We start from the raw sequence: 225219 nt of genomic DNA, 5'->3' as shown, positions 1-225219 counted from the left end.
GCGCCGAACAAGTTCGCCGCCCTCGCCGGCCACGAGCCGCTGACCAGCCTGGCGGGCGCCCTGAAAACCCTGGCCGTGGCCTTGATGAAAATTGCCAACGACCTGCGCCTGCTGGGTTCCGGCCCGCGCGCCGGGCTGGCCGAGGTGCGCCTGCCGGCCAACGAGCCCGGCAGCTCGATCATGCCGGGCAAGGTCAACCCCACCCAGTGCGAGGCGCTGTCGATGTTGGCCTGCCAGGTACTGGGCAACGACGCGGCCATCGGCTTTGCCGCCAGCCAGGGGCATTTGCAGCTGAATGTGTTCAAGCCGGTGATCATTCATAACCTGCTGCAATCCATCGAGTTGCTGGCCGATGGTTGCCGCAACTTCCAGCAGCATTGCGTGGCGGGTATCGAGCCGGATGCCGAGCAGATGGCCGCGCACCTGGAGCGCGGGTTGATGCTGGTGACGGCGCTGAACCCGCATATTGGCTATGACAAGGCGGCGGAAATTGCCAAAAAGGCTTACAGCGAGGGCAAGACCCTGCGCGAGGCGGCCTTGGCGTTGAAGTACCTGACCAATGAGCAGTTCGACCAGTGGGTGCGGCCGGAGAACATGCTGGCGCCGGGCGGCAAGGGCTGACTGCTCTGTAGCCTGTACCGGCCCTTTCGCGGGTGAACCCGCTCCTACGACGAGCGGCGATCCATGGTAGGAGCGGGTTCACCCGCGAAAGGGCCGGTACAGGCAATCGACAGACCTAGTGTGGTGTTTTGCAAATACGGCCAATAACTCGCGAGCGATTTTTGCGCTCAAGCAAGGCGTCGCGACGAGTCGTAGCCCAGCCACGGCGAGGAGCGACAACGCCGCATGAGCGCAAAAAGCGCCGCGCGTTATGGTCGTTATTTGTGAAACACCACACTAGGCCAACCGCGCCCGGCGCGCCCGCCACCCGGCCACCAGCGACGGCCCCAGCGCCACCAGCGCCGAACCGAACACCACCGTGACCGCCCCCACATAGCCCAGGGCATTGATGTCCTCGGCATGCACATACTCAGGCCAAACCAACGCCGCCAGCGCCACCGCAACGAAGGTCACCAGCGGGGTCAGCGCCAGCGTGGCACTTACCCGTGAGGCCTCCCAGTGCGCCAGTGCTTCGGCAAACGCGCCGTATGCCACCAGGGTATTCAGGCAACAGGCCAGCAGCAGCCAGCCTTGCACCGGGGTCAGTTGCAAGGCCTCCAGCGGGTGCACCCAAGGTGTCAGCAACGCAGCGCAGCTGAGGTAGATCACCATCATCACCTGCTGCGAGTGCCACACGGTCAGCAACTGCTTCTGGCTCAGGGCGTAGAACACCCAGATGCTGGTCGCCAGCAAGATGGTCAACACGCCGGTGGTGTAGGTACCCAGCGAAGTCAGTAGCTCTTCCAGGCGCTGGTTGAAGAACAGGCCAAACCCTGCCAGCAGCACCAACAGGCCCACGCCCTGCCCCACACTGAAGCGCTCGCGGAACACGAACACGCTGGCCACCAGCAACAGCACCGGGCCGATCTGTACCACCAGTTGTGCGGTGCCTGGGCTAAGCAGTTTGAGACCGATCAGGTAGAGCACGTAGTTGCCCATCAGGCCGAGCACGGCCACCAGCACCAGGCCCTTGCCCTTGGGCGCCAGTTTACGCATGGACGGCAAACGCCGCTGAGCCGCCAGCCAGGCGAACAGCAGGCTGCCGGAGACCAGCAGGCGGTACCAGGTGACAGTGATCGGGTCGACCACTTGCAATACCTGCTTGAGCTTGATCGGCAAGATGCCCCAGAGCAGCGCCGTCAGAAGTGCCAGGAACAGCCCATAGCCCCAGCGGCCAGAAGTGGTGTGCATAAAATCCTCGATCAAGCCCGTGGTGGGGGTTGTTGAATTCTACGGGGTTGGAGGACGGAGACGGTGGAGAGTGCCGAGAAAAGAATTCATCAGGTCATTCTTTTGGGGCATGGCTGGGGGGAGGTGTTGCCTGTGCTGGCCCTTTCGCGGGTAAACCCGCTCCTACGGGAGGGTGAGCTGCGCCCCGGTGTTGGATTTTTTGTCCAACATCCGGGGCGCAGCTCAGCGCGCGATCCCTTGTAGGAGCGGGTTTACCCGCGAAAGGGCCAGAACAGGCAACATCACCGTCGGCTATTTTTTTTGCTTGGCAAACGCCGCTTCCAGCGCCTGGTTGATGGTGCGCACCACCTTCACCCGCGCCCAGCGCTTGTCATTGGCCTCCACCAGCGTCCAAGGGGCAATCTCGCTGCTGGTGCGGTCGACCATGTCGCCCACCGCCTGGGAGTATTCGTCCCACTTGTCGCGGTTGCGCCAGTCATCCTCGGTGATCTTGTAGCGTTTGAACGGAATTTGCTCACGCTCTTCGAAGCGCTCCAGTTGGGTCTGCTGGTCGATCGCCAGCCAGAACTTGACCACCACCACGCCGGCATCCACCAACTGCTCTTCAAAGTCGTTGATCTCGCTGTAGGCACGCATCCAGTCAGCGGGGCTGCAGAAGCCTTCCACCCGCTCCACCAGCACCCGGCCATACCAGGAACGGTCGAAGATGGTGAACTTGCTCCGTGCCGGGATGTGCCGCCAGAACCGCCACAGGTACGGCTGCGCACGCTCTTCTTCGGTCGGCGCGGCAATCGGCACGATACGGTACTGCCGCGGGTCCAGCGCCGCCGCCACGCGGCGGATGGCGCCCCCCTTGCCGGCGGCGTCGTTGCCTTCGAACACCGCCACCAGGGCATGCCGGCGCATGCGCTTGTCACGCAGCAGGCCGGCCAGACGGGCCTGTTCGGTGATCAACTGTTCCTGATAGTCGGCCTTGTCCAGGCGCAAGGTCATGTCCAGGGCGCCAAGCAGGCTGCGGTCGTCGATGCTGTGGCCCAGCGGGGCCACGTTGCCCTGGTGCTTGCCCTTGGGATTATTGGCCAGCGCGGCTTGCAGGCTTTCCAGCAGAATGCGCCCCACCGCCAGGCTGCGGTAATTCGGGTCTACCCCTTCGATGATGTGCCATGGCGCATAGTCGCGGCTGGTGCGGCGCAGCACGCGCTCACCAAAGCGCACGAAGCGGTCGTAGGTTTGCGACTGCTGCCAATCCAGCGGGCTGATCTTCCAGCTGTGCAGCGGGTCGTCCTTGAGCGATTTCAGCCGTGCCTTCATCTGCTTCTTGGACAGGTGGAACCAGAACTTGATGATCAGCGCACCTTCATCGCAAAGCATCTGCTCCAGGCGCTCGGCACCGGTAATGGCCTGATCGAGCACGGCATCCTTGAACACCCCGTGCACCCGCCCCTGCAGCATCTGGCTGTACCAGTTGCCAAAGAACACACCCATCCGCCCCTTGGGTGGCAAGGCCCGCCAATAGCGCCAGGCGGGTGGGCGGGCCAGCTCTTCGTCGGTCTGCTGGTCGAAGGTGAGCACATCGATCATGCGCGGGTCCATCCACTCGTTGAGCAGTTTTACCGTCTCACCCTTGCCGGCGCCTTCAATGCCGTTGATCAGCACGATCACCGGAAACCGCGCCTGCTGCTTGAGTTCGTACTGGGCTTCGAGCAGGGCCTCGCGTAAAGCGGGTACCTCGGCGTCGTAAGCCTCCTTGTCGATGCTGTGGCCGATTTCGGCAGATTCGAACATGCACTGGCTCCTTCAATGGATAAGCAAGACTAGCGGATTTCATTTCGGCCTGTATTGACCTCTTCACCAATGAACGCGCTCCCACAGCTCAGCCGGATGGCATAAAATCCCGCCATCCGCTGCAACCGAGCCCACCATGCCCACCCTCCTCCAGCACGCCCAGATCGACTGGGACGACCAGGGCCGCCCCCATTCGCGGCACTATGACGACGTCTATTTCGCAGTCAACGAAGGCATCGAAGAAACCAAGCACGTGTTCCTCGGACAGACCCGCCTGGCCGAACGTTTTGCCAACCTGGCGCCGCACGCCTGCACGGTGATCGGCGAAACCGGTTTTGGCACCGGCATGAATTTTTTCTGCGCCTGGCAGCTGTTCGACCAGCACGCACACAGCGACGCGCGCCTGCACTTCGTCAGCGTCGAAAAGTACCCCCTCGACCACGCCGACATGGCCCGCGCAGTGCGCCTGTGGCCTGAACTGGCCGCCTATACCGAGCCGCTGCTGGAGCAATACGTGGCGGTGCACCCGGGCTTTCAGCAGTTCACCTTCGCCGGTGGCAGGGTCACCCTGACCCTGTTGATAGGCGATGTGCTGGAACAGCTGCCGCAACTCGATGCGCAGATCGATGTGTGGTTCCTCGACGGCTTCGCCCCCGCCAAGAACCCCGACATGTGGACCCCGGAGCTGTTTGCGCAACTGGCGCGGCTATCGCATCCGGGCACGGTGCTGGGCACCTTCACCACCACCGGCTGGGTACGCCGCAGCCTGGTGGAAGCCGGCTTCGCCATGAAGAAGGTGCCAGGCATCGGCAAGAAGTGGGAGGTGATGAGCGGCGCCTACGTCGGCCTCCGGCCCGGCCCATGCGCGCCTTGGTACGCGCGCCCCGCGGTGACACAGGGGCCGCGCGAGGCGCTGGTGATCGGTGCCGGACTTGCCGGCAGCAGCAGCGCCGCCAGCCTGGCCCGGCGCGGCTGGCAGGTAACCGTGCTGGAGCGCCACGAAGCCCCGGCCCAGGAAGCTTCAGGCAACCCGCAAGGGGTGCTGTACCTCAAGCTGTCTGCCCATGGCACCGCGCTCTCGCAGATGATCCTGTCCGGGTTCGGCTACACCCGGCGTCAGCTGCAGCGCTTGCAGCGTGGCCGTGACTGGGATGCCTGCGGGGTGCTGCAACTGGCCTTCGACAGCAAGGAGGCCGAACGCCAGGGCAAGCTGGCTGCCGCCTTCGACCATGGCTTGCTGCACTGCCTGGCGCGCGCGGAGGCCGAAGCCATCGCCGGCGTGGCATTGCCTGGCGGCGGGTTGTTCTACCCCGAAGGTGGCTGGGTGCACCCTCCAGCGCTGTGCCAACAGCAGTTGCAGCACCCTGGTATTCGCGTGGTGACCCACCAGGACGTGCTCGAACTGCGCAAAGTGGATGAGCATTGGCAAGCCTGGGCTGGCGACCAGCTGTTAGCCCGCGCTCCAGTGGTGGTCCTGGCCGGTGCGGCGGATGTGCTGCGCTTCGAACCTTGCGCGCAGTTACCACTCAAGCGCATCCGTGGGCAGATCACCCGCTTGCCGGCCACCGCCAGCAGCCAGGCACTGCGCACCGTGGTGTGCGCGGAAGGCTATGTGGCACCGCCGCGCGAGGGTGAACATACACTGGGCGCCAGTTTTGACTTCCACAGCGAAGACCTTGCACCGACGGTGGCCGAGCATCAGGGCAACCTGGCGCTGCTGGACGAAATTTCCGTCGATCTGGCGCAACGGCTGGCTGTGGCTGAACTGGACCCCGAGCAATTGCAGGGACGTGCTGCGTTCCGTTGCACCAGCCCGGATTACCTGCCGATCGTCGGGCCCATTGCCGACGCGCAGGCGTTTACCGAAGCCTATGCAGTACTGGGCCGGGATGCGCGGCAAGTACCGGATGTGCCCTGCCCTTGGCTGGGCGGGTTGTATGTGAACAGCGGGCATGGCTCACGCGGGCTGATCACGGCGCCGTTGAGTGGCGAGCTGGTGGCGGCCTGGGTATGTGGGGAACCGCTGCCATTGCCGCGGGCGGTGGCGGAGGCTTGCCATCCGAACCGGTTTGGATTGCGCCGGTTGATCCGGGGGAAATGATTGCATCGGGTTGCCTGCCCGGCGTCATATAACCAAACATTCTAAAACTCTCGAAAAGCACATAGGTCAGTTCCTTAAGGTGCCCTAATCCGGGGCATCACCTCCCCAACGGAAAAACCGGTAAGGACTTATGTGCGGATTAGCAGGAGTATTGGAAAAGGGGGTTTTAAAGGCTTTCAGGGGCCATAACCCCCCCTGATTCCCCCATAAAAAACCTCATTTGGTACAAAAAGTGGTACGAGAATTACAGTCACGCGAAGCCGTGAATCCGCCTGATCATCGGCAGGAGGAGGCTGCAGCCTCCAGTTGCTTCTCGTAGCCGATCCGCTGCCGGCGCTCGGCCGGCAGAGTGGGATTCCTCCTGCCCACACCCTCTGGTTGCCTGCCTAGCCGCGGGAAAGTTAACCTTGACCAAAAATCCTTCCCACATTAATTACGAATACCAGTAAAATGAGTGCACGGAAACCGCGGCCTCCAGAGGGGGGCGCACCCCTCTGCGGCGTCCTGCCCTGCCGAGCCAGCACGAAGAAACAGTCGTGCCGTATTGAATGAGAGTGAAGGCCATCACCTCCAGGCTGGGATACGCTATCTTCGAATGTCGGTTAATAGCTAGGAGCTAAACGTGAATCAATATGATCTTGTTGCCCAGGAAGATGAGTGGGGATGCGGTGTCGCGTGCATGGCCTCTCTTTTAGGGGTTTCATATCAGAACGCAAAGAAGCTGGCAGAGGATGCGAAAGGACTGGCGATCAATGCAGAGCCAGGTGGTCTAGAGCTTCATGACATAGCAATCGCCCTTCAGAAAGCAGGTGTCAAAGTAATCGCCGATTGGGACCCTGCCGATATCCCTGACGGGGCAATTGTCTGCATCAGAGGCAAGGCACCCTATGCCGATGATCATTACATTCTGAAAACGCCGAGCGGCTGGATGGACCCTTGGTACAACATAGGGAACAACCTTAGGGAGGCCCGGTATCGCGAAGAGTATCCGAGTGGTACCTATTTTCTAGTAGCGCTGGTGCCGGTAAACGGCCAGTAGATCGCTCTGCATCCGCCTGGTTCAGCGAATGCCCCTACGACTTCTGCGGAGTCAGCCCGTCATACTCCCGCTCGCACTGCTGCCCGGCTATTCGGGCGCGGTCATAAGCTTGCGCCAACTCTCCCGCTCGTTCATCAGCCCGTGCGAGCAGGTCGGAGAGCACCATGGCGGCGCGGGTGGCTGTCTCGCCTCTGGCGACAGCGGCGGTATCCGTGCCGGGGCAACTGACGGAGGCAGCGAGCTGGGCGGCGTCACTGCGCAGCCGCTGGCCAGCAGCATCGGCGTCAGTAGCGCCAGCATCAGCAATCGTTCTTTCTTCATGTCCTTTTACCCTCGCCTCTTGTTGCGCCGCGGCGCGGCGCTGCTCTTCTGTTCTGGCCTGAGCCATCGCCAACCGATTACGTTCGGAAATCTCGACCCGGTAAGCCCGAAACTCGTCTCGAGCAGCTGTAGTGGCATCTCTCTGCTCCTGAATGCGGTGTTGTTGCACCGAAAAAACCATAACGAGGGCGATCATCCACCAGCACCAGACCGGTACCGCTCTGAGCCAGATCATGCCAGCACCCCACCAAGCTCAACCCAGCGCCCGAGCAGCTTGTCCAGGCGGTGCGGGTTCTGTCCGTAGTTGTTGCCTGGCAGCGATGCCCAGATGTTCGAGCACTTGGCGATCGCCTGCTCGATGCGGCCCGCCTTGATGTCGTCCAGGGCCTTGCGCTCGCGGATCTGCTGCAGCGCGATTCGGTCCTGGTTCTCCGGCGTGAAACCGCCCGCCAGGCGAAGGCTGACCCGGTATGCATCCCAGTAACGCTCGAGCAACTGGTATCGACCGGCAGCCGTGCTGGTCACAGGCTTGCCGTTGATGGGGAAGGTCAACTTGCGCCTCGGGTGGTCTGCATAGCCTTGGAACAGGCCGCCGCCGTACAGCACGTTGTAACCGTCGTCGCTCGCCCTGACGGTCGAGGTGCCTTCAGAGAAAGCGATCAGGTCCAGAAACCGGAGCACGTTCGCGCCTCCGGCCTGGGATTCGGTGATTTTTGGCATATGCGATTTTCCGATGATCAAGAACCTCCCAAAATGACTTGAGAAAGTCCGAGCGATGAATGAGAAAGGGGAAACGGCTAACCCCTTTCCTCAACAAGCGACCAGTTATGACCTGGAATACTCGTGTCGGCTGAAACTGGGTCTGGTGATTCCATGCCAAACTCCTGCCTTAACGAGTTTTTTCCGAACGCTTCAACCCAGTACAGATTACCGAATAGATCGCTCACAACAGCGCCAGCCCAAGCTGGAGATTCTTCCCAATAAATCGTGGCGGCGGCAAAAACTGAGTGCAACACCTGACCTTTCCGGTACGGTGCTGCCCCTATGTCTTATACCGAACTCAGCGTTGAAGAGCGCGCCACCATTCAAATCGGTCGTACCCAAGGCTTCAGCCTGCGCAGGATTGCCTGCTTGATCAACCGATCCCCTTCGACCATCAGCCGTGAGCTGCGCCGTAACCGAGGTGCTTGCGGTGGCTACTCGGCCCGTCTGGCTCAGCAGCAAATGCAGGCCCGCCGCCAGGTTTGTCGACCGATGCGAAAACTGTTGCCGGGTAGCGAGCGCTTCGAACTGGTGACCCATATGCTGCGTGAGCGTTTGTCTCCCGAGCAGATTGCCGGCAAGCTGCGCAGCATGAACATACCCAACCTGCGAGATGCCTACGTCTGTCGCGAGACGATCTACAACGCGATCTATGCCCTGCCAGTGGGTGAGCTGCGTAAGGAGCTGATCATCTGTCTGCGCCAAGGCAAGACGACGCGCCGGCCGCGCTCTGGTGGCGTGGATCGGCGCGGCCAGATCCCCGAGATGGTCAGTATTCATGTGCGCCCGCCGGAGATTGAAGACAGGCTGATGCCGGGGCATTGGGAAGGCGACCTCATCAAGGGTAAGGCCAACGCCTCGTCCGTCGGTACGCTGGTGGAACGCACCAGTGGCTACCTGATGTTGGTGAAGATGAACGACGCAACGGCGACTTCGGCGCTGGAAGGCTTCAGCGCCGCGCTCAATAGCATGCCGCTGGAGATGCGCAAGAGCATGACTTACGACCAGGGCCGGGAGATGGCGCGACACGCCGAGATCACCCAAAGAACCGGCGTGGCGATCTACTTCTGCGACCCGCACAGCCCCTGGCAGCGCGGCAGCAACGAAAACATCAACGGCCTGATTCGCCAGTACTTGCCCAAGGGCACAGACCTGTCGGTACATAGCCAGGAGGAGCTGGACGCCATTGCGCTGCAACTGAACATGCGACCGCGCAAGCGCTTCGACTTCAAATGCCCCATCGAGGTGATGGGAGAGGTCATGCAAAATGCCATGGCAATGCGGCATGATGCTCCGGTTTCAATTCAATAACCGTGTTGCACTCAGCTCCTGCAACCGCCCGTCATAAGGAATTCCTAGCATTATCTAATGTGGCAAATGAGCGTTGCAGCTCCACTCGATGGCAAAGAACTCCACCGGTAAGCAACGGTCACATCTGTTGCAGACACCGCAGATACCCCGAGATCTAAAAGCGCATTAGGAAGGGCTCCAGGGAATCGTTTGCCGAGCGTCACCTGAAGCTGTGCAGGCTGGTATAGGAAGTTGTGCGGTACAACCATAGTCCCTGAAACCGGCGATGTAGGGATTTCCTGCTCAATGTAGTCCTCTGTCGATTTTCCGTTAATCGACGAGCCGTCCAGCGCCATGATCGTCCATACGACCGCTCGGTTTACGGCCGCCATTGGGGTTCCGGTGAACTTTGTGTAACCGGCCGTGCCGGAGCCAAGCAGGCGGACGTTCTCGGATGCCGCCACACCAACAGCATTGAACAGCGTGCAGGTCGTGGCGAGAGTTTGTGCAGTGATATCGATAGAGTTGTTGAAACATGCACTTCCAGCTGTCGTATCGCGGGTCAGGACCGTACCTTGCGACACCTCAGTGCAGGTGCCTCGGATGTTATTGCTGTTGCCTGATAGATAAACGACGTTTCCGCGTTGGCGTTCACAGGTGAACGAAATGTTGTTGCTATCCCCAGTCACCGACAGAAACGGTGAGAGCAAAGGAAGACCGTCTCCTTGGTTCTGACCCTGGCGGGTAATTGAAAATATTCCGCTAGAGCAGCCGATCTGCACAGCATAGTTACTGTCATTTCCCGAAGGTGCATAGCGAGACGTTTTCAAATGACACTCAAGCACCCATGCTCCGCCCTCGCGAGTCACCATGTCAGGCTTTGGAGATACAGTAGCCCCTGTGTAATCAATGGGCTGCCTACCATTCCCTCGAGCTTCTGCTACGGCTATCAAGCCATGTGTTGCTGCACTAAAGTCGAAACCACCAAGACATGTATCAGTGGCCAAGTGCAATGCGTTTAGGCGACAAACCCCAAGCGTTTTGAAACCCACGCCAAAACTCACTGCATAGATGTGGGCACGAGTGATATCGCAGTGCCCTTCATATACGCCCTGGTTATCAATCACCATCCCATTCACTTGGTCGGACGGGTAAAGCAGGCTCGGAAGGCTACTGGTGGCCGCCCTCGCGGACTTCGGAAGGAGGCCGCAGAGACCGAACCCTACAAAATCAATCGAACTGTCGCCCGGGCCTCGCATCACGAAACCTTCTTGCCCACTGATCCGACCGTCAAGCCATATCCGGCATCCGGCAGTAGAGTTGTCGAACTGAGCGCCAATAGCCTCTTGATAGATCGCGTTCTGCGCGACGTTGAATACCTCCACCCTGAACTCGCATCGCGTCCCGAAGGATTTAATGCCGCAGCCAGAAGTATTGAGTACCGTGTCCGCATCGCGCCAAGAAATCTCGCTCCAGTTAGGACCAAGATCAAGGTGATTCCCCTGGATTGTCCCGCCGATGACGCCGTAGGAGTGGGGCGCGGCATTGATCGGCCCGACTCCGGTGAGCGTGTCGAAGCCGGCTGTTTTGAAGGTATCCACATTTGCGCCGGCACCAGTCACCCAGAAGGTCACGCCGAACCCGCTGCCCATATGAGTGACACCGGTATCCAGCAGAAACGCCTGGGCTTGCGCCTTGAATCGCCCTGGTCCGTACCGCAACTGGCCGCCACCAAGAGCCTTTAGGTAAAGAACTGCATTGCGGATGCCTGTCGAACTGTCCGTTGCGCCAGTTGCATCCACTCCATCCCAGTCCTCCGCATAAACAATGCGCGAAGACCATGTCGCTAGGTCATATGAAAATCCTGCTACTGGGATATTTCGTACCAGTCCAGCCCCACCTGGCCCGCTCAGCTCCTGCCTCAGAGCAGCATCGCCAACGGAGACGAACTTGCTGGACTCGTTTACCCAGTCGCCAGTGGTGGTATACGGAAGATCCGTCGAGGCTGCAGCCCGGTATAGCTCACCGTCTTTGCGAAATACCTGGTTGCGACCCGTGATTTCAATTCCGGCAGCGTAGTCGCCGAGACCCTGGTAGCCGGAGGACAGGAGGAACTGCTGAAAGCGATCTTCCTTGTCAGCCTGGGACGCGGAGAAATAAGCCTCCATGCCAGCCCAGGACTTGCGAGTCTGGCCAAGCCTATCGATCCACGTTTCTGCGGGGGAGTTGGCGGCGAGGTCAAGGTTCCCGGCGTTGTCGTGCAAATCGAACGGACTGCTCGAACCGTCCGGCTCAACTGGGTTTCCGGTGTTGTATCGCATAGTTTCTCCGGGCATGAAAAAGCCCGCACTTGGCGGGCATGCTCGATAGGGTCCGGTCAGGCCGGAAATGTGATTAGCTAATGTCAGCAGTCAACAGTTGGCCGAAATGCTTCAACTCTTCAAAGGCCATCGCTTATTCATGGCGACATCTATAACGTTTGCGTTATCGAGATACTCTGGGGCGACGGCGAACCATTCTTCGTCGTAAAGCGGTCGTTTCCGCAGCTCCAGCTGGGCTGTAAACCGCCAGCAATCCACGCCGACTAGCACTGGCCCGCTATAAATGTCGGCGAACCGGACTACCTGGTCCTCCAGCCCCATCGGCGAACTGAGCCTGCATGCAAACCAGAGCGACCCAGATTTCAGGCTGTACTCAAACCAGGCCTCGAAGTACCTGGCCTGGCGAGCAGTAAATATCCAGCTGACGGAGGCATAGGTAGGCACGCTCCGAAACCTGCGGCGCTGCATAACTCTGCCGCTCGCCATTGTGGTCCTGACAAGGGGACTGACTGGCTCAAACCCGTAGCCATCTCGAAGCGGAGGTGGAAGCTGTGGCGGGTATGGAATCATGGTGTTTCCTAGTTTCAGTCCGGCGCGAAGTTGTCATCGTCGGCGTACACGCGCACGTCGTAGTTCACGGCCTCAACATCGGTCGTGAAGTCCTTCGGAGCGATCGAGCCAATCAGGATTGGATAGCACCACCTCGTGGTTGTGCCGAACAGCAGGTACGGGGGTTCAATATCCCAGCTCAGGTCGGGCTCAAAGTCCAACCCCGGCACCGTCAGCCGCGTGTCATCGACTCGGGTAGCCGGCCATGGACCGCTGAGCGTGCCATCCGGCTTGCGCAGGCCAACAACGTGGTCGGCGCCTTCCTCCCAGGTGAGCGGTTCCGAGCTCTCCAGTAAGGTCAGGCTGTTACCTACCTGGAAGTCGATAAGGACAGAACTCTGGCCGTAACCCGGGATGTCGTCAGCAGCAGCGCAGTAGCTCTTGTAGCGGCTGTTCATCGCCGATAGCTCGGTGGTGAAGCTGTAGCCGTGCCGCTGGTACTTGTAGCGACGGCGTTGCCGGATGCCGATCCTCCAGGCCCGATCCCTGTTGATCACCCCTTGCAACGTGATCTTTTCCGTTTTTGCCCCTGCGTCGCCGGACAGCCGACACTTGACCGTCTCCTTCTGCCAAGTGCTTTCATCGACGTACTCGACATCGACACCGTCGTAGTCGTCTGGCCTCACCGTAGTGAACTTGCGCGTCAGGTTGCCGATGATGTTCTGCGGGGTGTACATGTGCTCGAACACCGATCGCGGCTCGTCACGCACTGGGCGGATCAGGCCACGATCAATGGTCAGCTCTGCAAACCCTGCCATCAGGGCGTTGTTCAGCGCCTCAAGCACGGTTTCCTGTCCGGTCACCGCAAGATCGAAATGATCCCCGCGAGCCTTCCAAATGGCATCAAGCCGGTCAAGCTCTGCCAGATCGAGGTCATCGTCCGTATAGCCAATTGTGCGCGCCACGTGAGCCACCCACGGAACAATGTCCCGCGTGGGCGTTTCCACTGCCCAGGCTCCGCCACTGCGCACCGGCAGCACCCGGGTAGGCCGGACAGAAACCATGGTCTCGGACTGAGCCGAAAGGCGGTTACTGCCCTTGACGTAGACCACCATGACCGTGACGCCTTCGTACCGGCGCGGTACGCGCTCGATGCGCCCGCGCAGACCGTACCACTGCACCCGGTCCTGCTTGTTCGATGTCGTCGACTCCTCGCCAATCCGGCGCACGCGCACCTCCGGCCGCATGGCTGCCGGGATGGATATCTTCCGGGTAAAACCCATCTGATCGGGCGACATGGCGGTGTAGGTCGAAGTGACCGAGGTCCAGGCGCCGGCGGTTGTAATATCGCGGTACTGGATCTCGACCTTGACGCTCACCTGCCGCTGGTTACCGTTCTTTTCGGTATAGCGGATCATCCCCTGCGGGAAGAAGAAGTCGATTTCCAGGCGGCGGGTCACTTCACCTTCCGGCACTACTGCGAATGGGCCGGACCAGTCGCCCTCGGTGGTGGAGCCATCCAGCACAATGTTGGCATCTCTGGTCTGCAGCGCGTCGAAGCCCTCCCAGCCCTCATCTTCGGCGCCCGTGTCCGTCAAGCGTGACAGCGTAATGGCCGATGGCCCGTGGCTTTCGTCTGCCTCGGTGTCGTCGTCATCCTCTTCCGCGTCATCGGACACGGCCGTGATCCTGTAGCGCAGACCGCGATAGCCGATCGAGGCCAGCAGATCCCCCGTTTGCAGACCGATTGAGGGCGCGCCACCATCGTAGGCCAAGGTCATCTTGGCGTACTGCCCATCGATAGCAGCCTCTGACTTCACTCCAGTCACGTACACCGGCGACACGCCGAACACATCCGCGGTCGAGCCGCTCAGGATTAGCCCCACACCGGTGAATGGCGCGGCTTGTTCGGCAATGCGCAGCCGGTCGCCGGAGGCGCTGGCAACCAAGCGGGTACCGGCCAGCGCCGTATTCACAGCAGAGATAAGGCCATCCAGATTAGTGGTCGATGTATTCAAGGTCACCGGGAAGTCACTGGCGCCCCGCGACACCGTAAAGCTCACGGGCGATACATCGAAATTGAAACGGTTCGGCGCAGCACTGCCCGTCACCATGGACGGCGAGCCAGGCACTTCAGGTGTAGGGGGCACCTCCGGGGCGTAGGTGGCCACCACGTACTCACCGGCGTTGGCACCGGCCAGTTCGACCTTCATCCCGACAAACGCCCCCAACATTGGAAGGTGCTTACCGCTGATGACCGTGGCACTTCCGTCCGCCGGCGCGGTGAAGGTGTACGGGTACAGCATCTCTACCCTGGCGATCATCCCGGCATCCCAGCCGAACGGGAACCAGCCGGCGCCCTCCGGAACGGTCAGGACGAAACCGGAAGCGACCACTGAGTTGCCGCTGAACTGCTGCTGCACCGCGATGGTGGTCGTCAGCGTCAGGCCGGCGCTGCCGGTATTGGTCGAGCCCACTTCGGTCGAGCTGTGCCACCACTGCGCTGCGGTTTCGGCAGACAGGTCCTCGCCTGGGCCAAAAATCTTGTAGCTGGCCGTTGAGCCCAGGGAGGCGATGGTGGTGTCACCCACCATGACGTTGCCCGGCAGGACCTGGTACTTGCCCTTGCCGATGCACAGCAAAAGCTCTGTCCACTGCTCGGTTGGCTCGCCGAAGTAGCGATGAGCGGGCACCAGGTAATCGGGATAGCGCTTCGGGGAGCCAGCCAGCTCAGGGATGGCATCGTTCAGCGCGGCCTGGTTGCCCTTCACCGTCGACAGGTTCAGCTCCCGTGAGGTCCGGTTCTGCATGTTCGGCGTGGCCGGCTTCACCGGGTCGAACGGGTTCCCTAGGCCGAACAGCTTGGCCAGCGGGCCAGGCTTGAAGATGGTCTTGAGGGAACTGCCCTTCGGCTCGATGTAGATCGACACCTGGTCATCTGGGCCGATCTCAGCCTCTCCCCATGTCGCAGGAGCGACCAGTTCACCGTTGCGCATGATGCTGATCGGCGGCACCGGACGAGGCTCGTAGCTGCGGACCTTGGCCTTCAGCCAGGCCTCAATGGTCGTGGCCTGCTCCAATGGATGGCGCTCAAGCGCCCCACCCTCAAGTTTGCTCGGAAAGATCTCGATCACGATGGTATTTCACTCTCGGATATGACCGCTCAAAGTCGATCAGGCGCATGTTGGTCACCCCTGCAATGGGGTTGGTCTCAAAGACCCGCAGCTCGCCGTCAATCAGGACAACCACGCCGACATGCATGCACAGGCCGCCATGGATTACGGCAGCAATTGCCCCAGGTACTGGCGGGCCTACCGGCATCAGTTCGGAGTACTTGGCATAAGCCTTGGCAGAGGTGCGCAGGTCCCTGCGGTCGATCGGGCCGAATGCCGGCAGCGGAGGCAGGCCGAGCACTTCCTCACGAATAGCCAGGACCAGGCCCCAGCAGTCGAGGAGGTATCGGCCGCCCACGACCTCGCCCCGCGCACCGTCTTCATACGTCGCGGTGAAATATTTGTCGTACATGGGAATCCAGACTGGGCAAATAGCCAGTAACGCACCATCTATAGGTCGTAGTAGCTTTGCCAAAAAAGGAGTTTTGCAATGACAAGAGAATTTGAAGCTGAGAAAACGGTCGCGGAGTTCATGGCAGAGAAGCGACCAGGGGAGAAAGTAACTATCAAGTTCCAGGGTTCAGCGTCACCCGTCACTGCCCGATTCGAATTCACCGGGGGATGGATCGTCGAGCAGAAGTTGCATCCTGGGATGCCCTTGGAGTTCATCAAGGGGGAAGATCACCACCTCAAGAACCTTACAATCACTATCGAGCCTTACGATGGATTGAAGTGAAGCGTGGGTAGGCATCGCGTTTATTACCCTAACAGTTGTTGCCATGGTTCACCCTCCAGTCAGAGATGTGTCAGCCCTGGGGCAAAGTCTGTGGTGTATCGATCCCTGTTCCACATCATGTTGATCAGGTCGTAGTAGCCCGCCTCGACTTGGACAGTGGGCCCATCCATGGTCCCGCCGAACGAGGTCATGCGGTATGGTCGATCAGCGGGCTCGCCGGGAATGCTGGCAAGGTACTCGCGGTAAACCAGGGTGACCCTGGCCTCGGCGGCAAGTGAGGCGTCCAGCAGCTGTTGGGCCTCACCGGTCACGTTGTCGATCACGAAGGTAAGCGTCTGCGCGCCGGAGTTGTCCTTGGCCGGCAACGCCACATCAATGGACGAGGCCAGGAACGTGACCGTTTTCCCTGCCTCGGTCGTCGCCCGGAAGTCTTCGTAGTCCTGCACCAGGTACAGCGTTTTGTCCCAGGCCGGGCACGAAATCTCCAGAGTTGGGACGATGATGTCCCCACCGGATGCGTAAACGACTTCGAGGGCCGTCATTTCGGGACCCTCCTAGTTCCGTAGGTCCCCTCAACCGCCTTCGAATACCGGCCATTCCGGCCGAGGCTAGAGTTAAAGTCCGCCGCCACAGCATCAAGAATCAGCGTCATAGTGGCGCCGTCCATCTGCATCCGTGCAGTTGCAGGCTGACCGTTGTTGATGATCTTCACATCACGCACACCGCCTCCCCCACCGCTGTTCTTCGCAACATCATCCAACGTTCGGTCGAGCTTGGCGCTGGTCTCGGCAGTGGTTACCCGCTCACCCTTCTTCAGGTTCCAGGTGCCGTCAGCCGGCACGTAATCGATGCCGTCGTGCGCCTGGCCGTCGAGGGAAGCGCCCACGGCAGTCATCAGCACGCCAGCGGCGCCGGCGGCTGCGATCGCCGCACCAGGCGCAATGGCTGGACCCACGAAGGGAACACCGATCATGGAGACGAAGGCGTTCAGCGCAGCCATGGCAACCTGCGCGGCGGCAAAGGACAGCAGCGCATGGCCCATGGATTGAATGAACGTTGAAGCGAAACCCTTGATATCGAGCTTGCCGGTCTCGGCCCACTCGGTAACAGCATCTGTCAGGTTGGCCAGGGTATCGGCGCCAACCTGCTGCATGCTGCCATAAAGGTCCATCGCGGCTTCAGCCTGGGTGGCAAAGCCGCTGAGGAAGCCGGCCGTGCCGTTGAGCTGAAGTTTGTCGATGTCCTCGTAGTACTTCTCCTGCATGGCCTTGCGGTCATTCAAGGCCTTGTTGAGGATGTCCGTTTCTCGCTTGAAGACGGAATCGGACACATCGCCGGCCTCATGCCGTTGCCGGAGGTCCTCCAACTGATCCTGGTAGTCCTGCTCGATCGCCAGCAGATCCAGGGCGCGCTGCTTCACCTCATCGCTGCTGTAGGCGTTTAATAGCGGCGCGGCCAACGCACGCTTGTCGATGTCGAGTTGCCGCTTCACGCTCGCATCGAATCCGGCGACCGCCTTGTCATCTTCCTTGGCCTGCTTCAGCTTTTTCAGTTGATCGAGCTCGGCAGCCAGGCCCTTCAGGCGCTCCTGCTGCTTGGCGCTCAGCCCCGTGAGATTTCCCGACTCCAGTTCGAACTGGAGCTTGGCGACCTCAGTGGCCTCCTTGCGCTTGTCGGTCTCGGTGTTGATGAGCGCGATCTGACGCTTGTAGCCCTCTTCGGCTGTGTCGAACTGGCCCTGCAGCTTTTTGGCGGCGGCTTCGGCTGCTTTCGCGGCCTCTTGCTGGTCCGGAGTGGTCGGAGTGAAAGTACCTGGCGGAGGCGGAGTGATAGTGCCTAGCTCAGCAGCTGCCTCTCTTGCCCTTTTTACATAGTCACGGATCACATCACCAGACCAAGGCTTATTATAAGCCTCAGCTACTTCCGACATTACGCTGCTTGCGGTTCTCGAGTGATCTATAGCGTACGCAGTCAGCCTGTCGGCGTTTTCCTTGAAGTCTTTTGACATATCGCCAAAAGTTATGCTCCCCATAATAGTATTAGCTGTCGCCCCAATACTCTGTAGGTAAGCCATGGTAGTGGAAAACCCGCTAACTATTACAGCCGCAGCAATTTTGAAGGAGCGAGCAGTGCCATCTGCCAGGCTTGCAGTTACGGCGGTAGCCTCGACTAAGTCATTGGCAAGCTCATGCACCACGCTCCTTAGTCCGCCAGCCTGTTTTGTCGTGTCAGCTAGATCTTTGGCGAGCTGAGCTAGAACCGGCATAAACTCCGCCGCCAAGGCGGTTTTCGCCGAGCTCGCGTACTGACTGATAACAGTAAGCTCAGAGCCAAACTGTTTGGCTGCCAGAATGGTTGTTTCATCCATTACAGCGCCAGCAGCTTCAGCTGCATCGCCATATTCCCTAAAGCCAGCAGCGTTGTTCCGAAGTAGCGGTAGAAGGGCTGTAGCATCACTGGCAATAGCTTCAAGGTAGAAAGTCATTTCCGACTGGCTAACCTTTGCCTTCTCGAGACTGGAGACATACAGGCCAAGGGCCTGGCTGCCACTCAGGTTGCGGAACTGGTCAGCGGTGACGCCAACCTTCGGCGCGATCTGCTCAAAGAAGTCCGCCATCCCGCCGCCGCCGGTGTTTAGAAAATCACCGACCTTGTCATTCACGTCCTTGAGAATGTCGGCAAGCTTGTCCTGCTCGATTCCTACGGTCTTGGCCCCTACGGCCATCTTTTGGAAGTCAGTGACGCTGACATTCGCTACTGCTGCAAGGTTGGATATCTCAGAAGCTGAATTTACAGCTGACACCATCATCGTCGTAAAGGCTGTGACGGCGGTGGCAACACCAGCACCAACAGCAGTCCCTACTGCCTTGGCACTCTTTTCAACCTCTTTGCGCCATTTGGCAGAACTCCGCTCAGCCTTGTCCATGCCGGCTACAAACCCACCAACTTGGGCTATGACATCAAGGGTTAGGGTTCCAAGGGATCTTGATGCCATTACTATCTCCAAAAAAAACCCGCCGAAGCGGGTTTCATTCAATTCGAGTACTGTTTCTTTAACGTCGCTAACCTCGCGGCGTCGTCATCGTCAAACTGCCCGGAGCCGAATAGAGGTTCCTTATCGGCACCGTCCAAACGAATAACCTCAACAGTAAACATTGCGTCTTTCGGCGGATCAACTTCCCCCCACTCGCTGAACTGATTAGGCGCCAGTGACCAGCTTTGGGTTTCGTCTGGCTCCACGCCGCCAGAAATCTCGTAGTTAAAGCTTTCTACCAGCCACGGGACAGATCGCCCAGGCGAGGATATCGTTCCTTTGAAGTACGCTCTTGAAACAGCCTTACCTGTTCCGTTTTTTACCGAAACTTCGATGATAGGCTTGGCGCGGTAGCTATACTCCTCTTCTCTCTTATAGAAGCGGGACTTCAAAACTTCGAATTTTTTCAGCTGCTCAGCAGCCAAATCGGATTCTGCTTTCTTTTTTTCCAGCTCCTGTATTTCCGACAGTGCTTGTTGACGCTCACGCTCAGCTCTCTCGGCTCTAACTCTATCAGCCTCAACAGAAACCTCCCTGGCACTTTTACCGCCAAGCGATGCAAGCATATCGGCAGAGATATTCTCAGGCTTTACGCGACCACTCATAACATCTTTGAAGTTAACGCCCTGCATCGCGAGATACATAACGTCAGTGGTGAATTTACTTCTCTCAGATTCCGAGAGGCTTTCAGAGATTTTGCTTATAGATTGGCGGCGGCAAAAACTGAGTGCAACACCTGACCTTTCCGGTACGGTGCTGCCCCTATGTCTTATACCGAACTCAGCGTTGAAGAGCGCGCCACCATTCAAATCGGTCGTACCCAAGGCTTCAGCCTGCGCAGGATTGCCTGCTTGATCAACCGATCCCCTTCGACCATCAGCCGTGAGCTGCGCCGTAACCGAGGTGCTTGCGGTGGCTACTCGGCCCGTCTGGCTCAGCAGCAAATGCAGGCCCGCCGCCAGGTTTGTCGACCGATGCGAAAACTGTTGCCGGGTAGCGAGCGCTTCGAACTGGTGACCCATATGCTGCGTGAGCGTTTGTCTCCCGAGCAGATTGCCGGCAAGCTGCGCAGCATGAACATACCCAACCTGCGAGATGCCTACGTCTGTCGCGAGACGATCTACAACGCGATCTATGCCCTGCCAGTGGGTGAGCTGCGTAAGGAGCTGATCATCTGTCTGCGCCAAGGCAAGACGACGCGCCGGCCGCGCTCTGGTGGCGTGGATCGGCGCGGCCAGATCCCCGAGATGGTCAGTATTCATGTGCGCCCGCCGGAGATTGAAGACAGGCTGATGCCGGGGCATTGGGAAGGCGACCTCATCAAGGGTAAGGCCAACGCCTCGTCCGTCGGTACGCTGGTGGAACGCACCAGTGGCTACCTGATGTTGGTGAAGATGAACGACGCAACGGCGACTTCGGCGCTGGAAGGCTTCAGCGCCGCGCTCAATAGCATGCCGCTGGAGATGCGCAAGAGCATGACTTACGACCAGGGCCGGGAGATGGCGCGACACGCCGAGATCACCCAAAGAACCGGCGTGGCGATCTACTTCTGCGACCCGCACAGCCCCTGGCAGCGCGGCAGCAACGAAAACATCAACGGCCTGATTCGCCAGTACTTGCCCAAGGGCACAGACCTGTCGGTACATAGCCAGGAGGAGCTGGACGCCATTGCGCTGCAACTGAACATGCGACCGCGCAAGCGCTTCGACTTCAAATGCCCCATCGAGGTGATGGGAGAGGTCATGCAAAATGCCATGGCAATGCGGCATGATGCTCCGGTTTCAATTCAATAACCGTGTTGCACTCAGCTCCTGCAACCGCCATTTCTTAAAAGCCTCGTCGGAGCTACCGTCGATCTTCGGTTCGCCACACCCCGAAAGCAGAGCTGCGGCAACGGCCACAGCAATTAGCTTGCGCATCTGTCATCCCTCACAGGTTAAAAAGCGGATGATAACAAATGCAGGCCTAAAGCCACCTACGCCCAAGAAGCCATCGCCTCTTCAAGGGAGATTGGCCCCTCTTCATCCTCATGCAGGGCGAAATCCTTCCAACTGTAGGGAGTCGGCGTCCTCTGCGGGTCACGGTGCAGGTTGGCCGTGAGAGCCGCAAGCATGGCCACCGATCGCTCCACTCGCATGCCTAGATGAAGCGTGCCGCGACGTTTCCGGTACTTCACCCAGGACCGAAATTCGCTCAGGCTGAGGTTTTCCTTGGCTTGCGCGATCGTCGACCCACCGATGCCGGAGAGGACGAGTTCGTGCCAGACTTCGTCCCGCTCGGTGAGCTCTTCGTCTTTCCCAGGTCGTTGACCTCCTGGATAGCGAACAGCAGAGCGACGGACAGGGCACCGTCAAGCGAACCCAAGCGCTTGGTGCTCTCCGGGTCCTTTTCCAGCTCAACCGGATCAAGCGGCCCGTGAGTGATGTCCATCGGGCTGCTGAACACCGGGTTGCCGTGCTCGTCGCAGATAGACGCGGCAATACGGCCCGCAATGCTGTCCTGCCTGCCAGTAGCCGAAAGCACGTCGCTCACCGCCGTCTGGTAGCCCATCGGCCGTACGTAGACGGTGGCGGTGTAATCCGTACCATCCTGGCGCCACTTGATTTCCTTTTCCACCGGCCGGCCAGTGAACGAGCCTACGCCCTTGAGCGCGTCGAGTGTCAACTTCATCGGTTACTCCTTGATGACCCAGTTGAGCTTGCCGGAGCGCTGAATGGTCGCTGCAGTGCTCACCGAGGTGTTGCTGGCAAAGTCGAACGGGAAATCTGCGACATAGCCGGCGAACAGGCACCAGGTGCGGGTGGTGGGTAGCTCGAAGTCATCGCCAGCGGCGTTGACCGTGGGTGGGATGTCCTTGCCGTCAGACCAGCCGAGCGCCCAAAGAATGTCCTCATCGTCGTCATCCTGGGACAACTGGAACATGCGAACGTGGCTGGCATTGCGCGGGTCAGCCAAGATGGTGGCCGTCGCCTGGCCAGGGGTGCGCAGCCCCTTCTTGTACTTCCGCTCGGTATCGGCCAAGCAGGTGTCGTCAATCTGGTCTGCCGGCGAACCGCCAGGGTTGAACGCGGTGAGGCATTCAACCTCCATCACGGTCCTTGGGCCTGTGCCACTCAAAGGCCGCACCAAAGCATAGAGCTGAGCGCCCTGGGCTTTCATCGACATGGGTTATCTCCAGTCAGAAATAAAAAAGCCCGCACTCGGCGGGCATGGGTCAAAGGGATACTTCAGCGGGAAACCATCCAGTCCACGTCGAAGCTGGCTCGGTAATTCTCGGTCTCTGGATCGCGGCCTTCGACGCCCCAGCGGGTGACGTAGGCGTCCAGTTCAACCGCATCACGGATCGCGTCACGGACCTTTCGGGCAGCATCGCCAGTCGCGGCGTACACATCGACCTGCAGGGTGACGCTATCGAGATCCGGGCGGCCAGCCAGGTAGTTCTCGGGGCTTCCGCTGACGATCTGCCAGACAGCGTATGGCTTGGCCACTCCCTGCTCGGCCTCCCCGAACGAGTAGAGGCGCATGCCGGTGCCAGCGCCGAGCAGCGCGGTCACGGCCGGGCTGTTCAAGCAGGCCTGTACGATCGGTGGGGTCATGAGGATGCTGCCTTCTTCGCTGCGCGCCGAATAGCACGGTCGATTGCCTTCTCGTACTCGGTGACGAAGGTGTTGGTCACCTCGCTGATGCTGTCGGCCAGAGCTGGGCGCATAAACGGCGCGGCCGGCATCTTCTCGGTACCGAACTCGATTAGGCGCCAGTGAGGCGTCGGGGCGTTGGTGCTGAGGTCGCCGCCATCCTTGAGCACGGCGCCGTGCAGCACGCCGATGCGAAAGCCCAAGTCGCCCGTGCGCTTGAACAGCCTCCCATTCCAGCGCAGCGCGATGTTGTCCGAGATCGACCGGCCAGTGGCCTTGTCGTCGATGCGTTCAGCTCCGAGCTTGGCCTTTTGCACCACCACCTGAGCAGCCTTGCGCAGAGCGGCCCGGCCACCTTTGCGGCGAACGTCAACGCTGACCTCATCCAGCTTGCCCAGCAGGCTATCAAGGCCGAGAATGCTGAACTCGACGCCATCAACCATCCTTCACCCCCTTCGAGACCAGAATGGTCAGGTACTCCAAGCCAGAGTCGGAATCCTCCAGTGGCGGTCCTTCTATGCTGTACAACTCGCCGCGGTAAACGATTCGCATGGTCGGCAGCACGCCTGGTCGGTACCGAATCTTCATGCGGGCTGTCGCTTCCGACTGGGCGGCCTGTGCTGCAAGCAGATCTCGGGCAGACAATGGAGTCACCTCGGCCCACGGCTTGGCGAAGGCCGCCCATGTGGGCTCGCCAAATTCCAGCGTCACAGGGTCGCGAGGAATGACCTTGTGCTGAATTTCGATTCGATGCCGCAGTTTCCCTGCTTGAATGCTCATGCCAGTGCCGGATCGCGAAGGTGGTAGATAAGCGCGGTAACAGGCTTGGGCAGCATGCCTTGCTCAAATTCACGGCCCTGGTCGTTGTCGCGCTGGCTATAGAGATATCCCAGCATCATCTTGGTGGCGGCCTTTACCGAATATGGGACTTTGCCCGGGATGACCTCTCCATCCGCGTCCAGGTAGGCGTCAGCAGCCGACTTGAGGTATCCCCTGACCAAGTCACTGGCCTCAAGAATCTTGTCGGTGATATCGGCATCGTCTGCGTCGTCGTCAACCCGCAACTGAGCCTTCGCCTGCTCCAGGGTAATGAACATCATGATGCCGATACCCCCTTGGCCAGATCCTTGCCGTCACGACCACGCTTCACTGCCAGCCGCCAACCCTTGCTGCCCAGCTCTCCTGGCTTTTCGCTGGTGGCAGAATCGCAGTGCCATAGGCTCCCACCCCAGGTGACAGTGTCGCCCGGAGCGTAATCACCAGGCGCGAACACGCCTCGGTAGATCATCACCGGCAGATCAAGGCGTTTTCTGACTTCGTTGCCACTGGACAGCACCAAAGACAGCTCGAACCCTCTTTCCCCTGCCTGCTCAACTGCTGCCGAGCTCAGTCCTTCAACAATGCACTCCCACCCCTTCATGCCGTGAGTTCGCTCAAAAGATCGCCACAATCCGCCCAGGTGCTTGGCATAGGTGCCGCGACTGTAGGATTTTTCGGCGGCAATCTCCGGCAGAATCTCAAGCTGGAGCGCATCCTTGCCTGGCTCCCCGTCCTTCGGAACGGTGACCGCTTCCAGGGCCTTGGCAACCTCCTCGGCAATGACTTGGCGAAGGTCTTCAGCGGTGACGCTGACACCCGGCGCAGCCGGGGGCAAGGCTTCGACAGCCAGCTGCACTGCATCAGAAATCATCGGCCTGACGTCTTCCAACGTCACCGATACGCCATCCTTGGGCGTCGGAAGCTTGGCCACTGCCTCAGCCACAGCCTGTCGGACCATTTCAGGATCGGCATCTTTACCGTTTTCCGGCACAGGAATTAGCCGGGACGCTTCAGCCGCTATCTCCTTTGGGTCGAGGACAGGGATTTTGCCGATCGACTCGCCAAACTCCTTGCGCAACCCGTCATCGCGCTGATCAATGTCTTTTACCAAGGCCTCGCGAAGAGAGGCTACGGCTTTGTCGACAAAGCCCCTCAATACCGGTGCGAGGGCCTTCGCCTGTGCTTCGAGTTCACGCAGATTCAAGATTCAACTCCTTCTCGATCAGTAGCGCGAACATCCGCGCCTGGTCATCCAGGCCTTCGTCTGAGGGCTCATCTGGCTCAGGTGGCGGCAACGCCGGGGCTGCCGGCTGGGCCTTACCGAACGGGTCGGCTTGCGCATCACGCCGAGCAATCGCAGCAAGGCTATAGTTCTGCTGCTGGATCATGGGCGAGTCGCCCCCCTCAACAGGCGCCAAACCAGCCCGCCGGCGAGCCTCGTTAGGCTTCATCCACCCTCCGCCGACTGCGTCATTGTTCGCCTTATACAGAGTGGGGGTATCCATGCGCAGCAATCCATCCAGATCGAACTCAGTGCCATAGGGCACCGGCAGTTCAAGCCCTTCGTCCAGGCACAACTCAGCAGCCTCGATCAGCGACTGAAGGCAGTCCGAGTAGTAAGCCTGGTTGGAAACTTCAGCATTGGCGTTGGTCGGTGCGGAGCCGACCCCTACCTTGTAGCCGGGGACATGGAAAGCAGAGCAAACGGTTTCAGCTGACCACCGCAATTGCTCGATCAGCTGCGAATCAGCGGCAGAAAGCGCCATGGACTCGTACTTCAAGCCATCGCCTAGGACCGCCACCTTGCCGGCGTTGTCACCGGAGAAGTTGGCGTCCCAGTGCTCCTTAAGCCGCTTAGCGGTGTCTTCGCCGATTGCGCCTGGGGCCGTCAGCACACCACCTGGTTTCGAGCCGTTCTGAAAGAAGCGCGCCGAGTTGTTCTGGATGGCATTACCCTGCATGGCAGCAAGGCCGCATGCAAAAATTGGAGATATCCCCACAAGCGGGTGGAACAGGCAATTCATCCGGTCATGGATGATCTCGCTTGCCGGCACGGTCAACCCTTCTTCCAGGGTCGACAGGTTGTCCGCCATCAGGCGGTAGAAGACACTCCCGTCATCCCCGACGAGAGGAACAACGCGGCGCGGATCAAGGACGAACATCTTGATCACCACGCCTCGGCCGTCCCTGATTTTCAGCACGTAGGTGTTGCCGCTGGTCAGCTTCGACAGTACCCAGGTCTCGTAGAACTGGATGCGGTTCTGATAGTGATTGGGACGCTTGATTACCGGCGAGAATGAAGGGCTCGTCGCCTCCTCCCAGACACCATCTTCGGTCAGCTTCACCAGTTTCAGGCGAAGCTTCGCAATATCGGAGGCGATCAGGGTGATGCACGCAAACACCGCAGAGAACGCCAGGACAGTGTCCTGCTCAACCTCGACGTTCTTTTGCCAGGCACCAGCAAACGCTTCGCGCACCACCCCGAGCCAGCCACCGCGATTATCAGCCGGGCGCAGGCCCTTCTCTTCGGACTTCTTGCCCCAGTTGAAAAGTCTCATCGCGGCTCCACCGGTTATTCAGCCTTCATGTCGCGCCGCTTGTAAGTGCGCTTTGATGGGCCGCCAGGCCCTTTCTGTCGGCCTTCACCGCCGGCATCAGGATCATCGACGCCTTCGGCCAGCTTGGCATTCTTGATTGCCCGCAACAGCCGTACGTCACGGTCACTGGCTTCGAAAGGGTCACCGGCAAGCAGCTGCTTGCCGGCGTATCGAAACTCCTTGAGTGCAACCATCTTCATGGCTATTTCCTCGCAGAAATGGCCGGGGAGACCCCGGCCCAGGCAAATCACGACTCGTAATTGGCCGAGTCGATGTAGCCAACGGCCTGCAGGCGACGGCGCTTCCAGTTGATGAAGCGCTCGGCGCGCAGCGCCACCATGTTGTTCTGCCAGAGGCTGACCAGCTCGGTGGCACCGGCAGTAGGAGCGCTGTCCATCTGCAGAGAGGCTTCGCGACTTACGTCAATGGTGACCCCGCCGTCATCCGCCAGCAGGATCTCGGAGGCCTTGGCCAAGATCAGCCGTTGGCCAGCACCGGTAACTGGGCTACCCGAACCGGGGTTGGCCGGCACACTCTCCGACACGATCACCGGCAAGCCCATGAAGGTACCGCCGTTCATGTCGATGGTCGGGAATTCGAGCTGGCCAAGGGCATTGGTCATCATGCCGATGGTCAGCGCCATGGTCGGAGTCATGATCCAAACCGCACCAGCCGGGGTCATGTTGGCAGCCAGGAAGGCAGCAAAGAGGCGCTTTACGTCAGCCTTGAGTGCATCAGCGGTAGTGCCGCTGGCCACGATCGGTGTAACACCATTGGTGATCGACGCAGGCGATACCTCAGCCACTTCCGCAATGGCCGGATCTACGAATGCCACGTCCAGGAACTGTGCCATCGACGCGGTCAGGTCGGTCTGCACCAGGGCCTCGGCGCTCGGGTTGCTGAAGCGTACCAGTTCGTCGGTCAACACCACGATACCGGCAGCCTTGGTAAAGCGCAGCGTGGTGGTATCGAACGCCAGGGCAGATACCGGCTTCGGTTTGCCCTCACCCACCCAGTTGACGCTGGAGCCAGAGGTTTGCCCCGGCATTTTGATGTTGAATGGAACCTGACGCAGACCCTGGATCTTGCCGATGATGGTCTGAGGACGCAGCAGTTCGATGAACTCACCAGCCATGGTCTGGTACTCGACCAGAGGGCCAGCCCAGGCAGGGTCGGTGGTGGTGCCGGCCGCCACAGCAGCCTTGAGCACGGTTACCACTTCCGGAGTCGACTCTTCCCAGCCCTTCGCCACCTCAACGGCCTGCATCAGGTTGCCTTTGGAGCGCGCCAACGCGATGGCATAGCGGGTGAATGCCGTACCTTTCGGCAAGGTGCGCTCGACGCGGATCACCGCATTGTCACGCACTTCATGGCCTTTAGACACGCTGTTGACGCGACCAGGTTCAACGGGCTTGGCTCCGGAAGCCATGGATTTTTCCAGGCCACGCAGACGGCCCAGGTGCCCATCGATAGACTTCAGTTCGCCCTCGATGGTGTCGTATTCCTCGGACTCGGAAGCGTCGAGGGTACGGCCCTCTTCGGCGGCCTTGCTCATGATTGCCTCAAGGCGAGCAGCTTTGGCGCCGCGAGTGCTCTCGAAGGACTTGATCTGTTCCTGAATGTTCATATCGCCCTCCTCGGGCTTCGCAGATTTGGTGATGGTTGCCGAAGCGCCGGCAGGGGTGATACGCACGACCGGAAGCGCGCTGGTGCCTGTCGCGGCGCGCAGCTCACGGTCGATGGATTTGATGGTCTGGATGCTGGCACCGGCATTAGCCGGCACCGTCACGGCAGAAAGTTCCAGCCACTCCCACTTGAGGAAGCGGCGCCCCCAGCTGCCGTCGATGTTGGCCGACTCGATCGGTGAAAATCCGATGGAAAGGCCGCGGACAAGCTTGGCTTTGATCGACTGCCAGGCTTCATCGAGCCGATCCTTCAAGGTGCCGGGCTCATCGACCTTGGCCAGCTCCACCGTGACTTCGATTCCCGCGTCCGTCACGGTGGCCTTGGTCACCTGCCCTACCGGCTGGTCGTGGTTGTGCTGCCACAGGAAAGGGATCGGCAACTTGAATTGCGCGCCCTTTGGCTCAACAACATCGTCCATACGGTCAGGCGAGGGCGTGGTGGCGATGCCAGTAATCACCCGCGCGTCATCGTCCACCGCCTTGATCTCAAGGAGGCTGTAGGCTCTGTTCATTGGGTACCCCAGAAATGCAAAAAGCCCGCACTGTGCGGGCCTGGCTTAGCCTGTCGGCTACGAGTTGAGGAAAAACATCTGGTACTTCTTGGCCGGCGGCGACGGGTTGGTCGCCATCAGGGAAACGGCATTGAGCAATGCCATTACCGGGTCGATCTTGGCGGTACCACTGGCCTGCTTGGTGATCAACACCGAGTTTGCACGCGACTCGATGCGGGCATTGCCAACACACCAGTCCATCAGCGGCTGGTCGGCATGAAAAAGCTTACGCTCTGCCAGCCTTCGCTCGGCGATGCTGATCGCCCCTACCAGCTTCCACCCCTGCGGAATACCGAAAATGATCTTCTCGTCGATCTTTCGCTTCAGCAGCTCCTCGAGCATGACCTTGTGGGTTTTCTCAGGGTCCATGCCGACGCCAGCCAGCAGGCCGGTTCCATCGATCATTTCAACCACATCAGCAACGGCGGCGACATCACCGGGCAGCTCTTCGATAATCACCAGGTCGCCATCCCTCTCGAAATCGCGGTACTTCGATTCCTCGGATTTTCGACGGTCCAGCGCAATTGGATGCGCCCAGGCAAGCGAACAAGAAAGCCAAACGTCGGAGCCTGATTTACGCCCCAGCACGGTAAGGCCAAGCAGGTCGTCAAGCCCGCCGCCGTCGATACCCACCGTCACAACTTCCGACTGTGCGAGCAGCGCTTGCAAGCTCAGCGAATCGTCTGCCTGAACCTTCCAGAAGTCCGCACCGGTCCATCGATCCGAGCGAAGATTCAGGCCGATCTCGATGTTTAAGTGCTTCGCCAGGAATTTCTGTAGCGACCCATCGCCGGCGTTCTGCTTCTTGCGCAGTTCATCCTGCAGCCACTCGGCGCTCACCGAACGCCCCAGGTTGGGGTTGGTGATATAGAAGTTTTCCGATTCCAGGTACGACTTGTCCTGAATCATGCTCTTCGGGAACTCATAGAGAATCCCGAGCGTTTTTCGGTCCTCGATGACTCCATCGCGAATGTCACGCCAGTACTGCAGGCGCTCCTTGAAGACGCCAGCCGGCGGCTCATCACTTTGCGTAGTCAGGTAAATGACCCAACCCTCGTCCCGCGAGACCTGACCGCCCAGCGCTTCCATGAACATGGCTTCGGCACCTGGCTTTTTGCCAAACACCCAAAGCTCGTCCACCAGTACTTTGCCTGATTTTTTGCCCGATACCGTGTCGGTATCCGCGGCGACTACCTTCAGGCTGTTCTTCGTCGTGCGATCCGTAATGGTGCGGATGTGATCCTGCACATGGAACATCGCTGAAAGCTCTTCATCTGCACGTACCATGGCGGCTGCCGGCTTGAAAGCGTTGTCGGCAACTTCCCTGGTCGGGGCCAGGATCAGATGTTCCTCTTCTTCCCTCCAGCACAAGATCAACGCCGTCAGCATGATCCCTGCGGCGATTGTCGACTTGGTGTTCTTCTTGCTGATCAGCAGGCCGAACTCGCGAATCAGCTGTTTGCCTGTCTCCGAGTCGTATCCGCCGAAGATTGCCCTGACAAAATCGAGCACCCACTCATCACAGCAATCAGCCATCCGAGGCTTGCCAGGCAGATCAGGAACCCTCAGTTCCTTGAAGATCTGTACGGCTCGCTCGGCCTCTTCGACAAAGATGGGAGGCGGAATGATCGACTGCCTACGAACCAACCGCCGTTCCCAATCCGGGCATGCGGTGGTCCAGTCCATCGCTACACCTTCTTACCGTTCGCTGCCGCCAGTCGAGGCGGCGCCTGGCGGGAAAATTTGCTCGCCGCTTTCTCCGCCGCCTTTTGTCGCTCGTCCTTCTTTCCGCCCTCCCCCTTGCGTGGATGGAGGAATGGCATCAGTGCTTTTGCGGCATCGACCCGAAGCTTGGGTTCAGACCCGGCGTCGTTCATCACAGCCAGCAGGAAGTCCTTGGGATCTCGATGCAGCAGCGCAGCGCCCAGGTCAAATCCAGCCTGCTCAGCGTCAGCATCGGGTTCGTCATGGGTCTCTTGAGGCGGTTCCCTGTTAACACCACCTTTAACAGGGTGAAGGGCATTCAACTTGTGCAGTTCATTAACCACGTCCGGGTCTTTCGCCAGCCTTGAACCAGCGGCGGAGGCCGACTTTTCGGGGCATCCAGCTGCAATGGCCGCGTCTCGATTGGACGCACCTCCCCTGACAGCGTCAATGAACCGACGCTTTTTGGGTGTTAAAGCCATTAACAAAAAACTCCAGGGAGGAAAAAATCTGCGAATGAGTTGGGCGCGGTGTCCGAGCGAAAAGGATTTTCAGATCAGACCCACCCCCCCACCCAAAACGCCCCAAAAGGGGCAGAAATCGGGGGTGTAGCGTGCTGCAAACGACCTATCGCCGACCTCTAGCCGCCTCGGCTGCAGTCTTCTCCTGATGGCACGGCACGCACAGGGCCTGAAGGTTGCTGTCATCATCCGAGCCGCCCTCGGCGACGTTGATGATGTGATCGACCTCAAGGTCTTTCGTGACCAGACCGCAGGCCCGGCAGGTGTACTGATCCCGCAGCAGGATGCGATCCCGAATGCGGCGCCAGGGTCGGCCACCACGACCAGAACCCCATTGAGTCTCATTGACCTGGGCGACCGGTGCAGCCGGAAGCATCGTCACGTTCTGCTTAAAGATGTTGAGCCTGGCCATCAGTAACCACGCTGAATGGGAGAGCCGCTGAGATAGGTGAGAAGCTGGGCTTCATTACAACCATCCTCATCTTCAGCCATCACTTCGATCAGCGACTGGCTCTGGGCTGCGATCTGCTGGAGCAGGCTCGTCTGCTTCTTCTGCTCTTCCAGCATCTGTTCCAGCAACGAGATCACGCGCTCGCTCATACGCCACCTTTGTCCACTTGTTGATCCACTCGCGCCGAGCGGCGCATCCACTACAGGCCATTGCTCACCTCCTGTACCAGGTCAGCTGGTAGCACCGCGCATCGGCGGGTATCTCGGCGATGGGCCAGCGCAAGCAGCCCATGTACTTTCGCTCTGGCCGGGTGCGGCTCACACGCAGCGTCTGCACCAAATAGGCAGATCCGGCAGCAGTGGTTATGAAATCACTGACTGCAATGCCGTCGGCACCGTCGACATACAGCCTGCATGGTGTATAGGGTTGCTTGGCCATGTTCGATAAGCTCTCTCGCGCAATGAAATCGGCGCATCCGCGGGGTCGTCGGAACGACATTCCGCCCGGATGGTCGTAGCGGAAAGATCTGGAGAAACCGTGATGAAAGAAATCGAAGAGCTTATAGACAGGTGCGTTTTGCTAACCGAGAAGCTTGAAGGCCTACTGGAGGAGCATCCCGTGGCGTCCGGATCAGTTGTTTATCAAACTGCCGTTCGTGTCCTCACCATGCAGGTTAATCAGCTTCAGCAAGATGTAATTACCAAAGCAGCGCGCGGAGTCATCCACGAAAGGGATCAGCTTCAACCGGTCCCCGGTCGAGTGCTTCACTAATCTGGCTGAACGCATGACCAGCGTGCTCGCGCCACAAAACGGCGCATGTCTATTTTGTGGCGCGGATTAATCGACCTTGCGGCTCGGCAGCTTGAAGTCGGTGACGCGATCAGCAATGGCGCGGACCTTCTCGACACCAAGGAAGCCAACCCAGCCACCCACAAACGTCGACATGCTCTGCGGCAGGCCGAAGAACTCCAGGCCGCTGATGATCGTCAGGGTCAGGCCGCCGCATATGGCGCCCTCCACCAGCATCTGCCGGCGAGTGCCGCCACCGTAAGTGATGCGCAGCACAGCCATGGCGCAGGAGAGCCCGGCCGCATACAACAGGGGCGAATGCTGGCTCAACCACGCAAGGGCAACCGCCCAGGTGTCTGGTTTGTCTGGCATGTTGGACATCCGGGTTCCTCCCTTGCGGGGAGCAGAAAAAGAAAAGGCCCGCCGTTGTGGCGAGCCCAGGAGTGGGTGCGGAAGGCTGGGGCGACCAACCACCCAGCGAGAACAGTAGAGGAGCCTTATGCCCAGCGAGGTGGCTGCGCCTGGGCCGAGGTCGGTCGGGCCATTGCTTGCTCCGTAAATGAAAATTCGTGCACCGACGTAAAACCGGCCGGATGCTTGCCCCCGGAATCCCTAGGGGTTAAAAGGAATGTTGGCCGATCTGGCTTCGCTAGAAGGAACTAGTAAATGCCCGTCAGTAACATCTATGTGGTCGCTTATCACCTCCATGGAGAAGCTCGCGAATTCATCGTCCGCGCCGAGAGGATGGATAACGATGAGGCCTGGCACTGGGCTGCCTGCGAAGCCGGCGTTGGAGTCATCCCTAAGTTCACTGCTTCGGATATCAGAAAAGTCTCTCGGCCTGCTGCTGAGCGCTTCGGCATAACTGACGTCCAATGGCGGAGGTCCGGCAACCTATGAAATACCGCATCGACTACAACCTCAAAGGCCATACCAGATTCTGGATATGCGATTGGTCTAGCACGCCGAACGAAGACAATGTGCTGACCGCTCTCCTCCGTCTGCATGCCCCCGCTGCCCCCTTGCCTGAGGCGCGCGCGCCGTGCCGCTTATCACATGATGATCTCCGCATTGCGGTCGCAGATTTGGGTATCTCGGATGTACGCTTTGAGGGGGATGATTAGCTATGCCGGGGCACCCAGGCCGAAGCTGGCAAGTACGCCGGTCACTGCGAGGGCGCCGGTACTTGGCTCGGCCATAGGTGGTGCTCCAGAAACAAAATGACCCGTCGAACTGGCGAGCCCTTGGATACGTGAAAAGATGGCCCCGTGCTATCGTCGAGTTTCCACACAAGACGTTTCACGGAGCGAAAAACGATGAAGGTAACCCTCAAGTGCGCCAAGTGCGGCAGTGACAAGTTCGAGGTTCCGGCTAGGCCGAACGACAACTCGAAGGTCACCTGCGGCAAATGCGGTGCTGTCGAGACTTACGGGAAGCTCATGAAGGCTGTGGGCGACAAGGTCACGAAGGACCTGCAGCGGCAGCTCGGGAAAATGTTCAAGTGACCTGAGCGTTTCAGCCAGAGGGCGCAGGAAGTCAGCGGCGCCCTCAACCTCAACGTCGAGCTGTAGCTTTTCCATGCATCCTCCAGATACGAAAAAGCCCCAGCTGGTGCGAGGCTTGGAATGGGTGCGGAGGGCCGTGCATCCCGGCTTGCTGGTCTGGATCGCTGGGTCACGTACCCCAGGCTCTCATCGCGTTGTCCATCAGTGACCGCACGGGTTTGACTGAACGCCACTACCGACTTAGCCCAGCTGCCTGGGCGCGTCATCCGCATAAACGAAAAAGCCCCGGCGAATGCCGAGGCTTAGAATGAGTTTAGGATGGAAAACACTCTGGAGTTAACTTTCGGGTTTGCTGGATTAAGGGCCCTGATCGCCTGTCTTTGGCTGGAATTAAAATCTAGTTATCGTGGCAACCGTTACCCATAACACTGTACTCCATGGTGTGTTGCTGCCCCTGATGGTCGATGTAGGTCATCTGGACAGGAACCACACCGCACACATCAGGAATCGGATCTTGGCGAACTACCTTGGCGATGTCTGGATGCGAGCTATAGGTGTAATGCTCAACAACAGGCTCATCTGCAAGCGCCACCTGGCTACCCATCATTACAAACGAAGCAGCAATCAATGCTTTGAACAGTTTCATTTTCCATGTTCCAACGATGCAAACGATTAACGTCTTCAGTCGGAGATAAATAGGCCGAAGGCTTTACGAGGCACGGTAGGGTGGTTTGCTTAGACCCTGTATTTCTAGTGCGTCGCAGCTTTTTAGGAAGCTGTGCCTAGTTTAGGCCTATGGGATTTTTGATAAATGCAAAAGACTAGAAATCTTCTTATTCAAACCTGTAACAATCGAGTCAACCCGACCCGGGCGGGCGCACCATAAAACAGGTGTTTATCCGGCATGGATGGATTTTTACGCTGCCTGTCAGACTCAAGGGGCTATAACGCAAAAGCCCCGGCTGTGATGGCCAGGGCTTCTTAGGGTTCGCATTCTCAAGACGCAAAACCGCAATGTGGTGAATTAGATTCTCATTTTCTCACCGCGTCAAGCTGCTTCTGCAATAAGGCCCGCCTCGTCAAGGATGACTGCCGCCGAAACGAACGCTTTGTCTAACTCCTGCTTGAGCCATCGCCGAATATCTGACCTCCACCGGTAAAGCGTTTTCTCCGGCGTGGGCGAGTCGAGATTGTCCCAGGTGTGCAGCAGCATGAATCCGTCGGGTAAGTTGGTGACAGCCCAGGCTGTGACGCACTTTTGCCGGAACAGCCAATGTGCCTTGCCCGGTGCAGCCCTGGCCACATACTGGATGGCGAGCGCCCTTTCCTGCTGCAACGACTTGCTGCTGTCGACCTTGTAAAAGGCCTCGAGCATGTTCCAATGCAGCGGCGAAAGTACCCTGTGCAGCAGCGAGCGGGTCATCGCGTCCTGGGTTAGTTGGTCAAATCGATCCAGCGGGCACGGGTTTTCTCCCTTTCCTGGCTGCGAGCCTGGAGGCTGATACTTGCCCTGCCAGGCCTGGCCCTTGTGCAGCGATATGGCGTCTAGGGTCATGGCCCTGACTACGCCGTGTTCAGCGTCACGATAAACCGTCATGCAGCCCTCCGGATGCGGCGAGGTGGTGGGTTGTCGTCCAGACCCAGCAGATTACGAAGCAGACGATCCGCCGGCTTGCTTTTGGCGTTACCTTCCGACACCCAGCGCTTGCAGTAATCCCCGAACTCAATATTGACCCGGGTGGCGTGCCAGCTGGCGACCATATCGAGCAAGCACGCCATTGCAGCGGCACCTCCAACCTTCTCCTCGGCCAGATGCTCGCCTGCGATCTTCAGGAACTTGCGCTCATGCTCTTGCAAGCTCTTGCGCGGCAATGCCGCAGTTACGTTGCTCATTGGGTCACCCCCGAGGCCATGCGAGCCTCTGCGATTCGAACAAAGCCCAGGAACTGGTCGGCGGGCATCGACTCCTTGATTACGTCGAGGATGACCCGATCCATGTGCTGCTGGGCGTGCGCCTTGGCCTCCTTGCGCAGTTGGCCGCACCGGTACAGCAGCCGGGTGCGGTCATGGTTCAAGTGCTTGAGCGCGGCCTTCGCCCGGTTGTACCAGGCTCGGTCGTATGGCGTGCCCTGGATGGCGCGCTCGACGGCCTGCGCCAGCGACAGCTCCAGGCGGATAGCGTCAGCCACCAGCTGCTCATGCAGGGCCTCACAGGCCTCAAGCGTCTCTGGCAGCTCGCGTGGGCCGACCAAACGCTGATGCACGCCTTCGGGTTTCGGGGTATTGCCAGTGGCAACAGGCTGCCCGGCACCAGCGCGCTTGGTCACGGTGACCGATACGACGGGCCGGGTCGGAGTGCGAGCGGGTGGTTTGTGGCCTGGCCACAGGTCAAAAAGTTTCATACTGAGCTCCTTTGGTGCGGTGGCGGCCGGCAAATGTCCTGCCCATTTCGACTTCTTCGTTGCTTGGCTGGTACCCGACTAGCTCGACGAACCGGTGATAAGCACCCTGGTGCTGCACCCGGCAGATGCCGGTTTCACCATGACGATTCTTGTCCACGATCAGTTCAGTGACGCCCGACTGCCCCTCCTCGGAATCGCTGTCTCGGTGGACCAGCACCACCACGTCGGCGTCGGCCTCGATCTGGCCAGAGTCACGCAGATCGCTCTTCGTGGGGCGCTTGTTCGCCCGGTTGTTTGGGCCGCGGTTCAACTGCGCCAGCACCATCACGGGCACTCCCAGTTCCTTGGCCAGCCGCTTGATCGACTTGCTGATGTCGGTGACCTGCTCATATCGACTGGCCGACTTACTCTCGCCGTTGACCAGGCCGATGTAGTCCAGCGTGACGGAGCCCAGGCCATGCTCGCGCTTGACCGTGCGGCAGATCTGACGGATATCGCGCATCGTCAGAGAGGCGTCATCACAGAAGATCAGCGGAGCGCCATCGAGCTTGCTCACAGCCGCCGTCAGGCCTGGCCAGTCGCTGTCGGCCATCGAATGTCCTTCGGTGATGTGCTTCAACTGCACGCTACCCACTGAGGCCAGCGACCGGTTTGTCAGCTCCACATCCGTCATCTCAAGGCTGAACACCAGCGACGTGGACTTGGCCACCAACGCCACCCGCTCTGCGATACCCAGGCCCAGGGTGGTCTTGCCGCTACCCGGGGCGCCAGCGATGACGACCATGTGCCCGGCGCAGATGCCGGGAATGAACTTGTCGAGCGATGGCAGCCCGGTATCGAAGCCCAGCACCACCTCGCGGTTGAACCGGCGGTCAATCCCGTCGATTGCCTCGGGCAGGATCTCGCCCACGAAGCGGTACCGCTTGCGGGAATCCAAACCTTCCGCCTCAAGGGCGATCCAGGCCTGCTGCCCCTGCGCCAGCACTTCGTCCAGCGAGTCGCCATCTTTCAGACGCTCCGACATGATGTGCGCAGCAGCGATCACCCGGCGGGCCACAGACCGCTGCTTCACGATCCGGGCGTACTCTGCGAAGTTTGCTGCGCTCGGCGTGTTGTGAGCGATGTGAGCAGCCACTGCCAGCGTGCCACGGCCGTCTGCCAAGGTCGGCCTGGCATCTGACAGGGTTACCACGTCGATCTGCCGCCCCTTCGCTTTGAGCGCCAGCAGCAACTCAAACAGCTCCGCGCAGTCGGCCTGGTAGAAATCCCCGACCTCAAGCTTCACGTCGTCAATGAGCGCTGGCTGGTGGATCATGGCGCCGATCAGGGCGTGCTCCGACTCAGGGCTGTGCAACCGTGACACATCCTTTGTGCAAGCCACATAATCTTGGTTGATCATGCAACCCCTCCAACACGCGCTGACGACCATGTGAAGGGAGCCAGTAGGCCGCCGTTCTCGCGCAGGCGGTCCATGGCCCGCGGCCCAATGAAGGCCGGCAGTTGCTCGCGGTCCTGGTTGCTGATCAGGATCGTCGGTCGAACAAGCTGATAACGTCGGTCGATCACCTCATGCAGCAGACTGGGCATGAAATCCTTGCCTGGACGCGGCGTGTGCATGCCGACCTCATCGATCACCAGCAGGTCGACTGCAGCAAGTTCAGCCAGCAGGTCGGACTTCGAAGGCCCGGCGTTGCTGCGGAAGCTGTCCGTCACGGCCTGCATGATCGCCTCGGCAGTGACAATCAGGCACTTGGCGCCATATTCCCGAACAACGTGCTGCAAGATGGCGCAGGCCAGGTGAGTTTTACCGTTCCCGACCTCGCCCAGCAGCATCAGTGCGCGCCCAGCCCGGTAGTGGCCTTCGAACTCCTCGGCGTAGCGCCGGCAAATAGACTGGGCACGGACCTTGGCCGATTCAGCGTTGGTGATGAAGCTGTCGAACGTGCAGCCCCGGAAGCGCGGTGTGATGCCGGTAGCGAACAGGTCGCGGTTGAGCTCCTCGGCTTCTCTCTCGGCGTACGCAGCGTCTCGCACGCTTGCTTCGCACTGGAGGTTCAGTGCCTCCCACCGGCAGCGCGGGCACTCAGTCGCCTTCCATCCGCCATCAAACTGCTCGACCTGCTTAGTTTCGTACTGGCCATGACCAGGCACTTCGCAGCTGGCAATGCCGGTGGCGCGCTCGGCAGGGGCTGGCCTGAATTTAGATGAAGTCATCAGGGTACATCTCCTGGTGGTGGGCCGGGACCTGCAGCACTGCGCTTACCTGGGGCTTTGCATTTGCGCCAGCGGCTGCAGGCAATTCGTCTTCCCACCGTTTTCCGTTCAGCCAGGTGGCTGCGTGCGGGATGTACTGGCCACCGTCCTTGGTCCAGTCGTGAGAATTGCTCCAGGCAGCCAGAGCGGTACCGATGCGGGCGAACAGGGAGGCGTCCACCTTGAGCTTCGCCCAGGCCTTCACGGCCTTGTCCTTCCCAACCTTGCGCGGGTACAGCTTCCAGAACCGTTCAAACTCAACAAGCGACTCCCCCGAGTTGCACGAGGGTTTTTCAGTCCTTGCTGGTTTTTTCAGTCCTTGCTTACCTTCAATACTTACTAGTGTCGGATTTGCCGGATACGGCTGAGCCGGATACGGTGTTGCCGGATACGGCGAATCCGGAAGCGGTGTTTCAGATACGATGTAGTTGATCTCGCCCAGCACGCCGGCCTCGTCGCGATCTTGCCGACGAGCCACGTACCCTGCGTTGATCAGCTCTTGGAGCAAGCCGTAGACACCGTCTCGACCAGTTGGCTTGGCTGAGTTCGAAGTCTCACCACGCAGATGTGCCACGGAGATCTCCCAGTGGTCAGGCTTGCCCAGGAGGAAGACCAGCAGCCCGCGGGCAGCCCAGCTAAGCCGGGCGTCCTCGCTGATTGCCTTATTCAGCATGTAGAAATTCGCCTCGGGGCGAGGCGCGCGAATGATGCTCACAGATCAAGCTCCTCTGTGACACGGCGCACGAAGGCGTCGTAGCTCTCGGCCATCTCGAAGCCGTTGTCTTCCATGGCCTGGCGCCCGGCCTTGGCCAGCTCGTAAAGGGTCCAGCGCTCTCGCTCTGGAAGTCCGCGGAATTGGGCATAGGTAGGCCAGGGACCGTTGATGATCGTCGCGCCAGCGCGCTGCTGGAGCGCCTGGGCATGGTTCGGGGTCATAGTCATTGGAGAGTCTCCGATGAGGGACCAGTGATCTTCGCTGCATGCTTGGCTAGGTCGGTCATGCTCCCGCCCGCAAGTCGCAGAACGAGCGAGCGCAGCGCCGTCACAGCATCAAGGGAGGAAACCCTGGCTTCGGCCATTTCAAGCGCATGCGGCGAATGGTTGGTGATCGTCTCGAACACCTTCTCGGCGTAGTTGAACGACGCACTGGCGAGTTGCAGGTTGCTCAGGCCATCGAATGCTGTCGGCGAAAGCGGTTGATTGGGTGGCGAAACAAGCGGGATGCTGAAGGTTGGTGGTTCACCCCCATCCAGCAGATGCCGGCGCTCCTGCTCAAGGTGCTCGCCCAGTACGACCGAGGCATCGTTGCCCGTCTGGCGCTCGAACAGCACGCTGAGTGCCAGGCTCGCACCGACCAAGCCGACATAGGTTTCGTCGTACTCGCGGATCTTGGCGCCATCGCTGATTACCTCGATGGCATCCATGACCGCCTCGAAGGACAGCAGCATCAGAGACGCATTGGAGAACTTCTCGAAATAGGCCTTGTTGATTACCTCGCTCATTGGGCACGCTCCAGGCGCTCGACGAGCGTCCGCAGCTTGCGCTTGAGGCGGGTGGTCAAGTCTCGCTGTACCTTCCAGCGCTCGTATGCCACGTCGGTGAAGGCGATGACCCCGGCAAACTCTTCATCGTATGGGTTGACCCGCTTGTTGGTGTCCGAGAAAGGCCTGCCGTAGGCGTCGAAGTACACCCGGTACATGGCGTTCAATTCGTTGCGCAAGGAGTTGCGCTTGGTCTCAGCACGCTGGTAGTCGACTGCGGCCTCAGCAATCTGCTCCATCAGTTGCTGGTAGGTTGGTTTGGCTTTCATTCGTGTTCTCCAGCAGTGCCGAACAGCTCGGCTAGGTCAATTTGGTAGACGGCTGCCCAGGCGGCAGCAGGCCAGGAGCGAACCCAGCCGAATCGAGGGTCTTGGACTTTCGGGGCGGCCACACCGTGGCTGTCGCACCAATTCTTGAGCGGGCGGAAACCCTGGCCACCGAAGCTCCGGTGGACCGCCTTTTCAACCGCCGTCACGGTGGCGTGCTGGCAACCACGACCCAGTTCGTTCTCCAGGTGCATTGCCTTGCGGACTGCAGCTGATGCAGTGGCCATGGCGGTGGCTTCCCGCCGGCTGCCGATCTCGGCCTTGGTGGCGATCGCATGGTCACGCTGCTCCAGCGCCAGCTGCTCCGAACGTTTTGTCGCCAGCAGATGCTCCAGGGCCTCGATGTAGTTCTCGGGCATGGATGACTTGGCCCGGCTGCGCTCCTGGACCAACTCCCAGAACTCGCGGACCAGCTTTTTCTTGAAGGCGCGGACGATCTCGGTGTTGCGCATGTAGGTGAGTAGCAGCGTGGCCTGCGGCTCTGTCAGCAGAGCGATCTCTCGCGTCTGCACACCACCAGCCGTTTCGAAGGGGTCTACCTCGAATCGAACCCTTCCAAACTCCCAAAGATCGTCGTGATACTTGCGCACAAGAGCGATAACGCTCGCATGCTCGTTCTCGGTCCCTGAAGCGATAGCAGTGGTCGGCGTGACGGCATCGCCGTCCTTGATGACTACCAGGCACATGCCGCACCTCCCGCGCCACGTTTTACAGCGGTAGGTTTTTGTGGCGCGACGGGCTGCTGGGCTTCAAGGTTGCGGAGGTTTTCATCCATCTTCCGCGCCCACTCCTCGGCGTTGGTCGCCCACTCCTCGGCTTGTATGGCCCCGATACCGGCCAAGCGACCTGCGGTGTCAGGCTCAGGCAGCAATTTGCTCACAGCCAGGAACATGGTCTTGAAGTCGTTGAGCTTTTCCCGCAGCACCATCAGGTCGTCGTAGGCTTCATCAGCAATGTTTTGAAGGGTCTTCATTGGGCTTCCCCTGCTGCATTCATCAGCTGAGACAACTGGTCCCGGGCTTGCTCGGCCAGCATGTACATCGCTTCGTGGATGGCCGACTCACCATGGAAATCAAGCTGAGGCGCGAACCCGTTCTGCTGGTCGTCCTTAAAGGCATGGTTGTCCATGAGGATGGAGGCGAAGCTCTCGATCACGCGCAGGCGGGACAGGACCTTTTCGCCCAGGTCGCTGATTGAGGGGGTCATTGGGATACCTCCGCGCCACGAACTGGCGAGGGTTGGTTTTGTGGCGCGAGGTCTTCGGCTTCGCGGATAGAGCCAGCGACAGCGTCAATCAATGCCTCGCATTGCTGGGTCAAAACCCGGATCGCATAGACTTCATTGGCATTGTCTGGAGCTGCGTCTACGAGACCAGCGAGCATCGCGTTTACGCCTGACAGGATGGTGCTTGCGGCCTCTATAGCCAGGTAGCAGCTTGTGCCTTGATTGACCTGGAGCGCGACGCCAGAGACCAGGAATGCCTGGATGCGAGTGACGAAGGCAGTCATTGGGCACCCCCTTGCTCAGCGGCATGAGGGAGCGCGTCTTGGTAGGCGTGTTCGTGATAGGCGTAGAGCGTTTCTGCACAGTGCTCTAAGGCGCTCAGCAAGGCCTCGCGGTCGCGTCCACTAAGCAACTCGCAAGACTCCGCCTGGTCTTCGAGCAGTATCCGGGAGATGCCGTGAACGCCATAGGCTGCACGGAAGCGGCTACGAAGATCGCTCAAGTGAGGCTTACGTGGTTGCGCAGTTGATTGCGCGGTGGTATTTTCGTGTTTCATTGTTTTGTCCTTTCTCAAGACAAAGTGATACCAAGACACCCGTTGGCGCGGGTGCCGACTAAGAAGCTCAGCTAAGGCTGGGCTTTTTTGTGGGCGGTCGAAAATTCAGCCGCTCAGCAAAAACTGGAATGGGGATGGCTTCATGGCGAGGCCTGCGAGGTACTGGATGGATTAACAGCCACTCCAGTGGAGCTGTGCTGATGGCAGGCTGCCGGTATCGTTGCAGGCATGGTCGGCGGAGCGGATTTACTGTAGCTCTTGGCTCGCTTCGGGGTGCTCCATTGAAGGTCAGGGCGTAACTCTTGACGAGAGACTGCTCCACCCGTGACTTCTTCGATCTGCAACGCCCTTTCCGCTGTAATGGAACGATCGCCTGACACAAGTCGAGATAGATATGACGGGGTGACGCCAAGCCGCAATGCGATGACCTTCTTGCCGCCCCTTGGTAAGGCGTCGAGGAATTCAGCCAGGTTCATTGAATTTACCCAATGGTGCATTTTTAACTAGCTTGCACAAGGAAATGTACCAATTCAAGGTAATTTTCCATTTGGGAAATAAAAGGTACAGTTAGGCATGGATATCAACGACCCCAATCATTTAAGAAACGTGCGTCGACTACGTCTGCGAGAACTGGTTAGATCGCATTTCGGCGGTCGCCAGTCAGCCTTTGCTAGCGCGATTGAGCGTTCGCCCTCCTATGTAGCACGCCTGTTCTCCGATAATCCTTCGCACTCGAGGAACATCGGCGAATCCTTGGCTCGCCAGATAGAAGAGCTATGTAACCTGCCGTCTGGCTGGCTGGATCAATCAGGTGATGAGCCAGCAGTTGTGACCGCCAGGTCGCCAGAGGACCGATCTGGATTGAGCGTCAAGGAATGGGTGTCAACCGACGATCACGAATACGAGTTCCGCCAAGTATCCATCCCGGTTCTTGAAATCCCGGAAAGCTGGGGCGGTCGGCAGCGTGAGATTTGGAGTGAAACTCCGGTGCGCGCTATCACTATTGACCTAGCATGGCTGCGTAGGTCGATGTCGATGACTGACATCTCTAACCTAAGGGTCTCGACAGGCCTAGGGGATAGCATGACGCCTACCATCAAGCACGGCGACACATTGATAGTGGACGTGGGCGTTCAGGAAGCCCTGTATGACGGGGTTTACGTCGTACAAATCGGCTCGGTGCTGACGATCAAGCGCATCCAGAGAGATATGAGCGGAATGCGTATTCTCTCGGATAATCAGCAATTTAAAGAAGTGATGATTCCTCTAGAAATGGAAGATCGCGTCAAGGTGGTTGCCCGTGTGGTGTACATCTGGAGCGGTAGTAGGGTCTAGCCTTTACCAAATTTACCAAGCCCGCCTTTTGCGGGTTTTTTTTGGTAATTTTTTCATGGTGTATTGACAAGAATTTACCAATTGGTACTCTTTGGACAACAGCCAAACGCAAGGAGAGCCACCATGACCACCGCAACCACCATCACCATCGGATCGTGGCAAGGCTTCCTCGGCCTCGGCCTGGCAGAGCGTGAACTGCAATGCGTGCTTGGGGTGGCCCAGGGGAAGACAAGCAAGGAGTTGGCGCGTGACTTGGGCGTGCAGGCTGACAGCGTGAAAAAGCGTCTGGCGTCGGCGATGTTCAAGCTACAGGTGAACCGCCGTGCGGCGCTTGTCGGCGAAGCCATGAGGCGCGGACTGATCTCACCAGCCGCGATCTTGGCTGCGATCTTGGCAGTACACGGCGCGGTCAGCGATGAGGTGCTGCTGAAGGTTCGTCGGGGCGGTGGTGGCGAACGCCGGGTCGAGCTTCGCGTTGCGGCGCGGCGGGTTGAGCAGTTCCAGGTGGCTGCGTAAGCGCCAACGCAAACAAACCTCAACGCAGGACAAACCCATGATCAGCGTGACTATCGGTATCAGTTCGCATTCGAGCCAAGCAGCAGTAGGACCAGCCATCACTCCTGCTCCGGCGAAACTGACCACCATGAAGGAGCTGGCTGAGCTCCTGAAGATGGACCGCAGCGCGGCTCGCCGCTACGTGATGCGCCTGGGCCATGTACCGAAGCGCGCCCGTACCGCCTCAAGCGGATTCCAAACCGCCCTGGTGTTCGACCACGACCAGGTGCGCCAGATCGTTGAGGCCCGACAGGCGGACGGTTACTGCTGACATGGCCCGGTCAGCGTCGAGGGCTTTCCAACGAGAGCTCTGTGCGGTGACCAAGCCCGGGCGAAGGGGGTAGCGAAACGCGACCCCCATCCTTTCGGAGATACCAGATGAACGTAACGCTTTTCAACTTCCGCAAGTCCCAGGTCCGTGTCGTCACTGAGGACGATGGAATCCCGTGGTTTGTCGGTAAAGACGTGTGTGACTTGCTGGGCTACACCAACGCCAGTAAGGCCATGAGCGACCATTGCAGGGGTATAACGAAACGTTACCCCCTTTTGACTGCAGGTGGCGTCCAGGATCTTCGCGTTCTGTCAGAACCGGATACCCTCCGTTTGATCGTCAACAGCACCATGCCCGCAGCTCAGGAGTTCGAAGCCTGGGTATTCGAGGATGTGCTGCCGACGCTTCGCCGTACCGGCACTTATAGCATGCCTCAAGTGCATCAGCAGCCAAGCGCCCACGACGCGACGATCCTGATTGAGTCGATGGCTCGAACTTTGAATCTTCCACCATCCGCAACTTTAGGAATGTACCAAAAATATGCTCTGAAGATCGGCCAGGCCGACCTGCTCCCGGTGTATGCGATTGACGCGCCGGACGGCGACAGCAGCAGCCACACAACAGCCGCCCTAGCCACTCTCATCAAGAAGACCGGCCTACCAGTAACTGCTCGCAAAGCGTACTTGTGCATGCAATCTGCCGGCCTGGTCGAACGGAAAGAACGCCCGAGCAAGACCAAGGGTATCAAGGAGTTTTGGGCGCTCACCGATGCTGGTTTGAAGTACGGCAAGAATGTCACGAACCCGAAGAATCAACTTGAAGTTCAAGTTCACATCTTTGAAAGCAAATTCGACGACTTGTGCGAACTTTTGGATGTGCATGGTTTGCGCTAACCAATAAGTAACACCTCAACTTCACTCGAAAGCCAACAAACGCGGCGGGGCCCTGCTCGCCCTGGAGAAAGTGATGAAGCTCCCTTCAATCAAAACGCTGGACCTGCTGATCAACCTGACCTGCGCCTTCTTGTACCTGGTCATTTCGCTGGCGGTGGTGCGCTTCATCGCGCCAGCCCTGATCAGCAGCGAGTCGGACGGCCTAGTGATCATCGGCTTGGCGCTGCTCGCCATCTGGCTGATCGCGTCGATCACGCTTGCCTACCACCTTTTCAACAAGCGCCGCACTCAAGCGGCAATCACCAAAGAGGAAGACCAATGAAGCGTTTACTCGCTGCTGTATCGCTGTGCGCTCTCGCCGTCCTGGGCGGGTGCTCGAAGGTTCCGGCAGGCAATGTCGGGGTCATCGTCAACCTGTACGGCTCGGAAAAAGGCGTTGAGCTCAAGGAAGTCGGTACCGGCAAGTACTGGGTCGGCATCAACGAAGAGCTGTATCTGTTCCCGACCTTCACCCAAACCGAGACCTGGACCGGCGACGAAACCATCACTTTCCAGACCGTCGAGGGCATGAAGGTTGGCGGCGACGTGGGCATCACCTATGCCGTGGCGCCGGACAAGGTCACCACCCTGTTCCAGAAGTACCGCGCCGGCATCGACGAGATCACCAACAAGTTCCTGCGCAACATGGTCCGTGACGCCTTCAACGACGTGGCTTCGAAGCTGCCGGTGGAAAGCGTGTACGGGCAAGGCAAGGCTGACCTGCTGCTGGCGGTCGAGCAGCGCGTCCGCACTCAGGTGGCGCCGATCGGCATCAACCTAGAGCGGATCTACTACGCCTCCGACCTAGCCCTGCCACCACAGGTCACCGCCAGCCTGAACGCCAAGATCCAGGCCACCCAGATGGCCGAGCAGCGCCGTAACGAAGTGGCCCAGGCCAAAGCCGAGGCTGATAAGGAGCGCGCGCGGGCACAGGGCGAGGCTGACGCCAAGTTGCTGATCGCGAAAGCTGACGCACAGGCCATCGAGGTCCGCGCCCAGGCTCTGCGCGCCAACCCCGACGTAGTGACCCTGAATGCGGTGGAGAAGTGGGACGGCAAGCTGCCTACCTACACCGGTGGCCAGGCCCCTCTGCCCTTCATCGGCATCAAGTGATCTCAAGGGGTGGTGATGGTCACCACCCCTCCCCTACAGGAGTTTGACCATGTTGATCTTGACCCGCCGCGTAGGCGAAACCATCCGCATCAATGATGACATCAGCGTCACCGTCCTTGGCGTCAACGGCATGCAGGTTCGCCTGGGTATTGAAGCGCCGTCGGACGTTGAAGTGCACCGCCAGGAAATCTACGAGCGCATTCAGGCGCAAAAGGGAGAGGAGGTGAGCCATGAGCTTTGAATACGGCTCCCGCGAAGCGGACAAATTCGTAGTGCGCTTGCCTGACGGTATGCGTGACCAGGTTGCAGCGGCAGCCAACGCAGATGACCGCAGCATGAACAGCTTGATCGTCACCGCGATCCGCAACGAGCTGGATGGGCGTGCGCGCGCCAACGCCCTCCTCGATGCGCTCGCCCAAGCAACAGAAGCCAAGGGGGTTCAACATGCAAGCGCCTGACCGTATCACCCTGGTGCTGCGCGCACCTGAGGGCGGAAGTCTGGAACAGGTCTTGCCGTTCGCCCTGCTCGGCGCGCACGTTTCGATCGGTCGCGGCCTGGCAGTGATCGCCGGCGCAAGCAAGGGCGACCTGCAGGCCGAGCTTGAGAAAGCTCTGATGGGTGCGAACTCGCAAGGATCTGCGTACGTGTATGCGCCTTGGAGCGACGTGCAGGTGCTGGATTTCTTGTCTGTCGCGCTGCGCCATGTCGTGGTCGAGGGTGACCTGCAGTACAGCCATATCAACGACGCAATGCGGTACATGGCCGAGAAGAGCGAGCCAGCTTTTTGCAAGGCGTTCAACATCGACGACCACGTCAAGCTGGTGGCCGATGCTCGCCGATACCGCTGGTTGCGTGACCGAGAGCGAATCGAAGATCCCGACGAAGACCTGCTGGTGGTGCGCGGCGATAACTGGCTATCCGGCGAAGAGCTGGATCAGGAGATTGACACCGCCCTGCGCGTGCAGGCCCTGCAGCAACAGGTGGTGCAGGAGCAGCTGCCATGACTCAGGCCTGCATGCTCCTGTTGCTGTGGGAAGCCCTGCAGCACCGTCAAACCACCTTTGGCCAAGTGCTCGACCTGTCCACCGCTTGCGGCCTGGACGGTCGCCGGGTGCTGGCCGACCATTTCCGGAGGCTGCCATGATCAAGCGCAGAGCAATCAACCCCGCCGCCCTCCCCGCCGTGGGTCAGCCCCTGAGCGGCGGCTTCTTCGCCGGCCGGATCTTCTTCGACGGCGCCGAGCACGCTGTCATCGACGCCGGCCGTGAGTTCGAGACCGCTGCCCAGTGGTGGGAGCAACCCGGCCCGCGCGTGAACGTCCGCGGCGCCCTGTCGTTCCATGACGGCCTGGAGAACACCCGCGCCATGGCCGAGGCCGGTAGTGCGATCGCCCGGAAGGTGCTTGGAATGACCATCCGTGGGCAGCGAGGGTGGCATCTGCCAAGTATTGAGCAATTGCAGGTCATGCGGGCGAACCTTCTCCAACTGCCGGACTGGGACCGTTACTACAGCGCTCTCCGTGCCGGCGGGCCGACCCAGGCCTTCACCCACATGGACTACTGGTCCAGCACGCAGAACTCCGCCGGAAGCTCTTGGTGCCTACACATGCTGCCCTGGTGTACACCGACTACCAACTGGGCCAGCAAGTGCAAGGGTATTCGCCCGGTGCGCACCCTGGTGATCAGCCAAGAGACCTTCGTACATGAGCCATCGACCGATGCAGCCGTGGCCAGCGCCGATCTGCGCGGCCTGGCCAACCAGCAAGCCGTGGCTACCGTGCTCGAACGGTTCGTGAACGAGGACGCCGGGAAGTTCTACGGGCGCGCAGAGGCGCTGGTGGCTGAGCTGGCGGCGCTGGCGGGAGGTCGGACATGATCCAGACCCTGATCTCCACCGCTATCAGCGCCGTCATCAGCCTGTCACTGCTGTTCGGAGGTGCCCCGCTCAGCCGCTTCGCCTTCTACGTCACTGTGGCCTTCAACGCCATGGCCTGGATCGGCTGGGCATCAGGGACCGTAACCGGTGAAGTGGCCGATCGGATTCTGCGCTACTGGTGGATCAGCTTGCCCAGCACAGGATTCCAGCTCTACGCGCTGATCTACAGCGGCCACCCCATGCTGGCTGCCTCTGCCTTCGTGGTGTCCTTCTTCATCGTCGCCTCCGCTGCACGGGCCACGGGGGTGCTGTCGTGAGCATCCTGAGGCACTTCCCCATCAACACCGCCGGCCGCGACCTCGCGGTGGGCGACATTCACGGGCACTTTACCCGCCTGCAGCGCGCCCTGGACGCGGTCAGCTTTGATCCTGCCACTGATCGGCTGTTCTCGGTAGGTGACCTGGTCGACCGCGGGCCCGAGTCTGACCAGGTGGACACCTGGCTGGCCAGGCCATGGTTCCACGCCGTGCGCGGAAACCACGAGCAGATGGCGATCGAGGCATACCGGCTTGATCCCTCGGGCCGCATAGGTGACGTGCACCTTTCCAACGGCGGTGCATGGCTCTATGCCAGATCATCCGTGGAACAGGCCTGCTACGTAGAACTGCTGGCCGACCTGCCGCTGATCATCGAGGTCATGACGCCCCAGGGCCTGGTCGGGATAGTGCACGCCGACTGCCCTTTCCCGACCTGGCAGATGCTCAAGTCCTGGGCCGAAGGCTGCATGCCGGGCATGCGCAATGTCGAGGAGGCGGTGCAGTGGTCGCGCAGCAGAATCACCCACGAGCAGCACCACGGTGTTGGCGGCATACGGGCGGTGGTGGTCGGTCACACCCCGGTTCGGCGCCCGGCGGTGCTGGGTAACGTCTACCACATCGACACCGGTGGCTGGATGGATGGCCGCTTCACGCTGCTGGACCTGAACACCCTGCAGGCTCACCCGCCGATTGATCCGAAGCTGAGCTGGGACTGGGAGGATCGACCATGAGCATCGACAAAGACAAGCTGAAAGCCCTGGCGCTGGCCGCTACTCCTGGCCAGTGGGTCACAGAGGGTGAGTACGTCAATGAGCACGGCCACCTCCTGTACGCCTACGTGGCGCATGAGAACAGCGGGATGATCGCGGAGGCCTTCGCCAACTGCCGGGTTAAAACGGATGAAGAGTGCCGCGCCAATGCGGCTTTCATCGCTGGCGCCAATCCGGCCAATGTCCTCGCCCTGCTGGCCGAGTTTGAAGCGCTGCATGACCGGGCTGCCTACTGGCGCCAGCGGGCCAAGAGCGCCGAGGGCCACCTATACACGTCTGACTTCCAGGCGGCATGCGATGCGCTGCATCTGGATAGCAACTATGCCGACACCTCAGCGGAGCAGCTCACCGAGGTTCAGAAGGCGCGGATCAGCTCAGCAGTTAACACGGTGTTGCGGGCGGTGAATGCGCGGCGAGATCTGCGCCGGCCGACTGACGTGACAGATCGGCGTGACAACCAAAACCTGACGCGTCAGGAGGAATAGCGATGGCAGCAGCAGAGAATCTGCCCGACGACCATGTGCATGACAAGGTCACCGAGAAACGGATGGGCGAGTTGGTGGGGTGTACAGCGAAGGCGCTCCAACGCAAGCGCGAGAAAGGCATCATCCCCAACTGGGTGTGGATGAAGATCAACGGCAGGATAATGTACAGCAAAAGGAGATATGACGAATGGATCGAAAGCCTGTGGACCTGCCGGCCGGAGTCGAGCTTGTCGGGCGCTCAATCCGAATTCGCTTCACCTGGAACAAGAAGCGGTGCTGCGAGACGCTCGCCCTCCCTCAGACCCCGAAAGGGATCGCAGCAGCAGCGAGTCTACGTGCTCAAGTAAAGGGGTTGGACAAGCTCGGCGCCCTGACGGCAGAGAAGTACGCCGAGCTGTTCCCAAATACCCGAAGCGTGGTGGTTCAGGAGCAAACTACGCCGATCTTCTTCGATTACGCGCAGGACTGGCTCAACAGCCTGCAGATCGTGGAGGGAACCCGGAAAAACTACCGCTCTGCCCTGCAGGTGTATTGGGTTCCGTACCTGGCCGAGAAGCCGATCGACACCATCACGTCAGTGCTCCTGCGCAAGATCATGAACGATATCAAGTGGACTTCCCCGGTACGCCGCAAGGGCGTGGTCGGCCTACTGGTGTCGATCTTCCAGCAGGCGGTGACGGACGAGTTGATTGTTCGAAACCCGGCCCTGTCTATCCCAGGCGCCAAAGTGCCGAAGCGTGAGGTCGACCCTTTCACCAAAGAGGAAGCGGATTCGATCATTGCTCATCTGTACGAAACGACGAGCGGCATGACGGCAATTTACGCGGCCTATTTCGAGTTCTGTTTCTACACCGGCATGCGGCCGGGCGAGGTGATGGCTTTGCGCTGGAGCGAAATCGACAGGCGCGGAAAGACTGCCAACGTTTGCCGCATTCAGATCCGTGGAGTGATCCAGGATCGCACCAAAACGAAGCGTTCCCGGAAAGTTTTATTGAACGATCGCGCCCTGCATGCGCTCGAAAAAGCTAGACCGCTCACCGAGGCCCGTTCAGATTATGTGTTCGCGCCCAGTGGGACGGGTGACCGCTCGGAGATGTTCATTCGCTCCGAGACGAGTCAAAAACGCTACTGGCTGGCAGCCCTACGGAAGCTTGGTATCAGGCGCCGCAGGATGTACGACACGCGCCACACGTACGCGACCATGTGCCTGATGGCCGGCATGAACCCGGCATTCATCGCCGCGCAACTTGGGCATAGCGTACAGGTGCTGCTTTCGACATACGCGAAGTGGATCAACTCGCCGAATGACTGGGCTGAGCTTGATAAGCTGAAATCGCTGGAAAGTGGTACAAAAATGGTACGAGCTAAAAGCCAGTAACGCCAAGAGTGCCGAAACTCAAAGGGTTTACGTTACATGTGCGGATTAGCAGGAGAGTTACGTTTCACCCCCATCGACCAAGCCCCTCGCCCAGCCGACCTGGCTGCGGTAGAGCGCATTACCCATCACCTGGCCCCGCGTGGCCCGGATGCCTGGGGCTTCCATAGCCAGGGGCCGATTGCCCTTGGCCACCGGCGGTTGAAGATCATGGACCTGTCCGACGGCTCGGCGCAGCCGATGGTCGACAACACCCTAGGCCTGTCGCTGGCCTTCAACGGCGCCATCTACAACTTCCCCGAGCTGCGCCAGGAACTGCAAGACCTGGGTTACCAGTTCTGGTCCGATGGCGACACCGAGGTGCTGCTCAAGGGCTACCACGCCTGGGGCGCGGCGCTGCTGCCCAAGCTCAACGGCATGTTTGCCCTGGCCATCTGGGAGCGCGACAACCAGCGCCTGTTCCTGGCCCGCGACCGCCTGGGCGTCAAACCCCTGTACCTGTCGCGCAACGGCGAGCGCCTGCGCTTTGCCTCGACCCTGCCGGCACTGCTCAAGGGCGGCGACATCGACCCGATGCTCGACCCCGTGGCCCTCAACCACTACCTGAACTTCCACGCCGTGGTACCGGCACCACGCACCCTGCTGGCCAATGTGCAGAAGCTGGAGCCCGGCACCTGGATGCGCATCGACTGCCATGGCGAAGTGGAACGCCAGACCTGGTGGCGGCTGAAGTACGGCCCCAACCCGGACGAGCGTGAACTTGATCTGGAAGGCTGGACCACCCGCGTACTCGACGCCACCCGCGACGCCGTAGCCATCCGCCAGCGGGCAGCCGTCGATGTGGGTGTGTTGCTGTCCGGCGGCGTCGATTCCAGCCTGCTGGTCGGCTTGCTGCGCGAAGTGGGCGTTGACGACCTGTCGACCTTCTCCATCGGCTTTGAAGATGCCGGCGGCGAGCGCGGCGACGAGTTCCAGTATTCGGACCTGATCGCCAAACACTATGGCACCCGTCACCACCAGTTGCGCATTGCCGAACACGAAATCATCGACCAACTGCCGGCCGCCTTCCGCGCCATGAGTGAGCCGATGGTCAGCCACGACTGCATCGCCTTCTACCTGCTGTCGCGGGAAGTGGCCAAACACTGCAAAGGCGTACAGAGCGGCCAGGGTGCCGATGAGCTGTTCGCCGGTTACCACTGGTACCCGCAGGTGGACGGCGCCGACGATGCCTATGCGGCCTACCGTGACGCCTTCTTCGACCGCAGCCACGCCGAATACCGCGACACCGTGCAGGCCCCCTGGCTGCTGGAAACCGACGCTGCCGGCGACTTCGTGCGCGAACACTTCGCGCGCCCCGGCGCACCGGCTGCCGTGGACAAGGCCCTGCGCCTGGACAGCACCGTGATGCTGGTCGACGACCCGGTCAAGCGGGTGGACAACATGACCATGGCCTGGGGCCTGGAGGCGCGGACGCCGTTCCTCGATTACCGCCTGGTGGAACTGTCGGCACGCATTCCCGCACGCTTCAAGCTGCCCGACGGCGGCAAGCAGGTGCTCAAGCAGGCAGCGCGACGGGTGATCCCGCATGAGGTGATCGACCGCAAGAAGGGTTACTTCCCGGTACCGGGCCTGAAGCATCTGGAAGGTGCCACCTTGGGCTGGGTACGCGAACTGTTGACCGACCCCAGCCAGGACCGAGGGTTGTTCAACCCGACCATGCTCGACCGCCTGCTGAGCAACCCGCACGGCCAGCTGACGCCATTGCGCGGTTCCAAGCTGTGGCAACTGGCGGCGCTGAACCTGTGGCTGAGCGAACAAGGAATCTGACCGATGAAAGCCCATGAAATCGCTTATGGTCAGCGCCTGCTGCGCGGCCAGGCGCCGTCCTACGAGCGCCTGCAGGCGCGCCTGGCCGGCGACGGCAGCCAGCCCCACGACCAACCGCGTGCCGTGCACTGCGGCTGGGGCCGGCTGTTGATAGGCCACACCTACCCCGACCCGGCTTCCCTGGCCGAGGATCTGCTCGACGAGCACCCGGGCGAACGCGACATCGCCCTGTACGTGGCCGCACCGCAGCAGGTGCTGGCCCAGGCCCCCCAGCAGCTGTTCCTCGACCCGTCCGACACCCTGCGCCTGTGGTTCACCGACTACCGCCCGGCGCAGCGGGTATTTCGCGGCTTCCGCGTGCGCCGGGCACAGAACCCCGCCGACTGGCAGGCGATCAACACGCTGTACCAGGCGCGCGGGATGCTCCCCGTCGACGCCGAGCTGCTTACCCCCCGGCACTTGGGTGGCCCGGTGTATTGGCTGGCAGAGGACGAAGACAGCGGCGCGATTATCGGCAGCGTCATGGGCCTGAACCACACCAAGGCGTTCGATGACCCCGAGCATGGCAGCAGCCTGTGGTGCCTGGCGGTGGACCCACACTGCACCCGCCCCGGCGTGGGTGAAGTGCTGGTGCGCCACCTGATCGAACACTTCATGAGCCGTGGCCTGGCTTACCTGGACCTGTCAGTGCTGCACGACAACCGCCAGGCCAAGCGCCTTTACCAGAAACTGGGTTTTCGCAACCTGCCCACCTTCGCAGTCAAGCGCAAGAACGGTATCAACGAGCAACTGTTCCTCGGGCCTGGCCCGCAAGCCGACCTCAACCCCTACGCTCGCATCATCGTCGACGAGGCGCTACGCCGGGGCATCGAAGTGCAGGTCGATGACGCCGCTGGCGGCCTTTTCACCCTGAGCCTGGGCGGGCGGCGCATTCGCTGCCGGGAATCGCTCAGCGACCTGACCAGTGCCGTGACCATGACCCTGTGCCAGGACAAACGCCTGACCCAGCACGCCCTGCACAACGCCGGGCTGCAGGTGCCCGCGCAACAGCTGGCGGGCAATGCCGATGACAACCTGGCGTTTCTCGAAGAGCATGGCGCGGTGGTGGTCAAGCCGGTCGATGGCGAGCAAGGCCAGGGCGTGGCGGTGAACCTGACCTGCATCGACGACATCACCCGCGCCGTGGCACACGCCCGCCAGTTCGACAGCCGCGTGCTGCTGGAAAGCTTCCATGCCGGGTTCGACCTGCGCATCGTGGTGATCGGCTACGAGGTGGTGGCCGCGGCCATCCGCCACCCAGCGCAGGTGCTGGGCGACGGTAAGCACAGTGTGCGCCAGTTGATCGAAGCCCAGAGCCGTCGCCGCCAGGCCGCCACAGGTGGCGAAAGCCGCATTCCGCTGGACGACGAAACCGAGCGCACCTTGCGCGCAGCGGGCGTTGGCTATGACGACGTGTTGCCGGCCGGCCAGCGCCTGGCCGTGCGGCGCACGGCCAACCTGCACACCGGCGGCACCCTGGAAGATGTCACCGAACGCCTGCACCCGGTGCTGGCCGATGCTGCCGTGCGGGCGGCACGGGCACTGGAAATTCCGGTGGTTGGGCTGGACTTCATGGTGCGCGATGCCGGGCAGCCGGAGTACGTGATCATCGAGGCCAACGAACGTGCTGGCCTGGCCAACCATGAACCGCAGCCCACGGCCGAGCGTTTTATCGACCTGCTGTTTCCCCATAGCCGGCCGTTGGCCTGACAACTGCTCGGCTTTTTGTGGGAGCGGCCTTGTGTCGCGAATGGGGTGCGAAGCGCCCCTAGGATCTCAGCTTCGCTGCCGATATTGCCGGGGCCGCTTTGCGGCCCTTTCGCGACACAAGGCCGCTCCCACAAGGACTGCGAAATTTTAACCCGACCGGAGGCCTGGACATGTCCGAACGACTCCCCGAACCCGATCTCGACTACCTCAAACGCGTGCTGCTGGAAATGCTCGCCATCCCCAGCCCCACCGGCTTCACCGACACCATCGTGCGCTACGTGGCCGAACGCCTGGATGAGTTGGGCATCCCCTTCGAGCTAACCCGCCGCGGCACCATCCGCGCCACGCTGAAGGGCCGGCAGACCTCGCCCGACCGCGCCGTCTCTGCCCACCTGGATACCATCGGCGCCAGCGTGCGCCAATTGCAGGACAATGGCCGCCTGGCCTTGGCGCCCGTCGGCTGCTGGTCCAGCCGCTTTGCCGAAGGTAGCCGGGTCAGCGTATTCACCGACACCGGCGTATTCCGTGGCAGCGTGCTGCCGCTGATGGCCAGCGGGCATGCCTTCAATACCGCCATCGATCAGATGCCGGTGAGCTGGGAGCATGTGGAAGTGCGTCTGGATGCCTACTGCGCCACCCGCGCCGACTGTGAGGCACTGGGTATCAGCATTGGTGACTTCGTGGCCTTCGACCCATTGCCCGAGTTCACCGAAAGCGGCCACATCAGCGCCCGTCACCTGGACGACAAGGCTGGCGTAGCCGCATTGCTGGCGGCATTGAAGGCCGTGGTGGAAAGCGGTCGCCAGCCACTGATCGACTGCCACCCGCTGTTCACCATCACCGAGGAAACCGGCTCGGGCGCAGCTGGCGCCCTGCCCTGGGACGTCAGCGAGTTCGTCGGCATCGACATCGCCCCGGTGGCGCCTGGGCAAGCCTCCAGCGAGCATGCGGTCAGTGTGGCGATGCAAGACTCGTCCGGGCCTTACGACTACCACCTGTCCCGGCACCTGCTGAAACTGGCCGGCGACCATGACTTGCCGGTGCGGCGCGACCTGTTCCGCTACTACTTCAGCGATGCCCATTCGGCGGTGACTGCCGGGCACGATATTCGTACCGCGCTGGTGGCGTTCGGTTGCGATGCCACCCACGGTTACGAACGCACGCATATCGACAGCCTGGCGGCGCTGAGCCGGTTGTTGTCGGCGTACCTGCTGAGCCCGCCTGTGTTTGCCAGTGATTCGCAGCCGGCCAATGCATCGTTGGAACGCTTCAGCCACCAGCTGGAGCACGATGCGCAGATGGAGAGCGACACGCGGGTGCCAGCAGTGGACAGCCTGGTGGGTAACAAGGGCTGAGGGCTTCGGGGCCGCCATGCGGCCCCAAATTCCCCAAGGTTTCGCGTAGCATGCCTGCACCAATACCAAGACGCCGCCCACCATGCTGATCCCCTACGACCAACTGCAAGCTGAAACCCTGACCCGCCTGATCGAAGACTTCGTTACCCGCGACGGCACCGACAATGGCGACGACACCCCGCTGGAAACCCGTGTGCTGCGGGTACGCCAGGCATTGGCCAAGGGGCAGGCGTTCATATTGTTCGACCTGGAGAGCCAGCAGTGCCAGTTGCTGGCCAAGCACGATGTGCCCCGCGAATTGCTCGACTAGCAGACTCGGCCCCCTTCGCGGGCAAGACTGCGTAGGGATGCTGATGGCAACATCAGGCCTCGCCTTGCTTGGCCTCCTTTATGCGCTTGTACACCTCGGCCCGGTGCACCGGCACCGAGCGCGGGGCGTCCACGCCAAAACGCACCACGCCCTCCCGGACATCCGCCACCATGATGCGGATGTTATCGCCAATCACGATGATTTCCCCCACTTCACGCCCGATTACCAACATGTGCCGATCCTCCTGCCAAATGGAAAACCGGAGACTGCCTGCCAGGCATTCGGCTACTCAATAGTTCCCCTGTAATTCAGAAGAGCCCTACATTTCAGAGTAACTTCTCCTACAGACCATTCCTCTTGAATGGGGCTGAGCGCGCATTTTCACGAGCATATCGGCCTTGTGCTGCGAAGAGGCCGGTACACGCGATACACCAATGGAATCTTTCGCAAGCGGCGCCGGTCCGATTTATCAAGAGGCCTGCAATTCGAGGCCCTTGCCCCTCAACCACGCAAGGACTCCACCATGACCACGATCCTTATCATCATCCTGATTCTGCTGCTGATCGGTGGCTTACCGGTCTTCCCCCACTCGCGTAGTTGGGGCTATGGCCCATCCGGCATTATTGGCGTGGTATTGGTGATTCTGCTGGTCTTGCTGTTGCTCGGGATGATATGACCCGATGCGGACAGCCACTTCAGGCAACTGCTGAAGGCGCATGGCAGGCGGGTAGCAACACCCGCTTGTCATCCTAAAGGTCCGCATCGAACACGATCGTCACCACGGCCTGATACTCGGTACCAGGCAACATATCCTGATCCGGGGCGTGGCCGCGAGGGTACACATGAAAATGCAACTGCCCTTGGCTACCGGTCACACCTTCAGGCGGGACTTCCAGGCTGATTGCGTTCCCAGCTCCGCCAAAGGCCATTGCCTGCCGGTAGAGCGAGCGACCGTTGTAGGTAACACCTGGCAAGGTCATTGCCATCGACAGCGGTATGCCATGGCCTTTGGCCGACCGTAGATTGCACGTGCTTCCCAACCCGGTGCTGCACAGGGCCCAAACTTTGAATGGCCCGCTGGCAGTCAGGCTGAACGCCACGTCCTTTTCCAGTCTGTCTGCATTGCCCTGCCCTCGGCGGCCTTGTCCACGGGCCTGAGGCGGTTCCAGCGCCACCTGCTCGGAACCCGGCTCGAAACGCACCTCAAGGTCATGCACCACCTCAAGTGTAACGTTGATCGCGACTGAATCTGCGCTGAGCCCGGAGACCGTTCGGCTCGAGCCAAGGCCTATATCCCTGTCAGGGCCTACCGAATAGACCACCCGCCCGCGGTATACGCCCGACTTCAAGCTCGCCGGCAAAGGCGTCTTCAGCCGATAACCCAGCGTAAGGTGGCTGACATGGTACGTGCCTGCATTCGCTGCGTTGAGGTCGGCCCAACACCCACTGCTGGCCACCGACCACAGAAACAATCGATGCGCCGCGCTCGCCAACGCAACCTGGCAACCACTCGAGTCCAGGCCCGAGCGCGCCGCAAGCGTGGGCGCCCCATCGTCCGAACTCACTGTGCCGCCCAGGTGGGTCATAGCAAAGTCCATGCTGACCTGCTCACCGGTCTGATCACGGACCATCAGCAGCGGCGTCGGCTGAACAGGTGCCGAGAGGTAGAAACCGTCGGCGCCTTCGCCATCGACTGTTTTGGAATATTCAACATTCACATCCAGCAAGCTCTGCAGTGGATCAGCACAAAGCTGCGGCAGCTGGGTGCAAACAGGGGACGACCGCGGTGCCAGGTTTTCGAACTGCCTGGTGTCGCCGCGATAACGCAGGTCAAGCGTGATCTCGGCAGCCTGCGCCCACGATGCGCCAAAGCCGCCGACCAGCAGCGCCAGCATTGCACATTTACCAGCCATGCCTGGACCTCTCACCCTGCTTTCAAATCGATGGCTTTGCGCGCATCGCCTTCCACCAGCTCGAAGCGGTATTCGACACCGGTTTTTTCGATGAACTCGCGCGTGCGCCCAGGGCGAATATGGTGCTTGGCCGGGTGATCACAGTCGTCGTCGCCCCGCACACAGGTCTGGACATTGTCGAGCAGCACCGTGGCATTGCCCTCGTTGCGCACGGTCCACTTTCCGCCCGCTCGCTCGATCGAGGTCTGATACTGCGTGGCAGTAGGCTTGGCGATCAGGATGGTGCCGTAGCCGGCCAGAAACTGCACACCGGCATTGAGTTCATTGCGGTAAGCCTCAAGCTCCGCATCGTCCAGTGCAAAGCTGTCATCCTGTTCCGGTAGTACTGGCACGAAACGCAGCCGGTAGTAACGCTCTTGAGCCCGCTCACCGCGATACAGCAACCGGACTGCCTGCATGCCACGAGCCGGGATGATCATCCGCGCAGGGCTGGCAACAACGCTGCGCTGGTCGAAGGGCAACTCATCGACGTCTACTTCACGCGGCTCGCCTTCGCCGTCGTACACCAGCTCCAGCACGCTGACCTTGACGAACGCGGTACTGTCCCCACGGTTGTAGATGCGTTTGGCATAGGTGCCCTTGCCCGGCTCGAGGTAGTCATACAAGGCCCCGACATCCAGCTGTGGCCCGGCCTTGGCAAACCCTGGCAGCAGCAGCACGGCGAACAACAAGCGTGATAAGTAAAATGTGAACCTTTGCATCTTCAACCTCTGTTTGCACAACATCCAATCCTGGCCCGGGATCAGGCCCTCTAAAGCGACAGGCTGAAAGCCGGTTCAGCCCATACGCGGTACACAGCGCTGATCACCTACGATCAGCAAGTCATCGTCGCGGTCAAAGTTGTCCGGCGGTAATGTCAGAAGGCAGCTGCCTGCCGTGCCATGGCGAATTTCCAGGGTGGGCCGTGCCTCACTCATTTCGACGCTGAAATAGCCATCCACCTCGACCACCGTGCGGCCGGCGTCATTGATCACATGTGCGCCTTGCAGCGGCTGGCCATGGCCGTCGAGCAGCCGGCCAAACACAGTGACCGTTCGCATGACTTTCACCGCGTGATAGCCCACCCCACCGCGGTTGAGGTGATAGTCGACAGCAAGGGGCTGGATCTGCGCTGGCGGCATGTCCTTCGCGTCGAAGTCGAAGCGCACATGACCAGACTTGAACGCCGTCACCGGCACGATATTGCGCCCGGGGTGGAGCATTGCACTCATGCCCTGGCCATCGTTGGCGCGTAGCTTCACACCTTGCAGGTCGCTTTCGACATCGATGATCAGGCCGGCATCGAGCGGTAGGTTTTGGCCCCCCATGGCCAGCTTCCCGGCGCCCAGCGCCAAGGTGCTTTCCAGGTTGAGGCCACCGCTGAGGTTATCGTTGAACGATGAAGTCTGGGCATAGGCATCGCCCTGCAATGCCTGGCTGTGAAAGCGCCCATTGGCGGCAAGGCTGGTGCCATAGCCGTCGAGCGTTGCGCTGCCCCCCAGGCTATGCACTGGGCCCAGGTCGACGTCCTGCCTGTACCACAGCGAAGCGTACGGGTCGTTCCCCCCCTCACGCGAGGCGCGGCTACCGACATCGACCCCAAGCTGCTTGCCGTCGCGCTCAAGCTTCATGCTGACAGCGACGTTAACGCCGCGGCTGCGAACACCGGCGCTGCTGCGCGTGCCGGGCCTGTCGAACAGTGACAGGCGAACACTGCTCTGATGCCCCCGCAGTTTTCCGTAGAACGCCCAGCTGAGGTCGGCTCCCAGCCCGCTGGCCGAGCCCGCACTGTGTTCCAGGCGCAGTGTCGCCGAACTGCGCGAGGTTACCCGCTGGTTGATCGAAAAGGCGGTGCGGCTGCGCACCTGCCGCTGTGAACGATCGTCGCGCTCCTGACCGCTGGGCTCGAGCCAGGTCTGGTTGTGGCTTAGCAACAATGAGCCCGAGGGATGGGTATAGGTCAACTGCAGATCACCCCCATTGCCCAGACCTTGGGTTTGATTAAGGCTGGCGTACAGCTTGAACCGCTCATGGACATCCCAGTCCAGCGAGGTACCCAATTGCAGATCAGCGCCGACCTGTTGCATCGACAATCCCAGCACCGCAGCCGGGTGCAGCAGATAATTGGTAAGGGCCCCGAGCGCCAGGCCCTGTTCACGATGGCTATCCCAGTTACTCAGCAACTCGAGCTGCTGGCCCAAGTACACGTTGTAGCGCCAGCGGCTATCGATGTTCTGCCATCGGCTGGGCTTGTAGATGGACGCTTCGCTACGCGAGGTCTCCAGGCCGTCTTCAAGCAAGCGCAGCTCGACATCGTAGATGCCGCCGGGCAACACCCGCGTGTCGAGTGCCTGTAAACCAGGCTGTACCGGCTGACTGTTGATCAGCGAACCATTGCGATAGATTTCGACGATACCCGGGCGGTTCGGCGTGACGTAGACAGGGATGGCGCTGGCTTGGCCATTGTCGACCAGCAGGCTGTCACTGCTGCCCAGCATCAAACCAAGCGTGCTGTCAGGGCGACGCCCCAGGAGCGTTGGCTGGCGCACCAGGCCTTCTGCGCCAGTAGAGAAGTAGCCCAGCCGAAAGAATTGCTCTTCGTGCATGCGCTCTGCGTAAAGCTGGTTCATGCGGTAACGCACATCGCCTTGCTCAGCTGGGCTACGATCCGCGCGCGCCTCGGCCAGCGTGGTCCAGTTATGCAGATTGCCCTGGCCGAGCAGGCCGATTCTGCCCGTGGTCTGATTACCATCATTCACCAGATTCAGTTGATTACGCAGCAGCAACCCAGTGCTGCCCTGCTCTGGGAGACGGTGATAGCGCGCGTCCTGCTCCAGTTTCTCGGCATCGGAGGTGAGCAGCGACAGCTGCGAATTGGCCAGGCTGTAATGGATAGCCTGCAACCCGTCCGGGCAGTTTTGCAGGCAGTCGCCCAGCATGCGCCCGCCCTCCAGCCGTTGAAGCCATAACTGGCGCAATGTGGCGGGCTCTGCGCTCTGCTCGGTGTCGGTAAATGCCAGCATTTGCACACGGTTATCACGGCTCAGCACGACCATGGCATCACCCAGGTAGCGCTGATCCAGCTCAACTCGCACCGCAAGTGGCACCTCGAAGAAGTGCGCCTCGAAGTCTTCAGGCAAACGCCCGAACGTGTTCAGGCCGTTAGCATCGGGCTCGCGTTCAGCCAACACTTCGACAGGGAAGAGGCAAGCAGCACCCAGCAACCAGGCAGCGAGTGCACGGCCGGGTGCAGCAAACTGGAACATGATTCAATCCACATCAACACCTGCCCCACCGCTGGACAACATCCGACAGGGTGGAGGCAGGCGGCACTGCATCAATCAAAGGCTTGTGGAGGACGTCTCAAACAACACTTTCACGACCCCGTTATAATCACCCTTCACAAAACCGCCCTCAGGCTTTACAGCTTCAAAGGCAATAGGAAGTTCATTACCGCCTTTGGCATCTTCGGCGCTCATGACCTCCTGAGGCGTGAGCGCCAACCGCTTATCCCCTACCGTGATGACCAGCGCAATCTTCTGGTCAACGTTACTCTGCTCTTGCAACTCTGCGGTTTGCAGCAACTTCGCCTGAATGGCGCCGACATCACTCTGGGCCATAAATTTTTCAGTCACTTTTGTGAATTGCTCGGCCTGCGGCTGATACTCAAGCGTCACGCCCTTCTGAAGCCAATCACCTTTAGGCTCAACTGAAAAGTCATTGCCAGGAATCACCGCCATTACAGAAATGTCATGGCTGATCGGCTCAGGAGCGGCGGCGAAAGCGGCACCGGCAAACATCGCAAAGAATGGAATAGCCAATACAGAGGATTTCATATCAAATTTCCTTCAACGGTTGCACATTATCAATAGCAGGGACGCGGGAGCGCCCGCCTGAAACAGGTATCAGGGCGCACCCGTTTCAAACATCAAAGTGGCGTGGGTGATGTAGGTGCCGGGCATGCGAACCGTGGATGCCTCTGGCATGGGATAGAACCTGAATTCAATGGTTTTCCCCTGAGCGGCGTCAGCAGCACTGACGATTTCGACCGGCGTCGTGCCCATGACAACGCGATTCAGCGAAATATAGTAACGGCGCTGAAAATCCGAACCGCCTACCCGTGTAAACCGGTAATAAGGACTGTCCGTTTTCGCATAGATCGGCCCATAGGTACTTTTTACAAACACATCTTTTTTAATTTGCTTGAAGACGAGCCGGCTCGGGTCATATTCCGCCCGAAGTTCGTCGTCCCACCAATTACCCACCGAAGTCACTTGAAATTCAGGTGTCGAAACGACAGCCTGAACACTGACGTCCTGAGGTATTTCCTTCGCCCCTACGGCCCCCGCCGTCAGCAGCAGGGCGCAGGCGGTATAACAACGTAACTTCATTGAGCAGTCCCCGAATATGCCGGCATTTATCGATGCACGTATGACAGGCGGGCACTTTACGAATGGGGCATCAATGCGTATGTAGGGGTTTTCTGAGTCACTGCGAAAAATGAAAACGCCCCGACAGTCGGGGCGTTCTTGGGTGCTGCGGTTTAATGCATCAGCTGCCTTGGGTCTTGTCGGGGGCAGGCTTCACCACCCTGCCCTCTACAGACCCTTCATCGCGAAGGGGCCTTTGCGCGCATTTTTACCGCCATATCGGCCATCTCGTCATACAGCCGCTCAGGGGCCTGGCGTTTCAGCTGCCAGGCCTGGCGCCCGGCCTCATGGGGCAAAATCAGGAACTCGCCCGCGGCGACCTGCTGGTGGATGTATCCGGCAATGTCGGCGGCGCTGATCGGCGAACCCTCCAGCAGCTTGCCCACCTGCGCCTTCATCGCCGGGTTCGGCCCACGGAAGGAGTCCAGCAGGTTGGTCTGAAAGAACGACGGGCACACCACGTGCACCGACACCTCCTGCTGGCGTAACTCCACCAGCAGGCTTTCCGAAAGCGCCAGCACGCCAGCCTTGGCGACGTTGTAGTTGCTCATGCCAGGGCCCTGCATCAGTGCGGCCATCGAAGCCACGTTGATGATCCGGCCCTTGCTGCGCTCCAGCAGCGGCAAAAAGGCCTTGCAGCCCTTGACCACGCCCATCAGGTTGACCGCGATCTGCCAGTCCCAGTCTTCCAGGGACAGTTCGGCGAAAAACCCGCCAGACGCGACGCCGGCGTTGTTGACGATCACGTCGATACCGCCGAACTGCTCGGTGCATGCCTGGGCCAGGGCGGTGAGCTGGCTGTAATCACGCACATCGCAGCGCTGGATGAAGCCATCGCCGCCGGCAGCCCGGGCCAGTTCCAGGGTTTCGCGCAGGCCGTTTTCGTTGACATCGGCCAGCGCCAGGCGCCAGCCCTCGCGCGCCCAGCGCAGGGCGATCTCGCGACCGAGGCCTGACCCGGCGCCGGTGATCATGATGCGGTTATGCATGGTGGCTGGCCTTGTTCTGGCAGGTAGTACAGCGAGTCTAATCAAGGGCAAGGGGGCTGGGAGGATTCATCAGGGTAGTGAATGGGCAGACATGACTGTGTGGTCAGTACCGCCCTGGCGGCGGGGAGCATGCTCCCCGAGGTAGCTGGCAAGCCAGCGGTCCAGGCGCAGCATGGTCTCCTCCAGCGCTCTGGCTGCCTGGCGCACCTGTGACGTATCCGCCGGCCGTTGCGTACACTGCGCTTCAAGCCGTTCACATGACGCCACCAACGCTTGTGCCCGCACAATGCGTGCGCCGCCTTTCACCCTGTGCGCCACTTCAACGAGCGCCGAGGGGTTGTCGCTCGAGTATCTGAGCTGTGCCAGATCCGCCAGGTTACTGCTGGCCAGATCGGCCAGCAGGGCCACCAACACAGCCTGGTCATCGCAAACCAGCTTACGCAAATGGGCCAGATCAACGGCAGGCAGTTGCTCGCCTGGCTCACGGCTGACGTACTGGAAAGCTTGCAACGTTTGCATGAGGGTATCCAGGTTCAGCGGCTTGAACAGGCAGTGGTCCATACCCGCAAGCCTCGCGCGACGGCGCTCCTCTTGCAGGGCACTGGCGGTCAGCCCCACCACCCGACAGCGAGGCCTGGCCCGGCGCCGTTCGTGTTCGCGGATTGCCCGGGCCAAAGCAAAACCGCCAAGCCTGGGCATGTTGCAATCGCTGATGACGACGTCGAACGTTTGCTGCAACCAGAGGCGCAAGGCCTGATCACCATCTTCGGCAACTTGCACCTGGTGACCGAGAAACGCCAACTGGTGCGCGAGCAGCAAGCGGTTGGCCGGGTAGTCATCGACCACCAGCACGCGCAGGGCAGCCAGCCTGGGAGGGTCGCCCTGCGGCGTTGCCGGCTTGGCCAGCACTGGCCGGGCTGCCAGCGCCAGGTCCAGGCGGATTTCAATCCGCGTACCTTGGCCCAGCACGCTGTGCAAGCGTAATTGCCCGCCAAGCATTTCACACAAGCTGCGGCTGATCCCCAGCCCCAGCCCGGCACTGCTGCGTGGCGACTGGCGCTGATTGCTGGCCTGGCGAAAAGGTTGCCCGAGGCTTTCCAGCTCGGCCTGGGCAATGCCTATGCCGGTGTCTGCGACTTCGAGCAATACACTTGCCCGCCCGGCTGCAGCCTGCATATTCAGGCTGACCAGGACCTTGCCCTGCGCGGTGAACTTGATTGCATTGCTGACCAGGTTGGCCAGCACCTGCTTGAAACGCACCGGGTCAAGCATCACCCAGTTTTCCACCGCCCCCTTGCACACCATGTCCAGGGCCAGCCCCTTGCCGCGTGCCTGTTGCTCGAACAGCTGAACCACCCGGGCGACTTGCTCGCGCAGGCTCACTGGCACCAGTGCCAGTTGCAAATGGCCGGTTTCGATGCGTGTGATGTCGAGTACATCGCCGATCAACTCCTGCAGCCCGATAGCGGCATCCGCCGCCACTTCGATGGCCAGATGGTCCAGTTCGCCCTGCCCTGCCTTGCGTCGGGCAAGCTCCAACATGCCCAGCACAGCATGCAGCGGCGTGCGGATTTCATGGCTCATGGCCGCGAGAAACTGCGTCTTGGCCTGGTTGGCCGCCTCGGCCTCGCGCTTTGCACGATGCAGTTGCACCTGCATCCGCCGCAGGTAACGAACCCACAGCAGGGACAGCAACAGCAGGCTGCATGCCAAGGCGATGCCCGCCAGCATGCGCCCGCCATAACGGCGCCATAACCCGTCGCCAACGATCATCGGGTTACGCCAGCGTCGCAGCATGGTCTCCATTTCTGCCGGGGGCAGCGCAAGCAAGGCTTTGTCGAGAATACCCAGCAGCTCTTCGTCGGCATGGCTACTGGCAAAGGCGAAGTGCATCGGTGGCAGCGCCAGGCTGGCAGCGATCCGCAGCCTGCCGGGAAAGTGACGTGCAACCAGCGAGCACGCCTGGTCCAGTGGCAGCACGGCGGCGCCTGCCTTGCCTTGCTCCAGCGCCTGCAGGGCAGCCAATGGATGAGGCACGAGCCGCTGACGGATCCCCGGGTAAGACTTGGCCAGCGTCTGCGCCTGGGCGCTGCCACGCACCAGCGCCAGCGGCCGCCTGCCGAGCTGCGCCAGGCTGCTGGGGGCCACGGTCTCGTTGCGCGTTACCAGGACCAGCGGCAAGCTCAGAAAACTGCGGCTGAAACGCAGTTGCCTGGCGTGTGCCGGGCTGTACACCAGCCCGGCAATCAGATCGGCCTGGCCCTGGCGCACTCGCTCGATCATGTGCTGTATGTCTGTGCCCCCCTGCACCTCGAAGTGCAAGCCGGTGAGGCGGCTGATGCGTTGCAGCACGTCCATGCTCAAGCCGCGCACCTGGCCATGCTCATCGCGGTAGCTCAACGGTAGCTGGTGCTCACCGAGCAACACCTTGACCACGGGGTTTTCCGCTATCCAGCGCTGCTGGGCTTCGCTGAGTTCAACCAAGCCGGGTTTGACGGGGCTGGCAGGCTGTGGGCTCCAGTGCCCGCGAAGGCGGGCATGTTGCTGTTCGGTCAGGCCTTGCAGCACGGCATCGACCAACCTGGATAATGGGCCGTGGTCCCCGAGCATGGCAAAGCCCAGGGGCTGGGCTGCAAAATCGGGCTGGTCGACCCATTCAAGGTCTGGCAGTTGCCCTCGGGCCAACAGATAGCGGCTGCTCAGGGCATTGCCTAGAAACAACTCAGCTTCACCGAGCTGCAACGCCGCCAAGGCGCTGTAGGGGGTGGGGTGCAGCTGGATCCGTGCGTTGGGATAGTTGTGCTGAAGCAGGGCCAACGGTCGATACCCCTCGACCGCCAGCAGCCGAGGGCTTGCGCTGTTGCCACTGACGAACCGCTCACTGGCCAGCAGCAATGGCTGGTCAACGATGTAGGGGCTGGACAGGCGCAGCTTGGCGTCCTGCGCCTGCTGTGCTGTTACCGAGCTGACCAGGTCGACAGTACCCTTGCGCAAGGACGCGAAAGCCGCGTCGTAGGTCTCGAACAGGCTCAGGCGTACTTCCAGGCCCAGCTTCTCGGCCAGCACACTGGCGTACTCGGCGCTGATGCCTTCGTAGGCCTGGCCGGTGCCGAGCATGTCGAAGGGCGGGTTGTCGCGGCCGACTACCCCCAGGTTCAAATGGCGCTTCTCCCACAGCCAGCGCAGGTCGGCGGGGGCCAGCGCCAGCGCAGGCCCCGTTTCCACGCCCCGGGTGTAGAGCTGCGGTGCGGCCAAAACGGGTAGCGGGTTCAGGCAATACAGCAGCCACAGCAGCAGGACGCGGATTGGCACGGGTAGCGACTAGATAAGCGCATTGCGACGGGCGAAGTCCGCCAGGTCGATCAACGAGTTGACCCGCAGTTTTTCCATGAGCCGGGTTTTGTAGGTGCTGATGGTCTTGTTGCTCAGCAGCATGGCTTCGCCGATCGCCTTGTTGCTCAGCCCGCGGGCGAGCTGCTGCAGGATCATCAGCTCACGGTCGGTCAGTGAGGCGATGCATTGCGCGTCTGTGAACTTCAGGTCCTGCTTGTGCACCGAACTCAGCGCCACTTCAGGGAAGTACGTATAACCCGACAATGTTGCGCGCACCGCCTTGCCAAGCTCGTCCAGCTCATCGGTCTTGGCCACGAAGCCCATTGCACCGGCCTGCATGCAGCGTAGCGAATAGGCCTCGGGCAATTGCGACGTCAGCACCAGAACCTTGGGCGGCTGCGTCATGGCCTTGATGCGGGCGATTACCTCAAGGCCATCGAGCCCGGGCATGGCGATATCGAGGATGACCAGGTCCGGGCCCAACTCACGCGCCAGCCGCACCGCGTCAATACCATTGTCTGCCTGGCCGACGACATCGAGCCGTTCCTTGCGCAGCAGCATGCACACGGTGGCTCGGATGAACGGATGGTCGTCAACCACCACGACTTTGTACATAGGTTAACCTCGCGCATCATGGCGGTGGGCTAAAGCTCAGCGTCGAAAACGACGGTGACCTGGCCGGCATAGGTGGCGCCAGGGTGTCGAAGCATGGCCTGCACGTCGTTGCGCTCCACCTGGAAACGCAACTGGCCAGGGCGATTGAGCGTGGGCATCGCCGATTCGAACGCCAACGCAGCCGCCTGCCCGCTAGGCAACGCCAGTTGCTGAACCGGCCGGCCCTGGTGCTCGATACCTCCGGGCAAGGTAATGGCCACGGTCACAGGCACCTCGTGGCTGGCGTCGTTACGGATACCGCACGTACCTGCGGTGTAGTGCTGGCACAACTTGTAGGCTTTGAATGGGCCGGTGGACCATAGCCGGAAAGGCAGGTCTCGGTAGATGAGCCCAGGGGCCTGGCCGCCGCCCAGCCAGGCCTGCCAACCATCCTTGGGCTCAAGCACGGCGCGCTCCGAGCCAGGCGGGAACTCAAAGATGAAAGCGTGCTGCACATCCAGTTCGAAGTTGATCACCAACGTATCGCCGCTCAGGCCGGTAACATTGTTGCCGAAATCAAAGTCGCCCCCAGGGCCTATGGTGTAAGTGAGGCTGCCACGGTACATACCGGCGCGCAGGCGATACGGCGGGGGGATGTCCAGCTCGAAGGAAATGCCCGTGTCCAATACCGTCGTGGTATCTACCTGATCATCCGGCACCCATGAGTAGCTGATCACGCAAGGGGTCGGGCTTTGCGGGTTGACCAACGAGGTGTGGTATCTGAAGCGGCTTTGGTTGCCGACAGAGTTCTTACCACGACAACCGCCGGAGAAGCTGCCGTTAAGCGGGTTGTAAGGGCTACCCAACACAGCTTCCTGGCTGATGGAGCGCACCTCGAAGGTCATCTGCCTGGGCTCACCCGTCTGTTGATGGCGTACCTCCACCTCACGACGCCCCGGCAGTTTCACGAAATATCGATCGCGCAGGTCGGGGGCAAGGTTGATGCTTGTCTTCTGGTAGCTAATTGGCAGGCTTACGGTGCCGGTACTGGCGCACAGGGCAGACCAAACCCTGCAAAATTCAGCAGGCGGCGTGGTGTTCTCGAAGCGCCCCGACCCACCGCCACGGTATTGCGCCGAAAGCGTCACCTCCAGTGCGCTGGCCAAGGGGGCGAATGCCAGCAAACCTGCGACCAGCCCGACGCGTAAGTGACGGATGCGGGCCAAGCGCCCTGTGCTACGACTCATCCTTCCACCACCATGCGCTTGCGCGCTTCGCCTTCATGCAACTCAAACTGATGAACCTTTGCCGCCTGCCCTTCGAATTGCCGTGTCCGCCCCGGCAACACATGATGTTTGGTGGCAGTCTCGCAGGCTACGCCAGCCGCCTGGCACTGCCGGAACTGATCCAGCACGACAGTGGCATTGCCCTGGTTGCTGACTGTAAGGCCACCGCCCTTGCGCTGCACAGACGTCTGAAACCGGGTTTCGCCAGGCCGAACGAACAGCAGCGTGCCGTAGCCGGCCAGCAAGTTGACCCCAACCTTCAGGCTATTGCGGTACCGCTCAGCCTCGCCCTCATCCACGGCAAACCCATCACCCAGCTCGGGCAGGACCGGGACGAAGCGCAAGCGGAAATAGCGTTCTGCATCGCGCTGCCCGCGGTACACCAGGCGCACCGCCTGCATGCCCTGCGCCGGCACGATCAGCCGCGCCGGGCTGGCCACCAGGCCGCGCTGCTCCAACGGCATGCCCTCGGTGTCGACCTCGCGGGCATTGCCATCGGTGTCGTACACCAGCTCAGCGACACTGACCTTGACGAACGCCGTGGTATCACCGCCGTTGCGCACCCGCTTGAGCAAGGTGCTTTTGCCGGAATCCAGGTAATCGTACAACGCGCCGACATTAAGCTCGGGCGCCCCAATGGCTGCCAGCGGGGTAACCAGACAGGCCAGGGCAAGCAGACGATGGATATTCACGTTTGAAGGTTCCTTGGATAAGTACAGCGATTGGCATACCGTAAAGCGGGAACAATCGCAGGATGTGTAGGAGCCGTCTGAAACGACGGTAGGGCCGCTCTGTTACCGACCCTGAGCTAGCTCTCAACACGCTCCCCCCCGCTATCAGCGGCCTTGGCCAGGCTTGCGGGCGTGCAACGCTGGTCGCCGGCCAACAGCACATCGTCTTCACGTACCAGCTGCGTAAGATTCAGCGTCAACAGGCATACGACCTGCCCTTGCTGACGCACCTCCAGGCTGGGTGTGGACTCGCTCATTTCCACGGCGAAGAACCCATCAGCCTCACTGACACTGCGACTGGCGTGGTTGATCACCTGCGCGCCCCGCAGCGGGCGACCCTGGCTGTCGAGCAGGCGGCCGATGACGGTCAGCGTGCGCAATACCCGAAGCTGGCGGTAGCCAATGCCGCCACGGTTCAGGTGGTAGTCCACACTGGAAGGCTGAATCACCGCTGCGGTGGCTTGCGCGCCTTCAAGGTCGAATTGCACATGGCCGGCCTTGTAGGCGGCCACCGGGACCAGGTTGCGCCCAGGCCGCAGATTGGCAGTACCGCCATGGCGGTCGTCAGCGCGTAGTTTCAAGCCTTGGATATCGGTTTCGACATCGACGATCAGCCCAGCCTGGTGCGGCAGGTACTGGCCGCTCACGGCCGCCTTGCCAGCCCCGACAGCCAGCATGCTTTCCAGGTTGAGGCCGCCGCTGAACTCACCGTTGTAGGAAGACCGCTGGAAATACGCATCACCGTGCAGCTGCTGGCTCTCGAACTGCGTGTCGCCACCCAGGCCGGCGCCATAGCGGTCGGCGCTGGCGGTCAGGCCAACGCTGCGCAGCGGGCCCAGGTCGACGTCCTGCTGATAGGCCACTGCGGCATTGAGGTCGCGCCCGCCATCGCGCGCTGTGCGACTGCCGACGCTGGCCGACAGGCGCCGGCCACTCGTGCCGCCCAAGCTCATGCTCAGGCTCAAGTTGACGCCGCGGCTGCGGGCCTCACCAGTACCCGCGTTGCCCGGTCGGTCGAACAGCGACAGGCGCCAGTTGGCCTGCGACCCCAGTAGCTGGCCGAAGTACGACCAGCCCAAATCCACCCCCGTACCGGCGCTGGCCCCACTGCTGTGCGACACACGCACGCTGGCGGTATTGCGCGGGTCGAGGCGATGGTTGTAAGACACCGACGTCTGGGTTTGCCGCGCCTGCCAGTGGCTCGGCTGACGGTCATCACGCAGTGATTCGGGGCGGGTCAGCCAGGTGCTGCTCTGGCTGGCCACCAATGAGCTGTTTTCACCGGCGTGGATCAATTGCAGGTCGTAGCCGTTGCCGTAGCCCTGGGCCCGGAACAGGTTGCCGTACAGTTTGAAGCGGTCGAGCACATCCCAGTCCAGCGACGTGCCGTATTGCAGGGTTTGGTCGATGCGCTGTGCCGAAACGCCGACGATAGCCCGCGGGTGCACCAGGTAATTGGCCAGCACGCCTGCCGCCAGGCTGTCATCTGCGTCGCGCTGCCAGTTGCTCAACAGGCTGCTCTGCCGCCCCAGGTACAGGTTGTAGCGCCAGGGGGCATCGGTGCTGCGCCAGTTGCTGGGTTTGTAAATGAATGCCTGGCTGCGCGAGGTCACCTGGCCGTCCTCGACCAGGCGGATTTCCACTTCATAGATGCCCCCGGGTAACACTTTGCTGTCCAGCGTCTGCAGGCCGGGCTGCACCGGTTGGCTATTGATCAGTACGCCGTTGCGGTAGATTTCCGCCACGGCGGGGCGGTTGGGCGTGACATAGATGGGCGTCGCGCTGGGCGCACCATTGTCGATGGCCAGGCTGTCGCTGCTGCCGAACATCAGGCCCAGGGTGGTATCGGGGCTAGCCCCCATCAGCCGTGGCTGGCGGGTCAGGCCTTGGGCACTGGGGGTGAAATAGCCCAGGCGATAAAAGTGGTCCTGCGCCAGTCGCTCACCGTACAACTGCTCAACCCGGTAGCGCGTGCCCTGTTGACTGTCGCTGCCACGGTCGAGCTGGCCATCGGCCAGGGTCGTCCAGTTACCCAGGCTGCCCTGCCCTTGCAATGCATAGCGGCCGCTGGTGACTCGGCCATCATTGACCAGGTTGAGTTGGTTACGCACCAGCAGGCCGTAGCTGCCCTGTTCGGGAAGCCGGTGATAACGCTCGCCGGCCGTTGACGCTTCGGCCTGGTCGGTAAGCAGTGACAACTGCGAATTGGCCAAGCTGTAGTGCACTGCGCGCAGGCCATCTGGGCAGTTTGCCTGGCAGTCACCCAGCGGGCGCCCCTCGACCAGGCGTTCGCGCCAGCGCCGCCTCAGGCTTTCTGGTTCACGGCTGTCGACGGTTTCGGTGAATTCCAGCAGTTGCACGCGCTGATCCCGGCTGAGCACGACCATGGCATCACCCAGATAGCGGCCATCCAAGTCTACCCTCACGGCCAACGGCACTTCATAAAAGTGCGCTTCAAACTCACTGGGCAGACCTTCGATGCCACCCAGCGCTGCGGTCGCAGCGTGGCCCGTCACTGGCACTGCGGCCAGGCAGGCTGCCAACGGCAAGCTCAGGTACAGCGCGGAAAGGGGAAATTGTAGGGTCATGGGCGTCGCTTGCGGGCAATACCTGCCCGCCCCGCGGCAAGCGCCGAGGGCAGGAACAGGCAACAACGAATGAACGATGGGGGGGGTGAATCAAGGCGTGCCAGTTTCGAAGATCATGCTCACCAGGCCTTGGTAGTTGCCTGGCTCATAACCCGCGGCTGGGGCAGGCTGGGCTGCAATTTCGAAGCCGACGATCGCCCCCGGTGCGGCTTGGGTGGCGCTGACCACTTCGACTGGGGTGGTCTGCAACACGGTGTCGCCAACCTTCACATCCAAGCCAATGTTGTGGGAACCGCTGGCAATGACTGCGGGCGAGACCAGGTAGGCGTTGATAGCGCCAACGGTGCTCTTGACCTGCAGCTCCTTGCGGACAGGGTCGAGCTTGGCCTGATTGGGGTTCCAACCCAGCTCTTGCGGGTCGTTCATCCAGTTGCCGCCCACCGGCTCGACGAAGAACGCATCGGTCGGCACCTGGGCAGTGACCTGCACTTGCTTTTCGATCGGGTCCAAGGCGTGGGCGGCACCGGCAAACAGCATGGCCAGAGGGAGGGCAAGCAGCATACGTTTCACGATCAAATCTCCTTGAGGGAATCACTGGCTGAGGGGCGACTGCCCGATCAGTAGTGGCGATTATTCGTGAACGCTGGCGATTGGAAGTTAGGACCGTTCCGAGCGGATTTAGGAAATTTCCCAAGGGATGCAGTTTGCCAGTATTGCCTGGAGCAACCCCTGAATGCACAACGCCCCGGCTAGCGGGGCGTTGTGCATTTCAGCGCGTTATGGCTACAGCTTCAGTGGGAAACCGCCCCGCTGGCACCCAGGCCAGTCTGCGAACGCACGAACTGCGGGAAGAACAGCGCGCGCTCATCCTCAGCCGCCTTGGACTTGTCGGTGACCGAGAAGAACCAGATGCTGACGAAGGCAATGGCCATCGAGAACAGCGCCGGGTACTCGTACGGGTAGATGGCCTTCTCGTGGCCGAGAATCTGTACCCAGATGGTCGGGCCAAGGATCATCAGCGTCACCGCACTCACCAGGCCCAGCCAGCCGCCGATCATGGCGCCGCGGGTGGTCAGCTTCTTCCAGTACATCGAAAGCAGCAGCACCGGGAAGTTGCAGCTGGCCGCAATGGAGAACGCCAGGCCGACCATGAAGGCGATGTTCTGCTTCTCGAACAGAATCCCCAGGCCGATCGCCAGCACACCCAGGGCGACAGTGGTGATCTTCGATACGCGGATCTCGTCCTTGTCGTTAGCTTTGCCCTTGCGCCAGACGCTGGCGTACAGGTCGTGGGACACCGCCGAGGCACCGGCCAGGGTCAGGCCAGCCACCACCGCCAGGATGGTGGCAAAGGCCACCGCCGAGATGAAGCCGAGGAACACACTGCCACCCACCGCATTGGCCAGGTGCACCGCAGCCATGTTGTTGCCACCCAGCAGAGCGCCTGCGGCGTCCTTGAATTCCGGGTTGGTGCTGACCAGCAGGATCGCGCCAAAGCCAATGATGAAGGTGAGGATGTAGAAGTAGCCGATGAAGCCGGTGGCATACAGCACGCTCTTGCGCGCTTCCTTGGCGTCACTGACGGTGAAGAAGCGCATCAGGATGTGCGGCAGGCCGGCAGTACCGAACATCAGTGCCAGGCCCAGGGAGAATGCCGAGATCGGGTCCTTGACCAGGCCGCCGGGGCTCATGATCGCCTCGCCCTTGGCGTGTACCTTGATGGCTTCGGAGAACAGCGTGTTGAAGTCAAAGCCCACGTGCTTCATGACCATCAGCGCCATGAAACTGGCACCGGACAGCAGCAGCACAGCCTTGATGATCTGTACCCAGGTGGTGGCCAGCATGCCGCCGAACAGCACGTACAGGCACATCAGGATACCCACCAAGATCACCGCCACATGGTAGTCCAGGCCGAACAGCAGCTCGATCAGCTTGCCGGCGCCGACCATTTGCGCGATCAGGTAGAACGCCACCACCACCAGCGAACCGGAGGCCGAAAGGGTGCGAATTTCCTTTTGCCCGAGGCGGTACGAGGCCACGTCGGCGAAGGTGTACTTGCCCAGGTTGCGCAGGCGTTCGGCAATCAGGAAAAGAATGATCGGCCAGCCAACCAAAAAGCCGATCGAGTAGATAAGGCCGTCATAACCCGAAGTGAACACCAGCGCGGAAATACCCAGGAACGAGGCGGCCGACATGTAGTCGCCAGCAATCGCCAGGCCGTTCTGGAAGCCGGTGATCTTGCCACCGGCAGCGTAGTAGTCCGATGCCGACTTGTTGCGTTTGGAGGCCCAGTAGGTGATGCCGAGGGTGAAGGCGACGAAGGCCACGAACATGGCGATGGCGGAAACGTTCAGCGGTTGTTTCTGCACCTCGCCGGTCAGGGCATCGGCGGCCCACACGGCGGGTGCGAAGGCTCCGCAGGCCAATACGGCCAGGGCTTTGACTTGGCGAATCATTGTTGCGCCTCCTTCAGGATTTCCTTGTTCAGCTCATCGAATTCGCCGTTGGCGCGGCGCACGTAGATGGCGGTCAGGACGAATGCCGAAACGATCAGACCGACGCCCAGGGGAATGCCCCAGGTAATCGATGACTCAGGGCTGAGCTTGGCGCCCAGCAAATGAGGACCGTAGGCGATCAGGAGGATGAAGGCGCAGTACAGGCCGAGCATGATCGCCGAGAGAATCCAGGCGAACCGTTCGCGTTTGGTGACCAGCTCCTTGAAACGGGGGCTGTTTTGTATCGAGAGGTAAATGCTGTCGTTCATTGTTTTTGTCCTAGCAGCACAGATACGGGATGGAACCCACACCCTTACTTTATGCTGCCGATGGACGCCAACCAGACGACCTTAGTCTTAGATGCAACGGTGTTTTACCGATTGCGTAACAAAGTGATGAGCCGTTCGCGGGTGTACCCGCTCCTGTAGGAGCGGGTACACCCGCGAAGAAACCCTATTGGCCCTGGAAGGTGATTACTTGCCAGTCCACTCCTTCACACGATCAGGGTGCTTGGCGACCCAGTCCTTGGCGGCCGCTTCAGGCTTGGCCCCTTCCTGAATCGCCAGCATCACCTCGCCAATCTCGTCCTTGGACTGCCAGTTGAACTTCTTCAGGAACTCCGCCACTTCCGGTGCCTTGGTGGCCAGTTCCTTGCTGCCGATGCTGTTCACGGTTTCTGCCGCGCCATATACGCCTTTCGGGTCTTCGAGGAACTTCAGCTTCCACTTGGCGAACATCCAGTGCGGAACCCAACCGGTCACCGCAATCGACTGCTGCTTGGCATAGGCACGGCCCAGTTCCGCCGTCATCGCCGCACCCGAGCTGGCCTGCAACTTGTAACTGGTCAGGCCATAGTCCTTGATCGCCTGGTCGGTCTTGAGCATCACACCGGAGCCTGCGTCAATGCCGACAATCCTGTCCTTGAAGCTGTTATCGGTCTTGAGGTCGGCGATGCTCACTGCCTTGACGTACTCGGGGACGATCAGGCCGATCTTGGCGTCCTTGAAGTTCGGGCCGTAGTCGACCACGTTGTCCTTGTTCTTGGCCCAGTACTCACCATGGGTCACCGGCAACCAGGCCGACAACATGGCATCGAGCTTGCCAGTTGCCACACCCTGCCACATGATCCCCGTGGCCACGGCCTGCAACTTCACGTCATAGCCGAGTTTTTGCTTGATTACTTCGGCGGCCACGTTGGTGGTCGCCACGCTGTCGGCCCAACCATCCACGTAACCAATGCTTACTTCTTTGGCCATAGCCTGTGCAGCGCTCATGGCCATTACCAGGGCGGTGCCCACGCCCAGGAAACGTCGCATTTTCTTCAAAGTTGCCATCAAAGCATCCCCTCGTCAGGTCTTGGAGATTGCATCATCTTCCTGCAACACAAGTCGACCTGATCCAGCTGCGACCTGCACCCGCCCCATATGCGACAGCACTATGCCATTAGCGCCATCGGCCTACCTCGGCCTGCGCGATCCTTGCATGCCAAAGGTTTGGCGCCGGGCTACTATCTAACCTTTTGTGCCAGACGATGGACCGCCACATGCCCAGTTGTAGCCGCTTGTCATTGCCGTTGTACCTGCTTGCCTGCCTGCTGGCCCTGCTCGGGCTGGGGGGGCTCTGGTACGGGCTGGGCAAGCCTGTGCACCTGCCCGATGCGGCCAGCCCTGCGCACAAGCTGCAATGCGCTTCGTACACGCCGTTCGACAAAGACCAATCGCCTTACGACCAGCCGTTTCGCCTGCGCCCAGCGCGGATGGACGCCGACCTGGCGTTACTGGCCGAGCGGTTCCAGTGCATCCGTACCTATTCCATGAGCGGTCTTGAGGCAATCCCCGCGCTGGCACGCAAGCATGGGCTGAAGGTAATGCTGGGCGCCTGGGTGAACGCCCACCCGGCCGATACCGAGAGGGAAATCAACCTGCTGATCGCTGCTGCCAACGCCAACCCTGACGTGGTCAGCGCGGTGATCGTCGGCAATGAGACACTGTTGCGCAAGGAGGTGACCGGTGCCCACCTGGCCAAATTGATCGCGCGGGTGAAGCGCCAGGTCAAGGTGCCGGTGACCTACGCCGATGTCTGGGAGTTCTGGCTGCAGCACCCGCAGGTGGCCCCGGCAGTGGACTTTCTCACCATCCATCTGCTGCCCTACTGGGAGGACGATCCGCGTGGCATCGACGATGCCTTGGCCCACGTTGCCGATGTGCGCCGGGTGTTCGGCACACGCTTTGCGCCCAAGGACATACTGATTGGCGAAACCGGCTGGCCCAGCGAAGGCCGCCAACGCGAAACGGCGGTGCCCAGCCGGGTCAATGAGGCGCGCTTCATCCGTGGCTTCGTGGCCATGGCCGAGCGCAATGGCTGGCACTACAACCTGATCGAAGCCTTCGATCAGCCCTGGAAACGCGCCAATGAGGGCGCAGTGGGTGGCTACTGGGGGCTGTACGACGCGGACCGGCAGGACAAGGGTGTGCTCGAAGGGCCCGTGAGCAACCTGCATGACTGGCCGCAGTGGTTGCTGGCCAGCACCGTGCTGATGGTGATCATGCTGGTGCTGGCCGGGCGCCCCGCTACACCGTTGGCCGCCTTCCTGCTGCCACTGCTGGCAGCGTTTGGCGCCGCTTGCCTGGGCCTGTGGGGTGAGTTGATGCGTACCCATGCGCGCTTTGCCGGGGAATGGTTGTGGGCACTGATGCTGGCCGGGCTGAACCTGCTGGTACTGGCCCACGCGCTATTGGCGCTGGCGCGGCGGGCCGGCTGGCGTGAGCGCTTGTTCGCCTGGCTACAGGTGCGAGCCGGCTGGCTGTTGCTGGCGGCGGGCTTCGCTGCGGCGGTGAGCATGCTGGCAATGGTGTTCGACCCGCGCTACCGCAGCTTCCCCAGCGCGGCGCTGGCGTTGCCGGCGCTGGTGTATGTGCTGTGGCCGGTGCGGGCGCGACGGGCGGAGGTGGCGTTGCTGGCGTTCATCGTCGGCGCCGGGGTGGCGCCGCAGTTGTTCGTCGAAGGGCTGGAGAACCAGCAGGCCTGGGGCTGGGCGGTGGTGAGTGTGCTGATGACAGCGGCGTTGTGGCGAAGCTTGCGGATGCGACAGGCTTGATACTGCATAGTCCTCGAGCCCGGCGCGTACCTTGTGTGAGTAAACTGTCTTGCTCAATTTCCAAAAGCTGGCGCGATCCCTGTGGGAGCGGCCTTGTGTCGCGATAGGACCGCGCAGCGGCCCCAGGATCTCGGCATCATGTATAGATTGCTGGGGCCGCTTTGCGGCCCTATCGCGACACAAGGCCGCTCCCACAGGCTGGTGCTCAGCCTCAGCCCAGCGCGGTATCGAGAAACATCATCACCGCAAAACCACCCATCAACCCCAGGGTCGCCATTGTTGCCCACAGGTATGAACTGCAGATGATCATGGTGGGGCAGCCGGACATGGCACGGGTAATGGAACTGGGGGCAGTGCTGGGCATCAAGGTCGAACCGGCGCTGGAAGCCCTGAAAGTCGCCTTCCACATCTAAAGCCTGGCGCAGTCCCTGTGGGAGCGCCAGCTTTTGGAAATTGAGCAGGACAGTTGCTCCCACAAGGTACGCGCAGCTGCTTACAATGGGGGTTGCCTGACCAGGCGCAACCCCGCCAGTACCAGCGCAAACACCGCAATGCTGGCGGTGTACAGCACCAGCGCCGGCACCGCGAACACCAGTGCCAACACTGCCAGCCACCAGCCGGCACGCGCGGAAACGAACTGGGCCAGAAGCGCCAGGCCCAATCCGCCCCAGGCCATGATTTGATGGTGAATGCCCAACCCCAGCAGCGAACGCACCTCGCACTGCCAGTACGCCGTCGGCACTGCGCACAGCCCTACCCACTGGCCATCCTCCATCAGGCCGTAACGCACACCATAGCTGGCCGCGAGCCAAAGCCCCAGAAACAGCACCAGCAGCACCGTCGGCAGCGAACGAGACATCCTGTTCTCCAATAGCGGTAATCGAAAGCATCCATGATCGCTTATGCCCGTTTCTAAGGCAAAATCACACCCCGGCGGCTATGTTGCAGATAGCAAGTACGCCAAAGGCCACCGCAGCGGGCAACTTTGCCCGCCTGGCTGTGGTCCTAGCCTGCACACTGCTCGACCTTGCGTTCTTTTGGGGGATTACATGCTTCGATCTTTGCGCCTCGCTGCCCTGCTCGGCAGCTTGCTCATGGCTGTGGCCGCTTCAGCGCGGGACATCGACGCTGCCAGCTATGGCTACCCTCTTACCAACCCGTTCGAGGCCACCATCGCCACCACGCCGCCGGACAAGCGCCCTGAGCTGCCCAGCGACGATGACATCAATCAGTCCGACTACAGCCTGAACTTGCGCCCGGAACGTGAGTTCACGTTGCCCGACAACTTCTGGGCAGTGAAGAAGCTCAAGTACCGCCTGGCCCGCCAGGATCGCGAAGCGCCGCTGATCTTCATCATCGCCGGCACCGGTGCGCCCTACAGCAGCAGCATCAATGAATACCTGAAAAAGCTGTTCTACCAGGCCGGCTTCCACGTGGTGCAACTGTCATCGCCCACCAGCTATGACTTCATGAGTGCAGCCTCGCGCTTTGCTACCCCCGGCATCAGCCAGGAAGACGCCGAAGACATGTACCGGGTCATGCAGGCCGTGCGCGCCCAGCATCCACGCCTGCCAGTCAGTGATTTCTACCTCACCGGTTACAGCCTGGGTGCGCTCGACGCCGCCTTCGTCAGCCACCTGGACGAAACCCGCCGCAGCTTCAACTTCAAACGTGTGCTGCTGCTCAACCCACCGGTCAACCTCTACACCTCGATCAACAACCTCGACAAGCTGGTGCAAACCCAGGTCAAGGGCATCGACCGCAGCACCACGTTCTACGAGCTGATGCTGGAAAAACTCACCCGCTACTTCCAGGACAAGGGCTACATCGACCTGAACGACGCCCTGCTGTACGACTTCCAGCAGTCGCGCCAGCACCTGTCCAACGAGCAGATGGCCATGCTGATCGGCACTTCGTTCCGCTTCTCGGCAGCCGACATCGCCTTCACTTCCGACCTGATCAACCGCCGTGGCCTGATCATTCCGCCGAAGTTCCCGATCACCGAAGGCAGCAGCCTGACACCGTTCTTCAAGCGCGCCCTGCAGTGCGACTTCGACTGCTACATGACCGAGCAGGTGATTCCGATGTGGCGCGCCCGCACCGACGGCAACAGCATCCTGCAGTTGGTCAACCAGGTCAGCCTGTATGCCCTGGAAGACTACCTGCGCAGCAGTGACAAGATCGCTGTGATGCACAACGCCGACGACGTCATTCTCGGCCCGGGCGACATTGGCTTCCTGCGCAAGGTGTTCGGTGAACGGCTGACCCTCTACCCCCATGGCGGCCATTGCGGCAACCTCAACTACCGCGTCAACAGTGACGCCATGCTGGAGTTCTTCCGTGGTTAACAAACTCCTCTTCGCCACTGCCCTGCTTGCCGCTGGCCACACCCTGGCCGCCGAAACCGCACCCAGAGCCAGCGTGGTCGAGGCCGACCCGCAGGTGATCGGCACCGCGCCACTGGCGCCCGAAGCCGATGGCTTCCTCGACCCGCTGCGTGAGCTGAAATTCAACCCGGGGCTGGACCAGCGCGAGTTCGAGCGCTCAACCCTGCAGGCGCTGAACGTGTACGACCCGCTGGAGTCGATCAACCGGCGCATCTACCACTTCAACTACCGATTGGACCAATGGGTGCTGCTGCCGCTGGTGAGTGGCTATCAGTATGTAACCCCAAAGTTCGTGCGCACAGGGGTGAGCAACTTCTTCAACAACCTTGGCGATGTGCCGAACCTGTTCAACAGCGTGTTGCAGCTCAAAGCCAAGCGCTCGGCAGAAATCACTGCGCGACTGATGTTCAACACGATTATCGGCGTGGGTGGGCTGTGGGACCCGGCGACCAGCATGGGCCTGCCGCGCCAGAGCGAGGACTTTGGCCAGACCCTGGGCTTCTATGGCGTGCCGGATGGGCCGTACCTGATGCTGCCGGTGCTAGGCCCATCGAACCTGCGCGATACTACCGGGCTGGTGGTGGACTATGCGGGAGAGCAGGCGGTCAACTACCTGAACGTGGCCGAAGCCAGCACCGATCACCCGGAAATCTTCGCCCTGCGTGTGGTGGACAAGCGCTACACCACCAACTTCCGTTACGGCCAGCTGAATTCGCCGTTCGAGTATGAAAAGGTGCGGTATGTGTATACCCAGGCGCGCAAGTTGCAGATAGCCGAGTAAGCCTGCTGCGGCCCTTTCGCGGGTGAACCCGCGCCTACACAGGTATTGGAGCAACCCCTTGTCGCGAAAGGGCCCGCACAGGCAACATCAAATCCCCAGGAATTCGCAAAGCTCGCGCTTCTTGGCAAGGGCATCGCGCCGCCCCAGTTCGATCAGTTCACTGCAATAGCTGGCCTCGAACAGCAAATAGCTCAACACCCCCGCCCCGCTGGTGCGCGTCGCCCCCGGCCCCCGTAAAAACAGGCGTAACGCCGCCGGCAACTCGCGGCGGTGCCGAGCGGCAATCTCATCCAGCGGCTGGCTGGGCGCCACCACCAACACGTCGATCGGTGCCAGCCCCAGGCGCCGGGCATCCAGGTGCGCCGGCAACAGCCCGCTCAAGTGGTTGAGGCGCTGCAGCAGTTCGATATCGTCTTCCAGGCTGTCAATGAACGTACTGTTGAGCAGGTGCCCGCCGATCTGCGCCAGGCTCGGCTGCTGCCCGCTGAACACACGCTGGGGCGGCACCGGTGGCGCTGGCCGCTGCGGGTTTCCGCTGACCCCGACCACCAGCACCCGGCTGGCGCCCAGGTGCAAGGCCGGGCTGATCGGCGCCGACTGGCGCACTGCACCGTCGCCGTAATACTCGCCGCCCAGTTGCACCGGGGCGAACAACAGCGGGATCGCCGCACTGGCCAGCAAGTGGTCGATGGTCAACGGTGCGGGTACGCCGATACGCCGGTGGCGCAGCCAGGCCTCGATGGTGCCGCGGCCCTGGTAGAAGGTCACCGCCTGGCCAGACTCGTAGCCAAAGGCGGTCACCGCCACGGCGCGCAGTTGCTCGGCGGCCAAGGCGTGGCCGATGCCATCCAGGTTCAGGTGCGTTTGCAGCAGGCTGCGCAATGGGCTGCTGTCGAGCAACGCCACGGGGGCCTGGCCGCCCAGCCCCAGCAGGCTGTGGCCGACGAAGCGGCTGGCCTGGCGCACGACCCCGGGCCAGTCGCTGCGGATGACCAGATGGCTGCGAAAATTCTGCCAGAAGGCAGTGAGCCGTTGCACGGCCTCGTTGAAGTGCACGGCACCACTGGCCAGGGTGACGGCGTTGATGGCCCCGGCGGAGGTGCCGACAATGACCGGGAACGGGTTGTGCGCGCCGGCGGGCAGCAACTCGGCGATGCCCGCCAGCACGCCGACCTGGTAGGCAGCGCGGGCGCCGCCGCCAGACAGGATGAGACCGGTTACCGGGGGTGGAGCCATGGCGTCCTTCCTGGGGTCAAGGTGCTTTCATGCCCGGCCTCTTCGCGGGTGAACCCGCTCCCACAGGGCCCCGCAATATGCAGAACCCGTGGTAATCCTGCAGGAGCGGGTTTACCCGCGAAGAGGCCAGGCCTGCTTACAAGGTTCAGCGCTTTTTCTTGTCATACAGCCGCGGCGCCCCTTCGGGCCGCGACTTGAACCGCCGGTGCGCCCACAGGTATTGCTCGGGGCACTCGCGCAACACACGTTCAACCCACTGGTTGATGCGCAGGCAGTCGGCTTCCTCGCTCTCGCCGGGGAAGTCCGTCAGCGGCGGGTGGATGACCAGACGATAGCCGCTGCCATCCTCCAGGCGCTTCTGGGTGAACGGAATCACCTGCGCCTTGCCCAGCCGGGCAAACTTGGTGGTAGCGGTGACCGTCGCTGCGGGGATGCCAAACAACGGTACGAAGATGCTCTGTTTGGCGCCGTAGTCCTGGTCCGGTGCGTACCAGATCGCCCGGCCCGAACGCAGCAGTTTGAGCATGCCACGCACGTCCTCGCGCTCCACCGCCAGCGAATCAAGGTTGTGACGCTCGCGGCCGCTGCGCTGGATGAAGTCGAACAGTGCATTGCCGTGTTCGCGGTACATGCCGTCGATCGTGTGCTGCTGGCCGAGCAGCGCGGCGCCAATTTCCAGGGTAGTGAAGTGCACCGCCATGAGGATCGCGCCCTGCCCCGCCTGCTGGGCGGCCTGCAGGTGCTCAAGGCCCTCGATATGAGCCAGGCGCGCCAGCCTGGCCTTGGGCCACCACCAGCTCATGGCCATTTCGAAGAAGGCGATGCCGGTAGAGGCGAAGTTGGCCTTGAGCAAACGCTGCCGTTCGTCGATCGACAGCTCCGGGAAGCACAGCTCCAGGTTGCGCGCGGCGATGCGCCGACGTTCACCGGCAAAGCAATACATGACGGCGCCCAGCGCGGCACCGATCTTCAGCAGCACCCGGTACGGCAACTGAACCACCAGCCACAGCAGGCCCAGGCCCAGCCACAGGCCCCAGAACTTGGGGTGAAGGTAATAGGGACGAAAACGCGGGCGTTCCATTGAAGCATCCGGAAAGACAAAGGCCGCGCATTCTACAACGGATCAGCGCATGTTGCGGGCAACCGGTGTTCTCGTTATAAGTCAGGGCACTTTTTTCGCAACAAGCCGTCTATGCAGACCATGAGCCCAAACCACACACCCGACACCGCCTCCGTGTTCCAGCTCAAGGGCAGCATGCTCGCCATTACGGTACTGGAACTGGCGCGCAATGACCTTGAAGCCCTCGACCGCCAATTGGCGGCCAAAGTCGCCCAGGCCCCGAACTTCTTCAGCAATACACCGCTGGTGCTGGCGCTGGACAAGCTGCCGGCCGACGAAGGGGCAATCGACCTGCCCGGCTTGATGCGGATCTGCCGACACCACGGCCTGCGTACCCTGGCCATCCGCGCCAACCGCATCGAGGACATCGCCGCCGCCATCGCCATCGACCTGCCGGTGCTGCCGCCCTCGGGGGCCCGCGAACGGCCGCTGGAGCCCGAGCCCGAGGTGGTCAAAAAGCCCGAGCAGGCCCCGGCGCCACCACCGCCCCCCGAACCCGAGGTGCGCCCGACCCGCATCATTACTTCGCCAGTACGCGGCGGCCAACAGATCTATGCTCAGGGCGGTGATCTGGTTGTGACGGGTTCGGTCAGCCCAGGTGCGGAACTTCTGGCCGATGGCAACATCCATGTGTACGGCGCCATGCGCGGCCGCGCCCTGGCCGGCATCAAAGGCAACACCAAGGCGCGTATCTTCTGCCAGCAGATGACCGCCGAAATGGTCTCGATCGCCGGCCAGTACAAAGTCTGCGAAGACCTGCGCCGGGATCCGCTGTGGGGGACCAGCGTGCAAGTCAGCCTGTCTGGTGACGTGTTGAACATCACCCGTCTTTAACGGATACTTGCCAGCATTTTTAGAGCAACTTTTTTACCGTTGCCTTTATTTAGCTATTTCAGTTTTTTGCAGGGACAAGTGTCCCGACTATTTTTAGGGGTGAAACACCTTGGCCAAGATTCTCGTGGTTACTTCCGGCAAGGGGGGTGTGGGCAAGACCACTACCAGCGCCGCCATTGGTACCGGCCTCGCACTGCGCGGCCACAAGACCGTCATTGTCGACTTCGACGTGGGCCTGCGTAACCTCGACCTGATCATGGGCTGCGAACGCCGCGTGGTGTACGACTTCGTCAACGTGGTCAACGGCGAAGCCAACCTGCAACAGGCCCTGATCAAGGACAAGCGCCTCGAGAACCTGTACGTGCTGGCCGCCAGCCAGACCCGTGACAAGGACGCGCTGACCCAGGAAGGCGTGGAAAAGGTACTGATGGACCTGAAGAAGGACTTCGAGTACGTCATCTGCGACTCGCCGGCCGGTATCGAAAAAGGTGCTCACCTGGCCATGTACTTCGCTGACGAAGCCATCGTGGTGACCAACCCGGAAGTTTCGTCGGTACGTGACTCCGACCGCATGCTGGGTATTCTGTCGAGCAAGTCGCGCCGCTCCGAAAACGGTGAAGAGCCGATCAAGGAGCATTTGCTGATCACCCGCTACCACCCGGAGCGCGTCGTCAAAGGCGAAATGCTGAGCGTGGCCGACGTGGAAGAAATCCTGTCGATCAAACTCAAGGGTGTGATCCCGGAATCGCAGGCCGTCCTCAAGGCGTCCAACCAAGGTATCCCGGTCATTCTCGATGACCAGAGCGATGCCGGCCAGGCCTACAGTGATGCGGTCGACCGCCTGCTGGGCAAAGAGAAGCCGATGCGCTTCATCGATGTACAGAAGAAGGGATTCTTCGAGCGCATTTTCGGGAGCAAATAAACCATGAACCTTTTTGACTTCTTTCGTGGCAGACAGAAACAGACCAGCGCGTCGGTAGCGAAAGAGCGTCTACAGATCATCGTGGCGCACGAGCGCGGCCAACGCAGCGAACCGGACTACCTGCCCGCGCTGCAGAAAGAACTGCTGGAAGTGATCCGCAAATATGTGAACATCGGCAACGATGATGTGCATATCGAGCTGGAAAACCAGGGCAGCTGCTCGATTCTGGAGCTGAACATCACCCTGCCGGATCGCTGATCCGCGTAGTCGACAATTTGGGGCTGCCTTGCAGCCCTTCGCGGGCAAGCCCGCTCCTACAGGGGAATGCATAGCCTTTGTAGGAGCGGGCTTGCCCGCGAAGGGCCGCAAAGCGGCCCCAGCGTTTACTGCTATTTTCGTGAGACCTGTAATGCCGCTGTCGAATGTCCAGATCCTCTTCGAAGACGCCGCCATCCTGGTGATCAACAAACCGACCCTGCTGCTGTCGGTACCTGGCCGTGCCGAGGACAACAAGGACTGCCTGATCACCCGCCTGCAGGAAAACGGCTACCCCGATGCGCTGATCGTGCACCGTCTGGACTGGGAAACCTCCGGCATCATCCTGCTGGCCCGCGATGCCGACAGCCACCGCGAGCTGTCGCGCCAGTTTCACGACCGTGAAACCGAAAAAGCCTACACCGCACTGTGCTGGGGCCAGCCGGCGCTGGACAGCGGCAGCATCGACCTGCCACTGCGCTACGACCCACCGACCAAACCACGGCATGTGGTGGACCACGAGCAGGGCAAACACGCCCTGACCTTCTGGCGTATCGTCGAACGCTGCGGCGATTACTGTCGGGTGGAGCTGACGCCGATTACCGGGCGTTCGCACCAGCTGCGGGTGCACATGCTGTCGATCGGGCACCCGCTGCTGGGTGATCGGCTGTACGCCAACCCGCAAGCCCTGGCGGCCCATGAGCGGCTGTGCCTGCATGCCTCGATGCTGAGCTTTACCCACCCGGTGTCCGGGCAGCGGTTGAAGTTCGAGTGCCCGGCACCGTTCTGATTTCGCAGGGCCTGTACCGGCCTCTTCGCGGCTAAAGCCGCCCCCACAGGGACCGCGCGGCGCTCAGAGGCTGTGCAATACCTGTGGGAGCGGCGTTAGCCGCGAAGATGCAGACACAAATTGTCGACATTCTGCGTTAAACTCGCGCCACTGCTGTCTGGAGTGAGCTATGCGCGACGCACTGAATACCGGCCTCATCGAATTTCTCAAGGCCTCCCCCACGCCCTTCCATGCCACCGCCAGCCTGGTCCAGCGCCTTGAGGCGGCCGGCTACAAGCGCCTGGACGAGCGCGACAGTTGGGACCCCGAGACTGGCGGCCGCTACTACGTCACCCGCAACGATTCTTCAATCATCGCCATCAAACTGGGCAAGCAGTCGCCGCTGCTCAATGGCATCCGTATGGTCGGCGCCCACACTGACAGCCCGTGCTTGCGGGTCAAGCCTCAGCCCGAGCTTCAGCGCCAGGGTTTCCTGCAACTGGGCGTGGAAGTGTATGGCGGCGCGTTGCTGGCCCCCTGGTTCGACCGCGATCTGTCGCTGGCCGGCCGCGTCACCTACCGCCGTGACGGCAAGGTCGAAAGCCAGCTGATCGACTTCAAGCTGCCAATCGCGATCATCCCCAACCTGGCGATCCACCTGAACCGCACCGCCAACGAAGGCTGGGCGATCAACCCGCAGAACGAACTGCCCCCCATCCTCGCCCAAGTGGCCGGTGACGAACGCATCGACTTCCGCGCCCTGCTCACCGAGCAACTGGCCCGCGAGCACGAGCTGATCGCCGACGTGGTGCTGGACTACGAGCTGAGCTTCTATGACACGCAGGACGCCGCGCTGATCGGTCTGAATGGCGACTTCATCGCTGGCGCCCGCCTGGACAACCTGCTGTCGTGCTACGCCGGTTTGCAGGCCCTGCTGGCCGCCGACAGCGACGAAACCTGTGTGCTGGTGTGCAACGACCACGAAGAAGTCGGCAGTTGCTCGGCCTGCGGTGCCGATGGCCCGATGCTGGAGCAGACCCTGCAGCGCCTGCTGCCCGATGGCGACACCTATGTGCGCACCGTCCAGCGCTCGCTGATGGTGTCGGCCGACAACGCCCACGGCGTGCACCCCAACTATGCCGACAAGCATGACGGCAACCACGGGCCGAAGCTCAACGCCGGGCCCGTGATCAAAGTGAACAACAACCAGCGTTACGCCACCAACAGCGAGACTGCCGGGTTCTTCCGCCACTTGTGCATGGCCGAGGAAGTACCGGTGCAGAGCTTTGTGGTGCGCAGCGACATGGGCTGTGGCTCGACCATCGGGCCGATCACCGCCAGCCACCTGGGTGTGCGCACGGTAGACATCGGTTTGCCGACCTTTGCCATGCACTCCATTCGCGAGCTGTGCGGCAGCCATGACCTGGCGCACCTGGTGAAGGTACTGACCGCGTTCTACCGTAGCCGCGAACTGCCTTGATGTAAGCAGGCCCGGCCTATTCGAGGCGTCGAACCGCCGCGAATAGGCCGAGCCTGCTTACACATGCTCAAGGTCAATCACGCCTCGCTTGCCAAGCGCTATGCTTGTTACATGGCCCCACTGCAAAAGGATTGCTGTCCATGTCCCCGTTCCTGTCACTGTTCGTCCCGGTGTTCCTGTTCCTGATGCTGCTGACCATCGGCTTCAGCATGCGCGAACGCAACATCGGTGTACTGATGATGTGGGTCGGCACCTTGGGTATTTTCGGCCTCACCTGCTGGAAGATCCTTGAGAAACTGCCGACATAAACCTCTACACTCGGTCAATCGTTTGACCTGAGGTAGATTTGCCAGTGCCTGCCCTCCTGCGTTACCTGTTCCTGTTGCTTTTGCTGTTCATCGCCCCGGTACAAGCGGCGGGCTTGCCTGGCCTGCTGGGCGGCAGCGCGCCCGCGCAGCCAGAAGCCACCGAGCCGCTGGGCAAGTCGCTGGACGAGGTGATCAAGAACCTCGAAAACGACCAGCAACGGGCCAAGCTGCTGGCCGACCTGAAAAAACTGCGCGACGCCACCCGGCAATCGCAACCCAGCGTTGAACAGGGCGTGCTCGGCCTGATCGGCGGTGCCCTGCATGACTTTGAAAAACAGTTCAGCGGCGATGCCAGTCCATTCCACCGCTGGGCCGCGGAAATCGAACAAGCCCAGGCCGAACTGACCGAGCTGGTGGTGCCCGTGCACCAGTGGCCGCCAATCCTGTTCGGTTTTGCTGCAGTGATTGTCGTGTGGAGTGTGCTGGCCTACGCCTTCAACTGGGTCGGCCATCGGGTACGCCTGCGCTTTGGCCTGAGCGAAGAACTGCCACAGCACCCGCGTACCTGGGACCTGGTGCGCTTTGCCTTGCGCAAGCTCGGCCCCTGGCTGGTAGCGCTGGTGTTCACGGTGTACCTGAGTTTCGTGCTGCCGCCATCGCTGGGCAAATCCCTGGCCATGGTGCTGGCCTACGCACTGGTGGTCGGCACCTGCTTTTCGGCCATTTGCGTCATCGCCTTTTCCTTGCTGGACGGCCCACACCGCCACCGCGCCCTGCACATCCTACGGCGCCAGGCGTTTCGCCCGTTGTGGCTGATCGGCAGCTTCGCCGCGTTTGGCGAGGCGATGAGCGATCCACGCATGCTGGTTGCCCTCGGTACCCACCTGGCCCACGCCCTGGCTACCCTGGCCAATGTGATTGCGGCACTGTGCACCGGGCTGTTCATCCTGCGCTTCCGCCGGCCGATCGCCCACCTGATCCGCAACCAGCCACTGTCGCGGCGCCTGACCCGACGCACCCTCAGCGATACCATCGAGATCCTCGGCAGCTTCTGGTTCATTCCGGCGCTGATCCTGGTGGCCATTTCGCTGTTCGCCACCTTCGTCTCCGCTGGCGACACCAGCACCGCACTGCGGCAGTCGCTGATGTGCACGGTGCTAGTAGTGGTGTGCATGGTGCTTAACGGCCTGGTGCGCCGCCATGCCGCCAACCCCAAGCGGGCCGGCAAGCGCCAGGCGGTGTACACCGAGCGCCTGCGCAACTTCGGCTACCTGCTGGTGCACCTGTTCATCTGGCTGGTGTTCATCGAGTTGGGCCTGCGCGTGTGGGGCGTGTCGATGATCAGCTTCGCCGAGGGCGACGGCCATGACATCAGCCTGCGCCTGCTGGGCCTGGCCGGCACACTGATCGTGGCCTGGCTGGTGTGGATCCTTGCCGACACCGCCGTACACCATGCCCTGGTGCGCTCGCGCCGGGGGCTGGCCAACGCACGTGCGCAAACCATGATGCCGTTGATCCGCAACGTGATGTTCGTGGTCATCTTCATCATCGCGGTCATCGTCGCCCTGGCCAACATGGGCATGAACGTCACCCCGCTGCTGGCCGGTGCCGGTGTGATCGGCCTGGCCATCGGTTTTGGCGCGCAGTCGCTGGTGGCCGACCTGATCACCGGCCTGTTCATCATCATCGAAGATTCGCTGGCCATCGACGACTACGTGGATGTCGGCGGCCACCTGGGCACGGTGGAAGGGTTGACCATTCGTACCGTGCGCCTGCGCGACATCGACGGCATTGTGCATACCATCCCGTTCAGCGAAATCAAGAGCATCAAGAACTACTCGCGGGAGTTCGGCTACGCGATCTTCCGCGTGGCAATCCCGCACAGCATGAACATCGACCAGGCGATCACGCTGGTTCGCGAAGTGGGGCAGAAGCTGCGCAATGACCCACTGATGCGCCGCAATATCTGGTCGCCGCTGGAGCTACAGGGGGTGGAGAGCTTCGAGTCAGGGTCGGCAATCTTGCGGGCGCGGTTCAAGACCGCGCCGATCAAGCAGTGGGAGGTGTCGCGGGCGTTCAACCTGGCCTTGAAGCGGCAGCTGGATGAAGCCGGGCTGGACCTGGCGACGCCGCGGTTGTCGGTGCAGGTGGTGACAGCCGGTGGGGGTGGGATGACAGAGGCCGGCTCGTAGGAGCGGGTTTACCCGCGAAGAAGGCAACACCTCATCCAGCCTGGGCCCGAATGCGGATCGCATCATGCCGCCAATACTCGAGGTCACAGTCGATCAAGTGCCCATGCTGGTCGCTGTTGACCCGGGTAATGTGTAACCCCGGGCTGCCCGCCGACACTTTCAAAGCGCTTGCCGCCTCCACCGGCAACGCTGTCGGCAGGATCTCGAAGCACACCTGCCCGTACTCGATGCCATACACCCGCCCATAAATCTCGGTCAGTGACTGCGCCAGGTCGTGTTCGAGAATGCCTGGAAAGTACCGGGGGTTGAGGTAATGCTCGGCATACAGCACCGCCCGCCCGTCAATCCGCCGTAACCGGCAGACGCGCACCACGCTGGACAACGCCGGCAGCTGCAAGCGTGCACAGATGGCCGCCGAAGCCGGCTGCAGCCTCGCCGACAGCAGTTCGGTACTGGCCACCCGCCCCTGATCGCGCACCATGGCATGGAAATGGCTGCGCTCGATGAGGTCGTAGGTCAAGCGCTGCGGCGCAACGAACCAGCCTCGGCGCTCTTCGCGGTAAATCAAGCCTTGGGCCTCCAGCTGCACCAACGCCTCACGCAGGGTAATGCGCGTGGTGTCGAACACCTCGCTGAGCCGCCGCTCGGCCGGCAGCTTGCCGCCCGGCGCCAGCAGGCCATGCTCGATCTGCTCCTGCAGGGCATGGCAGATGGCTGTTACCGCACGCGGGGGCGTCGACTGCATCGAAAGGTTACCTATCTGGACTAGTCCAGCCCCATCACAGGGCAGGTTGAGAATAGTGCAAGCCTATGCAGGGCTGATGAACATCCTGTGACAAAGCGTGGGCCAGGCACTGCCAGAAACGCGCCAAGCCAGCAGAACCGGGGCGATTACCTGGTCTACGCTGTAGCTTCAGGGCCCTTGCCGGCCCCCTCCCTACATCAAACTGTCACGCAAGCGGCCTACCTTGGCTCAAGGTTTGCTGACCTAGACCAAAGGTGCCAGTCAAAGGCTTGCAACGGCTTTACCCAGAACAACGATCGCAAAGGCACCCACCCAAAGGAGCTTCGGATGAAAAAGTTCTTCATGGCGTCACTGCTTGGTTCGGCCATCGCGTTGTGCACCACGGCCATGGCCGCCGGCACTGACCTCAAGGCCCTGGAAGACGCCGCCCGCAAGGAAGGCACTGTCAACAGCGTGGGCATGCCCGACGCCTGGGCCAACTGGAAAGGCACCTGGGAAGACCTGGCCAGCAAGTACGGCCTCAAGCACAGCGACACCGACATGAGCTCGGCCCAGGAACTGGCCAAGTTCGAAGCCGAGAAGGACAACGCCAGCGCCGACATCGGTGACGTGGGGGCGGCCTTCGGCCCGATCGCGGTGACCAAGGGCGTCAGCCAGCCTTACAAGCCAAGCACCTGGGACCAGGTGCCAGAATGGGCCAAGGACAAGGACGGCCACTGGGCGCTGGCCTATACCGGCACCATCGCTTTCATCATCAACAAGGACCTGGTCAAGGAAGGCGACCGCCCGAAAACCTGGCATGACCTGGAAAAAGGCAAGTACAAGGTCGCTATTGGCGACGTCGGCACAGCAGCCCAGGCCGCCAACGGTGTGCTGGCTGCGGCCATCGCCTACAAAGGTGACGAGACCAACGTGGCGCCAGGCCTGCAACTGTTTACCAAGCTGGCGCAGCAGAAGCGCCTGTCGCTGGCCAACCCGACCATCCAGACACTGGAGAAGGGCGAGGTGGAAGTTGGCGTGGTGTGGGATTTCAACGGCCTGAGCTACCGTGAACAGATAGACCCAAAACGTTTTGAAGTGCTGATTCCCTCGGACGGCTCGGTGATTTCCGGCTATACCACGGTCATCAACAAGTACGCCAAGCACCCCAACGCGGCCAAGCTGACCCGTGAATACATCTTCAGCGACGCCGGGCAGATCAACCTGGCCAAGGGTCATGCGCGGCCGATCCGGGCCGAGCACCTGAAGCTGCCGGCAGATGTGCAGGCCAAGCTACTGCCTAACGAGCAGTACGGTGCCGCCCAGCCGATCAAGAATGCCGAAGCCTGGGAAGCCACCTCGAAGAAACTGCCGCAGATGTGGCAGGAGCAGGTGATCATCGAGATGGAGTAAGGGGCTGGGCTTTGTAGCGCCTGATCCGGCCCTTTCGCGGGTAAACCCGCTCCTACACAGGGATACGCGATACATGTAGGAGCGGGTTTACCCGCGAAGGTGCCAACGCGGTTCATGACTGGAGAAAACATGCAACACAACGTCATCCTGGTCCTGCTTGACGGCCTCAACTACCAGGTCGCCCACCATGCGATGGGCCACCTGCACGCCTACGTCGAAGCAGATCGCGCCGCGCTGTACCGCGTGGAATGCGAGCTGCCATCGCTGTCGCGGCCGCTGTACGAATGCATCCTCACCGGCGTGCCACCGATCGACAGCGGCATCGTGCACAACAACATCAACCGCTTGTCCAACCAACGCAGCGTGTTTCACTATGCCCGCGAGGCCAACCTGGGCACCGCAGCGGCGGCTTATCACTGGATGAGCGAGCTGTACAACCGCTCGCCCTTCGACCCGCAGCGTGACCGCCACACCCACGCGCCGAAGCTGCCGATCCAGCACGGGCTGTTCTACTGGGACGACCGCTACCCCGATTCGCACCTTCTGGCCGATGGCGAGTACCTGCGCCGCCGTCACGCCCCCAACTTCCTGCTGGTGCACCCGATGAGCGTTGACGACGTGGGTCACCGCCACGGCCTGGACAGCAGCCAGTATCGCAACGCTGCGCGCAGCGTCGACATTCTGCTGGCCGACTACCTGCCTGGCTGGCTCGAAGAGGGCTATCAGGTATTGGTCACCGCCGACCACGGCATGAACAACGACCGCTCGCACAACGGCCTGCTGGCTGAAGAACGTGAAGTGCCGCTGTTCGTCTTCGGCGACGCCTTCAGCCTGGACCCGGCCGCCAAGCCGCTGCAAACCGAACTGTGCGGCACCATCTGCGAGCTGCTGGGCGCCGCGCACGACAAGACGGTTTGCCGGGAGTTGCTGAAGTGAATGGCGGCATGCGTGGCCGCTACCTGGCCCTGCTCTGCCTGCTGCCGTTCGCCGTGTTCTTCGTCATTTTCCAGGTCGCCCCGCTGGCCTGGGTGGCGATCAACAGCCTGCAATCGGAGGCCGGCTGGGGCATCGACAACTTCAGCAAGGTGTTCGCCTCCAAGTTCTACCTGCAGGCGTTGCAACGCAGCCTTGAAATCAGCTTCTGGTCGAGCGTGTTCGGCATCGTCATCGCTACCCTCGGCGCCTACTCGCTGCGCCAGGTGGACTCGAAGCTGCGCGACTTCGTCAGCGCCTTCGCCAACATGACCAGCAACTTTGCCGGCGTACCGCTGGCCTTTGCCTTCATCATCCTGCTTGGCTTCAACGGCGCGCTGACGCTGCTGCTGAAGCAGGTCGGCCTGCTGGAAGACTTCAGTATCTATTCCAAAAGCGGGTTGATCCTGGTGTACACCTACTTCCAGATCCCGCTGGGCGTATTGCTGCTGTACCCCGCCTTCGACGCCCTGCGCGAAGACTGGCGCGAGTCAGCCGCGCTGCTGGGCGCCAACCACTGGCAGTACTGGCGACACATCGGCCTGCCGGTGCTGGCCCCGGCACTGCTGGGCACCTTCGTCATCCTGCTGGCCAACGCCCTGGGCGCCTACGCCACCGTGTACGCACTGACCACCGGCAACTTCAACGTACTGCCGATCCGCATCGCCGGCCTGGTGGCGGGCGACATCAGCCTCGATCCGAACCTGGCCAGCGCCCTGGCGATGGTGCTGGTGGGGCTGATGACGCTGGTCACGGTGGTGCATCAATGGCTGCTGAAAAGGAGCTACCATGCGCGCTGACATCCGCTCCGGCGGCTGGTACCACCGCCTCGTGGTCTACCTGCTGTTCCTGATCCTGCTGCTACCCCTGGCCGGCACCCTGCTCTACTCGCTGGCCACCAGCTGGTCGGCAAGCCTGCTGCCCAGTGGCCTGACCCTGAAGTGGTATGCGGCGCTGTGGAGCGAGCCGCGTTTCCTTGCCGCGTTCGGCCAGTCGCTGCTGGTGTGCGTAGGCGCACTGCTGCTGTCGGTGGTGCTGATCTTGCCACTGCTGTTCGTGGTGCATTACCACTTCCCGCGGCTCGACGCGCTGATGAACATCCTCATCCTGCTGCCATTCGCGGTGCCGCCGGTGGTGTCGTCGGTGGGGCTGCTGCAGCTGTATGGCAGCGGGCCGATGGCCATGGTCGGCACACCGTGGATCCTGATCGGCTGCTACTTCACCATCGCCCTGCCGTTCATGTACCGGGCCATCACCAACAACCTGCAGGCCATCAACCTGCGCGACCTGATGGACGCTGCGCAGTTGCTCGGCGCCAGCACCTGGCAGGCCGCACTGCTGGTGGTGCTGCCGAACCTGCGCCAGGGCCTGATGGTGGCAGTGCTGCTGTCGTTCTCGTTCCTGTTCGGCGAATTCGTGTTTGCCAATCTGCTGGTCGGCACCCGCTACGAGACCCTGCAGGTGTACCTGAACAACATGCGCAACAGCAGCGGCCACTTCAACAGCGCGCTGGTCATCTCCTACTTCGCCTTCGTGCTGGTACTGACCTGGGTCGCCAACCGCCTGAACAAGGACAAGACCTGACATGAGCTTCGTCAGCGTACAGAAACTGCAGAAAAGCTACGCCGGCAGCCCGGTGTTCGAGCGCATCGACTGCCACATCGAACGCGGCGAATTCGTCACCCTGCTCGGCCCGTCCGGCTGCGGCAAGTCCACCCTGCTGCGCTGCATTGCCGGGCTGACCTCGGTGGACAGCGGGCAGATACTGCTCGACGGCCACGACATCGTGCCGCTAAGCCCGCAAAAGCGTGGCATCGGCATGGTGTTCCAGAGCTACGCGCTGTTCCCTAACATGACCGTGGAGCAGAATGTCGCCTTCGGCCTGCGCATGCAGAAGGTCAAGGCCGATGAAAGCCAGCTGCGGGTACGCGAGGTGCTGGAGTTGGTGGAGCTGGGCACGTTCGCCGGGCGCTACCCGCACCAGCTTTCCGGTGGCCAGTGCCAGCGCGTGGCCCTGGCACGCTCACTGGTCACCCGCCCGCGCCTGCTGCTGCTCGACGAACCGTTGTCGGCGCTGGATGCGCGTATCCGCAAGCACCTGCGCGAGCAGATTCGCGCCATCCAGCGCGAACTGGGGCTGACCACCATATTCGTCACTCACGATCAGGAGGAAGCGCTGACCATGTCCGACCGCATCTTCCTGATGAACCAGGGGCGCATCGTCCAGAGCGGCGATGCCGAAACCCTCTACACCGCCCCCGTGGACCTGTTTGCCGCCGGTTTCATCGGCAATTACAACCTGCTTGACGCCGACAGCGCCAGCCGCCTGCTGCAGCGCCCGGTGGCCAGCCGCCTGGCGATCCGCCCAGAGTCGATCACCCTAGGCGTGCACGGCGAGCTGGACGCCGAGGTGCGCAGCCACAGCCTGCTGGGCAACGTGATCCGCTACCGGGTGCGGGTGCGCGACGTGGAGCTGGTGGTCGATGTGCTCAACCGCTCGCCGGCCGACTTGCATGCGGACGGAAAACGGGTAAGCGTGTCGATCGACCCCACTGCGCTGCGGGAAGTGGCTTAAGGAGACTCAACACAATGGCACTGGCAATTTTCGATCTGGATGAAACCCTGATCCACGGCGACTGCGCATCACTGTGGAGCGAGCAGATGGCCCGGCTGGGCTGGGTCGACGGCAAGGATTTCCTGCGCCGCGACCATGAACTGATGGAAGCCTATGGCAGGGGCCACCTGCAGATGGAGGACTACATGGCCTTCAGCCTGGAGCCGATTGCCGGGCGTACCCTGGAAGAAGTCGAGCACCTGGTGGCACCGTGGGTCGAAGAAGTGATCGAGCCGATCATCTACGGTGACGCCTGCCGCTGCATTGCCGAGCACCGCAAGCGTGGGGATCGCATCCTGATCATTTCCGCTTCGGGGACGCACCTGGTCGGGCCGATTGCCGCGAGACTGGGCGTGGATGAATACCTGGCCATCGAGCTGGAGGCAGTGAACGGGGTGTACACCGGCAAGACCCACGGGGTGCTGACCTATCGTGAGGGCAAGATCACGCGGTTGCTGGAATGGCTGGATCAGGAGCAGGAGAACCTGGAGGGCGCGAGTTTCTATTCCGATTCGAGGAATGACTTGCCGTTGTTGTTGAGAGTGGATCACCCGCATGTGGTGAACCCGGATGCGGTGTTGCGCGAGCATGCCGAGATCAATGGGTGGCCGATTCTGAGCTGGAGCTGAAGGTTTTTATGGGCTGTGCCGGCCCCTTCGCGGGTAAACCCGCTCCTACATCGCATCGCACAGTGTTCACAGTTGTGGCGATCCCAAGGTAGGAGCGGGTTTACCCGCGAAGGGGCCAGGCCTGCTTACACCAGGCTAGGGTCGATCACCATCACCAGCTTGCCCGACACCTGGTTGGTCTCCAGCTCGGCATACGCCGCCTGGGCAAACTCCACCGGGTAGGTATCGACCAGCTGCGGCGACAACCGCCCCTCGGCGAACAGCGGCCATACTTGCTGCTGCAGTTCGCGCAGCAACTCGGCCTTGAAGCCGTCATCACGGTTGCGCAGGGTGGAACCGGTAATTTCCAGACGCTTGCCCAGCACCTGGGCCAGGTCCAGTTCAAACTTGCGCCCGCCCATCAGGCCGATGATCACCCAGCGCCCGTCACGGGCCAGCAGCTTGAGGTTCAGCTCACCGTAGCCAGCGCCGACCGGGTCGAGAATCACATCGAACGGGCCGAAACCTTCCAGCGCGTCCAGGTTCTCGTTACGTACCACACCACCCGCAGCGCCCAGCGCCAGGCAGTAGGCCAGGCGGTCCTGCGAACCGACGCTGACCCATACCGGGCTGCCGAACGCCTTGCACAGCTGGATGGCGGCCGAGCCAACGCCACTGGCGCCGGCGTGCACCAGCACCTTCTCGCCAGCCTTCACTGCACCGAGCTGGAAGATGTTCAGCCAGGCGGTGGCATACACCTCCGGCAACGCTGCCGCCTCATGCAGGCCAAGGCCTTCGGGTACCGGCAATACGTGACGGGCATCGACCACCACTTCCTCGGCCATGGCGCCGCTGGCCAGCAGGGCGCAAACGCGGTCACCCACGCGCCAGGCGGCGCCAGCCCCCACTTCTTCAACCACCCCGGAACACTCCAGCCCCATGTATGGGCTGGCACCTGGTGGTGGCGGGTACAACCCTTTCATCTGCAGCAGGTCGGCGCGGTTCAGCCCCGCAGCGGCCACGCGAATGCGCACTTGGCCCGCGTCACAGGTCGGGCGTTCGGCCTCGACCCACTCCACATGTCCGTCAACGCCTTGCAATGCCTTCACAGTGCCTCCATAGTTGAATCATGACTGGGCCTGAGGTCGCTTACCTCAGGCCTTTTGCAGTATTTGCCCGGCTCCATGGAACCGGCAACGGAAAAGACGGCCTACTATGCGTGATCAATTGCCTCCACGTCGAATCAGCATGAAGCATTTCCTTCCAAGCACCGCACTGGCTGTGATGATCGGCCTGGGCAGCCTCACGCTCGGCGGCAATGCGGCGGCCGCCAACAAGTGGGACAGCCTGCAGCCCGACCGCGACGAGATCGTCGCCAGCCTCAACGTGGTGGAATTGCTCAAGCGCCACCACTACAGCAAGCCCCCCCTGGACGATGCCCGTTCGGCCATTATCTACGACAGCTACATCAAGCTGCTGGACCCAGCGCGCAGCTACTTCACCGCTGCCGACATTGCCGAATTCGATAAATGGAAAACGCAATTCGACGATTTCCTCAAGAGCGGCAACCTGGACCCGGGCTTCACCATCTACAAACGCTACCTCGACCGCGTCAAGCAACGCCTGGACTTCGCCCTTGCCGAGCTGAACAAGGGCGTGGACAAGATTGACTTCACCACCAACGAAACCTTGCTGATCGATCGCAAGGATGCGCCGTGGATGAAGAACCAGGCCGAGCTCGATGACTTGTGGCGCAAACGCGTGAAAGACGAAGTGCTGCGCCAGAAGATCGCCGGCAAGGAACCCAAGCAGATCCAGGAAACCCTGATCAAGCGCTACAAGAACCAGCTCGCGCGCCTGGACCAGACCCGTGCCGAGGACATCTTCCAGGCCTACATCAACACCTTTGCCCAGTCCTACGACCCACACACCAACTACCTGTCGCCGGACAACGCCGAAAACTTCGACATCAACATGAGCCTGTCGCTCGAAGGCATTGGTGCAGTGCTGCAAAGCGACAACGACCAGGTCAAGATCGTGCGCCTGGTGCCAGCAGGCCCGGCAGCCAAGACCAAGCAGGTGGCCCCGGCTGACAAGATCATCGGCGTGGCCCAGGGCAACAAGGAAATGGTCGACGTGGTGGGCTGGCGCCTGGACGAAGTGGTCAAGCTGATCCGCGGCCCGAAAGGCTCGGTGGTGCGCCTGGAAATCATCCCGGCCAGCAATGCGCCTAGCGACCAGACCAGCAAGATTGTGTCGATCACCCGTGAAGCGGTGAAGCTTGAAGAACAGGCGGCGAAGAAGTCGGTGCTCAAGCTCAAGCAGGACGGGCGTGACTACAAGCTGGGCATCATCGAGATCCCGGCCTTCTACCTGGACTTCAAGGCCTACCGCGCTGGCGACCCGGAGTACAAGAGCACCACGCGTGACGTGAAGAAGCTGCTCACCGAGCTGCAGAAAGAGAAAGTCGACGGCGTGGTCATCGACCTGCGCAACAACGGCGGCGGCTCGCTGCAGGAAGCCACCGAGCTGACCAGCCTGTTCATCGAGAAAGGCCCGACCGTGCTGGTACGCAACAGCGATGGCCGCGTCGACGTGCTGGAAGACGAAAACCCGGGGGCCTTCTACAAGGGCCCGCTGGCACTGCTGGTCAACCGCCTGTCGGCCTCGGCATCGGAGATCTTCGCCGGTGCCATGCAGGACTACCACCGCGCGCTGATCATCGGTGGCCAGACCTTCGGCAAAGGCACCGTGCAGACCATCCAGCCGCTCAACCATGGCGAGCTGAAGCTGACCCTGGCCAAGTTCTACCGGGTTTCCGGGCAGAGTACCCAGCATCAGGGGGTGCTGCCGGACATCGACTACCCCTCGATCATCGACACCAAGGAAATCGGCGAGAGCGCCCTGCCAGAGGCCATGCCGTGGGACACCATCCGCCCGGTGGTCAAGCCTGCGGCCGATCCGTTCAGGCCGTTCCTGGCCCAGCTCAAGGCGCAGCATGAGGCGCGCAGCGACAAGGATGCCGAGTTCACCTACATCCGCGACCGCCTGGCCCTCACCCAGAAGCTGATGAACGAAAAAACCGTCAGCCTCAACGAGCAGGAACGCCGTGCACGCCACGACAGCATCGAGGCCAAGCAACTGGCGCTGGAAAACACCCGCCGCAAGGCCAAGGGTGAAGAGCCGCTGAAAGAGCTGAAGAAAGAGGACGAAGACGCCCTGCCGGTCGAGGATGAAAACACCAAGCCGGAAGACGACGCTTACCTCGCGGAAACCGGTCGCATCCTGATCGACTACCTCAGTGCCAGCACCAAGGTGGCCAAGAAGTAAGGCACCTCAGCAATGATGGCAGAATAATGCGACCTGTCATCAAACAGTCATCGCGCTGTCGTGAAATATGAGGGCCGGGCATGCAGATGCCCGGCCCTCATTTTTCAGGAATCCATCATGACCGTTGCCGAACAGCTCAGTGCCTTGAGTGCCATCCTGGCTCAACGCCGTATTCACAGTCTGTTCCAGCCAATCATGTGCCTGAGTGAGCATAGGGTGTTTGGCCATGAGGCGCTGAGCCGTGGCCCCTCCAATAGCCCGCTGCATGCGCCGCTCAACCTGTTCACCATCGCCCGCCAGGCCGGCCGCCTGACCGAGTTGGAAGCCGCTTGCCGAGAAAGCGCCTGCCGACGCTTCAGCGAGCAGCAACTGCAGGGCAAACTGTTTCTCAACATCTCACCCGAATCGCTGCTGGAGCCGCACTACCCCTCTGGCCTGACCCTGAAACTGCTCGAACAGGTTGGCCTGCCGCCCAACCGGGTGGTGATCGAGTTGACCGAGCACACGCCCACCGACGACTTCCAGCTGCTGTCCAATGCCCTGCACCACTATCGCGACATGGGCTTCTCGATTGCCCTCGACGACCTGGGCGCGGGCTATTCCAGCCTGCGCCTGTGGTCGGAGCTGCGCCCCGAATACGTGAAGATCGACCGGCACTTCATCGACGGCATCCACCGTGACCCGCTCAAGCGCGAGTTTGTAGGCTCTATCTTGCAGATTGCCCGGGCATCGAAGGCACAGGTGATTGCCGAGGGCATCGAGCTGGCGGAAGAGCTGGCGGTGCTGGTGGAGATGGGCGTGGACCTGGTGCAGGGTTATTTGCTAGGGCGGCCACAGGAGATGGGGGTACGCGACAGCGGGCTTTTACCAGCACTGACGCAGGTGCCACTGGCTGAACAACCGACAGTGCACTTGAATGCCACGATCGGGCAGCTGCTGGAGCTGTTTGGCCGATACCAGCACCTGGAGGCATTGGAAGTGGTGGATGCCGATGGCAGGGGGTGCGGGTTGATTCACAGGGATGCGCTGCCTGTGCCGGCCTCTTCGCGGGTGAACCCGCTCCTACAACAGCCTGATTCCAACCCCCGATGTGTGGCCACCACCGTGGTAGGAGCGGGTTTACCCGCGAATACGGTAGCGGCGGCAACGGAGAACGACGGGTGGAGATTGGCCAGCAGGCCCGGCCCTTTCGCGGGTGAACCCGCTCCTACGCGACGGCCTGTGTCCAATCACCAATGCGTGTCCATCCCCGATCAGGTGTAGGAGCGGGTTTACCCGCGAATACGGTAGCGGCGGCAACGTTGAACGACGGGTGGAAACTGGCCAGCAGGCCCTGCCCTTTCGCTCAGGGTCACCACCTGTAGCGAACAGGCTGGAATGGGTAACGCTTCAGGCCGTTTCGGGATAGCTGTACTCGAACACCCGAACCACCTCAGAAGCATGCCACGAGGCAGCCTCCATGCCATCGACCGGCCCGGTAAACCGCCCCAGGCGCTCGACACACTCAAAGAAGCCAGTTCGCGGCAAACGGCTGGCGCCTTGGCTGATCACCAGCGAACTGCGCAATGGCTGCTCGGCACGGGCATCCAGCACCGCCAGGTATTCCAGCGCGGCAGTCAGCGTCTGCATGGCCGGGCTGGGTAGCTGCAAGCGCTCGATCAGCGCTCGGTATGTCAGCAAGTGACGTTGACGACGGGCCAGGTCAAGCTCGCCCAGCAGGTTATCCCAGTGCTGACGGCTGATCCTGACCTGGCTCATGATGGCTCGCTCCAGCCAGCCACCCCCAGATGCCAGGCCAGGGCGCGGCGGATGGCAGCATCTGGCTGGCGTTCACCCGATTCGATCATGGCCAGATACGCCGGGCTCACCCCGACATTGCGCGCCAGTTGCTCCGGGGCAATGCCCTTGGCCTGGCGAATCTGCGCGACTTCGCTGAAGGCTGGCAGGGGCGCACTGGCAGCAACGCCCTGCGCCTCACTGGAAACCGCCTCGGCAGGTGCCTGCCCTGCCGCGCGGAGCAACGCCTGGTATTGCTCCCAGGGAACGACGGCGTACTCGGGCTGACCGTCCCGGCTGATGACCTGAATACCCATTACAAACCCCTTTAAAAAGGATTACAGCATGTAATCCGTAGGCATAACCCTTATGCCAATTATATTACCAACTCCGAGGTCTGTGCAGTTGAGGTGAGATTCAGGCCGGTTTCATTACTTGTTGCGCTCCAGCTGCAGCGCTTCCGGGGTAGCCGGCAGGCGCTCGACCACGCGCAGCCGTTCGGGTGCCTGGCTATCGCGCCAGGCCTTGAAGCGCGCCAACTCGTCGGCCACGGTTTTCAGCACCCAGCCCAGCACCGCGATGTCATCGAGGAAACCCACCCCCAGCAACCAGTCCGGGATGGCATCGATAGGGCTGACGAAATACAGCAGGCCAGCCACGACAGTGACCAGTGCCTTGGGGCTGATGGCACGGTACTCCCCCCTCCACCAGGCCAGGCACAGCGACTGCAGCAGCTTCACATCTTCACGCAGTTGGCCGAGGCGCGGGCCTTTGCGCGCCACCGCAAACAACAAGGCCGGCAAACGACCGCGGCTGAGCAGGCGCTCGGCCAATGGCAGGAAACGGGCAAAATTCCAGGGTGCGCTCATGGAGCCTCCGAGAGGAAAAGGTTATCCACATTTATTGTGGATAACCTTGTGAACAGGGCGACGTTTCCGACCCCAGGTGCCTGCCAGGCAAGGGGCCCGGTCAGATCGGGCGTTTTTTACACAGTCGTTTCACGCCATGACTACCTGCGCCGCAAACGATTTGCGTCAGAAACATCCTACTTCTTCACGCTGCATTTCCTCGGACAGTATCAGCTGTTGCAGGTTCGTCCAATCGGCACAAACGAAAACGCCCCAACAATGTGGGGCGTTTTCCGACAACCAGCCAATGTTACTGGGCAGGTGCTTCTTCAGGGGCTTCGGCCTGCGGCTCGGCACCTTGCAACTGGGCCGGATCCTTGATGGCGATCAGTTCCAGGTCGAACACCAGTACCGAGTTGGCCGGGATCAGCGGGCTTGGGCTTTGTGCGCCATAGGCCAGTTCAGCCGGGATGAACAACTTGTACTTCTCGCCGACGTGCATCAACTGCAAACCTTCGACCCAACCTGGGATCACACCGCTGACCGGCAGGTCGATCGGGCTGCCACGTTCGACGGAGCTGTCGAATACCTTGCCATCGATCAGCTTGCCTTCGTAGTGGACAGTGACCACGTCAGTCGGTTTGGGCTGCGGGCCGTCGGCCTTCTTGACCACTTCGTACTGCAGGCCCGAGGCCGTGGTGACCACGCCTGGCTTCTTGGCGTTTTCTTCCAGGAATTTCTTGCCGGCGGAGGCGGCTTCTTCGCTGGCCTTGGCCAGGCGCTCCTCGGCGCGTTTCTGCAATGCGGTGAAGGCCTCTACCAGCTCTTCGTCCTTGATGCGTTGTTCTTTCTTGCTAACGGCGTCTTCGATGCCGAGGGCGACTGCTTTCGAATCAAGGTCTTCCATGCCTTCCTGAGCCAGGCTCTTGCCCATGTTCAGGCCGATACCGTAGGAGGCTTTCTGCGCCGGAGTCTTCAGCTCGGGGCTGCTGGCTTGTTGATCGCAGCCAGCCAGTACCAGGCCTACCAGGGCAACCGCAGCCGCCAAACGATGCTGTTTCATGCTATTTCCTTGTTCATGCGCCATGAGGGCAATCAGGGTAAAGCCGCGAGCTTATCAGGCGGCCATGACCAATGGCTACCGGCATAGGAGCGGGTTTTCGTAAGGAAGTTCAGTCATTAAAAGCTTCTTCATCGAAGCTTTACAGCCATTGGCCAGTATTGACCCTTTGTGCCGGGTTTGCCGGGCTTTTGTGGCTTTTTATTTCTGCAGGTTCTGAGGTCGGAAACATCATGGTGATCGGCGCTTTTCACAGGGGCTAAAACAGGTCAGGGAGCCCCCGAAAACCTCAAGGATACCGACCCTCTCGATACTCCCCCGCCACCTCCCGCAGCACCTCTCCCACCCACTGGCCCGGCAAACTCAACGGCAAGGCGGCATTGCGGCAAATCCCCACCGACCCTCCCGGCTCGCGCACCCCCAGGTCAAGCTCGACCAGTTCGCCACGGCGCAGGTCGAGCAGCACGGCATCACGCGGCGCCACCCACAGGCCATCGCTGCCCAGCAGGTAGCGCCGGCTCAGGGCAAGCGACAGGGTTTCCAGGCGCTGCGCCGGCATCTGGATGCCGCATTGCACGAACAGGCTGTCGGCGTGCTGGCGGATGGTGGTGCCAGCGGGTGGCAGCACCAGCGGGTAACGCCCCACCTGCCCCCGCTCCACGGGCGTGCTGGCCAGCAGCGGGTGACCCGGGCGCACCACCAGGCTCATCGACTCGCTGTACAGGTGCTCGAACGACAACCCCTGGATTTGCGGACTGTCGGTCATGCGCCCCACCACCAGTTCCAGCTCCCCCAGGTGAAGCTGGCCAAGCAACTGCGCGCTGACCCCGGTGACCACGCTGATCACCAGCGCTTCATGGCGCTGATGCAGGCGGCACAGCACCTCAGGCATGAGCAGGCCTTCGACCGTGGACAGCACGCCGATGCGCACCTGCGACGGCGCCCGCGCTTCACCGCGAAGGCTGCTGACGCCATCGCGCAGCGCCTGCACGCTGGGCCCGGCGTAACGCATGAAGCGGGTGCCGGCCGGGGTCAGCTCGACACCCTGGCGGCTGCGCTCGAACAGGCGCGCCTCGAGCAGGTCCTCAAGCTCCTTGAGGGTCTTGGAAATCGCCGGCTGGCTGATCGACAGGATATCGGCCGCCCTGGCCAGGCTGCCCTGCCGGGCAATCTCCAGGAAGCACAGCAGGTGGCGGTATTTGATGCGGGTGTCGAGGTTCATGGCAGCAAGCTTACCGCATCGCTACCTGCGGCGTATCCAGGTCTGCCGCCCCGTGCTCCCCGTTGCAGCCCAAACTCCAGGACCGGATCGTTATCCATCGACCACCAACACCTATCATTTTTGCCAGTACCCGCAGCTATCCGGATCGCATTAAATGAGATCGCAAAAACCACTCCCCCAGTGACAGGTCATATCATGCATCCAAATATGGTTTTTTTTGCCCAGACTCAACACAACCCCCGTGATTACCAAGGCGAGCGTCAGGAACTCAAGGCGCCCATTGACGTAACCTATGCCGACAAAGGGCACCTTCACATCGGCGAGCCTATCGCGGATCCTAGAAACGCGGTTTCGCAAATCCTGGCAAGCAACTACTATCCCGAGCGATTTTACTTGAGAGGCGTCCACAACGGCACGAAACCTTTCATTGCGCGCACCTTGAAAGATGGCGAGCTGGATACGTCTTTCAACAAAACAGGTCTTGTCTATCTGACTGACCTGAGCACAGTTTTTGATTATCATAGTTTCTCTCATATGGCCGAGGATGCGGAGGGTCACATCCTGCTCACTATGATTGATCGAACCCAAGGCTTCACCCACCTGTGGAAGCTTAAGCCAAACGGAAAGCCAGATACTGATTTCGGCAGCAACAACGGCTACATCATCCTAAATAATTTTTTCAATTTTAAAGATATCACGCTCTACCAATTCACCACTTACAAGAACGACTATATCTTCTCAGGTTCCCTTGAAAACGCTCCCATCCTTTTCGTGCTCACCCATGAAGGTGTCCCACGCCAGAGCTTTGGTAAGCTAGGCATCCTCAAGATGCAAGATCTTATTCCGGACCTCCGTTATGTCATTGGGGCGCCTAAGATGCTGGAGGTTGGTGAGAAGGTGCGCATAATCATCTACACGCGCTATTTCAACGATTCGTCGAGCATAAACGGAATCGCAGCACTGACATTGTCCGGAGCGCTCGACCAGCGCTTCGCTGACAACGGGGTCTATTGGTCAAAGCCTGGCATTATCATTTATGATTTCACGCTAAATAACGCCAGTCAGCGCATCACCGTCCACGGCCAGGTGTGGTCCGAAGGGACCAGTACTCCCATGATCTATCGGCTAGACTACACAGGAAAACCTGCTAAAGAATTCAACGAGGGTCGTGTCGTATTATTCCCCATTGAGGGTGCCTGGGACTATATGACAGAGGCCGATGGAAAACTGGTAGGTTATGGTTCATTTCTCGATCGCGGCATGGCGGTGCGTTACCGTCTGGACGGCCAACTTGATACTACATTCGTGCCGCCGAATGGTTACGGTGTTTTTACGGCAATCGGGTCGCAACCAGGATTCTATGGTAACAGCCATTCCGCGACGGTAATGCCAGAAAGCCAACGCCTACTCGTAGCGGGGCGGGAAATACAGACGGGTTCCACCCCTTGTGTCATTGCCGTCTCATTGAAGCAATAAAAATGAGACTAACTGGCACTTCACCAGAGACTGCATAAACGTCTTGAGGCGAAGGTCAGACAAGGCGAAAACAGCCGAGGAAGCGGAGTTTACGGGCTGTAAACCAACACTCCGAGGCTGTTTTCAACGCAGCATCAACGAGTATCAAGACTTAAGTGCTCGAATGACAACCCCTCAATCCGCAGGCTGTCGGTCATGCGCCCCGCCGTTCCAACTCACCCAAGTGCAACTGGCCTAGCAACTGCGCGCTGACGTCGGTCACCACAGCCACGCCTCGAGCAGGTCTTCGAACGCCTTGGGGTCGATGGAAATCGCCGGCTGGCTGATCGACAGGATATCGGCCGCCCTGGCCAGGCTGCTCTGCCGGGCAATCTCCAGGAAGCACAGCAGGTGGCAGTATTTGATGCGGGTGTCGAGGTTCATGGCAGCAAGCTTACCGCATCGCTACCTGCGGCGTATCCGGGTCATGCCGCAACGAATCCTGATTTGGCAATACATGACTAACGACGCAGCTGCACCTCTCATTTCTGCCAGTTGTAGGCGCTCCCAGGGCAACATTAAATGGCCCTTCAGCAGCTTCCCTGCATGGAGTTAGAAGAGATGAACCGACCAGTCAAGAGAGCGCCCTTTACCCGACCACAGCGCCCTTTGAGCAAAGCCCCCAACAACTCCCCATAGCCCCCATCGACCTCGCCTATGGCCAAGAGGGCCATGCCCACTTCAGCGCTGGGGAAGCAACCAGCGTACTCAAAAGCAAATTTCAGCCAAGCCGTTTTTACGTAACGGGTTTCTACAGCGGTCGCAATCCCTACCATCCCTACCTTGCCTGTCTGGATGCGAGCGGCAAGCTGGATAACACGTTCAATAGCAGCGGCATTGTCGATTTCTCCGAACTGTCCGGGGAAGAATACGGGGCTGCCGAAGCGGTAGCAGAGGACATGACGGGGAACTTGCTGGTTGCCGTGCAGGCATATGCGCTACCCACCACCTATCTGTGGAAGCTGACTCCAAACGGAGAACCCGACACGAGTTTTGGTTATGGGAAGGATTATGTCGACACGCGTGCCTTGTTCGGCGAACAGCTTATGCTGGAAGATCTGGTCTGCTTCGCAGACATGGTGCTGGCCACCGGCTGGCGTTCCGAAGGCGGGCAGATAAAATCTGCAATCGTCGCCTTGACCCGTGAAGGTGGAAAGTTCGGGCCTTTCGGCAAAGATGGAATGCTGAGTTTGAGTACTCTGATTCCCGATAACTCGGCGTATATCCTTGATGGCATTGCCATTATCTCGCCCGCCGCCAAGCAACCGCGCATCATAATCTCCACCTATGTAAAACGCGACTCGATTGCGTACTCGGTAACCAGTGCCCTGACCTTGGAGGGGCGTCTAGACGAAGCATTTGGCACAGGGGGCTTCCACTGGTCAGACGCATCGGTAGTCAATAATGGCTTTACAGTAGAGGACCGAAGCGAACGTATCACGCTATATGGCATGCATACGCTCGACGAATGGGACGGCCAACCGACGCTCTACCGGCTGGACTATGCTGGTAAACCTGCCCTCGAATTCAACCAGGGCCAAGTGGTGCACTTCCACACTGATGGCAAATGGCACCATATTGTAGAAGTCAATGGCCACCTGGTCGGATACGGTACGCACCCCACTTCCTATATGGCGGTGCGCTACGACTTGAACGGCCAGCTCGATCAAACCTTCTTACCACCCCATGGCTATGGCCATTTTGGCGGGGCTTTGCCGCCGGAGCATTTCGAAAGCTTTACCCAATCGATGGCGATCGATGCCGGCAACCAGCGCATGCTGGTGAGCGGGTACGACATTACACCGGAACGCCTCTTGTACTCTTGCCTGGTCGCCATTCCCCTGAAACCGATGTAGCGCGTCATCGAGCGGGCCCTGGGGCACCTGATCGGCTTTGCCACCTGCCTCCCGCAGCCACCCAACGGCGCCTTCCCCGCGCAGGGAAGGCGCGCCGCTTCGGCGAACGGCTACTGTACATCGGCCCCGCCCAGCGCAGGATGATCAGGCCACCGCCAGTTCCACTGCCTCTCCATTCATCCGCACCGGCCATACCTGAAGCCGCTGTTCGGTATCCTCCAGGCACTCACCGTTCTGCAGGTTGAAATGCTGCTTGTATAGCGGTGCGGCCACCACCAGCTCACCTTGCAAGCTTCCGACAATGCCACGGCCAATGATGTTGGCCCCGGAGCGCGGATCACGGTTGTCCACCGCATACAGGCTCTGCTCCAGCCCCGGCAGGTAGAACAACGCCACCTGGGCACCGTCGAGCCACACCACGACACCAGAATCGGCCACCAGGTCTGCGGCGTGACACACCGCTTGCCAGTTCACCTCAGTCTTCACAACAGCATTGGACAGGTTCATCAGACAGCCTCCTCGACAGTGGGTATCAGGTGCAATGGCGCAGCAGGCCGGCGTTGCTCGCGTTCGCGCACGAAGTGCACGTCCGGGTCAGCACGGCGGTCGTTGACGAAGGTGCGGAAGCGCTTGAGCTTCTCCGGGTCGTTGAGGGCATTGGCCCACTCGCATTCATACTGGTCGACCACCTGCTGCATCTGCGCTTCCAGCTCATTGGCCAGGCCCAGGCTGTCGTCGATGATCACCTGCTTCAGGTAGTCCAGCCCGCCTTCCAGGTTTTCACGCCACACCGAGGTGCGCTGCAGCTTGTCGGCCGTGCGGATGTAGAACATCAGCACGCGGTCGATCAGGCGTACCAGGGTTTCGTCGTCCAGGTCGGTGGCGAACAGCTCGGCATGCCGCGGGCGCATGCCGCCGTTGCCGCACACGTACAGGTTCCAGCCCTTGTCGGTGGCGATAACGCCGATGTCCTTGCTCTGCGCCTCGGCGCATTCACGGGTGCAACCCGATACCGCGAACTTGAGCTTGTGCGGGCTGCGCAGGCCCTTGTAGCGGTCTTCCAGGCGCAGGGCCATGGCGACACTGTCCTGCACGCCGTAACGGCACCAGGTACTGCCCACGCACGACTTCACCGTGCGGGTCGACTTGCCGTAGGCGTGCCCGGTTTCGAAACCGGCCTCGATCAGTTCGCCCCAGATCAGCGGCAGCTCGTGCAACTGGGCGCCGAACAGGTCGATGCGCTGGCCACCGGTGATCTTGGTGTACAGGTCGTATTTCTTGGCCACCTGGCCGATGACGATGAGCTTGTCGGGGGTTATTTCACCACCGGGAATGCGCGGTACCACCGAATAGGTGCCGTTTTTCTGCATGTTGGCCATGAAGGTGTCGTTGGTGTCCTGCAGCGGTACCAGTGCCGGGTCCATGATCGGCTGGTTCCAGCACGAGGCGAGAATGTTACCCACCGCCGGCTTGCAGATGTCACACCCCAGATGGCCCTTGCCATGGCGCTCGAGCAGTTCGCTGAAGGTGCGGATACCCTCCACCCGCACCAACCCGTACAGCTCCTGCCGGGTGTAGGCAAAGTGCTCGCACAGGCTCTTGTCCACCGCCACGCCGCGGGCCGTCAGTTCGTGCTCGAAGACTTGCTTGAGCAGGGCCGCGCAACCGCCGCAGCCGGTCGCGGCCTTGGTGCAGCCCTTGACCGCAGCCAAGTCGCTACAGCCACTGTCGATCGCGGCGCACACCGCCCCCTTGCTGACGTTGTGGCAGGAGCAGATGGTCGCGCTGTCGGGCAGCGCATCGGCGCCCAAGGCCGGCGCACCACCGCCTTGCGGCAGGATCAGCGCTGCCGGGTCGGCCGGCAGGGCGATGCCGTTCTGGGCGTACTGCAACAGGGTGTCGTAATAGCTGTTGTCACCGACCAGCACCGCGCCGAGCACGTGCTTGCCGCTGGCATCCACCACCAAACGGCGGTAAGCGCTGTTGGCTTCATCGATGAAGCGATAGCTGCGCGCGCCCGGCGTGGCACCGTGGGCATCGCCGATCGAACCGACATCCACCCCCAGCAGCTTGAGCTTGGTCGACATGTCGGCGCCGGTGAACGCCACTGCCGCCTCGCCCATCAGCAGCCCAGCCAGGTTGCGCGCCATGCTGTAGCCTGGGGCGACCAGGCCGAACACACTGCCGTTCCACGAGGCGCACTCGCCGATGGCGAAGATGCGTGGGTCGCTGCTGCGGCAGTGGTTATCGATGACCACGCCACCGCGCGCGGCGATGTCCAGGCCGCAACCCCGGCCCAGTGCATCCTGTGGGCGGATACCGGCGGAGAACACGATCAGGTCGGTTTCCAGGTGCTCACCGCCGTCGAAGTTCATGCGGTAGCGGTAGGTTTCACCGGCACTGACCGACTGGGTGGCGCGCGCCAGGTGCACCCCCACACCCAGCGCTTCGATCTGCGCCTTCAACGCGGCACCGCCCTCGCCGTCCAGCTGCACCGGCATCAGCCGTGGGGCGAATTCCACCACGTGGGCTTCCAGCCCCAGCGACTTGAGGGCATTGGCCGCTTCCAGGCCAAGCAGGCCACCGCCGACCACCACCCCTCGGCGGGCACCGGCTGCGGCAGCACGAATGCCATCGAGGTCGTCCAGGGTGCGGTAGACCAGGCGGGCATTGCCGCTGGAGCCTTCGATCGGCGGTACGAAGGGATAGGAGCCGGTGGCCAGCACCAGTTGGTCGTAGCCATAGCGACCTTCGGCAGTGACGACTTCGCGGCGCTCACGGTCGATCTCCAGCACGGCCTCACCCAGGTGCAGGTGCACGCCATTGGCGTCGTAGAAATCGTGCTCACACAGGGCCAGGGTTTCAGCACAGCTGCCGCCGAAGTATTCGGACAGGTGCACGCGGTCATACGCGCGTTGGCGCTCTTCGCCGAATACCCGCACCTCGAAGCGCTGCAGGGCGCCGCGACTGACCAGTTGTTCGACGCAATGGTGGCCGACCATGCCGTTGCCGACGATGACCAGTCGCTCTCGTTGCCCGCTGCTCGCTGTTGCCTTCATAAGCCGATCCTCGATCAAAAAAAAAGCGCCTGGAGCCGAAGCTCCAGGCGCCTTTGCCTGTATTCATCACGGTAGGGGGCCCGGTTGATCGCCGTTGATCAGTGGGCTTTGTTGTATCCAAGGTTAAGCAGGGAGCGTGCCAATTGGGTTGCGTGGGTTGCCTGGGTTGCCTGTGTCGGCCTCTTCGCGGGTAAACCCGCTCCTACACTTGCGCTGGGCGCGCCCAGCCAATGCACATTCAAGGTGCACAACACCCCATCTTGGAGCACGTCAGTACACATCGCGCCGGTAACGCCTGGCCTTGCTCAAGCCTTCGACATAAGCCGCCGCCGCCGCATCCATCCGGCCATGCTCGGCGACGATTACCCGCAACGCCGCATCCACATCCCTGGCCATACGCTGCGCATCGCCACACACATAGAAATACGCCCCCGCCTCCAGCCACTGCCACAACAGCGCACCCTGCTCAAGCATGCGCTGCTGCACATAGATCTTCTCGGCCTGGTCCCGCGAGAACGCCGTGTTCAGCCGCAGGTGCCCCGCCGCCTCCCAGGCCTGCAACTGCTCCTGGTAATAGAAATCGGTCGCTGCGTACTGCTCGCCGAAGAACAGCCAGTTGTCGCCTTTTGCCCCCCGTGCCTCTCGCTCCTCGAGGAACGCACGGAACGGTGCAATGCCAGTACCAGGGCCCACCATGATCACCGGCACGCTGTCGTCCTCGGGCAAGCGGAAGTGCTTCGACACCTGCGGGAAGATCGCCACTTTCTGCACCTGCGCACGGTCGGCAAGGAAGCTTGAGCACACGCCTTTACGTTCGCCATAACGCACCGTCGACACCGTCAGATGCACCTGGCCTGGGTGCGCCAGCGGGCTGGAACTGATCGAATAGAGCCGCGGCTGCAATGGCTTGAGCAGTTCCAGCCAGCTGGCCAGCGACAACTGCTGGGGGAAAGCGCGCAGCACATCGACCAGCTGCCGGCCCCACAGCCAATCCTGCAGCTCGGCCCTGCATTCAGGCTGCAGCAAACGCTGCAGGTCAGGCGCATTGCTGGCAAATGCCTGCAGTTGTTGCGCAGTGACCTTGGCAATTTCCAGATGTGCTTGCAGGGCTTCGGCCAATGGCATGGCGCCATGACCTTTAAGCTCGACCATCGCCTGGCCGTCGAGCTGCATCAGCGTCAGCAGCTCTTCTACCAGGGCCGGGCAGTTGCGCGGCCATACGCCCAGGGCATCGCCAGCAGCGTAACTGAAGCCGCTGCCGCTCAGGTCGAAGACCAGCTGGCGGGTTTCCTTGCTGGCGCCGGGGCCATTGAGCAGGCGGTTTTCCAGTACGGTGGCCATCCAGGGTTGCTGCTTGCTGAAGGCCGATACGGGTGCAGGTTCACTCGCCGGAGGTGGCGCCGCGGCAGTGCCCAGTGCAGGTAATAACGCTTCGAGCCAACTGGCAAAGGCTTCGTCGAAGTCTGGCTCGCAGTCCACCCGTTGCAGCAGGCGCTGCCCTCCCAGCTCGGCCAGGCGCTGGTCGAGCTTGCGGCCAAAACCGCAGAACTGGTCGTAACTGGAGTCGCCCAAGGCCAGTACGGCATAGGGCAGCCCGGCGCAGTGGGCGCCCTCCTCGCCCTGCAAGGCCTGCCAGAATGCCGCGCCGCTGTCGGGCGCGTCGCCATCGCCAAAGGTGCTGGCGATCAACACCACACTGACAACACCCTGCAGCTGGCTTGGACTGACCGCCTCCAGACAGCTGAGTTGCACGCTCAGACCAGCATCGCGCAGGCGCGCGGCACAGCGTTCGGCCAGTTGCTCACCATTGCCGGTCTGCGAGGCCCACAGCACCTGATGCCATGGCGCGGCCTGTGCCGCGATGGGCGCAGTTGCAGGCTGGGCGAACAGCCCGGCCAGCAAACCGTCGACAAACAAACGACGGCTGGCAGCCAGCGGCGCACTGGCCGGCAGGCGGGGTACGCCCTCGGCGCGGGCCTGGTCCAGGCCCAGCAGGAAACCTTGCAGGTAATGACGCTCTTCTTCGGCCAGCACCGGAACCGGCTGGGTGTGCAGGCCAAGCAGACGGGACAGGGTGGCGGTCGGCATGCGGACAGGCTCTACAGTGGCAGTGTTCAGATCAAGGGCGTCGATGCGCTCGCCTGCGACCCGCTCCAGGGCTACGGCGCAGTGTTTGAAGGCAGGCTGCAGCGACAGCGGGTCGACCGCATCGCAGGTCGCGGCATTGATCGCCAATTGCTCGCCGATCAGGTCATTCCAGTGAAACGGCGCAAAGCAGTTGCCCGGCATGACCCGGTCACTGATGCGCGCCGGCAACACGGCGTGCCCCCGGCGTGAGCGAACGGCCACCTGGTCCTTTTCAGCGACACCCAGCCGGGCGGCATCCTCGGGGTGAATCTCAAGGTAGGGGCCGGGCTCCAGCTTGTTCAGTGCCGGCACCTTGCCGGTCTTGGTCAACGTGTGCCATTGGTGCTGCACACGGCCAGTGTTAAGCACCATGGGGTAGTCATCGTCCGGCACTTCCGCTGCCGGCAACCAGGGCCGCGCAAAGAAGCGCGCCTTGCCGCTGGCGGTGGGAAAGGCCAGTGCCGGCCGCCTGCCCCGGGCATCGAGCAGGAGCGCCTGGCTGCTGCCGTCGTTGAGGTAGCGCAGCGGGCTACGATGCTGCTCGCTGCCCGGTGCACAAGGCCACTGGCGCGGCTGTGTCCGCAATTCGGCATAGCCGATACCGCGCAGGTCATAACCGGTTGAGGGGTTGTGGAAGCGGCGTATTTCCTCATACACCGCTTCGGCATTGGGGTAGTCGAAGGCGTCGGCATAGCCCATGGCACACGCCACGCGGGCAATGATCCGCCAGTCCGGCAAGCTTTGCCCGGGGGGCTCGACAGCGCGTGGCATCAGGGTCAGGTTGCGCTCGCTGTTGATCATCACACCCTCACCTTCGGCCCACAGCGCGGCCGGCAGGAGGATGTCGGCGTAGCGGTTGGTTTCGGTGTCGAGGAAGGCGTCCTGGGTAATGACCAGTTCGGCCTTGCGCAGGCCGTCGATCACTTGCTGGCGGTTGGCGACACTGGCTACCGGGTTGCTGCAGATGACCCAGCAGGCTTTCACTTCACCGGTTTTCATCTGCCCGAACAGCGCCACCGTACCCTCGCCACCCTCGCTGCGCAGGCTGCCGGGTGGCAGTTGCCACTGTCGTTCGACGAACGCGCGGTCGTCGTCCACCAACGCTGAGCGCTGGCCTGGCAAGCCGGGGCCCATGTAGCCCATGTCGCGGCCGCCCATGGCATTGGGCTGGCCGGTCAGCGAGAACGGGCCGCTACCGGGGCGGCAGATGGCACCCGTGGCCAAATGCAGGTTACAGATGGCGTTGCTGTGCCAGGTACCGTGAATGCTCTGGTTCAAGCCCATGGTCCAGCAGCTCATCCAGTTGTTGGCGCTGCCGATCCATTCGGCGGCCTTGATGATATCGGCCTCGGCCAGCCCGGTGATGGCGGCGACGCGCTCGGGGGGGTAGTCGTCGAGGAAGGCCGGCAGTTCGTCCCAGCCTTCGGTGTGGCGGGCGATGAAGTCGGGGTGGGTGCGGCCATTGCGATGCAGCAGGTGCAAAAGACCGTTGAGCAAGGCCATGTCGCTGCCGGGGCGCACCTGCAGAAACAGGTCGGCCTTGTCGGCGGTGGCGCTGCGACGTGGGTCGACGACGATCAGCTTCGCACCGGCCTTGACCCGATCAAGCAGGCGCAGGAACAGGATCGGGTGGCAGTCGGCCATGTTGGCGCCGATCACCAGAAATACGTCGGCGTGCTCGAAGTCCTGGTAACTGCCAGGTGGGCCATCGGCGCCAAGCGACAGCTTGTAGCCACTGCTGGCGCTGGCCATGCACAGGCGCGAGTTGGACTCGATGTGGCGCGTACGGATAAAGCCCTTGGCCAACTTGTTGGCCAGGTACTGGGCCTCCAGCGACATTTGCCCGGACACGTACAGCGCCACGGCATCCGGGCCGTGCTGGTCGATGATGCTGCGCAGACGCTCGGCGGTGGCAGCGATGGCCTGGTCCATGCTGGTGCGCACTGGCGGCTGGCTGCGTTGCTGGCGCACATAGGCGTCGGCCATGCGCCCGCTGGCACTCAGTGGCAGGTGTGCGGTAAGGCCTTTGGTGCATAGGCGGCCAAAGTTGCTCGGGTGCAGCTTGTCGCCGCTGATCTTGCCGACCTTGCCATCGGCAACGCTCATGACGATGCCGCAGCCCACACCGCAGTAGGGGCAGACGCTGCGTACTTCGCTGTTGGCCATGGGCGGGCTCCTGTGGAAAACGCAAAAAGGCGCCGGCTGCCCCGGCATGCAGATGCAAGCGGGGCAACACGGCGCCTTTGTCGTGAGGTTTTGCGGGCTGTCGACGTTGATAGCCCTGGTGAGGAGGCTTCAGCAAATAGTGGGCCAGGTGCACGGAACGGCTTTTTGTGGGGGCGGCCTTGTGTCGCGAAAGGGCCGCAAGGCGGCCCCCGAATTTCAGCTTTTATCCCTGTATCGCCGGGGCTGCTTTGCAGCCCTTTCGCGACACAAGGCCGCTCCCACAGGGTGGACTGCCCCCAAGAAGTTGGACACTAATCCAACCCTTGGGGGATCTATGGGTAAGTACACCGAGCAATTCAAGCTCACAGCGATCACAGCCTACCTGGATGGCAGCAACGGTTTCCGAAAGGTGGCTCAACACTTAGGTATCGATTTCAGCCTGCTTCGACGCTGGGTGGCCAGTTATCAGGCCAATAATGGCATTGGTCCAGGCTCGCATGGGCGGCGCTATACCAGTGATTTCAAACAGCAGGTGCTTAGCTATATGCACGAGCATCGGCTTTCGCTGCGCCAGACCGCTGCACACTTTGGTCTTGGGCAGTCCTCTCAGATAGGCATTTGGCAGCGGCAGTACTACAGTGGCAGTCCTGCACCCTCTACTGCCATCAAGCCAAGAAAGCCAATCGACGTGTCGAAGAAGATCAAGCCTGCCAAACCCACCGATACCAATGATGATCAGAAGTCTCGAGATCAGCTGATGGCTGAACTTGAGTACCTGCGCATGGAGAATGCTGTCCTAAAGGAGCTCAAGGCTCTGCGCGAGGAAAAGGAACGAACACGCGGGAAAAAGTCCTGATCGTTTCCAAACTCAAGCGCAGATTTCCTTTGCCTGACCTCCTTCAACTGGTCGAGCTGGCGCGCAGCACCTTCTACTACCAGCTCAAAGCTCAGCAGAAGCCAGATCGGCATGCTGAGCTCAAGGCATTGGTGCATCGCGTCTACCACGAGCAGAAAGGGCTTTATGGTTATCGCCGTATCGCACTCGTAATCAGGAAGGAAAAGCGGGTGAACAAGAAGGTCATTGAACGGCTGATGGCTGAGCAGGGATTGAAATCAGTAGTGCGCCCCAAGAAATATCGCTCCTATCGAGGTACCGTCGGTAAAGTGGCAGCGAATGTACTGGAGCGAAATTTTATCGCTCAACGCCCAAACCAAAAGTGGGTGACTGACGTAACCGAGTTCAAAGTAGCTCAACAGAAGCTCTATCTGTCGCCCGTGATGGATTTGTACAACGGCGAAATCGTGGCCTACGAAATGGCCAGCCGCCCGTGCTATAGCCTGGTTGGGAACATGCTTGGCAAAGCGCTCGATTGCCTGGGAGAGAAACCGAAGCTCGTGCTGCATTCGGATCAGGGATGGCATTACCAGCAGGCGCAATACCGCCGTAAGCTAAGCGAATGCGGGGTAAAGCAGAGCATGTCTCGAAAAGGCAATTGCCTGGACAACGCGGCCATGGAAAGCTTCTTCGGCACGCTCAAGTCTGAGTTTTTCTACCTGAAGCGTTTCGAGAGCATTGATGAGCTGAGAGCGGGTCTGGATGAGTACATTCACTACTACAACCATGATCGCATCAAGCTGAGGCTCAATGGCCTGAGCCCTGTGGAGTACAGGGCTCAGGCTGCAGCTTAAAACTGTCCAACTTTTGGGGGGCAGTCCAGGGATCGCGCCCGCTTTTAGAAATTGAGCAAGACAGTTGCTCCCACAAAGACAGTGCTGCGGCGTGCCTTGCGCACCATGCGGTGGCAACCTCACGCTCCCAGGCGCTATGCTGGGGCAATTTCCAGCATGAGCAACTGCCCTCCTCCCATGTCCCAGGTGATCCTCAAGACCCCCGCCCAACTCGACCTGATGCGCCGCGCCGGCCAGCTACTGGCCCAGGTGTTCACCGAACTCGACAGCTTCATCCGCCCCGGCGTGACCACGATGCAGATCAACGACCGCGCCGAGGCGTTCATCGTCGATACGCTCAAGGCACGGCCAGCAAGCAAAGGCCAGTACGGTTTCCCTTACTCGCTCAATACGTCGGTGGACCACGTGGTATGCCACGGCATCCCCAAGGTCGATGAGGTGCTCAAGGAAGGCTCGATCATCAACGTCGACATCACGCTGGAACAGGGCGGCTACATTGCCGATTCGTCGAAGATGTATTGCATCGGCAAGATCAGCGAAGAAGCCCGGCGCCTGGTCGACACCACCTATGACGCGTTGTGGAAAGGCATCGAGCAGGTGCGCCCTGGGGCAACGCTGGGCGATATCGGCCATGCCGTGCAGGCCCATGCCGAGGCGGCGGGTTACAGCGTGGTGCGCGAGTATTGCGGCCACGGTATTGGCCAGCAGATGCATGAAGGGCCAGAGGTGCTGCACATTGGCCAGCGCGGCATGGGCATTAAGCTGAAACCGGGGATGGTGTTTACCATCGAGCCGATGATCAACCAGGGTGGCCGCGGCACGCGCGAGTTGAAGGATGGCTGGACGGTGATCACCCGGGACCACAGCTTGTCGGCGCAGTGGGAGCATACCGTGGCGGTGACTGAGGGTGGGTATGAGGTGCTGACATTGCGGGAGGAGGAACGGCGTGGCTGAAGCTGCGGCAAACGCGTGCAGGTAGGGGTACAAAATTCAGGCACAAAAAAAGCGACCCTAGGGTCGCTTTCTTTGTTACTTCCGGGTGTTCAGTGGGCCCTGGAAGTGGAATATGGCGCAGCGGACGGGACTCGAACCCGCGACCCCCGGCGTGACAGGCCGGTATTCTAACCGACTGAACTACCGCTGCGCTATACATCGAGTGGTGGGTGATGACGGGATCGAACCGCCGACCCTCTGCTTGTAAGGCAGATGCTCTCCCGGCTGAGCTAATCACCCATGTCTCTCGGTGTGGCGCGCATTCTACGGGCGACTTGGCGCTCTGGCAAGCACTTATCGAAGTTTTTTCACACTTCGGTCAAACACCAAAAATCAGGCACAAAAAAAGCGACCCTAAGGTCGCTTTCTTTGTTACTTCCGGGTGTTCAGTGGGCCCTGGAAGTGGCATATGGCGCAGCGGACGGGACTCGAACCCGCGACCCCCGGCGTGACAGGCCGGTATTCTAACCGACTGAACTACCGCTGCGCTATACATCGAGTGGTGGGTGATGACGGGATCGAACCGCCGACCCTCTGCTTGTAAGGCAGATGCTCTCCCGGCTGAGCTAATCACCCTTCGTCTCGGTGTGGCGCGCATTCTACGGAGCGCCCCGCACCCTGGCAAGCACTTTTTAAACTTTTTTCAAAAAAAACCTCAGGCCTTTCAAAGACCTAGCGTTGTCGGACGATTCTTTCGTGCATAAGCCACTGCTGGCCCTCTGACAGGGCTGGCCTCAATTCACCGCTCGGAGAATAATGCCCGCCTTATGCATTAAGGAGAGATTGCCCCTCATGTGGTTCAAGAACCTGCTGACCTACCGCCTGACCCAGGAAGTTCCGTTCGAGCCTGAAGCGCTGGAAGCCGCCCTGGCCAGCAAGCCGGCCCGCCCCTGCGCCAGCCAGGAGCTGACCACTTATGGTTTCGTCGCGCCGTTCGGCAAAGGCGAAGACGCTCCCCTGGTGCATGTCAGCGGCGAGTACCTGCTGATTGCCGCGCGCAAGGAAGAACGCATCCTGCCGAGCAGCGTGGTCAACGACGCGGTCAAGGAAAAGGTCGAAGAGATCGAGACCGAGCAAATGCGCAAGGTCTATAAAAAGGAACGCGACCAGATCAAGGACGAAATCATCCAGGCGTTCCTGCCGCGTGCGTTCATCCGCCGCTCGATGATCTTCGCTGCCATTGCCCCGCGCCTGGGCGTGATCCTGGTCAACTCGGCCAGCGCCAAGCGCGCCGAAGACCTGCTGTCGACCCTGCGTGAAGTGATGGGTTCGCTGCCCGTGCGCCCGGCCACGGTGAAGATTGCGCCAGTGGCCACCATGACCGACTGGGTCAAGTCGCAGCAAGCCGCCGAAGGCTTCTATGTACTGGACGAGTGTGAGCTGCGCGACACTGCCGAAGATGGCGGTATCGTGCGCTGCAAGCGCCAGGACCTGACTGGCGAAGAGATCCAGCTGCACCTGAGCACTGGCAAAGTGGTGACCCAGCTGGCCCTGGCCTGGCAAGACAAGCTGTCGTTCATTCTCGACGACAAGATGGTCATCAAGCGCCTGAAGTTCGAAGAGCTGCTGCAGGAGCAGGCCGAGCAGGACGGTGGCGATGAGGCTGCGCAACAGTTCGACGCCAGCTTCCAGCTGATGATGATGACCTTTGCCGAATTCCTGCCGGTGCTGTTCGAGGCGCTGGGTGGTGAAGAGATTCCGCAAGGGGTCTGACGGGTATGAGATGCGGTGCTGGCCTGAATCGTTTTCTGCCAGCACCGGCCTCTTCGCGGGTAAACCCGCTCCTACACGACGGCCTGCGCCCAATCACCAACGTGTGTCCATCACCAATTGTGTAGGAGCGGGTTTACCCGCGAATACGGTAGCGGCCGCAACGTTGAACGACGGGTGGAAATTGGCCAGCAGGCGCGGCCTTGCCCGGAAGGCCGCAGACAGGCACCATGGCACCCACTGTGAGGACGACCTCACGACGCACCGCGTGACCATTCCGGGGACGGCCCCATCATTCAAACGATGGAGACACACTCATGTCCTGGATCATCCTGTTTTTCGCCGGCCTGTTCGAGGTTGGCTGGGCCGTCGGCCTCAAATACACCGACGGTTTCACTCGACCACTACCCACTGTCCTTACCGTCGGCGCCATGGTCATCAGCCTGGGCCTGCTGGGCCTGGCCATGAAGGAGTTGCCGCTGGGCACCGCCTATGCCACCTGGACCGGCGTAGGCGCAGTCGGTACGGTCATCGCCGGGATCATGCTGTTCGGCGAGTCCATGGCCCTGGTGCGGCTGGTCAGTGTGGCGCTGATCGTCTGCGGCCTCGTCGGCCTGAAAGTCAGCGCCAGCTAACCCCCTATCGCAGATGGCCGCGCAGGCGGCTGACCTGTTCGCGCAACACTTCAGGCTGCGCCGCCTCCACCGGGACGGCGGCGCCTGCCACGATGGTCACCCGCGACCACAGGCGCTTGAAGAAGCCCTTGGCCGGGTCGCGGCTGAAGAAGCTACCCCACAACCCCTGCAAGGCCAGCGGAATCACCGGTACCGGCGTTTCTTCGAGGATGCGGCTGACCCCACCCTTGAAAACATCGATTTCGCCATCGCCCGTCAGCTTGCCTTCCGGGAAGATGCACACCAGTTCACCATCCGCCAGGTACTCGGCAATCCGCGCGAAGGCCCGCTCGTACGTCGCCTGGTCTTCGTTACGCCCGGCAATCGGGATGGCACCGGCAGTGCGAAACACGAAGTTGAGCACCGGCAGGTTGTAGATCTTGTAGTACATGACAAAGCGGATCGGCCGGCGTATAGCCCCGCCCAGCAGCAACGCATCGACGAACGACACGTGGTTGCACACCAGCAACGCTGCACCTTCGTCGGGGATGCGCTCGAGGTCTCGGTGCTGCACGCGGTACATCGAATGGCTGAGCAGCCAGATCAGGAAGCGCATGGTGAACTCGGGCACGATCCTGAAGATATAGGTGTTGACTGCGATATTGAGCAGCGACACCACCAGGAAAAGCTGCGGGATGCTCAGCTTGGCCACGCCTAGCAGGATGATGGTGAGCACCGCCGACACCACCATGAACAAGGCATTGAGGATGTTGTTGGCCGCGATCACCCTGGCGCGCTCGTCCTCGGCCGTGCGGGCCTGGATCAACGCATATAACGGCACGATGTAGAAGCCGCCGAACACACCCAGGCCGACGATCGACAGCAAGATCCACCACGCCTGGCTCATGCCCAGCAGTGCCAGCCAGTCGTGCGGCGCTGCTGCAGCCGGTACATCACCGGAGTGCCACCACCACAGCAGGCCGAACAGGGTCAGGCCGAACGAGCCGAACGGCACCAGGCCGATTTCCACCTTGCGTCCACTGAGCCGCTCACACAGCAGCGAGCCCAGGGCAATGCCCACCGAGAACAGGGTCAGCACCAGGGTCACCACGGTGCCGTCACCGTGCAGCCAATCCTTGGCATAGGCCGGGATCTGCGTGAGGTAGATAGCGCCGACAAACCAGAACCACGAGTTGCCGACGATCGAGCGCGACACCGCCGGCGGCTGGCCCAGGCCCATGCGCAAGATCACCCACGACTGCTTGAAGATGTTCCAGTCCAGCGGCATTTGCGGCGAGGCGGCAGCCGCCCGCGGGATCCAGCGGCTGGCGAGGTAGCCGAGTACCGCCGTGCCGACCACGCCACCGGCCACCACTGTTGCGTAGCTGTCGGCCGACATCATCACCCCCGCGCCGATGGTGCCGGCGAGGATGGCGAGGAAGGTGCCGGTTTCCACCAGCCCGTTACCGCCCACCAACTCTTCCTCGCGCAGGGCCTGCGGCAGGATCGAATACTTCACCGGGCCGAACAGCGCCGAGTGGGTCCCCATACCGAACAGCGCCACCAGCATCAGCCACAGATGGTTGGTGACAAAGCCCAGCGCACCAATCGCCATGATCACGATTTCGGCCAGTTTGATTGCACGGATCAGCGCATCCTTGGCGAACTTCTCGCCAAACTGCCCGCCCAGCGCCGAAAACAGGAAAAACGGCAGGATGAACAGCAAGGCACACAAGTTGACCCAGATCGATCGGTCACCATCGCCCAGGCTGAGCTTGAACAAAATCGCCAGGATCAGCGACTGCTTGAACAGGTTGTCGTTGAAGGCACCCAGCGACTGAGTGATGAAAAACGGCAGGAAACGCCGCTTACCGAGCAAGGTGAATTGCGAAGAGTGACTCATCGTCCTTGGTCCTGAGGGCTTTTCAATTGGAGGCTCGCCAAGCGCGCCGGGCCACAAATCTGCATGGGAAATGCGCTGGCTGGCAAGCACCGGCTCAGGCATGGCCAAGCGAGATTGCGTTCAAGGACCTGCCAGCAGTTGCAGCACTGGCGCTACGTCACTCGAAGCCAAACAACGCCCGCGCGGTATCCACCAACAGTGCCTGGCGCAACTGCGCTGAACACCCTAAGGCCTCGAACTGTTCGACAGCGGTACCGAAACTGACCTCCGACTCATGCTGGGTATGCGGCCAGTCACTGCCCCACATCAACCGCTCTGCGCCGTAATGGGCTTCCAGCGCGCACAGCGCCTGACGGGCGAATGCCAGGTTCTCCTCCGGCGAGCCCTGCAGCCTGTAGATGCCGGACACCTTCACCCACACCTTGCCCCGACCGCTCAGGGTCAGCAGTTCGGCAAACCCCGGCTGGCCCAGGCCAAGGCGGGCATCCGGCCGGCCGAAATGGTCAATCACGATGTCCAGCCCGTAAGGCTGCAATGCCCGCACCAGCACTGGAATGTCCGCCACCTGACGGTGCAGTTCCACGTGCCAACCCTGCTCGCCGATGCGCTCCAGCAACGGCCGCCACTGCGCGCCGGTCAGGTCAGGCATGTCTTGCCCCATGAGGTTGAGGCGTACCCCCCTGACTCCCAACCGGGCCATTTCCGCCAAGGTCGCCCGCTCGACCTCCCGCTCCAGCATCACCACCCCGCGCAGTTGCCCTGGCGCGGTCTGCAAGGCGCTGAGCAGGTAGCGGTTGTCAGTACCCAGGAAGCTGGGCTGGACCAGTACGCCATGGCTGCAACCATGGGCCCGCAGTTGGCCCAGGTAGTCGCCCAGCGGCGCATCGTAACTGGGCGCATAACGCCGCTGGCGGGCCAGGTTCAGCCCACGGCTGAACACGTGGGCGTGGCTGTCGATGGCAGTCAGGTGCAAAGCGGGTGCGTCGGGCATGGTTCTCATACAAACAGGTTCAGGTTACTTGGCGACGGCACCGGCCGTTTCCGGCGCAGGTGCAGATTCAAGGTTGCGGCCACGGGTTTCGGGCAGGCACAGGGCTGCGATCACCGCAACGCCATAGGCGATGCCGGCATCGATGCCGATGGCACTGCCCAGCGACATCGACTCGCTCATGTGCCCGACCAGGAACGGGAAAACGGCCGACAGCACGCGACCGAAGTTGTAGCAAAAGCCCACCCCGGCGCCGCGCACATCAGCCGGGTACAGCTCATTGAAAAACGCACCCAGGCTGGCCGGGATGCCGGCGGCAAAAAAACCCAGCGGGAAGCCGAGGAACAGCATCTGGGTATTGGTCAGCGGGAAAAACACGTAGGCCTGCACGGTCAGTACACAGCACAGGGCGAACAGCAGGATGTTCTTGCGCCTGCCAATACGGTCGATCAGCAGGCCGCTGACCACGCAGCCGCACCAGAAGGCCAGGATGATCACCGCCAGGTAACCGCCCGAGTTCAGCACCGAAAGGTTGCGCTCTGTCTTGAGGAAGGTCGGCAACCAGGTCATCACCGCGTGGTAGCCACCGTGGGCACCCAGGCCGAGCAAGCCGCCCAGCAGGGTCACACGCAGCAGTTCCGGGCGGAAGATGCCAGCCATCGAGTGCAAGAAGCTGGAAGGGATGGCCTTTTCCTTTTGCAGGCGCTGGAAGCTGTCCGGCTCAGGCACGTTGCGGCGTACCCAAATGATCAGCAGCGATGGCAGCAGACCGACGAAGAACATCACCCGCCAGGCAAACTCCTGCGGCACCAGTGAGTAAATCAGCGTAAACAGTGCCACCGCCAGCCCCCACCCCACAGCCCAGGCACTCTGCACCGTGCCCATGACCTTGCCGCGATACCTGGGGTTGATGGTTTCGGCCATCAGCACAGCGCCGGCTGCCCATTCGCCACCGATGCCAAAGCCTTGCATGGCCTTGACGAACAGCAACGGGTAGAAACCGGTGACGAACGCCGAAAGGAAGGTGAAGAACGAGAACCAGAGAATCATCCATTGCAGGGTACGCACGCGACCATAGCGGTCGGACAGTGTGCCACCCAGCCAGCCGCCGATTGCCGAGGTCACCAGGGTCAGGCCACTGATCAGGCCGGCATCGCCCTTGGTCAGGGAGAACGCGGCGATCAGCGCGGGGATGGCCAGGCCGAACATCTGCACTTCCAGCGCATCGAGCGACCAGCCGCCGAAACAGGCCCAGAATGTCTTGCGTTCCCGTGAGGTGATCTCGCGATACCAGCTGAACATGATTGTTATCCTTCTAGTCGTGGTGTGACGGGCAGGCGAAGCCACTGCGCCGTGGCAGCACGGCGCAGACAGGTAAAAGGGTGAAGCGACCGGTTTAGCGAATGTCGATGCGGTAGCGGAAGTGCTGCGCATGGCCGCGCGAGCGGCGCCATTCCAGAGGTTTGCCGGCATAGTCGCGGGCCAGGCGCTCGATCACGACCACCGGGCTGTCGGCCGGCAGTTGCAGCAAGCGGCCATGCACCGCGTCGACCGCTTCGGCGGTCAGGGTTTCTTCGGCGTAGGCGACCACCTGACCGCACAGCGCTTCGTAGATCGGGTACAGCAGTGGGCCCTTGCTGTTTAAATCCACGTCCAGCAGCGGCTGGAAGGTTTGGCGCGGCAGCCAGATGTCTTCGGCCAGCACCGGCTGGGCGCCAAGCAGACGTGTGCGAACGATGCGGATCACTTCTGCCTCCCCTGCCAGGCCCAATGCCTCGGCCACTGCCGAAGGCGCCGGAAGCGACTCGATGGAAAGAATGCGGCTTTCCGGCACTATGCGCTCGCCATTGGCGGCCTCGAAACGGAAGAAGCGGAACAGCGACGACTGGAACTGTGGGCGGCGAATGAAGGTGCCACGGCCCTGCTGGCGCTCCAGCACGCCTTCGGCCACCAGGACATCGACGGCCTTGCGCACGGTACCGATCGACATATCGAACTCGGTGGCCAAGGCTGCTTCGGTCGGGATCGCTTCCCCCGGGCGCCAGCGGTTGTTGGCAATTTGCGCGACCATGTGGTCGCGCAGTTGTTGGTAGCGGGGCAGTCGAGCATCACCGGTCAATGGGTGCATGGGTCTCGCTCTCGTCTTGTTATATAAACATATATATGAATTTTTCGAGAGTATTCCCCGAGCCTGACAGACTGTCAATCCTCCGCCTGTCGCCCTTTGTCCGTGAAGCGGCCTTGTGTCGCGACGGGCTGTGAGCCAGCCGGAGCATTGCCATCTTCTCTTGAACGTTGCCGGTGCTGCTGCAAGGACCGCATGTGGCTTATGCTTGTGCTCGGCAAACCCGCACAACAAGGACGTGGCAATGCTCGCCGCCATAAAACGCTACCCGCACACCGTTCGCCTGCTGCTCACCACCACCTTCGCGCTTACCGTCGCCCGCGCCCTCACCCTGCCCTACCTGGTGGTTTACCTGGCCGACAATTTCCAGCTGCCGATCAGCCAGATCGGCCTGCTGATCGGTGGCGCGCTGATCGTCGCCTCGCTATTGAGTCTGTACGGTGGCCATCTGGTCGACACCTTGAGCAACCACACGCTGGTCAGCGCCAGTACCCTGCTGTTCGCCCTGGCCTTCGTCGGCGCGGTCGCCAGCCGTTCGGCACTGCCGTTCTTCTTTTGTCTGGTGTTGATCAACCTGGCCCTGGCAGTGGTCGACATTGCTGCCAAGGCGGGCTTCTGCGCGTTACTGCCGGTGGATGAGCGGGCCGAGGTATTCGCCATCAAGTACACCCTCAGCAACGTCGGCTACGCCACCGGCCCGTTGCTGGGCGTGGCCATGCTTGAACTGAACGACCATGTGCCGTTCCTCGCCTCTGCCCTGCTTGGCCTGGCCATGTGCCTGGCTTACTGGCGCCTGGGTGATCGCAGCCTGCAGGCCAGCGCGCCGGACAAGCCTGCGGCCGGCTTCGGCCAGGTGGCGCTGGGGCTGGCGCGGGATCGCCGGCTGGTGTGCTTTACCGTGGGTGGGGTGCTGAGCGCGGTGGTGTTCGGGCAGTTCACCGCCTACCTGTCCCAGTACCTGGTGGTCACCAGCAACCCGGCCGAAGCGGCACTGCTGATCGGCTATCTGGTCACCACCAACGCCGTGACGGTCATTGCCTTGCAGTACCTGATTGGCCGGCGCATCAGCCGCCAGCGTCTGATGCCGTGGCTGTTGGCCGGCATGGGCCTGTTCATCGCCGGCTTGCTGGGTTTTGCACTGGCGGGCTCGGTACTGGCCTGGTGCCTGGCGATGCTGGTGTTCACGCTGGGCGAAATCATCGTGATCCCGGCCGAGTACATGTTTATCGACCTGATCGCACCGGAGCACTTGCGCGGGGTGTATTACGGCGCGCAGAACCTGTCCAACCTGGGGGCGGCGCTGGGGCCGGTGATGGTGGGGTTTGCACTGGTACACCTGTGGCCGGGGGCAGTCTTCTACCTGCTGGTGTTGTCGGTGATACTGGCAGGGGTGTTCTATGGGTTGGGTACCCGCAGGGGTTGATGTTGCCTGTTCTGGCCTATTCGCGGGTGAACCCGCTCCTACAACCATCGTCTGCGCTGACGAAGCGGCACTTGCGTGCCAGACTGATTGATCGGGACCGCGTTACCTTTTTGCTTCGGAGTCTTCATGTCGTTGTCCAGCGGGCTGATCGCCGTGGTCGCCCTGGCCTATATGGCCATCATGTTCGCCATCGCCTTCTATGGCGACCGCCGCAGCACGCCATTGCCGCCAAAGCTGCGTGCCTGGGTGTACAGCCTGTCGCTGGCCGTGTACTGCACCAGCTGGACCTTTTTCGGCGCGGTCGGCCAGGCCGCCGAACAGCTTTGGGCATTCCTGCCAATCTACCTGGGCCCGGTACTGCTGCTGATCTTCGCGCCGTGGGTGCTGCAGAAGATGGTGTTGATCAGCAAGCAGCAGAACATCACCTCGATCGCCGACTTCATTGCCGCACGCTACGGCAAGTCGCAGACCCTGGCAGTGGTGGTGGCGCTGATCTGCCTGGTCGGCGTGCTGCCGTATATCGCCCTGCAGCTCAAGGGCATCGTACTGGGCGTGAACCTGTTGATCGGGGCCAACGCCGACGCCACCGGCACCCGCGTGCAGGACACCGCGCTGGTGATATCGCTGGTACTGGCGCTGTTCGCGATCGTCTTCGGTACCCGCAGCCTGGATGTGACCGAGCACCACCGCGGCATGGTCCTGGCGATCGCCTTCGAATCGCTGATCAAGCTGCTGGCGTTCCTTGCAGTGGGCATCTTCATCGTTTTCAACCTGTATGACGGCTTCGACGACCTGTTCAGCCAGGCCCGCCAGTCGATCCACTTGCAGGACTATTGGAAAGAAACCATCAATTGGCCGTCCATGGTGGTGCAAACCGCCGTGGCGATGATGGCAATCATCTGCCTGCCCCGGCAGTTCCACGTTACCGTGGTCGAGAACATCGAACCGCAGGACTTGCGCCTGGCGCGCTGGGTATTCCCCATGTACCTGGCACTGGCCGCGCTGTTCGTGGTGCCGATTGCCCTGGCTGGGCAGATGATGCTGCCCGGCACGGTGATCTCCGACTCGTTCGTCATCAGCCTGCCGCTGGCCGAGGCGCACCCGAGCCTTGCCCTGCTGGCGTTCATCGGCGGCGCCTCGGCAGCTACCGGCATGGTGATCGTCGAGGCCGTGGCGCTGTCGACCATGGTGTCCAACGACATGCTGCTGCCCTGGCTGCTGCGCCGCAACAACGCCGAGCGGCCTTTCGAAGCGTTCCGCCACTGGATGCTTTCGGTACGCCGGGTAACCATCGTGGTGATCCTGCTGCTGGCCTATGTCAGCTACCGCCTGCTGGGTTCCACCGCCAGCCTGGCGACCATCGGCCAGATCGCCTTTGCCGCTGTGACCCAGCTCACCCCGGCCATGCTTGGCGCGCTGTACTGGAAGCAGGCCAACCGTCGCGGCGTGTTCGCCGGCCTGGCCGCTGGCATTTTCCTGTGGTTCTACACCTTGGTGCTGCCGATTGCCGCGCACAGCCTGGGCTGGTCGTTGCAGTTGTTCCCTGGCCTGGCGTGGCTGCACGGCAACCCGCTGAACCTGCCGATCAGTCCACTGACCCAAGGTGTGGTGCTGTCACTGGCGGGCAACTTCACCCTGTTCGCCTGGGTTTCGGTGCTGTCGCGCACACGGGTTTCCGAGCACTGGCAGGCCGGCCGGTTCATTGGCCAGCAGACCAGCGCGCGGCCCAGCAGCAAGCCGCTGCTGGCGGTGCAGATCGACGACCTGTTGACCCTGGCCTCGCGCTTTGTCGGGGAAGAGCGCGCACGGCAGAGCTTCATCCGCTTTGCCTACCGCCAGGGCAAGGGCTTCAACCCGAACCAGAACGCCGATGGCGACTGGATCGAGCACACCGAACGCCTGCTGGCCGGGGTACTCGGTACCTCCTCGACCCGCGCCGTGGTCAAAGCGGCCATCGAAGGCCGCGACATGCAGCTGGAAGACGTGGTGCGCATCGCTGACGAAGCCAGTGAGGTGCTGCAGTTCAACCGCGCCCTGCTGCAAGGCGCCATCGAGAACATCAACCAGGGCATCAGCGTGGTCGACCAGAATTTGCACCTGGTGGCCTGGAACCGCCGCTACCTGGAGCTGTTCAACTACCCGGACGGGCTGATCAGCGTAGGGCGACCGATTGCCGACATCATCCGCTACAACGCCGAGCGCGGCCTGTGCGGCCCCGGCGAGGCGCAAGTGCATGTGGCGCGGCGGCTGCACTGGATGCGTCAGGGCCGCGCGCACTCCTCCGAGCGGCTGTTCCCCAATGGCCGAGTGATCGAGCTGATCGGCAACCCGATGCCGGGCGGCGGCTTTGTCATGAGCTTCACCGACATCACCCCGTTCCGCGAGGCCGAGCAGGCCCTGCGCGATGCCAACGAACGCCTTGAACAACGCGTGGCGGAGCGCACCCACGAACTGTCGCAGTTGAACCAGGCGCTGTCCGAAGCCAAGAGCCAGGCCGAAGCGGTGAGCAAGTCCAAGACCCGCTTCCTGGCCGCCGTCAGCCATGACCTGATGCAACCGTTGAACGCCGCACGGCTTTTCTCTGCCGCCTTGTCGCAACAGGCCGAGGGCATGAACGAAGAGGCCCAGCAGTTGGTACAGCACATGGACAGCTCGCTGCGCTCGGCTGAAGAGCTGATCAGCGACCTGCTGGACATCTCGCGCCTGGAAAACGGCAAGATCACCCCGGATGCCAAACCCTTCGCCCTCAACGAGCTGTTCGACACCCTGGGCGCCGAGTTCAAGCTGCTGGCGGCCGAGAAAGGCCTGGAGTTCCGCCTGCGCGGCAGCCGCCTGCGGGTGGACAGCGACATGAAACTGCTACGCCGGGTGCTGCAGAACTTCCTCACCAATGCCCTGCGCTACGGCAAGAGCCCGATCCTGCTAGGCGCGCGCCGACAGGGCGAGCGCCTGTGGCTGGAGGTCTGGGACCGTGGCCCGGGCATTGCTGACGACAAGCTGCAAGTGATCTTTCAGGAGTTCAAGCGCCTGGACAGCCACCAGACCCGTGCCGAGAAGGGGCTAGGGTTGGGCCTGGCCATCGCAGACGGCCTGTGTCGGGTGCTGGGGCATCCGCTGGAAGTGCGCTCATGGCCAGGCAAGGGCACGGTGTTCCGCGTCAGCGTACCGATTGCACGCCAGGCCGCCGCGGCGCCAAGCGCGCCCGTGGAACAACAGGGCGGCCAGCCACTGGCCGGGCTGCAAGTGCTTTGCGTGGACAACGAAGACAGCATCCTGATCGGCATGAACAGCCTGCTGAGCCGCTGGGGTTGCCAGGTATGGACCGCGCGCAACCAGGCCGAATGCGAAGCCCTGCTGGCCAAAGGCATGCGCCCGCACCTGGCATTGGTGGACTACCACCTGGACGACGGCGAGACCGGCACCGGACTGATGGGCTGGCTTCGAGCACGGCTGGGTGAGCCGGTACCCGGTGTAGTGATCAGCGCCGACGGCAGCAAGGAAACCATCGCCCTGGTACATGCATCAGGGCTGGACTACCTGGCCAAACCGGTCAAGCCAGCGGCCTTGCGCGCCCTGCTCAATCGCCATCTGAGCCTGGCTCAGTAACCGCTACGTCGGGCAGCGCCTCGTCGGACAGCGCCCGCTCCAGCAGGTCTGCCGGCAAGCTCTTGCTGGCACGGGCGCCCAGTAGCTTAAGCTGCTCGCTGCGGCTGACCAGGTTGCCACGCCCTTCGCACAGCTTGTTGCGCGCGGCAGCATAAGCCTTGTCTACCTGCTGCAAGCGGCTGCCCAGCTCGTCCAGGTCCTGGATGAACAGCACGAACTTGTCGTAGAGCCAGCCGGCACGCTCGGCAATTTCGCGGGCGTTCTGCCCTTGACGCTCCTGCTTCCACAGGCTGTCGATCACCCGCAAGGTCGCCAGCAACGTGGTAGGGCTGACAATCACGATCTGCCGGTCGAAGGCCTCCTGGAACAGGTTCGGCTCGGCCTGCAGGGCCGCCGAAAAGGCCGCCTCGATGGGCACGAACAACAACACGAAATCCAGGCTGTGCAGGCCTTCAAGGCGGCTGTAGTCCTTGCTCGACAGGCCTTTGACGTGGCTGCGCAGCGACTGCACATGCTGCTTGAGCGCAGCTTCGTCGTTGCCGGCAACGAACTGCTGGTACGCAGTGAGGCTGACCTTGGCGTCCACCACCACCTGCTTGTCGCCGGGCAGCATGATCAGCACATCCGGCTGGAAACGCTCGCCATCGGCGCTTTTCAGGCTGACCTGGGTTTGGTATTCGCGGCCCTTTTCCAGGCCGGCATGCTCCAGCACGCGTTCGAGGATAAGCTCCCCCCAGTTACCTTGGGTTTTCTGGCCCTTCAAGGCCTGGGTAAGGTTGGTGGCTTCGTCGGACAGGCGCAGGTTGAGCTGTTGCAGGCGCTCCAGCTCCTTGCCCAGCGAGAAGCGCTCGCGGGCCTCTTGTTGATAGCTTTCCTCCACACGTTTTTCGAAGGCCTGGATGCGCTCCTTGAGCGGGTCGAGCAACTGGCCAAGGTGCTGCTGGCTGGTCTGGGCGAAGCGCTGCTCGCGCTCGTCGAAGATCTTGGTGGCCATGTCGGCGAACTGGGCGCGCAAGGTGTCACGGGCCTCCTGCAGGTCTTCCAGGCGTTGCTGGTGGCTTTCCTGCTGTTCACGCAGTTCTGCGTCCAGGCGCGCGGTTTGCGCTTCCAGGCGGCGCAGTTCGGCTTCGCGGTTGGCGCGCTCAAGGCTCCAGGCGTGGGCCGCATCACGGGCATTGTCGCGGTCGATCTGCAGCAGCTCCAGCTCACGGCCTTGGGCGGCCAGCTGGGCCTGTTTGACAGCGTTGGCCTCACTGAGGTCGCTGACCTCGTCGCGGCTGGCGTCCAGTTGCGCCTGCAGGCCAGCCTGGGCAAGTTGGGCAGCGTTGAGGCGCTCTTCGAGCAAGGCCTGCTCACCTTGCCGTGCGCCCTGGCGGCGTTGCACCTGCATGACCCACACCAGGCAGGGTATTACGCCTGCCACCAAGCCCAGCAGAATGCTGGCCAGATCCACTGTCATGCTTACCCCGAACGCTCTGATGCAAATTGAGTGCAGCTTATCAGCCTGACTGGCGTGTTGCCTGCATCGGCCTCATCGCGGGCCTGCCCGCTGCGCAAGCCTGAAGTCAAAGGTAATGCCTGCACGGTCGCCCGTAGGAGCGGGTTCACCCGCGAAGAGGCCGGCCCTGCTGGCCAATCTCCAACCCGCCGTTCACCGTTGCCGCAGCCACCGTATTCGCGGGTAAACCCGCTCCTACACACGCATCGGGGGTTGAACACAGGCCGCCGTAGGGGCGGGTTTACCCGCGAAAGGGCCGGGCCTGCTGGCCAATTTCCACCCGCCGTTCACCATTGCCGCCGCTACCGTATTCGCGGGTAAACCCGCTCCTACACACGCATCGGGGGTTGAACACAGGCCGCCGTAGGGACGGGTTTACCCGCGAAAGGGCCGGGCCTGCTGGCCAATTTCCACCCGCCGTTCACCGTTGACGCCGCCACCGTATTCGCGGGTAAACCCGCCCCTACATACGCATTGGGGGTTGAACACAGGCCGCCGTAGGAGCGGGTTTACCCGCGAAAGGGCCGGGCCTGCTGGCCAATTTCCACCCGCCATTCACCGTTGCCGCCGCCACCGTATTCGCGGGTAAACCCGCTCCTACACACGCATCGGGGGTTGAACACAGGCCGCCGTAGGGGCGGGTTTACCCGCGAAAGGGCCGGGCCTGCTGGCCAATCTCCACCCGCCATTCACCGTTGCCGCCGCCACCGTATTCGCGGGTAAACCCGCTCCTACCACGGCGGTGGACACACATCGGTGATTGCTCGCGAAAGGGCCCGCGCAGGCAAAAAAGCTCAGACAGAAAACCACTGTCGCAACAAGCGCCGCGCTTCCTGCGACCCCTGCCCTGCCGCAAGCTCAAGCCAATAGCGCGCCTGCTCCGGCTCGTTGTGCTGACACAGCCGAGCGTACTCCAGCTGCGCCCGCCGATCCCCTGCGCGGGCAGCCTGACGCAGCAGCTCATGGCCTATACGCCGGTCACGGGCGTTGCCACAATCGCGGCACAGCATCTGCCCCAGGCGGCTCTGCGCCACAACCACACCTTGGCGCGCAGGCTGCTTCAGCAAGCGCCCGGCCAGGTGCTTGACCTGAGGGTTGTCGCCCAGGCGCGGGCTGTCGAGCAACCACAAGGCCACTTTCAGGGAAAAGCGTTTGGCAGGAGGTGCAGGTGTCGATGCAGCGGGGCTGGAAAGGTGTCTACCGCGAAACTTCATGAGCAACAGGTTTGGTAACTCGAAAGGCGCGCCACTCTACTCTTTTTTTCTCGCCCTGGCCTGTCGATTTCTGGAGGATTGAAAAAAATTTCAATGATCTTTTCTTGACGTTTCCAGGTGGATGACCAACCGGTCTGTTGGAGCATGGCGATTGTCGGACAGTTCATCCCATTGCTGGCACGCCCGTGCTAGAGCAAGCGCTCGGGACAATCCACAGTTCCTGTGGATAACTCGGTGGACAACCCCCTCTCACACCCCTCAAACCCCCGTGAATTGGGGGCTTTGGTCAAACTGACGATTTTTTCACCAGCTAAAAATAGTGTTTTTTTTCATTGACTTAACCACGCAGTCAAGGCATTGGCGAGGCTGCTGGGTGGTGTTGCCAAGCCGTTACAAGCGCTGCCCCGAATGTGAACAAGTGCACCATAAACCTCCATTTGGGTGCACGAAAAGGGCACATCGGACGGCATTCGGGCCATTTACCCCCTCTTCCCAGCAGCGAAAATTCGCGCCATACTGCGCGGCTCACCTGAACAAACGTAGTGCTTGCCAAACATCTTCGCTTCCGGTAAGGTGCCCCTCGTTAGTACCAAGCTGAAAGTCAATTCTGGCCGCAAGCGTCCTTGCAGACTCGCTCCCCCCAAGAGCGTCCCTGCTGAAACAAGGACCGGCCCATTCAATGATTCCCTCGCCAGCCTTACGCTGCGCAAGCACGAATCACATGACAGATTGATCAGGATCCCACCTCGACGGCCTAGAACCTTGGCCCCGGCGTGCTGCCTGCCTTCCGAAGTACCTACCAGTCAGCCCAAGCGCCCACATTTGATTGCGCCCCCTCTGGCTGCCCTGTTCCAGTCAGGTTCGTTCGTCCCTTAATAAAGGCGTCACTGGAACGTTTCTATCATGCACGGATCATATCCCCCGTGTTTAAAGCAGGAACCTCCAACAATATGCAAACTCATCATCAGATTCAGGCTGCCATTGGCACCCTCTCCCAGGCCTTCTCGCCGTTGAAGTGCCTTATCGTTGCCCCACGCAAGGGCAGCTTCAGCTTTACCTTGGTAGACGAACACGGCGTTGCCTGCCACACCGAACGCCTGTACCACGAGCAGTACAGCCGCCATGAACCGCTGCAGGCGGTGATCGCCCGGACGCGTCAGTCGCTCACCGCGTGACCGGCGAATACCGGGGTATTCAAGCGCTGAATCATCCAATCGCAAGACTGCCTGAACGCTTTTGGCGTAATTGCCTTAGGGCATATAGCCCTGAGCATCAGGCAGTAATCGATTTAAAAACAGCTCTTTACACCACGATTATCACACTACACTTCAACTCGAGCGGTGCTTTCCGCTCCCGGCGGGCCTGATCATTCACCAGCTGCCAAGCTCCAGCGCCCGTCCGGCCCTTACCTGCTCGAGGGCATCATGGGTATTGCGGCGAATGAATTGTGTCAGTATGTGATCCGACCCACCCTGGTCTACCTGAACCGTCACTGCGCCAGCGCCGAAGCCTTGCTACTGGGTATCGCCGCCAGCCAGTCAGCACTCGGCTCAGCCCTGCACGACCGACGCGGGCACGGCCTTTACCGCATCGGCGAACATCGTCACCAGGCGCTCTGGGACGAATACCTGGCCCGTGACCCCGACCTGGCCAGCCTGGTCCGCGGCCTGGCCAGCCAGCACGCCTTTCTGGGTGGCCCGCACCTGGAGCTCACCGTCAACCTGCGCTATTCCACTGCCATTGCCTGGATGCTCATCGAAGAGCAGGCCACCCCATTGCCTGCGGCGGACGATCTACTGGCACTGGCGCGAATCTGGCGGCAGATTTTCAACCCCCAGGGTCGTCTGCGCGACTTCACCCACGCCTGGCATGCCTGCATAGATCAGAAATTGCCACAGGCATCTTGAGACGCGTCCTACAAGTAAACCGGAAAAAAGGGAATTTTGGTCGGATTGTCCTACAAAACCGCACTAACTCCTGCGATTGAGCCTATAGCGCGGCGCGTGATTTGTTGGTAGCTTTTCGCCCCGGAGACCCAAGGAGTTTTCTAATAATGAAAAAAGTAATGCTCAAAACCTCCCTCGGCGTAGCTGTTGCGCTTGCTTCCAGCCAACTGCTCGCCGCCGGGTTCGCGCTGAACGAACAAAGTATCAGCGGCATGGGAACCGGTTTTGCGGGGCGCTCGTCCTCTGCCGAAGATGCCAGCACTGTGTATGGCAACCCGGCCGGCATGTCCCGCCTCAAGCGCGAACAATTCACCGTGGGCGGCGCTGCCGTCATCGCCAAGACCGACATATCGGGCCCAGGCAGCAACTTCGGGGGGGGAAACCGATGGTGACATGGTGCCTCTCGTTGGCGTACCCATGGGCTATTACGTCAAGCCGATTGATGATCACTGGAGCGTTGGCTTCGGCGTTTACGTGCCATATGGCCTGATCACCGACTACGGCAGCGATGACGCTGCACGCTACTGGGGCAAGAAGAGCAAGGTCGAGGTTGTCACCTTCCAGCCAACCGTCAGCTACGCCTTCAACGACAAAGTGTCGATCGGTTTTGGCCCGACTATCAACCGTATCAAGGGTGAACTGGGTTCGAACCTGAGCAGCAAGGCCCTCCTGGGGCCCAATGGCCCTGATGGCGAGACCAAGATCAAGGGCGACGACACTGCGATCGGTTACAACATCGGCGTTATGGTACAAGCTACGGACCGTACCCGTCTGGGCCTGACCTATCACTCGATGGTCGACTACAAGCTTGAAGGCAATACCCGCGTTTCCTACCCGATTCCACAGCTTGGCCTGAACGGCAAGTTCGACGCCAGCCTGAAAATCAAGACACCAGAGTCAGTGGACTTCTCGGTCACTCATGAACTGGATGACCATTGGACACTGTATGCGGGTAGCACCTGGACGCGCTGGAGCCGCCTGGAAAGCATCGTCGTCGAGAACGAAGCGCCGGCAGGCTACCCGTTGAAGACCATCACCGAAGAGCAGAACTGGCACGACACCTGGGCCCACGCCATTGGTGCGTCCTACAAGGTGAACAAGGAGTGGACCCTGCGCGCAGGCTTCTCCGTCGACCAGTCGCCCACCAACAACCATGATCGCTCGCCACGCATTCCGACTGGCGATCGTAAAGCGGTCAGCTTTGGTGCCGGCTGGAGCCCGAACGATGACATGACCATCGACGTTGCCTATTCGTATCTGTGGGAAGAGGATACCAAGGTCAACAACCTGCCAAGCTCGCAGCAACAAGGGCTGTTGAAAGGCAGCTACCAGGCCAAGTACGAGAACAGCGCTCACGGTATCGGTGCATCCCTCACCTACCGCTTCTGATTCCTGTGCGTGACATGAAAACCGCCCTCGTGGCGGTTTTTTTCATGCCTGCACTTGCCAGCTGTCGCCCAGGCATTCGCGCAGATAGTCCATGAATGCGCGCACCTTGGTGGTCATGGCAAAGCGATCGGCCAGGCACAGGTAGATGTCCATGGGCTCGGTCTGGGCGTAAGCCTGGCTGCTGTCGCAGTATTCGAACAGCGGCACCAAGGCCCCCGAGGCCAGGTGCGGCCGCACGATGAACTCGGCCAGACGGGTGATGCCACCATCGTGCAAGGCCATCTGGGTCAGGGCATCGATATCGTCGCTGATCAATACAGTGCCGAATTCCGCTTCGAAGCGCAGGCCGTCCCGCATGAAGCCCCAGCGCAAGAAGCGGCCATCCACCGGATAGCGAAACACCAGGCAACGGTGCCCGCGCAAGGCCTCGGGCGTGGCAGGTACGCCAGCACTTTGCAGGTAACCGGGTGAGGCACAACAAATGAACGGGATGCGGGCGATGCGCCGGGCCAACAGCTGGTCTTCGAGCTGCGGGGCAATGCGCAGGCTCACGTCAACGTCTTCACGGGCATGGTTGACCCGACGATCAGTCGTTACCAACTCTATCGAAAGTAAAGGGTAGCGGGCACTGAAAGCAGGAATCAATGGCGCCAGCACATGACGGCCGAAGGCAGAGGTCGAGGCAATGCACAGCCGCCCCTGAGGCTCGCTGTCGGGTGTTGTAACCGCCTGTTCGGCCAGGGCCAAATCACGCTCGATATGCTTTACACGCTCGTAATACTGGGCGCCAGAGGGCGTCACGGCCATGCTGCGGGTGGTTCGACTGAGCAGGCGAACTTGCAGGTGGCTTTCCAGCCGCGCCAGGTTCTGGCTGACGGCTGCCGGACTAAGGCCGAGGATACGAGCACCAGCGGCGATGCTACCGGCTTCGACCACTTTGATGAAGCAGCGAATGGCGTTGAGCAGGTCCATGGGGAGCGCCTGGATTCGTAAGAATTTCTTTATAAAGAACTCAATGCCGCGGGTCTACAGCTGCAGGCGTGCAGGTTGCTAATCTGCGCTTCCACTCAGTTTTCAGGAGTTCGCATGAGCAACCTGCCCCGATCGCGCAGTCGACGTAAATTGCACCCGGTCGCTACCCCCTACGTTTTCGCGTTCTACATGTCGTCGATCATGGCGCTGTTGATGTGCTTCGTGATCACGGCGGCCAATGCCGGGTTTACCCCGGAGTATCTGGGCAATGTGCTCAAGGCCTATCAGCTGGCGATGCCGGTGGCATTTGTGTGTGTGCTGGTGGTCCGGCCGGTGGTGGTGCGGTTGGTGGCGATTACCGTGCATGCACGGTGAAGTCACCCGCAGCCAGCCACTTCCTGTTTTTGATCTTGATCTTCGCGACTTCAGGAGGCCTGCGCTCGGCCTCCTGAAGTCGCAATCTGCGTCGCCTGAACTACCGCGCGCTTAGACGCAAAAGCCGCAGCAAGCACAGCCTGGTTACTGCTGTGAGGCGATGGCCTTTTCGATAGCGGCGTGGAACGCAGGATCATCCGGTTTGGTCAGGCTGGAGAAGTTACCGATCACCTTGCCCTTGCGATCGACAACATACTTGTAGAAATTCCACTTCGGCGCACTGCTCTGGCTGGCCAGCTCCGCAAACAGCGGTATCGCATCCTTGCCCCGCACCGCCTGCGTCTTGGTCATGGTGAAGGTGACACCGTAGTTGGCATAGCAAACCTTGGCAGTCTTCTCACTGTCGGCGTCTTCCTGCTTGAAGTCATTGGACGGCACGCCGAGCATTTCCAGGCCTTGCTCGTGATATTCCTTGTACGTCGCCTCAAGCCCCTCGAACTGCGGGGCAAAACCGCAATAACTGGCAGTATTCACCACCACGAGCGGCTTGCCGGCAAAGCGCTCGCAGAGGTCGACCTGCCCCTTACCGCGCAATTCCGGCAGGCTGCCCTGCAACAACGCCGGGCAATCTGCAGCCCAGCTTGATGTACTGGCAAGCAGGGCCAGCACCGGCACCGTCAACCAATGTGCACGCATGACTCGTCTCTCCTGCATCGCTACCTTTGAACTTGCAGGGTAGCGCCTAACAAACACCCATGCCCAGTTGCATCAACGCCATCCCTCCCTGATGCCAGCCCCACCACACCAGTGCCAGCACCAGCAGCACGGCAATAGCCAACAGCCCGCGGACCAGGTAACGGTTCATGCAGCCTGTGCCTGCAGGCGTGAAACCGGGCGTTCGCGCACCGGCCAGTTAAGGGCAGCGGCCAACAAGCTGAGCAGGATGGAAATCTGCCAGACCACGTCGTAGCTACCGGTGCGGTCATACACCACCCCACCCAGCCAGCCCCCCAGGAACGCACCCAACTGATGGAACAGGAACACGATACCGCCCAGCATGGACAGGTTGCGCACCCCAAACACCGTGGCCACAGTGCCATTGGTCAACGGAACCGTGGACAACCACAGCAGCCCCATGGCAATGCCGAACAGGTAAGCACTGAACTCGCTCACCGGCGCCCACAGGAACAGCACGATCACCACCGCACGCAGCAGGTACAACCCGGTCAGCAGGCGCGGCTTGGACATGCGCCCGCCCAACCAGCCAGCAGTGAAGGTACCGACGATGTTGAACAGGCCGACCAGCGCCAGCACTGTCGTACCGGTGGCCGCAGCCAGGTGCTGGTCAACCAGGTAGGCCGGCAGGTGAACGCCAATGAATACGACCTGGAAGCCACAGACAAAAAAGCCCAGCGCCAGCAACCAGAAGCCAGAGTGCGTGCACGCCTCGCGCAGCGCCTGGCCCAGGGTCTGCTCGGCACCGTGACTGGGTAACGGGCGATCGCGCAGCAGGCCGACGAAAGGCACGATGAACGCCACCAAAAGGCCCAGTACCAGCAACGCTGCCGACCAGCCCAGCCACTGAATCAGGCCTTGGGTGCCCGGCAACATGGCGAACTGGCCGAATGACCCGGCGGCGCTGGCGATCCCCATGGCCATGCTGCGCTTTTCGGCCGGCACGGCACGCCCGACCACACCGAGAATGACCGAGAACGACGTGCCAGACAGGCCGATGCCGATCAGCAAGCCCGCACTCAGCGACAACGACCAGGGCGAATCAGCCAAGCCCATCAAGATCAAACCGACGGCATAGAGAATACCGCCGATGATGACCACCCGCGCCGCGCCAAGCCGGTCGGCCAAGGCGCCGGCGAACGGCTGCGCCAGGCCCCAGATCAGGTTCTGCAGGGCAATGGCGAAGGCAAAAACCCCACGCCCCCAGCCGAAATCAGCACTCATCGGCCCCAGAAACAGGCCAAAGCCGTGCCGTACGCCCAGAGACAGCGCCAGTATCAAGGCCGCCCCCACCAACACCCATCCGCTGGTTCGCCACACCGAAGTCATTGTCGTTATCTCCAGCACATCGCAAGGTTTTGCGGGTATATACCCGCTTATAGTCGTTTCACTTCAGGCCAGTTGTTCCAGCAGTCGCACCAGTTCATCCCGCTGCCCCACCCCAAGCCGTTCAACCAGTTCTTTCTGGGCCTGCTCCCAGGCTGGGTGGGCAACGTGCAGCAGTTGCTTGCCCGCCTCGGTCAACAGCACCACGCGGTTACGCTGGTCGTCGCCCTCGCCCAGTGCTACCAGCCCATCCGCCTCCAGCACACGCAGGTTGCGGCCCAGGGTACTGCGCTCGAGCCCCATGGCTTCGGCCAGGGCTGTGATGCTGGGTCGGTCGAGCCGCTGCAGGTGCCGCAGCAGGGAAAACTGGGCGACATTGACCCCGAAGCCGGCAAGGGCTTCGTCGTAATGCCGGCTCACCCCGCGGGCGGCGCGACGCAGGTGGGTACAGATGCATTCACTGGTCAGCATGGATACGTGTATATACCCGCGTACTGAGTGTTGCAAGAAGTTTCACGAAAGATTGAGAAGCGTCAGTCCGGGTTCAAGCGCCTGCGGATCGGTTCGAACTCAACCGTGGCCTTGCGCGCCAAGGGGTCTGGCGCGCCCTGCTCGACCGCCTGCCAGTAGCGCCACGGCACCTTCGCCGTGCCCAGCTCGTAGTCCATGCCATCCCAGTTGTCTTCACGAAAGCTATAGAACGCCCAGTGCAACCGGTTGCGATCCAGCACGACGAGTACATCTTCAAGGTACTGCCGGCAACCCGGCAGCCTGCGCATGCAGCCAAACTCACCCACCACCAGGCGAGAAAGCGGCAGCCCCATGGCCTCGGCCCATGCCAGCGGCTGGCGCAAGTAGCCTTCAACTCGCCGCCCATCCCACAGCTGTGTCTGCCCGGCAAAAGATACGGGGCCTGGATAGGCGATGGGCTGTTTGCGCGCCATATTCGGCGCACTGGTTGCGGCATAGGGCTCGTACATGTGCACGCTGTACAGCACTCGCGGGTCTTCCAGCGGCGCCGACCAGTAGCCGAACGCGTCTGCGCCTGCATACCAGCCGGCATCGACCATGATCGGCGTGTCAGTGTCTTCTTCGCGTATGGCCGCTATCAGTTGCCGGTACAGCAAGGGCAGATCGCGCGCACCGCCCTGCACTTGCGCATACCACTGCTGCATCTGCCCGAGTTCGGCATGTTCAGCCAGGCCGCCCTGTTTCTCCGGTGCTGGCTCATTGATCAAGTTGTAGGCCGCGATGGCCGGATGACTTTTCAGTTCGCGCGCCATATCTCGCCAGAACGCCGCAGCCTGGGACCAGTAACGTTTGTCTTGCCACAGGCGATCATCGAACTGGCCCTGGTTGTTTTGCGACCAGCGCATACCCGGTAGCGAGAGTGGCGTGATGACCACCTTGAGCCCCGCCTGATGCGCCCGGTCGAGGGTGGCACGCAGCACAGCCAGGTCGGCGTCGGGCAGGCCTTCATAGGTATCGGCGCTGCCGAGAAGGAAATCACGTTTCACGGGTTGCCATTTGTCGTACGACAGCCGCACCCATGTGGCGCCGTACCCCCTCAGGGCATCGAAGTAGGCTTGATCGGGTGGCAGCCGGTTGAAGCTGTTGCCGCCGTGCCGTGGGGTGCCCCAGAACGCCATGAGGTCTGCGGCAGAGGCTGGGAGGGTGGACAGGACCAATAGACTGGCAAAGATCCAGTGACGCACGGGAAGCCTACCTGGTTGCTTGGGGGAGGCTGAAGATACGCCGACAAGGAAGAGGCAGGCGCTTCCGGACCGTTTCGGGAAGTTACTGCCCCTCCACACCTATGGCGTGCTGCGAAAGCACCGCAAAGCAGCCGCTAAAGGGCCGTCCAGATCAAGCGCTCAAAGCCCCAGCGCCAACCCGAGCACGACGGCCAGCTCCAGCAGCTCCAGCAACGCTCCGGCGGTATCACCGGTGGTCCCGCCCAGGCGCCGGCACATCAGATGCCGCAGCCAGGCAAACACCGCCAGCGCCAGCAGCACGCTCCATCCGCCCAGGAAGAGGCAGAACAGCACACAAACCAGCAAAACCCACCCCGCCGCGCGCCGGGGCATATGTTCGGCCAACGCCTGGCCCAACCCGCCAGGTCGCACATAAGGTGTACAAAGGAACAGGCCCAACATCGCCGCCCGCCCGATCAGCGGCGCCAGCAGTAATTGCGCCCCGATGCCCTGCCCGACCAGCACCCACAGTGCGCAAAACTTCAGCAACAACACCAAGACCAGGGTGACCACGGCAATCGGCCCACTGCGCGGGTCTTTCATGATCCGCAAGGTGCGCTCACGGTCGCCGAAACCACCTAGCCAGGCGTCGGCACTGTCCGCCAGGCCATCCAGGTGCAAGGCACCACTGAGCAGTACCCACAGTGTCAGCAGCAAAGCCGCGTGCAGCGGCGACGGCGTGCCCTGAAGCAGATGACTGGCCAACCACAGCAGCAAGCCGAACAGCAACCCGACCAGCGGGTAGTACAGCAGCGAACGCCCTACGTCACGCGGTGCCGGCATGCCCGGCAGGCTCACCGGCAGGCTGCTGAGAAATTGCAGGGCGATCCAGAACGGCAACATCTCAGGGTGCCTCGACCAGTTGCCCATCGCCACCTGGCACCAGCCGCATCAACGCGCCATGGCCCACCTCGACCTGCAGCAACTGCTCCCTGGGCAAGCCACGGGCACGGGCCAGTAACAGCCGCATGACGCCGCCATGGGTGACCAGCAGCACGCGCTTGCCGGCATGTTGAAGGCGCAAACGCTCGACAGCCGCCAGCACCCGTTCGGCAAACGCCTCGACCGGCTCGCCATTGGGCGGTGTGAAGGCGTAAGGGTCGGCCCAGAAACGGCCCAGTGCATCAGCCTGGTGCTCCATGATCTGCGCGGCACTTTGGCCCTCCCAATCACCGAAGTGCAGTTCCTGCAGGGCGGGCTCACGCTGCACAGGCAGGTTCAACTGCGCACCCAGCTCATCGGCAAAACGCCCACAACGTTGCAGCGGCGAGCTGACCAGCACCTGCCATGGGCCGCCGTCGGCCACCGCGCGGCGCATCTGTGCCCAGCCCTTGTCGGTCAAGGCATCATCAAGGCTGCCACGCAGGCCGCCTTGTTCCGTTTCACCATGGCGCAGCAAGTCGAGGATCATGCCGGGCGGTCCGCCACCGCGGCCTCGGCAAAGGTCGCCATCTGCCCATGCAGCGCACAGGCCAGGCGCAACAGCGGCACCGCCAAGGCAGCGCCACTGCCCTCACCCAGGCGCAAGCCCAAGGCCAGCAGGGGCTCGGCCTGCAGTGCAGCAAGCAAGGCCTTGTGCCCGGGCTCAGCGCCCTGATGAGCGAACAACAGCCAGGCCCGACACTGCGGGTTGAGGCGCACTGCCACGAGCGCAGCGACACTGCAGATAAAGCCATCCACCAGCACCGCGACACCCGCCTGCGCACAACCTATGTAGGCACCGACCAACGCCGCGATCTCGAAACCGCCAACACAGCCCAGTACCTGCAACGGGTCTTCAGCACGCAGGCCATGCAGGCGCAGCGCCCTCTCGATGACTTCAGCCTTGTGCTGTACCCCGGCGTTGTCCAGGCCAGTGCCAGGGCCGCTCAGCTCCGACGCCGGACACCCCAGCAGAACACTGGCCAAGGCTGCGGCGGCTGTGGTGTTACCAATGCCCATCTCGCCACCGATGAACAGCTGTGCGCCCTGTTCGGCGCCGCGCTGGGCACTGTCGCGACCGGCCTGCAAGGCCGCTTGCAGCTGGTTTTCGGTCATCGCGGGTTGACGGGCAAAGTTGGCAGTACCAGTGCCCAGGCGCAGATGGCGCACGCCGGGCAGTTCCAGCTGCGCGTCAATGGTGCCCAGGTCGACCACGTCCAGGCTGGCCTGCAGTTGCCGCGCCAGCACACTGATCGCCGCGCCCCCGCCGACGAAGTTACATAGCATCTGCCCGGTTACCGCCTGCGGATAGGCCGAGATGCCCTCTTCGACCACGCCGTGGTCGCCGGCAAAAATGGTGATGGCGACCTGATCGAGCGTGGGTCGTTCAAGCCCCTGAAGGCCAGCCAGCTGAATCGCCAGCGCTTCAAGTTGGCCGAGCGAGCCTGCAGGTTTGGTCAGTTGCTGCTGACGGGCGCGGGCCTGGTCCATGGCGGCGTTGTCGAGGGGTTGGCAGGCGTCACGCCACCAGGCTTGGGTCATAGTGCAGGTCCTTTGAGGATTAAGGGCAGGCCGGCCACGGTCAGCACGACACGCTGACAGCGTTCGGCCACTGCCTGGTGCAGCCAGCCGGCCAGGTCGACATAGCGCCGGGTCAGGTCGCCCATGGGCACGACGCCCAGGCCGGTTTCGTTACTGACCAGGATAAGGGTGCCAGGTAACTGTTCCAGGCACGCCAGCAGGGCATCACGCTCCTCGGCCAGGCGCTGGTCATCTTCCAGCATCAACAAATTGGTCAGCCACAGGGTCAGGCAATCCACCAGCAGGCAGCGCCCTTCGGCCGCTTCGGCGCGCAGTACCGCGGCCAGGGCCAAGGGCTCTTCGATCAACCCCCAGTCATCCGGCCGGCGCTGACGATGCAGCAACACGCGTTCGTTCATTTCGCCATCCAGCGGCTGGCTGGTGGCGATGTAGGTCACCGGCAAGCCGCTGGCACTGGCCAGTTGTTCGGCCAGGCGGCTTTTGCCAGACCGGGCGCCACCGAGAATCAGGTTACGCATGTCAGGCTACCCCACACAGTTGGCGCAACTGCGCGGTGTCCAGGTGCTTCTCCACCAGATCAGCCAGGCGCTCGATGTCGTGTTCGCGCAACGCTTCGTAGTCGATAGCCTGCACATCCTCCAGCCCGGCCCAGCGCAATAGCGCGGCACACGACTGGCTGCCTTCGAACAGGCCATGCAGGTAGGTGGCGAGGATCTGGCCATCGGCACTGACAGCACCATCATGGCGGCCATCAGCCAGTTGGACCGCGGGTTGCGCCAGCGCAGGCCCCGTCGTAACGCCAGCATGAATTTCATAACCGGTTACCGTTGCCGCTTCAAGGCTCAGCGTGCCGGCCACATTGCGCAGTTGCTTCTCGGCTTCGAGCACCGTGGCATAGTCGAGCAGGCCGAGCCCCTGGCTAGAGCCTGCGGCCCCCTCCAGCCCCAGCGGGTCATGCACTTCCCGCCCCAGCATCTGCAGGCCACCGCAGATACCGATCAGCTTGCCGCCATAGCGCAGGTGCCGCTCGATGGCCTTGTCCCAACCGCGCTCGCGCAGTTGTGCCAAGTCGCCCCGCACGCTCTTGGAGCCCGGCAAGATGATGAGGTCGGCAGCCGGAATCGGCTGGCCAGGGCCGATGAACTGCAAGTCCACCTGCGGGTGCAGGCGCAGCGGGTCGAAATCGGTGTGGTTACTGATACGCGGCAGCACTGGCACGATCACCTTGAGCACACGCGCGTGCTTGACGCCTTGACGCACATCGATACCGTCTTCGGCTTCCAGGTGCAGGTCGGTAACGTAAGGCAGTACGCCCAGTACCGGTTTGCCGGTGCGTTGTTCCAGCCAGTCCAGCCCTGGCTGCAGCAGGGCGATATCGCCACGGAAGCGGTTGATGACAAAACCTTTGACCCGCGCCTGTTCAGTGGTCGACAGCAGTTCCAGCGTGCCCACCAGATGGGCGAACACACCACCGCGGTTGATGTCGGCCACCAGGATCACCGGGCAGTCCACCGCTTCGGCAAAGCCCATGTTGGCGATATCGCCGGCACGCAGGTTGATCTCTGCCGGCGACCCCGCACCCTCGACCATGACCACCGGGTACGCGGCACTCAGGCGTTGATGAGACGCCAGCACCGCTTGCATGGCCGTGGTTTTATAGTCGTGGTAGGCCACTGCATTCATGCTGGTGACCGCCCGACCGTGGATGATGACCTGGGCGCCGGTATCGCTGTTGGGCTTGAGCAGCACCGGGTTCATGTCGGTGTGCGGTTGTAGCCGGCAGGCCTGGGCCTGCACCGCCTGGGCACGGCCGATTTCACCGCCATCAGCCGTCACCGCGCTGTTCAGCGCCATGTTCTGTGGCTTGAAGGGCACCACAGCGACGCCCTGGCGCAACAGCCAGCGGCACAATGCGGTCACCAGTGTGCTCTTGCCTGCGTCGGAGGTGGTGCCTTGCACCATGAGGGTCGTCATGCCGTTTCCTTCTGATAAGCCGCCAGGGCCTGGGCCAGGCGCTGTTCGTCCGCCGTGCAGGCAGGCAACCCCAGGCGCACGGCTGCTGGCTGTTCGAACAGCCGTACCAGGATGCCGCGCCGGGCGAGAAATTCATGCAAGCGTGCAGCGTGCTCGCTACGCACGTACTGGAACAAGTCGCAGCCACCACTAGGCGCCAGGCCGGCACTGCGCAACACGTGCGCAAGCCGCTGGCCGGCAGCAGCACAGCGTTCGGCCTGCGCGCGCTGGGCAGTTTGATCGGTCAGGCTGGCCTGGGCCAGCACCCGGGTCGGGCCGTTGACGGTCCAGGGGCCGAGCAGCTCGGCCAGGCGCAGCAGCAAGCTGTGTTCGGCGGCAACGAAGCCCAGGCGCACGCCGGCCAAGCCGAAGAACTTGCCAAACGAGCGCAGCACGATCAGCCCCGGGCGTTCGGCGCAGTCCACCACGCTGTCCGCCGGGGTGTTGTCCATGAATGCTTCGTCGACCAGCAGCCAGCCACCGCGGGCCGCCAGGCGAGCATGCCAAGCCAGCAGACGTTCGCGCGACACCCGTTGGCCGGTCGGGTTGTTGGGGTTCACCAGCACCAGCACATCGAGGCCGTCGAGCGCAGCCTCAACTTGCGCCTCATCCAGCGCCAGCAGTTGGTGCCCCGCCCGTTGCCAGGCATAAGGGTGTTCGGCATAGCACGGCGTCAGCACGCCAACCCGGGCCGTTGTACGCAGCAGCGGCAAGGCCTGGATAGCGGCCTGGGAGCCGGCTACCGGCAGCAACTGGCGGGCGCCGTAATACGCGCGCGCGGCGTCCTCCAGGCCGTCCTCGGTTTCTGGCAGGCGGGCCCAGGCGTCGACGGGAATCGGCGGGACAGGAAATGGCCAGGGCGCAATGCCGCTGGACAGGTCGAGCCACTGCTCACGGGCAATACCGTATTGCTGCACCGCGCGTAACAGGCGGCCACCATGTTCAAGCATTGATATAGGCCCCCAGGCAAATCATCAGCAGCCACAGCCACACACCGCGCTGCACCAGCTGCCAGCCGCGCTCGATGGCATCGGCATCGGCCACTGGACCCTCGCCCAGACGCGGCCGCTCATGCAGTTCGCCGTGGTACACCGCCGGGCCACCAAGCTCGACGCCCAGCGCGCCGGCGCCGGCAGCCATCACCGGCCCGGCGTTGGGGCTGTCCCACAGCGGGCCCTGTTTGCGCCAGCAGGCCAGGGCCAGACGGGTCTTGCCCAACAGCGCATAAGTCAGGGCCACCAGCCTTGCAGGTATATAGTTGAGCACATCGTCGATGCGCGCCGCGCACCAGCCAAAGCGCTCGAAACGTTCGTTACGGTAGCCCCACATGGCATCCAGCGTGTTGCTCAGGCGGTACAGCACCACGCCTGGCGCGCCGGCCACCACAAACCAGAACAACGCGGCGAACACTGCGTCGCTGCCGTTCTCCAGCACCGACTCGGTCGCCGCTCGGGCCACTGCTGGCTCGTCCAGTTCGCGCGTTTCGCGGCTGACCAGGTAGCCAACGCGGCGCCGCGCCTCCGCCAGGTCGCCCTGGCGCAGGGCGTTGGCCACCGGCAGCACATGCTCGCCCAGGCTGCGCATCCCCACCGCGCAGTAAAGCGCCAGCACATCAACCAGCCAGCCAATATATGGCAGCCACGAAAGGACCAGCGCCACCAGGGTCAGCGGCACCACCGCCAGAAACCACGCGCTCACGCCGTGGCTGCGCCAGCCGCGCCCGCCCGCATTCAGGCGGCGCTCCAGGGTGCCGGCCATGTTGCCGAACGCCACCAAGGGGTGGCGCCGCTGTGGTTCGCCCAGCAAAGCGTCCAGGGCCACCCCGGCCACGGTCAGCAAGGCCACGCTCATTGACGCTCTCCCCATTGGTTTTCGTAAAGCATTTCACTCAGGGGCCGCTCTTCGGCCCAGCTTTCCTGCACCAACATCGGCACCGGATAGAACGCGGCGACCGGCCCAAGGCACAGTACCGCCACCGGCTTGGCCCCGGCGGGCATGCCCAGCAGCGCGGCCAACGCCTGCGGGTCGAACAGCGACACCCAGCCCATGCCCAGCCCTTCGCCACGCGCGGCCAGCCACAGGTTCTGGATGGCACAGGCCAGCGAGGCCAGGTCCATCTCCGGCAGGGTGCGGCGGCCGAAGATGTGAGGCTCGCGGTTGTCCATCAAGGCCGCCACCAGCAGCTCGGCACAATCGTTTATGCCCTCCACCTTCAATTTCATGAAGGCATCGGATCGCTCGCCCAACGCCTCGGCCGTGCGTACCCGCTCCGCCTCCACCAAGGCCTGGATGCGCCCGCGCAGGTCACGCTGGGTGATGCGGATAAAGCGCCACGGCTGCATAAGCCCGACACTGGGCGCCTGATGCGCGGCCGCCAGCAAGCGGCCAAGCAGCTCGGGCGCCACCTGGCCACCCGCAAAATGGCGCATGTCGCGGCGCTCGCCGATGGCCCGGTAAATGGCGGCGCGCTCGGCGTCGCTATAGGCGTGATCATTCATGGTCGCAACAGTGCCGCCGCCGCATCCGGGCAGGAAGGGAAATAGAAGTGCACGTAAGAGGCCGTCAGCCGGCCCAGACGATAAACCGCCTCGTTGCCACGCCCGCCGTTGGGGCTCAGACCTCGGGCAATCGGTTCCAGCGCAGTGCTGGTCAGCGAATGGTGATAGGTGTGACCGCGCAAGGTCCCCTCCGGCAGCTCCACCGCCTGCAGCGCCAGGGCGGCCAGGCGCTTCTGCATGGTCGCCTCACCCGGCAGCAGGCCGAGCAGTTCGGCACGTTCACCGGCCACGTCAGTCAGGGCATCGAGCAGGTAAAGCATGCCGCCGCACTCGGCCAGCAATGGCTTGCCCTGCGCGTGGTGGGCGCGGATCGCCTCGCACATCGGTGCGTTGGCGGCCAGCGCATGGTGATGCAGCTCAGGATAACCACCCGGCAGATACAGGCTGTCTACCGCCGGCAGTTCGTGGTCGTGCAGCGGCGAGAAGAACACCAGCTGGGCACCCTGGTTGCGCAACAGGTCGAGGTTAGCGCCATACGTGAAGGCGAACGCCTCGTCCCGCGCCACGCCAATGCGCACACCGGCCAGCGAGGCCACGCAGGCTTGCGGTTCAGGCTCGGCAAAGCTGACTGGCGGCGGCAACGCCGCATCGCAACTGGCGCCCAACGCTTCGGCGGCAGCGTCCAGGCGGGTGTCCAGGTCATTCAGCTCGCTGGCCTGCACCAGGCCCAGGTGGCGGCTGGGCAGTTCGATGCCGCGTTCGCGGGACAAGCCACCATACCAGCGCAAGCCCTCGGTCAGGCTGCCTTCGAGCAGTTGCGCATGACGCAGGCTGCCTACCCGATTGGCCAGCACGCCGGCGAACGGCAGATCGGCCTGGTACCGCGCCAGGCCCAGGGCCAGGGCACCGAAGGTCTGGGCCATGGCTGTGCCGTCGATCACCGCCAGCACCGGCACGCCAAAATGGCGCGCCAGGTCAGCGCTTGACGGGGTGCCGTCGAACAGCCCCATCACCCCTTCGATGAGGATCAGGTCAGCCTCGCCAGCAGCTTCCCACAGCAGCCGACGGCTTTCCTCGGCACCGATCATCCACAGATCCAGCTGATACACCGGCGCGCCACTGGCCCGTTCGAGAATCATCGGGTCAAGAAAGTCGGGCCCGCATTTGAACACCCGCACCTTGCGCCCGAGGTTGCGGTGCAGGCGGGCCAACGCAGCAGTGACGGTAGTCTTGCCCTGGCCTGAGGCGGGTGCCGCGATCAACACGGCGGGGCAGTGGCGCGATCGACTCACAGTTCGACGCCCTTCTGTGCGCGGATACCGGCCTGGAAGGCGTGCTTGAGCATGCCCATTTCGGTCACGGTGTCGGCCAGTTCGATCATCTCAGGCTTCGCAGCGCGGCCAGTGACAATCACATGCTGCATGGGCGGGCGGGCCTGAATGTCGGACAGTACCTGGTCCAGGTCGAGGTAGCCATGTTTGAGGGCGATGTTGAGCTCGTCCAGCACCACGAACTGTACACCAGGGTCCTGCAGCAACTGGCGCGACACCGCCCAGGCGGCTTGCGCAGCGGCGATGTCACGCTGGCGGTCCTGGGTTTCCCAGGTAAAGCCCTCGCCCATCACGTGGTAGCGCACCTGTTCAGGGAAGCGACGGAAGAACAGCTCCTCGCCGGTGCTGTTGCGGCCCTTGATGAACTGCACCACACCGCATTGCATGCCGTGGCCCAAGGCGCGCGCGAGCATGCCGAAGGCCGAACTGCTCTTGCCCTTGCCATTGCCGGTCAGCACCAGCAGCAGGCCGCATTCGTTAGGGGAATTGGCGATGCGTTCGTCGATGACCGCCTTCTTGCGCTGCATGCGCGCCAGGTGGCGTTCGTCGCGTTCGGTGGAATCGCTCATCAGGGTTCTCCGCTGGCTGGCACCACGGCAATGCGCGGCGACAGGTAATAGGCAGGCAAACGGAGAACGCGCAGAGGCCATGGCTGGGCGCCACGGTGCACCGCGCATCACCCTCCGTGATGCCGTTGGCAGTATCAGGCCGGTCTCCGGGCTTGTGAGTGGGCCTTGGCCCTGGCCTGCGCGCCTTCCCGGATGCTGGCATCCAGTGGCCCTGCGCGGCCTTTTACTCATCCACCGTTGCGGGGGCAGCGCCGGAATCGCGCCATGCTGGCGCCCACCGGCTTCCCAGTTTCACCCTGCCCAGTCGGGGCTGGCAGGGCACCTGAAACACGCCGCGAAGGTTAGAGGGTTGCACCGGGAGCGTCAATCGAAGCGGGTGATGCCGCCAAAGTATGCGCGACTTCAATGAGGCCGGCGCGAGGCCAGCTGAAGCAGGCCAAGGCGGGATACCGGTGGCCGACGATGGCGGCAATGTGATTTTGGCGGGTGGTCGTAGCCCCCTGAATCTCGGCAGCCTGTAGCGGCCCCAAGCTCAACGGGACCGCTTACAGGCATGGATATCAAGGGTTCTGTGCCAGATGCCCTTGCGGAATCACCCGCTTGGCCTGCAGGTAGGCCTTGGCCCAGTAGCTGTTCGACAGGTAGTCCAGGCGCACGGTGCCACCGGTGGAAGGTGCATGCACGAAGCGCCCGTCCCCGACATAGATGCCGGCATGGCTGACCTGCGAGCCGCCACTGGTGGCGAAGAACACCAGGTCACCAGACTGCAGCGAACTGACATCCACCGTCGGTGCGCGCATGACAATCATCTCTCGCGTCGAGCGCGGCAGGCTGATGCCAGCAGCATCACGGTACACATACTTGATCAGGCCGCTGCAGTCGAAGCCGGAGTCCGGCGTATTGCCCCCCCAACGATAGGGCGTGCCAACCAGACCAATGGCGCGGATCAGTACGTCATCGGCAATCGGTGAAGGACTGGGCTGGCTATAGGTCACCTGCGGCTGTACCACAGGGGCCGGCGCAGGCGCACGGCTGGAGCATGCAGCCAGCAAGGCTGCCAAGGAGAAAAATGCGAAGCGCGCCATCTTTACCATGGCCAGAACATCCTGTCTGAGACCGCTGCGCTGCAGCCGAAAAGAGTTGAGAATTTAGATTAGACGCTTTCTGTAAATGCGCACGGCGGCGAGCTTTTTTTAAAGCATCACCGCCGCGGCAGGGTACATCATTTTGATATCAGTTGCGCGCGATGTTGGTCGGCGCCATGGCCAAGGCTCGCTTGGCTTCAATGAAGGTCTTGCTCCAGTAACGATCACCGAGGCTGTCGATGCGCACACCACCACTGCGGCGGCTGCTGGAGTGGATGAACTGGTTGTCACCCAGGTAGATCCCGGCATGGCTTACCCGGCCACGGCCATTGGTGCTGAAGAACAGCAGGTCACCTGGCTTGAGCTTGTTGCGGGCCACTTTCGGGGCATCGACGTTGATCATTTCACGCGTGGAGCGCGGCAGCGTCATGCCCGCCTCTTCGCGGAACAGGTAACCGATGAAGCCACTGCAGTCGAAGCCGGACTTTTCCGAGGTACCACCGAAGCGGTAGCGGGTGCCGATCAACGACATGCCGCGCTCGAGAATGCTGTCAGCCAGAACCGGCAATTGGTAAGGCTTGCTGCCGGAGAAAGACGCCAGGTCATCTTCGGTGGCCAGCTCTTCCGGCTCGCCGAACACCGACGAGGAAGAGGCTTTGGCGTTGATTGCCGATTGTGCAGTGATCGGCGTGTGATCCTGGGGCTGAGATACCGGGCCTTGGGCCGCGCAGCCAAAAAGCAGGGTCACGAGTGCGAGTGGCACGAGGGGTGCGAAGCGCTTCAGCATGGGCACGACCGTGTCTGTAATCCTTTAGAAGGGTGAAACTATGCCCTCTATCATGGCCATTTGCAAATTTTATCGAAAAAGATGTGACTTTTTTGTTTTACCGCTCTGGCCCACGGTTTTCAGGGGGTTACCAGCCGAGGGTTTCCTTGAGAAAAGGAATGGTGAGCTTGCGTTGTGCCTGCAGCGACGCCTGATCGAGGCGCTCGAGCAAGTCGAACAACGCGCTCATGCTCCGCGCGCCGCGGGTGAGGATGAAATGGCCGACTTCGTCGGTCAGGTGCAGGCCACGGCGCGAAGCTCGCAGCTGCAAGGCGCGCAGCTTGTCTTCGTCGGACAGGCCGCGCATCTGGAACACCAGGGCCAGGGTCAACCGCGACTTCAGGTCCGGCAGCTTGATCGGCAGCTCACGCGGTGATGCCGAGGCAGCCAGCAGCAAGCGTCGGCCGCTGTCGCGCAAACGGTTGAACAGGTGGAACATGGCCTCTTCCCAATCAGCCTTGCCGGCGATCACGTGCAGATCGTCGATGCACACCAGTTCGTACTGGGCCAGGTAGTCGAGCAGTTCGACGCCACGATCGAGCAATTGCGCCAGCGGCAGGTACACAGCAGGCTCGCCACGTTGCTGGAAGCGATGGGTGGCGGCCTGCAGCAGGTGGGAACGGCCAACACCCTGCTTGCCCCACAGGTAGATAAGGCTCTCGGTCCAGCCGGCGTCGGCTTCGCATAGCCGCTCGACGTAACCCAATGCCGCAGCATTGGCGCCCGGATAGTAGTTGATGAAGGTGGCGTCATCGCGCAGGCGCACACCCAGGGGCAACTGGATCGGTGGTTTCATGCTCGCGGGCGGTCGACGGGACCGCTGGGGGCCTTTGGTGAACAATCTGCAAAGTCTATACCCGCAACGCGGGGCGCACAATCTCGACTGCAGATAGGGCAAGCAAAATCAACAAGTTGCGCTGCACAAGCGAACGACGGATGCAGGACAAACCGTGCTCAGCGCCCGCGAGATCGGGCGCCGCGAGGCGGCGCTCAATTTCGCGGGCGCGAAACAGCTCAAGACGAAACACAGGGTGTTCAAAGCTCCGGGTCGATGTTCCCGGCGTACATATCCGATTCCTTGTACAGGGCATGCACATGCCGCAGCAGCACCATGATCACCGCCGCCACCGGCAGCGCCAGCAGCACACCGGTGAAGCCGAACAGTTCACCCCCGGCGAGGATGGCAAAGATTACTGCAACCGGGTGCAGGCCGATGCGATCGCCCACCAGCAGAGGGGTCAGCACCATACCCTCCAGCGCCTGCCCGACCATGAACACCGCAACGATGCCCAGCATCGGATACAGGTCGCCACCGAACTGGAACAGGCCAGCCACCAGCGCGGCACCAATGCCAATGATGAAGCCCATGTACGGCACGATGGCCGCAAGGCCTGCAAGCATGCCGATCAGCAGACCGAGTTCGAGCCCCACCAGCATCAGGCCGGCTGAATAGATGACGCCCAGGGCCAGCATCACCATCAGTTGCCCGCGCACGAATGCCCCCAGCACTTCATGGCATTCACCTGCCAGGCCCATCACTTGTGGCTCGCGCTGGCGCGGCAGCAGGCCGCGCAGCTTGCCCATCATCAAGTCCCAATCGCGCAGCAGATAGAAGCCCACTACCGGAATCAGCACCATGTTGGCCAACCAGCCCACCAACGCCAGGCTTGAGGCGGTGGCCTGGGACAGCAGCATGCCGACGATATCGGTGGTCTGCCCCATGTGCGCGCCGATGGCGGCCTTGATCTTGTCGAACTTCCAGAAACCATCGGCCAGGCCAAGGCGGCCCTGTACCCACGGCAGCGCGACATGCTCAAGCCAGTCGAGCATCTGCGGCGCCAACTCGTACAGGCGCACCAACTGCTTGGCCAGCATCGGCACAAGCACCAGCAACAACGCCAACAGCAACAGGGTGAACAGGCCGAACACCACCACCACACCCCAGGTACGCGAAAGCCCCAGGCGCTCGAGACGATCGACCAGCGGGTCGGCCAGGTAGGCCAGCATGATGCCGACCAGGAACGGCGTAAGAATATTGTGCAGGCTATAAAGCAGCACAGCGATCAGCAGTGCAGCGCCCAGCCAGATCCAGCGACGCATGTCAGTCACGGTAAGCGCCCCTTACCAGCGGAAACGCAAGCCGTCGAACGGCTTGGGTGCTGGCTGCGCAGGCGCGGGCTGCCCGGCTGCGGCGTCCACTGCCGGTGCTGGCATGGCCGGCACCGCCGGTGCCTGCTCGACCGGCACTTCCTGCAGCTTGGCCAGGCCAAGCTGGGCACGTAGCTGTTCACGATTGCCCGTAACCCCGTAGGTCAGGGTAGTGCCTTCAGCCGCCTGCAAGCGTGGGCCATAGGGCTCCAGCACGCGGGCCAGCTCAGCATAGCGCTGCAGGTTCATGCCCTGCACTTGCACCTGCAACTGGCTGCTGGCACCCGGCCGGGTAACGTAGCGCGGCGCCAGGCGGCTGCTTACCGCCATCATCACCGCGTCAGCCAAGGCGGCCTGGTCGGCGCCCTCGGCAGTGCCCTGCTCACGCTGGTCGCCCAGCCACAGCTGCCACTTGCCCTGCCACTTGCCGTCGGCTTCCTGGGCATGTACCGCCAGCAAAGCATCGGCGCCGTAGCGCTCGGAAGCTTCGCGCAGCGGCGCCGGATCGTTGCCTTCGATCTGCTTGGCATTGGCGACCAGCTGCTCCTGCAAGTCGGCCAGCGGCAAGCGCAACGGCAGACCACGGTGCTGGGCGGCGCGACGCAGGGGTTGGGCACTGGCCTGGCCATCACCGACCAGGTTGCTGCCCTCAACGGTGTCGTTCAACCACCACCCCAGTATCGAGGGCCGGTTACTGCCCCACAAAGCCAGGCCAGCCTTGCGCAAAGCCCGCTCGGTGCTACCGGGGTCGAACTCGACCACGACCGACTCAGGCGGGCCGGCTTCGCTGCCCACCTGGTTGATGATCTGCTGTGGGTCCTTGCGCAGCTCGGCCAATGCAGGGCTCTGCACGGCCTTTGGGTCACCGGTCAGACGCTGCACCAACGTGTCCAGGGCTTTGACTGTGGCCGCGGTACGGGCTTCGGCGCCCGGCCCGGTGACCGGCTCGCGCACCTGATAAAGGCCGGAGACATTTTCAGCCAGGGCCGTGGCCGAGATCAGGGCCAGGCAACCGGCTGCCATAATATTGAACAAACGCATGGAGGATTCCTGTCCAGTCGAGCTTCAAGCCGTAAGCTTCAAGCTGCAAGAAAAAGCAGGCCGAGCGCCAGGCTGCATTGTCGTGCAGCCGCAAGCTCGTTGCTTGCAGCTTATACACATGCAACCGCATCAACCACCCTCCCGCTTTTTTCAACAATTACCGCCCTGCCCGTCGGCCTGAGGATGGCCGCTGCCCGGCAACCCTGATAAAATCGCGCGCCTTCACAGACCACTGACGTTTCAGACCGCCGCCGCTTATCAGCCGGCCTTGGCCGTCATGGTCGTTTTTAAGAATCCCTCCCTCCTAAAGGCCTGGATCAATGAGCAAGCAACCCTCCCTGAGCTACAAGGACGCCGGTGTAGACATCGACGCCGGCGAAGCACTGGTCGAACGCATCAAGGGCGTGGCAAAACGCACCGCACGCCCTGAAGTCATGGGTGGCCTGGGCGGCTTCGGCGCCCTCTGCGAGATCCCGGCCGGCTACAAACAGCCGGTGCTGGTCTCCGGCACCGACGGCGTCGGCACCAAGCTGCGCCTGGCGCTGAACCTGAACAAGCACGACAGCATCGGCCAGGACCTGGTCGCCATGTGCGTCAACGACCTGGTCGTCTGCGGCGCCGAGCCGCTGTTCTTCCTCGACTACTACGCCACTGGCAAGCTGAACGTTGACGTAGCCGCCACCGTGGTCACCGGCATCGGCGCCGGTTGCGAACTGGCCGGCTGCTCGCTGGTCGGTGGTGAAACCGCCGAAATGCCTGGCATGTACGAAGGCGAAGACTACGACCTGGCCGGTTTCTGCGTAGGCGTGGTGGAAAAGGCCGAAATCATCGACGGCTCCAAGGTTGCCACCGGTGATGCGCTGATCGCCCTGCCGTCCTCGGGCCCGCACTCCAACGGCTACTCGCTGATCCGCAAGATCCTCGAAGTGTCGGCTACCGACATCGAGAACACCCAGCTGGACGGCAAGCCGCTGACCGACCTGCTGATGGCGCCGACCCGCATCTACGTCAAACCGCTGCTGCAGCTGATCAAAAACACCGGCGCCGTCAAGGCCATGGCCCACATCACCGGCGGCGGCCTGCTGGACAACATCCCGCGCGTACTGCCGAAAAACGCCCAGGCCGTGGTTGACGTGGCCAGCTGGCAGCGCCCGGCGGTGTTCGACTTCCTGCAGGAAAAAGGCAACGTCGACGAGCACGAAATGCACCGCGTACTGAACTGCGGCGTGGGCATGGTCATCTGCGTGGCCCAGGACCAGGTCGAAGCCGCCCTGAACGAACTGCGCGCCGCCGGTGAGCAACCGTGGGTAATCGGCCACATCGCCGAAGCCGCCGAAGGCGCTGCCCAGGTCGAGCTGCAGAACCTCAAGGCACACTGATGCCGAGCAAGACCTGCAATGTAGTGGTACTGCTGTCGGGCTCCGGCAGCAACCTGCAAGCCCTGATCGACAGCTGCCAAGGGCAGGACAGCCCGGTGCGTATCCGCGCGGTGGTTTCCAACCGCGCCGATGCCTACGGCCTGCAACGCGCCGCAGCGGCCGGCATCGACAGCGTCGTGCTCGACCACACCCAGTTCGACGGCCGTGAAGCCTTCGATGCCGCGCTGATGGCGCGCATCGACGGCTTTGCCCCGGACCTGGTCGTGCTGGCCGGTTTCATGCGCATCCTCAGTGGCGACTTCGTGCGCCACTATCAGGGCCGCCTGCTCAACATCCACCCGTCGCTGCTGCCCAAGTACAAGGGCCTGCATACGCATCGCCGGGCATTGGAAGCTGGCGACGCCGAGCATGGCTGCAGCGTACACTTCGTGACTGAGGAACTCGATGGCGGCCCACTGGTCGTACAGGCTGTGGTACCGGTGGCGTCTGATGACACCGTCGAAAGCCTGGCACAGCGGGTACACCATCAGGAACACCTGATCTACCCACTGGCGGTGCGCTGGTTCGCTGAAGGGCGCTTGCGTCTCGGCGAACACGGTGCATTACTGGACGGCCAGCCACTGGCAGCCAGCGGTCACTTGATTCGATCCTAGGAGAATTTATGCGTCGCGCCCTGCTCTTGGCTCTCGCCGTGCTCGCCCTGCCCCTCCAGGCAGCTGATCTGAAGCCCTTCTCGGCCAGCTACACCGCCGACTGGAAGCAGCTGCCCATGAGCGGCACCGCCGAGCGCAGCCTGGTCAAAAATGCCAACGGTACCTGGGACCTTAACTTCAAGGCTTCCATGATGATCGCCAGCTTGACCGAGCAAAGCACCCTGCGCCTGGACAACGACACCCTGCTGCCGCAGAAGTACCACTTCGAGCGTGGCGGCCTGGGCAAGGCCAAGAAGGTCGACCTGAACTTCGACTGGAGCAGCAAGAAGATCACCGGCAGCGACCGTGGCGATGCCGTCAGCCTGCCACTGAACCGCGGCGTTCTGGACAAGTCGTCCTACCAGTTGGCCCTGCAGCACGACGTAGCCGCGGGCAAGAAGAGCATGACCTACCAGGTGGTGGACGGCGACGAGATCGACACCTACGACTTCCGCGTGCTGGGCACCGAAAAGGTCACCACCAAGACCGGCCAGGTCGATGCCGTGAAGGTCGAGCGCGTGCGCGATCCCAGCCAGAGCAAGCGCATCACCGAGCTGTGGTTCGCCAAGAACTGGGACTACCTGCTGGTGCAACTGCGCCAGGTAGAGACCGATGGCAAGGAGTACGTGATCGTGCTGCAGGATGGCACGGTCGATGGCAAGCCGGTGAAGGGCAACTGATCGCGCCACTGCCTGCAATACCTGAAGCCCCGCCCAGTGCGGGGCTTTTCTTTGCTGCGAAGAAGCCCCCCAGGCAGCATCCCTTCGAGCTTCATGAAACTTGTTTCATGCCTGTTTTACTTACTTAGTCTGCTAACAAACTCTATAAAGAAGACGTGCGACACACTGTCGCAGCCATCTTGAAGAAGTGGAGTTTACCGATGACTGTCCAAGTAACCGAACGCGACGAATCGAGAATGTCCCACGAAGGCCTGGCCGCTGGCGTGCGGATCTGGGATGTGTACCAGCAAGGCCAACTGGTGGGCATGTTCCATAACGAACACGAAGCACACCAATACCGCGTTGAGCTTGAAGACCTGGAAAACCAGCGCGCCACACAATGACCCTGCGCACTGCGACAACCCCCTGACTCACCTGGGCTCAGAGAGCAACCCCACAATACTGCGACATTGCCGGCGTATTGTGGGGTTGCCATGACAGGGCCTACACCGCCCCGAAACGCACCTCTACCGACAGGCTGCCCAGGTTATCGCTCAGGCCAGCCCCGTAACGCCCGTCCAGGTCGTCATTGATGCACAGCTGCAGCTCACCTTGCTGGCCACGCGGCAATTGCACCTGGTTGCCGACCAGGAACGGCGCACCGCTGTTGCCGATACGCCCGATCAACGCCCCTTCCGGTTGACCAGGCAAGGCATAGCCGGGCTTGGCGATCAACCTTGGGTTGCCCGCCGCGCCAACCATGCCGGTGGCCGGGTTCGCCGTCCACTGCCCGCCCGTGCATACCGCCAACTGCCAGCTCTGCCCATTGACCTGCATGCCCGTGCCCTGCCATGCCTGGTTGGCCTGCACCTGCACGGTGCGCTTGAGCAGGTCGCTGGCCACCACGTCGGCGGCCTGGAACGTCAACGCGGTGATGGTCAAGGTCGGGTTGGCGGTGCCGGTAGTGGGGAACACGCCGTCGCCGACCAGGAACAGGTTGGGGTGGTCCCAGCTGCGCTGGTCCTTGTCCACCACCGACGTGGTGCGGTCCGAGCCCATGCGGTAGGTGCCCATCAGGTGGCCAGCGCCGTAGAACGGGTAGTTCTGGCCGTCGTACTCAAACACCGTTTGCGAGCCGGGCTCAAGCTTAGGGTTCAGGTCGGTCAGCTCGGTAGCGCCCATCAGTTCGGTGATGATGTGCGTGGCGGCCAGGCGCGCCTGCTTGAAACCCTCCTTGGTGTAGTCGGACAGTTCGTAGGTGATCTGCGGCCGAGGCAGGCCCAAGCCGTCGGCGAACTCCGTACTCCTCTCCACCCGGCACAGCGCATTATCGGGGTCTTTCTCCACCTGCTCGATCAAGAAGCCCAGACGGAACTGGCGGGTCAGCACGCTGTTGAGCTGCTGCACCAGCGCCTGGCCGGACAACGCCAGCTTGCTGGGGTTAGCGCCGCCGTGGTTGGTGCCGTCGATGAAATCGCAGACCGAGGTGTAGGGGTCATTCACCGACCAGTTCCAGCCCTCGTTGCCGATTTCGATACGCCAGGCGGCACGCTGGCTGCGGAACGGGCCATCGCGCATGTCCTCAATCCCCGAGGTGGACAACGGCCCACGGAACGGGAACAGCGGCTTGCCTTCGGGCATCAGCCCCCAGGCCAGGTACACCGGGTGGTCAGCCAACGCCTGGCCGACCTGGCCGCTGCTGTTGGCGACCCCTTTAGGGCTGTTCGGGCCGATGGAGTTGAGCAGCAACTTCGGCGTTTCGATCGCGTGGGTGGCGATTACGTAGCGTTTGCCCTGGGCCGTGCCGTTCTGGCGCGTACCATTGTTCTGGTACTGGATGAAATCGATGCCCGTGACCCCATTGGCATCGACCTGCACCTGGCTCGCCACGGTCTGGTAAAGGATGCGCACGTTGCCGGTATCCAGTGCCTTGGCCATGGTCACGGTGGCGTCGTACTTGGCCTGGATCGGGCAGATCGGCGTGCAGCTGGTATTGCCAGCGCACACCCGACGGCCGTTATCATTCTGCGAGTTGCGCCCGGCCGGCGTCTGCCGGACGTTGAGGGTGACACCTGGGTACGGCTTGCCGTCAGGCCCCTTCTCCGGGCTTTGGTACACGGTGCCCGTGACGTGCTTGCCCAGGCCCTGGTCAACCAGCGACGGCGGGATGCCATGCATGCTGTATTTGTAGCCCTGCGGGAAGGTCACGCCCAGGTAAGTCTGCGAGGCGACATCCGCGGACACGCCCATCTCTTCCTCGGCGCGGCAGTAGGCAGTCTGCAGGTCGTCGTAACTGAGCGGCCAGTCGACCCCGACGTTGTACGCAGTGCGCATGCGAAAGTCGTTGGGCAACAGGCGCAGGGCCGTGCCCATCCAGTGCCACATGGTGCCGCCGCCTACCCGCTCGTAGGTGCTGGCGAACAGGTGCGGCCCCTTCTGCACCAGGTAGCTTTTCTGCGCCTTGTTCGGGTCTTGGCTACCCGCGGTGATCAGGTCCTGGATGGTCGCCCGTGGCGCGAACTGCGTGGCCGGGGTCTGCTCGCTCTGCTCAGGTGGGTACGGCGACTCGGGCGCTTTGAGCACCGCGGTGTAGAAGCGCTCCAGGTACTCGCTGCGATTGGGCGGAATGGCCGGGCCCGATTCGAGCACCAGCACTTTCAACCCGGCCAGGCCCAACTGGTAGGCCATGACACTGCCGGCCATGCCGGCGCCCACCACGATCACATCGGCAGTTTCGATGTTCTGGGTTTGTACATTGCTCATGGCTGCTGCCCTTCCTTGGCGTCGACACCGGTGAATTGCTTGAGGGTCGGTGGCTGTTCACCCCAGTACCCGAAGTGGAACTGGCTGTAGCCCATAGGGTGAGATTGGGCGATCTTCCACGCCCAGCTCTCCTTGTAGGCCTGGTCGGAGACCACACGCGTGTCACCCGTGCGGGCGTTGCCCAGGTCGTAGGGTTGGTACCAACTGCCGAGCAGCCACAGCTTCATGATCGAGCGGGCGCCCTGGGCGATTTGCGGGTTCGCGTTAGCGAGCACGGCACTGGCGATTTGCGCGGGCGGCTGGCTCTGAATGCTGGCGTACAGCTCCAGCAGGCTGCTGAACGCCTCAAGGCCCATGCCTTGCTGGGCGGTGGCGAAGAACACCGGCGGCAGGTTGATCGGGTCGACGGAAGGCGCCAGCAGCTTGGCCGACAGGCCAGTGAGCACGGCGGACAAGCCGATGAAGTTTTGCAGGTTCTGGTCGCTCATGGCATCACTCCTTGGCGCCGGTGGATTGGGCACGTTCAAGCAGGAAAGTGAAATCGGCGAAGCTGGTGCGTGGCGACTGGGTCACGCGGGTGGTCGCGTTGTTGTGGCACTCCATGCAGCTGGACGAGGCCTGCGGGGTGGTGCCCTGGTTGTAGGTCTCCAGGGTGGCGTTGGCCAGGAAGTTCGGCGCAGGCGTACCTAGCGGGTTGGTCGGCGACGGCACCTGGCAGTCATCGGCCGGGGCGGTGGGCCACTGGGTGCTGATCAGGTGGTAGTTGGCCCACACCGTGCCCTTGAGCGCGCCTTGCCACTGCGCGTTGAGCTGTTGGGTGGCGGCGGTGACGGGAATTTCACGCACGATCTGCGAGGGGATGGCCTTCTTCGACGGGTCCCATGGTTGCGCGGGCGGCTCGTTCACCGGGCGGTTGCTGGCCTGGGCGTCGTAGAACAGGTAGGGCCCCTTGCGCTCGTTCATTGGCGTGGTCTTTTCCGGCACGTTGCGCACGTGTTCGAACGTCGACCATACCCACTGTGGTGCGCCTTCGGTCTTGTGCACGATGTGCAGGCCTACCAGCCCGACCTTCTGCGCATTGCACGATTCGGGGATCACCGCCCCCTTGTTCGGGTCGGCGTTGCCGGGGGTGTAGACCAGCGCGTCGACGGCGTGGAACTCCTGCGGGTTGTCGCTGCCATCGAGCACTTTCCAGGCCGACTTGACCATGATCGCGCCGACCTGCTGGGCCTTTTGCGAACCGCAGGCGAAAGCGATGCGGTTGTCGGCCTTGCTCAGGAACGCTTGCTGGCCTTCCTTGCTGTACAGGCCATTGTTGACGATGTCATCGAACATTGGCTGGTTGACCATGATCGCGTTGCGCGTGTAGGTGCCGCTTTGGTCGACCAGCGGGCCGGTCTTGAACGGCTGGATGAACTCATCGAGCACCCCGGCGACCTTGCCCATCTGTTGCAGCACCGGCAAGTCACCCTTGCCTTCACAGGCCGCGGGCACGGGCGCCTGCTGGTCCCAGGCGACGGGCTTCTGCCCCTTGGGCAGGAAAATCTCGTAGCTTTCTTTCCACGACTCCCACACGGTCTTGCCGGGCGCGCCGATCTTCGCCGAGGTGTTGGCACTGCCGTCGGCGTTGGCGGGCCAGTTCAGGGCGACGAAGGTTTGCCACGACAGCACGTCGAAATCGTGTTGCAGGTTGTCCAGGGTGAAGGGGGGATTGGCGGTGACATCGAAGGGAATCGCAGGTGACAGCACCGGCGGGCTGGCCGCATCGGCCATGGCGAACGCACTGGTGAAGCTCGCACCCAGGCACGCCAACCGTTTCAGGGTTATTTTCATTGTCGTCTCCTCAGCAGATAAAGCGTCGGGACGACGAGGCGTACTGGCCCTTCCTGGACCGAATGTTCAGCGCTATCCCTGACGCTAAGCTGGAGGCTAGCCGTTGTGCCGGAACCCTAAGAAATGTCCGACGAACGGAGGGAACCAAGACGATAGTACAAGTGACTAACCGCGCCGGTTCGGTGAGCGGCGAACCCTTTCGCGACGCAAGGCCAGCGTCTTCTTGAGAACGCGCGTGTCGCGAAAGGGCCGCAGAGCGGCCCTGCGATCTTGAATGAACCGCATTAACGCCAAGGCGAGGTTTTCGTGTTTACCACATCAGATCATCAGGGATCTTGTAAGCCGCGTACGGGTCGTCTTCGTCCGTTTCCTCGACATGGCTGTTGAGCAGCAGAATACGGCCAGGGTCGCGCTCCTGGATCTTCAAGGCGGCCTCACGGGGGATAACCTCGTAACCACCGGCATGGGCTACCACGGCCAGCGCGCCGTTGCTCAGCTTGGTGCGCATCAGGGCGTTGACGGCAATGCGCTTGACCTTCTTGTCGTCGACGAAGTTGTAGTAATCCTCGGTGCTCAGTTTGGGCAGGCGAGTGGCCTCGATCAGTTGCTTGACCTGCGCGGCACGGGCCTTCTGCTCGGCCTTTTCCTGCTGCTGGCGGTTCAGTTCCTGGTCACGCCGGGCTTTTTCAGCCATGGCTTCCTTGGCCATGCGCTGCTGGCTGTCGTCGACTTCGACCTGGCCTTTGTGCTCCATGCGCTTCTGTTTCTTTTCAGCTTTGTTGGTCTGCGAGACCTGTTTCTGGTTGACCAGACCGGCTTTGAGCAATTGGTCGCGAAGGGAAAGGCTCATGAATATTCACTCACTTATGCAACAGCTCAGCCGCAGCTGGGCAGGTTCTTTTCCTGACGTTTGGCTTCCCCCCAAAGGGCATCCAGCTCGTCAAGGTCACAATCTTCAATGGGGCGGCCACTGTCGCGCAATGCCTGTTCGATAAAACGGAAACGTCGTTCGAACTTGCGATTGGCGCGGCGTAGCGCATGCTCTGGGTCTTGCTTGAGGTGGCGGGCCAGGTTGACCGCAGCAAACAGCAAGTCGCCGACTTCATCTTCCAGCGCATCGGCGTCGCCGTCGGCCATGGCCTGCAGCACTTCATCCAGCTCTTCGCGGACCTTGTCCAGCACCGGCAACGCCGCCGGCCAGTCGAAACCGACCGTGGCCGCACGTTTTTGCAGTTTGGCTGCCCGCGACAGCGCCGGCAAGGTTGCCGGCACGTCATCAAGCAGCGACAGCTGTTCGGGCTGGCTCTTCTCCGCGCGCTCTTCGGCCTTGATTTCTTCCCAGCGCGACTTGACCTGGGCTTCGCTCAGGCTGGGCGTGTCCACCGGCGCGTACAGCTCGCCAGTCGGAAAAACGTGCGGGTGGCGGCGGATGAGCTTGCGGGTGATGCTGTCGACCACACCATCGAACTCGAAACGCCCTTCTTCGCGGGCCAGCTGGCTGTAGTAGACCACCTGGAACAGCAAATCGCCCAGCTCGCCTTGCAAGTGCTCGAAATCGCCGCGCTCAATGGTGTCAGCGACCTCGTAGGCCTCTTCGATAGTGTGTGGGACGATGCTGGCGTAGTTCTGCTTCAGGTCCCACGGGCAGCCGTACTGCGGGTCGCGTAGGCGGGCCATGAGATGCAGCAGGTCGTCAAGGGTGTAGGTCATTCAATCAGGTCCTTTCAGTGGCGCCTTCTTCGCGGGTAAACCCGCTCCCACAGGATGGGTGCAGCTTTCGAAATCTGCACCTTACCTGTAGGGAGCGGGTTTACCCGCGAAGCAGACGCCCCGGTCTCAAGGGGTACGATTACGCCGCGTCTCGATGATGTTCGGCAACTGCGAGATCCGCCCCAGCAGGCGCCCCAGCGCGTCCAGGCCTGGAATCTCGATGGTCAGCGACATCAGCGCGGTGTTGTCTTCCTTGTTCGAACGGGTATTCACCGCCAGCACGTTGATCTTCTCGTTCAGCAGCACCTGCGACACATCGCGCAGCAGGCCCGGGCGATCGTAGGCACGGATGACGATGTCGACCGGGTAGGTCTGCACCGGGATCGGCCCCCAGCTCACCTGGATCATGCGCTCTGGCTCCTTGCCCGCCAGCTGCAGTACCGAGGCGCAGTCCTGGCGATGAATGCTCACGCCACGGCCCTGGGTGATGTAACCGACAATGGCATCGCCCGGTAGCGGCTGGCAGCAGCCGGCCATCTGTGTCAGCAGGTTGCCGACACCCTGGATCTGAATGTCGCCACGCTTGCCGGTACGCGGCCCGGTAGGCTTGCGCGGCACCAGCTCGATCTGCTCGATACGCTCAGGCTCCAGCAACTGCTGGGCAGCGTTGACCAGATGAGCCAGGCGCAGGTCGCCAGCACCGAGCGAGGCAAACATGTCCTCGGCGGTCTTGACGTTGGTCTTCTCGGCCAGGCGCTCGAAATCAACCTGCGGCAGGCCCAGACGACTGAGTTCGCGCTCAAGCAAGGTCTTGCCGGCAGCAACGTTCTGGTCGCGGGCCTGCAATTTGAACCAGTGGACGATCTTGGCCCGCGCCCGTGAGGTGGTCACGTAGCCCAGGTTGGAGTTCAACCAGTCACGGCTAGGGTTGCCGTGCTTGCTGGTGATGATCTCCACCTGCTCGCCAGTCTGCAGGCTGTAGTTCAGCGGCACGATACGGCCGTTGATCTTCGCGCCGCGGCAGTTGTGGCCGATCTCGGTGTGCACGCGGTAGGCAAAGTCCAATGGCGTGGCGCCTTTGGGCAGGTCGATGGCGTGGCCGTCGGGGGTGAACACATAAACCCGGTCAGGCTCGATGTCGACCCGCAACTGCTCGGCCAGGCCACCGATGTCGCCCAGCTCTTCGTGCCATTCCAGCACCTGGCGCAACCAGGAAATCTTTTCTTCGTAGTGGTTGGAGCTGGGCTTGACGTCGGTGCCCTTGTAGCGCCAGTGGGCGCATACCCCAAGTTCGGCCTCTTCGTGCATGCCGTGGGTGCGGATCTGCACCTCCAGCACCTTGCCCTCGGGGCCGATTACCGCAGTGTGCAACGAGCGGTAGCCGTTCTCCTTGGGGTTGGCGATGTAGTCGTCGAACTCCTTGGGAATATGCCGCCACAAGGTGTGCACGATGCCCAGCGCGGTGTAGCAGTCGCGGATTTCCGGCACCAGCACGCGCACCGCACGCACGTCGTAGATCTGGCTGAACTCCAGGCCTTTGCGCTGCATCTTGCGCCAGATCGAATAGATATGTTTCGCCCGACCGCTGATGTCGGCATTTACGCCAGTGGCGAGCAACTCGTTCTGCAACTGGTTCATCACGTCGCTGATGAAGCGCTCGCGGTCCAGTCGCCGCTCATGCAACAGCTTGGCGATCTGCTTGTACTGGTCGGGCTCCAGGTAGCGGAAGGACAGGTCTTCCAGCTCCCACTTGATGTGACCGATACCCAGGCGGTGCGCGAGCGGCGCGTAGATGTCGAACACTTCACGCGCGACACGCAGGCGTTTCTCGTCATCGGCGGACTTGACCGCCCGTATTGCGCACGTGCGTTCGGCCAGCTTGATCAGCGCCACGCGCACGTCGTCAACCATGGCCACCAGCATCTTGCGCAGGTTCTCGACCTGCGCCTGCGAGCCCAGCACCAGCGACTGTCGTGGGCTGAGGCTGGCACTGATGGCGGCCATGCGCAGCACGCCGTCGATCAGCTTGGACACCACCGGGCCAAAACGCTGGCTGACCTCGGCAAGGGTGACCTTGCCCTCGCGCACCGAGCGGTAGATGACCGCAGCCACCAGAGAGTCCTGGTCGAGCTTGAGGTCAGCAAGAATTTCGGCGATTTCCAGGCCTGCCTGGAAGCTGGACGTACCATCCGCCCAGGAATGCTTGGCCGGGTTGCCCTTTTTCTCTACCTCAAGAGCAAACTCGCAGGCTTCTTTCAGCGCTGCGCGATCCAGTGCCGAATCGACGCTTACCACATGGTCCAACCATGCTTCGAGATTGATACTGCCGTCGGTGTTGACCGGCTGGTGCACTCTCACCTGTACCATCTTTGTTTTACCTTTCCATGCAGCACACCATACGGGTGTGCTGGCGATCACCGTGCGGCCGCCATTCCGTGGCAACCGCACCAAGGGGCCAGTCAGCTAGCCCGCTTCGAATAACGCCATGGCCTCGACATGCGCCGTCTGAGGAAACATGTCGAGAATCCCGGCCCTTTTTAACCGGTACCCCTGGCCGACCAGCACTTGGGCGTCTCTCGCCAGCGTGGCCGGGTTGCACGATACGTAGACCAGCCTTCTGGCCTTGAGGCGGGCGATGCCTTGCACCACCTCGAAAGCACCGTCGCGCGGTGGATCCAAGAGTACCGCAGAAAAGCCCTCGGCGGCCCATCCGGTGCCTGCCAAAGGCTGCGATAAATCGGCCTGAAAAAACCGTGCGTTATGCACATTGTTGTTCCGGGCATTGGCCGCGGCACGATCGACCATGGCCTGTACACCTTCCACTGCCACCACCTCACGCGCCTGGCGGGCCAGCGGCAGGGCAAAGTTGCCCAGACCGCAGAACAAGTCCAGCACACGCTCGTCGGCTTGTGGCGCGAGCCAGGCCAGGGCCTGCTCGATCATCGCCGTATTGACCTGGGCATTCACCTGCACGAAATCGCCCGGGCGCCAGGCCAGCTCCAGCTGCCAAGGTGCCAGGGCAAACCCCAACCGTGCCGCTGGGTCCACGGGCGCCGGCTCACCTTCGCCTTGCAGCCATAGCTGAGCGTTGGCCTGCTCGCAGAACGCTTGCAGCCTGGCCTGGTCCTCGGCCGGCAACGGCGCGACGTGGCGCACCAGAACCGCCTCGGCGGTGCCACTGAACAGCTCTACATGGCCCAGCGCCTGCGGCTTGCTCAACGAACGCAGCACCGTCGGCAAGTGGCGCAAAATGGACTGCAAGGGTTGTACCAGCACTGCACAATCGTCGATGGCAATGATGTCCTGGCTGGCTTCGGCGCGGAAACCCACCTCCAGCTGACGCGCCTTGACGTCCCAACGCACGGCCACACGGGCGCGGCGCCGGTAGCCGAATTCCGGCCCGCTCAGGGGGGCAGCCCACGCCTCGGGTTGCACGCCGGCCACCCGCTGCAACTGCTCGGCGAGGGTGCGCTGCTTCAGCGCCAGTTGCGCGTCGTGCGGCAGGTGCTGCAGGTTGCAGCCACCGCAGCGGTCGTAGTAGCGACATGGCGCCTCACGGCGCTCGGGCGCGGCCTGCAGCAACCGCTCCAGGCGTGCCTCGACCACTTTGCCACGGGCGTTGAGCACCCGCGCCTCCACGGCCTCACCGGCCAAGGCGCCGCTGACGAACCAGGTACGCCCGTCGAGGAAGGCAATGCCACGGCCGTCACCGGCCAGGCGCTCGATGTCCAGGCGCTGCTTCTTGCCCACTGGGACCTGGAGGGTGCGATTGCCGCCGGCCGGCTGGAAGCGCAGGCCGCTGTTGCTTTTTTTCTTGGACATTTAGCGTGGATCAAACAGGCCAGTGGACAGATAACGGTCGCCGCGGTCGCAAATGATCGCAACCATGACCGCATTTTCCACTTCGCGGGACAGGCGCAACATGGCCGCGACCGCACCACCAGAAGACACGCCGCAGAAAATGCCCTCTTCACGCGCAAGGCGACGGGTGGTGTCTTCGGCTTCCTGCTGCGACATGTCGACCACGCGGTCGACGCGAGTAGCATCGAAGATTTTCGGCAGGTATTCCTCGGGCCAGCGGCGAATGCCCGGAATAGCCGAGCCCTCCATCGGTTGCAGGCCGATGATCTGCACCGCGGGGTTCTGTTCCTTGAGGTACTGCGAGCAGCCCATGATGGTACCGGTGGTCCCCATGGAGCTGACGAAATGGGTAATGGTGCCCTGGGTCTGCTGCCAGATCTCCGGGCCGGTGCTGTTGTAGTGGGCGATCGGGTTGTCGCCGTTGGCGAACTGGTCGAGCACCAGGCCACGGCCTTCGGCCTGCAGCTTCTCGGCCAGGTCACGGGCGCCTTCCATCCCCTCCTCCTTGGTCACCAGGATCAGCTCGGCGCCATAGGCCGTCATGGCGGCCTTGCGCTCGGCGGTGGAGTTGTCGGGCATGATCAGGATCATCTTGTAGCCCTTGATCGCCGCCGCCATCGCCAGGGCGATGCCGGTGTTGCCGGAGGTGGCTTCGATCAGGGTATCGCCTGGCTTGATCTGGCCGCGCAGTTCGGCGCGAGCGATCATCGACAGTGCCGGGCGGTCTTTCACCGAGCCGGCAGGATTGTTACCTTCGAGCTTGAGCAGGAGGGTATTGCTGGTTTCGCCAGCGATGCGCTGCAGGCGAACCAGTGGCGTATTGCCGACGCAATCGGCGATGGTTGGGTACTGCACGGTCATGGCGTATTTCGCAATCCGGACGGCGGGGGTGCCTATCATACCGGCAAACCCTTCGCGGCCATATCACGCAATCTGTAGTGCATATAGCTACAAGCTATAACGGTGTGACATGTGCTGGCCTCTTCGCGGGTAAACCCGCTCCTACGGGGATTCGCTAGCCTGCAGGAGCGGGTTTACCCGCGAAGCGGCCGGCACATGCAACGGCAACCTCATCCACAAGCGCAACCCGCGTTTGCCATTCTGCGCCCACAAGGTGCCGCCCTGGCGCTGGATGGCACTGCGGGCGATGCTCAGCCCCAGGCCGAAGCCACCATCCCCGGGCCGCGAACCGTCCAACCGCGAGAACGGCGCGAAGATCCGTTCCAGGTCTTCTTCAGCGACCCCGCCACCCTCATCCTCAAGCCACAACCACCAATAGCTGCCCTCACGCTGCCCACCCAACCGCACCACACCCTCGGCCGGCGAGTGGCGAATGGCATTGCGCAAGATGTTCTCCAGCGCCTGAGCCAGGTGGTTGAGGTTGCCCTGCACCCAGCAGTCGGCCGGTACTTCGCAGCGCAGTTGCGCAGGCGACCAGCCGCTCTCGTAGCTGGCATTTTCGGCCAGCAACTCCCACAAGGCGTGGACCTCGATCGGCTCAAGGTTCATCGGCGCACGCTCGGCGTCCTGCCAGGCCAGTTGCAGGGTGTCTTCGACCAGTTGCTGCATGCAGTCCACTTCACGGATCAGGCGATCACGCAGACGCTGCAGGTCGGTTTCACCATCGCAGGCCACCCGCAGCCGGCTCAGCGGCGTGCGCATTTCGTGGGACAGGTCGCGCAGCAACTGCTGCTGCATAGCCACCGTGCCTTGCAGTCGCTCGGCCATCTGGTCAAAGGCACGCGCCAGTTCGCCCAATTCGTCATGCCGGGCGATGGTGCGCGAGTCCAGGCGGGCTGACAGCTGATCGGCCCGCCAGGCATTGGCCTGCTCGCGAAGTTGGTTCAGCGGCACGATCAGCATGCGGTACAGGCCTACACACAACAGCAAGGTGAACAGCCCCGGGATGATGCCGTTGGTGACAATGCGCCACAGCAAGCGGTGCTGGCCCGGATTGAAGCGCTGCGGCAGTTCGATCACCAGCATGCCCTGCTCCGGCGCCCCCGGGAACGGTATGCGCACCCACGGCTGGTCGACACTGCGCCGACTCATCGGCCAATCGACACCGCGCAGGCGTGTCAGACGCTGCATGATCTGTGGGTTGAGTGTGGCGCTGTCGAGCGGGCGCAGATTGATGTCGAGCACGCCGACCCAGCCCCGTTCGCGCTGATGCATGGCCGCCACCCACTGGTCCAGCCCTTCCCGCCCGCCGCTGCGCCAGGCCAGCTCAGCTTCGGCGGCATAACCCCGCAGGGTCTGCCGTGCCGACTCCGAGAGGAAGGCATTCTGGGTTTCCATGTGTCGGCCCCAGGTATAACTGAGGCCGATCATCAGCAGGCAGAAGCCCACCAGCAAGATGGTCAGCTTCCAGAACAGCGAATGGCGGTCGAGCATGGTTCACTCCGCCTCGCTGGCACTGAGCACGTAACCCTTGCCCCACACGGTGCGGATCTGCCGTTCGTGATAACCGATGCCCTTGAGCTTGCGACGGATCTGGCTGACGTGCATGTCCAGGCTGCGGTCATGCCGTGAATAGCCGCGCCGCAACACGTGCTGGTACAGGAACGGCTTGCTGAGGACTTCGTCGAGGTTGCGGTTGAGGATGTCCAGCAGGCGGTATTCGCTGGGGGTCAGACCTGCCAGACGGCTATTCAGGCGCACGTCACACAGCCCCTCATCGAACTGCAGCTCGCCGCAGCCGGCTTGCTCCAGCGGGCCCTGATGCCGCCGCTCCAGGGCCACGCGGCGCAGAATCGCCTCGATGCGCACCTGCAACTCGGCCATGCTGAATGGCTTGGGCAGGTAATCGTCGGCGCCGCGCTGAAAGCCGCTGATACGATCCGCCTCGGCCCCCAGCGCCGACATCATGATTACCGGTGTAGCGCTGTGCCTGCGCAACTGCGCCAAGGCGTCCAGCCCATCAAGCCCGGGCAGCAGGATGTCCATGAGCACAACATCGAAAGCCTGGCGGCCAGCCGTTTCCAGACCCTCCAGGCCATTGCGGCACCAGGTGACCTGGCAGCCGCCACGCTGCAGCTCTTCCTGCAGATAGGCGCCAAGCACCGGGTCGTCCTCGATGGCAAGGATGTGGGTGTTGTAAATAGATACAGGATTCATTGGCAACTGCCATGCATTCTCAATTGCGTGATTATTGAGCATTCGCCACCTGCCAGGCAACCGCACTGCGACCAATGCCCCGGCAACGGCGCATAACACGTACTAAAGAGATGCAATGGTGCGGCAGGCGGAGTAACTTCGCGGCTTGGCCGTTACCACTTGACGGCATCCAGGCACATCAGAGGAGGCGAGTGTGCTCGATCGCTTGGGAATCCGCAGCCGGGTACTGCTGCTGGCACTGCTACCGGCCGGCTTGATGGCCCTGGTGCTGGGTAGCTATTTCACCTGGCTGCAACAGAACGACCTGCGCACCCAGCTGCTGCAGCGCGGCAAGATGATCGCCGAACAACTGGCGCCCCTGGCCGCACCGGCCATGGCCCGGCTCGCGCCTGCGCAACTGGAGCGAATTGCCGCACAAACCCTGGAGCAGGCCGATGTGCGCGCAGTGGCGTTTCTGGCCCCGGACCGCACGCGCCTGGCCCACGCCGGCCCGAGCATGCTCAACCTGCCGCCCAGCGGCGGTACCGGCACCCAACTCCTGCAGCGCAGTGGCAACGACGCCACCCGCTACCTGATGCCCGTGTTCGGCCACCACCGCGACCTGGCCACCGACGCCGTGCCGGCCGAAGCCGAGCGCCTGCTGGGCTGGGTAGAGATCGAGCTGTCGCACGACGGCACGCTGCTGCGCGGCTACCGCAACCTGTTTACCAGCCTGTTGCTGATCCTCGCCTGCCTGGCACTCAGCGGCCTGTTGGCGCTGCGCATGAGCCGCACCATCAACGACCCCATCGAACGCATCAAGCACGCGGTCAATCAGCTCAAGGACGGCCACCTCGAAGAACGCCTGCCGACCATGGGCAGCCATGAGCTGGACGAACTGGCCCACGGCATCAACCGCATGGCCGAAACCCTGCAAAACGCTCACGAAGAACTGCAACACAGCATCGACCAGGCCACCGAAGACGTGCGCCAGAACCTGGAAACCATCGAAATCCAGAACATCGAGCTGGACATGGCGCGCAAAGAGGCACTTGAGGCCAGCCGCATCAAGTCGGAGTTCCTGGCCAACATGAGCCACGAAATCCGCACCCCGCTCAATGGCATCCTCGGCTTTACCCACCTGCTGCAAAAAAGCGAGATGACACCGCGCCAGCTCGACTACCTGAACACCATCGAGAAGTCTGCTGACAACCTGCTGGGAATCATCAACGAGATCCTCGATTTCTCCAAGATCGAAGCCGGCAAGCTGGTGCTCGACAGCATACCGTTCAACCTGCGGGACCTGATCCAGGACACCCTGACCATCCTCGCTCCGGCCGCCCACGCCAAGCAGCTGGAATTGCTGAGCCTGATCTACCGCGACACGCCTGCTTCGCTGGTGGGCGACCCGTTGCGGCTCAAGCAGATCCTCACCAACCTGGTCAGCAACGCCATCAAGTTCACCCGCGAAGGCACCATCGTCGTGCGCGCCATGCTGGAAGACGAGCACGAAGACTGCGCGCAGTTGCGCATCAGCGTACAGGACACCGGCATCGGCCTGTCACCACAGGATGTGCGCACACTGTTCCAGGCCTTCAGCCAGGCTGACAACTCACTGGCTCGCCAGCCCGGTGGCACCGGTCTGGGGCTGGTGATTTCCAAGCGCCTGATCGAACAGATGGGCGGCGAGATCGGTGTCGACAGTACCCCGGGCGAAGGTTCGCAGTTCTGGATCAGCCTCAACCTGCCCAAGGCTCATGACGATGCCGAAGCGCTGCCACCGCAGCCATTGCTGGGCCGCCGTGCCGCCATTGTCGATGGCCACGAACTGGCGCGCCAGGCACTGGAGCACCAGCTGGAAGACTGCGGCCTCAGCGTGAGCCTGTTCGCCTCCTACGACCAGTTGCTGCAGGGGGTGCAGGCCGCCAGCCAGGCCGGCCTGCCCTTCGAGTTCGCGGTGCTCGGGGCCAACCTGGGTAACCTGTCGCCCGAGCAACTGGGCCATTATCATCAGCAGCTCGAGCGTTACCACTGCCAATGCGTGGTGCTGTGCCCGACCACCGAGCAGGCGCTGTACCACCCGTACCTGCCCAACGGCCATGGCCAGTTGCTGTCCAAGCCGACCTGCACCCGCAAGCTGCGTCGCCTCTTGCTGGAGCTGGTACAACCTCGCCGTCCGCTGGCCGAAGGGAGCAACGCCAACGGCCAGCGACGCCCGAAAATACTCTGCGTCGACGACAATGCCGCCAACCTGCTGCTGGTAAAAACCCTGCTCGAAGACTTGGGTGCCGAGGTACTGGCCGTCAACAATGGTTATGCGGCGGTACAGGCCGTGCAGGAGGAGTTGTTCGACCTGGTGCTGATGGATGTGCAGATGCCCGGCATGGACGGCCGCGCCTGTACTGAACAGATCCGCCTGTGGGAAAACACCCAGAGCGGCAACCCGCTGCCAATCGTCGCCCTCACTGCCCATGCCATGGCCAATGAAAAGCGGGCGTTATTGCACAGCGGCATGGACGACTACCTGACCAAACCCATCAGCGAACGGCAACTGGCCCAGGTGGTGATGAAGTGGACCGGCCTGAGCCTGGGCACACCGCAGCAGGCGCAGGCCGAGCTACTGACCAATGGCGACGAACTGAAGGTACTCGACCCCGAAGAGGGCCTGCGCCTGGCCGCTGGCAAGGCAGATCTGGCCGCTGACATGCTGAGCATGCTGCTGGCCTCCCTGGATACGGACCGCGAAGCCATACGCGCCGCCCGCGAAGCCGACGACCGCAATGGCCTGATCGAGCAAGTACACCGTCTGAACGGGGCCTCACGCTATTGTGGCGTACCGCAGTTACGGGCAGCGTGCCAACGCAGCGAGACCTTGCTGAAGCAGGACAATCCGCAGGCGCAGCAGGCCCTGGATGAACTGGACAGCGCGATCAGCCGGCTGTCGGCACAGGCCAGATTGAGCGCTTGAGTGGCTCTGGGCCACGCTGGGTATGCCTTGACAGGCAGCGACCCAACCAAGACATGCATTGCAAAGGAGTTCCACCATGCGCGCCCTGTTGTTCAGCAGCCAGCACTACGATCAGGAAAGCTTCACCAAGGCTGTCAGCGGCACCACCCTGGAGCTGCATTTCCAGCCGGCCCGCCTGACCCTCGACACCGCCGCCCTGGCAGAGGGCTTTGAGGTGGTCTGCGCCTTCATCAATGACGAACTCGACGCGCCGGTGCTGCAGCGCCTGGCCGCTGCGGGCACGCGGTTGATCGCCCTGCGCTCGGCCGGCTACAACCACGTCGACCTGGCCGCCGCCCAGCGCTTGGGCCTGGCCGTGGTGCGGGTGCCGGCCTACTCGCCACACGCCGTTGCCGAGCACGCCGTGGCGCTCATCCTGGCACTCAACCGGCGCCTGCATCGGGCCTACAACCGCACCCGCGAAGGTGACTTCACCCTGCACGGGCTGACCGGCTTCGACCTGCACGGCAAAACCGTCGGGGTGGTCGGTACCGGCCAGATCGGGGCCGCCTTCGCTCGCATCATGGCCGGTTTCGGCTGCCAGCTGCTGGCGTACGACCCCTACCCCAACCCAGAGCTGCTGGCCCTTGGCGCCCGCTACATGCCCCTGCCCGAGCTGTTGCGCGAAGCCCGCATCATCAGCCTGCACTGCCCGCTGACCGAGCACACTCGCCACCTGGTCAACGCGCAAAGCCTGGCCCAGTTGCAGCCCGGCGCCATGCTGATCAACACCGGTCGCGGTGCGCTGGTCGACACCCCGGCGCTGATCGACGCACTGAAAAGCGGCCAGCTTGGCTACCTGGGCCTGGACGTCTACGAGGAAGAAGCCCAACTGTTCTTCGAAGACCGCTCCGACCTGCCCTTGCAAGACGATGTGCTGGCTCGGCTGCTGACCTTCCCCAACGTGATCATCACCGCTCACCAGGCTTTCCTCACCCGCGAGGCGCTGGATGCCATTGCCGCGACCACACTGGACAACATCAACCGCTGGGCGGCAGGCAATCCACAGAACCTGGTGATGGGTTAATGCTAGGATACGCGGCATTTCTGGAGGACCCATGGTCGAACACGATTTTCGCTACACCCTTTTCAACCCGCAACACACCCTGATCGAGTGCCGCGCTTTGGTGCCGGGCCGCTACCAGGTCACGGGCAACGGCGGTTCGATGCAAAAAGGCGACAGCCTGCTGGTCACGCTCAAGGGCAGCAAGGATTTGTCCATGCGCCTGACTGTGGAAAGCGTGCGCCACCTGATCAACCCACGCGGCCAGTGGGTTGCCGTGGCGAGTGGCCCGGTATTCAACGAGCTGGAAATCCTCACCTGGCAGGTCGAGTGCGATCGCTGCGATGCGGTGCTGAGCTTCGAGTTCGCAGTAGACGCCAAGCTCGGCAAGGCAGCTCGTCAACCGGCTGCCAGCGCCCGTATCGCAGCGCTGGGCTGGGCCAGCCGTGGCGAAAAACACCTGTGCCCGCGTTGCCAGGAGAGCGCCGAGTGAAGAATCTGCTGACCGGCGTGCTGATTGCAACCGGCCTGCTCGGCTGCGCCACGGAACCTTCCCGGCTGCAGCAGGAACGCAGCTACGTGCTGGAGTGGATTGGCGAACGACCACTGATCGACTACAGCCACCTGACCTTGACCCTGGCCAGCGACGGCCGTGCCTATGGCAACGGCGGCTGCAACCACTGGTTTGCGCCTTACACGCTCGATGGCGAGCACCTGAGCTTCGGCAAAGTCGGCAAGACCCGCAAGCTGTGTGCACCCGCGCTGATGGAACAGGAAAAACGCTTCCTGCAGGCGCTGGAAACGGTAGAGCGTTGGGATGTGTCACCGGTGGAGCAGATGCGCTTCTGGCCGGCCGAAGGCAAGCCGCTGCGCTTCTGGCCTGAAGAAGGCTGAGGATTGCCTGGGCCGCTTTGCGGCCCTTCGCGGGCGCGCCCGCTCCCACAGTTTGTCGCGTCCCCCCTGTGGGAGCGGGCCTGCCCGCGAAGGGCCGCGAAAGCGGCCCCGAATGCATCAGGCGCCTTTCAGGGCCTTGATCTTGGCCTGCAACCCTTCAAGGGTCTGCTCGCCCATCAACTGCTCACGCACCTTGCCCTTGTCGTCGATGATGTAGGTCACCGGCAAGGCCTCGCTACGCGGCAGGTCATAGCGCTCGGCCGGGTCCTGGGCGAGCACGGTGAAACCGATACCCAGGGTTTCGGCAGCCTGCTTCAGGTCCTGCCCCTGCAAACCGTCGAAGTTCACCCCCACCACCTTGATGCCCTCAGCCGCCCATTGCTTGGCCGCCGCATTCAGTTCCGGGATTTCGGTACGGCACGGTCCGCACCATTCAGCCCAGTAGTTGAGCACCAGCCAGTGCCCTTCGATCTGTTCGGCCTTAACCGTATTACCGTGTTGGTCCACGCCGTAATCGGCACCGCAACCACCGAGCAACAGGCTCGCGGTGATGGCCAGTACTGCTGCCAGACGCCTTGCCATGGGTCAATCCTTCTCGAGTTTTAAAGCAAATTGGTCAGTCGCTGCGGTTAGAATAGCCGCCACACCCAGCTGGATGCGACCCGACATGACTGATCTCACGCTCTATCATAACCCGCGCTGCTCGAAATCCCGCGGCGCCCTGGAACTGCTCGAAGCCCGCGGCTTGGCCCCGACCATCGTGCGCTACCTGGAAACCCCGCCCGACGCGGTCACCCTCAAGGCCCTGCTCGGCAAGCTGGGCATCGCCCCGCGTCAATTGCTGCGCAGCGGCGAGGACGAATACAAAACGCTGAACCTGGCCGACCCGGCACTGACCGACGCGCAACTGATCGAGGCCATGGCCCAGCACCCCAAACTGATCGAGCGGCCGATCCTGGTTGCCGGTGACAAGGCCGTGGTCGGTCGCCCGCCGGAAAAGGTGCTGGAGATCCTGCCGTGAGCGCGCCCTACATCCTGGTGCTGTATTACAGCCGCCATGGCGCGACCAGCGAAATGGCCCGGCACATCGCCCGCGGTATCGAGCTGGCCGGCATGGAGGCACGCCTGCGTACGGTGCCAGCGATTTCCACCGAATGCGAAGCGGTGGCCCCGGATATTCCGGCCAGTGGCGCGCTGTACGCCACCCTTGACGACCTGCGCCACTGCGCTGGCCTGGTACTGGGCAGCCCGACCCGGTTCGGCAACATGGCAGCGCCACTCAAGTACTTCCTCGATGGCACCAGCAGCCTTTGGCTAGGCGGTGAGCTGGTCGGCAAACCGGCTGGCGTGTTCACCTCCACCGCCAGCCTGCACGGCGGCCAGGAAACCACCCTGCTGTCGATGATGCTGCCGCTGATGCACCACGGCATGCTGGTGATGGGCCTGCCCTACAGCGAGTCGGCACTGCTCGAGACCCGTGGCGGCGGCACGCCTTATGGCGCCAGCCACCACGCAGGCGCCGATGGCAAGCGCGAACTCGACCCGCACGAAATCGCCCTGTGCCGTGCCCTGGGCCAACGCCTGGCGACCACGGCCAAGGCCCTGGAGGCGGCGCGTGGCTAGAAAGCCCAAGGCATTGCCGCCGGTCCAATGGCTGGTACCCCGCCTGCGCCTGACGCGGGCATTGAGCCTGGCATGCTTCTTCGGCCTGATCGCCCTGCTGGTGGTGAACAACCTGTGGTTCGCCAACCTGCATGGGGCCCGGGTCGAGGTGATCCTGGCGATCGAACTGGTGCCGTTGCTGTTGCTGTTGCCCAGCATGCTGAAAGGCAGCGCCCGGGCGCATGCCTGGACCTGCTTCGTGGTGAATATCTATTTCATCAAGGGCGTGCTGGCAGCGTTCGACCCGTCGCGGGCGGTATTCGGCTGGCTTGAAGTGCTGGTGAGCCTGGGGCTGTTTATTGCCGGGCTACTGTACGTGCGCTGGAAGTTCCAGCATGAACGGCGCATGGCAGGCGAAGGCAGTTAGATTTTTCGCGGGCACGCCCACTCCCACAGGTACTGCACAGGCCTTAAGTGCGGTGCGATTCCTGTGGGAGCGGGCGTGCCCGCGAATGGGAGCAACACAAGACTCAATGGTTGACGGTATGCGCCAGCATCACCGACAACTGGCACAGCGGCCGCCCGCTCTCTGCATGCCACTGGTTGAACGCCTGCTGCACCAGAGCCAGGTCGCGCTGGCTGGTCGGCTGCTTGTCGATCACCTTCTGCGCAATCAACGCCGCTGCCATGTCATCGGTCGGGATGAACGTGTCCTTGCCGACCATGCGCAAGAACCGTGGTGCCGACAACCCGCCCAACTGGTTGCCGTGCTTGGCCAGGTACTTCCACAAGCCGACAATGTCGGTCACTGGCCAGTCGGCGATGAACGCACCAAAACTGCCATGCGCCTTGGCGATGTCCAGCACCATTTGCGCATTGCGCGGCACGCTCTTGAGCTTGCCCAGGTGGCGGATAATGCGCTCATCCTGCATCAACCGCTCCAGATGCTCGGCGCCCATCAGCACCACTTTCTCCGGGTCGAAGCCGAAGAACACCTGCTCGAACGCCGGCCACTTGGCATCCACCAGGCTGTGCTTGAGCCCCGCGCGGAACACGCGCAGGGCCAGTGTCGACAGGTAGCGGTCGTCACTGATGTTGCGCAGTTGCTCCGGCGTGCGCGGCTGCGGCAGGAAAGCCTCCAGCGCCTGGGCCGAACCAAAGCGGTTCAGGCAATACTCATGCAACCACGGGTAATCACGCATGGGCTCAGATGTTCAGCACGTCGAGGAAGCGCGGGGTAGCGCTTTCGTCAATCTTCAGGCTGGTAAAGTCAAACAGGTTCCGGTCGGCCAGCTGCGACGGTGCCACGTTCTGCAGGGCACGGAAGATGCTCTCGGTACGGCCCGGGTGCTTGCGTTCCCACTCCACCAGCATGTCCTTGACCACCTGGCGCTGCAGGTTTTCCTGCGAGCCGCACAGGTTGCACGGGATGATCGGGAATGCCTTCATGTCCGAGTAGGCCTGGATGTCCTTCTCGCTGCAGTAGGCCAGCGGGCGGATCACCACGTTGCGGCCATCGTCGGCGCGCAGCTTCGGCGGCATGCCCTTGAGCGCGCCGTTGAAGAACATGTTGAGGAAGAAGGTTTCGACGATGTCGTCGCGGTGGTGCCCCAGCGCCATCTTGGTAGCGCCGATTTCGTCGGCGAAGGTGTACAGGGTACCGCGGCGCAGGCGCGAACACAGCGAGCAAGTCGTCTTGCCTTCGGGTACCAGTTCCTTTACCACCGAGTAGGTATCCTTCTCGACGATGTGGTACTCGACCCCCAGTTCCTTGAGGTAAGCCGGCAATACGTGCTCAGGGAAGCCCGGCTGTTTCTGGTCCATGTTCACCGCAACGATCTCGAACGTGATCGGTGCCACCTTCTGCAGGTGCAACAGAACGTCGAGCATGGTGTAGCTGTCCTTGCCGCCGGACAGGCAGACCATGACCTTGTCGCCATCCTCGATCATGTTGTAGTCGGTGATGGCTTCGCCAGCGAGACGACGCAGGCGTTTTTGCAGTTTGTTCTGGTTGACCGAGAGGGTGCCCATAGCGCTTGGATCCGCGAGGTGTGACAAAAGCCGGCTATTTTACGCACAAACGCGACGCCGCTGTAGGCATTCCGATAAAGACTTCAATGTAATCAACAGCACGGCTTACAGCGCAATTTGCTCTAAAAAGCGCGGTTTATGTGGGTAACGGCTTCCTATACTGCGACATAAGGCCACATTACCGCTTGCATCGGTGTTAGGGCCTCGGGCCGCTTGCGCTCCATATTGGGGGGCGTTTGGCAACATTGAGAGGAGTGATCGGCATGATTCATCACGTTGTGGGGCTGTTTACCCATCCCGATCAGGAATGGCGGGAGATTCGTGGCGAAGAAGAAACCATCAGCCACATGTACCTGACACACACCCTGATCCTCGCGGCGATTCCTGCCGTTTCGGCGTTTATTGGCACTACCCAGGTGGGCTGGGTGATCGGTGACCGGCCAGCAGTGATGCTGACCATGGAAAGCGCAATCTGGATGAGCATCATGTCCTACCTGGCCATGCTCGCCGGGGTGGCGGTAATGGGCGCATTCATCCACTGGATGGCCCGGACCTACGATGCCAACCCGTCCATGGCGCAATGCATCGCTTTTGCCACCTACACCGCCACCCCCTTGTTCATCGGCGGCCTGGCGGCGCTTTACCCGCACCTGTGGCTGGGCATGCTGATCGGCACTGCCGCCATCTGCTACACGGTGTACCTGCTGTATGTCGGCTTGCCGACGTTCATGAACATACCGTCGGATGAAGGCTTCCTGTTCTCCAGCTCGGTGCTGGCAGTGGGCTTGGTGGTACTGGTGGCAATCATGGCCGCTACCGTGATTATCTGGGGACTGGGCGTGGGGCCCGTCTACACCAACTAGAACAGACCGAACCAACACTGGGGCATCAACCAGGGGCCGCCGCAAGGCGGCCTCTGGCTGTGCACTGACCGGTGACTCGGCAAGCCATCTGCGCTTGCGGCATAATGCCTGGTCAGGAGAACCGCCCCGCCATGCCCGAGCAGCTCAAACAACGCGTCGAAACCTGTTACCAGCAAGCCGAAGCCTTTTTCAAACGCCGCTTCCCGCGCCCCGAAGTCAGCTTCAAACTGCGCGGGCAAAAAGCCGGCGTCGCCCACCTGCACGAGAATCTGCTGCGCTTCAACCTGCAGCTCTACCGCGAAAACCAGGAAGACTTCCTGCGCCAGACCGTGGCCCATGAAGTGGCACACCTGGTTGCCCACCAACTGTTTGGCGACCGCATCCAGGCCCATGGTGAAGAGTGGCAGTTGATCATGCGCGGGGTGTATGAACTGCCGCCCAATCGTTGCCACAACTATGACGTGCAACGGCGCGCAGTGACCCGCTACATCTACCGCTGCCCGTGCCCGCAAAGCGACTTCCCGTTTACCGCGCAGCGGCACAAGCTGGTGCACCAAGGGCGGCGATACCTGTGCAAGCGGTGCCGGGAAATCTTGGTGTACAGCGGCGAGACGCGGGTCGAATAGATCGGGGGGCGCTTGCACCGGCCCTTTCGCGGGCAAGCCCGCTCCTACGGGTTTCGTGCAATTCCCAGGACGTGCGCTGCACCCGTAGGAGCGGGTTTACCCGCGAAAGGGCCGGAACAGGCAATGCACACATCCCAGGCATAAGAAAGGCGACCCGAGAGTCGCCTCCTGTACCCGCCTGCGCCTTACTTCTCGACGAAGGCACGCTCGATCAGGTAGTCACCCGGCTCGCGCATGCGCGGGGAGATCTTCAGGCCGAAGCTGTCCAGCACTTCGCTGGTCTCGTCGAGCATGCTCGGGCTGCCACAGATCATCGCGCGGTCGTCTTGCGGGTTGATCGGCGGCAGGCCGATGTCACTGAACAGCTTGCCGCTGCGCATCAGGTCGGTCAGACGGCCCTGGTTTTCGAACGGCTCGCGGGTCACGGTCGGGTAGTAGATCAGCTTGTCGCGAACCGACTCACCGAAGAACTCGTTCTGCGGCAGGTGCTCGGTGATGAACTCGCGGTAGGCCACTTCGTTCACGTAGCGCACGCCGTGCACCAGGATCACTTTTTCAAAGCGCTCGTAGGTTTCCGGGTCCTGGATGACGCTCATGAACGGCGCCAGGCCAGTACCGGTGCTCAGCAGGTACAGGTGCTTGCCAGGATTCAGGTCGTCGAGCACCAGGGTGCCGGTAGGCTTCTTGCTGATGATGATCTCATCGCCTTCCTTCAGGTGCTGCAGCTGCGAGGTCAGCGGGCCATCCGGCACCTTGATGCTGAAGAATTCGAGGTGCTCTTCCCAGTTTGGCGAAGCGATGGAGTAGGCACGCATGAGCGGACGGCCGTTGTCCTGCTGCAGGCCGATCATCACGAACTGACCGTTCTCGAAGCGCAGGCCCGGGTCGCGGGTGCACTTGAAGCTGAACAGGGTGTCGTTCCAGTGGTGCACACTGAGGACACGTTCGTGGTTCATGTTGCTCATCGATGGGGCTCCTGAAGAAAAACGCGCGCGCAAAGCGCACAGTTGCGCAATAGTTTAGGGGCAGCGACAATATCTGTTAACTGGATTATCAAGATATGTGTTATCGGTTATATCGATATGCGATTCACACTCCGTCAAATGCAAGTCTTCGTCGCCGTCGCCCAGCACCAAAGCGTCTCTCGGGCCGCCAGCCTGTTGGCGCTGTCGCAGTCGGCCGCCAGTACCTCTATCACGGAACTGGAGCGGCAATCGAGCTGCCAGCTGTTCGACCGTGCCGGCAAACGCCTGGCCCTCAATGGCCTGGGCCATCAATTGCTGCCACAAGCAGTAGCCCTGCTTGACCAGGCCAAGGAAATCGAAGACCTGCTCAACGGCAAATCCGGTTTCGGCTCACTGGCGGTCGGCGCCACCCTCACCATCGGCAACTACCTGGCCACCCTGCTGATCGGCAACTACATGCAGACACACCCGGAAAGCCAGGTAAAACTGCATGTTCAAAATACTGCGCATATCGTGCAACAGGTCGCGCACTACGAAATTGATCTGGGTCTAATCGAAGGTGACTGCAATCACCCCGACCTGGAAGTTCAGCCGTGGGTCGAGGACGAACTGGTGGTGTTCTGTGCGCCACAGCACCCACTGGCGAAACTGGGCCGCGCCGATATCGAAAGCCTTTCGCAGGAGGCGTGGATCCTGCGCGAACAAGGCTCAGGCACGCGCCTGACCTTCGACCAGGCCATGCGCCATCACCGCGCCAACCTTAATATTCGCCTGGAGCTGGAGCACACCGAAGCGATCAAGCGCGCGGTGGAGTCGGGCCTGGGCATCGGTTGCATTTCACGTCTGGCCCTGCGCGACGCCTTCCGCCGTGGCAGCCTGGTACCTGTGGAAACACCAGAGCTGGACCTGCTGCGCCAGTTCTACTTCATCTGGCACAAACAGAAGTACCAGACCTCGGCCATGCGTGAGTTTCTGGAGCTATGCCGCAGCTTCACTGCGGGCTTTACCCGCAGTGACGAGATCGTGCTGCCGCCGATCGCTTAAAGCAGGATCACTCCCCACACCAGCGCCACCATGGTCATTGCCACCAACTGTGCGGCGCTGCCCATGTCCTTGGCATTTTTCGACAGCGGGTGGCGCTCCAGCGAAATGCGATCAATGGCCGCCTCCACCGCCGAGTTGAACAGCTCGACGATCAGCCCCAACAGGCAAACGGCGATCATGATTGCCCGCTCGGCGCGGCTGACCGGCAGCCAGAAGGCGATCGGGATCAGCACCACGTTGAGCAGCACCAGCTGGCGGAATGCGGCTTCGCCCTTGAAGGCGGCACGCAGACCGTCCAGCGAGTAACCAGCGGCGTTGAAGATGCGTTTGAGGCCGGTCTGGCCCTTGAATGGCGATGTCATGTGAGTCACTTCACAGCAGAAAGGCCAGCAGACTAGACCGGCTCGGGTCAAAAAAGCGTGAAGCCATGCGCAGTCAGTTGCTGGCAACCGATTCAAGTTGTTGCAGCAGCAATGCAGCCTGTGTCCGGGTACGCACGCCCAGCTTGCGGAAGATCGCGGTCACGTGGGCCTTGATGGTCGCTTCCGACACGCTCAGCTCATAGGCGATCTGCTTGTTCAGCAAGCCTTCGCAGACCATGGTCAGTACGCGGAACTGCTGTGGCGTGAGGCTGGCCAAGCCTTCGCTGGCGGCCTTGGCCTCGGCCGAAACATCGACCTTTTCGAACGCCTGCGGCGGCCACCAGACCTCGCCATCAAGCACCTTGCGTACCGCATCCTGGATCACTTCCAGGGTGCTGGACTTGGGAATGAAACCACTGGCGCCAAACTCGCGGGACTTGACCACCACGGCGGCCTCTTCCTGTGCCGAAACCATCACCACGGGGATCTGCGGGTACTGCCCGCGGAGCAGCACCAGACCGGAAAAACCGTAGGCACCCGGCATGTTCAAGTCCAGCAGCACCAGGTCCCAGTCGGCTTTTTCGCTCAGGCGGGTTTCCAGTTCGGCAATGCTCGCGACTTCGACCAGACGCACATCGGGGCCAAGCCCGAGGGTAACGGCCTGGCGCAGGGCGCCACGGAACAGTGGGTGGTCATCGGCAATCAGGATTTCGTATGTGGCCATCGATCTAAGGATCCTGTTCTGTGCCAGGCACTCGAGTGGAAGGGAAGCGCCCGGCGGGGAATCGGCGCCAAGGATGCCGAGCACGGTCAAGGGAGATCAAGCCAATCGCCCTGCCGCCTCGCCCACCCTGGCTGCCAGCTCCGTCATTATGAACCAAAGCAGGGGTTGTGCCCCTTGGACTATAGGAAGGTATGCAAACGCTGGTGGGTGTCGTCCTGCTCGTCAAGCGGTAGCCGCCGTTTGCCGCTCAGGTAATGCAGGCTGAACACATCAAGGTAAGCATCCAGCGCCTGCGAAGCCTGGCTATCGCCAGCAAGGTCCAGGCACATGGCCGCAACTTCTGCCGTACAGAAATGATCATCGCGCTTGGAGCGCCGCAGGCGGTAGCGCGACATCTGCTCGGCTTGCAGGCTCAACACCGGGAAGCGGTCCAGGTACGGGCTTTTGCGGAACATCTTGCGCGCTTCGGTCCAGGTGGCATCCAGCAGGATGAACAGTGGACGCTTGCCCGGCTCGCGCACCACCTCGCTGACCACCCGCTCCTGGGCAACGAACTCGCCCGGGAAAACGATATAGGGCTGCCAGCGCGGGTCATCGAGCAAGGCCAGCAGGCGCTCGTCAACCGCAGTGCGCAACCAGCCGAAGGCCCAGGTGTCTTCAATCAGGTCGGCAATCAACCAGCCGGTGTTGGTGGGTTTCAGCGGCTCGGTGTCGTGCATCAGCAGGCACACACCTGCGTCGGCCTGCACCCTAGGCTTCCAGGCACACAGGCAATGGGTGGCGATGACCCGGCAATCCGGGCAACGCTCGGCACGCGAGCCACGGGCGATGAAAGGCTTGTTGCTGCGGGCCAGGCGTTCGGCGCGCAGACGCGCTACCGCATGGCTCATGCCGGCAGGCCTCTGGACAGATTGGAAATGGGCACAAGGATGACTCGGAGAAAACAAGGCGGCCAGTCTACCAGAACAGGTGGCAATTGCTGTGCAGCCGGCAATGCGCTCCTTATAATCGGGTTTCTACCGTGCCGGTCCTCGCCACGCGCAATTTTACGGAACGCCGTTGACCCGCGCATGTCAAAGCGCCAGTCATCGAACCAGGAGAGATTCATGCTGCGCCTTATCGCCCCCGCCCTGAGCCTGCTGCTGGCCCTGCCTCTGGCAGCCCAGGCGGCATCCAAGCAGGATTACGACCTGAACACCCTGCTGCAGAAGGTCGCCAAAGAGAGCAGCGTCGGCACCCCACGCGCAATCAACGAGGACATCCTCGATCAGGGTTACACCGTTGAAGGCAAGGCGCTGGTCAACCACCTGAGCGTACGCCAGAGCCACGCAGCGCGCATGCAGGCCAACCCTGAGCAGGTGCGTAGCCAGCTCGGCGACAGCGTGTGCCGCAACAACGGCTTCCGCAACCTGATGTCCAAGGGCGCCGTCATGGTCTACCGCTTTACGGTCTACAAGACCAACCAGCCAGTCATGGACCAAGCCTTCGACAACGCCAGCTGCGTGGCCGGCAACAAGAAGAAGTAAGCACAGCGTTAACGCTACACCTTCTCGTCCTCATGAGCGCGCCAGCGCCCTTCAACGGCATCGGCGCGCATCTCCGCCAACAGCGCCTGCAAGTATCGCGACCGACACTCCAGCCCCGACAGCCTGCGGCGGCACTCGGCTTCAAGGCTCAGGTGATGCACCTGGGCCGCGTTCTCCAGCTGCTGGTAGAGCTGCCAGTCCACTTCGATGACCAAGCGATGCATACCGCCACCTCCTGCATCGACACGTTTCACTCTACCAGTTAACCAAACCCGTGCTGCCGATGGCCGCAGGCCGACAGGCGGCTGCGCCGAACACCTCGGCACGATCGGGCGCAAGGGTCTAGATTGAGGTCAGAGGTATTGGTGCAGAAGGAGACGTCGCATGCCTTACCATTCGAATGAACTGCTGTTCAGCCATTTCCGCGACAATAATATCGACCTGAGCAATATCGAAGCACAACTGCAACTGGTTGCCCCCAACAGCCCTAACCTGCCGCTCTACCGCGACATGATGCTGACCATCCTGCGCATGGCCCATGACGACAGCGACCGCTGGAGCGCCAAGATCACCCTGCAGGCCCTGCGCGAACTGGACCAGTCGTTCCGCACCCTGCAGCGCTACAAGGGCCGACGCAAAGTGACCGTGTTCGGCTCGGCACGCACCCCGCTCGAGCATCCGATGTACGCGCTGGCCCGCGAGCTAGGTGCCACTCTGGCGCGCTCCGACCTGATGGTTATCACCGGCGCCGGCGGCGGCATCATGGCGGCCGCCCACGAAGGCGCCGGCAGCGAGCACAGCCTGGGTTTCAACATCACCTTACCCTTCGAACAACATGCCAACCCGACGGTGAACGGTACCGACAAACTACTGCCGTTCCACTTTTTCTTCATCCGCAAGCTGTTCTTCGTCAAGGAGGCCGATGGCCTGGTGCTGTGCCCTGGCGGCTTCGGCACCCTGGATGAAGCGCTGGAAGTGCTGACCCTGATCCAGACCGGCAAAAGCCCACTGGTGCCGGTGGTGCTGCTGGACTCACCGGGTGGCAGCTTCTGGCGTGACTGCCTGGACTTCATCAGCCGCCAGTTGGAAGAAAACCGCTACATCCTGCCCAGCGACCTGAAGCTGGTGCGCCTGGTACACAGCGCTGACGAAGCGGTTGAGGAAATCAACCAGTTCTACAGCAACTACCACTCCAGCCGCTGGCTGAAGAGCCAGTTCGTGATCCGCATGCACCATGCGCTCAGCGAAGCGGCGTTGTATGACATTCAGGAAGGGTTTGCCGATTTGCGCCTGAGTGGCAAATATCACCAGCAAGCGGATAGCAGTGCCGAGCACGAAGTTGGCAATTACAGCCATCTGACCCGCCTTTCATTCGCCTTCAACGGCCGAGATCAGGGCCGCTTGCGTGAGCTGGTGGATTTCATCAACCTGTCGGAGAACTGGGCCAAGCCGCAACCCATGCATACCACGCAGAGGGCCAGGCAGGCGCTGAAAGTGAGTTGAGGCTTCGCTGTAACAGCTCGCGTGATACCTGCAGGAGCAACCTCAGGCTGCTCCTGCACCGGATTGGTTGTTGGACGCAGACCGTCGTAGGAGCGGGTTTACCCGCGAAAGGGCCGGACCTGCTGCCCAATCTCCCCGGCCATTCGCCGCCGCAGCCGCCACCGTATTCGCGGGTGAACCCGCGCCTACAATGGAATGGAGACAGCCTGGGGCATTTGGCAAAACAGATTATCCGCGACGTGCACGTGCCACTGTGGTTTCGAGCGTCAATAATCGTCGAGATCACGCCCGCTGAGCAGACGACCGATCATGTCCATGGGGAACCCACGGTAAGCCAGGAACCGGGTCTGCTGGGCGCGGCTACGCGGATCTTGCGGGCGCTGCCCGGCAAACTTGCGCTGCCACACATCTCGCATACGCTCGCCCCAATTCACCTCGCTTTCACGCAGGGCCTGGTCGATATCTGCACGCGCCAAACCACGCTGACACAGCTCTTCGCGAATACGCGCAGGGCCATAGCCAGAGCCGGAACGATAACGAATGAAACTCTCGAGGTAGCGGGCTTCACTAAGCAGCCCTTCTTCGGCGAGCCGATCGAGTTCAGGCTCGATCAACTCGTCCGAAGCGCCGCGCTGACGCAACTTGCGCGTCAGCTCGACTCGACCGTGCTCACGTCGTGCAAGCAGGTCCATGGCTGTCCGCCGGATGGCGACGGGGGTGTCGAGTACGGCAGACATATTTGGCTATCTACTGCGCAATCAATAACCGGCGTCAGCGTCGGCCATGTCATCGGCATCAGCTTCGGCAGCCGCAGCTTTGCCGGCTTCAGCAGCAGCACCCGCTTTCAGCAACTTCTCACGAATCTGCTTCTCGATCTCGGCACCAATAGCCGGGTTCTCAGCCAGGTACTTGGCAGCGTTGGCTTTGCCTTGACCGATCTTGTTGCCTTGGTAGGCGTACCAGGCACCGGACTTCTCGACCAAGCCCTGAGATACCCCCAGATCAATGATCTCGCCGTTACGGTAGATACCTTTCCCGTAAAGAATCTGGAACTCAGCCTGACGGAACGGAGGCGAGACCTTGTTCTTGACGATCTTGACGCGGGTTTCGCTGCCGACCACTTCGTCGCCTTCCTTGACCGCGCCGGTACGGCGGATGTCCAGACGGACCGAAGCATAGAACTTCAGGGCGTTACCACCGGTAGTGGTTTCCGGGCTGCCGAACATCACACCGATCTTCATACGGATCTGGTTGATGAAGATGACCAGGCAGTTCGCGTTCTTGATGTTACCGGTGATCTTGCGCAGCGCCTGGGACATCAGCCGGGCCTGCAGGCCCACATGCATGTCACCCATCTCGCCTTCGATCTCGGCCTTCGGTACCAGCGCGGCAACGGAGTCGACAATGATCACGTCGACCGCGTTGGAACGCACCAGCATGTCGGTGATTTCAAGGGCCTGCTCACCGGTGTCCGGCTGCGAAACCAGCAGGTCATCGACGTTGACGCCCAGCTTGCCGGCGTACTCAGGGTCAAGGGCATGTTCGGCGTCGACGAAGGCGCAGGTAGCACCGTTCTTCTGCGCTTCAGCGATGACAGACAGGGTCAGCGTGGTCTTACCCGACGATTCCGGGCCGTAGATCTCGACGATACGGCCTTTTGGCAGACCGCCGATGCCCAGGGCGATATCCAGGCCCAGCGAGCCGGTGGAGATGGCCGGAATGCCTTGACGCTCATGGTCACCCATGCGCATGACCGCGCCTTTACCGAATTGGCGTTCGATCTGACCCAGGGCCGCAGCCAAGGCGCGCTTCTTGTTGTCGTCCATTGAAATCCTCACGTGTTCGACTTGGCCCTGACGGCCGGAATACCTGTATAAGTAGCCAGTATTATTCCACAGGCAGACGCCCGCGCAAACCCCTGTCGTCGATTTACTCGGCACCAAGCTGTAACAAGCCGTCTAACGCGGCGATCACCGTCTGTCGGCGCACCGCCTCGCGGTCACCGTCGAACTGCCGACGCTCGCTGAACACCCGGCTACCGTCACCCCAGGCCAGCCACACAGTGCCCACTGGTTTGGCTGGCGAGCCGCCGTCCGGCCCGGCCACACCACTCACCGCCACGGCAAACCGTGCGCCACTGGCAGCCTGAGCCCCACGGACCATGGCTTCGACCACTTCCTGGCTGACTGCCCCCACCTGACCGAACAACGCTTCAGGCACCCCCAACTGGCGGGTTTTCTGGGCATTGGAATAGGTGACGTAACCGGCTTCGAACCAGGCCGAGCTGCCAGGTATGCGGGTGATGGCTTCGGCAATGCCACCACCGGTGCATGATTCGGCGGTAGTTACCTGCGCATTGAATCGGCGCAGGTGCTCACCCAGGCGGGTGGCGAGCGTGGTGATCGGGTCCATGCAGGGTGCTCCTTGAGGGCGGCTCTCTACCCTACCACCCTGCTTCGGGCTCTGGCTCAGGAAACTTTCAGGCTGGCCCGGGCGATTTCGCTGAACGCCAGTTCGTCACGCTGCCCCAGCCGCGGCAGCCCGTCAGGCCACTCCCGGCTCCAGTCAAAGCCGCCCAGCGTGCGCATGTCCTCGATTGCCGAACGCCACCAGACCACCTTGCACGCGCGCTGGTAGTCATCACCACTCATCACACTGCCGTAGAGCAACTTGCGGCCGATGCCACGCAGTTCCCGGGGTACATGCTTGAGGCTCCATTTCACCGAGAGCCGAGCCAACCACGAGGGCACCGGGCGATGTGCCGGCACCTTCAGGGCCAGAGCTGGCATCTTCGAATGAAAATGCTCGCCATGCCGGGCAAAGAAGATTTCTAGAATGGCATGCACGTACTGCTTCATCGCAAAGTAATGGCTGATCACGCCGCGCGCCTCGTTGATCGGCGCGCCATGCAATTCGAAGGAAAAGGCGATCTGCTCGATCGTATGCAAGTCACGGGCATACGGCGTCCAGTCGTCAATCCGGACGATGGCGCGCTCGGCGATGCCAACGTTGTCGCGGGTAAAGCCCATGACACCGCTGTTACACAGCCGCAAGTCATCGACCGGTGCTTCGCCCGACTCCGCAAGCCCCTCGACGAAGCTGCGGTAATAGCTGCTGCGCGAGGCCTCGGCCCAGCTCATTTCCACCTCGTCGACCAAGAATTGCCCGGTATCGACCTGGCTGAACAGCTTTTGCGGCGACTGCAGAAATACCGTATCGGTATCGATGAACACGGTCTTGTCCGCCCACTGCCCGGCCTGGGCAATGGCGCAGGCCTTGCGCCGATGGGTGTAGCCGCCGTCGCCGGCCCAGGCCTGCAAGGTCTGCTCGTCCAGTGTGATCACTTCCACCGGCCAGCCGGCAAAGGCCTGTGGCTGGTCGGTAAGCACGCGGATCACCGGCAACTCAGCCGGCTTGCAACGAGCCAGGGCGGTAAGGATGCTGAGTTTTGCCTCCAGCTGATAGATCCGGCACTTGCCATAAAGGAGGTAGATCAGCTGTTGCGTTACATAAGGGACAGGGCTGGACACATTCATCTTGCAGATCAGGGCTAGGGGCATTCGTCGAGGGGCGCGCATTCTAGAGGGTTACGCGGTGCAGCTCCACCATTGCCCGCCAGACTGCGCGCATGCCCCAAAGCACGTGCCTGCATCGCAACGAAAAAGCCTGTACCATTACGGGTTTACCATCGCCAACCAGATCCCCCCTGTAAGGCCCTGAATGTCAGATCTTTCCGCACACACACCGATGATGCAGCAGTACTGGAAGCTGAAAAACCAGCACCCGGACCAGCTGATGTTCTACCGCATGGGCGACTTCTACGAGATCTTCTACGAAGATGCGAAAAAGGCCGCGAAACTGCTGGATATCACCCTGACCGCCCGCGGTCAGTCGGCCGGCCAGTCCATCCCCATGTGCGGGATTCCGTTCCATTCGCTGGAGGGCTACCTGGCCAAGCTGGTCAAGCTCGGCGAGTCGGTGGTGATCTGTGAGCAGATCGGCGACCCCGCCACCAGCAAGGGCCCGGTGGAGCGCCAGGTGGTGCGCATCATCACCCCCGGCACGGTCAGCGACGAGGCACTGCTCGACGAGCGCCGCGACAACCTGATTGCCGCACTGCTCGGTGACGAGCGCCTGTTCGGCCTGGCGGTACTGGACATCACCAGCGGCAATTTCAGCGTGCAAGAAATCAAGGGCTGGGAAAACCTGCTGGCCGAACTCGAGCGCCTGAACCCGGTCGAGCTGTTGATCCCCGACGACTGGCCACGGGACCTGCCTGCGGAAAAACGCCCAGGCGCCCGCCGCCGCGCCCCCTGGGACTTCGACCGCGACTCGGCACGCAAGGCCCTGTGCCAACAGTTCGCGACCAAGGACCTCAAGGGCTTCGGCTGCGACAAGCTGACCCTGGCCATCGGTGCCGCCGGCTGCCTGCTGACCTACGCCAAGGAAACCCAGCGCACCGCGCTGCCGCACCTGCGCAGCCTGCGCCACGAGCGCCTGGACGATACGGTCATCCTCGATGGGGCCAGCCGCCGCAATCTGGAGCTGGACATCAACCTGGCCGGCGGGCGCGACAACACCCTGCAATCGGTGATCGACCGCTGCCAGACCGCCATGGCCAGCCGCCTGCTGAGCCGCTGGCTGAACCGCCCACTGCGCGACCTCAAGGTGCTGCAAGCACGCCAGGACTCGATCCGCTGCCTGCTCGACAGCTACCGCTTCGAGAAGCTGCAGCCGCAGCTGAAGGAGATTGGCGATATCGAGCGGATCCTCGCCCGTATTGGCCTGCGCAATGCCCGCCCGCGCGACCTGGCACGCCTGCGCGATGCACTGGGTGCGTTGCCAGAGCTGCAGAACGCCATGACCGAGCTCGAAGCGCCGCACCTGGCGCGTCTGGCGGCCATTACCGGTACCTATCCGGAACTGGCCAGCCTGTTGGAGCGGGCGATCATCGATAACCCGCCGGCGGTGATCCGCGACGGCGGTGTACTGAAAGCCGGCTATGACAACGAACTGGACGAGCTGCTGGCAATCAGCGAGAACGCCGGTCAGTTCCTGATCGACCTGGAAACCCGGGAAAAGGCCCGCACCGGCCTTGCCAACCTCAAGGTCGGCTACAACCGCGTGCACGGCTACTTCATCGAACTGCCGACCAAGCAGGCCGAGCAGGCCCCGGGCGACTACATCCGCCGCCAGACCCTCAAAGGCGCCGAGCGCTTCATCACCCCGGAGCTCAAGGCGTTCGAGGACAAGGCATTGTCGGCCAAGAGCCGCGCCCTGGCCCGCGAGAAGATGCTCTACGACGCGCTGCTGGAAACCCTGATCAGCCACCTGGCACCGCTGCAGGACAGCGCCGCCGCCCTGGCCGAACTGGATGTGCTCAGCAACTTGGCCGAGCGCGCACTGAACCTCGACCTGAGCTGCCCACGCTTTGTCGACGAGCCTTGCCTGCGCATCGAGCAGGGCCGCCACCCGGTGGTGGAACAGGTACTGACCACGCCGTTCGTGGCCAACGACCTGGGCCTGGACAACAGTACGCGCATGCTGATCATCACCGGCCCTAACATGGGCGGTAAATCGACCTACATGCGCCAGACTGCGCTTATCGTGCTCCTGGCCCACATCGGTAGCTTCGTGCCGGCAGCCAGCTGCGAGCTGTCGCTGGTCGACCGCATCTTCACCCGCATCGGCTCCAGTGACGACCTGGCCGGCGGGCGCTCGACCTTCATGGTGGAGATGAGCGAGACCGCCAACATCCTGCACAACGCCACCGACCGCAGCCTGGTGCTGATGGACGAAGTGGGCCGCGGTACCAGCACCTTCGATGGCCTGTCGCTGGCCTGGGCCGCCGCCGAGCGCCTGGCCCAGCTGCGTGCCTACACACTGTTCGCCACCCACTACTTCGAACTGACCGTGCTGCCGGAGAGCGAGCCGCTGGTGGCCAACGTGCACCTGAACGCCACCGAGCACAATGAACGCATCGTGTTCCTGCACCACGTGCTACCCGGCCCTGCCAGCCAAAGCTACGGCCTGGCCGTTGCACAGCTGGCCGGCGTACCGACGGCAGTGATCCAGCGTGCTCGCGAACACCTTGGCCGGCTGGAAACCACCAGCCTGCCCCATGAGCAGCCTGCGGCCCACAAGGCCAAGGACGCGCCACAAGTGCCACACCAGAGCGACTTGTTTGCCAGCCTCCCTCATCCAGCCATCGAGAAGCTGGGCAAGCTGCAGCTGGACGACATGACCCCGCGTCAAGCTATCGAAATGCTATATCAACTAAAGAACCTGTTATAACGGCGCCCATTACAAGCTGGTAGAATCCGCCGCGGTTTGCTGGTGCTGCAGGTTATTAGCCTGGCCTGCAGCCACATACCCGTAAACCGCGCGGCCCTGAGAGGAAGGGCCGCCGCCGTCGCCTGAGGAGAGAATTAGAAATGACCTTCGTCGTCACCGACAACTGCATCAAATGCAAATACACCGACTGCGTGGAAGTCTGTCCGGTGGACTGCTTCTACGAAGGCCCGAACTTCCTGGTCATCCACCCGGACGAGTGCATCGACTGTGCCTTGTGCGAGCCGGAGTGCCCAGCGCAAGCCATCTTCTCGGAAGACGAAGTGCCTTCTGGCATGGAAAACTTCATCGAGCTGAACGCCGAGCTGGCGGAAATCTGGCCGAATATCACCGAGCGTAAGGACGCCCTGCCGGACGCTGAAGAATGGGATGGCAAGCCTGGCAAGATTGCCGACCTGGAGCGCTGATAGCGCCCAGACGCGAAAAAGGCCCTTCGGGGCCTTTTTTGTTTTCCTACGGGCAAAAAAAAGGGGCGGTTTGACCCGCCCACATTTTTTTCCGTAGTCCCTGCTTGTCCCAAACATCATCCTGATGAAATCGCTTCTTGCGATGTCCCTGGCCTTCATCCTGAAAGCCTGTGCATGTCCCTGTGCACAGTTCGAATACTAGCGGGTTCAGCCAGGCGAGCAAGCGATGGAGCTTGCAAGGTATTTCCGCGGACACATTTACTCACCGGTGAATAAACCATGCTTTTCAATGGGTTGTAAAAATTCAGCCTTTGGAAACGACTTTGATTTACTGAAGGTTGCATGGAAAGCTTACACAACGAGTAAGTAAAGGCTTACACGCGATGTTACTGGGGTAGCGCGGTACACATTTGATAGGTGTCTTGCCAGGTAGCGTCTGGGCGCCATGCGCCCCGGCAATCTGAAAGGGAAACTCGCTTTTCGCCACAAACAAAAACGCCCCGAGATCATCGGGGCGTTTTTGTTACAGGGCTAGCTACTGGAACAATGACTCGCTGGACAGACCATTCTTTTCAAGGATCTCACGCAAACGCTTCAGCCCTTCTACCTGAATCTGCCGCACCCGTTCCCGGGTCAGGCCAATCTCCAGGCCAACATCTTCGAGGGTACTGCTTTCATGCCCTCGCAGGCCGAAGCGACGCACCACCACCTCGCGCTGCTTGTCGGTCAACTCACCCAGCCACTGGTCTATGCTCTGCGACAGGTCGTCATCCTGCAGCAGTTCGCACGGGTCCGTCGGGCGGTCGTCGGTCAGGGTATCGAGCAGCGTCTTGTCCGAATCCGGGCCAAGCGACACGTCTACCGAAGACACCCGTTCGTTCAGGCCGAGCATACGCTTGACCTCGGCGACCGGCTTTTCCAGCAAGGTGGCGATTTCTTCCGGCGAGGGCTCGTGGTCGAGTTTCTGCGTCAGCTCGCGCGCGGCGCGCAGGTAGACGTTCAGTTCCTTGACCACATGGATCGGCAGGCGAATGGTGCGAGTCTGGTTCATGATCGCCCGTTCGATGGTCTGGCGAATCCACCAGGTCGCGTAGGTCGAAAAACGGAAACCACGCTCCGGGTCGAACTTTTCGACCGCACGGATCAGCCCCAGGTTGCCCTCTTCGATCAGGTCGAGCAGCGACAGGCCACGGTTCACGTAACGACGGGCAATTTTGACAACCAGGCGCAGGTTGCTTTCGATCATGCGCTTGCGGCCGGCAGGGTCACCCTTTTGCGACAAGCGCGCAAAATGCACTTCTTCTTCCGGCGAAAGCAGCGGCGAGAAACCAATCTCGTTGAGATACAGCTGGGTGGCATCGAGCGCCCTGCTGTAATCGATGTACTTGTGTTGCTTGAGCGAAGAGCCCGATTTGGCCCTCGTCCGAACCGAAGATACAGCAGGTTCGTCTGACACCACATCCGTTTCCAAAACGATACCCGTCTCCATCAGGAGGACGTCATCGTCGATGTCAAACTCCGGCACTTCTTTACTGAGAGCCATTGTTATAATCCTTTGCTGAGTTCGAACTCAGACTCGAGCGGCACCTTTCTCCCTGGCAGCGCTTGAGCCTGTCCCCTCTACATCACAGGAACAGGCCGGGTACAACGGTCAACGACGTGGCAGGAACTGGAGTGGATCGACGGGTTTGCCCTGGCGGCGAATCTCGAAATGCAGCTTCACCCGATCTGTGCCCGTAGACCCCATTTCAGCAATCGACTGCCCTGCCTTGACCTGCTGCCCCTCCCGAACCAACAGCCTGCGGTTATGACCGTAGGCACTGACGTAGGTGTCGCTGTGCTTGATGATGATCAGCTCGCCGTAGCCCCTCAAACCACTCCCGGCATAAACCACCGCACCATCAGACGCAGCAAAAACAGGCTGTCCCAAATCACCGGCGATATCAATGCCTTTATTCAAACTACCGTTTGAAGCAAATTTTCCAATCAGCACGCCATTGGCAGGCCAGGTCCAACCACCTACCGCGCGCTCTGCGGCTGGTACGGTAGCGACCACAGGGGCAGGGGCGGAAGGCGCCGACGTGGCCGGTTTGCTGGTGCTGGCAGGCGCCGTGGCAGTGCTGCCCACAGGCCGCCGCGTGACCGTGGTGCGGCTTGACGAGGACGGGCTGGACACCACCGTGGTGCGGCTGCTGGAACCGCTGCTGAAACGAATCGCTTGGCCCGGGCGGATGGTATAAGGCGCCTGAATGCCGTTGCGTGCAGCCAGCTCCTTGTAGTCCCAGCCATAACGGAAGGCGATGGAGAACAGGGTGTCGCCTGGCTTGACGATGTATTGCCCAGAAGTCACCGCCGGGCGCTTGGGCACGGTGTTGTTGCGGTCGACCACCCGCGCGCTGTTGCTGCTGGTGCTTGAGCAACCCACCAGAAGCGTGCCCATGGCCAATGCAATCACCAGAAGCTTGAAACCCGACCCGTCCTTGCGCTGCCGAATGACTGTGTGACCCACCCGCGCTCCCCTCATGGTGCCGAAAATCGATATGAAGACAAGAAATGCAATATTGTTGCAATTATAACCAAGCCAGCCAGTAATGGCAGACGGGTTCAAAAGACGGGCACAAAACCCCGGTGCACGCTGTGCGTTAGCGCTTCGCACCGCCTGATAGACAGGGCGAAGCGACAAGAATTCGCCACCGGCACAAAAATACACCGCGCCTCATGCCTGCACAGCTCAGATCAACAGGCCTCAGGCCAGAGGCCCATTGAGCAGCGGCACGAAGCGCACAGCCCCCAGTACGCGACGGGAGAATCCATGCTCCTCGCGCACGATCAGCATCAGTTGCTGCGCTTCGCCGGCCGGCCCTACCGGAATGACCATGCGTCCACCGGGTGCCAGTTGGTCGAGCAGTGCCTGTGGCACTTCCGGCGCCACGGCGGTGACGATGATGCCGTTGTACGGCGCAAGCGCCGGCCACCCCTCACAACCGTCACCCCAGCGGAATACCACGTTGCGCAGGTTAAGCTCCACCAGGCGCTCTTTGGCCCGGTCCTGCAGCACCTTGATGCGCTCTACCGAAAACACCCGTTCGACCAGCTGAGCCAGGATCGCCGTCTGGTAGCCCGAACCGGTGCCAATCTCCAGCACCTTGTCCAGCGGCCCGGCCTCGAGCAACAGCTCGCTCATGTGAGCAACCATGAACGGCTGGGAGATGGTCTGGTTGTGGCCGATCGGCAGCGCGGTGTCTTCGTATGCTCGATGCGCCAGCGCCTCGTCGACGAACAGGTGGCGCGGCGTACGAAGGATCACGTCGAGCACCTTGGTGTTCGAAACCCCCTCTTCGCACAAGCGCTGTATCAGCCGCTCCCGGGTACGCTGAGAGGTCATGCCGATGCCACGCCGCAGCATATCGTCCTCGCGCATCAGAGCAGGCCCTCCAGCCATCCATCGAGCTGCTCGAAGGCATCATTGAAGGTGCGGTCGAGCTGCAACGGGGTAATCGATACGTAGCCTTGCATCACCGCGTGGAAGTCGGTGCCCGGGCCGCCGTCCTCGGCATCACCGGCCACGGCAATCCAGTAGCCTTCCTTGCCACGCGGGTTGACCACCTTGGTGGGCGCCGCCGCCCGCGCGCGGTGACCGAGACGGGTGAGCTGGATGCCACGGATGTGCTCCAGTGGCAAGTTGGGAATATTGACGTTGAGTACAGTGCGTGGCGGCAACACCAGGCGCGACTGTGCCTCGACCAGACGACGGGCGATATAGGCCGCAGTCGGCAGGTTGTCCGGCTGGCGCGACAACAGCGAGAACGCCAGCGAGGTACCGCCGAGGAAGCGGCCTTCCAGCGCCGCAGCGACCGTTCCCGAATACAGCACGTCATCGCCCAGGTTGGCACCGAGGTTGATCCCCGACACGACCATGTCCGGCGTCTGCGGCAACAGCCCATTGAGCCCCAAGTGCACGCAGTCGGTCGGCGTGCCGTTGAGGCTGATGAAGCCATTGGCCAGGGTCTGCGGATGCAGTGGCCGGTCCAGCGTCAGCGAACTGCTGGCGCCGCTCTTGTCTTGATCCGGGGCGATCACCGCGCACTCGGCATAATCCACCAGCGCAGCGTGCAGCGCGGCGATGCCAGGTGCGGTAACACCGTCGTCATTCGAAATCAGAATACGCATGGGCTGTCCGTCTGCCCTGCCGACACCAGATCCACGACTTCACGCACCACCACGGTGGCGAAGCATCCGGCCGGCAGGACGAATTCCAGTTGCAGGATATCAGGCTCGGGATAATGCCACGTCAGGCCGCCAATAGGGAGCCGCAGAATTCGCCGTTCGTGATCCATGCCCGCCTGGGCCAGCCACTGGCAAAGTGCCGGCTGACGTGCGCCGATAGCGTTTTCCAGCTGGGCAGGCGCACCGCCAGCAGGTGAAGCGCCCTCCCCCCACATCGGGCCGGTTGGATGCAAGTCGAGAATCGCCAGGCGCGGGTCGGCACATTCCGCCTCACCCGCCGGGAAGAAACTGCGGCTGTCGGTGAACGCCAGCAGGTCCCCGACCTGGGCTCGGGCCCAGCTACCGTCAGCGACACGCGCAGCCAGCAACTGATTGAACAGGTAGCTGCGCCCGGCCGAAAGCAGCCGCGAACGCACGTTGCGCTGTTCAGGCAAAGCCTTGCGTGCGGCCCAATCGAGGGCGTCATGGACGTTGCCACCCCCGTGCCCGAAGCGCTGGGTGCCGAAATAGTTGGGCACACCTTGCTGCCTGAGCTGCTCCAGGCGCGCATCCACCGCCTGGTGATCGGCAGCCAGGGCGGTCAGGCGCAAGGTGAACCCGTTGGCCGAATGCGCGCCGCGCTGCAGTTTGCGCTGGTGACGCACCTGTTTGAGCACACGCAGGCTGGCATCCTCGGCACGCGACAGATCCGGGTCGGCCTTGCCCGGCAGGTGCAGGCTGAACCACTGGCGGGTCAGCGCCTGGCGGTCCTTCAGGCCGGCGTAGCTGATGCTGCGCACCGGCACGCCAGCGGCGCGGGCAAGGCGCCGGGCGGCTTCTTCAGTGTTCAGGTCACGCTTCTCGACCCACAGCCACAGGTGCTCGCCTTGGCCGGATAGCGGTATATCCAGAACTTCGTCAACCTGAAAGTCTTCGGCAACCGCTTTGAGGACGGCGGTGCCCAGGGGTTCGCCCGATGCGCGCGGGCCCAGCAATTCCAGTTCGGTCATGCTGGCAGCAGCAGGGCGACCGAATGCACGGCAATGCCCTCCTCGCGGCCGGTAAAGCCAAGCTTCTCTGTGGTGGTGGCCTTGACATTGACCTGGTCGAGCTCGACCTGCAGGTCTTCGGCGATCAGCTGGCGCATGGTTTCGATGTGTGGGGCCATTTTCGGTGCCTGGGCGACGATGGTGGCGTCAACGTTGCCGACCTTCCAGCCCTTGGCCTTGACGATGCCGACCACATGGCGCAGCAGCGCGCGGCTGTCAGCACCCTTGAACTGCGGGTCAGTGTCAGGGAAGTGCTTGCCGATGTCGCCCAGCGCCGCAGCGCCAAGCAAGGCATCGCTCAGGGCGTGCAACAGCACATCACCGTCAGAATGGGCCAACAGGCCGTATTTGTGGGGGATACGCACCCCGCCCAGGGTAATGAAATCACCGTCGCAGAAACGGTGCACATCGTAGCCGTGGCCAATACGCATAAAAAAACGCCCTGAATGAGTCAGGGCGTGATTCTACCTGCTTTGCTGCGGGTTTGGCGGCTTTTGGACCAGGGTGTTACACCCGCCCCAGTGCCACCGCATGATGGCGCAGGTGCTCCTCGATGAAGCTGGCAATGAAGTAGTAGCTATGGTCATAACCCGGCTGCATACGCAGGGTCATTGCATGGCCACCTTTGCGTGCCGCCTGTTCCAGCGCTTCAGGCTTGAGTTGCTTCTCGAGGAAGTCGTCACGGTCGCCCTGATCCACCAGCAACGGCGGGCATTGGCCTGCCGGGGTTTCGGCCAGCAGCACGCTGGCATCCCACTCACGCCAGCGCCCACGGTCTTCACCCAGGTAGCGGCTGAAGGCTTTCTCGCCCCACGGACAATCCATCGGATTGCTGATTGGCGAGAATGCCGACACCGAGCGGTAGCGCCCCGGATTGCGCAAGGCGCACACCAGCGCGCCATGCCCACCCATGGAGTGGCCGCTGATGCTGCGCTCGCCCGACGCCGGGAAGTGGGCCTCGATCAGGGCTGGCAACTCCTCCACCACATAGTCGTGCATGCGGTAGTGCTGGGCCCAGGGTTGCTGGGTGGCGTTGAGGTAGAAGCCAGCACCCAGGCCGAAGTCCCAGGCGCCGTCCGGATCGCCCGGCACCTGCTCGCCACGCGGGCTGGTATCGGGGGCAACGATGATCAGGCCCAGCTCGGCGGCCAGACGCTGGGCGCCGGCCTTCTGCATGAAGTTCTCGTCGGTGCAGGTGAGGCCGCTGAGCCAGTAAAGCACCGGCAGCTTTTCGCCCTGCTCGGCCTGCGGTGGCAGGTACACGGCGAACACCATATCGCAACCCAGCACCTTGGAATGATGCCGGTAACGCTTGTGCCAGCCGCCGAAGCTCTTCTGGCAGGAGATGTTATCCAGGCTCATGGCAGACCTCAGAAGTGGATCACGCTACGGATGCTCTTGCCTTCATGCATCAGGTCGAAGGCCTTGTTGATGTCTTCCAGCCCCATCGTGTGGGTGATGAAGGTGTCCAGCGGGATCTCGCCTTTCTCGGACATTTCCACGTAGCTCGGCAGTTCGCTGCGGCCACGCACCCCGCCGAACGCCGAACCACGCCAGACCCGACCGGTAACCAGCTGGAACGGACGCGTGGAAATTTCCTGGCCGGCACCGGCCACACCGATGATCACCGACTCACCCCAGCCCTTGTGGCAGCATTCCAGGGCGGCGCGCATCAGCTGAACGTTGCCGATGCACTCGAAGGAGAAGTCCACGCCACCATCGGTGAGGTCGACGATCACTTCCTGGATCGGGCGATCGTAGTCTTTCGGGTTGATGCAATCAGTGGCACCCAGTTGGCGGGCGATTTCGAACTTGGCCGGGTTGATGTCGATGGCGATGATACGCGAGGCCTTGGCCTTGACCGCACCGATCACGGCCGACAGGCCGATGCCACCGAGGCCGAAGATGGCCACGGTATCACCTGGCTTGACCTTGGCAGTGTTGAGTACCGCGCCGATACCGGTGGTGACGCCGCAGCCCAGCAGGCAGACCTTTTCCAGTGGTGCTTCTTTCTGGATCTTGGCCACGGAAATTTCCGGCAGCACGGTGTATTCGGAGAACGTCGAGGTGCCCATGTAGTGGAACAGTTGCTGGCCCTTGTACGAGAAGCGCGTGGTGCCGTCCGGCATCAGGCCCTTGCCCTGGGTGGCGCGGATGGCCTGGCACAGGTTGGTCTTGCCCGAGAGGCAGAACTTGCACTTGCCGCATTCTGGGGTGTACAGCGGGATGACGTGGTCACCCACGGCGACCGAGGTCACCCCCTCGCCCACCGCTTCGACGATGGCACCGCCTTCGTGGCCGAGGATCGATGGGAAGATCCCTTCCGGGTCAGCACCGGACAGGGTATAGGCATCGGTGTGGCAGACACCGCTGGCGACCACGCGCAGCAGCACTTCACCGGCTTTTGGCATGGCCACGTCGACTTCGACGATTTCCAGGGGTTTCTTGGCTTCGAAGGCAACGGCAGCACGGGACTTGATCATCAAAGGTCTCCAGACAGTGGATCGATTCAGTCTTGCAGTGTAATTCAGCGCCATTTGATTAATAATCAGGCCAAAGACAAAACATTATTGCCATACAGGGATAATCGATGAGCAGCCGATGGGAAGGCATCGACGAATTTGTCGCCGTGGCCGAATCGGGCCAGTTCACTGCCGCTGCCGAACGCCTGGGGGTTTCCTCATCGCACATCAGCCGGCAGATCGCCCGGCTGGAGGACCGCCTGCAAACGCGCCTGCTGTATCGCAGTACCCGCCGGGTAACCCTCAGCGAAGCCGGGCAGACCTTCCTGCAGCATTGCCAACGCTTGCAGGATGGCCGCGAGGAAGCGCTGCGCGCCATGGGCGACCTGGCCAGCGAACCCAAGGGCTTGTTGCGCATGACGTGCGCCGTGGCCTACGGCGAGCGCTTCATCGTGCCGTTGGTGACGCGATTCATGGCGCTGTACCCGCAGCTGCGCGTGGATGTGGAGCTGAGCAACCACACCCTCGACCTGCTGCATGAAGGCATGGACCTGGCCATCCGCCTGGGCCGCCTGGCCGACTCTCGCTTGGTGGCTACCCGCCTGGCGCCAAGGCGCATGTACCTGTGCGCCTCGCCGGCCTATCTTGAGCGCTATGGCCGGCCACACAGCCTGTCGGAGCTGGCGCGGCACAATTGCCTGGTGGGGAGTTCGGACTTGTGGGCGCTACAGCAGGATGGCCGTGAGATCAGCCAGCGGGTACAGGGTAACTGGCGCTGCAACAGTGGCCAGGCAGTGCTGGATGCGGCGCTGCAAGGGATCGGGTTGTGCCAGTTGCCGGATTACTACGTGCTGGAACACCTGAACAGTGGTGCGCTGGTGTCGCTGCTGGAGGCGCACCAACCGCCGAATACGGCGGTGTGGGCGCTGTATCCGCAGCAGAGGCACCTGTCGCCGAAGGTACGGCGGCTGGTGGATTACCTGAAGGAGGGGTTGGCGGGGTTGCCGGAGTATCGTTTCGGCTGACGGGATGTGCTGCATGTACTGGCCTCTTCGCGGGTGAACCCGCTCCTGCGACGGCCTGTGCCCAACCACCGATGCGTATGTAGGAGCGGGTTTACCCGCGAATACGGCGGCGGCGCCAACGGTGAACGGCGAGTGGAAATTGGCCCGCAGGCCCGGCCCTTTCGCGGGTGAACCCGCTCCTACGGCGGCCTGTGCCCAACCACCGATGCGTATGTAGGAGCGGGTTCACCCGCGAATACGGTGGCGGCAGCAACGGTGAACGCTCAGCGTTTACCCGCCCAGCGCTGGCGCAACCATTCGAGATCTTCGGGCCGGGTTACCTTTATGTTGTCACTGCGCCCTTCCACCAGCCGCGGCGCCTGACCGGACCATTCGATGGCCGAGGCTTCATCGGTCACCACCACATCCGACACCAGGCACTCAGCCAGCGCCCGGTGCAACGCTCCAAGGCGGAACATCTGCGGTGTGTACGCCTGCCAGATCGTGCTGCGGTCCACGGTAGCACTCACCCGGCCATGGCTGTCGGCACGCTTGAGGGTATCGCGCGCCGGCACCGCCAGCAGGCCACCCACCGGGTCGTCCGCCAGCTCCGACAACAGCTTGTCCAGGTCGCTGCGTGCCAGGTTCGGCCGCGCAGCATCGTGCACCAGCACCCAGTCGCTGTCCCCCGCCCCCTGGGCATGCAGCACCAGCAAGGCGTTAAGCACCGAGTCAGCGCGTTCACGCCCGCCCGCCGCGCACTGGATGCGTGGGTCGCTGGCGTAGCGCAGGCCAGGCCAGTACGGGTCATCTTCGGCAATGCTGACCACCACGCCCTTAAGCGCCGGGTGGCCAAGAAAACAGTCGAGGCTGTGCTCGAGAAGGGTCTGCCCAGCCAGCTCCAGGTATTGCTTGGGGCGGTCGGCAGCCATGCGGGCACCTACACCCGCCGCAGGAATCACGGCCCAGAAGGCCGGCAAGGTATCGATCATTTCTGTGGCAACTGGAAGAGGGTTTCGCCCTCTTTGACCATCCCCAATTCGTGGCGGGCCCGTTCTTCAACGGTCTCCATGCCTTTTTTCAGCTCTAGCACTTCAGCATCGAGCACACGATTACGCTCGAGCAAGCGCTCGTTTTCGGCATGCTGATCGGCAATCTGCTGCTTCAGTTCGGTCACTTGCGCCAGGCTGCCGTTACCCACCCACAGGCGGTACTGCAGGCCACCCAACAGCAAGAGCAGAACGAGGAACAACCAATAGGGACTGCGCATCACGTTATCCAGGTTAAAAAGGCTGCCGCGTTTTTACTTCGGGGCCTCGAATAGCACGAAGCCTGGCCGAGGCCAGGCTTCGTCGACAGAAACCCGTTAGTACGTAGGAAAGTTCAGTACGAACGTTCCTACAACTTCGGCTGCTGCCTTTTTACCATCTCTTGCTTAGCCGCGAAACTCGGCACGACCGCGGTAAACCGCTTTGGCGCCCAGTTGCTCTTCGATGCGCAGCAGCTGGTTGTACTTGGAAACGCGGTCGGAACGGCACAGCGAGCCGGTCTTGATCTGGCCAGCAGCAGTACCCACAGCCAGGTCGGCAATGGTCGAGTCTTCGGTTTCACCGGAACGGTGCGAGATCACTGCAGTGTAACCAGCAGCCTTGGCCATCTGGATGGCTTCCAGGGTTTCGGTCAGCGAGCCGATCTGGTTGAACTTGATCAGGATCGAGTTACCGATGCCTTTCTCGATGCCTTCCTTGAGGATCTTGGTGTTGGTCACGAACAGGTCGTCACCGACCAGCTGGACTTTTTCACCGATCTTGTCAGTGAGGATTTTCCAGCCAGCCCAGTCGGACTCGTCCAGGCCGTCTTCGATCGAAATGATCGGGAAACGCTCGGTCAGGCCTTTCAGGTAGTCGGCGAAGCGTTCGGCGTCGAACGACTTGCCTTCGCCGGACAGGTTGTACTTGCCGTCTTCGTAGAATTCAGAAGCCGCGCAGTCCAGAGCCAGGGTCACGTCGGTGCCCAGCTTGTAGCCGGCTTTTTCGACAGCTTCAGCGATGGCGCCCAGGGCGTCTTCGTTGGATGCCAGGTTCGGGGCGAAACCACCTTCATCACCTACGGCGGTGTTCAGGCCACGGGCCTTCAGGACGGCCTTGAGGTGGTGGAAGATTTCGGTACCCATGCGCAGGCCGTCAGAGAAGGTCTTGGCGCCAACCGGCTGAACCATGAACTCCTGGATGTCGACGTTGTTGTCGGCGTGCTCGCCACCGTTGATGATGTTCATCATCGGAACCGGCATCGAGTACTGGCCCGGGGTGCCGTTCAGGTTGGCGATGTGCGCGTACAGCGGCAGGTCCTGGTCCTGGGCAGCAGCTTTGGCGGCAGCCAGGGAAACAGCCAGGATGGCGTTGGCGCCCAGCTTGGCCTTGTTCTCGGTACCGTCCAGTTCAATCATGGCGCGGTCCAGCGCCTTCTGGTCGGAAGGATCCTTGCCCAGCAGCAGGTCACGGATCGGGCCGTTGATGTTGGCGACGGCCTTCAGCACGCCCTTGCCCAGGTAACGGCTCTTGTCGCCATCACGCAGCTCCAGCGCTTCGCGCGAGCCGGTAGAAGCACCGGACGGCGCGCAAGCGCTGCCGATGATGCCGTTGTCGAGCAGTACATCGGCTTCCACAGTGGGGTTGCCACGCGAATCGAGAACTTCACGACCTTTGATGTCGACGATTTTTGCCATTGTTGTAAGCACTCCAGAATTTGACGAAAACAACTTAGCTTAGGAAATTCTTGCCGTTCACCAGGCGAACTTGCTTTGGGCAGGCCTGATGAAGGGAGCCCCTGACCGACTGGTCAGGGGTGGATCGGGCGGTACTTTACCCGAGAAATGAGCTTTACGCGGTTTCTACCGTCGGAAAACTTTTCACCAGGTCGTCCAATTGCTTGAGCTGGACCAGGAACGGCTCCAGTTTATCCAGGCGCAAGGCGCATGGGCCATCGCACTTGGCGTTGTCCGGATCGGGGTGGGCTTCGAGGAAAAGCCCGGCCAGGCCCTGGCTCATGCCGGCCTTGGCCAGGTCAGTGACCTGGGCACGACGGCCGCCGGCGGAATCGGCGCGGCCACCCGGCATCTGCAGGGCGTGGGTCACGTCGAAGAACACCGGGTAGTCGAACTGCTTCATGATGCCGAAGCCCAGCATGTCGACCACCAGGTTGTTGTAGCCGAAGCTCGAACCACGCTCGCAGAGTATCAACTGGTCGTTACCGGCTTCTTCGCACTTGGCCAGGATGTGTTTCATTTCCTGAGGTGCGAGGAACTGAGCCTTCTTGATGTTGATCACCACGCCGGTCTTGGCCATGGCCACTACCAGGTCAGTCTGCCGCGACAGGAAAGCCGGCAACTGGATGATGTCGCATACCTTGGCGACGGGCTCTGCCTGGTAAGGCTCGTGCACGTCGGTGATCACTGGCACGTTGAAGGTGCGCTTGATCTCTTCGAAGATCTTCAGCCCCTCTTCCATGCCAGGGCCACGGTAGGACGTTACCGACGAACGGTTGGCCTTGTCGAAGCTGGCCTTGAACACATACGGGATACCGAGCTTCTCGGTAACCCGCACGTACTCTTCGCAGACCTTCATCGCCAGGTCACGGGACTCCAGAACATTCATGCCGCCGAACAGGACGAAAGGCTTGTCGTTGGCGATTTCGATGTTACCGACGCGGATGATCTTCTGGGTCATCGATCAGGCCTTGTTCTTCTGAGCCAGGGCTGCCTTGACGAAGCCGCTGAACAGCGGGTGGCCGTCACGCGGCGTCGAAGTGAACTCCGGGTGGAACTGGCAAGCGACGAACCATGGGTGGTCCTTGGACTCGACCACTTCCACCAGCGCGCCGTCTTCGGAACGGCCGGAAACCACCAGACCAGCTTCCACCAGTTGTGGCAGCAGGTTGTTGTTCACTTCGTAGCGGTGACGGTGACGCTCGGTGATCACGTCCTTGCCGTAGCAGTCGTGCACCTTGGAACCGGCAGCCAGCTGGCAGTCCTGTGCGCCCAGGCGCATGGTGCCGCCCAGGTCGGAAGCCTCGTCGCGGGTCTCGACGGCACCGGTGGCATCGGCCCACTCGGTGATCAGGCCGACCACTGGGTGGCCGCTGTTACGGTCGAACTCGGTGGAGTTGGCGTCTTTCCAGCCCATCACGTTACGGGCGAATTCGATGACGGCCACCTGCATGCCCAGGCAGATACCCAGGTACGGCACCTTGTTCTCACGGGCGTATTGCACCGCGGTGATCTTGCCTTCCACACCGCGCAGGCCGAAACCGCCCGGTACCAGGATGGCATCGGCGCCTTCGAGCAGGCTGGTGCCCTGGTTCTCGATGTCTTCCGAATCGATGTAGCGCAGGTTGACCTTGGTCCGGTTGGTGATGCCGGCGTGGCTCATCGCTTCGATCAGCGACTTGTACGCATCCAGCAGCTCCATGTACTTGCCGACCATGGCGATGGTCACTTCGTGCTCCGGGTTGAGCTTGGCATCAACCACCTTGTCCCACTCGGACAGGTCGGCACCATTGCACTGCAGGCCGAAGCGCTCGACGACGAAGTCGTCCAGGCCCTGAGCATGCAGTACGCCCGGGATCTTGTAGATGGTGTCGACGTCTTCCAGCGAAATCACCGCACGCTCTTCAACGTTGGTGAACAGCGCGATCTTGCGACGCGACGAAGCATCCACCGGGTGGTCGGAGCGGCAGATCAGCACGTCAGGCTGCAGGCCGATGGAGCGCAGCTCCTTGACCGAGTGCTGGGTCGGCTTGGTCTTGGTTTCGCCAGCGGTGGCGATGTACGGGACCAGGGTCAGGTGCATCAGCATGGCACGCTTGGAGCCCACTTCGACACGCAGCTGGCGAATCGCCTCGAGGAACGGCTGCGACTCGATATCACCCACGGTACCGCCGATTTCCACCAGGGCCACGTCGGCATCGCCGGCACCCTTGATGATGCGACGCTTGATTTCGTCGGTGATGTGCGGGATGACCTGGATGGTCGCGCCCAGGTAATCACCACGACGCTCTTTACGCAGCACGTGCTCGTAGATACGGCCAGTGGTGAAGTTGTTGTTCTGGGTCATGGTGGTGCGGATGAACCGCTCGTAGTGACCCAGGTCGAGGTCGGTCTCGGCGCCATCGTGGGTGACAAAAACTTCACCGTGCTGGAACGGGCTCATGGTGCCCGGGTCGACGTTGATGTACGGATCCAGCTTGAGCATGGTGACCTTCAGGCCCCGCGCTTCCAGGATGGCCGCCAGGGAAGCCGAGGCAATGCCTTTCCCCAATGAAGAAACAACACCGCCCGTGACGAATATGTAGCGCGTCATGAAAAACCCTAGAAGTCTGCGTTAAGGCGGCCAGCGCCGCCGGAGAAAGCGAAGGAAGGCCGAAGCCCCCGATCACCTGCGTCAATCACAGTGCATCTCGAAAAACTGCCGCGTCTGTACAGCCAGGGTATACCCGGCATGGCGTTCGCTCGTCATTTCCAGAATCAGCTCGGCAAAAAACTGCTTGGTAATCGGCAACTCCTGTGTTTTCGCGGAACCCACAGAAGTTGTATCAAGAAGGGAGGGTAGTCTACCGGAATGTACCCTTCAGCTCAAACCTTGCGCGTTCGTCGGTAACTGCCAGTGCAGTTGGCAATCCGCCTGCACCAGCCCGGGCAGGTTGGCCACCGCCAGCAGGCATTCGCCGTGATACAGCAACGGCAGGCGCGAGCGCAGGAAATGCGGCACCTGCTGTTCGTTGAGCAGGCGCTTGAGGTCCCGCCGACCACGGCCGGGAACCTCCAGCATTTCCCCCCCCTGACGGTAGGCAATGCGCAACCCGCTCGGCACGGCTGCGCCAACAAGACGCACGCAACCATTGCCCGGCAACCGCAACGGCCCATCAGGGTCGGGCCAGGCCAGCGAGCCAGCCGGTTGCTGTAGCCAATCACCGCTCAACCACCAGATGCGCCCGTGGCTACGCACCAACCGTCCATCGGCAAGCCGCCAGACTGGCCGGGCATCGGCACCGGCATCGCGCAGGTCTGCCCAGCCGGCCCAGTGCCGGGTATCGGGCAAACGGGTGCGCTGGCTAAGCCAGTACTGCAAGGCATTGCGCTGACGGGCCGGCGATAACGCCAGCAGGGCGGCCAGGTCGAGGGAATCCAGCCCCGGCCAGGCGAGAGGCGCCCCTTTGCGCGCAAGCGCCAGATCCTCCTGGGCCAGCTCGTCCAGCAAACCCAGCGCCTCGCCCAGATGCTCTGCTGCACGGGCGAAGTTCTGGCTGGCCTGTGGCCAACGTTGCTGCAACTGCGGCATCACTTCGCCGCGCAGGTAGTTGCGGGCGAATTGTGTGTCGACGTTTGACGGGTCTTCGATCCAGGTCAGCCCTTGGGCTTGGGCATAATCCTGCAAATGTTGCCGGGAACAGGCCAGTAACGGCCTGACCAGGCTGCCCTGCCCCAGCGCCCGCTGCCCCGGCATTGCCGCCAGGCCACGCAGGCCGGCACCGCGTAACAGGCGGAACAGCAGGGTCTCGGCCTGGTCGTCGCGGTGCTGGCCGGTGAACAGGATATCGCCCGGGCCGAGCACTTGCCTGAAGGCGGCATAGCGGGCCTCTCGGGCCGCCTGTTCCAGGCTGGCGCCTGGGGAAACCTGGACGTGGATGACCTGGAGCTCAACGTCGAAATTGTCGCAGATGGCTTGGCAGTGGGTGGGCCAGGCGTCGGCAGCGGCTTGCAGGCCGTGGTGGATATGGATGGCGCGCAGCGGGGGGGAGGCGTGGTTGCGGGCGTATTCGGCCAGCAGGTGCAGGAGGACGGTGGAATCGAGGCCGCCGGAGAAGGCGACGTGCCAGGTGGGGGCGTTGAGCCAAGGAGTGAGGTTGATCATCTAGCCCTCGCTCGATTCAAGAAAGCATTCGCGGGCATGCCCGCGCCCACACGTACGGCGCAAGCCTCAAGGGCAGCGCAACCTGTAGGAGCGGGTTTACCCGCGAACACCGGCGAAGCCGGTGCCATCAATCACAAGGGCCGCAAAACGGCCCCAGGGCTAATCAGAATCAGAGGCCGTAGCTCATCAGGCGCTCGTAACGACGGGCCAACAGCGCATCGTTGTCGAACTTGCCGAGCATGTCCAGCTGCTGCACCAGATCGGCACGGATGCTTTCGGACATCTTGGCCGGGTCACGGTGGGCGCCGCCCAGCGGCTCCTGGATGACCTTGTCGACAATGTTCAGGCTCTTCAGACGCTCGGCGGTGATGCCCATGGCCTCGGCCGCGTCTGCTGCTTTATCGGCCGTTTTCCACAGAATCGAAGCACAGCCTTCCGGCGAGATAACCGAGTAGGTGGAGTACTGCAGCATGTTCAGTTGGTCGCACACGCCAATGGCCAGTGCCCCACCGGAACCACCCTCACCGATCACGGTAGCGATGATCGGGGTTTTCAGGCGTGCCATGACCCGCAGGTTCCAGGCGATGGCTTCACTCTGGTTGCGCTCTTCGGCGTCGATACCCGGGTAGGCGCCCGGTGTGTCGATGAAGGTCAGGATCGGCATCTTGAAGCGTTCGGCCATTTCCATCAGGCGACAGGCCTTGCGGTAACCTTCCGGGCGCGGCATGCCGAAGTTGCGACGCACTTTCTCGCGCACTTCACGGCCCTTCTGGTGGCCAATGACCATGACCGGCTTGCCGTCCAGACGCGCAGTACCACCCACGATGGCGGCGTCGTCAGAGAAGTGACGGTCCCCGTGCAGCTCTTCGAACTCGGTGAAGATGTGCTCCAGGTAGTCCAGGGTGTATGGACGACGCGGGTGACGGGCCAGGCGGGCGATCTGCCAGCTGGTCAGGTTGCCGAAGATGCTTTCGGTCAGGGTGTTGCTCTTGTCTTGCAGACGGGCAATTTCATCGCTGATGTTCAGCGAGTTGTCGTTGCCCACCAGGCGCAGGCCTTCGATCTTGGCTTGCAGGTCGGCAATCGGCTGTTCGAAGTCGAGGAAATTCGGGTTCATAGTCATCCGTCTTGGGTCTACGGCCAGGCGGCCGGCCGGTTGATCCGTTTGGCGCCATACCTTAAGGGATCAGGCGCATTCAGGTCGAGATTAAATTTTTGTCGGTTCAACGATATTGCAGGAAGACGTTCTCACGCCCGAACTGGTCACGCAGCGCCTGAATCAGCCCATCGGCCGGATCGATCGCCCACTGCTCGCCAAACTGCAGCATGGCCTTGGCGTCGCTGCCGGTGTACTCCAGCGTGATCGGGCAGGCACCGCGATGGCGGGTGATCAGCTCGCCCAGCCACTTCAGCCGGTCGCCCTTCAGTGCGTCATGCGCCACCTTCAGGCGCAGGCTCTCGGCCAGCTTGGTGCGTGCATCTTCCATGGTCATCACCTGCTTCACCCGCAGGCGCAAGCCCCCGGAGAAGTCGTCATTGCTGACCTCGCCTTCCACCACCACCATGGCATCGGTCTGCAGCAAGGACTGTGCCGCCATGAAGGCATCGGCAAACAGCGATGCCTCGATCCGCCCGGAACGGTCATCCAGGGTGACGAAGCCCATCTTGTCGCCCTTCTTGTTCTTCATCACCCGCAGCGCAATGATCATGCCCGCGATGGTCTGGGTTTCGCGCGACGGCTTGAGGTCGACGATGCGCTGGCGGGCGAAGCGACGGATCTCGGTCTCGTACTCATCGATCGGGTGGCCGGTGAGGTACAGGCCAAGGGTGTCCTTCTCCCCCTTCAGACGCTCCTTGAGGGTGAGCTCGCGCACCTTGCGGTGGTTGGCATACACATCGACATCTGCCGCGTCGAACATGCTGCCGAACAGGTCGACATGGCCACTGTCAGCGGTGTGTGCGGCCTGCTCGGCCGCCTTGATGGCCTCGCCCAGCGCCGACAGCAAGGTTGCCCGGTTGATGTCGATGTTGGCGTGGTAGGCCTTGATCTCGTCATGGAAGTGCGGGCCAAGGCGGTCCAGCGCGCCACTGCGCACCAGCGCATCAAGGGTACGTTTGTTGACCCGTTTGAGGTCGATGCGTTCACAGAAATCGAACAGGTCCTTGAAGGGACCGCCTTGGGCACGGGCCTCGACAATCGCCTCCACCGGGCCTTCGCCGACACCCTTGATGGCACCAAGGCCGTAGACGATACGGCCGTCGTTGTTGACGGTGAACTTGAAGTCCGAGAAGTTCACGTCCGGCGCGTCGAGGCGCAGCTTCATGCTGCGCACCTCCTCCACCAGCACCACCACCTTGTCGGTGTTGTGCATATCCGCCGACAGGACCGCGGCCATGAATGGCGCCGGGTAGTGGGTTTTCAGCCAGGCGGTCTGGTACGACACCAGGCCATAGGCGGCGGAGTGGGATTTGTTGAAGCCGTAGCCCGCGAACTTCTCTACCAGGTCGAAGATGTTACCGGCGAGGTCCGCATCGATATTGTTGGCTACGCAACCTTCGATGAAACCACCGCGCTGCTTGGCCATTTCCTCGGGCTTTTTCTTACCCATGGCCCGGCGCAGCATGTCGGCGCCACCCAGGGTATAACCTGCCATCACCTGGGCGATCTGCATCACCTGTTCCTGGTACAGGATGATGCCGTAGGTTGGCGCCAGTACCGGCTTGAGGCCTTCGTACTGGTAGTCGGAGTGCGGGTAGGCCAGCTCGGCGCGGCCGTGCTTGCGGTTGATGAAGTCGTCCACCATGCCCGATTGCAGCGGGCCCGGGCGGAACAACGCAACCAGTGCGATCAGGTCTTCCAGGCAGTCGGGCTTGAGCTTCTTGATCAGCTCCTTCATGCCGCGCGATTCAAGCTGGAACACCGCCGTGGTTTCGGCCTTCTGCAGCAGCTCGTAGGTCTTGCGGTCGTCCAGCGGGATGAAGTCGATGTTGAGGTCGGGCAGGTTCTTCTTGGCCTGCTCGCGGTTGATGATCTCCATCGCCCACTTGATGATGGTCAAGGTACGCAGGCCGAGGAAGTCGAACTTCACCAGGCCGGCGGCCTCGACGTCATCCTTGTCGAACTGGGTTACCAGGCCACCACCCTCTTCATCACAGGCGATCGGCGAAAAGTCGGTGAGCTTGGTCGGTGCGATAACCACACCACCGGCGTGCTTGCCGGTACCCCGGGTCACACCCTCCAGCTTCAGGGCCATGTCCCAGATTTCACGGGCGTCTTCGTCGCCCTTGAGGAAGTCACGCAGGATTTCTTCCTGCTCGTAGGCCTTCTCCAGGGTCATGCCCACTTCGAAGGGGATCATCTTCGACAGGCGGTCGGCCAGGCCATAGGATTTGCCTTGCACCCGCGCCACGTCACGCACCACCGCCTTGGCGGCCATGGTACCGAAGGTGATGATCTGGCTCACCGCATTACGGCCGTAGGCCTCGGCCACGTAGTCGATCACCCGGTCACGGCCGTCCATGCAGAAGTCGACGTCGAAGTCGGGCATGGAAATACGTTCAGGGTTGAGGAAGCGCTCGAACAGCAGGTCGTAGGCCAGCGGGTCGAGATCGGTGATCTTCAGTACATAGGCCACCAGCGAGCCAGCACCCGAACCGCGGCCCGGGCCAACCGGTACGTCGTTGTTCTTGGCCCACTTGATGAAGTCCATAACAATCAGGAAGTAACCGGGGAAGCCCATCTGGATGATGATGTCCAGCTCGAACTTCAGGCGGTCCAGGTAAACCTGACGCTTTTCTTCATAATTGGGCGTGGTCTCTTTCGGCCACAGCACGGCCAGGCGCTCTTCCAGGCCTTCGTGGGACACATGCCGCAGGTAGTCGTCGATGCCCATGCCGTTGGGCGTGGGGAAGTCAGGCAGGAAGTACTTGCCCAGCTGTACCTGGATGTTGCAGCGCTTGGCAATTTCGACGGTGTTGGCGATGGCGTCGGGCAGGTCGCTGAAGAGCTCGGCCATTTCCTCGGCCGACTTCAGGTACTGCTGGTCGCTGTAGCAACGCGGACGGCGGGGGTCATCGAGGGTCCAGCCCTCACCGATACAGACGCGGGTTTCGTGGGCGTCAAAGTCCGTCTGCTTGATGAAACGTACGTCGTTGGTAGCCACCAGCGGGGCGCCAAGCTTGTCGGCCAATGCCACCGCCGCGTGCACGTATTCTTCGTCGCGTGCGCGATTGGTGCGCTGCACTTCAACGTAGAAGCGCTCGGGGAACATGCCCATCCAGTCTTGAAGAAGCACTTCGGCTTCGTCTTGCCGACCCGCCAGCAGCGCCATGCCAATGTCGCCTTCCTTGCCCGCCGACAGGGCAATCAGGCCCTCGCTGGCCGGGGCGATCCATTCACGCCGGAGGATGACCAGGCCGTTGCGCTGGCCATCGGTCCAGCCGCGCGAGATCAGTTCGGTGAGGTTGCGATAGCCCTTGGGGTCCATGGCCAGGAAGCAGATGCGCGACAGCGGGGCTTCCGGGTCGGCACCGGCCAGCCACAGGTCGGCACCGCAGATCGGTTTGATGCCGGCGCCCATGGCCGTCTTGTAGAACTTCACCAGCGAGCACATGTTGCTCTGATCGGTGATCGCGACCGCTGGCATGTTCATCCCGGTCAGCGCCTTGGCCAGCGGTTTGATCCGCACCAGGCCGTCGACCAGCGAGAATTCGGAATGGACGCGCAGGTGAACGAAGGGAACCGACATGGAAGATCCTGTAGCAGTGCTTAACGACAAGGGCGGGATTGTAGCCTAACTAGGGGCTTTTTTTGGGGCTGCTTTGCAGCCCTTCGCGGGCACGCCCGCTCCCACAGGTACGGCCCCGCTGCTCAGACCGATGAATCCTGCGGGAGCGGGCGTGCCCGCGAAGGGCCGCAAAGCGGCCCCAATAGGTCAGATCAGGGAATCGGTGACGCCTTCGCGCGCTTCCCAAGCCGCCCGCACCGGGGCGAAGGAACGCCGATGAATGGGCGTAGGCCCAAGGCGCGCCAACGCCTCGAGATGCACCGGGGTCGGGTAGCCCTTGTGCCCGCCAATGCCGTAACCCGGGTAGATCAGTTCGAACGCACTCATCTCCCGATCACGGGTCACCTTGGCCAGGATCGATGCCGCCGCAATGGCCGGCACCTGGCTATCCCCCTTGACCACCGGTGCTGCCGGCACCGCCAGTTTCGGGCAGCGATTGCCATCGATCAGGGCCAGCTTTGGCGTAATGTGCAAGCCCTCCACTGCCCGCTGCATGGCCAGCATAGTGGCCTGCAGGATGTTCAGGCTGTCAATTTCCTCGACTTCGGCACGGGCGATGCAGAAGCTCAAGGCCTTTTCGCAGATCTCGTCGAACAGCGCCTCACGCCTGGCTTCGGTGAGTTTCTTCGAATCGTTCAGACCGAGAATCGGCCGCGCGGGATCAAGAATCACGGCCGCCGTTACCACCGCGCCGCACAGCGGGCCACGGCCCACTTCGTCAACGCCGGCGACCAAGTCTTCTACCAGGTTGAAGTCCAGTCCAATTTGCATGTCAGCGGTCCTTGAGCAGGGCCAGTACCGCCTCGGCCGCCTGATTGGAGGCGTCACGGCGCAGGGTGCGGTGAATTTCGTCGAAACGTTCGGTCTGCTGGCTTCCATCGCGCACCAGCGGCGCCAGGGTATTGGCCAGCGCTTCACTGGTAGCGTCGTCCTGCAGCAACTCGGGCACCAGCTCTCGCTGGGCCAGCAGGTTCGGCAATGACACGTAAGGGCTTTTCACCAGACGCTTGAGAATCCAGAAGGTCAAGGGCGCCAGGCGGTACGCCACCACCATCGGCCGCTTGTACAGCAGCGCCTCGAGGGTGGCGGTACCCGAGGCGATCAGCACCGCGTCACAGGCTGCCAGGGCTTGGTGCGACTGGCCATCGAGCAGGGTCAGCGGCAGTTGGCGCCCTTCAAGCATCTGTTCGATCTGGGTGCGCCGCGTGGCGTTGGCGCAGGGCAACACGAAGCGCACACCCGGCACTTGTTGGCAAAGGCGCTCGGCGGCGTCGAGGAACAACGCGCCCAGGCGCCCTACTTCGCCCCCCCGACTGCCCGGCATCAACGCAACCACCGGCCCCTCGCCCAGGCCCAGCGCGGCGCGCGCGGCCGGGCGGTCGGCTTCAAGCGGGATGGTGTCTGCCAGCGGGTGGCCAACAAAACGCACTGGCACACCCTGCTCTTCGTAGAACCGCGCCTCGAACGGCAGCAGCGTCAGCATCAGGTCGCAGCCTTCGCGGATCTTCAGCACGCGCTTCTGCCGCCAGGCCCACACTGACGGGCTGACATAGTGCACGGTCTTGATCCCGGCCTGGCGCAGCTTCAGCTCGATGTTGAGGGTGAAGTCAGGGGCGTCGATGCCGATGAATACGTCGGGTTTTTCTTCGATCAGGGTCTGGATCAGCAGCTTGCGGCGCTTGAGCAGCTCGCGCAGACGCCCCAGTACCTCGACCAGCCCCATGACGGCCAGGCGCTCCATGGGGAAATAGGATTGCAGGCCCTCGGCCTCCATCAAAGGGCCGCCAACCCCGATGAACCGCACGTCGGGGTGGCGTGCCTTGAGGGCACGCATCAAGCCTGAACCAAGAATATCGCCACTGGCCTCACCCGCGACCAGCGCTACGCAAAGCTGGGCCATATCAGCGCGTGATGCCGCGAGCGGAGCTCAGGATCGACTGACGGAACAGCTCGACCTCAGGGTGTTGCGTGGCCGGTTCGGCCAGCTCCTTGAGCGCGTCTTCGACGGTCAGGCCCTGACGGTAGACAATCTTGTAGCAACGACGCAGCACATGGATCACCTCGTCGCTGAAACCGCGGCGGCGCATGCCCTCGAAGTTCATGCTGCGGGCTTCGGCCGGGCTGCCGAACACGGTAACGAAGGCCGGAACGTCCTTGCCAATGGCCGTGCCCATGCCGGAAAACGCGTGGGCGCCAATATGGCAGTACTGGTGAACCAGGGTGTAACCGGACAGGATCGCCCAGTCACCCACATGTACATGACCTGCCAACGCCGTGTTATTGACCAGGATGCAGTGGTTGCCGATGACACTGTCGTGGCCAATGTGGGCATAGGCCATGATCAGGTTATGGTCACCCACGGTGGTTTCCGAGCGATCCTGAACAGTACCGCGGTGGATGGTCACCCCTTCGCGAATCACATTGTGATCGCCGATCACCAGGCGCGTCGGCTCACCCTTGTACTTAAGGTCCGGGGTGTCTTCACCGATCGAGGAAAACTGAAAGATACGGTTGTGCTTGCCGATGCGGGTCGGGCCTTTGAGCACAACATGCGGGCCGATAACGGTGCCCTCCCCGATTTCGACATCAGGGCCAACGATCGACCAAGGGCCGACCTCGACGCCGTCGGCCAGCTTGGCCGACGGATCGATAATGGCCCGAGGATCAATCGAATTCATAGGGAGCGTTCCGCGCAGGTGATTTCTGCCGAGCAGACCGGCTTGCCATCGACAAGGGCGCGGCACTCGAACTTCCAGATCATGCTTTTACGGCTGAGGAACTTGGCCTCCAGCACAAGCTGGTCGCCCGGAAGAACCGGCTGACGGAAACGCAGTTTGTCGGAACCGACGAAGTAATACAGGGTGCCATCGGCCGGCTTGGCATCAAGCATCTTGAAACCAAGGATGCCGGCCGCCTGGGCCATGGCTTCGATGATCAGGACACCCGGCATGATCGGGTGTGCCGGGAAGTGGCCATTGAAAAACGGCTCGTTGATGCTGACATTCTTGTAGGCACGAATGCTCTGGGCCTCGAAGTCCAGATCCGTCACACGGTCTACCAGCAGGAACGGGTAGCGGTGAGGCAGGTATTCGCGAATCTCGTTGATGTCCATCATTTCGGTGGGGAAGCCTGTAATAAGAATAGGGAGCGCAGGTGCTGACCACACGCTCCTTTTGCAATCCAAAGAGGAGCCAGCTAGCGACTGTTCACTCTTGCTCAGGGAATGGTATCAGCCTTCTGATGTCGGCAGGCCACCTGAGGTCACGGTATCGACGCGTTTTTCCAGCTGCTGGAGACGCTTGGCCATGTCGTCCAGGTGGCGGATACGCGCGGCGCTCTTGCGCCAGTCAGCCAGCGGCTGCATGGCAGTGCCGGAAGAATAGGAACCCGGTTCAGTGATCGAACGGGTAACCATGGTCATTCCGGAAACGAAAACGTTATCGCAAATATCGATGTGCCCAACCAGCCCCACACCACCGGCCAGCATGCAGTGCTTGCCGATGCGCGTACTGCCGGAGATTCCGACGCAAGCGGCCATGGCAGTGTGATCACCGATCTGCACGTTGTGAGCGATCTGGATCTGGTTATCCAGCTTCACCCCGTCGCCGATCCGGGTATCGGACAGCGCGCCACGGTCGACAGCCGTATTGACACCGATCTCAACGTCATCACCAATGGTGACGCCGCCGATCTGCGCAATCTTGCGCCAGATACCCTTCTCGTTGGCAAAGCCGAAGCCCTCACCGCCGATCACGGCACCCGACTGGATGACCACACGCTTACCGATGGTCACGTCGTGATACAGCGTGACCCGCGGTGCCAGCCAACCACCTTCACCGACCACACAGCGGGCACCGATGAAGCAGTGTGCGCCGATGCTGACGTTGGCGCCGATGCGCGCACCACTTTCGATGACCGCGAACGGCCCGATGCTGGCGCTGGCGTCCACCTGGGCATCTTCCGCCACCACGGCGCTGGGATGTATTCCCGCCTCAGCCTTGGGTTTGGGATCGAACAGGTGGGAAATCCGCGCGTAAGCCAGGTACGGGTCCGCCACGACCAGGGTATTGCCGGCAAAGCTTTCGGCATCCGCAGCCTTGAGCAGCACCGCGCCGGCCTGGCTGTTATCCAGGTACTTGCGGTACTGCGGGTTGGCGAGGAAGCTCAACTGCGTCGGGCCAGCCTCTTGCAAGGTGGCCAACCCGGTAATCTGCAGCGCCTCGGGCCCCTTGAGGGTAGCTCCGAGTACCTCGGCCAGCTGGCCTAGCGTCATGGTCACACTCATATCAACGGGCTTGGTTCATGCGCTCGATGACTTGGCGGGTGATGTCGTACTGAGGTTTGACATCGATGACCGCACCACGCTCGAGGACCAGGTCGTAGCCGCCCTTCTTGATCACTTCCTCGACAGCACCATCCAGCTTCGGCTTCAGTTGCTTGAGCATGTCGCGATCAGCAACGGCCTTGGCTTCGTTCAGTTCCTTGGACTGGAACTGGAAATCGCGGGCCTTTTGCTTGAACTCGAGCTCCAGGCGCTCACGCTCCTGCTGCTGCATCTTGTCGCCGCCCTTGATCAGGCGGTCCTGGATGCCCTTGGCACTGCTTTCCAGGCTTTTCAGCTTGGTCAGTTGCGGACCGAATTTCTTCTCGGCATCAACCGCATACTTCTTGGCGGCATCCGACTCGAGCAGGGCCATCTGGTAGTTCAGGACGGCAACCTTCATTTCGGCGAAAGCCGGGGTGGCGACCAGCGCCGCGGCCACTACGGCCAATTGAGCCAATTTACGCACGATGCACTCCTGGATAAACCGTTGTCATTAAGCAAGGGCCGACCTTAGAAGGTCTGGCCCAGAGAGAATTGGAACACCTGGGTATCGGCATCGTCCGGCTTCTTGACCGGCATTGCCAGGCTGAAGCTCAGCGGGCCCAGTGCGGTAATCCAGGTCACGCCCAGGCCGACCGAACTGGCCATGCCCGAGAACCCGACCTTCTCGCAATCAGGTTTGTTGCCGCAATTGGTGTCGAACACGTTACCCACGTCCCAGAACACAGAGGTGCGCAGTGAACGCTGGTCCTTGACGAACGGCAGCGGGAACAGCAACTCGGCACCACCTTGCACCAGGACGTTACCACCAAACGGCAACGGATCCTGATCCGGGTCGGCGATGGTGCCTGGCTTGCCACCTGCGGCCTCGCCGATGCTCGGGGTACTGCGCGGGCCCAGGCTGCTGTCCTTGAAGCCACGGACGGAGTTGAAACCACCCGCGAAATAGTTCTCGTAGAACGGCAGGCCGGAGGTGCTGCCGTAACCATCACCATAGCCCAGCTCGGTATGCAGGCGCAGGGTGTAGTCGCTGGTGATCGGCTTGAACAGCTGGCCACGGTAGTCAAGCTTGAAGAACGACAGGTCGCTGCCCGGAACGGTGGACTCCAGGGTCAGGCTTTGCGAGTGACCACGGGTGGCCAGTACGCCTTTGTTCAGGGTCGACTCGGACCAGCCGATCGAGGCCTTGAAGTTCAGGAAGTTGTCACCTTCCTGCTCGAGGAAGTCGAAGATCTCGTCAACGGTGTACTTGCCGGTCTTGATCTTGTCCTGCTGCACGCTCAGGCCGTAGGTCAGGCGCGAGGTTTCGCTGATCGGGTAGCCCAGGCTGACGCCGGCACCGTAGCTGTCCACCGCGTAGCTGGCAACGTCGACGTCGAGGTCGTCGTAATCGGTGCTGCGGTAGAAGGCGTTGTAGCCCAGGCTGACGCCATCGGCGGTGAAGTAGGGATCAACGAAGCCGAAGTTGTAACGGGTCTGGTATTCCGAACGGGTCAGGCCGATGGACACCTTGTTACCGGTACCGAGGAAGTTGCTCTGGCTGATCGACCCCCCCAGGATCAGGCCGGCGCTCTGGGCGAAACCGACGCTGGCGGTGATCGAGCCGGAGGCCTGCTCTTCGACGCTGTAGTTGACGTCGACCTGGTCGTCGGTGCCAGGCACCTGCGGGGTCTCGACGTTGACTTCCTTGAAGAAGCCCAGGCGCTCAAGACGGGTCTTGGACTGGTCGATCAGGTAGGTCGACGCCCAGCCACCTTCCATCTGGCGCATTTCGCGACGCAGCACTTCGTCTTCGGTCTTGGTGTTGCCGCGGTAGTTGATGCGGTTGACGTAGGCACGCTTGCCCGGGTCGACCACGAACATGATGTCGACGGTGTGGTCCTGGTCGTTCGGCTGTGGCACGCCGTTGACGTTGGCGAAGGTGTAGCCTTCGTTACCCAGGCGGCGGGTGATCAGCTCGGACGTAGTGGTCATCACCTTGCGCGAGAACACCTGGCCCGGCTGCACCAGCAGCAACGACTTGACCTGGTCTTCCGGCACCTTGAGGTCACCGGACAGCTTCACGTCGCGAACGGTGTATTTCTCGCCTTCGTTGATGTTGACGGTGATGTAGACGTGCTTCTTGTCCGGCGTGATGGACACCTGGGTGGAGGCGATGTCCATGTTGATGTAGCCGCGGTCCAGGTAGTAGGAACGCAGGCGCTCCAGGTCACCGGAGAGTTTTTCACGGGCGTACTTGTCGTCGTTCTTGAAGAACGACAGCCAGTTGGTGGTCTTCAGCTCGAACAGCTGCCCCAGGGTCTCATCATCGAATACGTTGTTGCCCACGATGTTGATGTGCTGGATGGCGGCGACGGTGCCTTCGTTGATCTTGATCTTCAGCGCCACACGGTTGCGCGGCTGCGGCACCACCTCGGCGTCGACCTCGGCCGAGTAGCGGCCTTGGGCCACGTACTGGCGCTGCAGCTCGTTACGCACACCTTCGAGGGTGGCACGCTGGAAGATCTCGCCTTCGGCCAGGCCCGATTGTTTCAGGCCCTTCATCAGGTCTTCGGTGCTGATCGCCTTGTTGCCTTCAATCTCGATGCTCGACACCGACGGGCGCTCGACCACGTTGATGATGAGCACATTGCCATCGCGGCTCAACTGGATGTCCTGGAAGAACCCGGTCTTGAACAAGGAACGAGTCGAGTCCACCAGGCGACGGTCGTCGGCCTGGTCGCCAACGTTCAGCGGCAAGGCACCGAACACACTGCCAGCGGAAACCCGCTGCAGGCCGTTGACGCGAATATCGGAGATGGTGAAGGACTCGGCGTGAACTTCAGCGATCATCAGTGCGGACATGACCGCAGTTAGCAGCAGACGTTTCATGAAGTCCTTTTATTCCAACTGGCAATAAACAACCTGCCGTCACAAAACGGCAGGTTCGCAATTGAGCGAAGCTTTATAGTCGACCCAGATCGTTGATCAGGGCGAGCAACATCACCCCTATGACCAAACTGATACCGATCTGAACCCCCCAACCTTGCACCCGATCCGACAGCGGACGACCGCGCGCCCACTCGACCAGGTAAAACAGCAAATGCCCCCCGTCCAGTACTGGAATGGGCAGCAGGTTAAGAACCCCCAGGCTTATGCTCAGGTAGGCCAGGAAATTCAGGAAATCCCCCACGCCGGACTGGGCTGAAGCGCCCGCCACTTTAGCAATGGTTATCGGTCCACTCAAGTTTTTTACCGAGAGCTCCCCGAACAGCATTTTCTTCAGCGATTCAAGGGTCAGGACGCTCATGTTCCAGGTACGCGACAAGCTCTCACCCACCGCATCCAGCGGGCCGTAGCTGATTTCGCGGAGCATGTTGGCAGGCCATTCGCCACCTTTGACGCCAGCGCCAAGATAGCCACCGACGGCCTTGCCCTCCCCCTTGCGGGCCAAGGTCACCGGCAACTCCAGGGCAGCGCCATCGCGCTCCACTCGCACCACGACCTTGGCATCCGGGCGGGCGCGCACGCGGTCGACAACCTGCTGCCATTCAGTCACTGCCACATCGTCCAGAGCCAGCAGCTTGTCACCGGTTTTCAGGCCCGCAGCGGCAGCCGGCCCCTTCGGATCGATCTCGGCCAGCACAGGTGTGATCGCCGGTCGCCAAGGGCGCAGCCCCAGGGATTGAATCGGGTCCGGCTCGTCGGCGCCCTTGAGCCAACTGTCCAGCTTGACCTGCAACTGGCGCTCGGCGCTGGCGCCCTCATCGCGCACACCAATCTGCAAGGTACCGCTCTCGCCCAGACGACGAACCAGCTGCAAATTGACCGCCGACCAACCGTTGGTCGGCTTGCCATCTACAGAAACGATTTCCTGACCTGCGGTCAGCCCTGCCGATGCTGCCAGGCTGCCACTGTCGACCGCGCCGATAACCGGGCGGACTTGCTGGGTACCCAGCATCGCCAGCACCCAGAAAAACAGGATAGCCAGCAGAAAATTGGCGATCGGGCCTGCCGCGACAATCGCAATACGCTGGCGCACCGACTTGCGGTTGAACGACTGCCCGGCCAGCGCTGGCGGCACATCGCCTTCGCGCTCGTCGAGCATCTTGACGTAGCCACCCAGAGGAATGGCCGCAACAACGAACTCGGTGCCGTGGCGGTCATGCCATCGCAGCAGCGGCGTGCCGAAACCCACCGAGAAACGCAGCACCTTGACGCCGCAGCGGCGCGCCACCCAGAAGTGCCCGAATTCGTGGAAAGTGACCAGCACACCCAACGCCACGAGGGTGCCGATAATCATGTAGAGCGCTGTCATGTCCATCTCCGAATGATGTTCAGCGGGCGGGCATTCCTGCCCAGCCCCCTCACGAACCTTGGCGGGGCTGCATCAGCGGCCGTGACGCCTCAACCACTCACGGGAAAGCTCCCGGGCACGCTGATCGGCGGCAAATACCGCATCCAGCGACGGCAGCGGCACGACCGGTTCCTGGTCGAGTACCTGTTCGATCATACCCGCGATCTCCGGGAAGCGGATGCGCCGTTCAAGAAATGCCTCGACCGCAACCTCGTTGGCCGCATTGAGCACGGCAGGCGCGCTGTTACCGGCCTCGGCAGCCTGCCGCGCAAGGCGCAGGCAAGGGAAGCGTTGTTCGTCGGGCGCCTGGAAATCCAGACGGGCGATGGCGAACAGGTCCAGAGGGGCAACCCCGGAATCGATCCGTTCCGGCCAGGCCAACGCGCTGGCGATCGGCGTACGCATGTCCGGGTTGCCCAACTGCGCGAGTACCGAACCGTCCACATAGTCGACCAGCGAGTGGATTACGCTCTGCGGGTGCACCACCACCTCAACCTTGGATGGCACGGCATCGAACAACCAGCAGGCTTCGATCAACTCGAGGCCTTTGTTCATCATGCTGGCCGAATCCACGGAAATCTTGCGCCCCATGGACCAGTTAGGGTGCGCACAGGCTTGCTCCGGGGTCACGTCCAGCAGCGCCTCGACCGGCGTTTCGCGGAACGGCCCGCCGGACGCGGTAAGCAGGATCCGGCGCACACCGACGGCACTCAGACCACGGGCGTAGTCGCCTGGCATGCACTGGAAGATAGCGTTGTGTTCGCTGTCGATCGGCAGCAGCACGGCCCCTTTTTGCCGCACCGCCTCCATGAACAGTGCGCCCGACATCACCAGTGCTTCCTTGTTGGCCAGCAACACCTTCTTGCCGGCCTCGACCGCTGCCAGCGTGGGCCGCAGGCCGGCAGCACCGACAATGGCTGCCATCACTGCATCCACTTCAGCGGCCGACGCCACCTGACAAAGCCCGGCCTCACCTTCCAGCACCTCGGTGGTGCAGCCGGCCGCAGCCAGACCCGCACGCAACCTCACCGCCGCCTCAGTGCTCGGCACCACAGCGAATGCCGGGCGATGACGCACACATAAGGCCAACAGCTCGTCGATGCGCGAATAGCCAGTGAGGGCAAACGCTTGATAACGGTCAGGATGACGCGCAATCACATCCAGCGTGCTCAGGCCAATGGAGCCGGTGGCCCCGAGTACGGTAATACGCTGCGGGCGACTCACATCACACCCCATTCGGCAGCCCACAACAGGACGGCGAAGATCGGGATTGCCGCAGTCAGGCTGTCAATGCGATCGAGCACACCCCCATGCCCGGGCAACAGATTGCTGCTGTCCTTGATACCGGAGCGACGCTTGAACATGCTCTCGGTCAGGTCACCGACCACCGAGGACATCACCAGCAACGCAGCGCCCAACAGGCCCAGCAGGATCTGACCAAAGCCCCAGTCGCGGCTGATGCCGACACCCAGGGTAATCAACAGGCTGACCGCCAGGCCACCGTACACGCCTTCCCAGCTCTTGCCCGGACTGACCTGCGGAGCCAGCTTGCGCTTGCCGAATGCCCGGCCAGAGAAGTACGCACCGATGTCGGCGGCCCACACCAGCACCATGACGGACAGGATCAGCCAGTTGCCCAGGGGCCAGTGCTTGAGCAGCACCAACCCTTGCCAGGCCGGCAGCAACACCAGCAGGCCGATCAGCAACCGACAGGCAGCACTGGCCCACAGGTCGCTGCTGCGCGGGTAGGTAAGCACCAGCCAGGTGGCCAGCCCCCACCAAATCACCGCAGCACCCAGTACCCAGGGCGCCAGTTCCGGAAGGATGTACAGCAGCATCAGCGCCCCCGCGACCACCGCAGCATAGGCAATGCGCAGCGGCTGGGCCATCAGCCCGGCCAGGCGCGCCCACTCCCAGGCACCGAGGGTCACTACGAAGCCGATGAACAGGGCGAAATCCCCGCCATTGAGCAGGAAGAAACCACCCAGCGCGACCGGCAGCAGGATCAGCGCAGTAATGATGCGTTGTTTAAGCATTAAGCACGAGCTCCAGCCTCGACCTGCTCGCTGGTCTTACCGAAGCGGCGCTGGCGCGAAGCGAAATCGGCCAGGGCATTGCGCATGGCCTCGTGTTTGAAGTCCGGCCAGTAGAGGTCGGAGAAGTACAACTCGGCATAGGCCAGCTGCCACAACAGGAAATTGCTGATGC

The 225219-nt window shown here is 61.9% G+C and carries 224 protein-coding genes, 4 tRNA genes, 2 pseudogenes and 1 riboswitch (2 of these 231 only partly in view); of the genes and pseudogenes, 78 read left to right on the top strand and 152 right to left on the bottom strand.

Features of this window, described 5'->3' with window-relative positions; genetic code table 11:
- Window positions 1–621: the 3' end of a class II fumarate hydratase gene (locus AA098_RS07430; RefSeq protein ID WP_014860619.1), read on the top strand. It extends 774 nt beyond the left edge of the window; the window shows 621 of its 1395 coding nt (coding positions 775–1395); its start codon lies beyond the left edge, outside the window; the stop codon is at window positions 619–621.
- Window positions 622–897: 276 nt separating this feature from the next.
- On the opposite strand, the gene AA098_RS07425 is transcribed toward AA098_RS07430, so the two are convergent.
- On the bottom strand, window positions 898–1851 hold the full coding sequence (locus tag AA098_RS07425) for a DMT family transporter (protein WP_041167251.1): 954 nt from the start codon (window positions 1849–1851) through the stop codon (window positions 898–900).
- 291 nt (window positions 1852–2142) lie between these two features.
- A complete protein-coding gene (pap, locus tag AA098_RS07420; RefSeq protein WP_064614009.1) occupies window positions 2143–3636 on the bottom strand; it encodes a polyphosphate:AMP phosphotransferase in 1494 nt (497 codons plus the stop codon).
- A gap of 136 nt (window positions 3637–3772) precedes the next feature.
- Between pap and mnmC the strand changes: the two genes are divergently transcribed.
- Window positions 3773–5737 (top strand): bifunctional tRNA (5-methylaminomethyl-2-thiouridine)(34)-methyltransferase MnmD/FAD-dependent 5-carboxymethylaminomethyl-2-thiouridine(34) oxidoreductase MnmC, encoded by a 1965-nt coding sequence (mnmC, locus tag AA098_RS07415; RefSeq protein WP_064614008.1) that lies wholly within the window; start codon window positions 3773–3775, stop codon window positions 5735–5737.
- 622 nt (window positions 5738–6359) lie between these two features.
- Window positions 6360–6776 carry a hypothetical protein gene (locus AA098_RS07410; RefSeq protein ID WP_064614007.1) on the top strand — a complete coding sequence of 139 codons (417 nt, stop codon included), beginning with the start codon at window positions 6360–6362 and terminating at the stop codon, window positions 6774–6776.
- 34 nt (window positions 6777–6810) lie between these two features.
- Here the strand turns inward: AA098_RS07410 and AA098_RS07405 are convergent, their stop codons facing one another.
- Window positions 6811–7293, bottom strand: coding sequence for a DUF2514 domain-containing protein (locus tag AA098_RS07405; RefSeq protein WP_256545277.1), 483 nt, complete (start codon window positions 7291–7293; stop codon window positions 6811–6813).
- Between the two features lie 35 nt (window positions 7294–7328).
- Window positions 7329–7817: a glycoside hydrolase family protein gene (locus AA098_RS07400; protein ID WP_064614005.1), complete on the bottom strand. Its 489-nt coding sequence runs from the start codon at window positions 7815–7817 to the stop codon at window positions 7329–7331.
- Between the two features lie 324 nt (window positions 7818–8141).
- On the opposite strand from AA098_RS07400, the gene AA098_RS07395 reads away from it, so the two are divergent.
- Window positions 8142–9170, top strand: a complete 1029-nt coding sequence (locus AA098_RS07395) for an IS30-like element ISPsp7 family transposase (RefSeq protein ID WP_011911495.1) — start codon at window positions 8142–8144, stop codon at window positions 9168–9170.
- Window positions 9171–9220: 50 nt separating this feature from the next.
- Here the strand turns inward: AA098_RS07395 and AA098_RS29450 are convergent, their stop codons facing one another.
- From AA098_RS29450 to AA098_RS07375, 3 genes are all read right to left on the bottom strand, one after another.
- Window positions 9221–11470, bottom strand: a complete 2250-nt coding sequence (locus AA098_RS29450; RefSeq protein ID WP_064614004.1) for a hypothetical protein — start codon at window positions 11468–11470, stop codon at window positions 9221–9223.
- A 584-nt stretch (window positions 11471–12054) separates the two neighbouring features.
- On the bottom strand, window positions 12055–15153 hold the full coding sequence (locus AA098_RS07380) for a host specificity factor TipJ family phage tail protein (RefSeq protein ID WP_064614002.1): 3099 nt from the start codon (window positions 15151–15153) through the stop codon (window positions 12055–12057).
- On the bottom strand, window positions 15125–15544 hold the full coding sequence (locus AA098_RS07375) for a hypothetical protein (RefSeq protein ID WP_064614001.1): 420 nt from the start codon (window positions 15542–15544) through the stop codon (window positions 15125–15127). Before AA098_RS07375 ends, AA098_RS07380 begins: the two co-directional genes overlap by 29 nt.
- A gap of 78 nt (window positions 15545–15622) precedes the next feature.
- Here AA098_RS07375 and AA098_RS07370 point away from each other — a divergent pair, with 78 nt between their 5' ends.
- Window positions 15623–15868: a hypothetical protein gene (locus AA098_RS07370; RefSeq protein WP_064614000.1), complete on the top strand. Its 246-nt coding sequence runs from the start codon at window positions 15623–15625 to the stop codon at window positions 15866–15868.
- 59 nt (window positions 15869–15927) lie between these two features.
- Here the strand turns inward: AA098_RS07370 and AA098_RS07365 are convergent, their stop codons facing one another.
- Genes AA098_RS07365 through AA098_RS07355 form a run of 3 tightly spaced genes read right to left on the bottom strand, consistent with a single transcriptional unit; the run spans window position 15928 to window position 19711 of the window.
- Complete coding sequence (locus AA098_RS07365; protein WP_064613999.1) at window positions 15928–16410, bottom strand: DUF1833 family protein; 483 nt, start codon at window positions 16408–16410, stop codon at window positions 15928–15930.
- Window positions 16407–18863, bottom strand: coding sequence for a phage tail tape measure C-terminal domain-containing protein (locus tag AA098_RS07360; protein ID WP_064615171.1), 2457 nt, complete (start codon window positions 18861–18863; stop codon window positions 16407–16409). Before AA098_RS07360 ends, AA098_RS07365 begins: the two co-directional genes overlap by 4 nt.
- A 38-nt stretch (window positions 18864–18901) precedes the next feature.
- Entirely contained in the window at window positions 18902–19711 is an 810-nt protein-coding gene (locus AA098_RS07355; protein ID WP_082916864.1) for a DUF6694 family lipoprotein, read from the bottom strand.
- Here AA098_RS07355 and AA098_RS07350 point away from each other — a divergent pair.
- A complete protein-coding gene (locus tag AA098_RS07350) occupies window positions 19667–20695 on the top strand; it encodes an IS30-like element ISPsp7 family transposase (RefSeq protein WP_011911495.1) in 1029 nt (342 codons plus the stop codon). The two genes, AA098_RS07355 and AA098_RS07350, sit on opposite strands and share 45 nt — an antisense overlap.
- Here the strand turns inward: AA098_RS07350 and AA098_RS29125 are convergent.
- From AA098_RS29125 to AA098_RS29120, 15 genes are all read right to left on the bottom strand, one after another.
- Window positions 20684–20821 (bottom strand): lipoprotein, encoded by a 138-nt coding sequence (locus tag AA098_RS29125; protein WP_156747514.1) that lies wholly within the window; start codon window positions 20819–20821, stop codon window positions 20684–20686. The two genes, AA098_RS07350 and AA098_RS29125, sit on opposite strands and share 12 nt — an antisense overlap.
- A 274-nt stretch (window positions 20822–21095) precedes the next feature.
- A complete protein-coding gene (locus AA098_RS07345; RefSeq protein ID WP_064613997.1) occupies window positions 21096–21572 on the bottom strand; it encodes a phage tail assembly chaperone family protein, TAC in 477 nt (158 codons plus the stop codon).
- A gap of 3 nt (window positions 21573–21575) precedes the next feature.
- Window positions 21576–22067, bottom strand: coding sequence for a phage tail tube protein (locus AA098_RS07340; protein WP_023389757.1), 492 nt, complete (start codon window positions 22065–22067; stop codon window positions 21576–21578).
- A 62-nt stretch (window positions 22068–22129) separates the two neighbouring features.
- On the bottom strand, window positions 22130–22498 hold the full coding sequence (locus AA098_RS07335; protein ID WP_064613996.1) for a DUF3168 domain-containing protein: 369 nt from the start codon (window positions 22496–22498) through the stop codon (window positions 22130–22132).
- Window positions 22495–22980 carry an HK97-gp10 family putative phage morphogenesis protein gene (locus AA098_RS07330; RefSeq protein WP_064613995.1) on the bottom strand — a complete coding sequence of 162 codons (486 nt, stop codon included), beginning with the start codon at window positions 22978–22980 and terminating at the stop codon, window positions 22495–22497. Before AA098_RS07330 ends, AA098_RS07335 begins: the two co-directional genes overlap by 4 nt.
- A complete protein-coding gene (locus tag AA098_RS07325; RefSeq protein ID WP_064615170.1) occupies window positions 22973–23311 on the bottom strand; it encodes a phage head closure protein in 339 nt (112 codons plus the stop codon). Before AA098_RS07325 ends, AA098_RS07330 begins: the two co-directional genes overlap by 8 nt.
- Window positions 23312–23313: 2 nt before the next feature.
- The gene (locus AA098_RS07320; protein WP_064613994.1) at window positions 23314–23637 is read right to left on the bottom strand and encodes a head-tail connector protein; all 324 of its coding nucleotides are present in this window, start codon (window positions 23635–23637) and stop codon (window positions 23314–23316) included.
- Window positions 23634–24560 (bottom strand): hypothetical protein, encoded by a 927-nt coding sequence (locus AA098_RS07315; RefSeq protein WP_064613993.1) that lies wholly within the window; start codon window positions 24558–24560, stop codon window positions 23634–23636. The genes AA098_RS07320 and AA098_RS07315 overlap by 4 nt, the downstream gene beginning before the upstream one ends.
- A complete protein-coding gene (locus tag AA098_RS07310; protein ID WP_064613992.1) occupies window positions 24547–25914 on the bottom strand; it encodes a phage portal protein in 1368 nt (455 codons plus the stop codon). The genes AA098_RS07315 and AA098_RS07310 overlap by 14 nt, the downstream gene beginning before the upstream one ends.
- 14 nt (window positions 25915–25928) lie before the next feature.
- Window positions 25929–26153 (bottom strand): hypothetical protein, encoded by a 225-nt coding sequence (locus AA098_RS07305; protein ID WP_082916862.1) that lies wholly within the window; start codon window positions 26151–26153, stop codon window positions 25929–25931.
- A 47-nt stretch (window positions 26154–26200) separates the two neighbouring features.
- Window positions 26201–28150, bottom strand: a complete 1950-nt coding sequence (locus AA098_RS07300) for a phage major capsid protein (protein ID WP_064613991.1) — start codon at window positions 28148–28150, stop codon at window positions 26201–26203.
- A gap of 57 nt (window positions 28151–28207) precedes the next feature.
- Window positions 28208–29875, bottom strand: coding sequence for a terminase large subunit (locus AA098_RS07295; protein WP_064613990.1), 1668 nt, complete (start codon window positions 29873–29875; stop codon window positions 28208–28210).
- Between the two features lie 2 nt (window positions 29876–29877).
- A complete protein-coding gene (locus AA098_RS07290; RefSeq protein ID WP_064613989.1) occupies window positions 29878–30375 on the bottom strand; it encodes a terminase in 498 nt (165 codons plus the stop codon).
- A gap of 145 nt (window positions 30376–30520) precedes the next feature.
- Window positions 30521–30826, bottom strand: a complete 306-nt coding sequence (locus tag AA098_RS07285; protein ID WP_064613988.1) for an HNH endonuclease — start codon at window positions 30824–30826, stop codon at window positions 30521–30523.
- Window positions 30826–31014, bottom strand: a complete 189-nt coding sequence (locus AA098_RS29120; protein WP_064613987.1) for a YebO family protein — start codon at window positions 31012–31014, stop codon at window positions 30826–30828. The genes AA098_RS07285 and AA098_RS29120 overlap by 1 nt, the downstream gene beginning before the upstream one ends.
- A gap of 391 nt (window positions 31015–31405) precedes the next feature.
- On the opposite strand from AA098_RS29120, the gene AA098_RS07275 reads away from it, so the two are divergent.
- Window positions 31406–31636: a hypothetical protein gene (locus AA098_RS07275; protein WP_019438289.1), complete on the top strand. Its 231-nt coding sequence runs from the start codon at window positions 31406–31408 to the stop codon at window positions 31634–31636.
- A gap of 66 nt (window positions 31637–31702) precedes the next feature.
- Here the strand turns inward: AA098_RS07275 and AA098_RS07270 are convergent, their stop codons facing one another.
- Window positions 31703–32035: a phage holin, lambda family gene (locus AA098_RS07270; RefSeq protein WP_019438288.1), complete on the bottom strand. Its 333-nt coding sequence runs from the start codon at window positions 32033–32035 to the stop codon at window positions 31703–31705.
- A gap of 285 nt (window positions 32036–32320) precedes the next feature.
- Here AA098_RS07270 and AA098_RS07265 point away from each other — a divergent pair, with 285 nt between their 5' ends.
- Both AA098_RS07265 and AA098_RS07260 read left to right on the top strand, forming a co-directional pair.
- A complete protein-coding gene (locus AA098_RS07265) occupies window positions 32321–32554 on the top strand; it encodes a DUF6555 family protein (RefSeq protein ID WP_019438287.1) in 234 nt (77 codons plus the stop codon).
- A 416-nt stretch (window positions 32555–32970) separates the two neighbouring features.
- Window positions 32971–33159 carry a hypothetical protein gene (locus tag AA098_RS07260; protein WP_012313239.1) on the top strand — a complete coding sequence of 63 codons (189 nt, stop codon included), beginning with the start codon at window positions 32971–32973 and terminating at the stop codon, window positions 33157–33159.
- A 397-nt stretch (window positions 33160–33556) separates the two neighbouring features.
- Here AA098_RS07260 and AA098_RS07255 read toward each other — a convergent pair whose 3' ends face one another.
- The 16 genes from AA098_RS07255 to AA098_RS30120 form a co-directional block, all read right to left on the bottom strand.
- Complete coding sequence (locus tag AA098_RS07255) at window positions 33557–33805, bottom strand: DUF2790 domain-containing protein (protein WP_064613986.1); 249 nt, start codon at window positions 33803–33805, stop codon at window positions 33557–33559.
- A 402-nt stretch (window positions 33806–34207) separates the two neighbouring features.
- The gene (locus AA098_RS07250) at window positions 34208–34756 is read right to left on the bottom strand and encodes a hypothetical protein (RefSeq protein ID WP_064613985.1); all 549 of its coding nucleotides are present in this window, start codon (window positions 34754–34756) and stop codon (window positions 34208–34210) included.
- Window positions 34753–35052, bottom strand: coding sequence for a hypothetical protein (locus AA098_RS07245; RefSeq protein ID WP_064613984.1), 300 nt, complete (start codon window positions 35050–35052; stop codon window positions 34753–34755). The genes AA098_RS07250 and AA098_RS07245 overlap by 4 nt, the downstream gene beginning before the upstream one ends.
- Window positions 35049–35561 (bottom strand): hypothetical protein, encoded by a 513-nt coding sequence (locus tag AA098_RS07240; protein ID WP_064613983.1) that lies wholly within the window; start codon window positions 35559–35561, stop codon window positions 35049–35051. Before AA098_RS07240 ends, AA098_RS07245 begins: the two co-directional genes overlap by 4 nt.
- On the bottom strand, window positions 35548–36960 hold the full coding sequence (locus tag AA098_RS07235) for a DnaB-like helicase C-terminal domain-containing protein (RefSeq protein WP_064613982.1): 1413 nt from the start codon (window positions 36958–36960) through the stop codon (window positions 35548–35550). Before AA098_RS07235 ends, AA098_RS07240 begins: the two co-directional genes overlap by 14 nt.
- Window positions 36957–37775 carry an ATP-binding protein gene (locus AA098_RS07230; protein WP_064613981.1) on the bottom strand — a complete coding sequence of 273 codons (819 nt, stop codon included), beginning with the start codon at window positions 37773–37775 and terminating at the stop codon, window positions 36957–36959. The genes AA098_RS07235 and AA098_RS07230 overlap by 4 nt, the downstream gene beginning before the upstream one ends.
- Window positions 37762–38529 carry a hypothetical protein gene (locus tag AA098_RS07225; RefSeq protein WP_256545271.1) on the bottom strand — a complete coding sequence of 256 codons (768 nt, stop codon included), beginning with the start codon at window positions 38527–38529 and terminating at the stop codon, window positions 37762–37764. Before AA098_RS07225 ends, AA098_RS07230 begins: the two co-directional genes overlap by 14 nt.
- Window positions 38526–38756, bottom strand: a complete 231-nt coding sequence (locus tag AA098_RS07220; protein WP_064613980.1) for a hypothetical protein — start codon at window positions 38754–38756, stop codon at window positions 38526–38528. The genes AA098_RS07225 and AA098_RS07220 overlap by 4 nt, the downstream gene beginning before the upstream one ends.
- Window positions 38753–39316, bottom strand: a complete 564-nt coding sequence (locus tag AA098_RS07215; protein WP_064613979.1) for a hypothetical protein — start codon at window positions 39314–39316, stop codon at window positions 38753–38755. Before AA098_RS07215 ends, AA098_RS07220 begins: the two co-directional genes overlap by 4 nt.
- Entirely contained in the window at window positions 39313–39624 is a 312-nt protein-coding gene (locus AA098_RS07210) for a hypothetical protein (protein ID WP_064613978.1), read from the bottom strand. The genes AA098_RS07215 and AA098_RS07210 overlap by 4 nt, the downstream gene beginning before the upstream one ends.
- Entirely contained in the window at window positions 39621–40367 is a 747-nt protein-coding gene (locus AA098_RS29445; protein ID WP_082916861.1) for a Rha family transcriptional regulator, read from the bottom strand. The genes AA098_RS07210 and AA098_RS29445 overlap by 4 nt, the downstream gene beginning before the upstream one ends.
- A complete protein-coding gene (locus tag AA098_RS07200; RefSeq protein WP_064613977.1) occupies window positions 40355–40654 on the bottom strand; it encodes a hypothetical protein in 300 nt (99 codons plus the stop codon). Before AA098_RS07200 ends, AA098_RS29445 begins: the two co-directional genes overlap by 13 nt.
- On the bottom strand, window positions 40651–40887 hold the full coding sequence (locus AA098_RS07195; RefSeq protein WP_054830762.1) for a hypothetical protein: 237 nt from the start codon (window positions 40885–40887) through the stop codon (window positions 40651–40653). The genes AA098_RS07200 and AA098_RS07195 overlap by 4 nt, the downstream gene beginning before the upstream one ends.
- A complete protein-coding gene (locus tag AA098_RS07190) occupies window positions 40884–41189 on the bottom strand; it encodes a hypothetical protein (RefSeq protein ID WP_064613976.1) in 306 nt (101 codons plus the stop codon). The genes AA098_RS07195 and AA098_RS07190 overlap by 4 nt, the downstream gene beginning before the upstream one ends.
- Window positions 41186–41461, bottom strand: a complete 276-nt coding sequence (locus AA098_RS07185; RefSeq protein ID WP_064613975.1) for a hypothetical protein — start codon at window positions 41459–41461, stop codon at window positions 41186–41188. The genes AA098_RS07190 and AA098_RS07185 overlap by 4 nt, the downstream gene beginning before the upstream one ends.
- Before the next feature lie 140 nt (window positions 41462–41601).
- On the bottom strand, window positions 41602–41937 hold the full coding sequence (locus AA098_RS30120) for a YdaS family helix-turn-helix protein (RefSeq protein WP_177342669.1): 336 nt from the start codon (window positions 41935–41937) through the stop codon (window positions 41602–41604).
- A gap of 97 nt (window positions 41938–42034) precedes the next feature.
- On the opposite strand from AA098_RS30120, the gene AA098_RS28100 reads away from it, so the two are divergent.
- The 19 genes from AA098_RS28100 (at window position 42035) to AA098_RS07095 (ending at window position 55731) form a co-directional block, all read left to right on the top strand.
- Complete coding sequence (locus AA098_RS28100; protein ID WP_082916859.1) at window positions 42035–42796, top strand: S24 family peptidase; 762 nt, start codon at window positions 42035–42037, stop codon at window positions 42794–42796.
- Window positions 42797–42919: 123 nt separating this feature from the next.
- A complete protein-coding gene (locus AA098_RS07175) occupies window positions 42920–43312 on the top strand; it encodes a response regulator transcription factor (protein WP_064613973.1) in 393 nt (130 codons plus the stop codon).
- 37 nt (window positions 43313–43349) lie between these two features.
- Entirely contained in the window at window positions 43350–43622 is a 273-nt protein-coding gene (locus AA098_RS07170) for a hypothetical protein (protein WP_064613972.1), read from the top strand.
- Between the two features lie 107 nt (window positions 43623–43729).
- The gene (locus tag AA098_RS07165) at window positions 43730–44515 is read left to right on the top strand and encodes a BRO family protein (protein ID WP_064613971.1); all 786 of its coding nucleotides are present in this window, start codon (window positions 43730–43732) and stop codon (window positions 44513–44515) included.
- Between the two features lie 73 nt (window positions 44516–44588).
- Window positions 44589–44837 (top strand): hypothetical protein, encoded by a 249-nt coding sequence (locus tag AA098_RS07160; protein ID WP_064613970.1) that lies wholly within the window; start codon window positions 44589–44591, stop codon window positions 44835–44837.
- Window positions 44834–45667, top strand: a complete 834-nt coding sequence (locus tag AA098_RS07155; protein ID WP_064613969.1) for an SPFH domain-containing protein — start codon at window positions 44834–44836, stop codon at window positions 45665–45667. The genes AA098_RS07160 and AA098_RS07155 overlap by 4 nt, the downstream gene beginning before the upstream one ends.
- Window positions 45668–45716: 49 nt before the next feature.
- Entirely contained in the window at window positions 45717–45908 is a 192-nt protein-coding gene (csrA, locus tag AA098_RS07150; RefSeq protein ID WP_016489240.1) for a carbon storage regulator CsrA, read from the top strand.
- Window positions 45898–46125, top strand: coding sequence for a YlcI/YnfO family protein (locus AA098_RS07145; RefSeq protein WP_064613968.1), 228 nt, complete (start codon window positions 45898–45900; stop codon window positions 46123–46125). Before csrA (AA098_RS07150) ends, AA098_RS07145 begins: the two co-directional genes overlap by 11 nt.
- The gene (locus tag AA098_RS29725) at window positions 46112–46672 is read left to right on the top strand and encodes a hypothetical protein (protein ID WP_256545270.1); all 561 of its coding nucleotides are present in this window, start codon (window positions 46112–46114) and stop codon (window positions 46670–46672) included. The genes AA098_RS07145 and AA098_RS29725 overlap by 14 nt, the downstream gene beginning before the upstream one ends.
- A complete protein-coding gene (locus tag AA098_RS29440) occupies window positions 46669–46812 on the top strand; it encodes a hypothetical protein (RefSeq protein WP_177342668.1) in 144 nt (47 codons plus the stop codon). Before AA098_RS29725 ends, AA098_RS29440 begins: the two co-directional genes overlap by 4 nt.
- On the top strand, window positions 46809–47543 hold the full coding sequence (locus tag AA098_RS07135; RefSeq protein ID WP_064613967.1) for a hypothetical protein: 735 nt from the start codon (window positions 46809–46811) through the stop codon (window positions 47541–47543). Before AA098_RS29440 ends, AA098_RS07135 begins: the two co-directional genes overlap by 4 nt.
- A complete protein-coding gene (locus tag AA098_RS07130) occupies window positions 47540–47860 on the top strand; it encodes a hypothetical protein (protein ID WP_064613966.1) in 321 nt (106 codons plus the stop codon). Before AA098_RS07135 ends, AA098_RS07130 begins: the two co-directional genes overlap by 4 nt.
- Window positions 47857–48591, top strand: a complete 735-nt coding sequence (locus tag AA098_RS07125; protein ID WP_064613965.1) for a metallophosphoesterase — start codon at window positions 47857–47859, stop codon at window positions 48589–48591. Before AA098_RS07130 ends, AA098_RS07125 begins: the two co-directional genes overlap by 4 nt.
- The gene (locus AA098_RS07120; RefSeq protein ID WP_064613964.1) at window positions 48588–49115 is read left to right on the top strand and encodes an ead/Ea22-like family protein; all 528 of its coding nucleotides are present in this window, start codon (window positions 48588–48590) and stop codon (window positions 49113–49115) included. Before AA098_RS07125 ends, AA098_RS07120 begins: the two co-directional genes overlap by 4 nt.
- Window positions 49116–49302: 187 nt before the next feature.
- Window positions 49303–50493: a site-specific integrase gene (locus AA098_RS07115; protein WP_064613963.1), complete on the top strand. Its 1191-nt coding sequence runs from the start codon at window positions 49303–49305 to the stop codon at window positions 50491–50493.
- A 36-nt stretch (window positions 50494–50529) separates the two neighbouring features.
- A complete protein-coding gene (locus AA098_RS07110; protein ID WP_064613962.1) occupies window positions 50530–52317 on the top strand; it encodes an N-acetylglutaminylglutamine amidotransferase in 1788 nt (595 codons plus the stop codon).
- 3 nt (window positions 52318–52320) lie between these two features.
- Window positions 52321–54066, top strand: coding sequence for an N-acetylglutaminylglutamine synthetase (gene ngg / locus AA098_RS07105; RefSeq protein ID WP_003252632.1), 1746 nt, complete (start codon window positions 52321–52323; stop codon window positions 54064–54066).
- A gap of 170 nt (window positions 54067–54236) precedes the next feature.
- Window positions 54237–55421 carry an osmoprotectant NAGGN system M42 family peptidase gene (locus AA098_RS07100; RefSeq protein WP_003252630.1) on the top strand — a complete coding sequence of 395 codons (1185 nt, stop codon included), beginning with the start codon at window positions 54237–54239 and terminating at the stop codon, window positions 55419–55421.
- A gap of 82 nt (window positions 55422–55503) precedes the next feature.
- Window positions 55504–55731: a YheU family protein gene (locus AA098_RS07095; RefSeq protein ID WP_003252629.1), complete on the top strand. Its 228-nt coding sequence runs from the start codon at window positions 55504–55506 to the stop codon at window positions 55729–55731.
- A gap of 52 nt (window positions 55732–55783) precedes the next feature.
- On the opposite strand, the gene csrA (AA098_RS07090) is transcribed toward AA098_RS07095, so the two are convergent.
- Window positions 55784–55963, bottom strand: a complete 180-nt coding sequence (gene csrA, locus AA098_RS07090) for a carbon storage regulator CsrA (protein ID WP_003252626.1) — start codon at window positions 55961–55963, stop codon at window positions 55784–55786.
- Between the two features lie 291 nt (window positions 55964–56254).
- On the opposite strand from csrA (AA098_RS07090), the gene AA098_RS07085 reads away from it, so the two are divergent.
- Window positions 56255–56407, top strand: a complete 153-nt coding sequence (locus AA098_RS07085) for a DUF3309 family protein (RefSeq protein ID WP_003252624.1) — start codon at window positions 56255–56257, stop codon at window positions 56405–56407.
- A 73-nt stretch (window positions 56408–56480) separates the two neighbouring features.
- Here the strand turns inward: AA098_RS07085 and AA098_RS07080 are convergent, their stop codons facing one another.
- The 15 genes from AA098_RS07080 to AA098_RS07010 all read right to left on the bottom strand — a co-directional run bounded on the left by AA098_RS07080 (window position 56481) and on the right by AA098_RS07010 (window position 75463).
- Entirely contained in the window at window positions 56481–57626 is a 1146-nt protein-coding gene (locus AA098_RS07080; RefSeq protein ID WP_256545268.1) for a hypothetical protein, read from the bottom strand.
- A 29-nt stretch (window positions 57627–57655) separates the two neighbouring features.
- A complete protein-coding gene (locus AA098_RS07075; RefSeq protein ID WP_050562065.1) occupies window positions 57656–58429 on the bottom strand; it encodes a pilus assembly protein in 774 nt (257 codons plus the stop codon).
- 51 nt (window positions 58430–58480) lie between these two features.
- Window positions 58481–60949, bottom strand: a complete 2469-nt coding sequence (locus tag AA098_RS07070; RefSeq protein ID WP_054888734.1) for a TcfC E-set like domain-containing protein — start codon at window positions 60947–60949, stop codon at window positions 58481–58483.
- Between the two features lie 75 nt (window positions 60950–61024).
- Window positions 61025–61519, bottom strand: a complete 495-nt coding sequence (locus AA098_RS07065; protein WP_060538968.1) for a CS1 type fimbrial major subunit — start codon at window positions 61517–61519, stop codon at window positions 61025–61027.
- Window positions 61520–61588: 69 nt separating this feature from the next.
- Window positions 61589–62074, bottom strand: coding sequence for a hypothetical protein (locus AA098_RS07060; RefSeq protein WP_054888732.1), 486 nt, complete (start codon window positions 62072–62074; stop codon window positions 61589–61591).
- A 218-nt stretch (window positions 62075–62292) separates the two neighbouring features.
- The gene (locus tag AA098_RS07055) at window positions 62293–63102 is read right to left on the bottom strand and encodes an SDR family oxidoreductase (protein ID WP_054888731.1); all 810 of its coding nucleotides are present in this window, start codon (window positions 63100–63102) and stop codon (window positions 62293–62295) included.
- Window positions 63103–63171: 69 nt separating this feature from the next.
- On the bottom strand, window positions 63172–66414 hold the full coding sequence (locus AA098_RS07050) for a transporter substrate-binding domain-containing protein (protein ID WP_064613960.1): 3243 nt from the start codon (window positions 66412–66414) through the stop codon (window positions 63172–63174).
- A 9-nt stretch (window positions 66415–66423) separates the two neighbouring features.
- On the bottom strand, window positions 66424–67050 hold the full coding sequence (locus AA098_RS07045; protein ID WP_003252604.1) for a response regulator transcription factor: 627 nt from the start codon (window positions 67048–67050) through the stop codon (window positions 66424–66426).
- Between the two features lie 29 nt (window positions 67051–67079).
- Window positions 67080–68276, bottom strand: a complete 1197-nt coding sequence (locus tag AA098_RS07040; protein WP_003252602.1) for a hypothetical protein — start codon at window positions 68274–68276, stop codon at window positions 67080–67082.
- A complete protein-coding gene (locus tag AA098_RS07035) occupies window positions 68273–69007 on the bottom strand; it encodes a hypothetical protein (RefSeq protein ID WP_064613959.1) in 735 nt (244 codons plus the stop codon). Before AA098_RS07035 ends, AA098_RS07040 begins: the two co-directional genes overlap by 4 nt.
- A 116-nt stretch (window positions 69008–69123) precedes the next feature.
- Window positions 69124–71634 carry a CS1-pili formation C-terminal domain-containing protein gene (locus AA098_RS07030; RefSeq protein WP_054888729.1) on the bottom strand — a complete coding sequence of 837 codons (2511 nt, stop codon included), beginning with the start codon at window positions 71632–71634 and terminating at the stop codon, window positions 69124–69126.
- A 90-nt stretch (window positions 71635–71724) separates the two neighbouring features.
- The gene (locus AA098_RS07025; RefSeq protein WP_033725791.1) at window positions 71725–72204 is read right to left on the bottom strand and encodes a CS1 type fimbrial major subunit; all 480 of its coding nucleotides are present in this window, start codon (window positions 72202–72204) and stop codon (window positions 71725–71727) included.
- Between the two features lie 221 nt (window positions 72205–72425).
- On the bottom strand, window positions 72426–74090 hold the full coding sequence (locus AA098_RS07020) for a cation acetate symporter (RefSeq protein ID WP_003252593.1): 1665 nt from the start codon (window positions 74088–74090) through the stop codon (window positions 72426–72428).
- Entirely contained in the window at window positions 74087–74398 is a 312-nt protein-coding gene (locus tag AA098_RS07015) for a DUF485 domain-containing protein (protein WP_003252591.1), read from the bottom strand. Before AA098_RS07015 ends, AA098_RS07020 begins: the two co-directional genes overlap by 4 nt.
- Before the next feature lie 204 nt (window positions 74399–74602).
- Window positions 74603–75463: a glycine betaine ABC transporter substrate-binding protein gene (locus tag AA098_RS07010; RefSeq protein WP_003252589.1), complete on the bottom strand. Its 861-nt coding sequence runs from the start codon at window positions 75461–75463 to the stop codon at window positions 74603–74605.
- A 197-nt stretch (window positions 75464–75660) separates the two neighbouring features.
- Here AA098_RS07010 and AA098_RS07005 point away from each other — a divergent pair, with 197 nt between their 5' ends.
- Window positions 75661–77226: a hypothetical protein gene (locus tag AA098_RS07005; RefSeq protein ID WP_003252588.1), complete on the top strand. Its 1566-nt coding sequence runs from the start codon at window positions 75661–75663 to the stop codon at window positions 77224–77226.
- A 493-nt stretch (window positions 77227–77719) separates the two neighbouring features.
- Here AA098_RS07005 and AA098_RS07000 read toward each other — a convergent pair whose 3' ends face one another.
- Window positions 77720–78085, bottom strand: a complete 366-nt coding sequence (locus tag AA098_RS07000) for a hypothetical protein (protein ID WP_047605297.1) — start codon at window positions 78083–78085, stop codon at window positions 77720–77722.
- A 190-nt stretch (window positions 78086–78275) separates the two neighbouring features.
- Here AA098_RS07000 and AA098_RS06995 point away from each other — a divergent pair, with 190 nt between their 5' ends.
- Window positions 78276–79574: a serine protein kinase PrkA gene (locus tag AA098_RS06995; RefSeq protein ID WP_003252583.1), complete on the top strand. Its 1299-nt coding sequence runs from the start codon at window positions 78276–78278 to the stop codon at window positions 79572–79574.
- A 73-nt stretch (window positions 79575–79647) separates the two neighbouring features.
- A complete protein-coding gene (locus tag AA098_RS06990; protein ID WP_050543061.1) occupies window positions 79648–80394 on the top strand; it encodes a VacJ family lipoprotein in 747 nt (248 codons plus the stop codon).
- Window positions 80395–80481: 87 nt separating this feature from the next.
- Here AA098_RS06990 and AA098_RS06985 read toward each other — a convergent pair whose 3' ends face one another.
- Both AA098_RS06985 and AA098_RS06980 read right to left on the bottom strand, forming a co-directional pair.
- Window positions 80482–81630: a patatin-like phospholipase family protein gene (locus tag AA098_RS06985; RefSeq protein ID WP_054888725.1), complete on the bottom strand. Its 1149-nt coding sequence runs from the start codon at window positions 81628–81630 to the stop codon at window positions 80482–80484.
- 145 nt (window positions 81631–81775) lie between these two features.
- Window positions 81776–82711: a lipid A biosynthesis lauroyl acyltransferase gene (locus tag AA098_RS06980; protein ID WP_003252578.1), complete on the bottom strand. Its 936-nt coding sequence runs from the start codon at window positions 82709–82711 to the stop codon at window positions 81776–81778.
- 111 nt (window positions 82712–82822) lie between these two features.
- Here AA098_RS06980 and minC point away from each other — a divergent pair, with 111 nt between their 5' ends.
- From minC to AA098_RS06950, 7 genes are all read left to right on the top strand, one after another.
- Window positions 82823–83584 (top strand): septum site-determining protein MinC, encoded by a 762-nt coding sequence (minC, locus tag AA098_RS06975; RefSeq protein ID WP_054888723.1) that lies wholly within the window; start codon window positions 82823–82825, stop codon window positions 83582–83584.
- A gap of 109 nt (window positions 83585–83693) precedes the next feature.
- Window positions 83694–84506 (top strand): septum site-determining protein MinD, encoded by an 813-nt coding sequence (gene minD / locus AA098_RS06970; RefSeq protein WP_003252574.1) that lies wholly within the window; start codon window positions 83694–83696, stop codon window positions 84504–84506.
- A gap of 3 nt (window positions 84507–84509) precedes the next feature.
- A complete protein-coding gene (gene minE / locus AA098_RS06965) occupies window positions 84510–84764 on the top strand; it encodes a cell division topological specificity factor MinE (protein ID WP_003252572.1) in 255 nt (84 codons plus the stop codon).
- 151 nt (window positions 84765–84915) lie between these two features.
- Window positions 84916–85551 carry an RluA family pseudouridine synthase gene (locus tag AA098_RS06960; protein ID WP_003252569.1) on the top strand — a complete coding sequence of 212 codons (636 nt, stop codon included), beginning with the start codon at window positions 84916–84918 and terminating at the stop codon, window positions 85549–85551.
- Window positions 85552–85720: 169 nt separating this feature from the next.
- On the top strand, window positions 85721–87010 hold the full coding sequence (locus AA098_RS06955) for a M18 family aminopeptidase (RefSeq protein WP_004575813.1): 1290 nt from the start codon (window positions 85721–85723) through the stop codon (window positions 87008–87010).
- Window positions 87011–87150: 140 nt separating this feature from the next.
- Entirely contained in the window at window positions 87151–87318 is a 168-nt protein-coding gene (locus AA098_RS29435; RefSeq protein WP_003252566.1) for a hypothetical protein, read from the top strand.
- A 44-nt stretch (window positions 87319–87362) separates the two neighbouring features.
- Window positions 87363–89510 (top strand): mechanosensitive ion channel family protein, encoded by a 2148-nt coding sequence (locus AA098_RS06950; protein WP_003252564.1) that lies wholly within the window; start codon window positions 87363–87365, stop codon window positions 89508–89510.
- Window positions 89511–89541: 31 nt separating this feature from the next.
- Here the strand turns inward: AA098_RS06950 and AA098_RS06945 are convergent, their stop codons facing one another.
- Window positions 89542–90255: a UTRA domain-containing protein gene (locus tag AA098_RS06945; protein WP_003252562.1), complete on the bottom strand. Its 714-nt coding sequence runs from the start codon at window positions 90253–90255 to the stop codon at window positions 89542–89544.
- A gap of 327 nt (window positions 90256–90582) precedes the next feature.
- On the opposite strand from AA098_RS06945, the gene AA098_RS06940 reads away from it, so the two are divergent.
- From AA098_RS06940 to AA098_RS06915, 6 genes are all read left to right on the top strand, one after another.
- Window positions 90583–91647, top strand: coding sequence for an ABC transporter substrate-binding protein (locus tag AA098_RS06940; RefSeq protein ID WP_017147887.1), 1065 nt, complete (start codon window positions 90583–90585; stop codon window positions 91645–91647).
- 129 nt (window positions 91648–91776) lie between these two features.
- Window positions 91777–92583 (top strand): alkaline phosphatase family protein, encoded by an 807-nt coding sequence (locus AA098_RS06935; RefSeq protein ID WP_003252558.1) that lies wholly within the window; start codon window positions 91777–91779, stop codon window positions 92581–92583.
- An 8-nt stretch (window positions 92584–92591) separates the two neighbouring features.
- The gene (locus tag AA098_RS06930) at window positions 92592–93419 is read left to right on the top strand and encodes an ABC transporter permease subunit (RefSeq protein WP_012053417.1); all 828 of its coding nucleotides are present in this window, start codon (window positions 92592–92594) and stop codon (window positions 93417–93419) included.
- Window positions 93409–94203 carry an ABC transporter permease gene (locus AA098_RS06925; RefSeq protein WP_003252553.1) on the top strand — a complete coding sequence of 265 codons (795 nt, stop codon included), beginning with the start codon at window positions 93409–93411 and terminating at the stop codon, window positions 94201–94203. The genes AA098_RS06930 and AA098_RS06925 overlap by 11 nt, the downstream gene beginning before the upstream one ends.
- Before the next feature lies 1 nt (window position 94204).
- Complete coding sequence (locus AA098_RS06920; RefSeq protein ID WP_014860247.1) at window positions 94205–95194, top strand: ABC transporter ATP-binding protein; 990 nt, start codon at window positions 94205–94207, stop codon at window positions 95192–95194.
- 14 nt (window positions 95195–95208) lie between these two features.
- Window positions 95209–95862, top strand: a complete 654-nt coding sequence (locus AA098_RS06915; RefSeq protein ID WP_003252546.1) for an HAD family phosphatase — start codon at window positions 95209–95211, stop codon at window positions 95860–95862.
- Window positions 95863–95987: 125 nt separating this feature from the next.
- Here AA098_RS06915 and AA098_RS06910 read toward each other — a convergent pair whose 3' ends face one another.
- The gene (locus AA098_RS06910) at window positions 95988–96950 is read right to left on the bottom strand and encodes an NAD(P)H-quinone oxidoreductase (RefSeq protein WP_054888721.1); all 963 of its coding nucleotides are present in this window, start codon (window positions 96948–96950) and stop codon (window positions 95988–95990) included.
- Between the two features lie 139 nt (window positions 96951–97089).
- Between AA098_RS06910 and AA098_RS06905 the strand changes: the two genes are divergently transcribed.
- Together AA098_RS06905 and AA098_RS06900 are read left to right on the top strand one after the other, a co-directional pair.
- Complete coding sequence (locus tag AA098_RS06905) at window positions 97090–99171, top strand: carboxy terminal-processing peptidase (RefSeq protein ID WP_003252543.1); 2082 nt, start codon at window positions 97090–97092, stop codon at window positions 99169–99171.
- Window positions 99172–99288: 117 nt separating this feature from the next.
- On the top strand, window positions 99289–100434 hold the full coding sequence (locus AA098_RS06900) for an EAL domain-containing protein (protein ID WP_064613958.1): 1146 nt from the start codon (window positions 99289–99291) through the stop codon (window positions 100432–100434).
- 126 nt (window positions 100435–100560) lie between these two features.
- On the opposite strand, the gene AA098_RS06895 is transcribed toward AA098_RS06900, so the two are convergent.
- From AA098_RS06895 to pcaQ, 5 genes are all read right to left on the bottom strand, one after another.
- Window positions 100561–100929 (bottom strand): hypothetical protein, encoded by a 369-nt coding sequence (locus AA098_RS06895; protein ID WP_003252539.1) that lies wholly within the window; start codon window positions 100927–100929, stop codon window positions 100561–100563.
- On the bottom strand, window positions 100926–101264 hold the full coding sequence (locus tag AA098_RS06890; protein WP_003252538.1) for a helix-turn-helix transcriptional regulator: 339 nt from the start codon (window positions 101262–101264) through the stop codon (window positions 100926–100928). Before AA098_RS06890 ends, AA098_RS06895 begins: the two co-directional genes overlap by 4 nt.
- Before the next feature lie 114 nt (window positions 101265–101378).
- A complete protein-coding gene (locus AA098_RS06885) occupies window positions 101379–101816 on the bottom strand; it encodes a YkvA family protein (RefSeq protein ID WP_054888718.1) in 438 nt (145 codons plus the stop codon).
- A gap of 289 nt (window positions 101817–102105) precedes the next feature.
- A complete protein-coding gene (locus tag AA098_RS06880) occupies window positions 102106–102858 on the bottom strand; it encodes an FKBP-type peptidyl-prolyl cis-trans isomerase (protein WP_003252534.1) in 753 nt (250 codons plus the stop codon).
- Between the two features lie 286 nt (window positions 102859–103144).
- On the bottom strand, window positions 103145–104077 hold the full coding sequence (gene pcaQ / locus AA098_RS06875; protein ID WP_010952764.1) for a pca operon transcription factor PcaQ: 933 nt from the start codon (window positions 104075–104077) through the stop codon (window positions 103145–103147).
- On the opposite strand from pcaQ, the gene AA098_RS06870 reads away from it, so the two are divergent.
- Complete coding sequence (locus AA098_RS06870; protein WP_256545262.1) at window positions 104045–105553, top strand: hypothetical protein; 1509 nt, start codon at window positions 104045–104047, stop codon at window positions 105551–105553. The two genes, pcaQ and AA098_RS06870, sit on opposite strands and share 33 nt — an antisense overlap.
- A 152-nt stretch (window positions 105554–105705) precedes the next feature.
- On the opposite strand, the pseudogene AA098_RS29100 reads toward AA098_RS06870, so the two are convergent.
- A pseudogene (locus AA098_RS29100) lies at window positions 105706–105976 on the bottom strand (LysR family transcriptional regulator); the annotation flags it as partial.
- Between the two features lie 89 nt (window positions 105977–106065).
- On the opposite strand from AA098_RS29100, the gene AA098_RS06860 reads away from it, so the two are divergent.
- Window positions 106066–107448, top strand: a complete 1383-nt coding sequence (locus AA098_RS06860; protein WP_371914704.1) for a hypothetical protein — start codon at window positions 106066–106068, stop codon at window positions 107446–107448.
- Between the two features lie 144 nt (window positions 107449–107592).
- On the opposite strand, the gene nirD is transcribed toward AA098_RS06860, so the two are convergent.
- The 3 genes from nirD to AA098_RS06845 all read right to left on the bottom strand — a co-directional run bounded on the left by nirD (window position 107593) and on the right by AA098_RS06845 (window position 114800).
- Window positions 107593–107955: a nitrite reductase small subunit NirD gene (nirD, locus tag AA098_RS06855; RefSeq protein WP_003252522.1), complete on the bottom strand. Its 363-nt coding sequence runs from the start codon at window positions 107953–107955 to the stop codon at window positions 107593–107595.
- On the bottom strand, window positions 107955–110507 hold the full coding sequence (nirB, locus tag AA098_RS06850) for a nitrite reductase large subunit NirB (RefSeq protein WP_060546486.1): 2553 nt from the start codon (window positions 110505–110507) through the stop codon (window positions 107955–107957). Before nirB ends, nirD begins: the two co-directional genes overlap by 1 nt.
- A 270-nt stretch (window positions 110508–110777) precedes the next feature.
- Entirely contained in the window at window positions 110778–114800 is a 4023-nt protein-coding gene (locus AA098_RS06845) for a bifunctional nitrate reductase/sulfite reductase flavoprotein subunit alpha (protein WP_064613957.1), read from the bottom strand.
- A gap of 334 nt (window positions 114801–115134) precedes the next feature.
- On the opposite strand from AA098_RS06845, the gene AA098_RS28080 reads away from it, so the two are divergent.
- Both AA098_RS28080 and map read left to right on the top strand, forming a co-directional pair.
- A protein-coding gene (locus AA098_RS28080) for an IS3 family transposase (protein WP_085983016.1) occupies window positions 115135–116489 on the top strand; the annotation gives its coding sequence in 2 pieces (ribosomal slippage) (window positions 115135–115608 and window positions 115611–116489; 1353 coding nt in all).
- 156 nt (window positions 116490–116645) lie between these two features.
- Window positions 116646–117443 (top strand): type I methionyl aminopeptidase, encoded by a 798-nt coding sequence (gene map, locus AA098_RS06830; RefSeq protein ID WP_085987241.1) that lies wholly within the window; start codon window positions 116646–116648, stop codon window positions 117441–117443.
- A 113-nt stretch (window positions 117444–117556) separates the two neighbouring features.
- Here the strand turns inward: map and AA098_RS06825 are convergent.
- The 4 genes from AA098_RS06825 to AA098_RS06810 all read right to left on the bottom strand — a co-directional run bounded on the left by AA098_RS06825 (window position 117557) and on the right by AA098_RS06810 (window position 118058).
- A tRNA-Asp gene (locus AA098_RS06825) sits at window positions 117557–117633 on the bottom strand.
- Between the two features lie 13 nt (window positions 117634–117646).
- A tRNA-Val gene (locus AA098_RS06820) sits at window positions 117647–117722 on the bottom strand.
- 170 nt (window positions 117723–117892) lie between these two features.
- Window positions 117893–117969 (bottom strand) — tRNA-Asp (locus tag AA098_RS06815).
- Between the two features lie 13 nt (window positions 117970–117982).
- A tRNA-Val gene (locus AA098_RS06810) sits at window positions 117983–118058 on the bottom strand.
- A gap of 216 nt (window positions 118059–118274) precedes the next feature.
- Between AA098_RS06810 and rdgC the strand changes: the two genes are divergently transcribed.
- Together rdgC and sugE are read left to right on the top strand one after the other, a co-directional pair.
- Window positions 118275–119195: a recombination-associated protein RdgC gene (gene rdgC / locus AA098_RS06805; RefSeq protein ID WP_003252510.1), complete on the top strand. Its 921-nt coding sequence runs from the start codon at window positions 118275–118277 to the stop codon at window positions 119193–119195.
- Window positions 119196–119509: 314 nt separating this feature from the next.
- Complete coding sequence (sugE, locus tag AA098_RS06800; protein ID WP_064613956.1) at window positions 119510–119827, top strand: quaternary ammonium compound efflux SMR transporter SugE; 318 nt, start codon at window positions 119510–119512, stop codon at window positions 119825–119827.
- 4 nt (window positions 119828–119831) lie between these two features.
- Here the strand turns inward: sugE and AA098_RS06795 are convergent, their stop codons facing one another.
- From AA098_RS06795 to AA098_RS06780, 4 genes are all read right to left on the bottom strand, one after another.
- Window positions 119832–121709: an MFS transporter gene (locus AA098_RS06795; RefSeq protein WP_004575312.1), complete on the bottom strand. Its 1878-nt coding sequence runs from the start codon at window positions 121707–121709 to the stop codon at window positions 119832–119834.
- 157 nt (window positions 121710–121866) lie between these two features.
- Window positions 121867–122700 (bottom strand): amidohydrolase, encoded by an 834-nt coding sequence (locus AA098_RS06790; RefSeq protein ID WP_064613955.1) that lies wholly within the window; start codon window positions 122698–122700, stop codon window positions 121867–121869.
- A 24-nt stretch (window positions 122701–122724) separates the two neighbouring features.
- Window positions 122725–123999, bottom strand: coding sequence for an MFS transporter (locus tag AA098_RS06785; RefSeq protein WP_064613954.1), 1275 nt, complete (start codon window positions 123997–123999; stop codon window positions 122725–122727).
- A 94-nt stretch (window positions 124000–124093) separates the two neighbouring features.
- Window positions 124094–124825 carry a GntR family transcriptional regulator gene (locus AA098_RS06780; protein ID WP_033725786.1) on the bottom strand — a complete coding sequence of 244 codons (732 nt, stop codon included), beginning with the start codon at window positions 124823–124825 and terminating at the stop codon, window positions 124094–124096.
- A 241-nt stretch (window positions 124826–125066) separates the two neighbouring features.
- Between AA098_RS06780 and AA098_RS06775 the strand changes: the two genes are divergently transcribed.
- The gene (locus tag AA098_RS06775; protein ID WP_064613953.1) at window positions 125067–126245 is read left to right on the top strand and encodes an MFS transporter; all 1179 of its coding nucleotides are present in this window, start codon (window positions 125067–125069) and stop codon (window positions 126243–126245) included.
- Between the two features lie 126 nt (window positions 126246–126371).
- Complete coding sequence (locus AA098_RS06770) at window positions 126372–129851, top strand: PAS domain-containing hybrid sensor histidine kinase/response regulator (RefSeq protein WP_003252495.1); 3480 nt, start codon at window positions 126372–126374, stop codon at window positions 129849–129851.
- On the opposite strand, the gene rmuC is transcribed toward AA098_RS06770, so the two are convergent.
- Together rmuC and AA098_RS06760 are read right to left on the bottom strand one after the other, a co-directional pair.
- Window positions 129823–131196 (bottom strand): DNA recombination protein RmuC, encoded by a 1374-nt coding sequence (rmuC, locus tag AA098_RS06765; RefSeq protein ID WP_161774447.1) that lies wholly within the window; start codon window positions 131194–131196, stop codon window positions 129823–129825. The two genes, AA098_RS06770 and rmuC, sit on opposite strands and share 29 nt — an antisense overlap.
- 947 nt (window positions 131197–132143) lie before the next feature.
- On the bottom strand, window positions 132144–132563 hold the full coding sequence (locus AA098_RS06760) for a tetratricopeptide repeat protein (RefSeq protein ID WP_033725785.1): 420 nt from the start codon (window positions 132561–132563) through the stop codon (window positions 132144–132146).
- Between the two features lie 950 nt (window positions 132564–133513).
- Here AA098_RS06760 and AA098_RS06755 point away from each other — a divergent pair.
- The 3 genes and pseudogenes from AA098_RS06755 (at window position 133514) to AA098_RS06745 (ending at window position 135898) form a co-directional block, all read left to right on the top strand.
- Window positions 133514–133738 carry a hypothetical protein gene (locus tag AA098_RS06755; RefSeq protein WP_010952743.1) on the top strand — a complete coding sequence of 75 codons (225 nt, stop codon included), beginning with the start codon at window positions 133514–133516 and terminating at the stop codon, window positions 133736–133738.
- A gap of 249 nt (window positions 133739–133987) precedes the next feature.
- Window positions 133988–134470 (top strand): hypothetical protein, encoded by a 483-nt coding sequence (locus AA098_RS06750; protein WP_003252489.1) that lies wholly within the window; start codon window positions 133988–133990, stop codon window positions 134468–134470.
- 146 nt (window positions 134471–134616) lie between these two features.
- Window positions 134617–135898: pseudogene (locus tag AA098_RS06745) on the top strand (OmpP1/FadL family transporter).
- Window positions 135899–135940: 42 nt separating this feature from the next.
- Here AA098_RS06745 and AA098_RS06740 read toward each other — a convergent pair.
- The gene (locus AA098_RS06740; RefSeq protein WP_003252484.1) at window positions 135941–136870 is read right to left on the bottom strand and encodes a LysR family transcriptional regulator; all 930 of its coding nucleotides are present in this window, start codon (window positions 136868–136870) and stop codon (window positions 135941–135943) included.
- 114 nt (window positions 136871–136984) lie between these two features.
- On the opposite strand from AA098_RS06740, the gene AA098_RS06735 reads away from it, so the two are divergent.
- Entirely contained in the window at window positions 136985–137245 is a 261-nt protein-coding gene (locus AA098_RS06735) for a DUF2798 domain-containing protein (RefSeq protein ID WP_003252481.1), read from the top strand.
- A gap of 144 nt (window positions 137246–137389) precedes the next feature.
- Here AA098_RS06735 and AA098_RS06730 read toward each other — a convergent pair whose 3' ends face one another.
- The 20 genes from AA098_RS06730 to AA098_RS06640 form a co-directional block, all read right to left on the bottom strand.
- On the bottom strand, window positions 137390–137941 hold the full coding sequence (locus AA098_RS06730; RefSeq protein WP_064613952.1) for a glutathione peroxidase: 552 nt from the start codon (window positions 137939–137941) through the stop codon (window positions 137390–137392).
- Between the two features lie 46 nt (window positions 137942–137987).
- Window positions 137988–138110 carry a hypothetical protein gene (locus AA098_RS29720; RefSeq protein WP_003252477.1) on the bottom strand — a complete coding sequence of 41 codons (123 nt, stop codon included), beginning with the start codon at window positions 138108–138110 and terminating at the stop codon, window positions 137988–137990.
- A complete protein-coding gene (locus AA098_RS06725) occupies window positions 138107–139309 on the bottom strand; it encodes an MFS transporter (protein WP_060538689.1) in 1203 nt (400 codons plus the stop codon). Before AA098_RS06725 ends, AA098_RS29720 begins: the two co-directional genes overlap by 4 nt.
- A 63-nt stretch (window positions 139310–139372) precedes the next feature.
- Window positions 139373–139777 carry a MarR family winged helix-turn-helix transcriptional regulator gene (locus AA098_RS06720; protein ID WP_004575323.1) on the bottom strand — a complete coding sequence of 135 codons (405 nt, stop codon included), beginning with the start codon at window positions 139775–139777 and terminating at the stop codon, window positions 139373–139375.
- A 62-nt stretch (window positions 139778–139839) separates the two neighbouring features.
- The gene (locus AA098_RS06715; RefSeq protein ID WP_082916858.1) at window positions 139840–140955 is read right to left on the bottom strand and encodes a glycoside hydrolase family 5 protein; all 1116 of its coding nucleotides are present in this window, start codon (window positions 140953–140955) and stop codon (window positions 139840–139842) included.
- Window positions 140956–141180: 225 nt separating this feature from the next.
- Window positions 141181–141903, bottom strand: a complete 723-nt coding sequence (locus AA098_RS06710; protein WP_064613950.1) for an adenosylcobinamide-GDP ribazoletransferase — start codon at window positions 141901–141903, stop codon at window positions 141181–141183.
- A gap of 1 nt (window position 141904) precedes the next feature.
- Window positions 141905–142471 carry a histidine phosphatase family protein gene (locus AA098_RS06705; protein WP_004575326.1) on the bottom strand — a complete coding sequence of 189 codons (567 nt, stop codon included), beginning with the start codon at window positions 142469–142471 and terminating at the stop codon, window positions 141905–141907.
- Window positions 142468–143523, bottom strand: a complete 1056-nt coding sequence (gene cobT / locus AA098_RS06700; protein WP_003252465.1) for a nicotinate-nucleotide--dimethylbenzimidazole phosphoribosyltransferase — start codon at window positions 143521–143523, stop codon at window positions 142468–142470. The genes AA098_RS06705 and cobT overlap by 4 nt, the downstream gene beginning before the upstream one ends.
- Complete coding sequence (gene cobU / locus AA098_RS06695; RefSeq protein ID WP_064613949.1) at window positions 143520–144041, bottom strand: bifunctional adenosylcobinamide kinase/adenosylcobinamide-phosphate guanylyltransferase; 522 nt, start codon at window positions 144039–144041, stop codon at window positions 143520–143522. Before cobU ends, cobT begins: the two co-directional genes overlap by 4 nt.
- Before the next feature lies 1 nt (window position 144042).
- Complete coding sequence (locus AA098_RS06690; RefSeq protein ID WP_014860998.1) at window positions 144043–145497, bottom strand: cobyric acid synthase; 1455 nt, start codon at window positions 145495–145497, stop codon at window positions 144043–144045.
- Complete coding sequence (gene cobD, locus AA098_RS06685) at window positions 145494–146486, bottom strand: threonine-phosphate decarboxylase CobD (RefSeq protein WP_003252458.1); 993 nt, start codon at window positions 146484–146486, stop codon at window positions 145494–145496. Before cobD ends, AA098_RS06690 begins: the two co-directional genes overlap by 4 nt.
- Window positions 146479–147387: an adenosylcobinamide-phosphate synthase CbiB gene (gene cbiB, locus AA098_RS06680; RefSeq protein ID WP_060546105.1), complete on the bottom strand. Its 909-nt coding sequence runs from the start codon at window positions 147385–147387 to the stop codon at window positions 146479–146481. Before cbiB ends, cobD begins: the two co-directional genes overlap by 8 nt.
- Window positions 147384–148034, bottom strand: coding sequence for a 5,6-dimethylbenzimidazole synthase (gene bluB / locus AA098_RS06675; RefSeq protein WP_003252453.1), 651 nt, complete (start codon window positions 148032–148034; stop codon window positions 147384–147386). Before bluB ends, cbiB begins: the two co-directional genes overlap by 4 nt.
- Complete coding sequence (locus tag AA098_RS06670) at window positions 148031–149326, bottom strand: cobyrinate a,c-diamide synthase (RefSeq protein ID WP_012053452.1); 1296 nt, start codon at window positions 149324–149326, stop codon at window positions 148031–148033. The genes bluB and AA098_RS06670 overlap by 4 nt, the downstream gene beginning before the upstream one ends.
- Entirely contained in the window at window positions 149323–149934 is a 612-nt protein-coding gene (cobO, locus tag AA098_RS06665) for a cob(I)yrinic acid a,c-diamide adenosyltransferase (RefSeq protein ID WP_003252448.1), read from the bottom strand. The genes AA098_RS06670 and cobO overlap by 4 nt, the downstream gene beginning before the upstream one ends.
- A 119-nt stretch (window positions 149935–150053) precedes the next feature.
- Window positions 150054–150275, bottom strand: a riboswitch (cobalamin riboswitch).
- Window positions 150276–150494: 219 nt separating this feature from the next.
- Entirely contained in the window at window positions 150495–151028 is a 534-nt protein-coding gene (locus AA098_RS06660; protein ID WP_003252446.1) for a C40 family peptidase, read from the bottom strand.
- A gap of 139 nt (window positions 151029–151167) precedes the next feature.
- The gene (locus tag AA098_RS06655; RefSeq protein ID WP_003252444.1) at window positions 151168–151806 is read right to left on the bottom strand and encodes a C40 family peptidase; all 639 of its coding nucleotides are present in this window, start codon (window positions 151804–151806) and stop codon (window positions 151168–151170) included.
- 127 nt (window positions 151807–151933) lie between these two features.
- Window positions 151934–152641: a DnaA regulatory inactivator Hda gene (gene hda / locus AA098_RS06650; protein WP_003252443.1), complete on the bottom strand. Its 708-nt coding sequence runs from the start codon at window positions 152639–152641 to the stop codon at window positions 151934–151936.
- A gap of 239 nt (window positions 152642–152880) precedes the next feature.
- On the bottom strand, window positions 152881–153954 hold the full coding sequence (locus tag AA098_RS06645) for an AI-2E family transporter (protein ID WP_003252442.1): 1074 nt from the start codon (window positions 153952–153954) through the stop codon (window positions 152881–152883).
- Between the two features lie 12 nt (window positions 153955–153966).
- Window positions 153967–155034: a DUF2066 domain-containing protein gene (locus tag AA098_RS06640; RefSeq protein ID WP_064613948.1), complete on the bottom strand. Its 1068-nt coding sequence runs from the start codon at window positions 155032–155034 to the stop codon at window positions 153967–153969.
- A 320-nt stretch (window positions 155035–155354) separates the two neighbouring features.
- On the opposite strand from AA098_RS06640, the gene purM reads away from it, so the two are divergent.
- From purM to AA098_RS06620, 4 genes are all read left to right on the top strand, one after another.
- Entirely contained in the window at window positions 155355–156413 is a 1059-nt protein-coding gene (gene purM, locus AA098_RS06635; protein WP_003252437.1) for a phosphoribosylformylglycinamidine cyclo-ligase, read from the top strand.
- Window positions 156413–157066 (top strand): phosphoribosylglycinamide formyltransferase, encoded by a 654-nt coding sequence (purN, locus tag AA098_RS06630; protein WP_003252434.1) that lies wholly within the window; start codon window positions 156413–156415, stop codon window positions 157064–157066. The genes purM and purN overlap by 1 nt, the downstream gene beginning before the upstream one ends.
- An 8-nt stretch (window positions 157067–157074) precedes the next feature.
- Window positions 157075–157785 carry a DUF3108 domain-containing protein gene (locus tag AA098_RS06625; RefSeq protein ID WP_003252432.1) on the top strand — a complete coding sequence of 237 codons (711 nt, stop codon included), beginning with the start codon at window positions 157075–157077 and terminating at the stop codon, window positions 157783–157785.
- 200 nt (window positions 157786–157985) lie between these two features.
- Window positions 157986–158168: a hypothetical protein gene (locus tag AA098_RS06620; protein WP_003252431.1), complete on the top strand. Its 183-nt coding sequence runs from the start codon at window positions 157986–157988 to the stop codon at window positions 158166–158168.
- Window positions 158169–158268: 100 nt separating this feature from the next.
- Here the strand turns inward: AA098_RS06620 and AA098_RS06615 are convergent, their stop codons facing one another.
- From AA098_RS06615 to AA098_RS06570, 10 genes are all read right to left on the bottom strand, one after another.
- Window positions 158269–160527, bottom strand: a complete 2259-nt coding sequence (locus AA098_RS06615) for a GMC oxidoreductase (protein ID WP_064613947.1) — start codon at window positions 160525–160527, stop codon at window positions 158269–158271.
- Complete coding sequence (locus tag AA098_RS06610) at window positions 160524–161015, bottom strand: hypothetical protein (protein ID WP_003252427.1); 492 nt, start codon at window positions 161013–161015, stop codon at window positions 160524–160526. The genes AA098_RS06615 and AA098_RS06610 overlap by 4 nt, the downstream gene beginning before the upstream one ends.
- A gap of 4 nt (window positions 161016–161019) precedes the next feature.
- Window positions 161020–162360, bottom strand: a complete 1341-nt coding sequence (locus AA098_RS06605) for a hypothetical protein (RefSeq protein ID WP_054888941.1) — start codon at window positions 162358–162360, stop codon at window positions 161020–161022.
- A 310-nt stretch (window positions 162361–162670) separates the two neighbouring features.
- Window positions 162671–163210 (bottom strand): DUF2058 domain-containing protein, encoded by a 540-nt coding sequence (locus AA098_RS06600; RefSeq protein WP_003252424.1) that lies wholly within the window; start codon window positions 163208–163210, stop codon window positions 162671–162673.
- Window positions 163211–163236: 26 nt separating this feature from the next.
- Window positions 163237–164070, bottom strand: coding sequence for a nucleoside triphosphate pyrophosphohydrolase (gene mazG / locus AA098_RS06595; RefSeq protein WP_003252422.1), 834 nt, complete (start codon window positions 164068–164070; stop codon window positions 163237–163239).
- Between the two features lie 126 nt (window positions 164071–164196).
- The gene (gene relA / locus AA098_RS06590; RefSeq protein ID WP_003252420.1) at window positions 164197–166437 is read right to left on the bottom strand and encodes a GTP diphosphokinase; all 2241 of its coding nucleotides are present in this window, start codon (window positions 166435–166437) and stop codon (window positions 164197–164199) included.
- 96 nt (window positions 166438–166533) lie between these two features.
- Window positions 166534–167892: a 23S rRNA (uracil(1939)-C(5))-methyltransferase RlmD gene (gene rlmD / locus AA098_RS06585; RefSeq protein ID WP_064613946.1), complete on the bottom strand. Its 1359-nt coding sequence runs from the start codon at window positions 167890–167892 to the stop codon at window positions 166534–166536.
- The gene (gene cysM, locus AA098_RS06580; RefSeq protein ID WP_003252416.1) at window positions 167893–168792 is read right to left on the bottom strand and encodes a cysteine synthase CysM; all 900 of its coding nucleotides are present in this window, start codon (window positions 168790–168792) and stop codon (window positions 167893–167895) included.
- Window positions 168793–168933: 141 nt separating this feature from the next.
- Entirely contained in the window at window positions 168934–170325 is a 1392-nt protein-coding gene (locus AA098_RS06575; protein ID WP_064613945.1) for a cell wall metabolism sensor histidine kinase WalK, read from the bottom strand.
- Window positions 170326–170328: 3 nt separating this feature from the next.
- Window positions 170329–171048 carry a response regulator transcription factor gene (locus AA098_RS06570; RefSeq protein ID WP_064613944.1) on the bottom strand — a complete coding sequence of 240 codons (720 nt, stop codon included), beginning with the start codon at window positions 171046–171048 and terminating at the stop codon, window positions 170329–170331.
- Window positions 171049–171241: 193 nt separating this feature from the next.
- On the opposite strand from AA098_RS06570, the gene AA098_RS06565 reads away from it, so the two are divergent.
- The 4 genes from AA098_RS06565 to AA098_RS06550 all read left to right on the top strand — a co-directional run bounded on the left by AA098_RS06565 (window position 171242) and on the right by AA098_RS06550 (window position 175931).
- Window positions 171242–173995 (top strand): response regulator, encoded by a 2754-nt coding sequence (locus AA098_RS06565; protein ID WP_004575337.1) that lies wholly within the window; start codon window positions 171242–171244, stop codon window positions 173993–173995.
- Window positions 173996–174071: 76 nt separating this feature from the next.
- Window positions 174072–175061 (top strand): 2-hydroxyacid dehydrogenase, encoded by a 990-nt coding sequence (locus AA098_RS06560; RefSeq protein WP_004575338.1) that lies wholly within the window; start codon window positions 174072–174074, stop codon window positions 175059–175061.
- A gap of 31 nt (window positions 175062–175092) precedes the next feature.
- The gene (locus AA098_RS06555; RefSeq protein ID WP_004575339.1) at window positions 175093–175530 is read left to right on the top strand and encodes a hypothetical protein; all 438 of its coding nucleotides are present in this window, start codon (window positions 175093–175095) and stop codon (window positions 175528–175530) included.
- Entirely contained in the window at window positions 175527–175931 is a 405-nt protein-coding gene (locus tag AA098_RS06550) for an META domain-containing protein (protein ID WP_003252405.1), read from the top strand. Before AA098_RS06555 ends, AA098_RS06550 begins: the two co-directional genes overlap by 4 nt.
- Before the next feature lie 117 nt (window positions 175932–176048).
- Here the strand turns inward: AA098_RS06550 and AA098_RS06545 are convergent, their stop codons facing one another.
- Window positions 176049–176513 carry a peroxiredoxin family protein gene (locus AA098_RS06545; RefSeq protein ID WP_003252403.1) on the bottom strand — a complete coding sequence of 155 codons (465 nt, stop codon included), beginning with the start codon at window positions 176511–176513 and terminating at the stop codon, window positions 176049–176051.
- Window positions 176514–176598: 85 nt separating this feature from the next.
- Here AA098_RS06545 and arsC point away from each other — a divergent pair, with 85 nt between their 5' ends.
- The 3 genes from arsC to AA098_RS06530 are packed head-to-tail and all read left to right on the top strand — an operon-like array spanning window position 176599 to window position 177960.
- On the top strand, window positions 176599–176952 hold the full coding sequence (arsC, locus tag AA098_RS06540; RefSeq protein ID WP_004575340.1) for an arsenate reductase (glutaredoxin): 354 nt from the start codon (window positions 176599–176601) through the stop codon (window positions 176950–176952).
- The gene (gene wrbA, locus AA098_RS06535; protein WP_003252400.1) at window positions 176949–177554 is read left to right on the top strand and encodes an NAD(P)H:quinone oxidoreductase; all 606 of its coding nucleotides are present in this window, start codon (window positions 176949–176951) and stop codon (window positions 177552–177554) included. The genes arsC and wrbA overlap by 4 nt, the downstream gene beginning before the upstream one ends.
- Window positions 177547–177960 (top strand): DUF2069 domain-containing protein, encoded by a 414-nt coding sequence (locus tag AA098_RS06530; protein ID WP_004575341.1) that lies wholly within the window; start codon window positions 177547–177549, stop codon window positions 177958–177960. The genes wrbA and AA098_RS06530 overlap by 8 nt, the downstream gene beginning before the upstream one ends.
- 103 nt (window positions 177961–178063) lie before the next feature.
- Here the strand turns inward: AA098_RS06530 and AA098_RS06525 are convergent, their stop codons facing one another.
- Both AA098_RS06525 and ttcA read right to left on the bottom strand, forming a co-directional pair.
- Window positions 178064–178735, bottom strand: a complete 672-nt coding sequence (locus tag AA098_RS06525; RefSeq protein WP_060546098.1) for a DNA-3-methyladenine glycosylase I — start codon at window positions 178733–178735, stop codon at window positions 178064–178066.
- 4 nt (window positions 178736–178739) lie between these two features.
- On the bottom strand, window positions 178740–179564 hold the full coding sequence (ttcA, locus tag AA098_RS06520; RefSeq protein WP_003252387.1) for a tRNA 2-thiocytidine(32) synthetase TtcA: 825 nt from the start codon (window positions 179562–179564) through the stop codon (window positions 178740–178742).
- A gap of 263 nt (window positions 179565–179827) precedes the next feature.
- Here ttcA and AA098_RS06515 point away from each other — a divergent pair, with 263 nt between their 5' ends.
- Both AA098_RS06515 and AA098_RS06510 read left to right on the top strand, forming a co-directional pair.
- A complete protein-coding gene (locus AA098_RS06515; RefSeq protein ID WP_003252385.1) occupies window positions 179828–180427 on the top strand; it encodes a Yip1 family protein in 600 nt (199 codons plus the stop codon).
- A 131-nt stretch (window positions 180428–180558) separates the two neighbouring features.
- Entirely contained in the window at window positions 180559–181053 is a 495-nt protein-coding gene (locus tag AA098_RS06510; RefSeq protein WP_003252383.1) for a SprT family zinc-dependent metalloprotease, read from the top strand.
- 185 nt (window positions 181054–181238) lie between these two features.
- On the opposite strand, the gene fpr is transcribed toward AA098_RS06510, so the two are convergent.
- Window positions 181239–182018: a ferredoxin-NADP reductase gene (gene fpr / locus AA098_RS06505; RefSeq protein WP_003252381.1), complete on the bottom strand. Its 780-nt coding sequence runs from the start codon at window positions 182016–182018 to the stop codon at window positions 181239–181241.
- 117 nt (window positions 182019–182135) lie between these two features.
- Between fpr and finR the strand changes: the two genes are divergently transcribed.
- Complete coding sequence (finR, locus tag AA098_RS06500) at window positions 182136–183062, top strand: LysR family transcriptional regulator FinR (protein WP_064613943.1); 927 nt, start codon at window positions 182136–182138, stop codon at window positions 183060–183062.
- On the opposite strand, the gene AA098_RS06495 is transcribed toward finR, so the two are convergent.
- From AA098_RS06495 to AA098_RS06485, 3 genes are all read right to left on the bottom strand, one after another.
- Window positions 183059–183424, bottom strand: a complete 366-nt coding sequence (locus AA098_RS06495) for a diacylglycerol kinase (RefSeq protein ID WP_004574843.1) — start codon at window positions 183422–183424, stop codon at window positions 183059–183061. The genes finR and AA098_RS06495 overlap by 4 nt on opposite strands.
- Window positions 183425–183497: 73 nt before the next feature.
- Window positions 183498–184148 carry a response regulator transcription factor ErdR gene (gene erdR / locus AA098_RS06490; protein ID WP_003252375.1) on the bottom strand — a complete coding sequence of 217 codons (651 nt, stop codon included), beginning with the start codon at window positions 184146–184148 and terminating at the stop codon, window positions 183498–183500.
- Window positions 184149–184327: 179 nt separating this feature from the next.
- The gene (locus AA098_RS06485; RefSeq protein WP_004574842.1) at window positions 184328–185038 is read right to left on the bottom strand and encodes a tRNA-uridine aminocarboxypropyltransferase; all 711 of its coding nucleotides are present in this window, start codon (window positions 185036–185038) and stop codon (window positions 184328–184330) included.
- A gap of 216 nt (window positions 185039–185254) precedes the next feature.
- Between AA098_RS06485 and AA098_RS06480 the strand changes: the two genes are divergently transcribed.
- The gene (locus tag AA098_RS06480) at window positions 185255–185674 is read left to right on the top strand and encodes a quorum-sensing-regulated virulence factor family protein (protein WP_003252372.1); all 420 of its coding nucleotides are present in this window, start codon (window positions 185255–185257) and stop codon (window positions 185672–185674) included.
- 14 nt (window positions 185675–185688) lie between these two features.
- Here AA098_RS06480 and AA098_RS06475 read toward each other — a convergent pair whose 3' ends face one another.
- On the bottom strand, window positions 185689–185898 hold the full coding sequence (locus AA098_RS06475) for a hypothetical protein (protein WP_003252370.1): 210 nt from the start codon (window positions 185896–185898) through the stop codon (window positions 185689–185691).
- Between the two features lie 160 nt (window positions 185899–186058).
- Between AA098_RS06475 and AA098_RS06470 the strand changes: the two genes are divergently transcribed.
- Window positions 186059–187177, top strand: a complete 1119-nt coding sequence (locus AA098_RS06470) for an LOG family protein (RefSeq protein ID WP_064613942.1) — start codon at window positions 186059–186061, stop codon at window positions 187175–187177.
- A 266-nt stretch (window positions 187178–187443) separates the two neighbouring features.
- On the opposite strand, the gene recX is transcribed toward AA098_RS06470, so the two are convergent.
- From recX to AA098_RS06450, 4 genes are all read right to left on the bottom strand, one after another.
- On the bottom strand, window positions 187444–187914 hold the full coding sequence (recX, locus tag AA098_RS06465; RefSeq protein WP_003252366.1) for a recombination regulator RecX: 471 nt from the start codon (window positions 187912–187914) through the stop codon (window positions 187444–187446).
- A gap of 21 nt (window positions 187915–187935) precedes the next feature.
- Window positions 187936–189003: a recombinase RecA gene (recA, locus tag AA098_RS06460; RefSeq protein WP_003252365.1), complete on the bottom strand. Its 1068-nt coding sequence runs from the start codon at window positions 189001–189003 to the stop codon at window positions 187936–187938.
- 103 nt (window positions 189004–189106) lie between these two features.
- Entirely contained in the window at window positions 189107–189589 is a 483-nt protein-coding gene (locus AA098_RS06455) for a CinA family protein (protein WP_003252362.1), read from the bottom strand.
- A gap of 56 nt (window positions 189590–189645) precedes the next feature.
- On the bottom strand, window positions 189646–190713 hold the full coding sequence (locus AA098_RS06450) for a hypothetical protein (protein WP_060546100.1): 1068 nt from the start codon (window positions 190711–190713) through the stop codon (window positions 189646–189648).
- Window positions 190714–190897: 184 nt separating this feature from the next.
- Here AA098_RS06450 and mutS point away from each other — a divergent pair, with 184 nt between their 5' ends.
- Both mutS and fdxA read left to right on the top strand, forming a co-directional pair.
- Window positions 190898–193471 (top strand): DNA mismatch repair protein MutS, encoded by a 2574-nt coding sequence (gene mutS / locus AA098_RS06445; protein WP_003252357.1) that lies wholly within the window; start codon window positions 190898–190900, stop codon window positions 193469–193471.
- Between the two features lie 140 nt (window positions 193472–193611).
- Complete coding sequence (gene fdxA, locus AA098_RS06440) at window positions 193612–193935, top strand: ferredoxin FdxA (RefSeq protein ID WP_003252355.1); 324 nt, start codon at window positions 193612–193614, stop codon at window positions 193933–193935.
- A gap of 535 nt (window positions 193936–194470) precedes the next feature.
- On the opposite strand, the gene rpoS is transcribed toward fdxA, so the two are convergent.
- The 8 genes from rpoS to AA098_RS06400 all read right to left on the bottom strand — a co-directional run bounded on the left by rpoS (window position 194471) and on the right by AA098_RS06400 (window position 201673).
- On the bottom strand, window positions 194471–195478 hold the full coding sequence (gene rpoS / locus AA098_RS06435; protein ID WP_003252351.1) for an RNA polymerase sigma factor RpoS: 1008 nt from the start codon (window positions 195476–195478) through the stop codon (window positions 194471–194473).
- Between the two features lie 108 nt (window positions 195479–195586).
- The gene (locus AA098_RS06430; RefSeq protein ID WP_003252350.1) at window positions 195587–196444 is read right to left on the bottom strand and encodes a peptidoglycan DD-metalloendopeptidase family protein; all 858 of its coding nucleotides are present in this window, start codon (window positions 196442–196444) and stop codon (window positions 195587–195589) included.
- A 237-nt stretch (window positions 196445–196681) separates the two neighbouring features.
- Window positions 196682–197320 carry a protein-L-isoaspartate(D-aspartate) O-methyltransferase gene (locus tag AA098_RS06425; RefSeq protein ID WP_177342691.1) on the bottom strand — a complete coding sequence of 213 codons (639 nt, stop codon included), beginning with the start codon at window positions 197318–197320 and terminating at the stop codon, window positions 196682–196684.
- A gap of 35 nt (window positions 197321–197355) precedes the next feature.
- Window positions 197356–198105, bottom strand: coding sequence for a 5'/3'-nucleotidase SurE (gene surE / locus AA098_RS06420; RefSeq protein WP_003252346.1), 750 nt, complete (start codon window positions 198103–198105; stop codon window positions 197356–197358).
- Entirely contained in the window at window positions 198093–199151 is a 1059-nt protein-coding gene (gene truD, locus AA098_RS06415) for a tRNA pseudouridine(13) synthase TruD (RefSeq protein WP_004574838.1), read from the bottom strand. The genes surE and truD overlap by 13 nt, the downstream gene beginning before the upstream one ends.
- Window positions 199148–199621 (bottom strand): 2-C-methyl-D-erythritol 2,4-cyclodiphosphate synthase, encoded by a 474-nt coding sequence (gene ispF / locus AA098_RS06410; RefSeq protein WP_003252342.1) that lies wholly within the window; start codon window positions 199619–199621, stop codon window positions 199148–199150. The genes truD and ispF overlap by 4 nt, the downstream gene beginning before the upstream one ends.
- A 76-nt stretch (window positions 199622–199697) precedes the next feature.
- Window positions 199698–200552 (bottom strand): S-formylglutathione hydrolase, encoded by an 855-nt coding sequence (gene fghA, locus AA098_RS06405; RefSeq protein ID WP_003252340.1) that lies wholly within the window; start codon window positions 200550–200552, stop codon window positions 199698–199700.
- 8 nt (window positions 200553–200560) lie between these two features.
- The gene (locus tag AA098_RS06400; RefSeq protein WP_003252338.1) at window positions 200561–201673 is read right to left on the bottom strand and encodes an S-(hydroxymethyl)glutathione dehydrogenase/class III alcohol dehydrogenase; all 1113 of its coding nucleotides are present in this window, start codon (window positions 201671–201673) and stop codon (window positions 200561–200563) included.
- A 107-nt stretch (window positions 201674–201780) separates the two neighbouring features.
- Between AA098_RS06400 and AA098_RS06395 the strand changes: the two genes are divergently transcribed.
- A complete protein-coding gene (locus AA098_RS06395) occupies window positions 201781–202677 on the top strand; it encodes a LysR substrate-binding domain-containing protein (RefSeq protein WP_003252336.1) in 897 nt (298 codons plus the stop codon).
- Between the two features lie 263 nt (window positions 202678–202940).
- Here AA098_RS06395 and ispD read toward each other — a convergent pair whose 3' ends face one another.
- From ispD to uppS, 19 genes are all read right to left on the bottom strand, one after another.
- Window positions 202941–203648, bottom strand: a complete 708-nt coding sequence (ispD, locus tag AA098_RS06390) for a 2-C-methyl-D-erythritol 4-phosphate cytidylyltransferase (RefSeq protein ID WP_003252335.1) — start codon at window positions 203646–203648, stop codon at window positions 202941–202943.
- On the bottom strand, window positions 203645–203926 hold the full coding sequence (ftsB, locus tag AA098_RS06385) for a cell division protein FtsB (protein WP_004576849.1): 282 nt from the start codon (window positions 203924–203926) through the stop codon (window positions 203645–203647). Before ftsB ends, ispD begins: the two co-directional genes overlap by 4 nt.
- Window positions 203927–204091: 165 nt before the next feature.
- On the bottom strand, window positions 204092–205381 hold the full coding sequence (eno, locus tag AA098_RS06380; protein ID WP_064613940.1) for a phosphopyruvate hydratase: 1290 nt from the start codon (window positions 205379–205381) through the stop codon (window positions 204092–204094).
- Window positions 205382–205535: 154 nt separating this feature from the next.
- On the bottom strand, window positions 205536–206381 hold the full coding sequence (gene kdsA / locus AA098_RS06375) for a 3-deoxy-8-phosphooctulonate synthase (RefSeq protein WP_003252332.1): 846 nt from the start codon (window positions 206379–206381) through the stop codon (window positions 205536–205538).
- Window positions 206382–206384: 3 nt separating this feature from the next.
- Window positions 206385–208013 carry a CTP synthase gene (locus AA098_RS06370; protein WP_003252329.1) on the bottom strand — a complete coding sequence of 543 codons (1629 nt, stop codon included), beginning with the start codon at window positions 208011–208013 and terminating at the stop codon, window positions 206385–206387.
- Window positions 208014–208280: 267 nt separating this feature from the next.
- Entirely contained in the window at window positions 208281–209564 is a 1284-nt protein-coding gene (tilS, locus tag AA098_RS06365; protein WP_054888938.1) for a tRNA lysidine(34) synthetase TilS, read from the bottom strand.
- Between the two features lie 169 nt (window positions 209565–209733).
- Complete coding sequence (locus AA098_RS06360; protein WP_003252323.1) at window positions 209734–210681, bottom strand: acetyl-CoA carboxylase carboxyltransferase subunit alpha; 948 nt, start codon at window positions 210679–210681, stop codon at window positions 209734–209736.
- 106 nt (window positions 210682–210787) lie between these two features.
- Window positions 210788–214312 carry a DNA polymerase III subunit alpha gene (gene dnaE, locus AA098_RS06355; protein WP_003252321.1) on the bottom strand — a complete coding sequence of 1175 codons (3525 nt, stop codon included), beginning with the start codon at window positions 214310–214312 and terminating at the stop codon, window positions 210788–210790.
- Between the two features lie 186 nt (window positions 214313–214498).
- The gene (rnhB, locus tag AA098_RS06350; RefSeq protein WP_003252319.1) at window positions 214499–215122 is read right to left on the bottom strand and encodes a ribonuclease HII; all 624 of its coding nucleotides are present in this window, start codon (window positions 215120–215122) and stop codon (window positions 214499–214501) included.
- 1 nt (window position 215123) lies between these two features.
- On the bottom strand, window positions 215124–216251 hold the full coding sequence (lpxB, locus tag AA098_RS06345) for a lipid-A-disaccharide synthase (RefSeq protein ID WP_003252318.1): 1128 nt from the start codon (window positions 216249–216251) through the stop codon (window positions 215124–215126).
- A 1-nt stretch (window position 216252) separates the two neighbouring features.
- The gene (gene lpxA, locus AA098_RS06340; protein ID WP_003252316.1) at window positions 216253–217029 is read right to left on the bottom strand and encodes an acyl-ACP--UDP-N-acetylglucosamine O-acyltransferase; all 777 of its coding nucleotides are present in this window, start codon (window positions 217027–217029) and stop codon (window positions 216253–216255) included.
- The gene (fabZ, locus tag AA098_RS06335) at window positions 217026–217466 is read right to left on the bottom strand and encodes a 3-hydroxyacyl-ACP dehydratase FabZ (protein WP_003252314.1); all 441 of its coding nucleotides are present in this window, start codon (window positions 217464–217466) and stop codon (window positions 217026–217028) included. The genes lpxA and fabZ overlap by 4 nt, the downstream gene beginning before the upstream one ends.
- A gap of 114 nt (window positions 217467–217580) precedes the next feature.
- Window positions 217581–218636 (bottom strand): UDP-3-O-(3-hydroxymyristoyl)glucosamine N-acyltransferase, encoded by a 1056-nt coding sequence (gene lpxD, locus AA098_RS06330; RefSeq protein ID WP_003252312.1) that lies wholly within the window; start codon window positions 218634–218636, stop codon window positions 217581–217583.
- 1 nt (window position 218637) lies between these two features.
- Window positions 218638–219141: an OmpH family outer membrane protein gene (locus tag AA098_RS06325; protein ID WP_003252311.1), complete on the bottom strand. Its 504-nt coding sequence runs from the start codon at window positions 219139–219141 to the stop codon at window positions 218638–218640.
- A gap of 44 nt (window positions 219142–219185) precedes the next feature.
- Entirely contained in the window at window positions 219186–221546 is a 2361-nt protein-coding gene (bamA, locus tag AA098_RS06320; RefSeq protein ID WP_003252308.1) for an outer membrane protein assembly factor BamA, read from the bottom strand.
- 73 nt (window positions 221547–221619) lie between these two features.
- Window positions 221620–222972: an RIP metalloprotease RseP gene (gene rseP, locus AA098_RS06315; protein ID WP_004574728.1), complete on the bottom strand. Its 1353-nt coding sequence runs from the start codon at window positions 222970–222972 to the stop codon at window positions 221620–221622.
- Window positions 222973–223044: 72 nt separating this feature from the next.
- Window positions 223045–224235: a 1-deoxy-D-xylulose-5-phosphate reductoisomerase gene (gene ispC / locus AA098_RS06310; RefSeq protein WP_004574729.1), complete on the bottom strand. Its 1191-nt coding sequence runs from the start codon at window positions 224233–224235 to the stop codon at window positions 223045–223047.
- Entirely contained in the window at window positions 224232–225047 is an 816-nt protein-coding gene (locus tag AA098_RS06305) for a phosphatidate cytidylyltransferase (RefSeq protein WP_003252301.1), read from the bottom strand. The genes ispC and AA098_RS06305 overlap by 4 nt, the downstream gene beginning before the upstream one ends.
- Window positions 225047–225219 carry the end of a polyprenyl diphosphate synthase gene (uppS, locus tag AA098_RS06300; protein ID WP_003252299.1) on the bottom strand. It continues 583 nt past the right edge of the window, so 173 of the gene's 756 nt are visible here — the last part of the coding sequence; its start codon lies beyond the right edge, outside the window; its stop codon occupies window positions 225047–225049. The genes AA098_RS06305 and uppS overlap by 1 nt, the downstream gene beginning before the upstream one ends.

The organism is Pseudomonas sp. JY-Q, from assembly GCF_001655295.1.
GTDB lineage: Bacteria > Pseudomonadota > Gammaproteobacteria > Pseudomonadales > Pseudomonadaceae > Aquipseudomonas > Aquipseudomonas alloputida.
Note: the sequence above shows the minus strand (reverse complement) of the source record. Positions and strands in the feature narration are given on the sequence as shown.

What these genes read in the sequence shown, in the direction of transcription:
- AA098_RS07425 (WP_041167251.1), bottom strand. Translation starts at nt 1,851, where the DNA reads ATGCACACCACTTCTGGCCGCTGGGGCTATGGGCTGTTCCTGGCACTT.
- pap (WP_064614009.1), bottom strand. Translation starts at nt 3,636, where the DNA reads ATGTTCGAATCTGCCGAAATCGGCCACAGCATCGACAAGGAGGCTTAC.
- mnmC (WP_064614008.1), top strand. Translation starts at nt 3,773, where the DNA reads ATGCCCACCCTCCTCCAGCACGCCCAGATCGACTGGGACGACCAGGGC.
- AA098_RS07405 (WP_256545277.1), bottom strand. Translation starts at nt 7,293, where the DNA reads ATGATCGCCCTCGTTATGGTTTTTTCGGTGCAACAACACCGCATTCAG.
- AA098_RS07400 (WP_064614005.1), bottom strand. Translation starts at nt 7,817, where the DNA reads ATGCCAAAAATCACCGAATCCCAGGCCGGAGGCGCGAACGTGCTCCGG.
- AA098_RS07395 (WP_011911495.1), top strand. Translation starts at nt 8,142, where the DNA reads ATGTCTTATACCGAACTCAGCGTTGAAGAGCGCGCCACCATTCAAATC.
- AA098_RS29450 (WP_064614004.1), bottom strand. Translation starts at nt 11,470, where the DNA reads ATGCGATACAACACCGGAAACCCAGTTGAGCCGGACGGTTCGAGCAGT.
- AA098_RS07375 (WP_064614001.1), bottom strand. Translation starts at nt 15,544, where the DNA reads ATGTACGACAAATATTTCACCGCGACGTATGAAGACGGTGCGCGGGGC.
- AA098_RS07370 (WP_064614000.1), top strand. Translation starts at nt 15,623, where the DNA reads ATGACAAGAGAATTTGAAGCTGAGAAAACGGTCGCGGAGTTCATGGCA.
- AA098_RS07365 (WP_064613999.1), bottom strand. Translation starts at nt 16,410, where the DNA reads ATGACGGCCCTCGAAGTCGTTTACGCATCCGGTGGGGACATCATCGTC.
- AA098_RS07360 (WP_064615171.1), bottom strand. Translation starts at nt 18,863, where the DNA reads ATGGCATCAAGATCCCTTGGAACCCTAACCCTTGATGTCATAGCCCAA.
- AA098_RS07350 (WP_011911495.1), top strand. Translation starts at nt 19,667, where the DNA reads ATGTCTTATACCGAACTCAGCGTTGAAGAGCGCGCCACCATTCAAATC.
- AA098_RS29125 (WP_156747514.1), bottom strand. Translation starts at nt 20,821, where the DNA reads ATGCGCAAGCTAATTGCTGTGGCCGTTGCCGCAGCTCTGCTTTCGGGG.
- AA098_RS07345 (WP_064613997.1), bottom strand. Translation starts at nt 21,572, where the DNA reads ATGAAGTTGACACTCGACGCGCTCAAGGGCGTAGGCTCGTTCACTGGC.
- AA098_RS07340 (WP_023389757.1), bottom strand. Translation starts at nt 22,067, where the DNA reads ATGTCGATGAAAGCCCAGGGCGCTCAGCTCTATGCTTTGGTGCGGCCT.
- AA098_RS07335 (WP_064613996.1), bottom strand. Translation starts at nt 22,498, where the DNA reads ATGACCCCACCGATCGTACAGGCCTGCTTGAACAGCCCGGCCGTGACC.
- AA098_RS07330 (WP_064613995.1), bottom strand. Translation starts at nt 22,980, where the DNA reads ATGGTTGATGGCGTCGAGTTCAGCATTCTCGGCCTTGATAGCCTGCTG.
- AA098_RS07320 (WP_064613994.1), bottom strand. Translation starts at nt 23,637, where the DNA reads ATGATGTTCATTACCCTGGAGCAGGCGAAGGCTCAGTTGCGGGTTGAC.
- AA098_RS07310 (WP_064613992.1), bottom strand. Translation starts at nt 25,914, where the DNA reads ATGAGACTTTTCAACTGGGGCAAGAAGTCCGAAGAGAAGGGCCTGCGC.
- AA098_RS07305 (WP_082916862.1), bottom strand. Translation starts at nt 26,153, where the DNA reads ATGAAGATGGTTGCACTCAAGGAGTTTCGATACGCCGGCAAGCAGCTG.
- AA098_RS07300 (WP_064613991.1), bottom strand. Translation starts at nt 28,150, where the DNA reads ATGAACAGAGCCTACAGCCTCCTTGAGATCAAGGCGGTGGACGATGAC.
- AA098_RS07295 (WP_064613990.1), bottom strand. Translation starts at nt 29,875, where the DNA reads ATGGACTGGACCACCGCATGCCCGGATTGGGAACGGCGGTTGGTTCGT.
- AA098_RS07290 (WP_064613989.1), bottom strand. Translation starts at nt 30,375, where the DNA reads ATGGCTTTAACACCCAAAAAGCGTCGGTTCATTGACGCTGTCAGGGGA.
- AA098_RS07285 (WP_064613988.1), bottom strand. Translation starts at nt 30,826, where the DNA reads ATGGCCAGGCTCAACATCTTTAAGCAGAACGTGACGATGCTTCCGGCT.
- AA098_RS29120 (WP_064613987.1), bottom strand. Translation starts at nt 31,014, where the DNA reads ATGAGCGAGCGCGTGATCTCGTTGCTGGAACAGATGCTGGAAGAGCAG.
- AA098_RS07275 (WP_019438289.1), top strand. Translation starts at nt 31,406, where the DNA reads ATGAAAGAAATCGAAGAGCTTATAGACAGGTGCGTTTTGCTAACCGAG.
- AA098_RS07270 (WP_019438288.1), bottom strand. Translation starts at nt 32,035, where the DNA reads ATGTCCAACATGCCAGACAAACCAGACACCTGGGCGGTTGCCCTTGCG.
- AA098_RS07265 (WP_019438287.1), top strand. Translation starts at nt 32,321, where the DNA reads ATGCCCGTCAGTAACATCTATGTGGTCGCTTATCACCTCCATGGAGAA.
- AA098_RS07260 (WP_012313239.1), top strand. Translation starts at nt 32,971, where the DNA reads ATGAAGGTAACCCTCAAGTGCGCCAAGTGCGGCAGTGACAAGTTCGAG.
- AA098_RS07255 (WP_064613986.1), bottom strand. Translation starts at nt 33,805, where the DNA reads ATGAAACTGTTCAAAGCATTGATTGCTGCTTCGTTTGTAATGATGGGT.
- AA098_RS07250 (WP_064613985.1), bottom strand. Translation starts at nt 34,756, where the DNA reads ATGACGGTTTATCGTGACGCTGAACACGGCGTAGTCAGGGCCATGACC.
- AA098_RS07245 (WP_064613984.1), bottom strand. Translation starts at nt 35,052, where the DNA reads ATGAGCAACGTAACTGCGGCATTGCCGCGCAAGAGCTTGCAAGAGCAT.
- AA098_RS07240 (WP_064613983.1), bottom strand. Translation starts at nt 35,561, where the DNA reads ATGAAACTTTTTGACCTGTGGCCAGGCCACAAACCACCCGCTCGCACT.
- AA098_RS07235 (WP_064613982.1), bottom strand. Translation starts at nt 36,960, where the DNA reads ATGATCAACCAAGATTATGTGGCTTGCACAAAGGATGTGTCACGGTTG.
- AA098_RS07230 (WP_064613981.1), bottom strand. Translation starts at nt 37,775, where the DNA reads ATGACTTCATCTAAATTCAGGCCAGCCCCTGCCGAGCGCGCCACCGGC.
- AA098_RS07220 (WP_064613980.1), bottom strand. Translation starts at nt 38,756, where the DNA reads ATGACTATGACCCCGAACCATGCCCAGGCGCTCCAGCAGCGCGCTGGC.
- AA098_RS07215 (WP_064613979.1), bottom strand. Translation starts at nt 39,316, where the DNA reads ATGAGCGAGGTAATCAACAAGGCCTATTTCGAGAAGTTCTCCAATGCG.
- AA098_RS07210 (WP_064613978.1), bottom strand. Translation starts at nt 39,624, where the DNA reads ATGAAAGCCAAACCAACCTACCAGCAACTGATGGAGCAGATTGCTGAG.
- AA098_RS29445 (WP_082916861.1), bottom strand. Translation starts at nt 40,367, where the DNA reads ATGTGCCTGGTAGTCATCAAGGACGGCGATGCCGTCACGCCGACCACT.
- AA098_RS07200 (WP_064613977.1), bottom strand. Translation starts at nt 40,654, where the DNA reads ATGAAGACCCTTCAAAACATTGCTGATGAAGCCTACGACGACCTGATG.
- AA098_RS07195 (WP_054830762.1), bottom strand. Translation starts at nt 40,887, where the DNA reads ATGACCCCCTCAATCAGCGACCTGGGCGAAAAGGTCCTGTCCCGCCTG.
- AA098_RS07190 (WP_064613976.1), bottom strand. Translation starts at nt 41,189, where the DNA reads ATGACTGCCTTCGTCACTCGCATCCAGGCATTCCTGGTCTCTGGCGTC.
- AA098_RS07185 (WP_064613975.1), bottom strand. Translation starts at nt 41,461, where the DNA reads ATGAAACACGAAAATACCACCGCGCAATCAACTGCGCAACCACGTAAG.
- AA098_RS30120 (WP_177342669.1), bottom strand. Translation starts at nt 41,937, where the DNA reads ATGAACCTGGCTGAATTCCTCGACGCCTTACCAAGGGGCGGCAAGAAG.
- AA098_RS28100 (WP_082916859.1), top strand. Translation starts at nt 42,035, where the DNA reads ATGGATATCAACGACCCCAATCATTTAAGAAACGTGCGTCGACTACGT.
- AA098_RS07175 (WP_064613973.1), top strand. Translation starts at nt 42,920, where the DNA reads ATGACCACCGCAACCACCATCACCATCGGATCGTGGCAAGGCTTCCTC.
- AA098_RS07170 (WP_064613972.1), top strand. Translation starts at nt 43,350, where the DNA reads ATGATCAGCGTGACTATCGGTATCAGTTCGCATTCGAGCCAAGCAGCA.
- AA098_RS07165 (WP_064613971.1), top strand. Translation starts at nt 43,730, where the DNA reads ATGAACGTAACGCTTTTCAACTTCCGCAAGTCCCAGGTCCGTGTCGTC.
- AA098_RS07160 (WP_064613970.1), top strand. Translation starts at nt 44,589, where the DNA reads ATGAAGCTCCCTTCAATCAAAACGCTGGACCTGCTGATCAACCTGACC.
- AA098_RS07155 (WP_064613969.1), top strand. Translation starts at nt 44,834, where the DNA reads ATGAAGCGTTTACTCGCTGCTGTATCGCTGTGCGCTCTCGCCGTCCTG.
- csrA (WP_016489240.1), top strand. Translation starts at nt 45,717, where the DNA reads ATGTTGATCTTGACCCGCCGCGTAGGCGAAACCATCCGCATCAATGAT.
- AA098_RS07145 (WP_064613968.1), top strand. Translation starts at nt 45,898, where the DNA reads ATGAGCTTTGAATACGGCTCCCGCGAAGCGGACAAATTCGTAGTGCGC.
- AA098_RS29725 (WP_256545270.1), top strand. Translation starts at nt 46,112, where the DNA reads ATGCAAGCGCCTGACCGTATCACCCTGGTGCTGCGCGCACCTGAGGGC.
- AA098_RS29440 (WP_177342668.1), top strand. Translation starts at nt 46,669, where the DNA reads ATGACTCAGGCCTGCATGCTCCTGTTGCTGTGGGAAGCCCTGCAGCAC.
- AA098_RS07135 (WP_064613967.1), top strand. Translation starts at nt 46,809, where the DNA reads ATGATCAAGCGCAGAGCAATCAACCCCGCCGCCCTCCCCGCCGTGGGT.
- AA098_RS07130 (WP_064613966.1), top strand. Translation starts at nt 47,540, where the DNA reads ATGATCCAGACCCTGATCTCCACCGCTATCAGCGCCGTCATCAGCCTG.
- AA098_RS07120 (WP_064613964.1), top strand. Translation starts at nt 48,588, where the DNA reads ATGAGCATCGACAAAGACAAGCTGAAAGCCCTGGCGCTGGCCGCTACT.
- AA098_RS07115 (WP_064613963.1), top strand. Translation starts at nt 49,303, where the DNA reads ATGGATCGAAAGCCTGTGGACCTGCCGGCCGGAGTCGAGCTTGTCGGG.
- AA098_RS07110 (WP_064613962.1), top strand. Translation starts at nt 50,530, where the DNA reads ATGTGCGGATTAGCAGGAGAGTTACGTTTCACCCCCATCGACCAAGCC.
- ngg (WP_003252632.1), top strand. Translation starts at nt 52,321, where the DNA reads ATGAAAGCCCATGAAATCGCTTATGGTCAGCGCCTGCTGCGCGGCCAG.
- AA098_RS07100 (WP_003252630.1), top strand. Translation starts at nt 54,237, where the DNA reads ATGTCCGAACGACTCCCCGAACCCGATCTCGACTACCTCAAACGCGTG.
- AA098_RS07095 (WP_003252629.1), top strand. Translation starts at nt 55,504, where the DNA reads ATGCTGATCCCCTACGACCAACTGCAAGCTGAAACCCTGACCCGCCTG.
- csrA (WP_003252626.1), bottom strand. Translation starts at nt 55,963, where the DNA reads ATGTTGGTAATCGGGCGTGAAGTGGGGGAAATCATCGTGATTGGCGAT.
- AA098_RS07085 (WP_003252624.1), top strand. Translation starts at nt 56,255, where the DNA reads ATGACCACGATCCTTATCATCATCCTGATTCTGCTGCTGATCGGTGGC.
- AA098_RS07080 (WP_256545268.1), bottom strand. Translation starts at nt 57,626, where the DNA reads ATGCTGGCGCTGCTGGTCGGCGGCTTTGGCGCATCGTGGGCGCAGGCT.
- AA098_RS07075 (WP_050562065.1), bottom strand. Translation starts at nt 58,429, where the DNA reads ATGTTGTGCAAACAGAGGTTGAAGATGCAAAGGTTCACATTTTACTTA.
- AA098_RS07070 (WP_054888734.1), bottom strand. Translation starts at nt 60,949, where the DNA reads ATGTTCCAGTTTGCTGCACCCGGCCGTGCACTCGCTGCCTGGTTGCTG.
- AA098_RS07065 (WP_060538968.1), bottom strand. Translation starts at nt 61,519, where the DNA reads ATGAAATCCTCTGTATTGGCTATTCCATTCTTTGCGATGTTTGCCGGT.
- AA098_RS07060 (WP_054888732.1), bottom strand. Translation starts at nt 62,074, where the DNA reads ATGAAGTTACGTTGTTATACCGCCTGCGCCCTGCTGCTGACGGCGGGG.
- AA098_RS07055 (WP_054888731.1), bottom strand. Translation starts at nt 63,102, where the DNA reads ATGCATAACCGCATCATGATCACCGGCGCCGGGTCAGGCCTCGGTCGC.
- AA098_RS07045 (WP_003252604.1), bottom strand. Translation starts at nt 67,050, where the DNA reads ATGTACAAAGTCGTGGTGGTTGACGACCATCCGTTCATCCGAGCCACC.
- AA098_RS07040 (WP_003252602.1), bottom strand. Translation starts at nt 68,276, where the DNA reads ATGAGTCGTAGCACAGGGCGCTTGGCCCGCATCCGTCACTTACGCGTC.
- AA098_RS07030 (WP_054888729.1), bottom strand. Translation starts at nt 71,634, where the DNA reads ATGACCCTACAATTTCCCCTTTCCGCGCTGTACCTGAGCTTGCCGTTG.
- AA098_RS07020 (WP_003252593.1), bottom strand. Translation starts at nt 74,090, where the DNA reads ATGATTCGCCAAGTCAAAGCCCTGGCCGTATTGGCCTGCGGAGCCTTC.
- AA098_RS07015 (WP_003252591.1), bottom strand. Translation starts at nt 74,398, where the DNA reads ATGAACGACAGCATTTACCTCTCGATACAAAACAGCCCCCGTTTCAAG.
- AA098_RS07010 (WP_003252589.1), bottom strand. Translation starts at nt 75,463, where the DNA reads ATGGCAACTTTGAAGAAAATGCGACGTTTCCTGGGCGTGGGCACCGCC.
- AA098_RS07005 (WP_003252588.1), top strand. Translation starts at nt 75,661, where the DNA reads ATGGACCGCCACATGCCCAGTTGTAGCCGCTTGTCATTGCCGTTGTAC.
- AA098_RS07000 (WP_047605297.1), bottom strand. Translation starts at nt 78,085, where the DNA reads ATGTCTCGTTCGCTGCCGACGGTGCTGCTGGTGCTGTTTCTGGGGCTT.
- AA098_RS06995 (WP_003252583.1), top strand. Translation starts at nt 78,276, where the DNA reads ATGCTTCGATCTTTGCGCCTCGCTGCCCTGCTCGGCAGCTTGCTCATG.
- AA098_RS06985 (WP_054888725.1), bottom strand. Translation starts at nt 81,630, where the DNA reads ATGGCTCCACCCCCGGTAACCGGTCTCATCCTGTCTGGCGGCGGCGCC.
- AA098_RS06980 (WP_003252578.1), bottom strand. Translation starts at nt 82,711, where the DNA reads ATGGAACGCCCGCGTTTTCGTCCCTATTACCTTCACCCCAAGTTCTGG.
- minC (WP_054888723.1), top strand. Translation starts at nt 82,823, where the DNA reads ATGCAGACCATGAGCCCAAACCACACACCCGACACCGCCTCCGTGTTC.
- minE (WP_003252572.1), top strand. Translation starts at nt 84,510, where the DNA reads ATGAACCTTTTTGACTTCTTTCGTGGCAGACAGAAACAGACCAGCGCG.
- AA098_RS06960 (WP_003252569.1), top strand. Translation starts at nt 84,916, where the DNA reads ATGCCGCTGTCGAATGTCCAGATCCTCTTCGAAGACGCCGCCATCCTG.
- AA098_RS06955 (WP_004575813.1), top strand. Translation starts at nt 85,721, where the DNA reads ATGCGCGACGCACTGAATACCGGCCTCATCGAATTTCTCAAGGCCTCC.
- AA098_RS29435 (WP_003252566.1), top strand. Translation starts at nt 87,151, where the DNA reads ATGTCCCCGTTCCTGTCACTGTTCGTCCCGGTGTTCCTGTTCCTGATG.
- AA098_RS06945 (WP_003252562.1), bottom strand. Translation starts at nt 90,255, where the DNA reads ATGCAGTCGACGCCCCCGCGTGCGGTAACAGCCATCTGCCATGCCCTG.
- AA098_RS06940 (WP_017147887.1), top strand. Translation starts at nt 90,583, where the DNA reads ATGAAAAAGTTCTTCATGGCGTCACTGCTTGGTTCGGCCATCGCGTTG.
- AA098_RS06935 (WP_003252558.1), top strand. Translation starts at nt 91,777, where the DNA reads ATGCAACACAACGTCATCCTGGTCCTGCTTGACGGCCTCAACTACCAG.
- AA098_RS06930 (WP_012053417.1), top strand. Translation starts at nt 92,592, where the DNA reads ATGCGTGGCCGCTACCTGGCCCTGCTCTGCCTGCTGCCGTTCGCCGTG.
- AA098_RS06925 (WP_003252553.1), top strand. Translation starts at nt 93,409, where the DNA reads ATGCGCGCTGACATCCGCTCCGGCGGCTGGTACCACCGCCTCGTGGTC.
- AA098_RS06920 (WP_014860247.1), top strand. Translation starts at nt 94,205, where the DNA reads ATGAGCTTCGTCAGCGTACAGAAACTGCAGAAAAGCTACGCCGGCAGC.
- AA098_RS06915 (WP_003252546.1), top strand. Translation starts at nt 95,209, where the DNA reads ATGGCACTGGCAATTTTCGATCTGGATGAAACCCTGATCCACGGCGAC.
- AA098_RS06905 (WP_003252543.1), top strand. Translation starts at nt 97,090, where the DNA reads ATGAAGCATTTCCTTCCAAGCACCGCACTGGCTGTGATGATCGGCCTG.
- AA098_RS06900 (WP_064613958.1), top strand. Translation starts at nt 99,289, where the DNA reads ATGACCGTTGCCGAACAGCTCAGTGCCTTGAGTGCCATCCTGGCTCAA.
- AA098_RS06895 (WP_003252539.1), bottom strand. Translation starts at nt 100,929, where the DNA reads ATGAGCCAGGTCAGGATCAGCCGTCAGCACTGGGATAACCTGCTGGGC.
- AA098_RS06890 (WP_003252538.1), bottom strand. Translation starts at nt 101,264, where the DNA reads ATGGGTATTCAGGTCATCAGCCGGGACGGTCAGCCCGAGTACGCCGTC.
- AA098_RS06885 (WP_054888718.1), bottom strand. Translation starts at nt 101,816, where the DNA reads ATGAGCGCACCCTGGAATTTTGCCCGTTTCCTGCCATTGGCCGAGCGC.
- AA098_RS06880 (WP_003252534.1), bottom strand. Translation starts at nt 102,858, where the DNA reads ATGAAACAGCATCGTTTGGCGGCTGCGGTTGCCCTGGTAGGCCTGGTA.
- pcaQ (WP_010952764.1), bottom strand. Translation starts at nt 104,077, where the DNA reads ATGAACCTCGACACCCGCATCAAATACCGCCACCTGCTGTGCTTCCTG.
- nirD (WP_003252522.1), bottom strand. Translation starts at nt 107,955, where the DNA reads ATGAACCTGTCCAATGCTGTTGTGAAGACTGAGGTGAACTGGCAAGCG.
- nirB (WP_060546486.1), bottom strand. Translation starts at nt 110,507, where the DNA reads ATGAAGGCAACAGCGAGCAGCGGGCAACGAGAGCGACTGGTCATCGTC.
- AA098_RS06845 (WP_064613957.1), bottom strand. Translation starts at nt 114,800, where the DNA reads ATGGCCAACAGCGAAGTACGCAGCGTCTGCCCCTACTGCGGTGTGGGC.
- map (WP_085987241.1), top strand. Translation starts at nt 116,646, where the DNA reads ATGAGCAACTGCCCTCCTCCCATGTCCCAGGTGATCCTCAAGACCCCC.
- rdgC (WP_003252510.1), top strand. Translation starts at nt 118,275, where the DNA reads ATGTGGTTCAAGAACCTGCTGACCTACCGCCTGACCCAGGAAGTTCCG.
- sugE (WP_064613956.1), top strand. Translation starts at nt 119,510, where the DNA reads ATGTCCTGGATCATCCTGTTTTTCGCCGGCCTGTTCGAGGTTGGCTGG.
- AA098_RS06795 (WP_004575312.1), bottom strand. Translation starts at nt 121,709, where the DNA reads ATGAGTCACTCTTCGCAATTCACCTTGCTCGGTAAGCGGCGTTTCCTG.
- AA098_RS06790 (WP_064613955.1), bottom strand. Translation starts at nt 122,700, where the DNA reads ATGCCCGACGCACCCGCTTTGCACCTGACTGCCATCGACAGCCACGCC.
- AA098_RS06785 (WP_064613954.1), bottom strand. Translation starts at nt 123,999, where the DNA reads ATGTTCAGCTGGTATCGCGAGATCACCTCACGGGAACGCAAGACATTC.
- AA098_RS06780 (WP_033725786.1), bottom strand. Translation starts at nt 124,825, where the DNA reads ATGCACCCATTGACCGGTGATGCTCGACTGCCCCGCTACCAACAACTG.
- AA098_RS06775 (WP_064613953.1), top strand. Translation starts at nt 125,067, where the DNA reads ATGCTCGCCGCCATAAAACGCTACCCGCACACCGTTCGCCTGCTGCTC.
- AA098_RS06770 (WP_003252495.1), top strand. Translation starts at nt 126,372, where the DNA reads ATGTCGTTGTCCAGCGGGCTGATCGCCGTGGTCGCCCTGGCCTATATG.
- AA098_RS06760 (WP_033725785.1), bottom strand. Translation starts at nt 132,563, where the DNA reads ATGAAGTTTCGCGGTAGACACCTTTCCAGCCCCGCTGCATCGACACCT.
- AA098_RS06755 (WP_010952743.1), top strand. Translation starts at nt 133,514, where the DNA reads ATGCAAACTCATCATCAGATTCAGGCTGCCATTGGCACCCTCTCCCAG.
- AA098_RS06750 (WP_003252489.1), top strand. Translation starts at nt 133,988, where the DNA reads ATGGGTATTGCGGCGAATGAATTGTGTCAGTATGTGATCCGACCCACC.
- AA098_RS06740 (WP_003252484.1), bottom strand. Translation starts at nt 136,870, where the DNA reads ATGGACCTGCTCAACGCCATTCGCTGCTTCATCAAAGTGGTCGAAGCC.
- AA098_RS06735 (WP_003252481.1), top strand. Translation starts at nt 136,985, where the DNA reads ATGAGCAACCTGCCCCGATCGCGCAGTCGACGTAAATTGCACCCGGTC.
- AA098_RS06730 (WP_064613952.1), bottom strand. Translation starts at nt 137,941, where the DNA reads ATGCGTGCACATTGGTTGACGGTGCCGGTGCTGGCCCTGCTTGCCAGT.
- AA098_RS29720 (WP_003252477.1), bottom strand. Translation starts at nt 138,110, where the DNA reads ATGAACCGTTACCTGGTCCGCGGGCTGTTGGCTATTGCCGTGCTGCTG.
- AA098_RS06725 (WP_060538689.1), bottom strand. Translation starts at nt 139,309, where the DNA reads ATGACTTCGGTGTGGCGAACCAGCGGATGGGTGTTGGTGGGGGCGGCC.
- AA098_RS06720 (WP_004575323.1), bottom strand. Translation starts at nt 139,777, where the DNA reads ATGCTGACCAGTGAATGCATCTGTACCCACCTGCGTCGCGCCGCCCGC.
- AA098_RS06715 (WP_082916858.1), bottom strand. Translation starts at nt 140,955, where the DNA reads ATGGCGTTCTGGGGCACCCCACGGCACGGCGGCAACAGCTTCAACCGG.
- AA098_RS06710 (WP_064613950.1), bottom strand. Translation starts at nt 141,903, where the DNA reads ATGTTGCCGTTCTGGATCGCCCTGCAATTTCTCAGCAGCCTGCCGGTG.
- AA098_RS06705 (WP_004575326.1), bottom strand. Translation starts at nt 142,471, where the DNA reads ATGATCCTCGACTTGCTGCGCCATGGTGAAACGGAACAAGGCGGCCTG.
- cobT (WP_003252465.1), bottom strand. Translation starts at nt 143,523, where the DNA reads ATGACCCAAGCCTGGTGGCGTGACGCCTGCCAACCCCTCGACAACGCC.
- cobU (WP_064613949.1), bottom strand. Translation starts at nt 144,041, where the DNA reads ATGCGTAACCTGATTCTCGGTGGCGCCCGGTCTGGCAAAAGCCGCCTG.
- AA098_RS06690 (WP_014860998.1), bottom strand. Translation starts at nt 145,497, where the DNA reads ATGACGACCCTCATGGTGCAAGGCACCACCTCCGACGCAGGCAAGAGC.
- cobD (WP_003252458.1), bottom strand. Translation starts at nt 146,486, where the DNA reads ATGCTTGAACATGGTGGCCGCCTGTTACGCGCGGTGCAGCAATACGGT.
- cbiB (WP_060546105.1), bottom strand. Translation starts at nt 147,387, where the DNA reads ATGAGCGTGGCCTTGCTGACCGTGGCCGGGGTGGCCCTGGACGCTTTG.
- bluB (WP_003252453.1), bottom strand. Translation starts at nt 148,034, where the DNA reads ATGAATGATCACGCCTATAGCGACGCCGAGCGCGCCGCCATTTACCGG.
- cobO (WP_003252448.1), bottom strand. Translation starts at nt 149,934, where the DNA reads ATGAGCGATTCCACCGAACGCGACGAACGCCACCTGGCGCGCATGCAG.
- AA098_RS06660 (WP_003252446.1), bottom strand. Translation starts at nt 151,028, where the DNA reads ATGGTAAAGATGGCGCGCTTCGCATTTTTCTCCTTGGCAGCCTTGCTG.
- AA098_RS06655 (WP_003252444.1), bottom strand. Translation starts at nt 151,806, where the DNA reads ATGCTGAAGCGCTTCGCACCCCTCGTGCCACTCGCACTCGTGACCCTG.
- hda (WP_003252443.1), bottom strand. Translation starts at nt 152,641, where the DNA reads ATGAAACCACCGATCCAGTTGCCCCTGGGTGTGCGCCTGCGCGATGAC.
- AA098_RS06640 (WP_064613948.1), bottom strand. Translation starts at nt 155,034, where the DNA reads ATGCGTTTGTTCAATATTATGGCAGCCGGTTGCCTGGCCCTGATCTCG.
- purM (WP_003252437.1), top strand. Translation starts at nt 155,355, where the DNA reads ATGAGCAAGCAACCCTCCCTGAGCTACAAGGACGCCGGTGTAGACATC.
- purN (WP_003252434.1), top strand. Translation starts at nt 156,413, where the DNA reads ATGCCGAGCAAGACCTGCAATGTAGTGGTACTGCTGTCGGGCTCCGGC.
- AA098_RS06625 (WP_003252432.1), top strand. Translation starts at nt 157,075, where the DNA reads ATGCGTCGCGCCCTGCTCTTGGCTCTCGCCGTGCTCGCCCTGCCCCTC.
- AA098_RS06620 (WP_003252431.1), top strand. Translation starts at nt 157,986, where the DNA reads ATGACTGTCCAAGTAACCGAACGCGACGAATCGAGAATGTCCCACGAA.
- AA098_RS06615 (WP_064613947.1), bottom strand. Translation starts at nt 160,527, where the DNA reads ATGAGCAATGTACAAACCCAGAACATCGAAACTGCCGATGTGATCGTG.
- AA098_RS06610 (WP_003252427.1), bottom strand. Translation starts at nt 161,015, where the DNA reads ATGAGCGACCAGAACCTGCAAAACTTCATCGGCTTGTCCGCCGTGCTC.
- AA098_RS06605 (WP_054888941.1), bottom strand. Translation starts at nt 162,360, where the DNA reads ATGAAAATAACCCTGAAACGGTTGGCGTGCCTGGGTGCGAGCTTCACC.
- AA098_RS06600 (WP_003252424.1), bottom strand. Translation starts at nt 163,210, where the DNA reads ATGAGCCTTTCCCTTCGCGACCAATTGCTCAAAGCCGGTCTGGTCAAC.
- mazG (WP_003252422.1), bottom strand. Translation starts at nt 164,070, where the DNA reads ATGACCTACACCCTTGACGACCTGCTGCATCTCATGGCCCGCCTACGC.
- relA (WP_003252420.1), bottom strand. Translation starts at nt 166,437, where the DNA reads ATGGTACAGGTGAGAGTGCACCAGCCGGTCAACACCGACGGCAGTATC.
- rlmD (WP_064613946.1), bottom strand. Translation starts at nt 167,892, where the DNA reads ATGTCCAAGAAAAAAAGCAACAGCGGCCTGCGCTTCCAGCCGGCCGGC.
- cysM (WP_003252416.1), bottom strand. Translation starts at nt 168,792, where the DNA reads ATGACCGTGCAGTACCCAACCATCGCCGATTGCGTCGGCAATACGCCA.
- AA098_RS06575 (WP_064613945.1), bottom strand. Translation starts at nt 170,325, where the DNA reads ATGCTCGACCGCCATTCGCTGTTCTGGAAGCTGACCATCTTGCTGGTG.
- AA098_RS06570 (WP_064613944.1), bottom strand. Translation starts at nt 171,048, where the DNA reads ATGAATCCTGTATCTATTTACAACACCCACATCCTTGCCATCGAGGAC.
- AA098_RS06560 (WP_004575338.1), top strand. Translation starts at nt 174,072, where the DNA reads ATGCGCGCCCTGTTGTTCAGCAGCCAGCACTACGATCAGGAAAGCTTC.
- AA098_RS06555 (WP_004575339.1), top strand. Translation starts at nt 175,093, where the DNA reads ATGGTCGAACACGATTTTCGCTACACCCTTTTCAACCCGCAACACACC.
- AA098_RS06545 (WP_003252403.1), bottom strand. Translation starts at nt 176,513, where the DNA reads ATGGCAAGGCGTCTGGCAGCAGTACTGGCCATCACCGCGAGCCTGTTG.
- arsC (WP_004575340.1), top strand. Translation starts at nt 176,599, where the DNA reads ATGACTGATCTCACGCTCTATCATAACCCGCGCTGCTCGAAATCCCGC.
- AA098_RS06525 (WP_060546098.1), bottom strand. Translation starts at nt 178,735, where the DNA reads ATGCGTGATTACCCGTGGTTGCATGAGTATTGCCTGAACCGCTTTGGT.
- ttcA (WP_003252387.1), bottom strand. Translation starts at nt 179,564, where the DNA reads ATGGGCACCCTCTCGGTCAACCAGAACAAACTGCAAAAACGCCTGCGT.
- AA098_RS06515 (WP_003252385.1), top strand. Translation starts at nt 179,828, where the DNA reads ATGATTCATCACGTTGTGGGGCTGTTTACCCATCCCGATCAGGAATGG.
- AA098_RS06510 (WP_003252383.1), top strand. Translation starts at nt 180,559, where the DNA reads ATGCCCGAGCAGCTCAAACAACGCGTCGAAACCTGTTACCAGCAAGCC.
- fpr (WP_003252381.1), bottom strand. Translation starts at nt 182,018, where the DNA reads ATGAGCAACATGAACCACGAACGTGTCCTCAGTGTGCACCACTGGAAC.
- finR (WP_064613943.1), top strand. Translation starts at nt 182,136, where the DNA reads ATGCGATTCACACTCCGTCAAATGCAAGTCTTCGTCGCCGTCGCCCAG.
- AA098_RS06495 (WP_004574843.1), bottom strand. Translation starts at nt 183,424, where the DNA reads ATGACATCGCCATTCAAGGGCCAGACCGGCCTCAAACGCATCTTCAAC.
- erdR (WP_003252375.1), bottom strand. Translation starts at nt 184,148, where the DNA reads ATGGCCACATACGAAATCCTGATTGCCGATGACCACCCACTGTTCCGT.
- AA098_RS06485 (WP_004574842.1), bottom strand. Translation starts at nt 185,038, where the DNA reads ATGAGCCATGCGGTAGCGCGTCTGCGCGCCGAACGCCTGGCCCGCAGC.
- AA098_RS06480 (WP_003252372.1), top strand. Translation starts at nt 185,255, where the DNA reads ATGCTGCGCCTTATCGCCCCCGCCCTGAGCCTGCTGCTGGCCCTGCCT.
- AA098_RS06475 (WP_003252370.1), bottom strand. Translation starts at nt 185,898, where the DNA reads ATGCATCGCTTGGTCATCGAAGTGGACTGGCAGCTCTACCAGCAGCTG.
- AA098_RS06470 (WP_064613942.1), top strand. Translation starts at nt 186,059, where the DNA reads ATGCCTTACCATTCGAATGAACTGCTGTTCAGCCATTTCCGCGACAAT.
- recX (WP_003252366.1), bottom strand. Translation starts at nt 187,914, where the DNA reads ATGTCTGCCGTACTCGACACCCCCGTCGCCATCCGGCGGACAGCCATG.
- recA (WP_003252365.1), bottom strand. Translation starts at nt 189,003, where the DNA reads ATGGACGACAACAAGAAGCGCGCCTTGGCTGCGGCCCTGGGTCAGATC.
- AA098_RS06455 (WP_003252362.1), bottom strand. Translation starts at nt 189,589, where the DNA reads ATGGACCCGATCACCACGCTCGCCACCCGCCTGGGTGAGCACCTGCGC.
- AA098_RS06450 (WP_060546100.1), bottom strand. Translation starts at nt 190,713, where the DNA reads ATGAATGTGTCCAGCCCTGTCCCTTATGTAACGCAACAGCTGATCTAC.
- mutS (WP_003252357.1), top strand. Translation starts at nt 190,898, where the DNA reads ATGTCAGATCTTTCCGCACACACACCGATGATGCAGCAGTACTGGAAG.
- fdxA (WP_003252355.1), top strand. Translation starts at nt 193,612, where the DNA reads ATGACCTTCGTCGTCACCGACAACTGCATCAAATGCAAATACACCGAC.
- rpoS (WP_003252351.1), bottom strand. Translation starts at nt 195,478, where the DNA reads ATGGCTCTCAGTAAAGAAGTGCCGGAGTTTGACATCGACGATGACGTC.
- AA098_RS06425 (WP_177342691.1), bottom strand. Translation starts at nt 197,320, where the DNA reads ATGACCTCTCAGCGTACCCGGGAGCGGCTGATACAGCGCTTGTGCGAA.
- surE (WP_003252346.1), bottom strand. Translation starts at nt 198,105, where the DNA reads ATGCGTATTCTGATTTCGAATGACGACGGTGTTACCGCACCTGGCATC.
- truD (WP_004574838.1), bottom strand. Translation starts at nt 199,151, where the DNA reads ATGACCGAACTGGAATTGCTGGGCCCGCGCGCATCGGGCGAACCCCTG.
- ispF (WP_003252342.1), bottom strand. Translation starts at nt 199,621, where the DNA reads ATGCGTATTGGCCACGGCTACGATGTGCACCGTTTCTGCGACGGTGAT.
- fghA (WP_003252340.1), bottom strand. Translation starts at nt 200,552, where the DNA reads ATGAGCCTGGATAACATCTCCTGCCAGAAGAGCTTCGGCGGCTGGCAC.
- AA098_RS06400 (WP_003252338.1), bottom strand. Translation starts at nt 201,673, where the DNA reads ATGATCAAGTCCCGTGCTGCCGTTGCCTTCGAAGCCAAGAAACCCCTG.
- AA098_RS06395 (WP_003252336.1), top strand. Translation starts at nt 201,781, where the DNA reads ATGAGCAGCCGATGGGAAGGCATCGACGAATTTGTCGCCGTGGCCGAA.
- ispD (WP_003252335.1), bottom strand. Translation starts at nt 203,648, where the DNA reads ATGATCGATACCTTGCCGGCCTTCTGGGCCGTGATTCCTGCGGCGGGT.
- ftsB (WP_004576849.1), bottom strand. Translation starts at nt 203,926, where the DNA reads ATGCGCAGTCCCTATTGGTTGTTCCTCGTTCTGCTCTTGCTGTTGGGT.
- eno (WP_064613940.1), bottom strand. Translation starts at nt 205,381, where the DNA reads ATGGCAAAAATCGTCGACATCAAAGGTCGTGAAGTTCTCGATTCGCGT.
- kdsA (WP_003252332.1), bottom strand. Translation starts at nt 206,381, where the DNA reads ATGACCCAGAAGATCATCCGCGTCGGTAACATCGAAATCGCCAACGAC.
- AA098_RS06370 (WP_003252329.1), bottom strand. Translation starts at nt 208,013, where the DNA reads ATGACGCGCTACATATTCGTCACGGGCGGTGTTGTTTCTTCATTGGGG.
- tilS (WP_054888938.1), bottom strand. Translation starts at nt 209,564, where the DNA reads ATGATCAACCTCACTCCTTGGCTCAACGCCCCCACCTGGCACGTCGCC.
- AA098_RS06360 (WP_003252323.1), bottom strand. Translation starts at nt 210,681, where the DNA reads ATGAACCCGAATTTCCTCGACTTCGAACAGCCGATTGCCGACCTGCAA.
- dnaE (WP_003252321.1), bottom strand. Translation starts at nt 214,312, where the DNA reads ATGTCGGTTCCCTTCGTTCACCTGCGCGTCCATTCCGAATTCTCGCTG.
- rnhB (WP_003252319.1), bottom strand. Translation starts at nt 215,122, where the DNA reads ATGCAAATTGGACTGGACTTCAACCTGGTAGAAGACTTGGTCGCCGGC.
- lpxB (WP_003252318.1), bottom strand. Translation starts at nt 216,251, where the DNA reads ATGGCCCAGCTTTGCGTAGCGCTGGTCGCGGGTGAGGCCAGTGGCGAT.
- lpxA (WP_003252316.1), bottom strand. Translation starts at nt 217,029, where the DNA reads ATGAATTCGATTGATCCTCGGGCCATTATCGATCCGTCGGCCAAGCTG.
- fabZ (WP_003252314.1), bottom strand. Translation starts at nt 217,466, where the DNA reads ATGATGGACATCAACGAGATTCGCGAATACCTGCCTCACCGCTACCCG.
- lpxD (WP_003252312.1), bottom strand. Translation starts at nt 218,636, where the DNA reads ATGAGTGTGACCATGACGCTAGGCCAGCTGGCCGAGGTACTCGGAGCT.
- bamA (WP_003252308.1), bottom strand. Translation starts at nt 221,546, where the DNA reads ATGAAACGTCTGCTGCTAACTGCGGTCATGTCCGCACTGATGATCGCT.
- rseP (WP_004574728.1), bottom strand. Translation starts at nt 222,972, where the DNA reads ATGACAGCGCTCTACATGATTATCGGCACCCTCGTGGCGTTGGGTGTG.
- AA098_RS06305 (WP_003252301.1), bottom strand. Translation starts at nt 225,047, where the DNA reads ATGCTTAAACAACGCATCATTACTGCGCTGATCCTGCTGCCGGTCGCG.